This window comes from Nonomuraea fuscirosea (assembly GCF_035917475.1).
GTDB lineage: Bacteria > Actinomycetota > Actinomycetes > Streptosporangiales > Streptosporangiaceae > Nonomuraea > Nonomuraea fuscirosea.
In genome coordinates this window covers 2,052,964-2,280,734 of sequence record NZ_CP109074.1, presented here as the reverse complement: position 1 = coordinate 2,280,734, position 227,771 = coordinate 2,052,964, and the positions used below count along the sequence as shown (strand labels likewise).

Annotated in this window: 200 protein-coding genes, 6 tRNA genes, 4 pseudogenes and 1 riboswitch (2 of these 211 only partly in view); of the genes and pseudogenes, 79 read left to right on the top strand and 131 right to left on the bottom strand. The window is 71.0% G+C overall.

The window, feature by feature from the left end; all coding sequences use genetic code 11:
• Positions 1–630, bottom strand: the 5' portion of a protein-coding gene (locus OIE67_RS10195) for a TetR/AcrR family transcriptional regulator (RefSeq protein WP_106249814.1). The gene continues 18 nt to the left of window position 1, outside the view; the window shows 630 of its 648 coding nt (coding positions 1–630); it begins with the start codon at positions 628–630; its stop codon lies off the left edge, out of view.
• Between the two features lie 122 nt (positions 631–752).
• On the opposite strand from OIE67_RS10195, the gene OIE67_RS10190 reads away from it, so the two are divergent.
• On the top strand, positions 753–1,127 hold the full coding sequence (locus OIE67_RS10190) for a nitroreductase family deazaflavin-dependent oxidoreductase (RefSeq protein ID WP_326638898.1): 375 nt from the start codon (positions 753–755) through the stop codon (positions 1,125–1,127).
• Here OIE67_RS10190 and OIE67_RS10185 read toward each other — a convergent pair.
• The 6 genes from OIE67_RS10185 to OIE67_RS10160 all read right to left on the bottom strand — a co-directional run bounded on the left by OIE67_RS10185 (position 1,090) and on the right by OIE67_RS10160 (position 9,202).
• On the bottom strand, positions 1,090–2,439 hold the full coding sequence (locus OIE67_RS10185; protein WP_326638896.1) for an MFS transporter: 1,350 nt from the start codon (positions 2,437–2,439) through the stop codon (positions 1,090–1,092). The two genes, OIE67_RS10190 and OIE67_RS10185, sit on opposite strands and share 38 nt — an antisense overlap.
• A gap of 70 nt (positions 2,440–2,509) precedes the next feature.
• Positions 2,510–4,297, bottom strand: coding sequence for a sugar phosphate isomerase/epimerase and 4-hydroxyphenylpyruvate domain-containing protein (locus tag OIE67_RS10180; RefSeq protein WP_326638894.1), 1,788 nt, complete (start codon positions 4,295–4,297; stop codon positions 2,510–2,512).
• Between the two features lie 50 nt (positions 4,298–4,347).
• Complete coding sequence (locus tag OIE67_RS10175; RefSeq protein ID WP_326638892.1) at positions 4,348–5,193, bottom strand: shikimate dehydrogenase; 846 nt, start codon at positions 5,191–5,193, stop codon at positions 4,348–4,350.
• Between the two features lie 140 nt (positions 5,194–5,333).
• Positions 5,334–6,521, bottom strand: a complete 1,188-nt coding sequence (locus tag OIE67_RS10170; RefSeq protein ID WP_326638890.1) for an OmpA family protein — start codon at positions 6,519–6,521, stop codon at positions 5,334–5,336.
• 268 nt (positions 6,522–6,789) lie between these two features.
• Positions 6,790–8,451: a sensor histidine kinase gene (locus OIE67_RS10165; RefSeq protein WP_326645296.1), complete on the bottom strand. Its 1,662-nt coding sequence runs from the start codon at positions 8,449–8,451 to the stop codon at positions 6,790–6,792.
• Positions 8,452–8,608: 157 nt separating this feature from the next.
• Positions 8,609–9,202: a dihydrofolate reductase family protein gene (locus OIE67_RS10160; RefSeq protein ID WP_326638888.1), complete on the bottom strand. Its 594-nt coding sequence runs from the start codon at positions 9,200–9,202 to the stop codon at positions 8,609–8,611.
• A gap of 91 nt (positions 9,203–9,293) precedes the next feature.
• Here OIE67_RS10160 and OIE67_RS10155 point away from each other — a divergent pair, with 91 nt between their 5' ends.
• Positions 9,294–9,746, top strand: a complete 453-nt coding sequence (locus OIE67_RS10155) for a winged helix-turn-helix transcriptional regulator (protein WP_106234781.1) — start codon at positions 9,294–9,296, stop codon at positions 9,744–9,746.
• Between the two features lie 43 nt (positions 9,747–9,789).
• On the opposite strand, the gene OIE67_RS10150 is transcribed toward OIE67_RS10155, so the two are convergent.
• A complete protein-coding gene (locus OIE67_RS10150) occupies positions 9,790–10,710 on the bottom strand; it encodes a zinc-binding dehydrogenase (protein ID WP_326638884.1) in 921 nt (306 codons plus the stop codon).
• Positions 10,711–10,806: 96 nt separating this feature from the next.
• Between OIE67_RS10150 and OIE67_RS10145 the strand changes: the two genes are divergently transcribed.
• The gene (locus OIE67_RS10145; RefSeq protein WP_326638882.1) at positions 10,807–11,391 is read left to right on the top strand and encodes a TetR/AcrR family transcriptional regulator; all 585 of its coding nucleotides are present in this window, start codon (positions 10,807–10,809) and stop codon (positions 11,389–11,391) included.
• A 313-nt stretch (positions 11,392–11,704) separates the two neighbouring features.
• Entirely contained in the window at positions 11,705–12,757 is a 1,053-nt protein-coding gene (locus OIE67_RS10140) for an LLM class flavin-dependent oxidoreductase (protein WP_326638880.1), read from the top strand.
• 16 nt (positions 12,758–12,773) lie between these two features.
• On the opposite strand, the gene OIE67_RS10135 is transcribed toward OIE67_RS10140, so the two are convergent.
• The 7 genes from OIE67_RS10135 to OIE67_RS10105 all read right to left on the bottom strand — a co-directional run bounded on the left by OIE67_RS10135 (position 12,774) and on the right by OIE67_RS10105 (position 20,326).
• A complete protein-coding gene (locus tag OIE67_RS10135; RefSeq protein WP_326638878.1) occupies positions 12,774–13,205 on the bottom strand; it encodes a nitroreductase family deazaflavin-dependent oxidoreductase in 432 nt (143 codons plus the stop codon).
• An 81-nt stretch (positions 13,206–13,286) separates the two neighbouring features.
• Entirely contained in the window at positions 13,287–14,699 is a 1,413-nt protein-coding gene (locus tag OIE67_RS10130) for a High-affinity nickel-transporter (protein ID WP_326638876.1), read from the bottom strand.
• Positions 14,696–15,979 carry a tetratricopeptide repeat protein gene (locus tag OIE67_RS10125; RefSeq protein WP_326638874.1) on the bottom strand — a complete coding sequence of 428 codons (1,284 nt, stop codon included), beginning with the start codon at positions 15,977–15,979 and terminating at the stop codon, positions 14,696–14,698. The genes OIE67_RS10130 and OIE67_RS10125 overlap by 4 nt, the downstream gene beginning before the upstream one ends.
• A gap of 44 nt (positions 15,980–16,023) precedes the next feature.
• Positions 16,024–17,409: a DUF4331 domain-containing protein gene (locus tag OIE67_RS10120; RefSeq protein ID WP_326638873.1), complete on the bottom strand. Its 1,386-nt coding sequence runs from the start codon at positions 17,407–17,409 to the stop codon at positions 16,024–16,026.
• Between the two features lie 78 nt (positions 17,410–17,487).
• The gene (locus tag OIE67_RS10115; protein WP_326638871.1) at positions 17,488–18,144 is read right to left on the bottom strand and encodes a hypothetical protein; all 657 of its coding nucleotides are present in this window, start codon (positions 18,142–18,144) and stop codon (positions 17,488–17,490) included.
• Between the two features lie 205 nt (positions 18,145–18,349).
• Positions 18,350–19,756 carry a cellulase family glycosylhydrolase gene (locus tag OIE67_RS10110; protein WP_326645294.1) on the bottom strand — a complete coding sequence of 469 codons (1,407 nt, stop codon included), beginning with the start codon at positions 19,754–19,756 and terminating at the stop codon, positions 18,350–18,352.
• Between the two features lie 234 nt (positions 19,757–19,990).
• Positions 19,991–20,326: a peptidase inhibitor family I36 protein gene (locus tag OIE67_RS10105; RefSeq protein ID WP_326638869.1), complete on the bottom strand. Its 336-nt coding sequence runs from the start codon at positions 20,324–20,326 to the stop codon at positions 19,991–19,993.
• A gap of 153 nt (positions 20,327–20,479) precedes the next feature.
• Between OIE67_RS10105 and OIE67_RS10100 the strand changes: the two genes are divergently transcribed.
• Positions 20,480–21,238, top strand: a complete 759-nt coding sequence (locus tag OIE67_RS10100; protein WP_326638867.1) for a hypothetical protein — start codon at positions 20,480–20,482, stop codon at positions 21,236–21,238.
• Positions 21,239–21,325: 87 nt separating this feature from the next.
• Here OIE67_RS10100 and OIE67_RS10095 read toward each other — a convergent pair whose 3' ends face one another.
• Positions 21,326–21,751: a hypothetical protein gene (locus tag OIE67_RS10095; RefSeq protein WP_326638865.1), complete on the bottom strand. Its 426-nt coding sequence runs from the start codon at positions 21,749–21,751 to the stop codon at positions 21,326–21,328.
• A gap of 113 nt (positions 21,752–21,864) precedes the next feature.
• Here OIE67_RS10095 and OIE67_RS10090 point away from each other — a divergent pair, with 113 nt between their 5' ends.
• The 4 genes from OIE67_RS10090 to OIE67_RS10075 all read left to right on the top strand — a co-directional run bounded on the left by OIE67_RS10090 (position 21,865) and on the right by OIE67_RS10075 (position 25,855).
• The gene (locus OIE67_RS10090) at positions 21,865–22,977 is read left to right on the top strand and encodes an aminotransferase class V-fold PLP-dependent enzyme (protein WP_326638864.1); all 1,113 of its coding nucleotides are present in this window, start codon (positions 21,865–21,867) and stop codon (positions 22,975–22,977) included.
• Positions 22,978–23,079: 102 nt separating this feature from the next.
• Entirely contained in the window at positions 23,080–23,469 is a 390-nt protein-coding gene (locus tag OIE67_RS10085) for a hypothetical protein (RefSeq protein WP_326638862.1), read from the top strand.
• A gap of 109 nt (positions 23,470–23,578) precedes the next feature.
• Positions 23,579–24,346, top strand: coding sequence for a phytanoyl-CoA dioxygenase family protein (locus OIE67_RS10080; protein WP_326638860.1), 768 nt, complete (start codon positions 23,579–23,581; stop codon positions 24,344–24,346).
• A 183-nt stretch (positions 24,347–24,529) separates the two neighbouring features.
• A complete protein-coding gene (locus OIE67_RS10075) occupies positions 24,530–25,855 on the top strand; it encodes a M23 family metallopeptidase (RefSeq protein ID WP_326638858.1) in 1,326 nt (441 codons plus the stop codon).
• Positions 25,856–25,881: 26 nt separating this feature from the next.
• Here the strand turns inward: OIE67_RS10075 and OIE67_RS10070 are convergent, their stop codons facing one another.
• On the bottom strand, positions 25,882–26,646 hold the full coding sequence (locus tag OIE67_RS10070) for an SDR family NAD(P)-dependent oxidoreductase (RefSeq protein ID WP_326638856.1): 765 nt from the start codon (positions 26,644–26,646) through the stop codon (positions 25,882–25,884).
• Between the two features lie 68 nt (positions 26,647–26,714).
• On the opposite strand from OIE67_RS10070, the gene OIE67_RS10065 reads away from it, so the two are divergent.
• Positions 26,715–27,323 (top strand): TetR/AcrR family transcriptional regulator, encoded by a 609-nt coding sequence (locus OIE67_RS10065; RefSeq protein WP_326638854.1) that lies wholly within the window; start codon positions 26,715–26,717, stop codon positions 27,321–27,323.
• A gap of 376 nt (positions 27,324–27,699) precedes the next feature.
• Here the strand turns inward: OIE67_RS10065 and OIE67_RS55410 are convergent.
• Both OIE67_RS55410 and OIE67_RS10060 read right to left on the bottom strand, forming a co-directional pair.
• A pseudogene (locus OIE67_RS55410) lies at positions 27,700–27,942 on the bottom strand (cytochrome P450); the annotation flags it as partial.
• 194 nt (positions 27,943–28,136) lie between these two features.
• Positions 28,137–28,643 carry a hypothetical protein gene (locus OIE67_RS10060; protein ID WP_326638852.1) on the bottom strand — a complete coding sequence of 169 codons (507 nt, stop codon included), beginning with the start codon at positions 28,641–28,643 and terminating at the stop codon, positions 28,137–28,139.
• A 336-nt stretch (positions 28,644–28,979) separates the two neighbouring features.
• On the opposite strand from OIE67_RS10060, the gene OIE67_RS10055 reads away from it, so the two are divergent.
• Positions 28,980–29,939, top strand: a complete 960-nt coding sequence (locus OIE67_RS10055) for an endonuclease/exonuclease/phosphatase family protein (protein ID WP_326638851.1) — start codon at positions 28,980–28,982, stop codon at positions 29,937–29,939.
• A 60-nt stretch (positions 29,940–29,999) separates the two neighbouring features.
• Here the strand turns inward: OIE67_RS10055 and OIE67_RS10050 are convergent, their stop codons facing one another.
• The 8 genes from OIE67_RS10050 to OIE67_RS10015 are packed head-to-tail and all read right to left on the bottom strand — an operon-like array spanning position 30,000 to position 38,030.
• Positions 30,000–30,419 carry a VOC family protein gene (locus OIE67_RS10050; RefSeq protein WP_326638850.1) on the bottom strand — a complete coding sequence of 140 codons (420 nt, stop codon included), beginning with the start codon at positions 30,417–30,419 and terminating at the stop codon, positions 30,000–30,002.
• 42 nt (positions 30,420–30,461) lie between these two features.
• Positions 30,462–31,931, bottom strand: coding sequence for a hydrogenase large subunit (locus tag OIE67_RS10045; RefSeq protein ID WP_326638849.1), 1,470 nt, complete (start codon positions 31,929–31,931; stop codon positions 30,462–30,464).
• Positions 31,928–33,526 (bottom strand): proton-conducting transporter transmembrane domain-containing protein, encoded by a 1,599-nt coding sequence (locus OIE67_RS10040; protein WP_326638848.1) that lies wholly within the window; start codon positions 33,524–33,526, stop codon positions 31,928–31,930. The genes OIE67_RS10045 and OIE67_RS10040 overlap by 4 nt, the downstream gene beginning before the upstream one ends.
• Complete coding sequence (locus OIE67_RS10035; protein ID WP_106234751.1) at positions 33,526–34,185, bottom strand: hypothetical protein; 660 nt, start codon at positions 34,183–34,185, stop codon at positions 33,526–33,528. The genes OIE67_RS10040 and OIE67_RS10035 overlap by 1 nt, the downstream gene beginning before the upstream one ends.
• 15 nt (positions 34,186–34,200) lie before the next feature.
• Positions 34,201–35,145: a respiratory chain complex I subunit 1 family protein gene (locus OIE67_RS10030; RefSeq protein WP_326638847.1), complete on the bottom strand. Its 945-nt coding sequence runs from the start codon at positions 35,143–35,145 to the stop codon at positions 34,201–34,203.
• Complete coding sequence (locus tag OIE67_RS10025) at positions 35,142–37,223, bottom strand: proton-conducting transporter transmembrane domain-containing protein (RefSeq protein WP_326638846.1); 2,082 nt, start codon at positions 37,221–37,223, stop codon at positions 35,142–35,144. The genes OIE67_RS10030 and OIE67_RS10025 overlap by 4 nt, the downstream gene beginning before the upstream one ends.
• Positions 37,220–37,666 (bottom strand): NADH-quinone oxidoreductase subunit B family protein, encoded by a 447-nt coding sequence (locus OIE67_RS10020; RefSeq protein ID WP_326638844.1) that lies wholly within the window; start codon positions 37,664–37,666, stop codon positions 37,220–37,222. Before OIE67_RS10020 ends, OIE67_RS10025 begins: the two co-directional genes overlap by 4 nt.
• A gap of 10 nt (positions 37,667–37,676) precedes the next feature.
• Complete coding sequence (locus OIE67_RS10015; protein ID WP_106234744.1) at positions 37,677–38,030, bottom strand: ArsR/SmtB family transcription factor; 354 nt, start codon at positions 38,028–38,030, stop codon at positions 37,677–37,679.
• Between the two features lie 195 nt (positions 38,031–38,225).
• Here OIE67_RS10015 and OIE67_RS10010 point away from each other — a divergent pair, with 195 nt between their 5' ends.
• Positions 38,226–39,095: a universal stress protein gene (locus OIE67_RS10010; protein ID WP_326638842.1), complete on the top strand. Its 870-nt coding sequence runs from the start codon at positions 38,226–38,228 to the stop codon at positions 39,093–39,095.
• A 67-nt stretch (positions 39,096–39,162) separates the two neighbouring features.
• On the opposite strand, the gene OIE67_RS10005 is transcribed toward OIE67_RS10010, so the two are convergent.
• The 10 genes from OIE67_RS10005 to OIE67_RS09960 all read right to left on the bottom strand — a co-directional run bounded on the left by OIE67_RS10005 (position 39,163) and on the right by OIE67_RS09960 (position 48,847).
• Complete coding sequence (locus tag OIE67_RS10005) at positions 39,163–39,828, bottom strand: response regulator transcription factor (RefSeq protein WP_326638840.1); 666 nt, start codon at positions 39,826–39,828, stop codon at positions 39,163–39,165.
• Complete coding sequence (locus OIE67_RS10000; RefSeq protein ID WP_326638838.1) at positions 39,825–40,976, bottom strand: sensor histidine kinase; 1,152 nt, start codon at positions 40,974–40,976, stop codon at positions 39,825–39,827. Before OIE67_RS10000 ends, OIE67_RS10005 begins: the two co-directional genes overlap by 4 nt.
• A 179-nt stretch (positions 40,977–41,155) precedes the next feature.
• Entirely contained in the window at positions 41,156–41,584 is a 429-nt protein-coding gene (locus tag OIE67_RS09995; protein ID WP_326638836.1) for a hypothetical protein, read from the bottom strand.
• A 138-nt stretch (positions 41,585–41,722) separates the two neighbouring features.
• Positions 41,723–42,532 (bottom strand): hypothetical protein, encoded by an 810-nt coding sequence (locus OIE67_RS09990; RefSeq protein ID WP_326638834.1) that lies wholly within the window; start codon positions 42,530–42,532, stop codon positions 41,723–41,725.
• A 15-nt stretch (positions 42,533–42,547) separates the two neighbouring features.
• Positions 42,548–43,393, bottom strand: coding sequence for an ABC transporter ATP-binding protein (locus OIE67_RS09985; protein ID WP_326638831.1), 846 nt, complete (start codon positions 43,391–43,393; stop codon positions 42,548–42,550).
• Positions 43,390–44,256, bottom strand: coding sequence for an ABC transporter ATP-binding protein (locus OIE67_RS09980; protein WP_326638829.1), 867 nt, complete (start codon positions 44,254–44,256; stop codon positions 43,390–43,392). The genes OIE67_RS09985 and OIE67_RS09980 overlap by 4 nt, the downstream gene beginning before the upstream one ends.
• Entirely contained in the window at positions 44,240–45,106 is an 867-nt protein-coding gene (locus OIE67_RS09975; RefSeq protein ID WP_106234732.1) for an ABC transporter permease, read from the bottom strand. Before OIE67_RS09975 ends, OIE67_RS09980 begins: the two co-directional genes overlap by 17 nt.
• Positions 45,103–46,200, bottom strand: coding sequence for an ABC transporter permease (locus tag OIE67_RS09970; protein WP_326638826.1), 1,098 nt, complete (start codon positions 46,198–46,200; stop codon positions 45,103–45,105). Before OIE67_RS09970 ends, OIE67_RS09975 begins: the two co-directional genes overlap by 4 nt.
• Entirely contained in the window at positions 46,197–47,744 is a 1,548-nt protein-coding gene (locus OIE67_RS09965) for an ABC transporter substrate-binding protein (RefSeq protein WP_326638823.1), read from the bottom strand. Before OIE67_RS09965 ends, OIE67_RS09970 begins: the two co-directional genes overlap by 4 nt.
• Complete coding sequence (locus OIE67_RS09960; protein WP_326638821.1) at positions 47,741–48,847, bottom strand: LLM class flavin-dependent oxidoreductase; 1,107 nt, start codon at positions 48,845–48,847, stop codon at positions 47,741–47,743. Before OIE67_RS09960 ends, OIE67_RS09965 begins: the two co-directional genes overlap by 4 nt.
• Before the next feature lie 276 nt (positions 48,848–49,123).
• On the opposite strand from OIE67_RS09960, the gene OIE67_RS09955 reads away from it, so the two are divergent.
• The 10 genes from OIE67_RS09955 (at position 49,124) to OIE67_RS09910 (ending at position 59,939) form a co-directional block, all read left to right on the top strand.
• Complete coding sequence (locus tag OIE67_RS09955; RefSeq protein WP_326638819.1) at positions 49,124–50,023, top strand: LysR family transcriptional regulator; 900 nt, start codon at positions 49,124–49,126, stop codon at positions 50,021–50,023.
• Positions 50,020–50,571, top strand: coding sequence for a cupin domain-containing protein (locus OIE67_RS09950; RefSeq protein ID WP_326638817.1), 552 nt, complete (start codon positions 50,020–50,022; stop codon positions 50,569–50,571). Before OIE67_RS09955 ends, OIE67_RS09950 begins: the two co-directional genes overlap by 4 nt.
• Positions 50,572–50,579: 8 nt before the next feature.
• On the top strand, positions 50,580–52,277 hold the full coding sequence (locus OIE67_RS09945; protein WP_326638815.1) for a rhodanese-like domain-containing protein: 1,698 nt from the start codon (positions 50,580–50,582) through the stop codon (positions 52,275–52,277).
• Positions 52,278–52,498: 221 nt separating this feature from the next.
• Complete coding sequence (locus OIE67_RS09940; RefSeq protein WP_326638813.1) at positions 52,499–54,097, top strand: OmpA family protein; 1,599 nt, start codon at positions 52,499–52,501, stop codon at positions 54,095–54,097.
• 100 nt (positions 54,098–54,197) lie between these two features.
• Positions 54,198–54,965: an ABC transporter ATP-binding protein gene (locus tag OIE67_RS09935; RefSeq protein WP_326638811.1), complete on the top strand. Its 768-nt coding sequence runs from the start codon at positions 54,198–54,200 to the stop codon at positions 54,963–54,965.
• Positions 54,950–56,794 (top strand): hypothetical protein, encoded by a 1,845-nt coding sequence (locus tag OIE67_RS09930; protein WP_326638809.1) that lies wholly within the window; start codon positions 54,950–54,952, stop codon positions 56,792–56,794. Before OIE67_RS09935 ends, OIE67_RS09930 begins: the two co-directional genes overlap by 16 nt.
• Before the next feature lie 34 nt (positions 56,795–56,828).
• Complete coding sequence (locus OIE67_RS09925) at positions 56,829–58,037, top strand: sensor histidine kinase (RefSeq protein WP_326638807.1); 1,209 nt, start codon at positions 56,829–56,831, stop codon at positions 58,035–58,037.
• Positions 58,034–58,654: a response regulator transcription factor gene (locus OIE67_RS09920; RefSeq protein ID WP_326638805.1), complete on the top strand. Its 621-nt coding sequence runs from the start codon at positions 58,034–58,036 to the stop codon at positions 58,652–58,654. Before OIE67_RS09925 ends, OIE67_RS09920 begins: the two co-directional genes overlap by 4 nt.
• Positions 58,655–58,854: 200 nt before the next feature.
• On the top strand, positions 58,855–59,250 hold the full coding sequence (locus OIE67_RS09915; RefSeq protein ID WP_326638802.1) for a CBS domain-containing protein: 396 nt from the start codon (positions 58,855–58,857) through the stop codon (positions 59,248–59,250).
• Positions 59,251–59,252: 2 nt separating this feature from the next.
• A complete protein-coding gene (locus OIE67_RS09910) occupies positions 59,253–59,939 on the top strand; it encodes a CBS domain-containing protein (protein ID WP_326638800.1) in 687 nt (228 codons plus the stop codon).
• A gap of 169 nt (positions 59,940–60,108) precedes the next feature.
• Here OIE67_RS09910 and OIE67_RS09905 read toward each other — a convergent pair whose 3' ends face one another.
• Both OIE67_RS09905 and OIE67_RS09900 read right to left on the bottom strand, forming a co-directional pair.
• Entirely contained in the window at positions 60,109–61,581 is a 1,473-nt protein-coding gene (locus OIE67_RS09905; protein ID WP_326638798.1) for an FAD-dependent monooxygenase, read from the bottom strand.
• An 85-nt stretch (positions 61,582–61,666) separates the two neighbouring features.
• Complete coding sequence (locus OIE67_RS09900; protein ID WP_326638796.1) at positions 61,667–61,903, bottom strand: universal stress protein; 237 nt, start codon at positions 61,901–61,903, stop codon at positions 61,667–61,669.
• Between the two features lie 248 nt (positions 61,904–62,151).
• Between OIE67_RS09900 and OIE67_RS09895 the strand changes: the two genes are divergently transcribed.
• Both OIE67_RS09895 and OIE67_RS09890 read left to right on the top strand, forming a co-directional pair.
• Positions 62,152–62,619, top strand: a complete 468-nt coding sequence (locus OIE67_RS09895) for a hypothetical protein (RefSeq protein WP_326638794.1) — start codon at positions 62,152–62,154, stop codon at positions 62,617–62,619.
• 278 nt (positions 62,620–62,897) lie between these two features.
• A complete protein-coding gene (locus OIE67_RS09890; protein ID WP_326638793.1) occupies positions 62,898–63,803 on the top strand; it encodes a universal stress protein in 906 nt (301 codons plus the stop codon).
• Between the two features lie 157 nt (positions 63,804–63,960).
• Here the strand turns inward: OIE67_RS09890 and OIE67_RS09885 are convergent, their stop codons facing one another.
• Together OIE67_RS09885 and OIE67_RS09880 are read right to left on the bottom strand one after the other, a co-directional pair.
• Complete coding sequence (locus OIE67_RS09885) at positions 63,961–64,713, bottom strand: response regulator transcription factor (RefSeq protein WP_326638790.1); 753 nt, start codon at positions 64,711–64,713, stop codon at positions 63,961–63,963.
• Complete coding sequence (locus OIE67_RS09880) at positions 64,710–66,152, bottom strand: sensor histidine kinase (RefSeq protein ID WP_326638789.1); 1,443 nt, start codon at positions 66,150–66,152, stop codon at positions 64,710–64,712. The genes OIE67_RS09885 and OIE67_RS09880 overlap by 4 nt, the downstream gene beginning before the upstream one ends.
• Before the next feature lie 80 nt (positions 66,153–66,232).
• Between OIE67_RS09880 and OIE67_RS09875 the strand changes: the two genes are divergently transcribed.
• Positions 66,233–67,480 (top strand): alpha/beta hydrolase, encoded by a 1,248-nt coding sequence (locus tag OIE67_RS09875; RefSeq protein ID WP_326638788.1) that lies wholly within the window; start codon positions 66,233–66,235, stop codon positions 67,478–67,480.
• Complete coding sequence (locus tag OIE67_RS09870; RefSeq protein WP_326638786.1) at positions 67,470–68,612, top strand: acyltransferase family protein; 1,143 nt, start codon at positions 67,470–67,472, stop codon at positions 68,610–68,612. The genes OIE67_RS09875 and OIE67_RS09870 overlap by 11 nt, the downstream gene beginning before the upstream one ends.
• 429 nt (positions 68,613–69,041) lie before the next feature.
• On the opposite strand, the gene OIE67_RS09865 is transcribed toward OIE67_RS09870, so the two are convergent.
• Positions 69,042–70,175 carry a hypothetical protein gene (locus tag OIE67_RS09865; RefSeq protein WP_326638784.1) on the bottom strand — a complete coding sequence of 378 codons (1,134 nt, stop codon included), beginning with the start codon at positions 70,173–70,175 and terminating at the stop codon, positions 69,042–69,044.
• A 189-nt stretch (positions 70,176–70,364) separates the two neighbouring features.
• Positions 70,365–70,523, bottom strand: a complete 159-nt coding sequence (locus OIE67_RS09860; RefSeq protein ID WP_326638782.1) for a hypothetical protein — start codon at positions 70,521–70,523, stop codon at positions 70,365–70,367.
• A gap of 333 nt (positions 70,524–70,856) precedes the next feature.
• Between OIE67_RS09860 and OIE67_RS09855 the strand changes: the two genes are divergently transcribed.
• Complete coding sequence (locus OIE67_RS09855) at positions 70,857–71,090, top strand: hypothetical protein (RefSeq protein WP_326638780.1); 234 nt, start codon at positions 70,857–70,859, stop codon at positions 71,088–71,090.
• Positions 71,091–71,724: 634 nt separating this feature from the next.
• Here the strand turns inward: OIE67_RS09855 and OIE67_RS09850 are convergent.
• Genes OIE67_RS09850 through OIE67_RS09820 form a run of 7 tightly spaced genes read right to left on the bottom strand, consistent with a single transcriptional unit; the run spans position 71,725 to position 80,381 of the window.
• Entirely contained in the window at positions 71,725–72,762 is a 1,038-nt protein-coding gene (locus tag OIE67_RS09850) for a glycosyltransferase family 2 protein (RefSeq protein ID WP_326638778.1), read from the bottom strand.
• Positions 72,750–75,077: a LamG domain-containing protein gene (locus tag OIE67_RS09845; protein WP_326638776.1), complete on the bottom strand. Its 2,328-nt coding sequence runs from the start codon at positions 75,075–75,077 to the stop codon at positions 72,750–72,752. The genes OIE67_RS09850 and OIE67_RS09845 overlap by 13 nt, the downstream gene beginning before the upstream one ends.
• 39 nt (positions 75,078–75,116) lie before the next feature.
• A complete protein-coding gene (locus tag OIE67_RS09840) occupies positions 75,117–76,043 on the bottom strand; it encodes a Gfo/Idh/MocA family protein (RefSeq protein ID WP_326638774.1) in 927 nt (308 codons plus the stop codon).
• A complete protein-coding gene (locus OIE67_RS09835; RefSeq protein WP_326638772.1) occupies positions 76,040–77,092 on the bottom strand; it encodes an NAD-dependent epimerase/dehydratase family protein in 1,053 nt (350 codons plus the stop codon). The genes OIE67_RS09840 and OIE67_RS09835 overlap by 4 nt, the downstream gene beginning before the upstream one ends.
• A gap of 21 nt (positions 77,093–77,113) precedes the next feature.
• Positions 77,114–78,349 carry a methyltransferase domain-containing protein gene (locus tag OIE67_RS09830; protein WP_326638770.1) on the bottom strand — a complete coding sequence of 412 codons (1,236 nt, stop codon included), beginning with the start codon at positions 78,347–78,349 and terminating at the stop codon, positions 77,114–77,116.
• The gene (locus tag OIE67_RS09825; protein ID WP_326638768.1) at positions 78,346–78,990 is read right to left on the bottom strand and encodes a hypothetical protein; all 645 of its coding nucleotides are present in this window, start codon (positions 78,988–78,990) and stop codon (positions 78,346–78,348) included. The genes OIE67_RS09830 and OIE67_RS09825 overlap by 4 nt, the downstream gene beginning before the upstream one ends.
• Positions 78,991–79,043: 53 nt before the next feature.
• Positions 79,044–80,381, bottom strand: coding sequence for a preATP grasp domain-containing protein (locus tag OIE67_RS09820; protein WP_326638766.1), 1,338 nt, complete (start codon positions 80,379–80,381; stop codon positions 79,044–79,046).
• A gap of 289 nt (positions 80,382–80,670) precedes the next feature.
• On the opposite strand from OIE67_RS09820, the gene OIE67_RS09815 reads away from it, so the two are divergent.
• From OIE67_RS09815 to OIE67_RS09805, 3 genes are all read left to right on the top strand, one after another.
• Positions 80,671–82,074, top strand: coding sequence for an aldehyde dehydrogenase family protein (locus OIE67_RS09815; protein WP_326638765.1), 1,404 nt, complete (start codon positions 80,671–80,673; stop codon positions 82,072–82,074).
• Between the two features lie 181 nt (positions 82,075–82,255).
• Positions 82,256–83,383 carry a 3-dehydroquinate synthase family protein gene (locus tag OIE67_RS09810; protein ID WP_326638764.1) on the top strand — a complete coding sequence of 376 codons (1,128 nt, stop codon included), beginning with the start codon at positions 82,256–82,258 and terminating at the stop codon, positions 83,381–83,383.
• A gap of 30 nt (positions 83,384–83,413) precedes the next feature.
• Positions 83,414–84,865, top strand: coding sequence for a condensation domain-containing protein (locus OIE67_RS09805; RefSeq protein ID WP_326638761.1), 1,452 nt, complete (start codon positions 83,414–83,416; stop codon positions 84,863–84,865).
• A gap of 49 nt (positions 84,866–84,914) precedes the next feature.
• On the opposite strand, the gene OIE67_RS09800 is transcribed toward OIE67_RS09805, so the two are convergent.
• Positions 84,915–86,066, bottom strand: a complete 1,152-nt coding sequence (locus tag OIE67_RS09800) for a DegT/DnrJ/EryC1/StrS family aminotransferase (protein WP_326638759.1) — start codon at positions 86,064–86,066, stop codon at positions 84,915–84,917.
• 564 nt (positions 86,067–86,630) lie between these two features.
• Entirely contained in the window at positions 86,631–87,500 is an 870-nt protein-coding gene (locus OIE67_RS09795) for a 3-oxoacyl-[acyl-carrier-protein] synthase III C-terminal domain-containing protein (RefSeq protein WP_326638757.1), read from the bottom strand.
• Between the two features lie 285 nt (positions 87,501–87,785).
• Between OIE67_RS09795 and OIE67_RS09790 the strand changes: the two genes are divergently transcribed.
• From OIE67_RS09790 to OIE67_RS09745, 10 genes are all read left to right on the top strand, one after another.
• Entirely contained in the window at positions 87,786–89,075 is a 1,290-nt protein-coding gene (locus OIE67_RS09790; RefSeq protein ID WP_326638755.1) for a type III PLP-dependent enzyme, read from the top strand.
• Positions 89,075–89,335, top strand: a complete 261-nt coding sequence (locus tag OIE67_RS09785; RefSeq protein WP_106234693.1) for an acyl carrier protein — start codon at positions 89,075–89,077, stop codon at positions 89,333–89,335. The genes OIE67_RS09790 and OIE67_RS09785 overlap by 1 nt, the downstream gene beginning before the upstream one ends.
• A gap of 23 nt (positions 89,336–89,358) precedes the next feature.
• The gene (acpS, locus tag OIE67_RS09780; protein ID WP_326638753.1) at positions 89,359–89,736 is read left to right on the top strand and encodes a holo-ACP synthase; all 378 of its coding nucleotides are present in this window, start codon (positions 89,359–89,361) and stop codon (positions 89,734–89,736) included.
• A gap of 15 nt (positions 89,737–89,751) precedes the next feature.
• Positions 89,752–90,612 carry a cupin-like domain-containing protein gene (locus OIE67_RS09775; protein ID WP_326638751.1) on the top strand — a complete coding sequence of 287 codons (861 nt, stop codon included), beginning with the start codon at positions 89,752–89,754 and terminating at the stop codon, positions 90,610–90,612.
• A 35-nt stretch (positions 90,613–90,647) separates the two neighbouring features.
• The gene (locus tag OIE67_RS09770) at positions 90,648–92,816 is read left to right on the top strand and encodes a beta-ketoacyl synthase N-terminal-like domain-containing protein (protein ID WP_326638749.1); all 2,169 of its coding nucleotides are present in this window, start codon (positions 90,648–90,650) and stop codon (positions 92,814–92,816) included.
• A gap of 11 nt (positions 92,817–92,827) precedes the next feature.
• Positions 92,828–94,306: a class I adenylate-forming enzyme family protein gene (locus OIE67_RS09765; protein WP_326638747.1), complete on the top strand. Its 1,479-nt coding sequence runs from the start codon at positions 92,828–92,830 to the stop codon at positions 94,304–94,306.
• The gene (locus tag OIE67_RS09760; protein WP_326638745.1) at positions 94,303–95,379 is read left to right on the top strand and encodes a glycosyltransferase family 4 protein; all 1,077 of its coding nucleotides are present in this window, start codon (positions 94,303–94,305) and stop codon (positions 95,377–95,379) included. The genes OIE67_RS09765 and OIE67_RS09760 overlap by 4 nt, the downstream gene beginning before the upstream one ends.
• 149 nt (positions 95,380–95,528) lie before the next feature.
• Positions 95,529–96,314 (top strand): 3-oxoacyl-[acyl-carrier-protein] synthase III C-terminal domain-containing protein, encoded by a 786-nt coding sequence (locus OIE67_RS09755; RefSeq protein ID WP_326638743.1) that lies wholly within the window; start codon positions 95,529–95,531, stop codon positions 96,312–96,314.
• A gap of 20 nt (positions 96,315–96,334) precedes the next feature.
• Complete coding sequence (locus OIE67_RS09750; protein ID WP_326638741.1) at positions 96,335–97,183, top strand: hypothetical protein; 849 nt, start codon at positions 96,335–96,337, stop codon at positions 97,181–97,183.
• A gap of 164 nt (positions 97,184–97,347) precedes the next feature.
• Positions 97,348–98,622, top strand: coding sequence for an MATE family efflux transporter (locus tag OIE67_RS09745; RefSeq protein WP_326638739.1), 1,275 nt, complete (start codon positions 97,348–97,350; stop codon positions 98,620–98,622).
• A gap of 15 nt (positions 98,623–98,637) precedes the next feature.
• On the opposite strand, the gene OIE67_RS09740 is transcribed toward OIE67_RS09745, so the two are convergent.
• Genes OIE67_RS09740 through OIE67_RS09700 form a run of 9 tightly spaced genes read right to left on the bottom strand, consistent with a single transcriptional unit; the run spans position 98,638 to position 108,332 of the window.
• Complete coding sequence (locus OIE67_RS09740; protein ID WP_326645292.1) at positions 98,638–99,345, bottom strand: IS3 family transposase; 708 nt, start codon at positions 99,343–99,345, stop codon at positions 98,638–98,640.
• Between the two features lie 28 nt (positions 99,346–99,373).
• On the bottom strand, positions 99,374–100,411 hold the full coding sequence (locus OIE67_RS09735; RefSeq protein WP_326638737.1) for an alcohol dehydrogenase catalytic domain-containing protein: 1,038 nt from the start codon (positions 100,409–100,411) through the stop codon (positions 99,374–99,376).
• The gene (locus OIE67_RS09730) at positions 100,408–102,252 is read right to left on the bottom strand and encodes a hypothetical protein (RefSeq protein ID WP_326638735.1); all 1,845 of its coding nucleotides are present in this window, start codon (positions 102,250–102,252) and stop codon (positions 100,408–100,410) included. Before OIE67_RS09730 ends, OIE67_RS09735 begins: the two co-directional genes overlap by 4 nt.
• Before the next feature lie 6 nt (positions 102,253–102,258).
• Positions 102,259–103,434 carry a DegT/DnrJ/EryC1/StrS family aminotransferase gene (locus OIE67_RS09725; RefSeq protein ID WP_326638733.1) on the bottom strand — a complete coding sequence of 392 codons (1,176 nt, stop codon included), beginning with the start codon at positions 103,432–103,434 and terminating at the stop codon, positions 102,259–102,261.
• On the bottom strand, positions 103,421–104,419 hold the full coding sequence (locus OIE67_RS09720; RefSeq protein WP_326638732.1) for an NAD-dependent epimerase/dehydratase family protein: 999 nt from the start codon (positions 104,417–104,419) through the stop codon (positions 103,421–103,423). Before OIE67_RS09720 ends, OIE67_RS09725 begins: the two co-directional genes overlap by 14 nt.
• Positions 104,412–105,719 carry a nucleotide sugar dehydrogenase gene (locus OIE67_RS09715; RefSeq protein WP_326638730.1) on the bottom strand — a complete coding sequence of 436 codons (1,308 nt, stop codon included), beginning with the start codon at positions 105,717–105,719 and terminating at the stop codon, positions 104,412–104,414. Before OIE67_RS09715 ends, OIE67_RS09720 begins: the two co-directional genes overlap by 8 nt.
• Positions 105,720–105,778: 59 nt before the next feature.
• Positions 105,779–106,510 (bottom strand): sugar phosphate nucleotidyltransferase, encoded by a 732-nt coding sequence (locus OIE67_RS09710; RefSeq protein WP_326638728.1) that lies wholly within the window; start codon positions 106,508–106,510, stop codon positions 105,779–105,781.
• 23 nt (positions 106,511–106,533) lie between these two features.
• Positions 106,534–108,045, bottom strand: a complete 1,512-nt coding sequence (locus OIE67_RS09705) for an amidase family protein (RefSeq protein WP_326638726.1) — start codon at positions 108,043–108,045, stop codon at positions 106,534–106,536.
• Between the two features lie 17 nt (positions 108,046–108,062).
• Positions 108,063–108,332, bottom strand: a complete 270-nt coding sequence (locus tag OIE67_RS09700; protein ID WP_168016530.1) for an acyl carrier protein — start codon at positions 108,330–108,332, stop codon at positions 108,063–108,065.
• Between the two features lie 160 nt (positions 108,333–108,492).
• Here OIE67_RS09700 and OIE67_RS09695 point away from each other — a divergent pair, with 160 nt between their 5' ends.
• A complete protein-coding gene (locus tag OIE67_RS09695; protein WP_326638724.1) occupies positions 108,493–109,332 on the top strand; it encodes a class I SAM-dependent methyltransferase in 840 nt (279 codons plus the stop codon).
• A 14-nt stretch (positions 109,333–109,346) separates the two neighbouring features.
• On the opposite strand, the gene OIE67_RS09690 is transcribed toward OIE67_RS09695, so the two are convergent.
• The 3 genes and pseudogenes from OIE67_RS09690 to OIE67_RS55405 all read right to left on the bottom strand — a co-directional run.
• Positions 109,347–110,228: a beta-ketoacyl-[acyl-carrier-protein] synthase family protein gene (locus tag OIE67_RS09690; RefSeq protein WP_326638722.1), complete on the bottom strand. Its 882-nt coding sequence runs from the start codon at positions 110,226–110,228 to the stop codon at positions 109,347–109,349.
• A gap of 71 nt (positions 110,229–110,299) precedes the next feature.
• Positions 110,300–110,992, bottom strand: coding sequence for a helix-turn-helix transcriptional regulator (locus OIE67_RS09685; RefSeq protein WP_326638720.1), 693 nt, complete (start codon positions 110,990–110,992; stop codon positions 110,300–110,302).
• Positions 110,977–111,270: pseudogene (locus OIE67_RS55405) on the bottom strand (transposase family protein); the annotation flags it as partial. The pseudogene OIE67_RS55405 and the gene OIE67_RS09685, both read right to left, overlap by 16 nt.
• A 94-nt stretch (positions 111,271–111,364) precedes the next feature.
• Here OIE67_RS55405 and OIE67_RS09680 point away from each other — a divergent pair.
• Both OIE67_RS09680 and OIE67_RS09675 read left to right on the top strand, forming a co-directional pair.
• A pseudogene (locus OIE67_RS09680) lies at positions 111,365–111,919 on the top strand (hypothetical protein); the annotation flags it as partial.
• A 540-nt stretch (positions 111,920–112,459) separates the two neighbouring features.
• Entirely contained in the window at positions 112,460–115,624 is a 3,165-nt protein-coding gene (locus OIE67_RS09675) for an AfsR/SARP family transcriptional regulator (RefSeq protein WP_326638717.1), read from the top strand.
• 357 nt (positions 115,625–115,981) lie between these two features.
• On the opposite strand, the gene OIE67_RS09670 is transcribed toward OIE67_RS09675, so the two are convergent.
• The 11 genes from OIE67_RS09670 to OIE67_RS09620 form a co-directional block, all read right to left on the bottom strand.
• A tRNA-Leu gene (locus OIE67_RS09670) sits at positions 115,982–116,055 on the bottom strand.
• A 114-nt stretch (positions 116,056–116,169) separates the two neighbouring features.
• Positions 116,170–116,248, bottom strand: a tRNA-Pro gene (locus OIE67_RS09665).
• A 217-nt stretch (positions 116,249–116,465) separates the two neighbouring features.
• Positions 116,466–117,557 (bottom strand): mechanosensitive ion channel family protein, encoded by a 1,092-nt coding sequence (locus tag OIE67_RS09660; RefSeq protein WP_326638715.1) that lies wholly within the window; start codon positions 117,555–117,557, stop codon positions 116,466–116,468.
• A 12-nt stretch (positions 117,558–117,569) separates the two neighbouring features.
• A complete protein-coding gene (locus OIE67_RS09655; protein WP_106234662.1) occupies positions 117,570–118,565 on the bottom strand; it encodes a ribonucleotide-diphosphate reductase subunit beta in 996 nt (331 codons plus the stop codon).
• 12 nt (positions 118,566–118,577) lie between these two features.
• Positions 118,578–120,749, bottom strand: a complete 2,172-nt coding sequence (locus OIE67_RS09650) for a ribonucleoside-diphosphate reductase subunit alpha (RefSeq protein WP_326638712.1) — start codon at positions 120,747–120,749, stop codon at positions 118,578–118,580.
• Positions 120,750–120,852: 103 nt separating this feature from the next.
• A riboswitch (cobalamin riboswitch) is annotated at positions 120,853–121,048 on the bottom strand.
• A gap of 4 nt (positions 121,049–121,052) precedes the next feature.
• Positions 121,053–122,036, bottom strand: a complete 984-nt coding sequence (locus OIE67_RS09645) for a Bug family tripartite tricarboxylate transporter substrate binding protein (RefSeq protein ID WP_326638710.1) — start codon at positions 122,034–122,036, stop codon at positions 121,053–121,055.
• A gap of 96 nt (positions 122,037–122,132) precedes the next feature.
• Complete coding sequence (locus OIE67_RS09640) at positions 122,133–122,909, bottom strand: SAM-dependent methyltransferase (protein ID WP_245955522.1); 777 nt, start codon at positions 122,907–122,909, stop codon at positions 122,133–122,135.
• Positions 122,910–122,966: 57 nt separating this feature from the next.
• A complete protein-coding gene (gene glmS / locus OIE67_RS09635) occupies positions 122,967–124,787 on the bottom strand; it encodes a glutamine--fructose-6-phosphate transaminase (isomerizing) (RefSeq protein ID WP_106234656.1) in 1,821 nt (606 codons plus the stop codon).
• Positions 124,788–124,798: 11 nt separating this feature from the next.
• Positions 124,799–125,074, bottom strand: coding sequence for a hypothetical protein (locus OIE67_RS09630; RefSeq protein ID WP_326638706.1), 276 nt, complete (start codon positions 125,072–125,074; stop codon positions 124,799–124,801).
• Positions 125,075–125,187: 113 nt separating this feature from the next.
• Positions 125,188–125,997 (bottom strand): ABC transporter permease, encoded by an 810-nt coding sequence (locus OIE67_RS09625; RefSeq protein WP_326638704.1) that lies wholly within the window; start codon positions 125,995–125,997, stop codon positions 125,188–125,190.
• Positions 125,987–126,793 (bottom strand): ABC transporter ATP-binding protein, encoded by an 807-nt coding sequence (locus OIE67_RS09620; protein ID WP_326638702.1) that lies wholly within the window; start codon positions 126,791–126,793, stop codon positions 125,987–125,989. Before OIE67_RS09620 ends, OIE67_RS09625 begins: the two co-directional genes overlap by 11 nt.
• A gap of 61 nt (positions 126,794–126,854) precedes the next feature.
• Between OIE67_RS09620 and OIE67_RS09615 the strand changes: the two genes are divergently transcribed.
• The 7 genes from OIE67_RS09615 (at position 126,855) to OIE67_RS55400 (ending at position 130,541) form a co-directional block, all read left to right on the top strand.
• Entirely contained in the window at positions 126,855–127,463 is a 609-nt protein-coding gene (locus tag OIE67_RS09615) for a TetR/AcrR family transcriptional regulator (RefSeq protein WP_326638699.1), read from the top strand.
• A 65-nt stretch (positions 127,464–127,528) separates the two neighbouring features.
• On the top strand, positions 127,529–129,721 hold the full coding sequence (locus tag OIE67_RS09610; RefSeq protein WP_326638697.1) for an N-acetylmuramoyl-L-alanine amidase: 2,193 nt from the start codon (positions 127,529–127,531) through the stop codon (positions 129,719–129,721).
• Between the two features lie 91 nt (positions 129,722–129,812).
• Positions 129,813–129,884, top strand: a tRNA-Gly gene (locus OIE67_RS09605).
• A gap of 15 nt (positions 129,885–129,899) precedes the next feature.
• A tRNA-Cys gene (locus tag OIE67_RS09600) sits at positions 129,900–129,970 on the top strand.
• A 52-nt stretch (positions 129,971–130,022) separates the two neighbouring features.
• Positions 130,023–130,094 (top strand) — tRNA-Gly (locus OIE67_RS09595).
• A gap of 19 nt (positions 130,095–130,113) precedes the next feature.
• Positions 130,114–130,185 (top strand) — tRNA-Val (locus OIE67_RS09590).
• A gap of 212 nt (positions 130,186–130,397) precedes the next feature.
• Positions 130,398–130,541, top strand: a complete 144-nt coding sequence (locus OIE67_RS55400) for a hypothetical protein (protein WP_407674891.1) — start codon at positions 130,398–130,400, stop codon at positions 130,539–130,541.
• Here OIE67_RS55400 and OIE67_RS09585 read toward each other — a convergent pair.
• From OIE67_RS09585 to OIE67_RS09575, 3 genes are all read right to left on the bottom strand, one after another.
• Complete coding sequence (locus tag OIE67_RS09585) at positions 130,485–131,267, bottom strand: DeoR/GlpR family DNA-binding transcription regulator (RefSeq protein WP_326638695.1); 783 nt, start codon at positions 131,265–131,267, stop codon at positions 130,485–130,487. The two genes, OIE67_RS55400 and OIE67_RS09585, sit on opposite strands and share 57 nt — an antisense overlap.
• Positions 131,268–131,381: 114 nt before the next feature.
• Positions 131,382–132,380 carry a 4-hydroxythreonine-4-phosphate dehydrogenase PdxA gene (pdxA, locus tag OIE67_RS09580; protein ID WP_326638693.1) on the bottom strand — a complete coding sequence of 333 codons (999 nt, stop codon included), beginning with the start codon at positions 132,378–132,380 and terminating at the stop codon, positions 131,382–131,384.
• On the bottom strand, positions 132,377–133,633 hold the full coding sequence (locus tag OIE67_RS09575; protein ID WP_326638691.1) for a four-carbon acid sugar kinase family protein: 1,257 nt from the start codon (positions 133,631–133,633) through the stop codon (positions 132,377–132,379). The genes pdxA and OIE67_RS09575 overlap by 4 nt, the downstream gene beginning before the upstream one ends.
• 253 nt (positions 133,634–133,886) lie before the next feature.
• Between OIE67_RS09575 and OIE67_RS09570 the strand changes: the two genes are divergently transcribed.
• The 3 genes from OIE67_RS09570 (at position 133,887) to OIE67_RS09560 (ending at position 136,600) form a co-directional block, all read left to right on the top strand.
• Positions 133,887–134,807, top strand: a complete 921-nt coding sequence (locus tag OIE67_RS09570) for an aldo/keto reductase (RefSeq protein WP_326638690.1) — start codon at positions 133,887–133,889, stop codon at positions 134,805–134,807.
• Positions 134,808–134,864: 57 nt separating this feature from the next.
• Positions 134,865–135,629 (top strand): HpcH/HpaI aldolase family protein, encoded by a 765-nt coding sequence (locus tag OIE67_RS09565; RefSeq protein WP_326638688.1) that lies wholly within the window; start codon positions 134,865–134,867, stop codon positions 135,627–135,629.
• Positions 135,630–135,811: 182 nt separating this feature from the next.
• Complete coding sequence (locus tag OIE67_RS09560) at positions 135,812–136,600, top strand: mechanosensitive ion channel family protein (RefSeq protein WP_407674834.1); 789 nt, start codon at positions 135,812–135,814, stop codon at positions 136,598–136,600.
• 105 nt (positions 136,601–136,705) lie between these two features.
• On the opposite strand, the gene OIE67_RS09555 is transcribed toward OIE67_RS09560, so the two are convergent.
• On the bottom strand, positions 136,706–137,017 hold the full coding sequence (locus OIE67_RS09555) for a DUF6401 family natural product biosynthesis protein (protein WP_146178017.1): 312 nt from the start codon (positions 137,015–137,017) through the stop codon (positions 136,706–136,708).
• A gap of 37 nt (positions 137,018–137,054) precedes the next feature.
• A complete protein-coding gene (locus OIE67_RS09550; RefSeq protein ID WP_326638684.1) occupies positions 137,055–138,209 on the bottom strand; it encodes a 4-hydroxybenzoate 3-monooxygenase in 1,155 nt (384 codons plus the stop codon).
• A gap of 70 nt (positions 138,210–138,279) precedes the next feature.
• Between OIE67_RS09550 and OIE67_RS09545 the strand changes: the two genes are divergently transcribed.
• A complete protein-coding gene (locus OIE67_RS09545) occupies positions 138,280–139,026 on the top strand; it encodes an IclR family transcriptional regulator (RefSeq protein WP_326638682.1) in 747 nt (248 codons plus the stop codon).
• Positions 139,027–139,075: 49 nt separating this feature from the next.
• Here the strand turns inward: OIE67_RS09545 and OIE67_RS09540 are convergent, their stop codons facing one another.
• Positions 139,076–140,842 (bottom strand): thiamine pyrophosphate-dependent enzyme, encoded by a 1,767-nt coding sequence (locus tag OIE67_RS09540; RefSeq protein ID WP_326638680.1) that lies wholly within the window; start codon positions 140,840–140,842, stop codon positions 139,076–139,078.
• A gap of 88 nt (positions 140,843–140,930) precedes the next feature.
• Between OIE67_RS09540 and OIE67_RS09535 the strand changes: the two genes are divergently transcribed.
• Together OIE67_RS09535 and OIE67_RS09530 are read left to right on the top strand one after the other, a co-directional pair.
• Positions 140,931–141,824 (top strand): SDR family oxidoreductase, encoded by an 894-nt coding sequence (locus OIE67_RS09535; RefSeq protein WP_326638678.1) that lies wholly within the window; start codon positions 140,931–140,933, stop codon positions 141,822–141,824.
• A gap of 72 nt (positions 141,825–141,896) precedes the next feature.
• Complete coding sequence (locus tag OIE67_RS09530; protein ID WP_326645285.1) at positions 141,897–143,351, top strand: NAD(P)/FAD-dependent oxidoreductase; 1,455 nt, start codon at positions 141,897–141,899, stop codon at positions 143,349–143,351.
• 94 nt (positions 143,352–143,445) lie between these two features.
• Here the strand turns inward: OIE67_RS09530 and ligD are convergent, their stop codons facing one another.
• The 3 genes from ligD to OIE67_RS09515 form a co-directional block, all read right to left on the bottom strand.
• Positions 143,446–144,651 (bottom strand): non-homologous end-joining DNA ligase, encoded by a 1,206-nt coding sequence (ligD, locus tag OIE67_RS09525; RefSeq protein ID WP_326638676.1) that lies wholly within the window; start codon positions 144,649–144,651, stop codon positions 143,446–143,448.
• Positions 144,652–144,724: 73 nt separating this feature from the next.
• Complete coding sequence (locus tag OIE67_RS09520) at positions 144,725–145,474, bottom strand: crotonase/enoyl-CoA hydratase family protein (protein WP_326638674.1); 750 nt, start codon at positions 145,472–145,474, stop codon at positions 144,725–144,727.
• Positions 145,475–145,562: 88 nt separating this feature from the next.
• A complete protein-coding gene (locus OIE67_RS09515; RefSeq protein ID WP_326638672.1) occupies positions 145,563–147,233 on the bottom strand; it encodes an acyl-CoA dehydrogenase family protein in 1,671 nt (556 codons plus the stop codon).
• Between the two features lie 30 nt (positions 147,234–147,263).
• On the opposite strand from OIE67_RS09515, the gene OIE67_RS09510 reads away from it, so the two are divergent.
• The gene (locus tag OIE67_RS09510; RefSeq protein ID WP_326638670.1) at positions 147,264–147,983 is read left to right on the top strand and encodes a PaaX family transcriptional regulator C-terminal domain-containing protein; all 720 of its coding nucleotides are present in this window, start codon (positions 147,264–147,266) and stop codon (positions 147,981–147,983) included.
• 5 nt (positions 147,984–147,988) lie between these two features.
• Here the strand turns inward: OIE67_RS09510 and OIE67_RS09505 are convergent, their stop codons facing one another.
• From OIE67_RS09505 to OIE67_RS09495, 3 genes are all read right to left on the bottom strand, one after another.
• Positions 147,989–148,975, bottom strand: a complete 987-nt coding sequence (locus tag OIE67_RS09505; protein WP_326638668.1) for a hypothetical protein — start codon at positions 148,973–148,975, stop codon at positions 147,989–147,991.
• Between the two features lie 106 nt (positions 148,976–149,081).
• Positions 149,082–150,479 carry a glutamate--cysteine ligase gene (locus OIE67_RS09500; RefSeq protein WP_326638666.1) on the bottom strand — a complete coding sequence of 466 codons (1,398 nt, stop codon included), beginning with the start codon at positions 150,477–150,479 and terminating at the stop codon, positions 149,082–149,084.
• 35 nt (positions 150,480–150,514) lie between these two features.
• A complete protein-coding gene (locus OIE67_RS09495) occupies positions 150,515–151,225 on the bottom strand; it encodes an SDR family oxidoreductase (protein ID WP_326638664.1) in 711 nt (236 codons plus the stop codon).
• A 102-nt stretch (positions 151,226–151,327) separates the two neighbouring features.
• On the opposite strand from OIE67_RS09495, the gene OIE67_RS09490 reads away from it, so the two are divergent.
• Positions 151,328–152,158: a helix-turn-helix transcriptional regulator gene (locus OIE67_RS09490; RefSeq protein WP_326638662.1), complete on the top strand. Its 831-nt coding sequence runs from the start codon at positions 151,328–151,330 to the stop codon at positions 152,156–152,158.
• A gap of 1 nt (position 152,159) precedes the next feature.
• Positions 152,160–153,206, top strand: a complete 1,047-nt coding sequence (locus OIE67_RS09485) for a zinc-dependent alcohol dehydrogenase family protein (protein ID WP_106234623.1) — start codon at positions 152,160–152,162, stop codon at positions 153,204–153,206.
• Here the strand turns inward: OIE67_RS09485 and OIE67_RS09480 are convergent.
• Positions 153,175–153,663, bottom strand: coding sequence for a carboxymuconolactone decarboxylase family protein (locus OIE67_RS09480; RefSeq protein ID WP_326638659.1), 489 nt, complete (start codon positions 153,661–153,663; stop codon positions 153,175–153,177). The two genes, OIE67_RS09485 and OIE67_RS09480, sit on opposite strands and share 32 nt — an antisense overlap.
• 68 nt (positions 153,664–153,731) lie before the next feature.
• Here OIE67_RS09480 and OIE67_RS09475 point away from each other — a divergent pair, with 68 nt between their 5' ends.
• Together OIE67_RS09475 and polX are read left to right on the top strand one after the other, a co-directional pair.
• Positions 153,732–154,703: an aldo/keto reductase gene (locus OIE67_RS09475; protein ID WP_326638657.1), complete on the top strand. Its 972-nt coding sequence runs from the start codon at positions 153,732–153,734 to the stop codon at positions 154,701–154,703.
• A gap of 51 nt (positions 154,704–154,754) precedes the next feature.
• Positions 154,755–156,434, top strand: a complete 1,680-nt coding sequence (gene polX, locus OIE67_RS09470) for a DNA polymerase/3'-5' exonuclease PolX (RefSeq protein ID WP_106234620.1) — start codon at positions 154,755–154,757, stop codon at positions 156,432–156,434.
• Positions 156,435–157,470: 1,036 nt separating this feature from the next.
• Here polX and OIE67_RS09465 read toward each other — a convergent pair.
• Positions 157,471–157,890: a YkvA family protein gene (locus OIE67_RS09465; RefSeq protein ID WP_326638654.1), complete on the bottom strand. Its 420-nt coding sequence runs from the start codon at positions 157,888–157,890 to the stop codon at positions 157,471–157,473.
• A 150-nt stretch (positions 157,891–158,040) separates the two neighbouring features.
• Here OIE67_RS09465 and OIE67_RS09460 point away from each other — a divergent pair, with 150 nt between their 5' ends.
• The 3 genes from OIE67_RS09460 (at position 158,041) to OIE67_RS09450 (ending at position 162,024) form a co-directional block, all read left to right on the top strand.
• Positions 158,041–158,778: a hypothetical protein gene (locus tag OIE67_RS09460; RefSeq protein WP_326638652.1), complete on the top strand. Its 738-nt coding sequence runs from the start codon at positions 158,041–158,043 to the stop codon at positions 158,776–158,778.
• 179 nt (positions 158,779–158,957) lie between these two features.
• Positions 158,958–160,004, top strand: coding sequence for a sulfite oxidase (locus tag OIE67_RS09455; protein WP_326638650.1), 1,047 nt, complete (start codon positions 158,958–158,960; stop codon positions 160,002–160,004).
• Between the two features lie 142 nt (positions 160,005–160,146).
• On the top strand, positions 160,147–162,024 hold the full coding sequence (locus OIE67_RS09450) for a wax ester/triacylglycerol synthase domain-containing protein (protein ID WP_326638648.1): 1,878 nt from the start codon (positions 160,147–160,149) through the stop codon (positions 162,022–162,024).
• An 813-nt stretch (positions 162,025–162,837) separates the two neighbouring features.
• On the opposite strand, the gene OIE67_RS09445 is transcribed toward OIE67_RS09450, so the two are convergent.
• Positions 162,838–163,272, bottom strand: coding sequence for a helix-turn-helix domain-containing protein (locus OIE67_RS09445; RefSeq protein ID WP_106234611.1), 435 nt, complete (start codon positions 163,270–163,272; stop codon positions 162,838–162,840).
• A 145-nt stretch (positions 163,273–163,417) separates the two neighbouring features.
• Between OIE67_RS09445 and OIE67_RS09440 the strand changes: the two are divergent.
• A pseudogene (locus tag OIE67_RS09440) lies at positions 163,418–163,750 on the top strand (STAS domain-containing protein); the annotation flags it as partial.
• Positions 163,751–163,948: 198 nt separating this feature from the next.
• Here OIE67_RS09440 and OIE67_RS09435 read toward each other — a convergent pair.
• Together OIE67_RS09435 and OIE67_RS09430 are read right to left on the bottom strand one after the other, a co-directional pair.
• Positions 163,949–164,878 carry an aldo/keto reductase gene (locus tag OIE67_RS09435; RefSeq protein ID WP_326638645.1) on the bottom strand — a complete coding sequence of 310 codons (930 nt, stop codon included), beginning with the start codon at positions 164,876–164,878 and terminating at the stop codon, positions 163,949–163,951.
• Between the two features lie 147 nt (positions 164,879–165,025).
• Entirely contained in the window at positions 165,026–166,039 is a 1,014-nt protein-coding gene (locus OIE67_RS09430; RefSeq protein ID WP_326645283.1) for a polyprenyl synthetase family protein, read from the bottom strand.
• A 511-nt stretch (positions 166,040–166,550) separates the two neighbouring features.
• Here OIE67_RS09430 and OIE67_RS09425 point away from each other — a divergent pair.
• Positions 166,551–167,855 carry a cytochrome P450 gene (locus tag OIE67_RS09425; RefSeq protein ID WP_326638643.1) on the top strand — a complete coding sequence of 435 codons (1,305 nt, stop codon included), beginning with the start codon at positions 166,551–166,553 and terminating at the stop codon, positions 167,853–167,855.
• Positions 167,852–169,420 (top strand): prenyltransferase/squalene oxidase repeat-containing protein, encoded by a 1,569-nt coding sequence (locus OIE67_RS09420; protein WP_326638641.1) that lies wholly within the window; start codon positions 167,852–167,854, stop codon positions 169,418–169,420. The genes OIE67_RS09425 and OIE67_RS09420 overlap by 4 nt, the downstream gene beginning before the upstream one ends.
• On the opposite strand, the gene OIE67_RS09415 is transcribed toward OIE67_RS09420, so the two are convergent.
• On the bottom strand, positions 169,408–170,358 hold the full coding sequence (locus OIE67_RS09415) for a terpene synthase family protein (RefSeq protein ID WP_326638639.1): 951 nt from the start codon (positions 170,356–170,358) through the stop codon (positions 169,408–169,410). The genes OIE67_RS09420 and OIE67_RS09415 overlap by 13 nt on opposite strands.
• Positions 170,359–170,636: 278 nt before the next feature.
• On the opposite strand from OIE67_RS09415, the gene OIE67_RS09410 reads away from it, so the two are divergent.
• From OIE67_RS09410 to OIE67_RS09395, 4 genes are read left to right on the top strand one after another with little or no spacing between them, the layout of a single operon-like run.
• A complete protein-coding gene (locus tag OIE67_RS09410; protein ID WP_326638636.1) occupies positions 170,637–173,060 on the top strand; it encodes a sensor histidine kinase in 2,424 nt (807 codons plus the stop codon).
• On the top strand, positions 173,057–173,476 hold the full coding sequence (locus OIE67_RS09405; RefSeq protein WP_326638634.1) for a roadblock/LC7 domain-containing protein: 420 nt from the start codon (positions 173,057–173,059) through the stop codon (positions 173,474–173,476). The genes OIE67_RS09410 and OIE67_RS09405 overlap by 4 nt, the downstream gene beginning before the upstream one ends.
• Positions 173,473–173,850: a DUF742 domain-containing protein gene (locus OIE67_RS09400; protein ID WP_326638632.1), complete on the top strand. Its 378-nt coding sequence runs from the start codon at positions 173,473–173,475 to the stop codon at positions 173,848–173,850. Before OIE67_RS09405 ends, OIE67_RS09400 begins: the two co-directional genes overlap by 4 nt.
• On the top strand, positions 173,831–174,418 hold the full coding sequence (locus OIE67_RS09395; protein WP_106234599.1) for a GTP-binding protein: 588 nt from the start codon (positions 173,831–173,833) through the stop codon (positions 174,416–174,418). Before OIE67_RS09400 ends, OIE67_RS09395 begins: the two co-directional genes overlap by 20 nt.
• Positions 174,419–174,492: 74 nt before the next feature.
• Here the strand turns inward: OIE67_RS09395 and OIE67_RS09390 are convergent, their stop codons facing one another.
• From OIE67_RS09390 to OIE67_RS09380, 3 genes are all read right to left on the bottom strand, one after another.
• Positions 174,493–175,323: a maleylpyruvate isomerase family mycothiol-dependent enzyme gene (locus tag OIE67_RS09390; protein ID WP_326638629.1), complete on the bottom strand. Its 831-nt coding sequence runs from the start codon at positions 175,321–175,323 to the stop codon at positions 174,493–174,495.
• Between the two features lie 26 nt (positions 175,324–175,349).
• The gene (locus OIE67_RS09385) at positions 175,350–176,387 is read right to left on the bottom strand and encodes a S66 family peptidase (RefSeq protein WP_326638627.1); all 1,038 of its coding nucleotides are present in this window, start codon (positions 176,385–176,387) and stop codon (positions 175,350–175,352) included.
• A gap of 126 nt (positions 176,388–176,513) precedes the next feature.
• The gene (locus tag OIE67_RS09380) at positions 176,514–177,233 is read right to left on the bottom strand and encodes a DUF6882 domain-containing protein (RefSeq protein ID WP_326638625.1); all 720 of its coding nucleotides are present in this window, start codon (positions 177,231–177,233) and stop codon (positions 176,514–176,516) included.
• A 355-nt stretch (positions 177,234–177,588) separates the two neighbouring features.
• Here OIE67_RS09380 and OIE67_RS09375 point away from each other — a divergent pair, with 355 nt between their 5' ends.
• A complete protein-coding gene (locus OIE67_RS09375) occupies positions 177,589–178,047 on the top strand; it encodes a 2'-5' RNA ligase family protein (protein WP_326638623.1) in 459 nt (152 codons plus the stop codon).
• A gap of 174 nt (positions 178,048–178,221) precedes the next feature.
• Here OIE67_RS09375 and OIE67_RS09370 read toward each other — a convergent pair whose 3' ends face one another.
• From OIE67_RS09370 to OIE67_RS09335, 8 genes are all read right to left on the bottom strand, one after another.
• The gene (locus tag OIE67_RS09370; protein WP_326638621.1) at positions 178,222–178,836 is read right to left on the bottom strand and encodes a hypothetical protein; all 615 of its coding nucleotides are present in this window, start codon (positions 178,834–178,836) and stop codon (positions 178,222–178,224) included.
• A 94-nt stretch (positions 178,837–178,930) separates the two neighbouring features.
• Positions 178,931–179,665, bottom strand: coding sequence for a TioE family transcriptional regulator (locus tag OIE67_RS09365; RefSeq protein WP_326638619.1), 735 nt, complete (start codon positions 179,663–179,665; stop codon positions 178,931–178,933).
• Positions 179,666–179,811: 146 nt separating this feature from the next.
• Positions 179,812–181,701, bottom strand: coding sequence for a PIN domain-containing protein (locus OIE67_RS09360; protein ID WP_326638617.1), 1,890 nt, complete (start codon positions 181,699–181,701; stop codon positions 179,812–179,814).
• Positions 181,695–184,262 carry an alpha-mannosidase gene (locus OIE67_RS09355; RefSeq protein ID WP_326638615.1) on the bottom strand — a complete coding sequence of 856 codons (2,568 nt, stop codon included), beginning with the start codon at positions 184,260–184,262 and terminating at the stop codon, positions 181,695–181,697. Before OIE67_RS09355 ends, OIE67_RS09360 begins: the two co-directional genes overlap by 7 nt.
• Positions 184,259–184,843, bottom strand: a complete 585-nt coding sequence (locus OIE67_RS09350; protein ID WP_219911614.1) for a D-sedoheptulose-7-phosphate isomerase — start codon at positions 184,841–184,843, stop codon at positions 184,259–184,261. The genes OIE67_RS09355 and OIE67_RS09350 overlap by 4 nt, the downstream gene beginning before the upstream one ends.
• Positions 184,844–184,870: 27 nt before the next feature.
• Positions 184,871–185,956, bottom strand: coding sequence for an ROK family protein (locus tag OIE67_RS09345; RefSeq protein ID WP_326638611.1), 1,086 nt, complete (start codon positions 185,954–185,956; stop codon positions 184,871–184,873).
• 126 nt (positions 185,957–186,082) lie between these two features.
• A complete protein-coding gene (locus OIE67_RS09340; protein ID WP_326638609.1) occupies positions 186,083–187,126 on the bottom strand; it encodes a LacI family DNA-binding transcriptional regulator in 1,044 nt (347 codons plus the stop codon).
• Positions 187,123–188,964, bottom strand: a complete 1,842-nt coding sequence (locus OIE67_RS09335) for an MBL fold metallo-hydrolase (protein ID WP_326645281.1) — start codon at positions 188,962–188,964, stop codon at positions 187,123–187,125. The genes OIE67_RS09340 and OIE67_RS09335 overlap by 4 nt, the downstream gene beginning before the upstream one ends.
• 38 nt (positions 188,965–189,002) lie before the next feature.
• On the opposite strand from OIE67_RS09335, the gene OIE67_RS09330 reads away from it, so the two are divergent.
• Positions 189,003–190,706: a beta-N-acetylglucosaminidase domain-containing protein gene (locus OIE67_RS09330; protein WP_326638607.1), complete on the top strand. Its 1,704-nt coding sequence runs from the start codon at positions 189,003–189,005 to the stop codon at positions 190,704–190,706.
• Positions 190,707–190,767: 61 nt separating this feature from the next.
• Here the strand turns inward: OIE67_RS09330 and OIE67_RS09325 are convergent, their stop codons facing one another.
• The 11 genes from OIE67_RS09325 to OIE67_RS09275 all read right to left on the bottom strand — a co-directional run bounded on the left by OIE67_RS09325 (position 190,768) and on the right by OIE67_RS09275 (position 203,925).
• Positions 190,768–192,282, bottom strand: a complete 1,515-nt coding sequence (locus OIE67_RS09325; RefSeq protein ID WP_326638605.1) for an FAD-dependent oxidoreductase — start codon at positions 192,280–192,282, stop codon at positions 190,768–190,770.
• Positions 192,279–194,000, bottom strand: coding sequence for an alpha-amylase family protein (locus OIE67_RS09320; RefSeq protein WP_326638603.1), 1,722 nt, complete (start codon positions 193,998–194,000; stop codon positions 192,279–192,281). Before OIE67_RS09320 ends, OIE67_RS09325 begins: the two co-directional genes overlap by 4 nt.
• A 95-nt stretch (positions 194,001–194,095) precedes the next feature.
• A complete protein-coding gene (locus tag OIE67_RS09315; protein ID WP_326638602.1) occupies positions 194,096–194,923 on the bottom strand; it encodes a carbohydrate ABC transporter permease in 828 nt (275 codons plus the stop codon).
• A complete protein-coding gene (locus OIE67_RS09310) occupies positions 194,920–195,852 on the bottom strand; it encodes a carbohydrate ABC transporter permease (RefSeq protein ID WP_106234580.1) in 933 nt (310 codons plus the stop codon). The genes OIE67_RS09315 and OIE67_RS09310 overlap by 4 nt, the downstream gene beginning before the upstream one ends.
• 1 nt (position 195,853) lies before the next feature.
• Positions 195,854–197,245 (bottom strand): ABC transporter substrate-binding protein, encoded by a 1,392-nt coding sequence (locus tag OIE67_RS09305; RefSeq protein ID WP_326638599.1) that lies wholly within the window; start codon positions 197,243–197,245, stop codon positions 195,854–195,856.
• Positions 197,246–197,633: 388 nt separating this feature from the next.
• Positions 197,634–199,232: a solute symporter family protein gene (locus tag OIE67_RS09300; RefSeq protein WP_326645280.1), complete on the bottom strand. Its 1,599-nt coding sequence runs from the start codon at positions 199,230–199,232 to the stop codon at positions 197,634–197,636.
• Positions 199,233–199,249: 17 nt separating this feature from the next.
• Positions 199,250–199,480 carry a DUF485 domain-containing protein gene (locus tag OIE67_RS09295; RefSeq protein ID WP_407674833.1) on the bottom strand — a complete coding sequence of 77 codons (231 nt, stop codon included), beginning with the start codon at positions 199,478–199,480 and terminating at the stop codon, positions 199,250–199,252.
• 264 nt (positions 199,481–199,744) lie between these two features.
• Positions 199,745–200,569: a carbohydrate ABC transporter permease gene (locus OIE67_RS09290; RefSeq protein WP_326638596.1), complete on the bottom strand. Its 825-nt coding sequence runs from the start codon at positions 200,567–200,569 to the stop codon at positions 199,745–199,747.
• Positions 200,566–201,453, bottom strand: a complete 888-nt coding sequence (locus OIE67_RS09285) for a carbohydrate ABC transporter permease (protein ID WP_326638594.1) — start codon at positions 201,451–201,453, stop codon at positions 200,566–200,568. The genes OIE67_RS09290 and OIE67_RS09285 overlap by 4 nt, the downstream gene beginning before the upstream one ends.
• Positions 201,450–202,712 carry an ABC transporter substrate-binding protein gene (locus OIE67_RS09280; protein WP_326638592.1) on the bottom strand — a complete coding sequence of 421 codons (1,263 nt, stop codon included), beginning with the start codon at positions 202,710–202,712 and terminating at the stop codon, positions 201,450–201,452. The genes OIE67_RS09285 and OIE67_RS09280 overlap by 4 nt, the downstream gene beginning before the upstream one ends.
• Positions 202,713–202,767: 55 nt before the next feature.
• Positions 202,768–203,925 (bottom strand): trans-sulfuration enzyme family protein, encoded by a 1,158-nt coding sequence (locus tag OIE67_RS09275; RefSeq protein ID WP_326638589.1) that lies wholly within the window; start codon positions 203,923–203,925, stop codon positions 202,768–202,770.
• 11 nt (positions 203,926–203,936) lie between these two features.
• Between OIE67_RS09275 and OIE67_RS09270 the strand changes: the two genes are divergently transcribed.
• Positions 203,937–204,932 (top strand): LacI family DNA-binding transcriptional regulator, encoded by a 996-nt coding sequence (locus tag OIE67_RS09270; protein ID WP_326638587.1) that lies wholly within the window; start codon positions 203,937–203,939, stop codon positions 204,930–204,932.
• A 346-nt stretch (positions 204,933–205,278) separates the two neighbouring features.
• Here the strand turns inward: OIE67_RS09270 and OIE67_RS09265 are convergent, their stop codons facing one another.
• Positions 205,279–206,115, bottom strand: a complete 837-nt coding sequence (locus OIE67_RS09265; protein WP_326638586.1) for an inositol monophosphatase family protein — start codon at positions 206,113–206,115, stop codon at positions 205,279–205,281.
• Positions 206,116–206,507: 392 nt separating this feature from the next.
• Here OIE67_RS09265 and OIE67_RS09260 point away from each other — a divergent pair, with 392 nt between their 5' ends.
• Positions 206,508–208,769, top strand: a complete 2,262-nt coding sequence (locus tag OIE67_RS09260; RefSeq protein WP_326638584.1) for a helicase-associated domain-containing protein — start codon at positions 206,508–206,510, stop codon at positions 208,767–208,769.
• A gap of 6 nt (positions 208,770–208,775) precedes the next feature.
• Here OIE67_RS09260 and OIE67_RS09255 read toward each other — a convergent pair whose 3' ends face one another.
• The 6 genes from OIE67_RS09255 to OIE67_RS09230 are packed head-to-tail and all read right to left on the bottom strand — an operon-like array spanning position 208,776 to position 213,852.
• On the bottom strand, positions 208,776–210,263 hold the full coding sequence (locus OIE67_RS09255) for a sodium/solute symporter (RefSeq protein ID WP_326638582.1): 1,488 nt from the start codon (positions 210,261–210,263) through the stop codon (positions 208,776–208,778).
• On the bottom strand, positions 210,260–210,658 hold the full coding sequence (locus OIE67_RS09250; RefSeq protein WP_326638580.1) for a hypothetical protein: 399 nt from the start codon (positions 210,656–210,658) through the stop codon (positions 210,260–210,262). The genes OIE67_RS09255 and OIE67_RS09250 overlap by 4 nt, the downstream gene beginning before the upstream one ends.
• Positions 210,655–211,404: a LytR/AlgR family response regulator transcription factor gene (locus OIE67_RS09245; RefSeq protein WP_106234564.1), complete on the bottom strand. Its 750-nt coding sequence runs from the start codon at positions 211,402–211,404 to the stop codon at positions 210,655–210,657. The genes OIE67_RS09250 and OIE67_RS09245 overlap by 4 nt, the downstream gene beginning before the upstream one ends.
• Before the next feature lie 33 nt (positions 211,405–211,437).
• Positions 211,438–212,619 (bottom strand): histidine kinase, encoded by a 1,182-nt coding sequence (locus OIE67_RS09240; protein ID WP_106234562.1) that lies wholly within the window; start codon positions 212,617–212,619, stop codon positions 211,438–211,440.
• A 49-nt stretch (positions 212,620–212,668) separates the two neighbouring features.
• Positions 212,669–213,073: an HIT family protein gene (locus OIE67_RS09235; protein WP_326638576.1), complete on the bottom strand. Its 405-nt coding sequence runs from the start codon at positions 213,071–213,073 to the stop codon at positions 212,669–212,671.
• Positions 213,070–213,852: a DUF1838 family protein gene (locus OIE67_RS09230; RefSeq protein WP_326638575.1), complete on the bottom strand. Its 783-nt coding sequence runs from the start codon at positions 213,850–213,852 to the stop codon at positions 213,070–213,072. Before OIE67_RS09230 ends, OIE67_RS09235 begins: the two co-directional genes overlap by 4 nt.
• Positions 213,853–213,904: 52 nt before the next feature.
• Here OIE67_RS09230 and OIE67_RS09225 point away from each other — a divergent pair, with 52 nt between their 5' ends.
• Positions 213,905–215,416 carry an MFS transporter gene (locus OIE67_RS09225; RefSeq protein ID WP_326638572.1) on the top strand — a complete coding sequence of 504 codons (1,512 nt, stop codon included), beginning with the start codon at positions 213,905–213,907 and terminating at the stop codon, positions 215,414–215,416.
• 4 nt (positions 215,417–215,420) lie between these two features.
• Positions 215,421–215,996 (top strand): TetR/AcrR family transcriptional regulator, encoded by a 576-nt coding sequence (locus OIE67_RS09220; protein WP_326638570.1) that lies wholly within the window; start codon positions 215,421–215,423, stop codon positions 215,994–215,996.
• Between the two features lie 110 nt (positions 215,997–216,106).
• Here OIE67_RS09220 and OIE67_RS09215 read toward each other — a convergent pair whose 3' ends face one another.
• The 6 genes from OIE67_RS09215 to OIE67_RS09190 form a co-directional block, all read right to left on the bottom strand.
• The gene (locus tag OIE67_RS09215) at positions 216,107–216,547 is read right to left on the bottom strand and encodes a protease inhibitor I42 family protein (protein ID WP_326645277.1); all 441 of its coding nucleotides are present in this window, start codon (positions 216,545–216,547) and stop codon (positions 216,107–216,109) included.
• Positions 216,547–217,590 (bottom strand): YihY/virulence factor BrkB family protein, encoded by a 1,044-nt coding sequence (locus OIE67_RS09210; protein WP_326638568.1) that lies wholly within the window; start codon positions 217,588–217,590, stop codon positions 216,547–216,549. The genes OIE67_RS09215 and OIE67_RS09210 overlap by 1 nt, the downstream gene beginning before the upstream one ends.
• A gap of 6 nt (positions 217,591–217,596) precedes the next feature.
• On the bottom strand, positions 217,597–218,328 hold the full coding sequence (locus tag OIE67_RS09205) for a DUF3618 domain-containing protein (protein ID WP_326638566.1): 732 nt from the start codon (positions 218,326–218,328) through the stop codon (positions 217,597–217,599).
• Positions 218,325–218,705 (bottom strand): phage holin family protein, encoded by a 381-nt coding sequence (locus OIE67_RS09200; RefSeq protein WP_326638564.1) that lies wholly within the window; start codon positions 218,703–218,705, stop codon positions 218,325–218,327. Before OIE67_RS09200 ends, OIE67_RS09205 begins: the two co-directional genes overlap by 4 nt.
• A gap of 64 nt (positions 218,706–218,769) precedes the next feature.
• Positions 218,770–218,934 carry a hypothetical protein gene (locus tag OIE67_RS09195; protein ID WP_181306909.1) on the bottom strand — a complete coding sequence of 55 codons (165 nt, stop codon included), beginning with the start codon at positions 218,932–218,934 and terminating at the stop codon, positions 218,770–218,772.
• Between the two features lie 67 nt (positions 218,935–219,001).
• Positions 219,002–219,754 (bottom strand): class I SAM-dependent methyltransferase, encoded by a 753-nt coding sequence (locus tag OIE67_RS09190; protein WP_326638561.1) that lies wholly within the window; start codon positions 219,752–219,754, stop codon positions 219,002–219,004.
• 180 nt (positions 219,755–219,934) lie between these two features.
• Here OIE67_RS09190 and OIE67_RS09185 point away from each other — a divergent pair, with 180 nt between their 5' ends.
• On the top strand, positions 219,935–222,868 hold the full coding sequence (locus OIE67_RS09185; protein WP_326638560.1) for an SNF2-related protein: 2,934 nt from the start codon (positions 219,935–219,937) through the stop codon (positions 222,866–222,868).
• Positions 222,868–223,638, top strand: a complete 771-nt coding sequence (locus OIE67_RS09180) for an SWIM zinc finger family protein (RefSeq protein ID WP_106234546.1) — start codon at positions 222,868–222,870, stop codon at positions 223,636–223,638. Before OIE67_RS09185 ends, OIE67_RS09180 begins: the two co-directional genes overlap by 1 nt.
• An 18-nt stretch (positions 223,639–223,656) precedes the next feature.
• Here OIE67_RS09180 and OIE67_RS09175 read toward each other — a convergent pair whose 3' ends face one another.
• The 3 genes from OIE67_RS09175 to frdD all read right to left on the bottom strand — a co-directional run.
• Positions 223,657–224,595, bottom strand: a complete 939-nt coding sequence (locus OIE67_RS09175) for a diacylglycerol/lipid kinase family protein (RefSeq protein WP_106234544.1) — start codon at positions 224,593–224,595, stop codon at positions 223,657–223,659.
• Between the two features lie 46 nt (positions 224,596–224,641).
• Positions 224,642–227,344 (bottom strand): immune inhibitor A domain-containing protein, encoded by a 2,703-nt coding sequence (locus OIE67_RS09170; RefSeq protein ID WP_326638553.1) that lies wholly within the window; start codon positions 227,342–227,344, stop codon positions 224,642–224,644.
• A 151-nt stretch (positions 227,345–227,495) separates the two neighbouring features.
• Positions 227,496–227,771, bottom strand: partial view of a fumarate reductase subunit FrdD gene (gene frdD / locus OIE67_RS09165; protein WP_326638551.1) — the 3' portion only. 75 nt of this gene lie beyond the right edge of the window; 276 of the gene's 351 nt are visible here — the last part of the coding sequence; its start codon lies off the right edge, out of view; the stop codon is at positions 227,496–227,498.

Below are 227,771 nucleotides of genomic sequence, written 5' to 3'. Positions count from 1 at the left end.
GAGCCCGTCGAGGATCAGGTCCAGGCCCCAGCCGAACTCGTCGCCGTAGTCGTAGCCGGGCCGCAGGGCGTGATCGACGATCATCTCCGCGAGGTACGGCAGCTCTTCCACCGGCAGCTCGGCGAGGATGTCGCCGGCCACGTCCTGGACCTCGTCGGGCGTGCTCAGCGGCAGGTTGGCCTCCTGCAGCACGTATCCGGCCACGTAGCTGTCGACGAGCGAGATGGCGTGCGCGGCCATCGGCAGGCTGAACCCCGCTTCGCGCAGGACCCCGAGCACGGCGTTGTGATGCCGCAGCGTCGCCAGGCCCGGGTTGCGCCGCGAGTCCATGAGCCCGAGCGCCCAGGTGTGCCGCGCCAGGACCGCGCGCGCCGAGCCGGCGCGGGCGCGGATCGCGTCGCGCCAGTCGGCGCACCCGGCGGCGGGCAGCTCGATCTCGGTGAAGACCACGTCGACGACGCCGTCGAGGATGGCGTCCTTGTTCGGCACGTGGTGGTAGAGCGACATCGCCTCCACGCCCAGCTCTTGCGCCACCCGCCGCATGGTCACGGCCTCGATGCCGCCGCGATCGGCGACCTGGACCGCGGCCTCCAGGACGAGGTCCCTGCTGAGCGGCCGGGCTGGTGACACGGAGAACTCCGGAGCTGATGACGGGTTGACAACCTTACAAGTGTAAGCGAGCCTTACGGTAGTAAGGCACCTTACAAGCGTAAGCCTCCGTGCCACGGCACGCCAGAGGAGAGGGGCCCGCGATGCCGATGCCGTTATGGTGGGGCCAGATCAACAAGCGGGTGTTCAACCCGCTCACGCTCGCCCAGGGGAAGTCGCCCGTGCTGACGCACGTCGGCCGCGCCTCCGGCCGCGCCTTCCACACGCCGCTCGACGCCTTTCCCGTCGCGGGCGGCTACCTGTTCATCCTCGTGTACGGCTCGCGCTCCGACTGGGTGCGCAACATCCTGGCGGCAGGCAGCGCCCGGCTCCTGGTCGACGGCAAGGAGGTGGAGCTCACCGCTCCCCGCGTCGTCGGCAGGGACGAGGCGTTCGAGGCGCTGCCCACCAAGTCGCGCCGCCCGGTGCGGGTGCTGCGCATCACGGAGTTCCTGCGGATGGACCTGGCCGCCGACTGAAGTCCCGACGCCCGGCCGCGACCTCCGGCGGCAGCCCGAGCCGGGCGGTCGGCACCCGGTACGTCTCCCGCCCGGTCGCGACCGCGGCCACGTTGACCAGGCACAGCACCGCCGTGATGATCGACACGCCGAGCCAGCTCTCGGGGCCGGTGCCCGCCACGGCGGTGGCCACGGTGGGCCCGAACCCGGCGATGGCGAAGCCGATCTGCGTGCCGATCGCCATGCCCGACAGGCGTACCCGGGTGGTGAACATCTCCCCGTAGAACGACGGCCAGACCGCGTTGACGGCGCTGTAGACGATGCCGAACAGCGCGATGCCCACGGCGAAGATGAGCAGGAAGTCGCCGGTGTAGATCGACCACAGGTAGCCGAGCATCAGCACCGCGCTGCCCAGCGAGCCGCCGATGAGGACCGGCTTGCGGCCCACCCGGTCCGACAGCCTGCCCCACAGCGGGATGGAGATCAGCGCGGCGATGTTGGCCAGCACTCCCACCCACAACATCGGCGTGCGTTCCAGGCCCATGGTGTTGACCGCGTACGACAGGGCGTGCACGGTGAAGATCGTGCTCACGGAGGCGATCACCGCGGCGACGACGACGCGCAGCACGTCCCGCCACTGCTCGCGGAAGAGCACCGCCAGCGGCATCTTCGCCACGGTGTCGGTGGCGACCTCGCGCTCGAACTCGGGCGTCTCCTCCAGCGTGCGCCTGATGATCACGCCGGCCGCCGCGACCACCACGCTCAGCCAGAACGGCACCCGCCAGCCCCAGCTCAGCAGCTGCTCCTCGGGCAGGGCGGCGACCGGCAGGAAGATCGCGGTGGCGATGATCTGGCCGGCCTGCGTGCCGTTCAGGGTGAAGCTGGTGTAGTAGCCCCGGCGGTCCTCCGGCGCGTGCTCCAGCGTCATCGCGTTCGCGCCCGCCTGCTCGCCGGAGACGGAGAAGCCCTGCAGCAGGCGGAGCAGCACGAGCAGAATCGGCGCCGCCACCCCGATCTCGTCGTACGTGGGCAGGCAGCCGACCAGGAACGTGGACGCGCCCATCATCACCAGCGTGGTGACCAGCACCCGTTTGCGGCCGAACCTGTCCCCGATGTGCCCGAGCACGAAGGCGCCGACGGGCCTGGCCAGGTAGCCGACGCCGAAGGTGGCCAGGGCGAGCAGGGTTCCCGTGGCGGGCGAGGAGGAGGGGAAGAAGATCCGGTTGAAGACGAGCGCGGCGGCGGTGCCGTAGATGAAGAAGTCGTAGTACTCCAGCGCGCTGCCGATCCAGGCGGCGACGGCCGCTTTCCGTGGTTTGCCGGGCACGGTCACGATGGGCTCCTCACAGGGGCGTTCGAGGGGGGTGATGCGCTTCCAGGAAACTAACTCACTGGTTCGTACGTTACAAGGGTGCAGGCGTCACGCCGGCCGGACGGGGTCCTGGCCGCACGCCCTGGCGATGTCCCGCGTGCTGAGCCGCCAGCCGGACGGCGGCGTTGCCGGCGCCGTACCCCTGGTAGCCGCCGATCCGCTGGACCAGCTCGAAGAAGACCCGGCCCACGGTGACGGTGTAGAGGTGCAGGAACTCGCCGCCGTGCTCGTCCCGGTCGTAGAGGACGCCGAGGCCGCGCAGCTCGGGATCGACCTCGTGGCGGGCGTCCAGGTCGTCGTAGTAGTTGCCGGGAATCGGCAGCAGCAGCCCGGGATGCTCCTTCCGCAGCCTGCGGGCGACGGCCACCACGTCGTCGCAGGCCAGCGCCACGTGCTGCCAGGGGAGGTGGTCGGCGCCGACCTGGGCGACGTTCACCACGACGCGGACCGCGCCGCCGGGGCCCGACATCGCCTTGCTGCGCAGCAGGCCGTACGGGTCGGGCACCTCCAGGCTCTCCTGCGGCCGGAGCCCGAGCACGCTGCGGTAGAACAGCGCCGCCTCGTCGAAGTGGTGCCGCGGCTGGGTGAGGGCGACGTGGTCGATGCCCGTGATGAGGCCCGGCTGCGTCCCGGGCGGCCGGGAGGGGGTGAAGTCGGCGAGCCAGCCGTCGTCGCAGAAGAAGATCTCGGTGCCGTCCGGCGCGGCCACCGCGTTCAGCTCCGCCTCCTCGGGGGTACGCGCGCGGGGCAGGATCGGCGACAGCAGTTCCTCGGCGTGCCCGGCCGCCCCGGCGGGGTCGGGGCTGTCCAGGCCGACGGCGATCAGGGCGGGGTCCGCCCCGGTGGCGTTGACCAGCAACCGCGCTCCGCCTTGCTCCCACAGCTCCACCGGTTTGCCGGGGTGCGTCCCCGTACGCGTGAAGCCGAGCGCCGCCGGGATCCCACCGAGCCCGCCGGGGCCGGCCAGTTCGGCGAAGGCGAACCCGGTGGGCACCGCCGGATGCGCCGTGCCCGCCACCTCCCGCTCCAGGGCGATGAGCGAGCGCATGCCGTCCAGCGCGGTGCGTTCCGCCGACGCCTGGCGGAAGACGTCGTTGAACACCTCCAGCGACAGCGGCCCGGCATACCCCGCGCGCCCCACGCCGGCCAGCAGCCCGGCCAGGTCGAACGTGCCCTGGCCGGGGAAGCAGCGGTAGTGGCGGCTCCACGGCAGCACGTCCATGGCCAGGCGTGGCGCGTCGGCGAGCTGCAGGAAGAAGATCTTCTCGCCCGGGATGGCCTCGATGCCGATCGGGTCGGAGCCCCGCGACAGGATGTGGAAACTGTCCAGGCACACGCCCAGAGCGGGGTGGTCGGCCAGCCGGACGAGCCGCCAGGCGTGCAGGTACTCGTTGACGTGCCGGCCCCAGGCCAATGCCTCGTAGGCGACGCGGACGCCGTGCTCGGCGGCCCGCTCGGCCAGCAGCCGCAGGTGCCCGGCCGCCACGTCGTCGCCGGGGACGGCCGCGGGCGAGACGTTCGAGCAGAGCAGCAGCAGGTCGGCGCCGAGGCGCTCCATGAGCCGGAACTTGTGCTCGGCCCGGCGCAGGTTGCCCGCCAGCAGCTCGGCGGGCGCGCCTTCGAAGTCGCGGAAGGGCTGGTAGAGGTCGATGCCGAGACCGAGATCGGCCGCGCGGGCGCGGATCTCCTCCGGCGGCAGCGGGCAGGCCAGCAGGTCGTTCTCGAAGATCTCCACGCCGTCGAACCCCGCGGCCGCGATGGCCTCCAGCTTCTCCGCCAGGGTGCCGCTGACCGACACGGTGGCGATGGACTTGCGCACGCTTTCCTCCTTTTCCTCCCCGAACGGGCGTCGCCCCCCGAACGGGGGGCTCAGACGGTGATCAGATCCGTGAGGTGCGCGAGCATCCGCTCGGCGTCCGGTTCCCGGCCGGTGAACAGCCGGAACGCGTGCACGGCCTGGAAGACGACCATGCCGCCGCCGTCCAGCGTCCGGCAGCCGGCGGCCCGCGCGTGCCGCAGCAGCTCGGTCTCCAGCGGCCGGTAGACGATGTCGGCCACCCACAGGCCGGGGTGCAGGAGCGCGGCGGGCAGCGGCATCCCCGGATGCTGAGCCATGCCGGTCGGCGTCGCGTGCACCAGCCCGTCGGCCCGCTCCATGAGCCGCGGCAGCTCGGCCACGGGCTCCGGGCGGGCCCGTCCGGAGCCGAAGCGGGCGGTCAGCTCCCCGGTGAGCGTGCGGGCCCGCGCCGGGTCGGAGTCGACCACGGTGATCCGGTCGGCGCCCATCGTGAGCAGCGCGTGCGCGACCGCGGCCCCCGCTCCCCCGGCGCCGAGCTGGACGATCCGGCGGGCGGGCGCGTCGGGCAGTCCGCGCGCGAACGACTCGGCGAAGCCCGTCCAGTCGGTGTTGTGCCCGATCGCCCGATCGCCGTCGAACACCACGGTGTTGACCGCGCCGAGCATGCGGGCGTCCGGTGACAGCTCGGCCAGGTGCGGGATGACGTCCTGTTTGCAGGGATGGGTGACGTTGAGCCCGTCGTAGCCGAACCGGCGGGCCGTGCGGATCAGCTCGCCCACGTCGCCGCCCACCCGATCGGTGTCGAGCAGCCGGTAGACGTAGTGCAGCCTGTGGTGCGCGGCTTCCCGCTCGTGCAGGGGCGGGCTCAAGGAGGGGCCGATCCCCGAGCCGATCAGTCCGATCAGGAACGAATCCATCACTTCTCCCTTTCCAGCGGGGTACGACCGCGCAATGTCCTCCTAATGTACGTACTAGTGAGTTACATGACCAGACGGAAACGTTCGGCACCGGCGAGCGGAGCGGCCCCCAGCGCGAGGGGGCCGCAGCTCAGCGGCGGTCAGGTCGCGGTGGAGACCACCACGCGCCGGTTCTTCGCGCGGCCCGCCGGGTTGTCCGAGCCGTCCGCCTTGGCGTTCGGCGCGATCGGCTTGCTCTCCCCGTATCCGCGCGCCTTCAGCCGCGACCGGTCCAGGCCGCCCTCGTCCGCCAGCCACTCGACGACCGCCCGCGCCCGCCGCTCCGACAACGGCTGGTTGTGCGCGTCCTCGCCCTTGCCGTCGGTGTGCCCGTCCACGTCGATCCGCGCGTCCGGCCCCGCCTTCTTCCCGATCTCGCGGGCGACGCGCCTGAGCTCGGCGGCGGCCTCGGGCTTGACGGTGGCGCTGTCGAAGTCGAACAGCACGTCGGCCCTGATGCTGAACGCGATCGAGTCCTCTCCTTCCAGCACCTCGCTCTCGCCCACCTCGTACCCCTTCAGCTCCGCGCCCGGGATCTCCACGCCCGGCACCTCGACGCCGGGCACCTCCACCGCGGGCACCTCGACGGCGGGCAGGCACTCGTTCTGCTCGTTGCAGGCGCTGGGACGGATGATGGACGACCTGATCACGAAGGATCTGATGATGAACGGCCGGATGATGAAGGGCCGGATCACGAACGGGACGATGCCCCCGTTCTTCGGCTTGACCTGACACACCTCGGGCGTCGAGACGCCTTCGGCGTGCTTGCCCTCCGCCCGCCTGCCCTCGGCCCTGACCGGGTCGAGCTTGATGCCGCCCGCGTTCACGCCGGGGATCTCCACCGGCGGGATCTCCACGGCCGGGATCGACACCGGCGGGATCGACGCGGCGCCGAGGCAGCCGCCGGGAGCAGGGGCGATCTCGGTGCACTGGGCGGGGATGTGCAGGGCGGGGATGTCCACCCCGGGGATGGTGACGGCCGGGATGGTCGTGCCGCCCAGCTTGGCCTCCGGGATGACCACCGGGTCGGCGTGCACGGCCGGGCTGTCCACCGCGGCGATGAGCTCGCCGTTCGGGCAGTGCGACGGCTCAGGGCCGGTCGGCGACGCCGAAGCGGCCGGACTGCCCGTCGTCCCGGCTGTTCGCGCCGGGCTCGCCGTCGTCCGGCCCACCGCCGTACCCGTCGCGGCCGGCGTCTGGCGCTCCTCCCCGCCCCCACCGGTCGCGCCCACGCCACACGCGGCCAGCACCATCGCGAGCAGCGGTGTCACGAGCAGGGTTCTCGACATGATGCATCTCCCACAGGATCGCGTAGACCTACGACGGTAGGACATCCACCTTCAGGATCCGCATAGAGCCGGCAGAGGACCGCTCCCCCCGCGAGGCTTGAGTTCCCGGAGCGCGAGAGGTCCACTGGGGAGTGAGGACGCGACCTCCTGCGGGCGCTGAGCCGCAGCCGCGAGCTGGCCGCCGACCACGACGCGGCGCCTGACCTGAGACGGAGGCCTGAGCCCGCCCGACCCCGACCACCCCGACCGAGGATGTCGCCGGCAGGTCTCACAGGGGGATCCGCCAGCACAGCCGGGTCCCGCCCTCCTCCGCGGACTCCAGCTCCACCGACCCGCCCAGCCGCCCGGCCCGTTCCTCGATGTTGCGCAGCCCGCTGCGCCGGCCGCCCTCGCCCAGGCCCACGCCGTCGTCGGAGACCAGCAGGGTGAGCCCGCCCGCCACGACCTCGACGGACACCTCGGCCCGGGTCGCGTGCGAGTGCCGTACGACATTGGACAGCGCCTCGCGCAGCACCGCCACCACGTGCTCGGCGGCGGTCTCCGGCACCTCGGTGTCGAGCCGTCCCTCCATCCGCAGGCCGGGCATGAACCCCAGGTGGCTGCCCGCGCCCTCCACCAGCTCCACGATCTGCCGGCGCAGGCTCGGCGGAGCGTCGGTGTGCGAGCCCTGCAGAGCGAAGATGGACGAGCGGATCTGCCGGATCGTCTCATCCAGCTCGTCGATCGCGTACTGCACCTTCTTGGCCGCCTCGGGCCGCTCCACCAGCCGCAGCGTGCTCATCAGCGTCATCGCGGTCGCGAACAGCCGCTGGATGACCACGTCGTGCAGGTCCCGCGCGATCCGGTCCCGGTCCTCCAGCAACCCCAGCCGCTCGGCGTCGCGCCGCGCCTCGGCCAGCTCCAGCGCGACCGCCGCCTGACCGGCGAACGCCCGCAACATCTGCTCGGCCGCGCCGCTGAACGGCAGCCGCCCGCTCCGCTTGGCCAGCATCAGCAGCCCGCGCACGGAGGGCGCGTCGCCCAGCGGGACGACGAGCGCGGGGCCGTAGCCGAGCCGCCGCAGCGGCGAGTTCGGGAAGGGGGCGCTCTGCAGGTCTGCGCTGGACACCACCTCCCCCCGGGTGAAGGCGTCGCCCGCGAGCGTGCTCGACAGCTCGATCGAGGTGCCCTCCAGCTCCTCCGCGCCCTCCCCCTCGACGACCTCCACCACGAGCGTCTCCCGCGACGCGTCGGGCAGCAGCATCAGGACGACGTCGGCGTCGCTCATCCGGTGGGCGCGGGCGGCCACCACCGACAGCACCTGGCGCGGGTCGGCGCCCGACAGCAGGCTCGTGGTCACCTCCGAGGACGCCTGCAGCCAGGTCTCGCGGCTGCGCGACTCCTCGTACAGGCGGGCGTTCTCGACCGCGACGCCGGCCGCCGTGGCCAGCGCGATCACCACCGCCTCGTCCTCCTCGTCGAACTCGCCGCCACCGCGCTTCTCGGTCAGGTACAGGTTGCCGAACACCTCGTCCCGCACCCGGATCGGCACGCCGAGGAAGGTGCCCATGGGCGGATGACCGGGCGGGAACCCGTAGGACTCGGGATGGTCGGAGATGCGCCGTAGCCGCAGCGGCCTGGCGTCCTTGATCAGCAGGCCGAGCAGGCCGAGCCCGTGCGGCCAGTGCTCGATCCTGGCGATCTCCTCCTCACTGAGCCCGACCGGGATGAACTGCAGCAGCGTGTGCTCCTGCCCGACCACGCCGAGCGCCCCGTAGCTCGCGTCCACCAGCGTGGTCGCGGTCTCCACGATACGGCGCAGCACCGTCTCCAGGTCGAGATCGCTGCCCACGGAGACGACGGCCTCCAGCAACGCGTGCACGCGGTCGCGGGTGGCCAGCACGGCGGTCAGCCGGACCTGCAGCTCCGCGAGCAGCTCGTCGAGCCGCATTTGCGGGATCAGCGGATTGTGCTCAGCCTCCACGCCGAACAGTGTCGCATCGGATCAGGCCGGTGCCCAGCGCGACCTCGGGCTCCGCGCCGCCCGGTCCGAACGCGGTCATCGGCTCCGGCCGGCTCGGGGAGCGCACGGGCGTGGCCGCTCGCGGTCAGCGGGTCACCTCGTAGCGGAGGTGAGTCACGCCGGGGGCCTGGACGACCTCCAGCGGCCGCAGCCGTACGTGCTCGGGCAGCGACCGGAAGAAGGGCCGGCCGCCGCCGAGCAGGATCGGCACCTGGTGCAGGATCACCTCGTCGACGAGCCCCGCCTTGAGCGCCTCGGTGAGGAGCCCGCCGCCCATGAGACCGACGTCCTTGCCGCCGGCCGCCTGCCGGGCCGCGGCGATCGCGTCCTCGACGCCGGTGGTGACGAGGGTCTGCCGCGCACCGAGCTCGGGTGCGGGCCGGTGGCTGAGGACGAACAGCGGCACCCTCGGGTGGGGGCTGCCGCCGCCGAAACGGTCGGAGTGCTCGTAGGTGTCGCGTCCGGCCACGATCGCGCCGAGGCGGGCGGAGGCGGCGTCGAAGAAGCGGGCGCTGGGCTGGCTCAGCTTGAATCCGTCGAACTCCCGGCTGGGGGTGTCGCCGTCGAAGTACCAGTCGAAGAGCGTCCCGCCGTCGCCGAGGCCGTGCCCGGGGCGGGGGTCGAGGCCGGTGATGTAGCCGTCGACCGACACGGCGTGGGCGCTGATGACCTTGCTCATCTGCTCGAACCTTTCCGGAGTTCCTTGAAGAGACTCCGTAACCGTAGCAGGCAAAGTTCCTTCAGGGAACTCCGATGGGTAGACTGGTGTCATGCAACGCACGAACTTCAGTGAGATGGCGTGCTCGATCGCGCGCACGCTCGACGTCATCGGAGAGCCCTGGTCGCCGCTGATCCTCCGGGACGTGTACGTGGGGATCAGCCGGTTCGAGCAGATCCAGGCGGACCTCGGCATCTCCCGCAAGGTGCTGACCGAGCGGCTCAACCACCTCGTCGACCAGGGCGTGGTCGAACGCCGCCCCTACGACAACCGGCCGCGCTACGACTACCACCTGACGGCCAAGGGGGCCGAGCTGGTCGACCTGCTCATGGTCATGACCGCCTGGGGCGACAAGTGGCTCGCCGGCGAGGCCGGTCCGCCGGTGCTCTACCGGCATCACGCGTGCGGCGAGATCAGCCACGTCGACCTGCGCTGCGCCCACTGCGGTGAGCCGATGCACGCCTACGACGTCGATCCCCTGCCCGGCCCCGGCTCGGCCGCGTAGGTCCGCCCGCCCCTGGCACGAGGCCCGAATGCCGGCGGCGGGATCAGCCGGTCGGGTCGAGGTCGAGGACGGCCTTGCCGGCGATGCGGCGGTCCAGCAGCGCCTGGGCTGCCTCGGCGACGCGGCGCCACGAGCCACGCCAGTCCACCTCGGGCGAGAGCCGCCCCCCGGCCACGAGGTCCAGCAGGGTCGCCAGGTCGGGGCCGACGTCGCGCACGTCCCCGTACGTGCTCATCGTCTTGGGCGGGCCGATGGACAGCAGCGAGTACGGCGCGAAGACGGCCGGCTCGCCCGAGGCCCAGCCGATGTTCCGCACCTCTCCGCCCGGCGCGAGCAGTTCCCAGGCCGCGACCAGTTGCGGCCCGCCCACGTTGTCGAGGATGAGGTCGACCGGCCGGTCGATGCCCTCCACTCCGACCACCACCTCGTGCGCGCCCAGCGCGGCCAGGCCGACGCCGCGCCCGGCCGATCCCACCGAGGCGATGACGTGCGCGCCGCCCAGCGCCGCCAGCTGGACGGCGTACCGCCCGACGCCGCCGGCGGCGCCCGTGACCAGGACCCGCCGTCCCAGGATGGGCCGGGAACGCAGCGTGCGCAGCGCGGTGACGCCGGCCATCGGCAGCGCGGCGGCGTCGGCGAGCTCGACCCGCGCCGGAACCTCGGCCACGGCGGTGGTGTCCACGGCCATCCGCTCGGCCCACGCGCCGGCGCCGAAGGCCGCGACTCTGGCGCCGACGGCTGGTCCCGTGCCGTCCTGCGCCGCCCGCACGACGACACCGGCGGCGTCGTAACCGTGGACGGTGCCGGCCGGGCGGCTGCCGGCGAACACCACCTCGCCGCGGTTGAGCGAGATGTGCCGTACGTCGATCACGGCCTGGCCGGGGGCGGGGCGAGGTTCGGCGGCCGTCCCGAGTCTCAGGGATCCGGGCGCGCCGGGATCGACGACGAGTGCGCGCATGTCCATCGGAAGCTCCTCATGAGGTTTTAATCGGACTCCTGGTCCGCTTGAGCGACACGGTAACATAAGCGGACTGACAGTCCATCTCGTCGAGGAGCGCGCATGGCCGAGCCCCGCACCGAACGCGCCGACGCGGCCCGCAACCGCCGCGCGGTGCTGCGGGCGACCGAGCAGTTGCTGCACGAGGGCGGCGGGGAGCACGTCTCGATCGACCGCGTCGCCGCGCTCGCCGGGGTCGGGAAGGGCACGGTGTTCCGCCGCTTCGGCAGCCGCGCGGGCCTGCTCCAGGCGTTGCTGGAGGAGCGGTCGCGCGACCTGCGTGACGGGATCGCGGACGGTCCTCCCCCGCTGGGGCCCGGCGCTCCCGTACGGGATCGGCTGCTCGCCTTCCTCGACGGGCTCGGCGCGATCGCCGAGGGCAACGCGGTGCTGCTGTCGGCGCACGAGCAGGCGTGCGCCGAGGACAAGTACGGCGACCCCAGCTACCGTTCGTGGCACGGCCATCTGCGCGGCCTGATCGGCGAGGCGCGCCCCGACCTCGACGCCGGCTTCCTGGCCCACGCCCTGCTCGCCGTCTTCGACGGTGATCTAATCCGGCACATGACGCCGCCCGGCGACCCGCGCCGCTTCACCCGCTCGGTCCAGCAGATGGCCACGGCCCTGCTCGACGGCGCCGCCCGTCCCTGACGGCGGGCGGCGTCGCATGCCGGCCCTCTGCCGGGGCAGGAGCGACGTCTCGGCAGTACGGCGCGACGGGAGGGCCGGTGGAGCCGGTCCCTCCCGCCTGACCGCTCGGGGAAGCTTCCGCGTGAACGGTCAGGGGAGCTTCCGCAACGCCCGGCGGGCCGTCTCGATCGCGGGTGAGTGCACGGGAGCCTGGAAGGACGCGCTATCGATCCCTTGCAGAGCTGATTCACCCGGAGAAGCCCGGAGCGCAGGACGGCAATTATTTCCCCCTATTTCTGGTTGCCTTGGACAGGATCAAGGAGGAGGAACCACCGTGCCGCTGCCCACCCGCCCCCTGCGCAAGCTGGGTTTCCTGACCATCGGACTGTTCGACGGGGACGACCCGCGCCCGGGACACGAATCGACGCTGCGGATCATCGAGCTGGGCGAGCGGCTCGGCTTCGACAGCGCCTGGGTACGCCACCGCCACCTGCAGTACGGCATCTCCTCCCCCGTCGCCGTCCTGGCCGCCGCCTCCCAGCGCACCACCCGCATCGAGCTGGGCACCGCCGTCACCCCTCTGGCCTGGGAGAACCCGCTGCGCCTCGCCGAGGATCTGGCCACCGTGGACATCCTGTCCGGCGGCCGGCTCAACGCGGGCATCAGCGTCGGCCCGCCGTTCCACTTCGACCAGATCAAGGACGCGCTCTACCCCGGCACCGCCGACCTCCAGGACTTCGGTTACGAGCGGGTGAGCCGGCTGCTGTCCTTCGTCCGCGGCGAACCCGCCACCGACTTCAGCGGCACCGAGGGCTTCGAGGTCTTCTCCGACCGCGTCCAGCCGCACTCGCCCGGCCTGGGCTCCCGCCTCTGGTACGGCGGCGGCAGTCTCCGCTCGGCCCGATGGGCGGGCGAGCACGGCATGAACCTGCTGACCAGCAGCGTCGTCAAGGCGGAAGATTCGGTGGACTTCGCCGACATCCAGCTCTCCCACGTACGGGCGTTCAGGGCCGAGCACCCCGACGGTGAGCGGGCCCGCGTCTCCCAGGGCCTGGTCGTCATACCCACGGACTCGGCCACGCCGGAGCAGCGGGTCAGGTACGAGGAGTACGCCGCCAAGCGCCTGCCGCGCACCGCGGAACCGCAGGGCCCGGGCCGGTTGTTGTTCGCGCCCGACCTCGTGGGCAGCTCCGCCGAGATCGCCGGGCGGCTGTACGCGCACGCCGCCTTCCGCGAGATCGACGAGGTCGCGTTCGCGCTGCCGTTCACCTTCGAGCACGAGGACTACGTGCAGATCCTCACCGACATCGCCACGAAGCTGGGTCCCGAGCTCGGCTGGAGCCCCACGGAGCAGCCGGGCGACGCGGCTCTCCACGCCGCCGGCTGAGCACGAGCTGCGGCGGTTACTTCGGGTCGAGCACGAAGACCGGGATCTGCCGGTCGGTCTTCTGCTGGTATTCGCCGTAGGACGGGAAGGCCGCGACCGCCCGCTCCCACCACTCCGCCCGCTCGGCGCCCTCGGCCTCGTGCGCGACGTAGTCACGGGTGACGGTCCCGTCCTGCAAGGTGATCTCGGGATACGCCTTGATGTTGTAATACCAGGTGGGGTGCTCGGGAGCGCCGCCCTTGGACGCCACGACCGCGTAGCTGCCCTCGTGCTCCACCCGCATCACCGGGGTGTGCCGCAGTTTGCCGGTCTTCGCGCCCCGCACGGTCAGCAGCACGATCGGCGTGCCGAGGATCAGGATGCCCTCGGTGGTCCCGGTCTCGCGGATCCTCGTCGTCTGCTCGCGTACCCACTCGGTGGGGCTGAGCTCTACGGTGTCGTCTGACATGGCTCTCATCAACCTTCCTACCCGTAAGTCCGATTCCCGTCGTACCCGGTTCCGTGACCGCTGTCACGGCTATAGCGATCTTCACACGAGCGCCGCCGCCGCGCGTACGGTGACGCCCAGCCCCACGAGCAGGACGAGCGCGGCGGTCATGACGGCGCTGTACGGGCGCAGCCGCCGCATCCGCCCCGCGACGGTGAGGCCGCCCAGCCTGCGCAGGGCGAGCGCCGTGACCAGCAGCGTCGCCGCCATGCCGAGCCCGTAGCAGACGACGGTCAGGACGCCGAACGCGGTGCGGCCCAGCGCCATCGCGCCGAGCAGGACCACCAGTGCGGACGGGCTGGGCACCAGCCCACCGGCCACCGCCAGCCCCACCACCCCACTGCCCGGCCGCCTCCCAGGACCATGCCCGTTCTCCTGCTGCCGATGGCCGCTCTCCTCCCCGTGCCCGTGCCCATGTCCGTGCCCGTGGCCTGGCCGGTGGTGGCGGGCGGAGCGGAGGAGGGCGGCGCCGATCGCGGTGATGAGGAGGCCGCTCGCCACCCCGAGCCAGCTCAGCACCACGTCCCCGGCGATCGCGCCGGCGGCCGTGACCAGAACGCCCAGGACCAGCACGCCCGCCGTGTGCGTGACGGTGACCGTGGCCGCGACGGTGACGGCGTCCCGGAGCCGTCGTTCCCGTCCGGCGAGGTAGGCGGCCATGACGGTCTTGCCGTGGCCGGGCATCGCCGCGTGCACGGCGCCCAGCGCCACCGACACCAGCAGGGCCAGCATCCCGAGCGGCACCGTCAGCCGGTCGGCGCCGATCAGCGCGTTGAGCCGGTCGGCCAGCAGACCGGTGTAGCGGGTGACGACGTCCACGCCCGGCATGGCTGCCGGCGCCACGGACCCGCCGTCGCCCGGCTCCGCCGTCATCCTGGCCGCGCGTACGTCGAGCGGCGAGCTGAGCAGGTCGGCGGGATAGTCGCGCAGCTCGCCCGACACGCTCCCGGCGGGGACGGTCGAGTCGCGCAGGCGCACGCCCTGCCCCTTGGCCGTGATCTCCCGCCAGCCCACCCCGTCGGGACGGTAGGCGTTCGCGAAGGTCAGGGCCACCGGCCGGTCGACCCGCACGGGCGCGGTCAGCCGGCAGGTGAGCCGGCTCGTGCGCAGCCCGGCCGCGCCCGGCCGGTAGACGAACGAGGCGCCGGTGACCCGCCAGCTCAGCGGCCGCCCGCCGGCGTCGGCCCGCACGGCCTCCCGCAGGTCGGCGCAGGCGCGGCGGGCGTGGGCGTCCGGAGGTCCGGTCGGCGGCTGTTGCAGGGTGGGGATCTCGGCGAGATCCACGACGGCCAGGTGCTCGATCCGGTCGGGGTGGATGGTCAGCCCGTCGTAGTGGTTGACGCTGAAGTTCCCCAGAGGATGCACGGCCGATCTCACCGCGGCGGCCGGAGTCACGGCGGCGGCGAGCGCCGTGGTGGCGGCGAGCGTCGCGGCGGCGGGCAGCGCGGCGATCACGTCGTCTCCGCCAGGAGTTCGCGGGCTCGCGCCGCCCCGGCCGGCGAGAAGTGCGGGTTGATGGACAACGCCCTGGTCAGGTGGGTACGGGCGGCGCCGGTGTGCCCGAGCGCGTGCTCGATCTCGCCCCGGTGATAGGCGAACGACGCGTTACGCCCCCCGAGCGCGTCGGCGCGGACGGCGTACGCGGCGGCCTCGGTGTGGCGGCCGGCCCGGTGCAGCGCCCAGCCGAGCGCGTCGGCGACCTCGACGCTGTGCCGTCGCGCCCACTCGGCCCGCAGGTGCCGGACCGCGGTGCCCGGATCGCCATGGTTCGCCGCGAACGTGCCCGCGGCCAGGCCGTCGACACCGCCGCTCGCGGCCAGGAGCCGCTGCTGGGCGGCGAAGACGGCGTACTGCCGCCTGGCTCCCTCCGCGTCACCGAGGTGTTCGAGCAGTTCCCCGTACTCGACGACGTACGCGGGGGAGCGGATGACGGCGGTGGCGTAGTCGCGCAGGGCCTGCTCGGTGCGGCCGAGCGCGGCCTCGGCGCGGGCCTTGCCGGCCCGGGCGGGCGCGTGTCCCGGATCGGCGGCCAGCGCCTGGGTGTAGGCGGCACGGGCGGTACGGGGGTCGCCGGTGCTCCAGGCCAGCTCGCCGAGCTGCCACTGGCAGAAGGCGTACTCGGCCGGGTCGCCGGGGATCGCGCAGGCACGGCGCAGCAGGTCGCGGGCGGGGCCCGGCCTGCCGCGCAGCTGTTCCAGGCGGGCGGCCCTGGTGAAGGAGGCGAGGTCGGGGTGACCGTCGAGCATGCGGCGCAGCGCGGTCTCGGCCCGTTCGTAGTGGCCGAGTTCGAGGTGGGCGTCGGTGAGCACGCCGTACAGGGCCCACCGGAACGGCGCGGCCTTGCGGGCGCGCTCGGCCCAGCGCACCGCGCCGGCGAAGTCGTGCCGCGCGTTGGCCAGCGCGCCCATGCCGATCACGGCGTCGATGTACGGCTCCCCGTCGCCGGTCGGCCGGCGCAGCGAGCGTTCGAACGCGCCCTGGGCCTTGGCGTAGTAGGCGGTGTCCGCGGTGCGGCGGGCCTGCTTCAGGTACATGTCGCCGAGGCTCGCCCAGGCGGCCGCGTCGTCGGGGTGACGACGCAGGCGCACCTGGACGGCCTGGATCGATCCGGCCAGGTCGTACGGTGACCAGCCCGCCGGCGCGGGAGGCGGCTCGTCCCTGCGCAGCAGCCCGCCGGGGGCGAACAGGGTCACCAGGACGCAGCCCAGCAGCACGCATCCCAGCAGGGGCGGCAATCGCCGTAGGCGACTCATCTGATCGGAGGTCCTCGGAGGTGGGGTCAGCCGGCGGCGGTGACGGGCAGGGCCAGGTAGGGGAAGCTGTCGGTGATCGGTTTGAGGAGGAACGCCGGGTTGTCCTCGGCGATGAGGCCGGGCGCGCCGCGGCCGGCGGGTTCGCCCAGGAGCATGCGCAGATTTATGGTCACGACGTCGTCGATGAGGCGGCGGCCGTTCGGGTAGCCCTGGGCGTCGCCCTTGAGGATGCCGTACTTGTCGGGTGCGGCGGCGACGGGGGTGCTCAGGTTGAGCCGCAGTTCCTCCGCCTTCGCGGTGCGCGGGGCGTCCTGGTTGAGCCGGTGGGAGTTGAGGTCCTGCTTGATCGGCCCGCCCGTCCTGGCGAGGCCGGTGAGGTAGATCTGCTCCAGGTCCTCACGTGGCGCGGGCGGCGCCGTGACGTTCGCCTGCTTGGCGACGACCTCGGCCTGGTCGGGGTCGAGGGTGGAGGGCACCACGAGGCCGCCGCTCTCGTCACCGTCCGGCCGCAGCGTGTTGAAGTGGTCGCGCCGCTTGAGCGGGATGATCACTTCGTTGAAGTTGGGGTTGCCCAGCCGCGAGACCTGCGTGTAGCCGGCCGCGCCGGAGCCGAGCAGGGCGCTCGACCTGCGGGACGCCGTGGTCCAGACGCCGATGACCGGGTTGCGGGCCGGGTCGCCGCCGAGCGCCAGCTCCGACTTGGGCAGTTGCAGGGCCAGCGCGCTGACGTTCATCGGCACGCCGGTCTTGACGGGGAAGAACGGCAGCCCGAAGCGCAGCAGGTTGACCGCGCGGTTGTCGGAGTAGAACGGGTCGGCGGCGGTGCCGGTGAAGACCTTGCCGCCGCCCGGCAGGTCGCGCACGGCCTTGCGGCGGGTCGCGGCGTAGCCGGGGCCGCCGAGGTCGGTGGGGGCCGCATACCCGTCGCGGACGAGGATCTCGGACTTGCCGTCGCGCAGCCTGGTCAGCGTGTAGCTCTGCTCGACCAGGGAGTCGAGCGGGCCGGCCTGGTGCTCGGGGCCGGCCTGCCGCTCGCGGGCGCGGACGAAGGAGGGCGCGGGCAGGGCCTTGTCGGCGAACGTCCAGCGGTAGGTGACGGCGGCCCGGCCGGTGCCGGTGTTGTCGATGTGCACCTCGTAGCGGGCGTCGGTGTCGAACTGGTACGGCTTGTGCGGCGCCTGGAACGGGATGTAGTCGGCCACGATCGTGACCGTGTCCTGCCGTTCCGGGCTGGTGAAGGCGTACAGGTCGGTGGCGTCGATCTGCTTGTTCACGGTGGTGGCGGGGGCGTCCCAGTGGCTGGTGGCGGTGCTCGGGCGCATCGCGGGGCCGAGGAGCACCGTGGCCGCCAGGACGGCGATGGCGGCGGCGGCGGTCCACGTCCACCGGTTGCCGGCGTGGGTCAGTCGCATCGTGTCGTCTCTCGATTCGCGAGTGCCGGGCCGCGCCCCGTGGCACGGCCCGGCGGGGCTCAGGTCAGGGGGTCGCGCCTACGGCACGTACTGGACGACCGCGTCGAGGTTGGCCAGGTAGTCGCCCTCGTCCAGCGGCAGGCCGGTCAGGTCCCTGACGGTCCGGCTGAGGTACGCGCTGACGTAGAACGGCCAGTAGCGGGGGCCGACGCCGCCTTCGAGCGGGCGCGGCGTGGGCACGCCGGCGGCGAACTCGTGCAGCTTGTACGTGGCCACCAGCCGCTCGCCCTGCGGCTCCCCGTCGATGGACACCTGCGCGTGGGCCCCGTCGGGGCGCAGGTAGATGTCGTGGATGGCGGCCTCGTGACCGCTCCTGACGTCGTGGAGGACGAAGCCGCCGGGGTAGTAGACGCCGTTGCACGGGTCGATGTGATCCCGCTTCCAGCCGATGGGCATGTAGACGCCCCGGTTGGCGGGCTTGGCCTCGATGGGCGCGATGCCCCGTACGCGGACGCCGCGCTCGTCCAGGAGCCGGACGATCTCGCGGCCGAAGTCGAAGTTCGCGTGCCCCTTCGGGCCGAAGTACGGGAACTGGAAGCACGAGGCGGTGGGCGGCTGGACGGACGGGGCGCCGGGGACCGCGCGGAGGGGGCCGGCATGGGCGGGGACCGCCGAGCCCGCGAGGACCGCGGCGCCGATCACGATCGTCCGGGCGACGCGAACAAGAGCACGCACAACATGACCTTTCCTTGGCTGAAGGCAGAACAGTGCCTCTGACATGCGATGACATGCTCAACGTAGTTATAAGGTAACGCTCTGTAAAGGCCAGTGCCCAAGGATGGCATGGCAAAGAAAAAACGTCCCGCACCCCTCGTCACCGGTGCGGAACCGGTGACGAGGGGTGCGGGACGCTCTCAGCGCAGGCGGGCCCGCCCGGCCGTCAGAAGTCGTCGGCGGTGCGGATCCGGTCGCGGATCCAGACCCCGGCCTCCTTCAGGTTGCCCGTTCCGGCGAACGAGCCGTTCGGGCAGGTCCCGGTCCTGAAGACGGCGCCCGTACGGAAGTCGTCGGAGTAGTTCCAGTTGACCCAGCTGATCTTCTTCTGGGCCAGCAGGTCGAGGTACTGCTGCGACCTGCTGAAGTTGTTGGCTCCATCACCGGACGCGCTCTGGGTGCCGAACTCGGTGACGAAGATCGGCAGCCGGTCGGCGGCCCGGGAGAGCGTGTTCAGGTATTCGCTGCCGTGCGAGGCCGCGTAGAAGTGGAACGTGTACATGATGTTGGCCGCGTTGACCGGATTGCTGACGATCTCGGCCTCGCTGCCGCCGCCGGAGACGCCGAGGGAGGACCAGGCGCGGGTGCCGACCAGGATCGGGGCGTCGGGGTCGTGCTGCCGGATCACCGGGATGAGCTGGTGCGCGTAGTCGCGGATGACCGGCCAGGTGACGGCGTCGCCGTTCGGCTCGTTGGCGATCTCGTACAGGACGTTCTTCTTGGCGTTGTGCCGCTGGGCGATCTCGGTGAAGAACGTCTTGGCCCGGGCGAGGTTGTACATCGGGTCGCCGGGGTCCAGCATGTGCCAGTCGACGATGGCGTACATGCCGCGGGCGGTGGCCAGCTCGATCAGGGAGTGCACGCGGTCGGTGAACAGCCGCGGGTTCGTCTCGTAGCCGTCCTCCTGGATGTACATCGAGATGCGCAGGACGTCGGCCTTCCAGTCGTCGGCCAGCGCGTCGAGGGAGGCGGTGTTGAGGCACTGGCTGTACCACTGGATGCCGTGGCTGCTCATGCCGCGCAGCTGGATCTGCTTGCCGTTCTCGTTGCAGAGCTTGATACCGCACACCCGGAGCTGCCCGTTGGCCTGCACCGGGGTGCCGCCGCCTCCGCCGCCGACGGGCGTTCCGTAGACCTCCAGCTCCCACAGGGAGTAGCCGTACGGGGTGCCGCGCTGGGTTCCGTGCACCCGTACGTACCGGCCCTGGCCGCTGACGGTGAGGTCGTCGATCGCGCCGTCGCCGGCGGTGGTGGAGTAGACGTCGTTCCAGGTGGAGCCGTCGGCCGAGGTCTGCACCCGGTAGGCGGTGGCGTACGCGGCCTCCCAGGCGAGCCGGACCCGGGAGACGTTGTGCGCCGAGCCGAGGTCCACCCGGATCCACTGCGGATCCACCCCTTCGGCGCTGGCCCAGCGCGTGGACGTGCTGCCGTCGACCGCCTGGCCCGGCTCCAGGCCGGCGGCCTCGACCGAGGAGGCCGTCACGGTCCTGCCCTGGGACACCAGCGGGTCGGCCGCCGCCGACCGGGCCGTGACCGCGCCGGCGCCGGACGGCACCACCAGCGGCAGGGCCATCGCGGCCACGACGGCTAAGATCCTCGCTACTGCGCTACGCCTCACGAAAGACTCCGATTCTCCGGGAACAGTCAACGGGCGGATCGGCACGACCGCCGCACCTCCGTCACCGGGAAGCCGTCGCCACCGCCTCCCCGGTTAGGAAAGTTTCTTAACTTGCGGCGCAGCATAAGTTGACATCGAACCTTGACGCAAGGCCCAATGTCACAGACAGACCCGGGGCGCGGTGCGACCTCAGCAGGCCCGCACGGAGTTGTAGGCGATCTCCGGGTTGAGGTTCTCCTTGTGGCCCGGCGGGACGGTGGCGTTGTGCACCACGTAACCGGGAGAGGCGTACAGGCAGTAGGAGCGGCCGGTCCGGTTCCACGCGGAGCGGGCGTCCTTGACCCCGAAGGGCTCCAGGTTCGGCGCGCCGGCCCGGAACCAGGCGATGGTGCCGCTCCCCTCGAAGTCGCGGAACAGGCACAGGTGACCGTCCGGACATCTCCCGAAACCGTCGGCGGCGCCCGCCGGTCCGGCGAGCGTGAGCGCGAGAGTGAGAGCCAGCAGGGACGCGCGAATGCCGAACATGTTGTCACTCCATGGGTTGAAGCCATCGCTTTCCGTAACCATCATGCGGTCGCGGGTAGCGGGGCGCCATCCAATTACCGCCGCCCGTCCAGGCCCTGGGCGTGCCCGAGTCGTGATCCGCCTACGGCAAGATCACGACGTATGAAAAGAACGATGATCACGGCTCTGGTGGCCTGCGGCTGCCTGCTGACCACGACCCTGCCTGCCCAGGCCACCACCGCCACCGCCGCCACCGCCGCCCCGAAGGATCCCGTACGCGCGCTCAAGGGCAAGCTCGCTCCCGGGCGCGGCGTACGGTTCACCGAGACGACCACGCTGTCGGGCGAAGAAAAGGTCAAACTGCAGAGCCGCAAGGGGACGTTCCAGTTCAACGCCAAGGGCGTGGCGGCCTCGGACATCACCGCCATCGCCAAGAGCCGGCCCAAGGAACGCACGATCAGCATCGGCAACGTGAGCTACATCTCGGGCGGCATGCGGGAGGAGCAGTTACCGGCGGGCAAGTCCTGGCTCAAGGGCAAGGGCCTGCCGGGCGGCGGCAGCGGCTTCTACGGGCAGGTGATCAACCCCGTCGAGCCGAAGACGCTGGCGGCGCTGGTCAAGAAGGGCAGGCTGCGCGGGAGCACGCTCACGGGCACCATCACGTTCAAGGAATTGGAGAAGGTCTCGCGCTGGTTCGACGCGTCGATCCCGCTGCGCATGCACAACGACACGAAGGTGTCCTACACGCTCACGCTGACCTCCGCCGGGCTGGTGAGCAGGGTGCGGTCGTCGTACGCGGCCACCGGCGTGTTCGACACCAGCGCGTTCGACGGCAAGACGATCACCATCGACAGCCGTTTCACCGGGTGGGGCGCCAAGGTGTCCGTCAAGGCGCCGAACCCCGCGTCGGTGACCGTCGACGCGGAGGACTGACCGCCCGCCGCGGGTCTGGGACGACGGAAGGCCCCCGCTCCGCTCCCCGGATCGAAGCGGGGGCCTTCGTGTTGTCCGCGGTGCCCGTCAGTAGTCCCCGTGCACCACGTTGGACGTGAGTCTCACCGAGGACGGCGGCCCGATGTCCACCTTGGCGAAGACCTCGTCACCGCCCCAGTCCTCGTCGAGCGTGTTGCCGTCCAGGTAGAACGAGATGCTGATGCGGCCGGGCGACGGGTTGCTCAGCGTCTGGCCGCACGCGACGCCGAAGCCGCCGAACAGGTGGTGGTCGAGGTAGTCGTCGCCGTACAGGTTGACGCAGACGCCCTGCCCGGCGGTGGCGACGGGCGCGAAGCCGGTGACGCTGACGAAGTAGGCCCGGTATCCGCCCTGCCCGGTGGCCTCGATCGCGAGGTGCACCGAGCCGGCGGCGGCGGTCGCGGGGGCCGCCCCCACTGTCGTCGCCAGCGCACCGGCCAGCATCAGCCCCGCCAGGGCACGTCGTATGTTCATGGTTCCCCCCGTGGGTGGTTGTTCGATGCGAACACCAGGGAAGGCGTTCCACGACGTTCCATGCCGTTCCGGGCGCGGCGAGGGCCCTGCCTCCGTGCCGGTTGAATGGGACGATGGGACTTCACGATCAGTACGGCCTGACGCCGGTCGTCAACGCGCGCGGGACGTTCACCCCGCTCGGCGTCTCCCGGAGCACGGACCAGGTCGCGGCGGCCACGGCCGAGGCCCTGTCCGGCTTCTTCGTCATGGAAGAGCTGAAGGACCTCGCCGGCCGCACCATCGTCGAGGTCCTGGGCGGGGAGGCCGGCACGGTCGTGCACTGCGCGTCGGCGGCCCTCACCCTGGCCGTCGCGGCGACGATGACGGGCACGTCGCAGGCGCGGATCGCGGCCCTGCCCGACGCCGCGGGGATGCCCAGGACGGTCCTGCTCCCGGCCGGGCACGCCGTCGACTACGGGCATCCGATCGTGCAGGACATCCGGCTGGCCGGAGCCACTCCGGTGCTGGCCGGCTCGGACGCCGGCTGCTCCCTCGGCGAGCTGGAGGAGCACCTCGCCCGCCCGGACGTGGCGTGCCTGCTGCTCGTGTCCTCCCGGCTGACCCGGGGCCAGGACGTTCCGTTGACGGAGGCGGTGGCGGCGGCGCACCGGCGGCAGGTTCCGGTGATCATCGACGGCGCGGGCCAGGACCTCAGGATCGACGAGCTGCTGGGCACCGGCGCCGACCTGGTGATCGTCAGCGCCCAGAAGTATCTGGCCTCGCCCACCGCCGGTCTGGTCATCGGCCGGGCCGGCCTGGTCCGGGCCGTCCGGGCCCAGGAGAAGGGGATCGGCCGGGCGATGAAGCCGAGCAAGGAGGCGATCTTCGGGGTGGTCGCCGCGCTCCGGGCCCGGCGGGAGATGGACCGGCCGGCCTGGCGGCGGGAGCAGGACGCCAAGGTCGCCCGCTTCACCGCGCGGGCCGGCCGCCTGCCCGGCATCAGCGCCGCGAGCGTCCAGGACCCGACCGGCCTGCCGTTCTCCCGCGTCCGCCTCGGCGTCGATCCCGCCCGCGCGGGACTGACCGCCGCCGGCCTGGCGCTCGCGCTGCGGAACGGCTCTCCGCAGATCTGGGTCATGGACCATGACCAGGACCAGGGCGACCTGACCCTCGAACTCGTGCCGCTCACCGACGCCGAACTCGACCTGATCCTCGGCAGGCTGGCGGAGTCGCTTCCGGGTCGCTGACGGCCTTCGCGCCGCGCGGCGCGGCCTCGGCAGATCGTCAACAGAATCTCAACACGCCCCGGCTAACGTCCTGCCGTACCGGCGGAAAGGGAAAGGGCGCTCATGGGTGGGGTTTCACGGCTGGCGAGGACGCTCGGGCTGGTCACGGCGGGCGCGGCGGTGGGCGGCGTGCTCGCCGGGGGCGGGTTCGCGGCGGCGCGCCAGTTCGGCTGGACGGGCGCCGCGGTCACCGTCGTCACGGAGAGCAGAAGCCTGTCCCCCGGCGTGCTCAGCACGAACGTGGTCTGCCCGCGCGGGCACCGGGCCGTCGGCGGCGGCTACGCCTACCACGGCGACCACAACCGGGAGGAGCCCGTGATCGTCGAGGTGAACGCGCCCCAGGACATCAGCGACCCGCCGGACGGGGTGTCCGAGGCGTGGAGCCTCGTCTTCCTCAGCTCCAAGAAGAAGCGGGCCACGGTCGAGGTGCACGCAGTCTGCACCTCCCGCTGAACCGGCGCCCGCCACCTGCGCGGGAGGAGTATCAGCAGGTCCGCCCGCGACAGGCGGGCATGCGGGTAATTCGGGTGCTTGTGCCTGCGAAAGGCCGCACAATCGACGCGTGGACGTGGACGGTTTCATGCGCGACGGCTACGTGGTCGTCCGGGGCGCCTTCGGCGCGGACACGGCCGCGGCGTGCCGGGAGATCATCTGGGAGTCGCTGGCCGGGCACGGCGTCCGCCGGGACGACCCCGCCACCTGGCGGCCGAGCGTGGACGTCCCCTGTCCTTCCGGCGCCCCGTTCACCGAGGCGGCCACGTCGCCGGCGCTGGCCGCCGCGTACGACGAGCTGATCGGGCCGGGCCGGTGGACCCGTCGCACCGAGGTGGGCGGCCTGATCCCCGTCCGATTCCCGTCGGAGGACTATCCGGGGATGGGGTCCGGCTACCACATCGAAGGCAGCTACGACGGCCCTGACGGGGGTTACCGGGTCAACGTGCGCTCGCGCGGGAGAGGGCTGCTCGCGCTGTTCCTGTTCTCCGACACCGGCCCCGATGACGCGCCGACCCGGCTCGTCAAAGGCTCACACCTGCACATCCCGCCGATCCTGCGGCCGTACGGGGAGAGCGGGATCAACGGCGCGGAGGTGGGCGCGAAGTGGCGGCCGTCGGTGCTGTGCCGGGCCACCGCGCACGCGACCGGCCGGGCGGGCGACGTCTACCTGTGCCATCCGTTCGTCATTCACACCGCCACCTGGCCGCACCGCGGCCCGGCCCCGCGCATGATGGCCCAGCCCGCGGTGCACGTACCGGACGGCTTCGCCCTGGACGGCTCGGACCCCTCCCCCGTGGCCCGGGCCATCATGACCGGACTGGCGACACCCGCCTGACCCGCGCCGCCGCCCCGTGCCGGCGGCGGGCGTCCCGCATACCGGCGGCATACCGCCGTTCCCTACGGTCGGCTCCGTGACAAGGCCACGGCTCGATCCGCGCCGGACCCTTGGACCGCCCTGACGTCCCCGTCCGGCCCGGCCGCGAGCAGCGGGCTCCTCGCCGGAAACCCAGGAGGAACAGTGTCCCGATCGGCCCTCTTACGATCCGTCGTCGCCACGACGCTCGCCGCCACCTTCACCGCCGCCTTCACCGTCGCCGGCGCATCGAGCGGCCAGGCGATGGCGGCCCCCGATCTCCAGCTCCCGTTCCCCTGCGGCCAGAAGTGGCAGCTGAACACGTGGGGCCACGCCCCGGCCCTGGACATGGTGAAGGAGCCCGACCAGCACGGCACCGAGGGGGCCACCCTGATCGCCCCGGCCGCGGGCAGGGTGAACCAGTCCTTCAAGCACGGCAACGCCGGCAACATGATCCAGATCGATCACGGCGGCGGCTACTTCACCACGTACCTCCATCTGAAGTCCCGCGGCGTGTCAGTCGGCGACAAGGTGCGGCGGGGGACGGTGATCGGCCAGGTCGGCAAGGACGGCGAGACCGCGAACGGCCACCCGCACCTGCACTTCGAGCTCGGGCGCGACTCCGACGGCAACGGGTCGGCCTCCTGGGGGTTCGAGGGCTCCGAACGGATCAGGCCCGCCTTCGACGGCGTCACCTACGGCCAGTCGGACAACCGCGCCTGGAACGACGTCACCAGCCGCAACTGCGCCACGGCCGCCCCCAAGGGCCGCGTCTCGGTGTACGGGGTGCTGCCCGACGGGCAGCTGACCTACACGGCCATCGACGCCGCCACCGGCAAGCGCACCCACGGCGCGGTCGTCTCCACCGCCAAGCTCGGCTTCACCCCCAAGGCGATGGCCACGCTCGACTACAACACGATCCTGCTCACCAAGGCCGGCTCCGACGGCATGCTCTACCGCGTCGACGTCCGCACCAACGGCGACACCCTGGAGTTCGAGCCGCCCGTCCACCTCGGCAACGGCTACACCCACGACCACCTCGCCTACGACGGCGACGGCCACCTCTACGGCATCGCCGCCGGCACACTGCGCCGCTACACGATCACCACGGCGAAACCCGTACTGGCCGACATCACGAACAACACCCTCATCGGCGACGGATTCACCCTCAAGACCCTCACCACCGCCGGACCCGACTGGCTGCTCGGCACCACCGCCAACGGGCAGCTGCTCTCCTACCGCGTCAACGGCGCCGGCGACTGGAAACGCCACCAGCTCCGTGACGCCACCTGGCAGAACTTCACTCACCTCCTCTCACCGGGCGCGGGCGTCTACTACGGCCACCACCCCGCCGGCGCCCTCTACCGCTATCACGACGCCGATCCCTACGACGGCAAGGGCGACGACCTCACCGGCCACGGCACCGTCGACGCCACCGGCTGGACCCAGAGCCTCCTGTCCGCCCAGCCGGGCAGCGCCACCCTCTCCTGAACGAGCGCCTGTGACCGGGGGTCACGTCAGGTGCGCGGGCCCAGGAACAGGCCGCCGCTGGCGTCGATGACCTGGCCGGTGACCCAGCGGGCGGCGTCGGAGGCGAGGAACACGACCACGTCGGCGACGTCGTCGGCGCCGCCGAGGCGATCGAGCGCCGTCGATCCCGCGATGAACCCGGCCAGGCCCGGCGCCTCGAAGACGGAGGCGTTGGCGGGCGTGCGGGTGGCGCCGGGGGCGACCGCGTTGACCGTGATGCCCCTGGCGCCGAGTTCGTTGGCCAGGGTGAGGCTCATCGTCTCGATCGCGCCCTTGGTCATGGCGAAGGAGGTCTGTGCGGGGTTGGCCATCCGGGTCGCGACGGACGAGATCGTGACGATCCGGCCGCCGTCGCGCATCAGGTCCAGCGCGCGCTGGATGATGAAGTACGGCGCCCGTACGTTCACCGCGAACAGGTGGTCGAACTCGGCGCTGGTCGTGCTGCCGAGCGGGCCGGCGGGCGGGGCCGCCGCGTTGTTGACCAGGATGTCGAGCGGCCGCCCTGCCAGGCCCTGCTCCATCCCGGCGAAGAGCGTCTCGACGTCGCCGTCCACGCCGAGCCGCGCCCGGACGGCGAAGGCGTTCCCGCCGCCGCGTTCGATCTCGCCCACGGTCGCCGCCGCGCCCTCCTCGTCCGCGCCGTAGTGCACGATCACCGTCGCTCCCCCGGCCGCCAGCCGGATGGCGATCGCCTGGCCGATGCCACGGGACGCTCCGGTGACCAGGGCGGTCCTGCCGCTCAGATCGTTCATGTCCGCCACTCCTTAGTGTTAGCTTCTACCAAGTTGGTAGTGACTATCATGACGGTAGTGTCTAACACGTGATCGACCAGAACTCAACTCTGCGAGCGCGACGAAGGGCCCAGACGCGGCGCACGATCCAGACGCACGCGGTACGGCTGTTCAGCGAGCGCGGCTACGACGCCACGACCATGAACGACGTCGCCGAGGCGGCCGGCGTGTCACCCATGACCGTCTACCGGCACTTCGCCACCAAGGAGGACCTCGTCCTGGTCGACCAGCACGGCGAACTCGTCGCCGAGCGGATCGTCGCCTCGCCCGCCGGAGGGCCTCTGGTCCGTCGCATCGGCGGCGCGCTGATCGACGCGGCCACGGTCCTGACCGGCGACGCGGACCGTCGGCTCCTGCTCGCCCGCCTCCAGCTGATGATCTCCACGCCTGCGCTGCGGGCCAGGCACCTGGACAACCAGTACGCCCTCCAGCAGGCCATCATCGGCGCCCTGGGCGACGACGGCGCCGATCCCGACACGGCGTTCCAGGCGCAGGCGGCGGCCAGCGCCTGCCTGGCCGCCCTGCACACGGCGCTGGTGCGCTGGGCCGAGGACGACGGGCGCACCGACCTGCCCCACCTGATCGGCAAGGCACTCGCCGCCGTCTTCGGCGACGACGCCATCGGCCCCGCACGGTGACGCCGCCGGCCGACCGCATCGTACCCGCGCCTGGTCGGGCGGCACGTCCACGGTGGTGATCTCACGTCCGAGCACGCGCGCCAGGCAGGCGACCTGGTCGGGGCCGCTCAACGGCTCCGGGCCCGTCAGGGAACGCGGGTCGTCGTGGTCGCCCTCGACGATGTCGACGAGCGGATGCGCGCGGCGTCGCGGCGTTTCCGGCGAGGGCGCGGGCGGGCACGCCACGCTTTCTCATGACCGCGAGGATCGCGCCGCCGACGGTGCCCGTCGCGCCGGTGATGAGGATCTCGGATCGGGCACGGAACGGGCACCTCACTGTGCCGGCGGACGCGGCGCGCTCCCGCTTCGGGCCGCGTTCGCGTGACGGTTGCGAGGTTCACGCGCGGGGTGGAAGACCGCGCGCAGGCCGCGGGAGACGAGGAGCGCCTGGCACGGCGCTGTCCAGGTTGCTGACCTCGACGTCGAACCTGGCCGCGGACCAGGCGGTGGCCAGCACGAGCTGCGTCATCCCAAGCTGGCTGCCCAGGCAGATCCGCGGTCCCGCGCCGAAGGGGAAGTAGGCGTACCGGCTGTGCGGCGCGTCGCCGCCGAGCCAGCGTGCGGGCAGGAACTCCTCCGGGTCCGTCCACCATCGGGAGCCCGGTGGACCAGATAGGCTTCACCGCCGCCTCTCGATTGATGGCGGGGGGTTTCCTTTTCTCGGGAGACGAATTAGGCGGGGACGAGGCCGAAACGAGGCGATGGAATGATTCGCCGATTCCGCCGCCACCGGCAACAGTCATTCTGGGGCGCCGCGCCGACCCCCTCCCCTCCTCACCGTCCGGCGGACGGGAAGTACCCCAGGACGAACTCGGCGTTCACCTTCGACGTCGGCGGCTTCGACTCGCAGTCGGAGCGGACGGACACGAAGTGGCTCTTCGTGTGCGGGACGTAGCAGCGGTACAGGGGCCGCCTGCCCGCGCCCGGGCTCGTGTAGAGGAACCCCTCCCGGCGCAGCAACGTGTTCTTCCCGGCATTGCCCGGCCTGTTCTCACAGTCGGCCGTGGCGGACAGGAACTGGTCACGCGGGGCGTGGCCGGCGAGGCAGCCGTAGATCGCCCTCGTGCCCGGGGCGTTCCTGGTCAGAATGGGAAACCGGCCTTCTTCGCGGTAGTTCGGGCCGGGCCGCGGGCCGCTGGTCACATAATGCTTCAAACCGTCGAAGTAGCGTACCAGCGGAATGCTTCGCGGCCCGGCCTCGGCGTGGGCCGTGGTGACTACGGAACCGGCGGTGACAATGGCTGCGGCCAGCGTACCGATGATGGCGAATCTCGGATTCATGTCGTTTTCCTTTCCTGCGGATCGCCCCATCGCCGACACAAGCGGAGCCCTCTGTCGTGTCGCACGCGATCCGCTATTCCGGCAGCCACTTTATCCATGCCGGACTGCCGTCGATCTGCGCAATTCCCCTTACGACCGGTATTCGGCGGCAAATGTCCGGCGAATGTCCGCCATAAGTCCGGCCACGCCGGCGCCGTTTATCCGGCCGACGCCGGAAATATCCAGACCTACGCCGCATTCCTCGCCTCAGGACGTCCCTCTCCTCGATCCGCATCTGGCGCCGGGCACGTCCTTCGGTCAGGATGGCGGTGCGTTGATCATCGGAGAAGGGGACTCATGCGGATCTCACCCGTGCCCGATCTCGCCCGCCGGCTGCTGACGGTCGCCGCGATCCTCGTCGCCACCGTCGCCCTGCCGGCCGGTCCCGCGCCCGCCGCCACTGCGAACGCGACCGTGACGTACAAGATCTGGCACTGGAACATGGCCGGCCACCACCAGCACCTGGGTTCGACGACGAACGGCGTCATCCAGGCGATCGCCGGCTCGATCAGCTACCGCCGGCCGGACCTCGTCTCCGTCAACGAGATCTGCCGCAACCAGTACGGCGCCGTGATCGACGCCCTGCAACGCATGGGCTGGCCGCGCGACCTCGGGAACTTCGCCCGCTACGAGCCGATGACGGAGGCGGGCGACCCCGGCTACTGCGCCGGGCACGGCATCGGCGTCGCCCTCTTCAGCCGCTTCCCGCTGGGCGGCACGCTCCGGCAGACCCTGCCCGACGACGGATCGGGCAGGCAGCGCAAACTCCTCTGCGCGCCCGTCACGGCGCAGCCCATGACCGTCAGGTTCTGCACCACCCACCTGACCACCGTCGCCGCCCACCGGGCCGCCCAGCTCGGCCGGGTGCACGAGGTCCTGGAGTCCTACCGCTCCCGGGGCGAGGTCCCGATCATCGCCGGCGACTTCAACGTCCAGCCGCACTCAGCCCTGCTCGACCCCTGGTACGACACCTCGATCGACACCGACGCCAACCGCGCCAACACCGGCCGCTACCACGAGCTCGACGACCGCGAGACCGTCTGCCCCGGCTGGGGCGAGCAGACCACCGAGAGCAACCGGCTGGGCGCCTGCGACCAGTCGGGCAAGGTCGATCTGATCTTCGCCCCCGCCGCCCGGCTGACCACCTACACCGCCGACGCCCACCCCATCGGCCACGTCTGCGGCGCCAACCGCGACAAGCCCTGCTCCGACCACCGCATCGTCGACGCCACCCTCACGGTCACGACCGGCGAATGACGTCCCCTGACGCCGCCGCCCTCGTATCGCCGGCATCTGGTGACGAACGTGCCGGGCTCGTCACCCGGCCGGGTTCCGCACGCCCGTGACCGCGCCGGATGCGTCGGTGACGTACGTCCCCTTCGACAGATCGATCAGGACCAGTTCGTTGCCGAAGGGGTCGGCCACGACCGCGAGGCGGCCGACGGGCACATCCACGGGCTCGGCGACCATGCGACCGCCGGCCCGTACCACCTGGGCGGTGGCGTCGTCCGCCGAGTCCACCAGCCACGCCGGCACCAGGCCGGGCCTGGTGGTCAGCACCATCTCGGTGTCGGTGTCGGGCAGCGCGAGGCCCGCCTGTCCCAGTTCGTCGTCGCGCCACAGCAACTGGTGGCCGAGACGGTCGCGGTAGAAACGCAGGCCGCTGCCGAGGTCCGGGACCGGGACCATGACCGCGTCGACCTTCCTGATGGCGGGCGACGCCCGGTGAGGCACCATGTCCCCAAGCTATCCCGGCATGGATGATCAGGAGAGCGGGGCTCAGAGGTCGTTGCCGGCGTAGGACAGATTGAAGCTCTTGTTGACCAGCGGGAAGTCCGGGACGATCGCGCTCCCCAGCGCCACGGGGAGGGCGGGCCAGTTGAAGAAGGACGGGTCGACGATCTTGACGCGGGTGAGGGTGCCGTCGGGAGCGAGTTCGACGCGGTGCGCGATGGTGCCGCGCCAGCCCTCGACGAGGCCCACGCCCGAGGACGACCTCTCCTCCGGGCGCGCCGGCTCCGCCGCCCGGGGGCCGTCGACCAGGTGGGTGATCAGCGCGATGGAGGCGGCGATCTCCTCGGCCCGGATCTGGAAGCGGGCGAGCACGTCCCCGCCGGTGCGGCGGGCTGGGGTGAAGTCGCCGAGGCCGGTGAACGGGTGGTCGCGGCGGGCGTCGGTGCCGAGGCCGCTGGCCCTGGCCACGTAGCCGAGGGTGCCGAGGTCGCGGGCGGCGTCGGCGGACAGGACGGCGGTGCCGGTGAAGCGGTCGGCGACCACGGTGTGCCGCAGGGCGAGCGCGGCCAGTTCGGCCACGTCCGCGCCGATGGCGCGCAGCCGGTCTGGATCGGGCAGCGCCTTCAGGCCGGCTCCGCCGAGGCGGACGCCGCCGCGCAGCAGCCGGTGCCCGGTGACCTCGTCGTTGACGCGCAGCAGTTGCTCGCGGATCCGCCCGGTCTGGGCGTGCATGATGCCGAAGGCGACGTCGTTGCAGAGCGCGCCCAGGTCGGTGACGTGGTTGTAGAGGCGTTCCAGCTCCAGCAGCACGGCCCGCTCCCGCTGCGCACGCTCGCTCACCTGAGCCCGGGTGGCCTCCTCCACGGCGAGGCAGTACGCGAGCGCGTGACCGACGCTGGTGTCGCCGCTGACGCGTTCGGCCAGCTCCAGCCCGTCCTCGGGGCGACGGCCCTCGAACAGCTTCTCGATGCCCTTGTGCACGAACCAGAGCCGGGCCTTGAGCTTGATGATGGTCTCGCCGACCACGGAGAAGCGGAAGTGGCCGGGCTCGATGAGGCCCGCGTGGACGGGTCCGACGGGGATCTCGTAGACGCCCTGACCCTCCACGGTGAGGAACGGGTAGGGGCCTTCCGGGTCGCCGAAGGCGGGGGGCGGGCCGGCGTCGGCGCGCATCGGGTACCAGCCGCGCGGCCAGTGGTGGTGGCGCACCAGGCGGCGTGGCAGCGGGTGGTCCAGCGGGGTGATGCCGTACAGGTCGCGGATCTCGCGTTCGAACCGGCCGGCGGGGAAGGACAGGCGGGCCAGGCTCGGCACGGCCGGTCGCGCGGCGGGCAGGCGCAGGCGCAGCTCGGTGCGGCGGTCTGGGCCGCCGGCGACGAACAGGTACACCAGGGCGAACTCCTCCGCCTCCTGACGGGCGGAGATCATGGCCAGCCGGTGGCCGCCGGCCAGCAGCCGGGCCGCGTGCTCGGTCAGCTCGCCGGGGCTGATGTCGGCGATGGTACGGATGCTCATGGGGTCGCTCCGGCGATCATGGCGGCGGCGCGCAGCAGGGAGTGCAGCGGCCCGAGGGTGAGGCCCAGGACGGCACAGGCGGCCAGACCCGCGACCAGCGGCACCGCCAGGCTGCGCGGCAGCGTGACGGCTCCACCCGCCGCCGCGCCCGGTCCGTCCGCTGGGGCGCCGCCTGCCCCGTCTGACGGCACGGGCCTGGCGTCCGGCCCGTCCTCCGGTCTGATGCCCGGCCCGTCGCCGAGGAGCATGTGGCGGGTGTGCCGGGTGACGGCCGCGACGATGACCAGCATGAGCACCAGTGCCGCCGCCACCGGCCAGCCCAGCCCGGCGGCGAAGCCCGCTCGCGCGAGGCCCAGTTCGCTGGCGAACAGGCTGAACGGCGGCATCCCGAGCAGGGCCAGCAGCCCCAGCGCGAAGGTCCCGGCCAGCAGCGGCGCCCGGCCCGCCAGGCCCCGCACCGCGCCGATCCGGCTGCTGCCGTACGTCTGGTGCAGCCGGCCCGCCGAAAGGAACAGCACCGACTTGCCGAGCCCGTGCCCGAGGATGTGCAGCAGGACCGCGACCAGGGCGAGGCTGGTGCCGATCGCCGCGCCGAGGGCGAGCAGCCCCATGTGCTCGATGCTGGAGTAGGCCAGCAGCCGCTTGTAGTCGCGCTGCCCGAGCAGCAGCAGCGCGGCCACCGTCAGGGAGGCGAGCGCCACGATGATCAGCAGCGTCCGGACGAATCCGGCGCCGAGCGCCACGTCGGCGATGACCTTGACCCGCAGGATGGCGTAGAAGGCCACCGACAGCAGCACCCCGGACATCAGCGCGGAGACGGGGGCCGGGGCCTGGCTGTGCGCGTCGGGCAGCCAGGCGTGCATCGGCGCCAGCCCGGCCTTGGTGCCGAACCCGAGCACCAGCAGCATGACCGCGACGCGCATCACGCCGGGGTCGAGCCGGCTCGCGCCCTCGGCCAGCGGCGCCCAGTCCAGGGAGGTCACGCCGGCGTGTGTGCCGGCGTAGTGCACCATGACGATGCCGAGCAGGGCGAGCGCGATGCCGACCGAGCAGATGACCACGTACTTCCACGCGGCCTCCGTGGCCGTCCGGGTGCGCCGGTGCCCGACCAGGAACGCGGTCACGATGGTGGTCGCCTCGATGGCGACCCACAGCAGGCCCAGCCCCGAGGCCAGGACGGCGAGCGCCATCGCGGCGATGAACGCCTGCGTCAGCACGCCGTAGCGGCGCATCGCGTGCGGGTCCGTGTGCCCGGCGGCGAGTTCGGCGGCCAGGTACGCGGGGCTCGCGGCCATCGCCAGCAGCGCGACCACGCCGATCACGATCAGCATGAACGCGCTCAGCGCGTCGGCGAAGAGCAGCCCGCCGAGCACCTCACGCGGACCCGCCGTGGACGAGCCCGTTGCAGAACCCGTGGACGACACCGTGGACGACACCGCGGACGAAGCCATGGACAGGGCGACCGCGCAGGCCAGCAGTCCGGCCGCGGAGAGCGTGCCGAGCCAGGCGGTGACCCGGTTCCAGCCGAGCACGGCGTACAGGCACGCGGCGGCGGCGGGCACCGCGACCGGTGCGAGCACCAGCAGGCTTTCCATCAGTCGTGCAACTCCCGCAGCTCGTCGAGGTCGGTGCCGCCGAACGCGGCCCGCATCCGGGTGGTCAGCACCTGCAGCACCAGCACGGCCAGCAGGACGTCCAGGGAGATGCCGAGCTCGACCACCAGCGGGACGCCGCTGGTGGTGAGGAACGCGGCGGCGGTGATGGCGTTGTCCATCAGCAGGAAGCCGACCACGTGCGACAGCGCCCTCTTGCGGGTCACCAGGACGAAGAAGCCGATCAGCAGCACGGTCAGCGCGACGGGCACCGCCTGCGTGGCCGGCGTGGGCGACAGCCGGATCAGCGGCTGGGAGACCGCGTACGCCAGCATCGCCAGCACCGCCGCCACCAGCAGCGAGGTCGCCACGTTGACCAGCGGCTGCGTCTCACGACCCGCGCCGCCCGCCACCAGCGCGCGGCGCATCAGGTACGGCAGCAGCCCGGCACGCAGAGCGCCCACCCCGGCGCCGACCAGGACCAGCTCCAGCTCGCCCTGCCAGAGGCCGAGGACGACGACGAGCGCGGTCAGTGCCACCCCTTGCAGGGTGAACAGCCGTACGATCGCCGACAGCTCGCGCCGCCACAGCACCAGCACGCCGGTCAGCAGGAACGCGCCGCACGCCAGGTAGAGAGCCTGGACGTACAGGGCATCGGTCATGTGTCTCGCCCCCGTTCAGGCCAGGAAGAAGGACGCGGCCACGGCCAGCAGCGCCAGCAGGAACGAACCGGCCAGCAGCTCGGGCACACGGAAGAGCCGCAGCTTGGCCATGAAGACCTCGCCGGCCGCCAGCAGCACGCCCAGCAGCGCCACCTTGACCACGATCGCGATCACGGCCGCCGCCAGCCCGAGCACGCCCGCGTCCGCGCCCGCGATGCCGAGCGGGAAGAACAGGCTCGCCAGCAGGCCCAGCAGCACCGACAGCCGCATCGCCGACGCCCACTCGATCAGCGCCAGGTCCGGGCCGGCGTACTCCAGCACCATCGCCTCGTGGATCATCGTGAGCTCCAGGTGCGTGGACGGATTGTCCACCGGGATGCGGCCGGTCTCCGCGATCGTGACGATCGCCAGCGCGACCGCGGCCAGCGCGCTCACCGGCGAGATCACCGACAGCGGATCCCGCGCCGTCGCGGTGACGATCGAGCCCAGGCTGGTGGAGCCGACCCTGATCGACAGCGCGAACACCGACACCAGGATCGTCGGCTCGACCAGCGCCAGCACGGTCATCTCGCGGCTGGCGCCCATCCCGCCGAACGCCGTCCCGGTGTCCAGTGCGCCGAGCGCCAGCGCCACCGAGCCCACGGCGAGCAGCGCCGTCACCGCGAACAGGTCGGCGACGCCGTCCAGCGGCGAGGCCGTGGTCACCAGCGGCACGACCGCGGCGGCCACCAGCGCCGTGCCGGCCAGCAGGAGCGGCGCGAGGCGGAACACCCAGCCGGTGCCGTGCGGCGAGATCGCCTGCTTGCGCAGCAGTTTGCGCAGGTCCCGCCACGGTTGCGCGATCCCGGCTCCGGCGCGGCCCTCCAGCCGGGCGCGGACCTGCCGCATCACCCCCACTAACAGTGGGGAGCCGACCGCGATGAGGAGGACCTGGAGCACCGCTCCGACCGTGCCGGTCACCACAGCGCCACCAGGACGATCAGCGCGCCGGTCAGCGCCCAGAAGCCGTAGCCGAGGTAGCGGTGCACGCTGCCGGTGGCCAGGGCGCGCGCCCTGTTCCCGACGGCCGCCGCCGCGGCGATGAGCGGATCGTAGAGCCGGTGCTCGATGCGATCGGGCACCCGTGCCTGGAAACGTACGCGTTCCACCAGATAGGCCGATTCCTTCATCGGGGTGACGTCCACGTCGCTCTCCGGGGCCAGGACGTCGTCGAAGACCCGTTGCAGCGGCTCGGCGAACGAGGTGGCGGTGTACTCCATCCGGGCCGACATGGGCCCGGCGCCGCAGTCCCACAGCCGGGCGGCGCGCCGGGCCCGCCGGGCGGCGGTCAGCCGTACCAGGCCGAGCACGGCCACGACGGCGATCACGAGGGCGGCGGCGATGAGCAGCGGCGAGATCATCCCCGAGACGCCCGCCAGCCGCAGCGTCAGCTCCCCGCTGACGACGTCGCGCCCGGGGAGGACCACGCCGACGGCGCGGCCGAGCGCGGGCACGACCAGCGTGGGGGCCAGCGCCAGGACCACGCAGCCCACCGCCGCGAACGTCATCGCGGCCAGCATCGACGGCGGGCTCTCGCGCGCCCGCTCGGCCTCGGCGCTGCGCGGCCGGGCCAGGAAGCCCACCCCGAACGCCTTGACGAACGTCGCCACGGCCAGCCCGGCCGACAACGCGATCACCCCGACGGCCAGCGGCATCGTCACCGCGCCCGCCACCCCGGCGCCGGGCAGGGCGTGGATCAGGCTCTGCAGCAGCAGCCACTCGCTGACGAAGCCGTTGCCCGGCGGCAGCGCCGAGGCGCACAGCGCGCCGACGGCGAACACGGCCGTGGTGTAGGGCAGCCGCGTGCGCAGCCCGCCCAGCGCGTCGAGGTCTCGGGTGCCGGTGGCGTGCAGCACCGAGCCGGCCGACAGGAACAGCACCGTCTTGAACGCGGCGTGGTTGACCACGTGGAGCAGGGCCGCGGCCAGCGCCAGCGCGGCCGGCACGGGCAGGCCGGAGACGGCGAAGAAGCCCGCCGCGCCCACGCCGACCAGCACCAGGCCCAGGTTCTCCGTCGTGGAGTAGCCGAGCAGCCGCTTCAGGTCGGAGGTGACCGCCGCCTGGAGGATGCCGTACAGCGCCGACAGCGCGCCCGCCGCCAGCACCAGCAGCCACCACCAGGCCGGCCCGCCGCCCAGCAGGTCCAGCCCGACCCTGATGATCCCGTACGCGCCCAGGTTCACCATCGCCGCGCTCATCAGCGCCGAGACGTGACTCGGCGCCTCCGGATGCGCCCGGGGCAGCCAGACGTGCAGCGGCACGATGCCGGCCTTGGAGGCGAATCCGGCCGCCGTCGCCAGGAACACGACGGTCGCGGCGCCCGGCGGCAGCTCGGCGGCGCGCAGCTCGGCGAAGCTCTCCCCTGCGGCTCCGGCGGCGAACGCCACCAGCCCGGTCAGGATCGCCACCAGGCCGAGGTGCGTCATGACCGCGTACCACAGCCCGGCCCGGCCCACCTCCGCCCGCCGCCGGTGCTCGGCCAGCACCAGGAGCAGCGACGTCACCGCCATCAGCTCCCAGGCGAGCAGGAACGTGCTCACGCTCGCCGCGGCGGGCACCAGCAGCAGGGCCGCCACGAACAGCGGCAGCACGGCTTGGAACAGGCGCCCGTTCAGTCCGTGCGCGCAGTAGCCGATGCCGTAGATCGCCGCGCACACCGTCACCAGCCCGGTGACCGCGACGAACACCCCGCCCAAGGGGTCGATCGCGAGCCGCACCCCGGCCAACGGCAGCAGGTCCGGCAGCCAGGCCGACCAGCTCGGGCCGGAACCGCCGGCCGGACCACTCAGAGACGCACCAGCGGAAACACCGCCTGAGACGCCGCCTGAGACGCCGCCTGAAAGGGCGGCCACTCCCGCCGCCGCTCCCGCGGCCCCCGCGACGGCGGTGCACCAGCCGGTCAGCGGCTGCCGCGCCCGCGCCGGAGCCGTCAGGGCGGCCAGCGCGGCGACCGCGCAGCCGGCCAGGGCCGTCACGTACAGGGTGCCGACGAGGTTCATCGGCCGGTCAGCCCGCGCAACGCCGCCACGATCGCCTCGGGACGCGGCGGGCAGCCCGGCACCTCCACGTCCACGTCCACCACGTCACGCACCGCCCCGGCCACGCCGTACGCGCCGGCGAACACGCCACAGTCGCGGGCGCAGTCGCCCAGCGCGATCACCAGCCGCGGCTCGGAGACGGCGTCGTGGGTACGGCGCAGCGCCATCTCCATGTTGCGCGTCACCGGCCCCGTCACCATCAGCGCGTCGGCGTGCCGTGGGGAGGCCACCAGCCGCGCGCCGTACCGCTCGGCGTCGTAGACCGGGCCGAACGCGGAGGCGATCTCCACCTCGCAGCCGTTGCACGACCCCGCGTCCACGTGCCTGATCTGCACCGATCCGGCGAGCTCCGCGGCCTTCTCCGGCACCTCGCCGTCCGGGCGCTCCGGGGCGGGCTCGGCCACCCGCCCCGTTCTAACGATCTTGCGCCACATCGTCGTCGTCGCCCTCCAGCAGCTCGTTGAGCAGCTCGTTCTGGCCGGACAACTTCTCGGCCAGGAGCTCGCGGGCCGCGCGCAGCAGACCGGCCACCCGGCCGCCGGCCAGCGCGTAGACCACGGTGGTCCCCTCCCGCTGCGCGGTGACCAGGCCGGAGCGGCGCAGCACCGCCAGATGTTGCGACAGCCCGGTGGGCTCCACCTCGATCGCGGCCAGCAGCTCGCGGACCGGCTTCGGGCCGTCCTGCAGCAGCTCCAGCACCCGGATCCGGACCGGATGGCCCAGGAGGCGGAACAGCTCGGCCTTGGCCTCGTACAGCGGCACCGACATCACGGGCCCTCCGCCTCATCCCGCCGTCTCTCCGACACAACCATCCTCACGCCACAATTCATTAATTACGAATCTTCGCAATTACGATAGCGCACCCACGTAGTGGTCCCGCCCCCTCGCACGCCGTTCGGCGGCGTGACCAAGGGATATGCCCCCTCTCATGGGGTAGCCGTCGGTCAGAGCGAGGTGACAACCATGGCCGAAACCCGCAGCGTGGTCGTCGGCTACGACGGCTCCGACTTCTCGGTCCAGGCTCTGGACTGGGCGCTCGACGAGTGCGAGCTGAGGGGCCTGCCGCTGACGCTGACGCACGCCTGGCGCTGGCCGTACGGCGAGGCGGCCGAGGAGGCCAAGCTGCATCTGCGCAAGGCGGCCGAGCACGTGCTCGCCCATGGCGCCGAATGCGCGCGCTCCACCAGCGCCGTATACCACGTCATGACCGATCTGTACGAGGGATCCCCCGCCGAGCGCATCGTCGAGCTGTCGGCCGGCGCGGACCTCGTCGTCGTCGGCTCCCGGGGCCTGGGCGCCCTGGCGAGGTCGCTGGTCGGCTCGGTCGCCGGCTACGTCGCCGCCCACGCGCACTCTCCGGTGATCGTCGTACGCGGCCCCGGCCCGATCCCGGCGTCGTCCAGCCCCGGCCCCGTGCTCCTGGCCCTCAGCCCCGCCACGCCGGACGCGGCCCTGCAGTTCGCCTTCGACGAAGCGACCCTGCGCCGGCTTCCGCTCGTGGCCGTGCACGCCGTGCACCTGCAGACCATGGCCTGGGGTGTGGCGATGGCGCCCGTGCCGGACGTCGAGGCCGCCGCCGGGACCGGGCGCGAGCGGATGGAGGAACGCCTGGCCCCCTGGCGCGTCCGGCACACGGAGGTGCGGGTGGAGGGGCACGCCGTCACCGCGCCGGCGAAGGAGGCCCTGCGCACCGCGTCCTGCCGGGCCGGCCTGCTCGTCGTGGGCGCGGAACGGACCCGCCACCACGGCCGGCTGAGCACGGTCGTCAGGGCGATGATCGAGCACGCCGCCTGCCCCGTCGCCGTCGTCCCCGGCGACCCCCAGGACGGGTGAGAGCGACCCGGCGACTGCACCGGCGACGCCTGGACGGGTGACGGCGCTCCCGCTCAGGACATGGGGCTCACGCGCCGGGCCGGATCAGGCCGCTCTCGTACGCCAGGATGACGAGCTGCACCCGGTCGCGCACGTTCAGCTTGGCGATGGCCCTGGAGATGTGGGTCTTGGCGGTGAGCGGGCTGATGACGAGGCGCTCGGCGATCTCGTGGTTGGACAGGCCGAGCGCCACGAGCCTGACCGTCTCCCGTTCCCGGGAGGTGAGCGCGGCCAGCCGCTCCCCCGCAGCGGGCGTGAGGTCCTGCCGGTAAGCGAACTGCTCGATGACGCGCCGGGTCACCCCCGGCGACAGGAGCGCGTCCCCGCCGGCCACGGCGGCGACCGCGCGGCGGAGCTCGGCCGGCTCGACCTCCTTGGTGAGGAAGCCGCTGGCTCCGGCGCGCAGGGCGGCGAAGACGTGCTCGTCGGTGTCGAACGTGGTGAGGATGATGACGCGGCTGCTGCGCGTGGCCGGGTCGGTGACGATACGGCGCGTCGCGGCGATCCCGTCGGTGCCGGGCATGCGGATGTCCATGAGGATCACGTCGGGGCGGGTGCTCGATGCCAGCCGTACGGCCTCGTCGCCGTCCTGGGCCTCGCCGACGACCGTGATGTCCCGTGAACGGGCCAGCAGGCTGCGGAAGCCGGCCCGGACGAGTGCCTGGTCGTCGGCGAGGAGCACCGTGATCGTCATGCCGACGAGCCTCCTGCCACAGGGATCTCGGCCCGAACGGCGAAGCCGCCGCCGGGTGCGGGCCCGGCGGTGAACGCGCCCCCGAGTGCGCTCACCCGTTCCCGCATGCCGGCCAGGCCGTGGCCCGCGGTGCCCTCGCCTGCACCTGAGGCGCCTCGGCCGTCGTCGGTGATCTCGACGACGATCGAGCGGGGCCCGTAGCCGATCGTCACCGTGACCTCGCTCGCCTCGGCGTGCTTGAGCGTGTTGGCGAGGGACTCCTGGACGACCCGGTGCACGGCGATGGCGGGAATGGCGGTGACGGCGGCCCGGTCGCCGTGCTCCTCGAAGGTCACCTCGAGGCCGGCGGCGCGGGCGTCGGCGACGAGCGTGTCCAGGGAGGCCAGGTCGGCCTGGGGCGCGGTGCCCTCCGGGCCGTCGCGCAGGATCGCGATGAGGGAGCGGAGGTCGGCCATCGCCCGGTTCCTGACGTCCTTGGCCAGGCTCAGCGCGGCGGCGGCCGCGGCCGGATCCTCCTCCAGGGTGTCGGCGGCGACGTTGAGCTGCACGCCGACGACGGCCAGCGTGTGCGCGATGACGTCGTGCACCTCGTGCGAGACGCGCAGCCGTTCCTCGGCGACGCGGGCCCGGTCGTCCGCTTCGCGCAGTTGTTCGCGGCGGCGCAGCGCGACGGCATAGCTGCGGCCCGCGACGATCAGGATCGCGAGGAGCAGCCATTCCCCGGCGACGTGGACCAGGTAGCGGCTGGGATTGAGGTCCAGGATCAGGCGGAAGTCGATCGCGGAGTAGACCAGCTGGGCCAGGCCGGCGGCGGCCGCCCAGCGCACGTGTGGCGTGGTGGCGGCGGTGAAGTAGGCGACCGCGGCCGGCCAGATCCACCCGGCGGGAGACCAGTGCCCGGTCAGGTGGTAGACGATGACGCCGCCGATCGACAGCAGCAGCACGGTCATCGGCCATCGGCGTCTGACCAGGAGCAGCGCTCCGAGGAACAGCCCGAGGGGGATCGGGCCCGACCAGGGGTTGCGCACCCCGGTCGCGAGGGCCACGGCGACGAAGAAGACCAGGGTGAGGACGGCGAGCGCGAGGTCGGTGATCCGGGCGAGGTGCCGGGCCGGAACGGCTTCGCGGCGTGGAGGTGATTCGGCCATGCGTACGGAGGCCTTTTCTCAAGAATGGAGGCGGGGCGAATTCGGGGAGGTGACGGGGCCGGGCCGCGTCGCCCAGATGGCCTGTTGGACGACGCGGCCCGCGACCACGGTTCCCGGAGCCGCGTCAGCCCCGTGAGCCGGCGGGCTCGATGGACCGCGGCGGCTTCGGCAGGCCCGGATCAGACGTGGGTGACGAGCAGGGTCACTCCCGCCTCGCCGCCGCAGTCGACGAAGACGGGACCGACGCCGTTCCCGATCTCGGGTGCGAGGGTCGCCTTCGCCACGAACCCCTTCGCGTCGTCCTTGACGATGCGGATGTCCCGCAGCACGGGGTGCTTCCTGTCCACCCCGGCCAGCACGGCCTTGAGCCCCTTACCGCCGCCGCAGTGGCCGGTGATCGTCACCTTCTGGCCGCGCCTGGTGGTGGGATTGGGGCTCACCTGGACCACCGCCCTGGCGCCCTTCGGCGGCTTCGGCGCGGCCACCTCGGCGGTGCCGGCCTGGACGGATGACGCGCCGGCCTGGGCCCCCGCCGGCGCGCCGGCCGCGACCAGCAGCCCGGCCGTCACGCTCAGCCCGGCGATCGCGGTCATCACTTTCCTGCTCATGGCGACTCCTTCGGTTCTCGTCCGGCTTGTCTCGGGGAGAAACGTTAGGCCGGGCCGAGGCGGGAGCGCGTCGTCCGTTGATCGTCACCTGCCCTTGCTTCGATCGCCGTACGAACTACACCGAACGGAGTAGAACGGTCACCAGGCGCTGGCCTCCACGGTGACGGCCGGCCGCAGCTCCTCGCGCACGGCCTCCAGGAACGTGACCACCTCGGCGGCCACCGAGCGGTGCTGCAGGTCGTTGAGCACGTCGTGGTGGGCGCCGCGCACGACGCCGAGCCGTGCCTGGGGCAGCGTCTTGGCCGCCCGCGCGCTCGCGTCCCGGTCCGCCAGCGGGTCGGCGTCCCCGACGAGCAGCAGGTGCGGCACGTCGGCGGTGCTCGCGTACGCCGCGTCCAGCAGGTCCTGCGGCACGGGGCCGGCCAGCGCGCCGCGTTCCACGGCGGTGTCGCCGGTCAGCACGCCGCGGTGGGTCGGGCAGGCGGTCCTGACGTCGAGCTCGTCCTCCCACCCGCCGCCGGCCTGCGTCCCGCCGCCGGGCAGCCCGGCCAGTACGACCGCCTGCGGCCACCACACCGCCGAAGGGGAGGCCGTGGCGAGCAGGGCGGCGATTCCAGCCGCGCCCAGGTCTGACCCCACCAGCACCAGCGGGCGCGGCAGCCCGTCCGCCGTCTCGGCCCTGAGGTCCCCGACGGCCTCGGACAGCCCCCGGGCAAGAGCGTCCAGGAAGGGAGCGACGCGAGCCGGAGCTGCAGGCGCGCCGGCGGCCGTGCCGGTGACCGGGTCGGTAGTCGGCAGGTTCACGATGCGGACCCGGTAGGCGTCGTAGGCGAGCCGCGCCCCGAGCCGCCCGTACGTCGCGGGTGTCTCGCCGCGGCCCGGCACGACGAGGATCGTGCCTCTGGTCCGCAGCCCGGCGGGAGCGTGGAAGTCGGTGGTCTGCGTCATGTCGTGCTCCAGGGTTCAGGGGTGGGCGGTGAGGCCGCGTACTTCGGCGCGCAGGGCCCGGCGCAGCTCGGGGTCGGGCGGCTCGGCGTCCCCGATCGACGGCACGGACGTCACGAGCAGCCGGGTGTACGGGTGCCGCGGTGCCAGGAAGATCTCCTCCGTGGTCCCCGTCTCCACCACCTGCCCGTGGTACAGCACGACGACCCGATCGGCCACGCCGCCGAGCGAGCCGAGGTCGTGCGTGATCAGCAGCACGCCGAGGTCGCGGGTCTCGCGCAGGCGGAGCAGGAGTTCGAGGATCGTGATGCGGGTCGAGGCGTCGAGCGCGCTGACGGGCTCGTCGCAGATGAGCAGCCGCGGATCGACGGCGACGGCGCGGGCGATGGCCACGCGCTGCCGCTGGCCGCCCGACAGCTCGCCGGGATGCCGGGGCAGCAGGTCGGGCGGCAGGGAGACGAGCCGGGCGACCTCTCGCGCGGCCTCGCGCAGCTCGGCGCGGGAGTGCCCGCCGCGCACGGCGAGGCCCTCGATCAGCGTGTCGAACACGGTGCGTTCGGGGTCGAGGCTGCGCAGCGGGTCCTGGAAGACGTACTGGGCGGCGCCGCCGCGGCGGAAGGCCCGCAGCGCGCTCCCGCGCAGCCCGCTCACCTCGCGCCCGTCGATCGTGATCGAGCCGCTGTGGGCCCGCACCAGCCCGAGCACGGCGCGGGCGAGCGTGGTCTTCCCCGAGCCGGTCTCGCCGATCAGGCCGACGATCTCGCCCGGCGCCACCGTGAGGTCGACGCCGTGCAGGATCTCGGTCCGCCCGCGGCCGCGCCCGAGCGCGACGTGCAGTCCGGTGACGTCGAGCAGCGCGGTCATCGGCGGCTCCCCTGTTCACGCACCCGGTCGATGCCGAAGCGCTCGTGGTCGCGGATCAGCTCGCGCGTGTACGGATGGCGCGGCCCGCGCAGCACCCGCCGGGTGGGTCCCGCCTCGACCACGGCGCCGTCGCGGAAGACGTACACGGTCTCGCACAGCTGCGCGATCACGGCCAGGTCGTGCGAGACGACCATGAGCGTGAGGCCACGGTCGCGGCGCAGTTCGACCAGGAGCTCCAGCACCTCGGCCTGCACGGTCACGTCGAGGGCTGTGGTCGCCTCGTCGGCGATCAGCAGTTCCGGCTCGGTGCTGATCGCCATCGCGATCAGCACCCGCTGCAACATCCCGCCCGACAGCTCGAACGGGTACTGCGCGTAGACGTGCTCGGGGCGGCGCAGCCCCATGGCGTGCAGCAGTTCGACGGCCCGTTCCCGCGCCGCCCGGCGGGCCAGCCCGGCCTTGACCCGGAGCACCTCGGTGAGCTGCGCCCCGACGGTGATCGACGGGTTGAGGTAGGAGGCGGGGTCCTGGAAGACGGCCGCGAGGTGGGTGCCGCGCAGGCGCGCTCGCCTGGCCGCCGGCAACGCGGTCAGCTCGGTGTCCCCGAGGCTGATCCGGCCGCCGGTGACCTCGACGCCGGCGGGCAGCAGGCCCAGGACGGCGCGGCAGGTCAGCGTCTTGCCGCTGCCGGACTCGCCGACCAGCCCGACAGCCGAGCCGCGGGGCACGTCCAGGTCCACGCCGCGGACGACCTCGGTGCCGTCGGCGACGCCGACGCGCAGCCCGCGTACCGACAGCAGGGGCTCGCTCACGGAGTCCGCGACCGTGCGGACCGCCGTCGCGGAGTCAGGTGAGACGGACACGGGCGGCTCCTCCTCTCCCGCGCGTCCGCGCGCGGCCGTGGTCGCCGCCGGCGTCCCTGATCGCGTCGGCGAGCAGGTTGAGCGCGCCGACGGTGGCCATGATGAACAGGGACGGGAACACCGGCCCGTACGGCCGCTGCGTGAGGTAGCCGAGGTCGCTGGCGACGATGCCGCCCCAGGTGGGCTCGGGCGGCACGACGCCGATGCCGAGGAAGGTCAGCGACGAGACGATCAGCAGGCCGCCCGCGGTGGCGTTCGCGGTGCTCACGACGAGCGTGGGCAGGATCTTCGACCACACGTGCGTGCGCAGCACCCGCCAGGTGGAGGCGCCGAACAGCTGCGCGGCGGTCACGTACTGCGCGTTCGCGTGGCTGAGGGCGGCGGCTCTGGTGATGCGGTAGAACGACGGCGCGAGCAGGATCCCGACGGCGATCATCGCCTGGTGGACGGCGTTGCCGAGCAGCGCGGCCACCGCGATGGCGAAGATCAGGAAGGGCAGCGCGATGAGCCCGTCCATGACCCGCAGCGTGATCCACTCGTAGGCACGCCCCAGGTGGACGGAGGTGATGCCGGGGACGACGCCGATGACGAGCCCGATGCCGACGGCCTCGAAGGCGGTGAGCACCGATGCGGGCGCGCCGGCCAGGACCCGGCTGAGCACGTCACGGCCGAGGTAGTCGGTGCCGAACCAGTGCGCCGCGCTCGGCGGCATGAGGATGTCGGCGCCGTTGCGCAGCGGGTCGTACGGCGCGAGGAAGGGCCCGATCGCGGCGAGCAGGAGCACGGCCGCCAGCACGGCCGCGGCGATGGCGCCCGCGCGGGTACGCAGGGCGTCGGTGACGGTCCTCATATCTCCCTCCGTGCGGCGGGGCGCAGCTTGACCAGCAGGACGTTGACGAGCGCGGACGAGATCAGCACGACGCCGATCGTGACGAGCAGGGCTCCCTGCACGACGGGCACGTCACCTCCGAGCGCCGCGGTCTTGGTGAGCTCGCCGATGCCGGGCAGCGCGAACACGGTCTCGACGATGACGGCTCCGCCGATGAGCCGGGGCACGTGCATGCCGAGCACGGCGACCGCGGGTCCCGCGCCGTTGCGCAGGGCGTGGACCAGCACGATGCGCCATCCCGGCAGGCCGCGCACCCGCGCCCCGACGACGTAGTTCTCGTGCAGGGTGTCGGCCAGCCCGGTCCGCAGCTGGCGGGCGACGTCGGCGGCGGCGTCCAGGCTCAGCGCCACGCACGGCAGCACGAGGAAGCTCGCCCAGGTCGGCAACCCGTCGGAGGCGGGCGCCCAGCCGCCCGACGGCAGCACGGGCACCAGCAGCGAGAACACCGTGATGAGGGCGATGGCGGCGACGAACCCGGGCACGGTCGCCAGCACGGAGGTGACGACCGTGACGGCGCGGTCAAGCCGGCCGCCCTGCCTGACGGCGGCGAGGACGCCGAAGACGCCGCCGAGCACGACGGCGATGAGCAGCGCCCCGGCGGCCACGGACAGGCTCACCGGCAGCCGCTCGGCGATGCTCCGCGCCACGGGGATCTTGGTGAACCAGGAGGCGCCGAGGTCGCCGTGCAGGGCGTCCCACAACCACAGCGCGTAGCGCGCGAGCAGTGGCCGGTCCAGCCCGAAGACCTCGCGCATCCGCGCCACGTCGGCCGGAGTGGCCGAGTCGCCGAGCACGACCGAGGCGGGGTCCTGATCCGTCAGCCCGCCGAGCATGAAGGTGATGAAGGTGGACACGAGCAGCACGGGGACCGCGATCAGCAGCGCCCGGCCGAGGGCGGCGGCGCTCCGCGCGACGGCGGTCAGCACGGCGCCGGGGACGGACGCTCCCAGCCTGGCCTTCCGCGTGGCTTTCTGGGTGGCTTTCTGAGCGGCTTTCTGGGTGGCGTCGGCGCTCGTCGTCCGGCCGGGCGCGTCGCGCACGTTCAGCGTGGTCACTTCTCCACCCAGACGCCCTCGAAGCGCTGGATGTCCACCCAGTTCCGCAGGCCGTGCACCTTGGGGCTGTGCGCGGCGAAGCGCGTCACCGTGAACAGGAACACGTTCGGCATGTTCGTCACCGCGATCTTGGTGGCCTGCTGGATCGCCGCCGGGTAGGCGGGGTCGGTCAGCGGGTGACCGCTCGCCTTGGCGACCGCGCCGGACAGCGCCTCGGGGGTGCTCTTGCCCAGGTTCATCAGCCCCTGCGCGCCGAACAGCACCTGCAGCGCCTGCACCGGCGACTGGCGGGCGTTGAACTGGTCGAGCACGAACGGGTACCTGCGGGTGATGTAATTGTTGACCCCCGGCGTCTGGACGGTGAGCGTCGTGCGGATGCCGGCGGCGTTCAGCTGCTGCTGGATCAGCTCGCCGACCGGGTCGTCCGCCCTGCCCAGCGCGAGCTGGACGTCCACGCCGTCCGGGTATCCCGCCTCGGCCAGCAGCCGCTTCGCGGCGGCCACGTCGTGCGGGTGCAGGTTGTCGAGCTCCGGGTTGTGGGCCACGTAACCCTTGGGGAACGGCTGCCAGACCGGCTGGCCGTAGCCGAAGTTGGCCGCCTTGACCAGCGCCTGCCGGTCGATCGCCGTACTGATCGCCTGGACGACCTTGGGGTGGTCGAACGGCTTGACGGTGTTGTTCACGTCGAGGACCCGCACCGGCAGCACGTCGGTCGCCTCGACCGGGAAGCCGGCCGCCTCGACCCCGCCGACCTGCGACGCGGTGAGGTCGGCGACGTCGAACTGCCCCGAGTTGAGCCCCGCCACCGCGACGGACGGGTCGGGCGTCGGCTTGAGGACGAAGTTCGTGACGAGGATCTCGTCCGCGTTCCAGAACGCCGGGTTCCGCACCAGCGTCGCCTGAGACCCGGGCACATAGCTCTTCAGGATGAACGGGCCGGCGCCGACGGGCTGGACGGCCAGCTTGGCCGGGTCCTTCGCCGCCGCCGGGCTGACGATCTGCCCGGTCTTGCCGGACAGCAGCAGCGGGATCTGGTAGTCCACCTGGGTGAGGTGCAGCGTCACGTCGGTGGCGCCGTCGGCGGTGATGCGCTCGACCGTGACCAGTTGCGGCGCGATCGTCGAGTCCTTCGCGGTCTTTCCGCGCTCCAGGCTGGCCTTGACGGCGGCGGCGTCGAGCTTCGTGCCGTCGGAGAAGGTCAGGCCGGGGCGGAGGTGGAAGGTGACCGAGCGGCCGTCCTCCGCGTACGTCCACGACTCGGCCAGGCCGGGCTTGGCCTCGCCCTTCTCGTCCACCTCGGTGACCCCCTCGTAGACGAGGGTGAGGGCGTGGACGTCGTTGCCGACCGCGGAGGTCACCGGGTCCCAGGTCGAAGGCAGCGACCAGCCCCAGGTCAGGGTGTCGCCGCGCTGGCCGGCGGCGGCCACCGCGGTGCCGTCGGAGGAGGCCGCGCCGCCGACGGACGCCCGGGAGGCGCAGCCGGCCAGCAGCAGCACCGCCAGGCCGGCGACGCCGGCGGCCCTGACCGCCTCGCCCACCCTCATCGGCCTCGCCCCGCGGCGACGGGGCTCTCCTCGCGGGCCGCGGCGCCGGCGCGCAGCAGCGGGACGAGCTCCCTGCCCCACTCGCGCACGTCCGCCAGCGGGTCGAAGCCGCGGATGAGGAAGGTGCGGACGCCCAGGTCGTAGTACTTCAGCAGCGCGTCGGCGACCTGCTGGGGTGTGCCGACGAGGGCGGTGGAGTTGCCGCCGCCGTCGGTCAGCCGGGTGACGCCGAACCAGAGCCGCTCGTCGTGCACAAGCTTCTCGGCCGCCTCGTCCTTCAGCCGCTTCGCGCCGACCGCGGTGTTCTCGCCGCGCCCGATCCGCCACGCCGCGTTGCCCTTGCCGGTGAGGTTGTCCTCGAAGGCGCGGCGGATGCCGTCGGCCTTCTCCCAGGCCGCGTCCTCCGTCTCGGCCACGATCGGGCGCACGGACAGGGAGAAGCCGATCTCGCGGCCGTGCCGCGCGGCCTCGGCGCGGATCACCTCGATGCGTTCGCGCGTCTGCGCCAGGGGCTCGCCCCACAGGGCGTAGACGTCGGCCCATCGGCCGCCCACCCTGATCGCGTCGTCGGACTGCCCGCCGAAGAAGATCGGCACCTCCCCCCGGGGCTTGACCGAGCTGAACGCGCCCTCGAAGCGGTAGAACTCGCCCTCGTGGTCGAACGGCTCGCCGGAGGTGAGGGTGCGCCTGAGCACGTCGATGAACTCCGCGGTGCGCCGGTAGCGGGCCCGCTTGTCCGCGAAGTCCCCGTCGCGCCGCTGGTCGGTGTCGCTGCCGCCGGTGATGTGGTGGATGGCCACGCGGCCCGCGCCGGTGAGGTTGTCCAGCGTGGCCAGCTTGCGCGCGGTCAGGGTGGGCTGGATGAATCCGGGCCGCTGGGCGATGAGCACGCCCAGGCGCTCGGTGCTGTAGAGCACGTGGGCGGCCGCGGCGAAGCCCTCGGGCGAGCTGGCGCTGTGGGCGATGAGCGCGCGGTCGAAACCGGCCTCTTCGTGGGCGCGGGCGAAGTCGGCGAGGTAGCCGGGGTCGACGACGGGTCCCCGCCAACCGGCGCTTTCCGAGCCGTAGGCGGTCGAGACCATCCCCAGGATCTGGATCGACAAGGTGCGAACCTTTCAACGTGTGGACTGAGGCCGCGTCGGCCGCTTTCGGTGAGTGCTTTCGGTGGGCGCTCTCGGCAGACGCCTTCGGCAGGCGCCTTCGGCAGGCGCTCTCGGTGAGCGTTGAGGTCACGCCGCTGCCGACGGCCGGCCGGTGCACACTCGTCAGCCTGCGGTGCCACCCGCCGGACTGTCCAACGACGCTTTCTAATCACGGCTCATCACGTCACGTGATAAATACCCTTACATCAGGTAGGAATAATAGGTATACTCCAGGACATGAACCGTACGCTGGACATCGCTCCGTTGCGCAGCTTCGTCGCTGTCGCCGACGCCGGCGGCTTCCAGCGCGCCGCCGACGCCCTGCACCTCAGCCAGGGTGCGGTGAGCCAGCACGTCCGCCGGCTGGAGTCCGCGATCGGCCGCCCGCTGGTGGAGCGGCGCGGCCGCGGCTCCCGGTTCACCGCCGACGGCGAGAAGCTGCTCGGCCTGGCGCGCAACCTCCTGGCGCTGCACGACGAAGGGCTGCGCAGCTTCGACCACGAGGCCCGCGGGACGATCGTCATCGGCTCTACCGAGCACGCCGCCGCCCAGCTGCTGCCGCACCTGGCCACCGCGCTCGACGCGCCGGCGCCCCGCTACGGGGTCAAGTTCCGGATCGACCGCGGCACCAAGCTCCGTGAGAGCTTCGCGACAGGACGCATCGACCTGGCCCTGCTCATCGGCCCCGCCGACGACCCGCGCGCCACCGCGGTCGGCGACCTGATGCTCACCTGGTACTCCGCTCCCGGATGGACGGCGCCGAGGCGGGGCGAGCCGCTGCCCGTCGTCGCCTTCGACGATCCCTGCGCCCTGCGCGACCGGGCCCTCGTGACCCTGGCGCACCACTCGATCCCGGCCGCCATCGCCGCCGAGGCCAACCAGCTGGCCGGCGTGCAGGCCGCCGTCAGCGCGGGCGCGGGCGTGGCGCTGCTGGCGACGCTCGGGCAGACCCCTGTGGGCCTCGTTCCTCGCGACGACCTGCCGCGGCCGAGCCCGCTGCCGCTGGCGTTGTGGACCCGGCAGGGTGTCGCGCCGACGGTCGCCGGCCGCGTGTCGGACACGCTGCGCGCCCTGCTGTCGGCACCGGTCCTGACCAAGGTGCCGGCCCACGACTTCGCCCTCGCCAAAGGAGCATGATGCCCGTTCACCCGTCCGACCCGACCGGCCCCGGCCTGGTCCGAGACCCGTCCGACGCGACCGGCGCCCGCCTGGTCCGCACGCCCAGCGGTGTGCTCGTGCCCGCCGGCATCGACCCGTTCCACCGCACCCTGCACCACGTCGCGCCGAGCGGCCTGATCGGGCGGACCTCGCAGACCTCGGGGATGACGCGGGTCGAGGCGATCAGCGGCAAGACGGTCGGCGCCAGGAACCTCTGGATGGGACAGACGCACGTCGCCGCGGCCACGGCGTCGGGAGACCACCACCACGGGGCGTCCGAGACCGCGATCTACGTCGTGTCCGGGCATCCCGTCTTCGTCTTCCTCGACGTGGAGGCCGACGAGCCGGTGGAGCACCGGATCGAGACCGGTCCCGGCGACTACGTCTTCGTGCCGCCGTTCGTCCCGCACCGCGAGGAGAACCCCGACCCGGACACCGAGGCCGTCGTCGTCATCGCCCGCACGACCCAGGAGGCGATCGTGGTCAACCTCGACGGGCTCGACTGGTCCGGCGTCGAGCTCCGCTGAGCCGGGCAATGTCCGCTCAGCCGGCCGCCGTCACCGCCGCGCAGGTCTGCGCGCTGCTGCTGCGCCGCGACGAGGTCGTCATCGCCGACGTACGCGAAGAGGCCCTGTACGCGCGGGGGCATCCGCTGTGGGCGGCGAACTTCCCCCTCTCGCTGCTGGAGCTGGACGCCTGGCGGCGCATCCCCCGCCTGGACACCCCCGTCGTCGTCTACGGCGACACGGACGCGCCCGCGCGGCAGGCCATCGACGTCCTGCGCCGGCTCGGCTACTCCGACGTGCGCCCGCTGCTGGACGGGCTCGACGGCTGGACCGCGTCGGGCGGCGAGCTCTTCCAGGACGTCAACGCGCCCAGCAAGGCGTTCGGCGAGCTGGTCGAGTCGGTCAACCGCACCCCGTCGCTGACCGCCGAGCACGTGGGAGCCCTGATCGAGGCCGGCACGCCGCCCGTGATCGTGGACGCGCGCCGGTTCGACGAGTTCCGCACCATGAGCATCCCGACCGCCACCAGTGTGCCCGGCGCCGAGCTGGTGCTGCGCATCCGCGAACTCGCCCCCGATCCCGCCACTCCCGTCGTGGTGAACTGCGCGGGGCGCACGCGGAGCATCATCGGCGCGCAGTCCCTGATCAACGCCGGTCTGCCCAACCCCGTGGCGGCGCTACGCAACGGCACCATCGGCTGGACGCTGGCCGGGCAGTGGCTCGACCACGGGGCGACCGGCACGGCTCCGCCCGGCGTGTCTGAGTCCCACCACGCACTCGCCCGCTCCGGCGCGCGCGCCGTCGCCCGGCGGGCCGGCGTCCGATTCATCCGTACGAGCGAGCTGCCCGGCCTGTACGATCCCCGCCGCTCCACGTACCTCTTCGACGTGCGGTCCGCGGCCGAGTTCGCCGCCGGTCACCTCGACGGCTCCCTCCACGCTCCCGGCGGGCAGCTCGTCCAGGAGACCGACCACTACGCGCCGGTGCGCGGCGCCCGGATCGTCCTCGTGGACGACGACGGGGTCCGCGCCGCGATGACCGGGTCGTGGCTGGCCCAGATGGGGTGGGAGACGTGGGCGATCAGCCCCGCCGATCCAGGGGACCTGGTCCTGCGGGGCGCGGAACCCGGTCCCGTCCCTGATCCGCCGCAGGTCGAGACGGTGGACGCGGCCACTCTTCGCACCTGGCTCGGCGCCTGCGAGGAGGCCACGGCCGTGATCGACCGGCTCGGCACCGACCACCTCGACCGGCTCGATGCCGTTCGGGCGGCCACGGTCGTCATCGACGTCGGGCCCAGCCGGGACTACGCCGCCGGGCACGTCCCCGGCGCCTGGCACGCCGCAAGGGCCCGGCTGCCCGCCGCGCTCGGCAGGATCGACGCCGCCGCCCGGCACACCACCGGGCACACCGCCGGCGGGCACATCGTCACCAGGTACGTGGTCACGTCACCGACCGGCCGGCTGGCCCGCTTCGCCGCCGCCGACCTCAGCCGGCTCACGTCCGCACCGGTGTTCAGCCTGGACGGCGGCACGGCGGCCTGGGGCACGGGCGCGCCGCTGGAGTCGGAGCCGGCGCGGTACGCGGTCCCTCCCGCTGATCGGTACCGCCGCCCGTACGAGGGCACGGACAACGGCCGGGCGGCCATGGAGGCGTACCTGGAGTGGGAGTTCGGCCTGGTCGAGCAGCTGAAGCGGGACGGCACCCACCACTTCCGCGTGCTCCGCTGACATCCGCGCGCAACCCCTTGGGGACCAACAGCTTGCCCCAGCTCAACGTCAAGGGCGCGGAGGCGGCCAACGCATCATGGACTTCGGCACCATCGCGGCCACCCGCGCGGCCAGGACGGCCTGAGCCCCGGCCACCGGACAGGAACGCACGTTTCGCCGGGAAGCGGCCCACGGCGGGCGGGAAGGCACTAAGCTCCCCGGCGTTGAACGGGAGGTTATCCGTGCGCGCGATCCGAGGTGCCGCTGCCGTCATGGCCGCCGCCGTGCTCGTCGGCTGCGGCGCGGTCAACCCGCCCACTCCGGACGACAGCCCGCCCCCGTCGAAGACCGCGGCCACACGGCGGGCGTCTCCGAGCCCGGCGAGCGCTTTCACCGGCGAGGGGCTGGCCGGGTACGACGTGCCCGCCCCCTTCCGGGTGGAGGTCGAGGCGGTGGAACGCCACGCCGGCCTCACCGCGATGAAGATGGTGATCACGACCACTGCCGGCAGGCCGATCACCGGTGACTTCGGATACGACGGCCTGCGCGGGCAGAGCGTGAGCTTCGGCAGGTTCCGGCTGCTGGACCCGGTCGCGGGGAAGGTGTACTTCACGCTGCGGGAGAACGACGTCAACGGGATCGCGTTCGGCACCCGGCACTCCATGACCTCGGGGATCCTGCCCGACGAGTTCCGGCCGGGGGTGCGCTACCCGGTCGAGGTGTATTTCCCGCCGCTGCCCGCCGGCGTCGCGCGCGTGTCGATGGTGCCCGACCTGCCGATGGCGCCCATGACGGGCCTTCCGGTCACCGAAGGCGCCGGTACGCCCGCCGCCAAGGCGCGCGGCCAGGGCGCGGAGCCGTCGCCCGGCACGGAGTTCCAGTGGCCGGTGGTGCCGCCCTCCGGTGCGATCTGGTCCGGGGTCTCCGACGTGAACGAGCTGGTGGAGGCGCCGCAGCGGACGAAACGCAGGCAGGGCGGCAAGGAGACGGTAGGACTGCGTACCGACGTGCTGTTCGCCTTCGACAAGGCCGCGCTCTCCGCCAAGGCCACCGCCGTGCTCGACGACGCCGTACGCGAGACCCGCGAGCGAGCCGACCCCGCCAAACCGCCGATCACCGTCGAGGGACACACCGACAGCAAGGGCGACGACGCCTACAACCAGAACCTGTCGGTCTGGCGCGCCGAGGCGGTGCGTGACTATCTCGCGGGCAAGCTCGGCTCCGGCTACACCTTCCAGGCCACGGGCAAGGGCGAGAGCGAGCCCATCGCCAAGAACGAGAAGCCGGGCGGCGGTGACAACCCCGAGGGGCGGGCCCGTAACCGGCGGGTGGAGATCTCCTACCAGATCAAGCAGGACAAGCCGGATGTCACGGTCACCACCGGGCCGCCGTCGGACATCAGGGGATCCACCCGCCCGCCGGCGCCGTTCCACCAGGCCGGGCCGGTGGCGGGTTCGCTCGGCTGGCAGCGCGGCCAGGACCGCCTGCGCGTGGACTTCCACCCCTTCCACCGCGACGGCGCCTACCTGCTCGCCACGTTCGACGTCGTCTCGGAAGGCGCCTCCCGGTTCATCCCCGTTCCCGCCCCGTTCACGGGCTGGGACAGCACCTTCTCCGCGGCGGCGGACTTCGGCGCGTTCATCCTGGTCGACCCGGCGACGAAGACGCGCTACCACCCGCTGAAGATGTACACGGAGTTCGTCGAGAACTGGGTGCCGGCCCTCGATGCCGGGATGACCGGCCGGGGGTACGTCTACTATCCGGCGCCCGCCGACACCGTCTCCTCCGTCACGCTGGAAGCGGAGAACCTCGGCCGGGTTCCGGACATCCCGATCTCCTGACGACGCGCCCGGCATCAACCGATCGGTTGATGCCGGAATCAACCGTCCCGTTGCCCGCCCGGACGATCCGCCGCCCTCGCTCCCGCGCGATTCTCAAGACATGCCCACACACCGGGAGCCCGCCCTCCGCGTCGCCGGACTGCGTAAAGCCTTCGGCGACCACGTCGCCGCCGACGACATCCAGCTCACCGTGCCCGCCGGGTCCTGCTACGGCCTGGTCGGCCCCAACGGCGCCGGCAAGACCACCACCCTGGCCATGGCCGTCGGCCTGCTGCGCCCCGACGCCGGCCGCGCCGAGATCTTCGGCGTGGACGTCTGGAGCGACCCCGTCCGGGCCAAGGGCCTGATCGGGGTGCTGCCCGACGGCAACGCCATGCCGGAACGCCTCACCGGCCGCGAGGTCCTCACCTACCTCGGCCTGCTGCGCGGCCTGCCCCACGAGGTCGTCGCCGAGCGCACCGGCGAACTCCTCCAGGTCCTCGAACTCGACTCCGCCGAGCGGACGCTGGTCATCGAGTACTCCACCGGCATGCGCAAGAAGATCGGCCTGGCCGTCGCCCTCCTGCACGCGCCGCGCCTGCTCGTCCTGGACGAGCCGTTCGAGGCCGTCGATCCCGTCTCGGCGGCCACGATCAGGGCGATCCTGCGCGGATTCGTCGGCGGCGGCGGCTCGGTGATCATCTCCAGCCACGTCATGCCCCTGGTCGAGCAGATCTGCGACCACGTGGGCGTCATCTCCGACGGCCGTGTCGTGGCCGCCGGGCCGCTGGCCGACGTACGCGGCGCCGCGACCCTGGAGGACACGTTCGTCGACCTGGTCGGCGCCCGCCCCCGAGCGACGGAGGGACTGGCATGGCTCAGCTCCTGACCCCAGGTCGAGCCGTCACGGCTCCGCGCCCGCCCGCACTGGCCCGGCACATGGTCGGCATGCGGCTGGCGCTCATGCGCAACTCCCTGCGCGGCGACAACGTCACCAACCTCTACACCGGCGCCGCGCTCGGGCTGATCCTGGCCCTGGGGACGATCGCCGTCGCCGTCCTGTGGCCCGTCTATCTGCCCCTCTGCCTGGCCGTCTGGCTCTCCGGCTGGATCTTCGGCCCGCTCCTGATCGGCGGCGGCAGCGAGGCGCTGCGCCCCGAGTACTTCTCCCTGCTCCCGGTCACGCCGGGCCGGATCGCAGCGGCGCTGCTCGCCGGAGCCTTCGCCGGCCCCGCGCCCCTGATCACCCTCATCGCCCTGCTGTCCCTGCCCGTGTACGGCTGGCGGTTCGGCCCCGGCGGAGTGCTCATCGGCCTGGTGGCAGCCGTCACCACGCTCGTCACCCTGGTGATGATCTCCCGGGTCATCGTGGCGACCATCGGCCTGTTCGTCAGGTCCCGCGCCACCGCGGCGGCCGTCGGCGTCGTGACCGGCACCGCCATCGCCCTGTGCAGCAACGGCTGGGCACCCCTCGTCGCCCTGGGCGGCACCGACAGCGCGGCCTGGTCCCATGTCCTCGTCCGCGTCCTGCCCTCGGGATGGGGCGTGGCCGCCGTCGAGGCCCCCTGGCCCCTCGCCGTCGCCATCCTCGTGGCCGCCGCCGGCGTGATCGCCCTCCTGCTGACCGCGTGGGCGAGCCTGCTGTCGCGGCGCGTCGTCTCGGCCGCGCGCGGTGGTGTGCCGCCCCGCCGCGGCGCGCCCCGCCCCTTCCCCGCCGCCGGCGGCGCCCGCGCCGCCGCCGCCAAGGAGCTGCGTACCTGGTGGCGCGACCTCGTCAGGATCCAGCTCCTCGTCACCGCCTTCTCCTACGCCGTCGTCTCTCCCCTGCTGCTCGTCACCATCGGCGCCTGGACGGTGGTCCCGTTCACCGGACTCATCGCGATCGTGATGGCCGCCGCGTCCTCGGCCAACCTCTACGGCGCCGACGGGACCGCCCTCTGGCTCACCCTCATGACCCCCGGCGCGGAACGTGCCGACGTACGCGGCCGCCAGCTGGCCTGGCTGCTCGTCGTCGGCCCGGCCGCCGTCGTGCTCTCCCTGACCGGCCTGCTGGTCAGCGGCCAGAGCTGGGCCTGGCCGTGGGTGCTCGGCCTGCTCCCCGCCCTCCTCGGCGGCGGCGCCGGGGTCGTCGTCCTGCTCGCCGTCACCTCGCTCGTGCCCGGCACCGACCCCCACAAGCGCGGCGGCAACCCGCTCAGCACCGGCGCCGACGAGAGCGCCGAGACCGGCCTCGCCTGGCTCGTGCTCATCACCGTGCCCGCCACCGCCCTGCCCGCGGCCGGCGCCGTCCTCCTCCATCCGTGGGCCGGCCTCGCCGTCGGCGTGCTGACCGGCGCCCTCAGCGCCTGGGGACTCGGGTGGATCGCCCGCCGCAGGCTGGAGAAGCGCGGGATCGAGCTGCTCAACCTCATGAAGCACGGTCCCGCGCCCCAGCCCGGCAAGCCCGTCACCGCCGATCTTCCGCTCCGCCACCGCATCGGGGTCACGATCTGCCACACCATCGCCTGGCTCCCCCTGTTCCCGCAGGGGCTCGTGCCCCTGGTGATGAAGATCTTCGGGATCGAGGACCCGGTCTGGTTCCTCGCTCTGCATCTCCCGCCGCTCTGGCAATGGCCGACGATCATCTTCATGATCGCCACAGGACTGCTCATGTACGGATACGCCTTCCTGATCCCCATGCGCCTAAGCTCGTCCTCACCGGCCACCACCACCGAGTGAGACCCGTCCGCGCCCGAGAGAAGGGGAACCCGGGATGAACGACCCCTTCCCGCCCTCCACCTGGGAACGACGCTTCCTGGGCATCGCCGAGACCGTCCCCTACATCACCCTCGCCGCCTCGCTCGTCATCAGCCTGGCCACCCCCGTCCAGCCGCCGGGCGCGATCCCCCGCACCCTGCTTCTCACCGGTCTGGCCCTCGCCTGGCTGCTCGGCGCGCGGACCCTGCTGCCCGCCGAGGTGCGCGGGCGGCGGGTCGCCATCACCGTCCACTTCGCCGGCCTGCTGGTCACCGTCGCGCTGCTGACCGCCCACGACCCGATCTTCATCATCTACTCCATCTCCGGCTTCTTCCTGGCGGCCAACTTCGCTCCCTCGAAGTGGACGTTCGCCGCCGTGGCCGCCACCTCCGTCGTCCTGTACCAGTCGGCGATCGACTGGGCCCACGCCGACCTCCAGCTCATCGCCTTCCACCTGGCGATCGTCGCCGTGCAGACCGTCGCCATCGGCGGCGGCCACATCGCCGGCGTCAAGATCGAGGAGCGGCAGCGTAAATACCGCAAGGCGGTCAGCGACCTTCAGGCCGCCCTGGAGGAGAACGCCGACCTGCACGCCCAGCTCCTCACCCAGGCCCACCAGGCCGGCATCCTCGACGAACGCCAGCGCATGGCCCGCGAGATCCACGACACCCTCGCCCAGGGCCTCACCGGCATCATCACCCAGTTACGCGCCGCCCAGCGCGTCGAGGACGCCGGCACCCACGTCGGGCTCGCGCTCGACCTCGCCCAGGACAGCCTCACCGAAGCCCGCCGCTCCGTCGCCGCCCTCCAGCCGCACCAGCTGGAGGACGCCCACCTGCCAGAGGCCATGACCGTTCTGGCCCGCAACTGGGCCCAGACCACCAGCGTCGACCTCCACGTCGAGGTGACCGGCGACCGCGTCCCGCTCAGCCCCGCCATCGAGGTCACCCTCTTCCGCGTCGCGCAGGAAGCTCTCGCCAACGTCGCCAAGCACGCGGGCGCCACCCGGGCCGGCCTCACCCTGTCCTACACCGGCGCCGTCGTCCTGCTCGACATCCGCGACAACGGCACCGGCTTCCGCGAGCCCGGCGGGCAGGGATTCGGCCTCAGCAGCATGAGACAACGCCTACGCGGCGTCGGCGGGTCCCTCGAGATCGAGAGCACGCCCGGTGAGGGCACCGCCGTCAGCGCCACCGTCCCCGCCCTCCAAGGAAGCCCCCGGTGATCCGTCTCCTCATCGTCGACGACCATCCCATCGTCCGCAACGGCCTGCGCGCCGCGTTCGAGGCCGAGCCCGACATCCACGTCGCCGGCGAGGCCGCCAACGGCCGCGAGGGCGTCGAGCGCGCCGCCGCGCTGGAGGTCGACGTCGTGCTCATGGACCTGCGCATGCCCGAGATGGACGGTGTCACCGCCATCACGGCCCTGCGCCGCTCCCACCCCCGGATCAAGACCCTCGTCCTGACCACCTTCGACGGCGACTCCGACGTCCTGCCCGCGATCGAGGCCGGCGCCACCGGCTACCTGCTCAAGGACGCCCCCACCGACGAGCTCCTGCGCGCCGTCCGCGCCGCGGCCGCCGACGAGCCGGTGCTGTCGCCGTCCGTCGCGGGCCGGCTGATGGGCCAGGTACGCAAACCGGTCAGGGCCCCCCTCACCGACCGCGAGCTCCAGGTCCTCGCCCTCGTCGCCGACGGCGCCTCCAACCGCCGGGCGGCCGCCAAGCTCTTCATCAGCGAGGCCAGCATCAAGACCCACCTGCTGCACATCTACGACAAACTTGGCGTCCGCGACCGTGCCGCAGCCGTCGGCGAGGCCTATCGGCGAGGTCTGCTGAGCTGACCGGCCGGCGCCCTTGCCGCCGCGCTGACCAACGACCGTCCCGTTCGGGACCTTCGCCTCTGAACGCCGCCGCCTTCCCGAGGTGTGATGAAGGCAACCGGCAAGGAGGATGTCATGCGCAGGACCGTCGCGGACGTGATGACGGACAAGGTCGTCGCCGTATCCGCCACAACCCCGAGGGCGACACCGCCGCCGAGCTGATGACCACCCCGGCCGTCACCGTCTCGCCGAAGGCGTCCGCCGTCGCGGCCGCCCGCCTCATGGACGGCCACGGCGTCAAGCGGCTCGCGGTCGTCGACCACGACGGCCGCCTGGTCGGCATCGTCAGCCGCCGTGACCTGGTCAAACTCTTCCTGCGCGGCGACGAGGCGATCGCCGCCGAGGTGCGCGACGATGTTCTCGACCGCAGCCTGTGGGTCGACACCGGCGACGTCCGCGTGGACGTCCGCCAGGGCGTCGTGACGCTGTCCGGCCGGATGGAGCGCCGCACCGAGGCCGCGATCGCCGTACGCATGGTCGGCCGGGTCAACGGCGTGGTCGGCGTCGGCGACCGGCTCACCTGGAAGACCGACGATTCGAAGTGGGAAGGCAGGTAACCATGTCCGTGCAGAAGGTCGAGAACGTCATGACCACCGACGTAGCCGCCGTCAACGAGAACGCCTCCTTCCACACCGTGGCCGAACTGCTCATCAGCCGGGGCATCAGTGGCGTACCGGTGCTGGACGACGACAACCGCGTGCTCGGCGTGGTCTCCGAGGCCGATCTGCTGGCCAAGGAGGAGTTCAAGGAGCGCTACTACGGCGACGACTACCGGCCGCCGCTGCGCGCCCGCATCCGGCACAGCGCGGGCAGCGAGGGCAGCGGCTACCGCAAGTCGCTCGGCGAGACCGCCGGCGCTCTCATGACCAGCCCCGCCCGCGTCACCACGCCCGACGCGGCCGTCGTGACGGCCGCGCGGCTGATGGACCGCTACGGCGTCAAGCGCCTGCCGGTCGTGGACGCCGGCGGCCGCCTCGTCGGCATCGTCAGCCGCCGCGACCTCATCAAGGTCTTCCTGCGCCTGGACGAGGAGATCGAACGCGACGTCCGCGAGGCCCTGCGCGGCAGGGCCGACGTCACCGTGAACGACGCCGTCGTCACCCTGACCGGGACCTACACCGAGCGGAGCCAGGCCGTCACCGCCGTGCACCTGGCCGAGAACATCGACGGCGTGGTGGCCGTGCACGACGAGCTGAGCTGGAAGCACGACGACATCGCCGACCTGCCGGTCTGGGGCGGCGCCTGACCCCGGGACCTCATGGTTCTGACGGGTACAGGTCCGCGTCCAGGGCCACCGTGCCGTCCCGCTGGGCGCGGCGGAGGAGAGCGGCGGCCGGCTCCCTGCGGGGCAAAATGTAGTCCTTCGGGTAGATCGGTGCCGGGGTCGCGCGGGCGCCCTCGTCCTCGGGGGGCCGTCATCCGAGTGCCCCGTCCAGCCAGCGGCCGAACTCGGCCGGGCCACCTCTGCAGGCCAGATGCCCGTCCGGGCGGACGAGCAGCGCCGGCCCCGCGGTGTCGGGGGCGTGCAGCCGGACGACGCGGTCGCCGAGCCGCCGCCGGGCGGCCTCGAAGGCGGCGTCCGCGCCGAGCACCGCCCAGGCGCCGCGCAGCTCGGCGTGCAACCGGGTGCGGGTGCCGTCGTCGCGTGCACAGGCCAGGTCGGGCACACGGTCGCCGGGACGGGGCCGGCCGCCCCGGCCCCCGAGCGGGCCGCGGCGGTAGCTCACCCACAGTTGCGAGGTCGTGTAGGTGATCCACCGCTGGATCCACGCCTGGCTGAAGACGCGCAGCAGGATCTGGTCCCGCAGGAACCGGCCGATCGGGCCGCCGGCGATGTTGACCCTGGTGGCCGCGGTGCTGCCGCGCAGCACCGCGGTGGCCAGCGGGCGGCGTTCGGCCTGGTAGGTGTCGAGCAGCCGCTCCCCTGCCGAGCCGCGTACGACGAGGGCCAGCTTCCAGGCGAGGTTCTCGGCGTCGCCGAGGCCGGTCAGCATGCCCTGACCGCCGAACGGGGCGTGCACGTGCGCGGCGTCGCCGGCCAGCAGGACGCGCCCGGCGCGGTAGCCGTCGGCCAGGCGCCGGTGCACGCTGAACAACGACGCCCAGGTGACCTCGCCCAGCCGCAGGCCGGGCAGGCCGCTACGGGCGGGCAGGATGTGCCGCATCCGGTCGGCGATCTGCTCCTCACCGGGCTTCTCCTCGACGAAGGCGGGGTCGTAGGCGAGCAGCCGCCACTGCCCGCCGGGCATCGGCATCGCGCCCAGCATGCCCTCACGGTGCACCCAGCCGCTGGTGCCCGATCGGTCCAGCGCGGGCTCGCCCTCCACGCTGCCGTCCACGAGCAGGAAGCGTTCGCTGACCTTGACGCCGGGGAAGCCGATGCCGGCCAGCTTGCGCACCGTGCTGCCGGCGCCGTCGCAGCCGGCCAGCCAGCCGGCCCGTACGGTGCCGCCGTCGGCGAGCACCGCGGTGACGCCGGTCGCGTCCTGGGCGATCTCGACCACGCCGTTGCCCCATTCCGGGCGCACCCCGAGCTCGGCCAGCCGCTCGCGCAGCCGCGCCTCGACCCGCGCCTGCGAGATCACCATGGGCGCGGCGGCGGTGCCGAGCCCTGGGTCGCCGAACCGGATGCGCATCATCGGGCGGTCACCGGCGTACGTGGTGATCGTCATGGCCCGCACCGACTCCTGAGGCAGTTCGCCCAGGGCGTCGAGGCGGTCGAGCACCTCCGAGCCGCGGGCGTGCACGAAGTTCGCCCGCGAGGTGGTCGCCGGGCCGGCCGCCTTGTCGATCACCCGTACCGCGACACCGTGTTGGCGCAGCCCGCAGGCCAGCGCGAGACCGACCGGTCCCGCGCCGACCACCAGCACCTCCGTGTCCATCGCCATCACCTCACCATTTTATTTACGAAACGGTCCCGTAAAATAAATGGTGCCCGCGATGAGCCGATCTGTCCAGCCGACGGGGGCCGGATCAACGGGTGATCCTGGCCACGGCGAGCGGGCACGGGGCCTGGTGCAGCAGCGCGTGGCTGACCGAGCCCAGCAGCATCCCGGCGAACGTGCCGTACCCGTGCGAGCCCACCACCAGCAGCTCGGCGTCCCGGGTGGCCTCGATCAGCGCGGTCCGCGGGTCGTCAGGCAGGAACGTCGTCCGTACGCTGATCTTCGGCTGGTCGCCGCGGACGCGTTCCTCCGCCGCCGCCAGCACGCCCGCAACGCCCTCGTCCGCAAGCTCCCCGCAGTGGAGACCCTCGGCTCGGTCACGGCCCTCGCCACCGACAAAACCGGCACCCTGACCGAAGGCACCATGGTGGCCCGCCACCTGTGGACCCCGACGGCCCAAGCCACGATCAATCGACGGCACCGGGCACCGACGGACCGGCGGCACCAGACTCCACCGAATCGACGCGAGCACCGGGCACCGGCGGGTCGGCGGCACCGGGCATCGGCGAATGGGTGGCGCTGGGTGACCCCACTGAGGCGGCGCTGCTCGCCGCCGCCGCCAAGCTCGGCCTCGACCGTCAGGCCGTGCAGGCCCGTTTTCCCCGCCTGGCCGAGCTGCCCTTCGACAGTGACCGCAAGCGTATGAGCACCCTGCACCACCTGCCCGGCGGCGGCGTCCGGCTCGTCTGCAAGGGCGCGCCGGAGGCCCTGCTGCACCACCCCGCCCTGATCGACGAACCGGACCTGCTCGCCCGCGCCGCCGCACAGGCCGACCGGTTCGCCCAGGACGGTTACCGGGTCCTGGCGGTGGCGAGCACCGACCTCGGCGACGTACCGGACACGATCCAGGAGTGCGGCCTGTCGCTGCTCGGCCTGATCGCGATCCTGGACCCCCGCGCCCGCCCCGGCCAGCCCGCGAACGATCGGCCGCTGAGAGAAAACCGCGTCCGACGCTGGAAGGTGACCGCGACCGGCCACTGACAGCGGACCGCGTCCGGCCGCTGAGAGGAGACCGTGACCGTCCGCTGAGAAGTGACCGCGCCTCCCACGCCCTCCGCCAGTGGCTCTCTTCGCCAAACTCCGGGCGCGGCAAGCAAGACATGGTCAGGCCTTTGCGCGCGTACGGGCCTTGTCCCCATGGTCCGGGGAAAGTCCATCCGATCAGGAGCAGACAGATCAGCCCAGCAGCAGACGGATCCGCTCATGAGCAACGGATCCGCTCAGGAAGAGCAGACGGTTCCGCTCAGGGAGGCGGCGAGATGAGCGATGGCCTGGCCGACCGGCCCGTCCTGGTCGGCTACGACGACTCGCCCGAGAGCCGGCACGCGCTGATCTGGGCGGTCGAGGAAGCGCGGCTGCGCGGTCTCCCCGTGCTGGTCTGCCACGCCCTGCACTGGCCGTACGCCCTCAAGCCCCTCTCCGACGAGCTCATGGCGCAAATCGACCAGGTGGCCCAGGAGGTCGTGGACGATGGCGTCCGCCGGGCCCGTGAGCTCGCCCCCGACGTGGACGTCCGGCGCATCCTCGGCCGGGGCTCACCCTCCGCGATGCTCCTGGAGGTCGGGCGGGCGGCGGAGCTGACGGTGCTGGGGCTGCGCGGGCAGGGCGGGTTCGACGGCCTGGAGGTGGGATCGGCCGCGGTCCAGGTGGCCGCGCACTGCTCAGGCCCGGTCGTCGTCGTACGCCCGGAGCTCCAGCCACGGACCGGCCCGGACGCCAGGATCGTGGTCGGCCTGGACGGCTCACCCGCCGGCCTCGCCGCCCTCGATCTCGCCCTGGACGAGGCCGCGCTGCGCCTCGGCACCGTGACGGCGCTGTGCTGCTGGGCCGACTGCGGATCGTCGTCCTGGCCGGAACCGCTCCCGTTCGTGGACTCCCGCGCACTGCGCCGGGGAGCCGAGGCCCGCTTCCGCGAGGTCACCGCACACCTGGCCCAGAGGCGCCCCGACGTACCGGTGATCACCGAGTTCGTCACCGAACGCCCCCAACGCGCCCTGCTCGACGCAGCCAGAGACGCCACCCTCCTCGTACTCGGCAACCGCGGCAACGAATCTTCCCCCACCCTGCTCCTGGGCCCGGTCACCCAGACCGCACTACTCGAAGCCTGGTGCCCGGTCGCGGTAACCCCCGCAGCCATCAAGAAACCCAGAATCCCACCAGGCTGAACCCCGCACGACGCCCAGATCAGACCAGCGTCGGCCTATGCGGAGCCAGCTGGCGCGGTGCCAGGTGGCGGCGGCAAGTGCGTGGTGGCAGGTGCGCGGTGCCAGGTGACGCGAAGGCAGGTGTGTGGTGCCAGGTGCGCAATGCAGACGTTGACCATCACTTCGACGGCGCCACCAGACCCGCCTCGTAGGCGAGGATGACGAGCTGAACCCGATCACGCGCATCGAGCTTGGTCAGCAGCCGTCCCACGTACGCCTTGACGGTGGCGACACTGATGACCAGGTCGGCGGCTATCTCGCTATTGGTCAGTCCGCGCGCGATCAACGTGAGCACCTCACGTTCACGCTCCGTGACCCCCTCCAACTCCCCCGATGCGCGATCGGACGCTCGATGCGGCGCAGAACCCGACACAGGACCCGATCTGGAACTCGACACGGGACCCGATCTGGGATCGGGTCCGGGATGTTGGGCGCGATCGGGTGCGGGATGGTTGGCGAACGTCTCGATCAGTCTCCGGGTGACGCCCGGCGCGATCAGGGCGTCGCCGGCGGCCACGACCCGGATCGCGGTGAGGATGTCGTCCAGGGCCATGTCCTTGACCAGGAACCCTGACGCGCCCGCCCGGAGCGCGCCGTAGACGTAGTCGTCCTCGTCGAACGTGGTCAGGACGATGACGCTGGCCCCACTGGAGCCCTGGGCGATCAGCCGGGTGGCCTCGATGCCGTCCATGACGGGCATGCGGATGTCCATCACCACGACATCAGGGTCCAGCTCCCCGACCAGTTGGACGGCGTCGAGCCCGGTCGCGGCCTCGCCGACGAGTTCGAGGTCGGCGGCGTCGGAGATGACCATCTGCAGGGCCGCCCGGATCAGCGGCTGGTCGTCGGCCAGGACGACGCGGACGGTCATCGCACCTCCGCGCTCAGGGGCAGGCTGGCCGCGACCAGGAAGCCGCCCTCGGCACGCGGTCCCGCGGAGAAGCTCCCCCGCAGCAGGTTGGCCCGCTCCCGCATCCCGACCAGGCCGTAACCGCCCTCCGGCCTGCGACGGGGGCCGCGTCCCTCGTCGAGGATCTCGACGGCCAGCTCGTCGTCCCGGTAGTCGATCGACACCCGGCACCGGCTCGTGTCGGCGTGCCGCACGACGTTGGTGATCGCCTCCTGAATGATGCGGTAGGCCGAGACGTCGATCTCCGGCGGCAGCGGACGCCGTTCGCCCAGCCGACGCACCTCGACGTGCACACCAGCGTCCGTCGTCATCGCCACGAGCCGATCAAGTTCCGACAGACCAGGCGCCCCACCAGCCAACTGCCCCTGCACCCCGTAACGCTGCCCGCCTTGTTCCTGCTCGCCGTAACGCGGCACGCCGTGGTCCTGCACGCCTTGGCCCTGCACGCCTTGGTCCTGCTCTCCTTGGTCCTGGTCACCCTCACTCGGCACCCCGTGACCCTTTACACCGTAGCCCTGCACGCCGTCGCGCTGTACGCCGTGGCTCGGCACCCCGCGATCCTGCACGCCTTGGCCACGCACTCCCTGGCCCTGGCCCTGTGCTCCCTGGCCTTGGCCCTGCTCGCTTTGGCGCAGGACGCCGAGCATGTGCCGCAGGCCGGACAGTGTCTCCCGGCCGACTGTCTCGATGTCTCCGAGCGCCTGGCCGGCCCGGGCCGGTTGGGTGTCGATGACGCGCCGGGCGGCGCCGGCCTGCAGGGCGATGACGCCGATGCTGTGAGCGACCGTGTCGTGCAGTTCGCGCGAGATGCGCAGGCGTTCGTCGGTGACGGCCTGGGCGGTGGCGGTGGCGATGAGCGTGGCGGCGTGCTCGCGGGCCTGGCGGACCGAGTGGCCGACCAGCCAGGCGATGACCGCCGTCATGGCCACGGCCAGCTCCGCCGAGGTGCCGGCGGGCCAGCCGAACAGCAGCCGGGTGGTCAGATAGCCGGCCAGCACGGTGAGCGCGCCGAGCAGGGCGAGGATCCCGGTACGGCGCGCGCGTTCGGCCGCGATGAAGGACAGCGCGACGTCGGCCGCCAGGAACTGCGCCAAGGGGATCTCGCTCACGCCCAGAGGCACACACGCGAAGACCGCGGCGACGAGCAGCAGCCCCATCGCCCTCAGCGGCCGCCGGCGCAGGTGGGCACCGGCGAGGTGGGTCAGCACGGTCGACACCACCAGCCAGGCCAGTCCGTCCCAGCTGAAGAAGAACGGCCCGGCCAGTTCGGCCGGCCCGGACTCGCCGGGGAGCCCGATCCGGATGAGGAACGTGAACACCAGGCCCGCCCACCAGGCGAGAACCGTCCAGACGCCGGGCGGAACCCGCTTCAGCGGCGGCAGAGGCGGGATCACGTGCATGCTCGCGATCGTAACGGCGCGGCCGGAACCGCCGCATCGGACCACGGGTGTAAGACCACGGGCTATCGGCATCCCCGAAAATGTGGACGACGATCCGATGCGGCACCGGCACCGCCTGCGGCACCGTCGATCGGGTGATCCACGCCAACGTGTCCCGGCTGCGCCGCACCCTGCTGGCCGCGACGATCGCCGCCTCGGTGGCGGTGCCGCTGAGCGAGGCAGCGCGCCCATCGGCCGTCCCCGCCCCCGTCCCCACCGCCTCGGCCTCACCGCTCAGCGAAACGGCACGTCCCTCGACCGTCCCCACTCCCGTACCCACCACCCCGGGCGCAGCGCTCGGCGAAACGGCACGTTCGTCGTCCGTCCCTGCGGTCTCGGCCTCGCCGCTCAGCCGAGCGGCACGTCCGTCGGCCGTCTCCGGCTCCGTACCCGCCGCCTCGGCCTCGCCACTGAGCGAAACTGCACGCCCGCCGGCCGTCCCCGCCGTCTCGGCCTCGCCGCGTACGGCGGCCGCAGCGGGTCTGGCCGTGCGCTACGCGGCCGTTCGCGGTGACATCGTGGCCGCCGAGCGGATGGCCGCCGGCTACGGCCACCGACGGCGGGCCGCGTTGCTGCGGGCGATGGCCGACCCGGCGCGCCGGTTCCTGTCCTTCGACGGCCGTGACGGCGGCCGGGCCGCCGAGGTCTTCGGCGACCTCGCGGCGGCCGAGCATCTGGCCGTGCTGGTGCCCGGTGGCGACACCCACCTCGACAAGTACGGGCTTCTGCGCGGCAGCGCGCTGAGGCTGAGCCAGACGCTCGGCGGCCGGTCCGCGGTCGTCGCCTGGCTCGGTTACCGCACTCCCGACACGGTGAGCCTGGCGTCCCTCACCACCGGCCGCGCCGACGAGGCCGCGCCGGCGTTGCGCGCCTTCGTCCGGGAGGTGAGCGAGCTCAACCCGGCCGCCCGGATCACCCTGGTATGCCACTCGTACGGCAGCGTGGTCTGCGCCCGGGCGGCCCCCGGGCTGGACGTCGCCGGCATCGTGCTGATCGGCAGCCCCGGCGTCACCGCCGGCGACGTGGCCGCGTTACGCACCCCGGCGACCGTCTGGGCCGGCCGGGGAAGCCGTGACTGGATCGCCCGGGTGCCGCACACCCGGCTCCGCCTGCCGTACGTCACGGTCGGGTTCGGCACCGACCCGGTCGCCGCCGGGTTCGGCGCCCGGGTCTTCGTGGCCGGCGGCGGCGGGCACAGCGACTACTTCAAGGCCGGATCCCCGTCACTGACGAACATCGCCCGCATCGTCTCAGGACAACCCCCCGCCGAGGCGCGCGGTGGTCACTGAGCTCGTCCGGCGCGTCGAGGCGGCGACCCCCGCCGGCCGCGACCGCGCCCTCGACGCGCTGCGTGCCCTGGCCATCGGCGGCGTGGTGCTCGGCCACTGGCTGGTGACCGCGCTGGTCGCCGACAGCGGCACCGTACGCGTGGCCAGCCCGTTGCGGCAGATGCCCTACCTCGCCCCCGCCTCCTGGATCTTCCAGACCATGGCGCTCTTCTTCCTGGTGGGCGGGCAGTCGGCCGCCACGAGTTACGCCCGCGTCCGAGCCGCGAACGTCACCTACGGGCGATGGCTGGGCACGCGGCTGGCCCGGCTGTTCCGTCCGGTCGCCGCCGTGCTCGCGGTCTGGACGACGGCAGCGGTCGTGCCGCTCGCCCTCGGGGCGGACCTCGCGACCGTGTACGCGCTGGCCAAGCTGGTGTGGTCGCCGCTGTGGTTCCTGCTGGTCTTCGCCGCCTTGACAGCGCTCACCCCATTGGCGGCCCGGCTGCACCCGGCGTGGCCGCTCGCCACGGTCGCCCTCGTCGATCTGACCCGGTTCGGCATGGGCGGGCCCGCCTGGATCGGCTGGGTCAACCTGGCGGCTGGGTGGCTGGTGCCGTACTGCCTGGGCGCGGCCTGGGCCCGCGACCGCCTGCGCACCCGGACGACCGGCTGGGCGTTGCTGCTCGGCGGCGCCGCCGCCACGACCGCACTCGTGCTGTGGGCCGGCTACCCGGCCTCCATGGTGGGAGTCCCCGGCGCCCCGATCTCGAACCAGTCCCCGCCCACGCTCGCGGCCGTCGCCTTCGGCCTCGCCCAGTGCGGAGCGGCGCTGCTGCTGCTCGCCCCCTTACGGCGGATGCTGTCGCGGCCCGCCGTCTGGGCGTTCGTGGCGCTGGCGAACCTCTCCGCGATGACGATCTTCCTCTGGCACCAGACCGCCATGATCGCGGTCACCACGCTCGGCCTGCTCACCGGCCACATCCTGCCGGGTCTGCACACCGCCCCCGACGACCCGGCCTGGGTCCCGGCCCGGCTGGCCTGGCTGCCGGCCTTCGCGCTGGCCCTGCTCGCGTGCCGAGCCGCCTTCCCCGCCCACCAACCTCGACGGCACGTACGCCCCGGGCACGACCACGCCCGGACCGTCGAGTCCTAGGTGATCGTCTTAGCCGTGCCCAACGGGTCGGTGCCACGGTCGCCTAGGGCGAGGAGACGCAGGTACGCACGTTCCCGCCGCTCCTGGCGCTCCCGGAGACGGAGGCCGACCGGGAGGAGATGCCCTGGCTCATGGGGCAGGACGTCGGCCTGATCCACGACATCAAGCCAGTCGCGCGGACATCGTCACCGACATGATGGAGCAGGCCGAACAGGTGCCGACCGGATTCGGGAGCCGCGACTCGCGACCGGAGCCCGTCCTGAGGGCGCGAGCGGCGCCGCACCTTCCTTGTCGCCGAAGTGGGGATCCCAGGAGGCGACGGTCACCGATGCGCCGGCTTTGGACAGAGCCCGGATACTTTCCAGCCCGAGCCCGGCCGAAGCCGGGCATGCAAGCCTTCCCCGCCGGCAACGCACTCATCGTGCGTGCTCAGCGCCATTCGATGAAGGCGGCGGTGTCGCCGAGCGTGGAGAACTTCCCGGTTCGCTCGACCTTCTGAGGTGTTGATCCCGGCTTGGTGTCGCAGAGGTAGTAATCCAGCGCGGCCCCCTTCTGGGAGAGGAACGCGAACCTCCCGCCGTCCGGGGAGATCACCATGGCGCTGTTGCGGTGGTCGTTGCTGGGGAGTATGGGCGGCCCGGGCTTCGCCCCAGGGGCGATGTCGAGCGCGGCGTACCTGCCGTTCTCACCGCACAGCACCGTGTCGTCGTCGAGCCAGCCGTAATCACAGGCGAGGTATCTGCCCTTCTCCACGAGGTCCGGGCCCACCCCTTGGGCCTGCGCCGGAACGTCCAGCACGTAACCTTCGGCCAGCAGGTGTCGGCCGTCCGGCGAGAGGAAGGCGCTGTTGGCCATCACCGCCTGGCTCGGCGTACTCCCCACCATGACGAGGTTCTGGGCCGTGCTGACCTCGAACCGGTCGACCAGCCTGTGGTCCCCGGCGAGCGCGCGGCTCGCGATCCGGTCCTTGGTCGAGGTCCCGGGCTCGTCGGTCACCTCGTACGTGAACCAGACCGCGCTCCCGTCCCGGGCGAAGGCCGCGTTGTGCTCGTGCGGGGTGTTGCCGAAGTCCTGATTCCCCGTCAGATCAGTAAATTTGCCCGTACGGTCGACATAACCGACATGAGTGGCTCCGGTCCGCTGATCCTCGGTGACCACGGCCATCTTCGTGAAGTCCTGGTCGAAGAGCGATCGGACGACTGTCACATCCCCGGCGTCAGTGGGCAGCTCATCGGGCTCGCACAGCCGCCTCACGGCGGTGTTGGGCTCCGATGAGTCGTGCTCGGCAACCGCCGTGTCCGGCAGCCGGAACTCCGCGTGCGCCAGGTGTTTCCAGCTTCGCGGGTGCCAGCCGTCGAGGGTGACGACGCTGCCGTTCCCTCGCGAACAGACAGCCGTGATGATCATGTCCCGCTGGGTGAAGTCCGCACTGATCGCGGTCTCCGAAGCTCGCCGACCGGCGGCTTCGCCCACCCCGCGCTCCTCGGCGGCCGAGGCGCAGCCGGCGAGGCTCGCCGCCAGGACCAGCGAGAGAAGGGACGCTGTCGCTCTCGGCCTGTCCACCACTCGTCTCTCCCCCATCTGACGTCGACTGGCGATCCCTAGAGTGCGCCGGGGGTGTTGAGAACGTGTTGAGCCCGCGTTGAGCGGGCGAGCAGCGTCAGTGCCCAGACGCCGAGTGCCGCTCCGAGGGCGCGCAGAAGACCCTGAACAATCCCGAACGACCCGACCGCAGGCGATGGGACGGGGAGGTCACGGGGTGGCCCTGAGGCCGGGGACAACGCGGATCTGCGGGACACCGGTGCTGGGATGGCGGGCCACCTCGGCGTCCACGTGGTAGACCTCGGCGAGCAGGGCGGGGGTGAGCACCTGGGCGGGTGGCCCGTCGGTGACGCCCCGGCCGTTCGCCATGACGTGGATCCGGTCGCAGAACGAGGCGGCAGGCGGCCAAAGCCATCGCCCGTACGGACGTGTTCTTCCCCGTTGACAAGGGCGAGGTGAAAGACGAGCTGGTACGGCTCCGGCAGGACCTGATCGCCGAGTACGGCCGCCCGCGGTACCGGATCGCCGAGGCTTGTCGCGGCCATCGTCGGCGCCGGCCAGGGTGCCTGCCGACCGGCCTTCCAGGCGCTCACCGCCGAGGTCGTCGAGAGCGAGCGCCGTCAGCAGGCCGACGCCGCCATCACCCTGGCCGTTCGCGTCACCACCCTGCGCGCCCCGTCGGCGACCACGCTGCTCGCGACCGTGCTGGACGCCTGGATGCTGCTGATCGGCGCCGGCCTGCTCTGGCTCCTCGCCGCGATCCTGCCCCCGCGCGGGCGGCGCGCGCCGGAGACCGGCGGTACTGTCGCGTTCTTCAAGGAGTTCGGCGAGGGCGTACGCGAGGCGCGCCGGCATCCGTGGTTCCTCGCCGGCCTGGGAGCACTGACGGCCGTCATCTGCACCGGCTACTCGGCCACGGGGTGGCGCTCCCGCTGATCAGAAGGGATCGGTGCGGCACCGAGGTCGTGCTCGCCGGGGCGCTCACCGTGCACAACGTCGGCGCCTTGGCCGGAACCGTCCTCATGGCCCCGACGCCCCCGCGCACAGGGCGCGGCCGCGCGGACGGGGCTGGCTGGCCTGCTACGGCTTCGCACCGCTCGCACTGCTGGTGCCCGTGCACCCTGCGGTGGTGTTCGCCGCTCATGCGATCGCCGGTCTGGGCATCGATCTGTTCAACGTGCCCGGTTCACCGCCACGCAGCGCGAGGTCGAGCCGCGCCTGCCGGCCCGGGTGTCCTCGCTGGACTTCCTGGTCTCCTACGGTCTGGCCCCGGCCGGCCTGGCCTTTCTGGCCCCGCCGTCGAGACCTTCGGCTGGCGACCGGTGCTGGCCGTTTGCGCGCTCGTGTGTTTCGTGGCTCCCGCCGCAGCCGCCCTGATCCCCACCACTCGCCACTTATCCCGCCACCCGGACACGGCCGCGCAGAAACTGAACCATCGAAGCGGTGGACCGGTCGGGCCGGGCCGCGTAACAAGATCATGATGTCGGCGATCTGGATGGTGGCGCGGTAGCGGCAGGCGATGCCCGGGCTGCGCCGTCAGTGGCTGCCGGTCGCCGCACTCGCCAAGACCTCAGTCGGCGTCGGCCGGCCGCAGACCGGTGAACAACATGCCGGGGCGGCGAAGTTCAAACGCGGCGACGAAGCCACCAAGGTCGAACAGCAGATCTACCGAAGCGCACGCGAACGTCTCCACGGCGGCTCGAGCCGACCGATCCGTACCGCGCAGCCGCCGGGCACGCGCGCCGGCCACGAGACCCAGGGCCATCGGCACCGCAAGTAGGCTGCGACCCCCGGTGCGCGGAACGAGCACAATTCCAACCGCTGCGGCCGCCGTCGCCAGAGTGAAGGCGTTCAACACGGGGCGCCTGTGGCTCGGGTGGATCGTGCACAGCCATTGTTCGGAGCGCCCGTAGGTGAAGAGTCGTCGGCACGCCGTGGCGAGGGAGTCTGTGCTGGCGTGGTCGTGGATGACCACCGTCTCCGGGTCACACACGGTTGTGTAGCCGGCATCGGACATCTTGATGCCGAGGTCGACGTCCTCACCACCGACAATCGTGAGACTTTCCGACGGAAAGCCACCAACCTCTTCGAATGCCTTCCGGCGCACCGCCAGGTTGGTCGTCGTCGCCCAGGTGACCGTCGCCCGCCGCCGAGGACGTTCCAGGTCGTCGTTGAGCAACTTGGACCAGCGCATGAACCGGTACGTCGGCGCCTCACTGTGCTCCACGAAGGTCGGACCCGCGACACCACCTACGGAGGGGTCCGCGCCGCGCAGCGTCTTCACGTGGCGTTCAAGAATCTCCGGGGGAACCCTGCAGTCGGAATCTGTGAACAGAATAAGGTCGTATCGGGCCTGCGCGACGCCTAGGTTGCGTTTCGCGCCGACGTGGCGGGGACCGGTCACGTACCTCGCGCCGAACTCCCGGCAGTTGAGCTGGTGACCCGCAGCATCGGCCGGTTCGGAGTCGTCGACGACGAGCACCTCCGCGGGCTCGGGACTGCGATCCATGGCCGCGCGCAGCGAGGCCAGCTGCGCACGCATCTGCGGTACCCGGCCCTTGACGGGGACGACGACCGAGATCCCGCGTTCATGCTCTACTGTGGACACACATCCTCCTGAAGTCGACGTTTCTCGGACAGCTGGCGTGGGCTGCGATGCCCGACCCCCATGTAGTGCAGGACGTTGCGGGTCAATGTCTGGATGCCGGGATCGGCAGCGAGCGCTCCGGGGTAGTTGGTGGCTCCGGCGTTGAAGACGATTCCTCCGGCTGGGCGTTCCCACAGGATCAGGTCGGCTCCGTAACCGGCCTGCACGCCCCAATGGGCAACGAAGCGTGGGCCATGGTCGGCGTGCCCAAGAATGGTGAGCCCTTCGGGATCGAGGGCCGGTTTGCCCAGTGCCTGCGGCAGCCCGTCCATTTCGTAGCCACTGACCGCCGGCCCGTCGTGCGACCGGGTGCCGATGAACGCACCATCCTCCAGCGGAACCTTTTCCGGTTCCTGCATGAGGAAGTGGTCGGGCGCACAGATGGTGAAGGGTGCGTAGGCCGTCTCGTCGCCGCTGTCGATCCACCCGAGCGACTCCAGCCCGAGCAGTTCGCTCGCCGGTCGGCCCAGGTGGGACCACTGGCCGCCGGGGTGACCGTCGGTATGCCAGCGTTCTGCCCACCGTTCGGGTGGCAGCCAGGCATCGTCCAGGCCATCGCCCAGGGAGGTCTTGCGGGTCTCGAGGACCCTCGTCCGCGGGTCGTAACTGACCCGCCAGAAGGCCGTGTTGCCGCTGAGACTGAGCACCTTTCCGCCGCCACGCAAGTAGGTTTCGACACCGTCGCGCATGCGATCGGTCCAGTATTCGTTATGGCCGACGATCATCAGAGCCGCGAACCGGTCGAGCAGGGCCGGCTCGGCGTCGAGCTCGGCGTCGGTGATGCATTCATAGGCGTACCCCTGCTCGGCGAGCCAGGCCTCGGTCTGGCGCTCCGGCCGCACCAGGTGCTGGTGCAGCGTTGCGTCGCGCAAATGCGTCCGGTGCCGGAACGGCTGGACGCGCGGAAGCGGCATTCGCATACCAAGGTTGAAGAACAACCGTCCGCCTACGTTCCGGGTGTATGCCGAGGACATGAGCCCCGGGACATGTACGCCGTCGGTGGCTCGGCGGGCGTAGGCGGTCCACGTGAACGTCGCGAAGAGCAGGGCTACCGACCGGGGGCGTCGCGGCGTCGGCCGCACCACGACGAACGGCAGCTCCACCGGATCGTCGGCGCCGGCCAAGGTCACCCTGACGTAGTAGGTACCACTGTCCGCATCGTCCGGGACGACGAGTTCGGCTGCCGCGGGCCACTCGCAGTCGACCAAGTCGTCGGAGGAGAACCGGATACAGCCGCCACGCCGGGGATCGGCGTCTGGGTCGTAGCCGGCCCGGCCTGCGGCGGGAGAGGAAGGCGGACCGGGGAGATTGAGGACGGGTGCGTTGACCAGGACGCCGGTGAGGCCGTTCCCGCCGACGTCCTGGATGTGCGTGCCCCTCCTTTCGCGGAGCGGCCAATGGGCGACCAGCGACTCCCGCCCCACTTCGACGAGGGGAGCCGCCGCGCGATTCTTCGTCAGCGCCAAGACTTCGTCAGCGTTCAGAGGCCGGGAGAACAGCGCCACATCGCTCACGTCACCATCGAGGAGGTGATCCGCTACGCCGCTCTCGCCCGCGGCGCCGATCCGCAGGGGCTGACCGGTGGCTCCGCCCTGCCGCGCCGGACGGGCGGCGCGGCCTTCGCCAGCGACAGTACCGTCCACCCACAGGCGGACCCGGTCGTCGTCGATCGTCGCGGTGAGGTGGACCCACTCGTCCAACCGTCGCCGCAAACTCACCTCGGCGAAACACCAGAAGACGCGGTCATGACGAGCCCCGTCACCCGCGTAACAGCGGGGCCTGCCGTCGGCGTCGACCCCCAAGGCCCAGCTGCACCGGTCTGGGTAGTCCATCTGGCTGATGATCGCGGCCCAGCTGGATGTCTCCGTTGTGGCGGGCAGACCGCCGAGCCGGACCCACGCGGAGATCGTGGCCGGTCGGTCGATGCCGGGATCGTCCATCCGCGCGTACGACCCTGGATAGACGTCGTGCCGGGCGGCGCCGGCCGAGGCGAGCGACGCCAGCCACCGCACGTCCGCGCGGTCGCCGTCGTCGTCCGGCTCCGGCTGTACCAGTGCCTTGTGGCCTAGCTTACCCACAGCGATCTTGTATGCCGCCGGTGCGTTCAGATGGATACGCAAGACCTGTCCCGGTCGCACGCCAAGCGGATCGACGTATCCGGCCAGACCCGCAACCCGAACGGGGCGATGAGCCGGACGCTCCACCACGGACGCCGCAGCGGCACGGAGGTTCCACGCGTTACCCGTCGCGGCGGACGGGTGTGTGCCTGCTGCCATGGCTCTTCCCTCTTGATTCGGATAACGGCACGGTCGGCGTCACCGTCGGGACCGCGAACTGAGCACTGCCGCGTCACTGATGTCCCGCAGTACCTGGGCAATCGCCACGGCGAGATCAAATTCGTCCGGGTCCTTGCCGCCCGGACCTCCCCGGACCAGGGCGACGAACTGCCGGACCTGCCGGTCCAGCGGCAACTCATCGGACACCTCGACCGGTACGCCGTCAACTCGCAGCCGATGGCCGGAGAAGTCGTCATACACGAGAGAATCTCCGTCGGCGGTGGTGACCGACAGCCGATGTGTCTTCTCCTCTACCGTGTTGGAAAGTTCGAGGCGCACCGCGGTGGCGCCCGCACGAAGGTCAGCGGTCCATTCCTCACCGCCCGGCCCGTGAACCCGGCATTGTGCGTGCTGGACCGTCATCGGGGCGGCACGCACGAGATCGAGCACCATGGCGAGGTCGTGGGGGCCGTAGTCCCACAGCGCGTTGCAGTCGGCGCGGATCGGGCCGTTCCCGCCGGCAACACAACGGATCTCTTTGATGGCACGACCGCGGATGAGTCGGCGGAGCTCCTGATATGCCGGGGCACGCAGGTGCTGATGACCGACGAGCATGGGTGTGCCGCTGCGCCGGGCGTGGGAGCACAGACGTACCGTGCCGAGCAGGTCGGCCGTCAATGGCTTCTCCACCAGGACCGGGATTCCCCGGTTCAGGATGCCGGTCACAACGGGCTCATGGGTCGAGGCCGGCGAGGCCACGATGATGCCGTCCACTCGAGCCGATGTCACCAGTGCCGCCGGAGTCGGCCACCGCACCGGGCCGGGTGGTCCTGGTCCGCCGCGGCCCGCCGTGTCAGAGACCATCACTTCCGATTCCGGCCACAGTCGGCCAATAGTGGCGAGGTACCGCGATCCCCACCGTCCGGTGCCGATCAAGCCGATCCGGAGCTGCTCGGCAGCGTTCACCGGTAGGTGTCCTGCGCCCAGCCGAAGAATCTGCGCAGTCCGTCGGTGAATTCGACGTATGGCTCATATCCCAGATGCTGATAGGCCTTGGTCAGGTCGGGGCAGCGCCGCATCGGCTCGCTGGCCGGGTAAGAGTGCGGGTAGTCGACGATCTGGTACCGCAGGCCGGACATCGGGATCTGCTCGCGCACCGCGGCGACCAGATCGACCATCGAAATTTCCGGCGTCGCCGAGCCGACGTTGTACGCCTCGCCCGAGCGGCCGTGCAGCAGCGCCAAAAGCACACCTCTGATGGCGTCGGTGACATAACAAAAGGTGCGTGTCTGGCGGCCGGTGCCGTAGATGTTGACCACCCGACCGGCCACCAAGCATTCGGCGATGTTCGGCATGACCCGATAGTCGGTGCGCTGCAAACCCGGTCCGTAGATGTTGAACGGCCGCACGATGACGGCCTCCACGCCATAGTTCTCGTGGAAGACTCGCAGCAGCGTTTCCCCAAAACGCTTGGATTCGTCGTAGCAGCTTCGCGGGCCGAGGCAGGAGACGTTGCCGTTGTAGTCCTCGCCGGTCGGGACGTGCTGCGCGTCCGGGTCGCCGTAAATTTCGGAGGACGACATGAAAAGCAGTTTCGCCCCGTGAACCTGCGCCAGCTCCAACATCGTACGGAGCCCTCGGCTGGAGACGTCCATGGTCTCCAACGGGAACTTGCGGTAGTAGTGGGGACTCGCGATGCCGGCTGCGTGGACGATGTAGTCAACGCCGCCGGACAACTCGAAGGGTTCAGACACATCATGCTCGACGAAGGTGATGTACGGGTCATCCTGCATCTCGTCCGGCCTCTTGCCGGAGGTCAGGCAGTTGTCCAGAGCTGTCACCTGGCAGGGTCCCGCAAGGGTCGTGGTGTTCAGGTGGCGGAAGAACGCGACGAGGTAGCGGCCCAGGAAACCGTTCGCCCCGGTGATCAGCACCCGACGTCCGGTGAACAGATGCACGTTGTCACCCAGTGCCGAAACAAGTTCCCGGATGTCGTCCTCAAGTAAGTATGCCATCGGTTGCCACTCCTGTGCTCGTCAGCCGGTGAGTGCACGGACCTGGGGGTTGATCCAATTGCCCGCCCAGTCGCTGTGGCGGGCCACAATCGAGTCGTAGAAGTTCCACGCGAACACGACGCACCAGAATCCCTTGCCGGACACCGCCGCCAAGTGGTCGGAACCGACGACGGGAATGTGGGTGCCGGGGGTGTACAACCCGCGCTTGAGAGGACTGTCATCGACGACGAACTCGACGTCGTCGCGGTCCAGTTCGAGGGCGTACATCATCGTGGTGAGTTTCGCTGGAGCTCCGTACCCGCAGAAGCGAGCTCCTTCGCTACGCAGGGCGGCCAGGTGCGCACGGAGTTCGGAGGCGCGCGCGGCGATTTGTTTCCGGAGGACGGAGTAGGTCTCGGGAAGGAAAAGTCCTGCCGAGATTTCCAACTCCACCAGTTCCGCGACCCGGGCACTTACGGGTCGTGACTCGGCTGAAACGTACACCCTGATCGATCCGCCGTGAGCGCGAACCCGCTGTACATCGAACAGGGTCATACCCAGGCGGGCGAAGAATCCGATGAGAGGACGAACAGCATGGTAGGAGAGGTGCTCGTGGTAGATGGTGTCGAACAATCCCTGCTCCACGACGTCGAGAAGGTAGGACACCTCGAAAATGAAGACGCCGTGCGGTGCGAGCAGATCACCGACGCTCAGAGCCGTGTGCTCCAGATCCGCGATATGGGCGAAGACGTTGTTCGCCGTCACGAGTTGAGCCGGACCGAGCTCGGCACGCAGCGCCTGAGCAACCCGCCGGTCGAAGTAAGCGTTGGTCGTGGGAATGCCGCGGGCGACCGCGGCGGCGGCGATCCTGCCGGCCGGTTCCACGCCATGGACCCGGGTCATGCCATTCTCGAGAAATCGGGCCAGAAGCGTGCCGTCGTTGGAGCCGATGTCGACGACGAGTGAGCCCGGGCCCAATCCTGCCGTCTCTGCCGCCTGGCGGGCGTATTCCGCGAAGTGGGCCACGAAGACAGGCGAGGTCCCGGAGACGTAGACGTAGTCGTCGAACAGGCGCGTCGGGTCGACGACCGCCTCGAGTTGCAGGTGCCCGCAGTCGGCGGCGGCACAGAGTTGCAGGTCGAGCGGGAAGACGTCCTGCCGGGCGGGCCGCTCGAGGAATTCGTTGGCACAGGGTGTCGGCGGCAGGGACAAGGCGATCTTGTCGGCGGTGTCGCTCCCGCACAGGGCGCAGACCCGGCGATGGGCAATCACACTCATGAAAGCGGGCCCCCGGCGGGCGAGGACCGCCGATCGGGACCGTTGATCTTGTAGGTGAACGTACCTGCTGTTTCCGACCACACCACCGAGAAGAGCGGGTCGACCCGCACCACATCACTCTCGTGGGACACGTGGTCCCGCAGATTGCGCGCGAAAGTCATGAAGGTCGTCGGTACCGGGAAGTACATGACATGCTCGACCAGCGGCGGCGTGAAGAACAACTGCCCGGCGTGGAACTCGGACACCTCTGGCAGCGCGGTGCTGCCGGACGGCCGCCACCCGTACACCACGGTGCCGGAGGCGACGAACGAATAATGCCAGTCGGTCTTGTGGTAATGGTTTGCCCGTAGAGAACCGGCGTTGCTCTCGATCCAGGCCGCCGAGGTGAATCTTTTAAGAAGGACGTTCAAGATCCTCCCCGAAGAATTGACGAAGGGTTCGTCGAGCGGGACCAAAGGGGTATCCGGGTATTTCTCCTCGTCGACAAGCCTGGTGTACTCGGCATGCGTGAAGCCTGATGTCGGTCGACCCATTGCATCTCCTTCTTGCGTGTCGCATTTGTCGCAGCCCTGACGCTCGATCCGGCGTTTCGCGCCATCGGAAACTCCGCCACCGTGATCCGCATCGCGTTGATCGACCACCTCACCCGACGAACCACCTCAACCTGGCGAGACACCTGAACCGCCATGCCCTCTCAGGACTCCGCCAGCTTCCTCAGTCTCAGCTCGGTCTCGGCCCGCAGGGACAGCGCCTCGTCCGGGCTTTCGGCCACACAGACCACGTATATCCGGCCGCGGAAAGGCCCTTCGGCGACGGCCGCCGCGTTGAGCGTGGCGAAGTTGTTGACCAGCACGCCCGAGGTCCCGCTACCGTCGAAGAGCACATCCCCCAGGGCGTCGGCGATCTCGCCGAAGCCATGGACCCGGGACGGTCTCAGCTCGATCGTCGCCGCGATCCCATGCCGCCCCTCGGGGATGAACCGCTCGGCGATACGGTTCTGGTAGGTCGACATGTTGAAACGGGCGTTGATCTCCAGGCAGGGGTACAGGGTGCCGTCTGGGCCGAGCAGGGCGTCCACACCGACCAGTCCGGCATACCCGTCGGCGTGCAGCTGCCGGCCGATCAGCCCCGCGGCTCGGTGGAGTTCGGCCGTCGTCGCCGCGGGCAGGTCCACCGGGAAGCGGTGGCCCTGGTGCACCCCGTTCCGCAGCACCGCGGCCTTCACCGTCTCGAACCGGACGTCACCCGATCTACTCACGATGAACTGGTAGTTGAGGTCCTCCGCGCGCTCGATCCAGGACTCGACCACGAAGTCGGCCCGGCTCTGCTCGCCGCGTCGGCCGAGCCGGCGCACCAGTCGTGCCGCCGCCCGCTCGTCCGGTACCAGGATCATGCCGCGACCGGATACCCCGTACGATTCCTTCACCACCGCCCGGCCGGCACTGGCGAGTTGCCGCGCGAGGGCGCCGGACAGCTCGCCGACGGTCTCGCAGACCTCGCCCGGCACGACGGTCAGTCCGGCGGCATCGGCCAGCCGGCGGCTGTAGACCTTGCCGTTGAGCGCCTTGCAGACCTCCGCGCCCGGGCCGGCCAAGGGCAGTCCGGTGCGCACCGCCAGGCGCTCCTCGGCGGGCGAGACCCCAAGCGGCATCAGATAGGTGTTCCCGTCCGCGAGACCCCGGAGCGTCTTGATCAGCTGCGGGGACGCCAGCGCGTCCTCGGTGACGGTACGCGTAGGCTCGCTGCTCTCCGCCCACACCACCTGCCCGACGGCCGCGCCGACCCTGGACAGATAGGCGGCGTACTCCTGGTCCATGGGTGCCTTGAGGACGACCGTGTCCTCCGCCTCGGCGAGCAGGACCCCCATCTCCTCCATCCGGTTGACCGTGACACCGGCGAAGGCGATGCCGGCCCCTGGCAGCTTGGGTTCACCGACGGACCAGCTGCGCTCCACCTCGAAGTTGTTCAGATAGACGAAACGCGCTTCGGCGCGGCCGACCAGGTCTCGCTTGAGCCGTCCCGCGAAATCCATCCTGTCCCTCTTTCGGTCCTGGCCAGCGGCGCGCGCGGAGCATGGGCAACGATGCCGCTGGACGCCCTGGCCCGCCAAGGCGCGGATGGGCGCCCAGGAGGCTGTACCAACGGCCATACCGCAAAGTGGGGCTGCCCGCCGGACCGGACTTGACCAAGACTCGAAACCGGCCGCCCGGCTGTGTACCGGTCTCCCCGGCTGCGCACCGGTCTCCCCGGCTGCGCACCGGTCTCCCGGCTGTGCACCGGTCTAGGCACCACCGGTACCGAGGCGAAGCAGGGAGGTAGTCGTGGACGTCGGCATGACCATCGGTGGTCGGGTCACCCGCGGGGCGGCGACGCTGCCTGTCGAGAACCCGGCCCGGGCGAAGGTGTTCGCGCGCGCGCCGGCCGCCTCGACGCAGGACGTCGATCGTGCGGTGGACGCAGCCGTCGCCGCCTTCCCCGGCTGGTCGGCCCTGTCGTTCGCCGAGCGGGCCCAGCTGCTGCGGGACTGCCGCACGCTGCTGCACCGGCACGTCGACGAGCTCGCCCGGCTGCTGACGCTCGAACAGGGCAAGCCGCTCGCCGACGCGCGCGGCGAGGCCACTCTGGCCGCCGACTGGTTCGGACACACCGCCGCCCTCGCGCTGCCCAGCGAGGACCTGGTCAACGAGCCCGGAGCCCTGGTATCCATGGAGCACGTCCCTTACGGGGCGGTCGCGGCGGTGGCGCCGTCGAATTTTCCGCTGATCCTGGCGGTCACCAAGGTCGCTCCGGCTCTGCTGGCCGGCAACGCCGTCGTCCTGAAGCCCTCCGAGGTCACGCCGCTGGCCAGCCTGCGGATGACGGAGCTGCTCGGCGAGGTGCTCCCCGCCGGGGTCTGCAACTCGGTCTGCGGCGGTCCTGCCACCGGGGCGGCACTGACCGAACATCCGGAGATCGGCCTGGTCTCGTTCACCGGGTCGGTGCCGGCCGGCCGGGCGATCGCACGCTCCGCCGCGGACAGCTTCAAGCGCGTCGTCCTTGAGCTCGGTGGCAATGACGCCTGCCTCGTCCTTCCGGACGCCGACGTCACCGCGCTCGCGCCCCGCATCTTCGCCGCCGCCATGGTGAACAACGGCCAATTCTGCGCCGCGATCAAACGGATCTACGTCCCCGCGCCCGATGCCGATCAGCTCACCTCGGCCCTGGCCGATCTGGCGGCCGCCGCCCGGCTGGGCGACGGGCTGCTAGCGGGCACCGAGTACGGCCCGCTGGTCAGCCGGGCCCAGCTCGATCGGGCGACGGCCCTGGTCGCGGAGGCCCGTGCCGCCGGCGCGCGGGTCTTCCCAGGCTCCCGGACACCGGACCTGCCCGGCCACTTCCTTACGCCGACGGTGGTGACCGGTCTGCCCCGCGGCACCCGGCTGGAAGCGGAGGAGCAGTTCGCCCCCGTGCTGCCGGTGTTCGCCTACGACACGGTGGAGGAGGCCGTGGGCCGGGCCAACGGCACCGAGTTCGGCCTCGGCGGCTCGGTCTGGGGCGACGAGGAGCACGCCGTGTCGGTGGCCACAGGGCTCGACTGCGGGACGGTCTGGATCAACACCCATGGAGCGCTGCGGGCCGAGGCGCCGTTCGGCGGTTACCGGTCCTCCGGCATGGGCACGGAGTACGGCTACTGGGGGCTCCTCGAATACTCCCGCATCAAGGTCCGCAATATCGCCAGGCCGTAGTGTGCCGCCCACCCTCCGGCGATCCCGGACTCCCGGAAGAACAGTCTGTTGTGCGGTCGAGATGTCATTCGGCCTCGGAGCCGCCGTCGCGGCACTGGAACCGCGCCGCCCGACCTCTTGGTCAGCGGCTCCTGCGCGGACAAGTCGGAATACATGATCACGGAAGGAATCGGGACGGCCCGTGTTCGAGCGTAGTGTCGTTGTGGGTGACGAACCCATTCCCTATTATTACGGTTTCGGCTGTGCGGATGATCTCGTCAACGCACTCGCCGCCGAGTTCAAGAACGCTGACGCGGGCCTGCTGATAGCCGACCGGGCGGTGGCGAAGTTCGCCGAGGACATCGTCGACCGGCTTGCCGAGTACATGACCATGCACGTGTACTTCCTCGACGCCGAGGAGCGTAACAAGACACTCGGTGCCGTGCAGTCCGTGATCGATTTCGCGGTCGACCGGCGACTCACACGGGAATCCTTCTTCCTCGCGATGGGTGGTGGACTGACCGGGAACATCGCCGGCCTCGCCGCCTCCCTTATCTACCGGGGAGTCCGCTTCGCCCACCTGCCCACGACATCCGTGGCCGCCTTCGACTCGGTGCTGTCGCTCAAGCAAGCGGTCAACCTGCGCCGGGGAAAGAACCTCTGTGGCTGCTATGCACGCCCGACCGCCATCGCATGCGATCTCGAATGGCTGACGACGGGACCACGTAGCGGCTTGGTCAACGGGCTGGCCGAAATGGTGAAGAACGTCCTGATCGCCACCCCTGAGCACGAGACCTTGCTGCTGCGCTCCCTCGGCCGGCTCGGCGAAGAAGCCGCGCCGGACGCGCTGTTGAGCCTCATGCGAATCGGGATCGACACCAAGGAGCCGCTGCTGCGCGCCGATCCGAAGGAACGTAAGGAAGCGCTCATTTTCGAGTACGGGCATACAGCGGGCCACACCGTCGAGTTCGTCTCCAAGGGAGTCATCCGCCACGGCGAAGCGGTGGCCTGGGGGATGCTCGTCGCGGCGGAGGTCAGCAGATCGCTCGGGTACATGGACGAGGCCGAGGTGGCCCATCACCGCGAGATCGTGTCCCACCTGGGGCTGCCGGACCCCCGCTCGCGGCTGGGCGGCTTGGACTTCGCGCGAATGCGCCAGGTGCTCGCAGCGGACAACAAGCGGGGATATGTTCAGTGCGCCCCCGACGAGGTGCCGATGGTGCTGCTGAAGGGCGTCGCCGAACCGGTCCTGGCCGCCAGCGGTCATCCCCTGGTGGCTGTTCCCCTGGACACCGTGATGACAGCCCTGAGCACGGTGGCCGCACCCTGATCCTTTCGGGATCCGACCGGAGGAAACACGATGCAGGAAGAATCTGTGCGCTCCGACACGGAGTTGCTTCCACTCGCTCCGAGCCAGGAAGCGATCTGGGAATTCATCCACTACTTCTCGCCCGACGATCCAGGTGCCGAGCGGTTCAACGTCTGCGACTTCAGGTTGCTGAAGGGGCAGGTCCACCTGGAGTCGTTGTACGACGCCATCGACGATGTCACGGGGCGACACGATGCTCTCCGGATCGAGTGCGCCGAACTGGGCCGGGACCCGCTCCTGCGGATCCGGCACGATGTGCGGCCGGTGGTGTCGTTCGTCGACCTCTCGGATCTCTCGGAGGAGAAGCAGCTGGGACCGGTCGCGCGGTTGATACGGGAATCATCCGCGCAGGTCTTCGATTTCGGCAAGGCGCCACTGTGGTCCGTCCGCCTCGTGCGCCTCGCGCCGGAACGGCACCTTGTCGTGGCCGGCTTCTCTCACCTCGTCTGCGACGGGCGGTCCCTCAGCGTCTTCTTCAGCGACCTGATGAGGAGTTACAGCATCCGGCGAGGCGACCTTTCCCAGACGGCCCGGACAGGCCCGGCCACTCCAGAAGTCTCCACGGCAGTCACGTTCCGCGAGCTGGCGGAGCTTCAACGCATCGCGCAGGATTCCACCACAGGAGACCGCCGGACGGCGGACCTGGGTCTGGCTCGCCCCGGAATTCTGTTTCCCACCAGGGCACAGCGCGGCGAACGTTCCGGTGCCGACATGGTCGCGGAGACCTCGTATGCCTTTTCCTTCGAGGACGGCATCTCCACCGGAGTACGGCGCCTGGCCTGGCAGTTGAGAACCACCCCGTTCGTCGTGCTTCTCGCCGCCTATCAAGTTTGTCTGCGGCTGCGCACGGGCCTCGACGGCCTGCGCATCGGCACCGTCACCCTGGCCAGGGGAAAGATGGACGGGGCCGCCCAGTCCATGGGGCAGTTCACCACCAATGTGTACCTCCTGTCCGCAGCGCGGGCGGACGTTCCCTTGCGTGACGTCGTGACGGAAACCCATGCGCGCCTCAAGCGCGAGACGGCCAGAGGGTGGTCCTTCAAACGCATCGCGCGCGCCGTCCACCCGGATTTCGAGAAGGAGCGGCCCTGGCCGTTCCTCCACCTCTTCGACTCCTGGTTCCAGGCGGACCCGCCGAGGTTCCAGGAGGACGACCGGGTCGGCGATCTCTCCATCAGCCGTCCGGACATGTTCTGCCCCACTGGCGTCACTGCGAACGGTCCTCTCATGCCCCCGGCCGGCGACCTGGAGCTGTGGATGAAGCGTGGGGCGCCCTCCATCTCGGTGAACCGCGCACGGACCGGCGGTACGGTCACCTACAACCCCTGCTTCTTCGAAGCGGACGTGGCTGCCGGTCTCGCCCGGGACTATCTCCAGACCGTGGGACACATCGTGGAGCGCCCGGACCTGCCCGTCGGCCGAATACAGCTCCACCAGAACTGATCCAGCACGACACCGACCTCGCACCGGACGATGCGCACGGCCCGCCGGATCACTGGTACGCGATCAAGACCTTCGCCACCGCGTCGGCGATGTCGGCCATGTCGCGCTCGTCCCCCAGGAAGCTGCTGTGATGGGCGAGCACGGTGTGTGCGACCAGGTGTTCGGCGTGCGGATACGTTCGGGCACGGTGCTCGGCGACGAAGCGCCCGGCGAGGTGCGCGAGGCTCGGCTTCGTCCACGGCCGCAGCAGCGTGCTGCGGTTGAGGGGCGCCCGCGGAGGATAGAAACGCGTGTGCAGCTCGGCGGTGAGCGCGTCGGCGATCTGCTGCGCCGTCACCCCATCCGGCAGCGGATCGAAGATCAGCGGTACCTCGTAGAGGGAGAGCCGGGTCTGTTCCTCGCGGTGGTTCAGCAGCCGCACACCGGGCACGTCCGCGAGCAGCTTCCCGAGCAGGAGGTAATTGGCGTTGCGTATCGCGTGCTGCTCGTCGAGAATGCCGAGCTGGGCGCACAGGACCGCCGCGCCGAACTCACTGAGACAGAAGTTGGCTCCCATCAGGGTCGCGCTCTCCACGAGGTCGAGGCCCATGGCCGTCGACTGACCGTCGGCGTACCGCCGGGAGTCCGCGCGCAATTCCTCAAGGAGCGCGGCCAGCGCGTCGTCATCGGTGACCACGGCGCCACCCTCGCCCGCGGTGAGCACTTTCGAGTGCTGCATGCTGAAGCAGCCGATCCGGCCCAGCGATCCGGCCTGCTTCCCGAGCCACTGGGCGCCGTGCGCCTGGGCCGCATCCTCGATGACGGTGATGCCCAGGGGATCGGTGATCTCGCGAATCCCTGGGATGTCCGCCATGGCGCAGGCCCAGTGAACGGCGATCAGGGCGCCCGTATCCGCTTCCGGTGCGATGTTGTCCGGGCCGACACAGCCCGTCTCGGGGTCGACGTCGACCAGTATCGGCACGAGGCCGGCACGGAAGACCGCGCTGGCGCTCGCGACCCAGGTGAGCGCCGGTACGAGGACCGTGGACCCGTAGGGCAGCCGGAGAGTTTCCAGCGCGGTGACCAGAGCGCTGGAGCCATGGTCCACCGGTACGCAGTGGCGCGTGCCCACGTACTCGGCGAACCTGCGGCCGAAAGCACGTTCGTAGGGTTCGCTGCCCGTGGCCGGTCCGCTGATCGCCCAGCGGCCGCCGGCGAGCACGGAGGCCAACAGATCTGGGGCGTTCTCGGCGGGCTGCGGCCATCTGGGCCACGGTCGGTCCGGTGGACGGACGGGGGAACTCCCCGCAATCGCCAGCGTGTCCGGCGCCGGACGGGCGGGCGCAAGGTGTACTTCGTCTGGCATTATGTTTTCCATTCCCAAGCGTGAGCCCTGCGTTTCACCCCGACGTGTCCTCACCGCACTCCTAGGCGTAAATACGAACCAAGGGTGCGATACGCGGAAGTCAGTGGTTCGGAATGTCACTCACGGAATTCTGATCCAGCACATGACCCGGCCTCTGGAGAAGTGCCTGCAACAGCTGTCGCCCGCCGATGCGGTATTTCAGGCTGGGGTCCTGCCGCAGGCTTGCAAGGATGGCGTCCGCCTCCGCTTCTGCTTTTCCATGCTGTCGAGACGCTGCTGCCTGCGCATCCCGTCGATGACGCGCAACGTGGTCTTCTGCAGCGGGAACGACTCGTGCCGGCAGAGTCTCGACGTCCACGAGAAGGGCTTGCCCGTAGCCGACACTTGTCCTTGCCCCTGCTGCATGGCGACTCACCTCCGTCAGTGTGTGAACACCATGGCTGAATAGGTGCCGCCGAGGCCGGCGGCGGCCATGACGTACCGATCGCCGTAATTCAGGCGTCCACCGTCACGAGCGTCCAGATAATTCAAGAAGGCGTCCGCGCAGAAGCTGTGTCCCATGGTCGGCACGTTGTCGAGGAAGACTCGGTCGAGCGGTATGCCGAGGAGCGCGCAGACCTTTTTCCAGGTGAACCGGTTGACATTGTGCGGCAATATTAAGGCGATGTCTTCCAATGTCAGTTTCGCCGAATCGACCGCATCCAGAATGATCTGCGCCAGTGCGGGAACGTAGTCACTGCGTCGTCCGTAGATCTTGGTGGCGGACCCGATCAGACTGTCGTGGTCGGCGGAGGACGCGATCAGTGCCGCCGCCGTGCCCTCGCTGTTGATGGTGATGTCCGACAGGAGCTGAACCGTCGGCGAGAACGCCTTCTCGCCCGTGAGGACCAGCGCGAGCGCCCGGGGATCCGGGTCGGCGGCCAGCAGCCGTCCGGCGAGTGACACGGCGAGCAGGCCGGTCGCGCAGGAATGCTGCGTCACCGTGAATGCCGTCGCGTGTTCCAGGGACAGCGACCGCACGACCTCCTGCACATGCATCAACGGGTACGGGGAGGCGAACTCGATCGCACGCCCCAGGACGACATAGTGAATGTCCTTCTCCCGCTCGCGGAGCTGGGTCAGGCCCGACGCCGACGCCAGCATGAGGTCCGTTGCGGTGGAGCCAGTTTCGTAGGGAAACCACTTGAGTCCGAACAGGCGTTCGTAGAGGCGTACGCGCGACGGCGTCAGGCCCAGTCGGGCCCCCAGCTCCTCGATTCCGATCCGCTGCCGGGGAACATGTCTCGACACCTCGACGATGGCGGTCAGGACGACCCCCTCGCGGTGGCCGAGGCATGCTCGGGATCCGCATCGGTCGTCACCTGTTGTCCCTCCGCTCCTGCCGCCGGCGTGCCGGGCTACCGGGCCCGATTTTTCAGCCGCCTGGGCGCTGTTGGGAATCTGGCATTAACCCCTGGCCCTTCGGGCAGGTCCGTGGAGCGCCCGCCCAAGCCTTGTCCCCGAGGGGGAGCGGACCGAGCATGACCGTAGTCGCGGCCCCTGCCGGGCGGCACGAGTCCACCGACCTGAGAGCCTATGAACATCCAGGGAATCGAATACACGGAGCTGGTCGAACGCTTCGGCACGCCGCTCTACGTCTACGACGGCGATGTCCTGCTGCGCACCCTTTCCGCCCTGTCCGGGGCGCTGCACCCCGCCCTTGAAGCCTTCTTCTCGCTCAAATCGAACCCGAACATCAGCGTGTTCGCCACACTCCTCGAGGGCGGCGCGCGGGCCGAGGTGTCGTCGCTGGTCGAACTGCGCACCGCGCTCCTAGCCGGCGCCGAAGCGCGAGATATCGTCTTCCTCGGCCCCGGCAAGAGCGACGACGAGCTGGCCGCCTGCCTGGAGGCCGGCGTCTACGCCATCGTCGCCGAGTCCTTCGACGAAGTGGACCGGATCGACCGGCTCGCCGACGAGCGCGGAGTCCGTCAGCGCGTCCTGCTGCGGATCAATCCGGCCTTCACGGTCCGCGGATCGCGCCTGACCATGGGCGGGCGGCCGCTGCAGTTCGGGATCGACGAAGCGCTGGTGCTCGCGGCCGGAGACCTGTCGTCGCGCTGGCGGAACGCCGAACCGGCGGGCATCCACGTGTACATGGGCACCCGGATCCTCGATGCCGACATCATCGGGAGGAACACCCGCTACATCCTGGAGCTGGCGGACCGGGTGGCAGCCGCCACAGGGATCCCGCTGGAGGCCGTGGACATCGGCGGCGGACTGGGCGTCGCCTACTTCGACGGTGAGGAGGACCTCGACGAAAAGCGGGTGGCCGAGTGCATCAACCCCCTGATCGAGGAGTTCGCGCGCACCCACCCCGGTACGCGCCTGCTGATGGAATCGGGGCGCTTCCTGACCGCGCGCGCCGGTGTCTACGTGGTGTCGGTGCGTTATGTGAAGGAGTCCATGGGCAAATGGTTCGCCGTCGCGGACGGCGGCACCAACCATCACATGGCCGCGGTGGGCATCGGCTCGTACACCAAGCGGAACTTCCCGGTGGCCCTGCTCAACCGTCCGCACGACGACAGCGCGCCTCGGCCCTGGACTATCACCGGTCCGCTCTGCACGCCTAACGACACCCTGCTCAAGGGTGCCGTCCTGCCGCCGCTCCGGGAAGGTGACCTGCTGGGCGTCACCAGATCCGGCGCCTACGGCCCTTCGGCCTCGCCTGGCCGGTTCCTGAGCCACGGCTTCCCCGCGGAGGTACTCGTCCGGGACGGCGCGGCTCATCTCGTGCGCAGCCGCGATCTGCCGGATGACCTGTTGCGCCAGCAGCACCTGTACGCCCGGACCCCGGCACCGACGAGCACGAGAGATGAGGGCTGATGAACCGCGAGCAGACCGTCGAGCACATCCGCGTCGCACTCTCCGTCGTACTCGACCGGGAGATCCCCGAACTCGACGCGGACGCCCGCCTCGTGGAGGACCTCGGTCTGGATTCCACCAACGTCGTCGAGCTGATGATGGCCCTGGAGGACAGCATCGGCCTGGAAGTCGACCTGGACGAACTGGAACCCGAGGTCTTCAGCACCGTCGCCACCCTGGCCGACTTCGTGGGAGCCGAGGCTCTGGGTGCGGTGTCCTGAAGGCGCCCTAGGAGGGATCTGGTGTGCGGACAGGTGTCGATCTGCTGGCCATCCATCGATTCGCGCCCATAGCGCGGCGCGGCCGCTACTGCTCCCTGCTCTTCACCGAGGGCGAGCTCGCCCAGACCGTGGGGCTTCGGCCGGAGCGCCGGGTGGAGCGCCTCGCAGGGCGTTTCTGCGCCAAGGAGGCGACGTGCAAGGTCCTCGGCCGGGGGTTCGGGCAGGGCATTCACTGGCGGGACATCGAAGTGCTCGGTGACCCCTGGGGAAGACCCGTCGTCACGTTGCACCGAGGCGCCCGGACGATCGCCGATGCGCTGGAGCTGGACGAGGTGGTGGTGAGCCTCACCCATCAGGCGGATCTCGTGGTGGCCTTCGCGGTCGCCGAAACGCGGAAATGAACGGAGGGCCATCGGATGGCCGGTAACACGTCGCCCGCCGGCATGAGCAGCGCGGAATTCATCGCGGGCCATCTCGCCGCGAATCAGCCTCTCGTCAGCAGGGGCTGGTGCCGGCAGTGGTGGCCGCAGCCCCCGCCGTGGGACCTGGGCGAGCTGGCCCGGCGCTTCGGGGCCTGCCGCGTTCCGGTCTTCGACTCCCTGTTCGAGATGCAGCGGGTCGTGCGCTTCGAGGAGTACATCTCCGCGATGGCGGACGGCGTGGCCGACGGCGAGCCGGTCCCGTACATGCGTTGGTACGCGAGGCAGCGCAACTTCCAGATGATCTGCGCGGACGACGCGTTCGCGGAACTGAAGGGCGACTGGGCGGCACCTTCCTGGCTGCCGTCGGACGACTACGTATTCCCGGCCATCAAGGAGAACGCCGATCCGACGAAGGACAGCTTCCCGGCCAAGGGACTCTTCCTCTGCGCGGCCGGCGGGCGGACTCGCCTGCACGTGGACCCATGGGCCAGCGACGCCTGCCTCTGCCAGATCACCGGCGAGAAGCGTTTCGTGCTCTACCCCCCGGCAGCGGGGAAGGCGCTGAGCGACGGCGCGGGCGTCGTCGACCTCGACCGGCCGGACACCGCCCGGTTCCCGCTGTGGAACTCCGTCGAACCCGCGCTGGACGTGACACTTCAGCCGGGCGACGCCATCTTCATCCCCGCCGGCTGGTACCACACGGCCGTCGCCCTATCCGCCAGCGTCTCCGTGACCTGGAATTTCGTACACGCGGTGAACGCCGACCGGTTCGCGAAGTATCTGGACTCCGGCGGTTCGGCGGATCCAACCGTCAAGTACTTCCGCAGACAGCATCGTTCAGAGGGGTACGCATGATGCCGGGTCCAGAGTCGGAACGTGTCGAAAGCCCCTTGGACATCGCTGTGGTCGGTGTCGGCGGCTACTACCCCGGCTCGACCGACATGGCCGGCCTGTGGGAGACGCTGCGCACGGGCGCCGATCGCGTGGTCGAGATACCTGAGGAACGATGGAACTGGCGCACCCACCATGACGAGCGCCGCGGGCGCGACCAGAAAAGCTATGGCAAGTGGGGTGCTTTCCTGGACGATGTCGCGGGGTTCGACGCCGCGTTCTTCGACGTCCTGCCGAGCGATGCCGAGATCATGGACCCGCAGGAACGCCTCTTCCTCGAGGTGGTCTGGAGCCTGCTTGAGGAGACCGGCTACCTGGGGACGGCCACCCACGAGAGATCGACCGGGGTGTTCGTCGGCCTCATGTACGAGACGTACGGCCGGATCGCTGCCACGGGCTGGAACACAGGGCAGTTGACCAGCGCCGATTCAACAGCGTGGCGACTGGCCAACATGGTCTCGTACCACTGCGACTTCCAGGGGCCGAGTTACGCGGTCGGCTCCGCCTGCTCCTCCTCGCTCACCGCCGTGCACCTGGCCTGTCAGAGCATCCGTAACGGTGAATGCCGGATGGCCATCGCGGGCGGGGCCAACCTCATCCTGCATCCCGCTCACCTGGCCGGACTGGCCTCCAGGAGCATGCTCTCACCCGAGGGGCGGTGCCGGGCGTTCGACGCCGGGGCCAACGGCTTCGTGCCCGGCGAAGGAGTGGGCGCCGTTCTCCTGAAGTCACTCGCGGACGCCGAGGCCGACAACGACGAGATATGGGGCGTGATCAAGGCGAGTTTCGTCAACTCCGCGGGCCGCCGCTCCGGTTTCACTGTCCCGAACCCCACGGCACAGGCCGATCTCATCACCGAGGCGATACGCCGGGCGGGGATGGCGCCGCAGTCCATCGGCTACATCGAAGCGCACGGCACGGGCACCAAGCTGGGTGACCCCCTCGAAACGGCAGGGCTCAACGCCGCGCTCACTCCTCGCGCCGACGGCACGGAGAACGGCATCGCAGGACGCCCACGATGCGCCGTCGGCTCGGTGAAGGCGAACATCGGGCACCTCGAAGGCGCCGCGGGAATCGCCGGCCTGACCAAACTCCTACTTCAGCTCCGGCACCGTCAGATCGCCCCCTGCGTCCATCTCGACAAGGTCAACCCGATGATCGACACCGAATCAGGTCGTTTCTACTTCCCCACCGAGCTGACCGACTGGCGCAGCGAGCCGGGCACACCCCGGCGCGGGGGTGTCAGCTCGTTCGGGTCCGGCGGAGCCGGCGCCCACGTCATCGTCGAGGAGTACCCGGACGAACGCCGCCGCTCCGGAGCGACCGCGGACGCCGACGGCAAGGAGGACGTGTTTCTGCTCTCGGCCCGGACCCTCCCGCAACTGCGCATCATCGCCGAGCGCACCGCGGAGCTGCTGGCCCGCGCCGACGCGCCCGGACTACGCGCGCTCACGTACATGGCCGCGCTGCGCCGCAAGGAGATGCCGGTGCGCCTGGCGGTCCTGGCGAGGAGCACTGAGGAGGTGCTGGCCGGGCTGCGTTCCTTCGTGCGCGGCGACGACGTGCCCCGGGTCTGCCACGGCACAGCCGTGCCGCACCGTGCCGACGGCGGGAATGCCGAGCCGGTCGTCGCCCGGACCCGCGAGTACCGGGAGCTGGCGCACCTGGCGCGGCTGTGGACGCATGGCTCGGTCGTCGACTGGAGCCCCCTGTGGCCAGGCCCGCGACCCTTCCCGGTGACGCTGCCGCGCTATCCCTTCGAGAAGAAGCGGTACTGGCTCCCGTTCGCGCAGGACCCGGATCCGGTACCGTCACCGTCCGTGACGATGGCATCGGGCGTCGCTCCGTCTGACCGCGCGCCGACGGAGGAACCGGCCCCGTCACGGCTCGCGATCGAGCGTGAACTGCGCGGCCTCGCCACCCGCTTCCTCCGGGTCCCGGAGCGGGAGATCGATGTCGACGTGGACCTGGTCACGCTCGGCTTCGACTCGATCTCCCTGGTCCAGCTCGTCGGCGACCTGCTGCACACGTACGAGATCGACCTCGACGAGGCCGTGGACGCCGTCCTGTCCGACCATCTGTCGCTGGCGGGCCTGGCCGACCACGTCGAGCGGGCGACGGCCGCCGGACGCGTTCCGGCGACGACACCGGAGCTGGGTGAACGGTGACGGACCAGGCCATGCGGGAGGTCGCCGCGCTACTGAGCTGGGAGGACGCACGGGCCACTGAACGCCCTGTGCTCGGTGAGCTGACCGCGGAGGGGACAGCGACGACGTCGGGCGCCGAGCTGCGGGCCGAGGTCATGCGGGTGGCGCGTCACGCGGAGCGCCTGCGGCCGGCCGTGATCGCCGTACTGGACGGCAGCCGCAGCAGCATCGCCGTACTGCTCGGCCTCCTCGCGGCGGCGGTCGACGTCGTCGTGGTCGAGGCGGGCAATTCGCATTTGCGCGACGAGCGGTCGGTGATCTGGTCCGCCGGTGCGCGGACCCTGATCAGACCGGAGTCGTCGGCGGTGCCCGCGCCGATGGGTCCGACGGGTCCGACAGAGCTGACCTATGACGACCTGCTCGCACCCGGCCCCGCGACGTCGCGGACCCCGCCCGCTGGATCCGGCCCGGCGAGCCCCGACCTCCTGCTGCTGACCTCCGGTTCGACGTCCGAGCCGCGGCTCGCACGGCAGCCGATGCGGGCCGCGGTCAGGGGAGGCGAGCTTTACCGGAGCATCCATGGGTACTGCCCGGCGGACCGAATCCTGCTGCCCGTCCCTGTAGCGCACTCGTTCGGGCTCATCGGGGGTCTCTTCGCCGGGCTGAGAGCCGGCGCTCAAGTCCTGACCATGCCGAAGTTCTCGGTCGGCCGGCTCGTGCGAGCTCTGGCCGACGGTGCGTCCGTGGTGCTCGGCACGCCTCTGCTGTACTCGATGCTGGTCCGCGCCTGGGGAACCGAGGCGCACGCGCCGGGGCTGCGGCTCCTGCTGTCGTCGGGCGGCCCACTGCCGCAAGAGACGGCAGATGCCGTGCGGCGGCTGTGCGGAGTGCCGGTGTACCAGGTCTACGGAAGCACCGAGACCGGGCTCGTCGCCTGCCAGGACGGCAGCAGAGAGACCTGGCAGCCGAGATCGGTGGGGGTGTTCGCGCCGGGCGTGCAATGGGAGTTGCTGCCGGACACGCTCGGGGAGGAATCCGGCGGATCCGGTCATCGGCTCGCGGTCCGAACCTCGACGATGTTCACCGGATACTCCGACGGGGACCCGGGACCCGGCCCCGGTCTCTACGAAACCGGCGACCTGGTGCGTATCTCGGACACGTCCGAGGTATTCCTGCTGGGCCGCAAGCAGACCTTCATCAACGTGGGCGGCAAGAAGGTCAACCCGCAGTGGGTCGCGCGCCTTGTCGGCGACCACCCCGACGTGGCCGACGTGCACGTCTTCGGTGTCGAGGAGCGTGGCGAGCAGACGGTCCACGCCGCCGTCGTGGCCGGGCCCCGGGGCGGTGCCGGACTGGCCGGCGAGGTGATCGCACTGTGCCGCGAGCGGCTTGCCGCCCACGAGGTGCCCCACCACGTTCATCTCCTGCGGGCTCTCCCCCGCTCCGCGCTGGGAAAGGTCGACATCTCCGCTCTTCAGGCTGCCGTCGGTGCCAAGGAGGACGAAGCATGAGCCGGGTCCTCACCGTCTTCGGCGGCTACGCGAACAGTGAGACCACCGGTGGCCTGCGGATGGCCTGGCGCACCGCCGCCGCGCTCGTCCGACGCGGGCACGAGGTGGCGGTTCTCACCGATTCCGCGCGCCCGCCCGGACCGTCCGACGATCTGCCGGTCCGGTTCCTGACCCGAGAGCAGCTCGGCGTGAGCCCGGACTGGCGGCGTCCCGATGTGGTGCACGTGTACGACCTCGCGTCGGCGGAATACGCCGCCCTCGGGTACGAGCTGGCCCGCGAGAGCGGGGCGGAGTTCTTGCTGACACCCGCCTCCGCCCCCTGTACCTGGCCGGATCACCGGCTGGGGCGCCGATTGTGCGGTGCGGCCCGTGCCGTGTTCACTCTGACCCCGTCGGAGGCGGCGCTCCTGGCCGACTTCAGCGTGCCCGCCTCGCGTATCCGCCACATCCCGCAGGCACCGGATCTGATCGGGGCCGGTGACGGCGCGGCGTTCCGGGACCGGCACTCGGTGACCGGGCCGCTGGTGCTGTTCCTGGGGCGCAGGGTTCCGTCAAAGGGGTATCACCTCCTGCTCGAAGCAGCCCCATTGATCTGGCGAGTACTTCCGGAGACGGTTCTCGCCTTCGGTGGGCCGTCGGGCGGGAGGGCGGACCAAAGCGTCTTCGCCCGCCACCGGGACGAGCGGATCCTCGACCTCGGCCTGCTCGACGAGAGCGGCAAACACGACGCGCTGGCCGCCTGCGACCTGCTCTGCCTGCCCTCCTGCGCAGATGTCTTCCCGCTGGTGTTCGCGGAGGCATGGTCCTGTGGCAAGCCGGTGGTGTCCGGGCGATTCGCCGGGGTGGAGGACGTGGTGCGAGCCGACGTCGACGGGCTGGTGTGCGACCTGACAGCCGGCGATGTCGCGGCCGCGGTCCTGCGGTTACTGCACAGCGAGGACCTGCGTACGAACCTCGGTGCGGCCGGACTGACCCGGATACGGGACGGAATGAACTGGCCGCACGTGGCAGCCGTGGTCGAAAACGCGTTTCCCGGGTCCCGCGACGGCCGGGCACAGCGAGGCGAACGGTGACATCCCTCGAAGCCGTCGCGGTCCATCTGCCCCGGCACAGCGAACCGGTCGCCGGACGCTTGCGTGCGTTTGGACACAGCGACCAGGAAATCAAGCAATACCGTCTGTACTACGGGTTCTCCGAGATCCGGGTGGATCATGACCGGAGCATGGCGGAGCACCTCATCGCCGCTGGGCGGGGGTTGACGGAGCTGCGCGGCCAGGAGCACCTGGTGCGCTACGTGCTCCAGGCGAAGACCATGCCGGTGTCCGCACCGTACCCGGTCAACCCGCTGCACGAGGCCCGCGCGGCTCTCGGCCTGACGCACGCGCCGGCGTTCTCCGTCAGCCAGCAGGCCTGCGCCTCCGTACTGGTCTGCGTCGAACTGGCGGGGCGGATGCTCGCGCAGGACGGTGATCCGGACGCTCTTGCCCTGGTCTTCGCCGGGGAGAAGACCTTCACCGACGACGCGCGCGTCCTCGGGGCGACGGCCGTGATGGGCGAGGGCGTAGTGGCGCTCCTGGTCCGGGCGGGCGACACCGGCAGGGACCGGATGCTCGGTTACGCCTCCCGCATCTGCGGCGAGTTCTACCGCGGCTCCCGGATGACGGACGAGGATCACGAGAGATGGGCGGTGCGTTACCCCGACGTGCTCGTCGAGGTCATCACCGCCGCCCTCGGCCACGCGGGCCTGACGATCGACGACATCCGCCTCATTCTGCCGCACCACGTCAATCAGCTGTCCTGGCGCAAGGTGATCAAGGGCCTGGGACTCAAGAACCTTGACCGCCTCTACCTGGACAACCTCTCCAAAGTCGGGCACTGCTTCGGCGCCGACGCCTTCATCAACTACTGCTCGGCCCGCGCGGACGGCAGGCTCACGCCCGGCGACCGCTACCTGATGACCGCGGTCGGCCTGGGCGCCACATTCTCGGCCATGGTCTTCGAGCACTGAACCGGAAGGAAGGCCACGCGGTGTACATCGGACCGAAGCCGGACGGCATCGGGGCGGACCTGCGCCTTGCCCACATCGACCACTGCGCCTTCGACGGGCTGAGCGCCTTCAACGATCTGGACCGCACCTATTTCGGCCATCTGTGGGAGCTGTTCGGGCTCCCGTGGGAGGACGCGTACCTCGCGGGTCGCCGGACCACCTTCCACGACATGACCGGGCCGATGCTCGGCCGGCTCGGGCCGCTTGCCGAAGGGTTCGACGCGGCGGTGCTCGCCAGCTCCACTCCTGACGCGGAGCCCGGCTTTCCCATGCCGTTCCTGGAGCATGTGCTCGACGGCATCGACACGGTGTTCGCGATCTCCGACCAAGGCGCCGCAGGCGCGTTCACCGCGCTCCGGCTCACCGCGACCACCCTGCCCCCGGGTTCCCACGGACGTGCGCTCGTCCTCGTCATGGACCAGGCGACCGTATGGCAGGGGCCGCCGATCCCCGAGGACATCCGTCCCACCCGCGACATGGCCGTGGCGCTCGTCCTCGACCGCGACGGCGCACTCGGCGCCCCCAGGGTCCGTCAGCACGCCGGGGTGTCGGCATCCGATGTCGTCACCCTGCTGCGGACTGAGGTGGAGGAAGCCGGAGCGGTCACCGCGATCTGCCGACCGGCCTTCGCCCCGTACTGGGCGAAGGCCGGTGTCAGCGCGGACGTTCTGCGCGTCCCTGCCGGACTGCCGTGCACCGGGCTGTGGGTCACGCTCTCGGAGCACTGCGCCGACCTCCCGGAGACGTCGGACCGGAAGATCGTCCTGGCGGACTACGACCCGCACCTCGGATACCTGAGCCTGTGCCGGCTCGACACGGCAGCGGCCTGAATCAGGCGCTTCCCATGGTCATTCCTCGGTGAATGTTGCTAGCGTCCCGTGAGTCCTTTTCACACCCCGCCGTCGCACTCCTGGAGGCTCGTATGTTCTCCTTAACCACGCAGGAGAGAAGGGACGTGTGGCGCACCATTTCGGGCCTCGCAGTCCCGCTCTTCGTGGCTGAGTCCCTTAATTTCGCCGTCCAGCTCGGCATCGTGGCCATCCTGGGGCGTATGGGGGGCGACGTCATCTATATCCGCTCCCTGTATCAGCCGGTCAGCCTCGTCATCCTCGCCGTGACCGTGGGCTTCGCGGTCGCCAACCAGGTGGCCGCCGCGATCGGCAAGGGGGCCGGGCGTCCGCGGGACGTCATGGCGAACGCCGCCAGCCTGGCCAGGGTCTGGCTCGGGCTCGGCGCCGCCCTGTTTCTGGTTCTCATGATCGCTGCTCCCCTACTGGCCGGGTTCTTCCAGGTGGACGCCGAGCAGCGGGACGCGTTCGTCTCCTTCCTGCGCTGGACCAGCGCCGCCGGGCTGCTGACCATCGGGCCGGAACTCTGCGCGTCGAGCCTGCGCGGCTACGGGTATGTGCGGCACGCTACCCTGCTGGTCGTCTTCACGGCGGGCGTACGGATCGGCCTCGTGGCCGGTCTCGGGCTCGGCACCGACATCGGGATCGCGGCGGTCCCGATAGCCGAGGCGACGGCGGGTGTGGCCGGCCTGGCCATGGGGTTGGTCCTGCTGCGCCGCACCGAACTGTGGCATCCGCCGGCCGCCCTGGTCTGGCGGCGCGAAGTCCTCACCGACCTGCGCCGCATCGGCGTGCCCATCGCGATGTCGTTCTTCGTGATCTCCGCGTACAACCTCGCGGTCATCGGCGTCCTCGGGAACTACGGGCCGGACGCCGTGGCCGGTTTCACGGTCGTGTCCACCATGCAGAACCTCGTGCTGCTGCCGGGAATGGTCCTCGGCACGGCCACCGCGATCACCATCAACCAGCAGCGCGGGTCGGGCGACTGGCCGCGCATACGTGCGTCGATGCGCGGCGGCATCGAGGTCACCGTCATGGCCTACGTGGTGATCGCGTTGCTGGTGTGGTCGGTGCACGAGCAACTGGCAGGGCTGATCAGCGGTGACGCCGGGGTGGCCGTGGCCGCCGGCAGCTACCTGGGCGCCGTGGCGCTCACCTACGCCGTCCAGGGCCCGGTACTCATGTCGCTGACCGTCATGGAGGAAACCGGCGGCGGCCTCCGGGCGATCGTGCTCAACGCCATCTACTTCGGCCTGATCGTCGCGGTCAGCACCGCCGCGACCCACGCCACCGGCACGGTGGACAGCTTCTACGCCTCGGTGGCCTACTGCAACCTGATCGGTGTGAGCGTGCCGGTCGTCGCCCTACGGCACATTCGGAAACTGTCAGCCGAGGGAAGCGCACGGACGGCTGCCACTTGATCCGAGGTTGCAGGTTCACGTCCTGCGCGACGCACCGTTGTGATGTGGACTTCCCCGTTTCGACGGAGCGGCCAGTTCTGGTGTCTGCCCGCGCGGCCGGCTGGTTGTGACCGGTCGGCCGGAGCGGTCGCGGCTGGTCACGGTGAACTCGACCAGCCGGGCGGGCAGGCTCTTGGCGCCGTTCTTGACCCGCCACACCAGGTGCGCCCCGGTCGCGGACGCGCGGATCCGCCGGTCCATCGAGAAGAATCCCCGATCGGCCAGGTTGACGGCCCGAACGCGCACGATTCGGCCCCCACCGGCGGCACGTCGGCCGCAGTGGCGACGAACAGCCGTTCCCACACCGCGGAACCCATGGACGGCCGGATTCCCGTTGTCCTGCAGGCGTTGCGAGAAACGGAAACTCGTGTGTAGATGCCGTATGCAAGGGCGTTGCTGCGGGTCCTGCCTGGCCGCCCCACCGCGCCGGCCACGACGCAGGAACGCCCCGCGCCGGTCCTGGCCCGCGATCAGCCGCTCGACGCGTTGACGACCGACGCGGATCCCATCACGGCGCAGCTGCCGATGCACGCGATCGGCGCCGTAGGCGAACCCGAACATCTCCCGGATCTCATCGATCCAGTTGCGCAGCGCGTCGTGATTCACGTTCAACTGCTCGGCCAGCCGCCGGATCGTCGGCTTCGGGTCCGACTCGCGATACAGGCGTACGGCACGCGCCCTGATTCTGCACCTCGGCGAGGCCTCGCCAGGGTCACACTTCGGACGGAGCGAGGACGACCTTGAAGGCTTCGCGGCGGTCGAACAGGTCGTAGGCGTCGGCGGCCGCGGACAGCGGCAGCCGGTGACTGATCAGCTCGGACGGGTCCAGGCGCTTGTGGCGCAGCAGCGCGAGCACCGGCTCGCGGATGTCGATCGGGTCGCCTACGACGAAGCGTACCGTCAGCTCCCGGGCGAAGGCGGTGCCCGCGGGGAAAGAGGCGTCGGCATGGTGCACGCCGACCGCGGCGATGGTGGCCCGTGGGGCCGCGGCCCCGACGGCGGTGGACAGGGCAGCCGGTGCCCCCACGGCCTCGATCACGGCATGCGCTCCCCAGCCTCCGGTCAACTCAGCCGTCAAAAGGGCGAGTTGCGTGGGGGCGACGATCCGTCCGGGACCGGTGAAGCCTGCGCGCCGCCCGGCGTCGCTGTCGGCCAGGACGACTTCGGCGGCCCCGGCGAGCCGGGCGCAGGCCGCCGCGAGGACGCCGACCGGTCCCGCCCCGACCACCGCCACGACGTCGCCCGGTCGCACCCGCGCGCCCATCACCGCCGCGTACGCCGTGCTCAGGACGTCTCCGACGAACAGTGCCTGCTCGTCGGAGACACCGTCAGGCGTGGCGCACAGAACGACGTCCGCGAACGGGACGCGGACGTATTCGGCCTGGCCACCCGCGATCGCGGGACCCACCAGGGTGGAGGAACCGAACAGGCCGACCGACACGCATTGGTAGTGCATGCCGTGCGCGCAGGGCGCACACGAACCGCAGGCGACTATGTCGGAGGCGAACACCCGCTGTCCGGGCGCGAACGGTACCAGTGGGCCCGCCTCGGCGACCGTGCCGGCGAACTCGTGCCCGAGCACCGTGCCGGACGCGAACGAGGGTGTCTCGCCCCGGTAGGGGTGCAGGTCGGTGCCGCACAGAGCCGTGCGGTGCACTTTGACGATCGCGTCCCGGGGCCCGGCGAGCCGGGGTTGTGGCAGCTCTTCGACTGCGACCTTCCCGGGCCCGTGGTAGACGACTGCCTTCACAACGCGGACTCCCTTCCGTGACTCGGGAGCCGTCGGCCCAGGACGGTCCATTCCTTGGCTCCGAGCGAGACGGCGTGGCGTGTGCCGGCGGTCGACAGCTGCGCCGAGATGGGGTGTTCACCATGGTTGACGACGACGAGCCCGCCGTCGCGGCCGCTCACGATCTCCAGGTCGGGCTCCTCGCAGCGCACCGCGGGCCGCACGTGGGCGATCGCGGCGATGCGTGCGTAGAAGAGGTGCCATCCGCTCGACGTGAGCAGTCCGGGTGCGCCGAACTGGCACTCCAGCGGTGCGTTGGTGAACAGCACGCGGCCCCGGCCGACGGCCTGCTCGACGAGGGCGGGCGACCCGTCGGGGTAACTCGCGAAGACCCGGCCGGTGGTGGCGACCATGGTGGTGGGTTTCATCGCCGCGGGATCCCATCGAAGTGGCCATCGCGCGTCGTCCCAGCAAAGCGCGCTCTTACCGTCGTCCCCGAGCCGGAAGTCGACGATCTCGGCCCCGACGAGGTCGGCTCCGGGCAGCCCGTGCAGATGGTCGCCGAGGGAGAGGTAGACGGTGGCGCCGCGCTCGGCGTGGGCCCGCAGCGCGTCGAGGTCGTCGAGGGTGAGCCGGTCCGCGGCCGGGCACATGACGAGGTCGTGCCGGTCGTGGTCGAGTCCCGCGGAGGTGACCACGTCGGCGTCCACGTGGGCCCGCTTGAGCAGGAGATAGGAGTGGAAGGCGGCGACCGCGCTGCCCGCACCGTCCAGGTACGAGGTGCCCTGGCCGCGCAGACGGTGCGGCAGCACGAGGGCGGCGGAGGCGGGCGCACGCGCGGCCGTGAGAACGCTGGCGTGGTCGAGGACCTGTCGGTAGGTGCCCATGGTGGGTTTCGGGGTGCCCTCCAGGGTGTGCAGCCCGACATATCGCTCGGCCGGGCGTTCCCGGTACGGCTCCGCCGCCGACGCGATGTCCTGCCAGCACCAGACGAAGACTCCGGCGGCGCCGTTGGCGAGGACCGACGCGGTGGCCGCCGAGAGGAAGGACGCGGCGGTGCCGGTGTGCACGCCGTAGCTGCCCAGTTCGTCGATGAGCACCGGGCCGTAGGCCGAGCCGACGGCGGCCAGGAACGACGGCAGGTTCGTCGCCTTGTACGACAGAGTCGACTCGATCCCGCCGGGGGCCCACGGTGGGAACCCGTGCAGGGCGATCAGATCGAGCTCCCGCTGGTTGTCGCAGCCGTACGGGCCGCCGCCGAACACCGCCGACGGGTCGTTGGCCTGCATGACGAGTGCGCCGGGCGCCTCCTCGCGAAGGGCGTCGGCGAGCCGCCGGTACCAGCCGGCGACCTCTTCCTTGGTCAGGGAGAGCGCGTCGGCCTCGTCGATGTTCCACAACTCGTCGCCGAGGTCGTAGGCGAGGACATTGCCGTGGGCGTGCGCGGTCTTGGCCACGGCTCGCGCGTACGCCTCCTCGGCGGCGAGCAGGTCCGGATCGCGCCACACACTGCGCCCCCGCCGCCAGGGCAGGTCGAGGCGCTGGCCGTTCATCCATATGGTCAGAAGCGACAGAACGCAGGACAGACCCGCCTCTCCGGCCGCGCGGACGGCGGTGTCCAGACGGTTGAGCATCTCGGAGTCCACCGCGTGCTCCGTGGGCATGAAGTCGCGCCAGAACAGGAAGAGCCGCACCGAGTTCAGACCCGCTTCGGCCATGCGCCCGAAGTCGGCCCGAAGGGCGTCCTCGTCCCAGTCCACCCACCAGCGGCAGCCGGCGGCCGAGGGGTGATGGTCCACACCGAGCGCCACGAAGGGAAGCCCGGCGCGGTGAAGGCGGCGGTCGGTCGTGGTGATCTCCACTGTGGCTCACTCCCCCGCGAGAACGTCGGCCAACCGGTCCACGACGTACGCCACGTCGTCGTCGCCGAGACGGGCGTGCAGCGGCAGCGACAGCAGCCTGCGTGCGACCGACTCGGTACGTACGAGCCGTTCGCGCGGGATGGCGTCGGCACGCAGGCCGTCCGGGTCGTCCTGGTAGTACGCCATCAGATGCGTCGGCGGATAGTGCACGGAAGTGGGTACTCCCGCCGCGCGCAGCCGCCGCCTGATCCGTTCCCGGTCGCTGCCCTCGGGCAGGAGTACGGGCAGCAGATGGTGAGCCGAGGCGCCCTGGTGCCCGGCGAACGGCACGTCCAGCCCGCTGATCCCGGCCAGACCGCCGTGGTACAGGGAGACCAGGTCGCTGCGGCGGGACCGGTCGCCGTCGAGCCTGCCGAGCTGTACCGAGCCGAGGGCGGCGGCCATCTCGGTGGGCCGGTAGTTGAGGCCGACGCCGGTGACGTCGTATCCGGCGGAACCGCTCGCCGTACGGCTTCGGGAGGAGCCGTCGATGCAGTGCGAGCGCAACGACCGTACGCGGGCCAGCAGTTCGGCGTCCCGGGCGAGGATCATGCCGCCCTCGCCGGTGGTCAGATTCTTGGTGGCGAAAAAGCTGAAGCAGCCGATGTCGCCGACCGTGCCGAGTACGCCGTCGGGCGTGGAGACGACCGGACTGTGCGCGGCATCCTCGACGAGGGGGAGCCCGTGCCGGTCGGCGAGGGCCCTGACCTGTGCGACGGAGGCCGGATATCCCCCGTAGTGCATGACCACGATGGCCCTGGTGCGCTCGGTGATCAGCCGCTCGATGTCGGCGGGGTCCACCGTGAGGTCCCGTGCGCCGTGGATGTCGGCCAGGACCGGTACGACTCCGTGCAGGGCGCAGCACGCCGCTCCCGCCACGAAGGTCAGCGACGGCATGATGACCTCGTCCCCCGGCCGCAGGCCGAGCGCGAGCACCGCCAGGTGCAGCGCCGCGGTGCCGCTGCTGACGAAGACCGCGTCCCGCGCCCCGGCAGCGGCCGCGAACTCCTCCTCGAAGACGCGGGTCCGCCGGTCGGCGGAGAGCCAACCGGAGGTGAGGACGTCCGTCACGGCGTCGATCTCGGGCCGGCCGATCGTGTTGTCGGAGAAGGCGATCTCGCGCCGCGTCTCACTGACTGCCATGCGGGACTCCTTCGGCGGACGGGCCGCGACGCTCCCCCTTGTACCAGTCGAGCATTTGCCGCAGGCCGCTCTCCAGGGGCACGGAAGTGCGCCCGGGCAGGAGCCGGCGCAGCCTGGACAGGTCCGGCAGGCGGCGGGCCGGCGAGTTTGCGGGGGCGCCGAGGAACTCGAGACGCGGAGAGACCCCGGCAACCTGCAACAGCAGCCGGGCCAGTTCCGCGATCCGGATCTCCTGTGTGTCGTCGCCGATGTTGGCGATCACCGGTCCGGGGTCCGGCAGCCGGGTCAGGGCGACGGTGGCCGCCACCGCGTCGTCGACATGGCAGAAGGCGCGGGTCTGCTCGCCCCCGTAGACCCGGAACGGGTCCTCGCCGTCCAGGACGCGGCCAACGAACTGCGGGATGACGTGGGAGTGGCCCATGCGCGGTCCGTAGACATTGAAGTAGCGCCCGATACGTACGCGCAGCCGGTCGGCGCGGTACAGCAGCATGCTCTCGGCGACGGCCTTGCTCAGCGCGTAGCTGGACCGCGGCGCATGCGGCTCGGTCAGCACGAACGGCACTTTCTCGGATGTCGGGAAGGTGGCCGCCCCCAGGTGTGCGGCGCCGTCCGCGAATTCGCTGGTGGAGCTGAGGAACACGGTGTCGGGACGGGTCAGGTCGCACCAATCGAACAGGTGGGTCGCGGCCAGCACATTGGTGCGCAGGACCCGCCCGGGGTCGTCTTGGGTACGCTGGACGCCGACGACGGCGGCCAGGTGGTAGACGGTGTCCACACGTGTCGGGAACGCCTCGGCCGGGATCGGCCGGGTCAGGTCGTGGCGGACGAGCCGGGCACGGCGTTCAAGATCGGCGAAGGTGGCGTCGCTCTGCCCTCGGGAGAAGTCGTCGACCAGGGTGACCTCGGCACCCTCGTCGAGCAGCCTGCGCGCCAGATGAGCGCCGATGAACCCGGCGCCGCCGGTGATGAGTGCGTGTTCAGCCACGGCCCAGCCTCATGTACGCGATGTCGGCCGCATCGGTGAGCGGCTCCTGCCAGAGCCCCCACATGTCGAAGACCACCGGGGCCGAGGTCAGCGCTGCCGCGATGTCGTCGCGAACGTATCGCGGGTGGTCGCTCAGGAGCAGCACCACGTCCGCCTTGCGCAGCCCATCCATCAGGGGGGTGGGGTGCAGCCCCATGGCGGCGATCCGCTCGGGCGCGACGACGAAGTCGTGGCCGAGCAGCCGCGCCACCCGGCCGGTCAGCTGGGCCTGGACGACGGCGGCGGCGGAGCCGCGTACGTCGTCGGTCTCGGGCCGTCCTTTGTAGGCGATGCCACACACCAGGACGGTGGCATCGGCGAGGGGGCGCCCGCGGCGCTCGAGCTCGGTGACGGCCCTGGCGACCACGTGCCGCGGCACCAGTTCGTTGATCTCCCGGGCCGCGGCCACCATCGGGGCGTGGTGGCCGGCCTGCCGGGCCGCCCGCATCAGCATGTACGGATCCTTGACGAGGCAGCTTCCGCCGACGTAGCCGGGCCGGGAGATGTCCGGGCGTGGATAGCGCAGGTTGGCGGCGTCGATCACCTCGTTGGCGTCGAGCGCGTGGCCCTCCGCGATCAGGGCGATCTCGTTGCCGAAGCCGTAGATGAGGTCGGTGTGCGCGTTGCACACCAGCTTCACCAGCTCGGCGGCCTCCAGGCTGGAGACGGTGACCCGGTCCGGCATGACGGGAGCGAGCAACTCGCTCGCCGCTTTGACGGACCGCTCGTCGAGGCCGCCGACGATCTGCGGCAGCGTGTGCAGTTCCGCGAGCGAGGTTCCCTGAATGGTGCGCTCGGGGCAGAACGCGAGCAGTGGCCTCGGTGTGTGCGCCCGCAGCCGGGGCAGCACGACCTCGCGGCAGGTGCCGACCGGCACGGTGCTGCGGACGATCACGACGCAGTCGTCGGTGACGGACGGCGCGATCATGTCGATGGCTGCTTCCACATGCCGCAGGTTGGGCTGGTCGCTCTCGGTGTCCGGCGAGGTACCGACGCACACGATGACGGCTTGGGGCGGCTCGTCAGGCAACTTCTCGCGGAAGGTGAGCTGTCTTTCGTCCAAACCGGCGAGCAGCCGGGGTATGCCCGGCTCCCGCAGGAGGGGCCGGCCGGCTCGGGCGGCGTCACGTACGCGGGGGTCAGTGTCGATCCCGACCACCCGGATGCCGGCCGCGGCGAGCGACGCGGCGAGCGGCAGGCCCACGTATCCCAGGCCGATCACCGCCACGTACGCGGAGTCCTCATCAGGTTCGACGACCACTATGTCCTCGCCTTCATGTTCTCGCAGCTGAGTGGAGAAGAAATGAGCAGGTGATCCGCTTACGGCTGCGGGGTTGCGATCTTCGGCACGAGGTAGGCGGTGGGGTCGGCGGCGAAGTCCCGTTGCGCGGCCTGGTAGCCCGCAGGGGTGCCGATGTCGTGCCAGACATCGGTGAACGAACTCGCCTGGACGGAGTGTCCCTCCTCGAGCAGGGCACGCATCAAGGCGGGCATGTCCGTCGGCTCCCGCATCGGTATCAGGTCTTTGGCCTTCGGGTCGACGACGTAGATGCCCGCAGAGACATCGAAGGGCAGCGACGGCTTCTCCCTGATGGCTCGCACCTCGTGGCCGGTCTCGGCGAACTCGATCACACCGAACGGGACGACCACGTGGCGGCGTTGGGTCGCGACCGTCATCCTCGCCCCGGAGTCGACGTGCAGCCTGTACAGGCGGCCGAAGTCGAGAGCCGTGAGGATGTCGCAGTTCATCACCAGTGCCGGCTCGTCCCAGTGCGGTACCTGCCGCAACGGACCCGCGGTGCCCAGCGGAATCGGGTCGTGGCAGTACTCGATGGCGATCTCCAGTGCGTCGCCCGAACCGATCACCTGCCTTATCATCTCGCCGAGGTGGGAGACACAGAGGGTGACCCGGTCGGCACCGGCCTCCCGCAGACGGAGCAGCGTTATCTCCAGCAGGGTGAATTCGCCGAACCTCATCAACGCCTTAGGGGTCTCGGCTGTCAAAGGCCCTAGCCGGGTGCCTTTCCCACCGGCGATGACGATTGCGTGCATGGATGGTCCTCCGATCCAGCCATTCACATTCGGGGGAGTGGATTGACTTGGGAACAATCTGGCGTGGCGCCGCGGTCATGGCTAACTCCAGGTGCCCGCCCGACAGAGCTGGCTGAATTGCCATGCCGGACCCGTGGGGGCCCGAGAGGTTCGAGCAGTTCGTACAGCCGCTGAGCGAGCGACAGCGGCGTACGGTCCTCCAGGTAGGGGCCGACGACCGCGATGCCGATGGGCAGGCCGCGACTGTCGCGGCGCACAGGGACGACCGTGGTCGGAAGGCCGGCCAGGCCCGTCAGATTGGCCCACACCATCTGGTCCCAGTACGGGCGTGGAGCACCGTCGACCGTCAGGGTCCGCTCGGCGAACGGGCGGGCGTCGTGGGGGCCGACCAAGGAGGGGACGACGGGTAGGAGCAGAGCGTCGAAGTGCGTGAAGAACAACTGCCACCGCGCCCGCAGCCGCTCGCGCCTGGCGTGCGCCTGCATCCAGTCCCGGTAGCTCTGTGCGACGTACTGCGCGCCGAGGCCGTCACCCGGCGCGCGGTCAGCAGAGTTGATGGCGGCGATGTCCGCGGCACTGTAGTCCTTCAGCGCCACGGAGGCGAGTAGCCTGCGGCCCACCTCGTCGCTCTCGTCCAGCCGGATGCCGGACGGCCGGGTCTGCTCGACAGGCACGCCGTCGGCTTCCAGCACCCAGGCCACGTGTCCCAGTGCGCCGCGAATCTCGGCGTCGACCGGGCAGTACGGATCGTCCGGCCAGATCGCCACCCGCCGTACGGTCCTGGCGGGCGGCAGCTCCACCCGCCAGGCCGGTCTGTCCGCCTGGCTCGGGCCGACCAAAAGGTCGAGGAGCACGGAGAGGTCGCCGGGCGTGGACGCCAGCGGACCCGCCACCGCGAGATCCGGTTCGATCGGCTGGTATGGGGGGTGGTGACCGCGGATCGGCACGATGCCGTAGCTCGGCCGGTGCCCGTAGACCCCGCAGGCGGCGGCCGGGATCCTGATCGATCCCGCGATGTCGGAACCCAGGTCGGCGGCACAGAACCGGGCGGCGACCGCTCCGGCGGAGCCGCCGGAGGAACCGCCGGTGGTGTACCGCGGATCCCAGGGGTTGGCAGCCGCCCCGAATAGGGGGTTCGCAGATTGAAGGTCACCGCAGTTCTCCGCCAGGTTGGTCTTGGCGAACACGATGCAGCCGGCCGCTCTGAGCGCGGCCACGGCGTCCGCGTCACGGCTGGGGATGTTGCCGGCGAGGGCGCGGGACCCCGCGGTGGTGCGCAGACCCTGCGTGGAGAAGCTGTCCTTCACTGTCATCGGAACGCCGTGCAGCGGACCGAGCGACTCACCGCGCAGTACGGCCTCGTCGGCTTCGCGCGCCCACCGCTCGGCCCGTTCGTCGATGGTGACGACCAGGCGTAACTCCTTGTTGCGGCAGTCAATACGGGTGAGGGCCTCCGCGAGAATCTCCGTCGCGGAGACCCGGCGGGCGGCCACGGCGTCGGCGATCTCCCGGACCGACCAACCGGAACCGGTCATAGAGGTCGCCCTCCCGTTCAGAGGTGCTCACGCACGACCGCGGCCAGCGCCTCCGGTGTCGCGTCCTCGAACACGGCGAGCAGGAGTGCCGAACACAGGCGGGCGCTGGCCTCTTCCGTACCGTCGCTGAAGCGCTCGCCAAGGCGCGTGATCAACTCCACGGCGCGCACCGAGTCGCCCCCGGCGAGGAAGAAGTCCCGGTGGAGGTCCAGCGGTTCGCCGGACAGGACGCGCCCCATCTCCTGGGCGATCACCGTTGGTACGTCGTCCACCGTTCGCGGCTGCATCACGCGTCCTCTTCTCTCGAATCCTGCTGGCGTTGCCAGCTTCTGTCGGGCGCATAGCGGCAGGCCAGTCCCCATTGGGCGTCCCAAAGGCCCTGCCGGATCAGGTATGCCGGAGTATGGAGATTCTGCCGCTGCCAGCCGGTCGTTACATTGCTTGCCCATGGGCGAAGACAAGATGAACGGAGTCGGCGAGACCGCACGGTGGACGGCTGCTGCCAGAGCCCGTGAGAGTGCACGCCCCGACCGGCTGTTCGACGATCCCTACGCCTCGTTGCTCGCCGGACCGGAAGGCGCCGAACTCCTTCGGCATTTCCACACCTCACGAGCCTCCGACGAGGGCAATCCCTTCCTGCCGATCCGCACGCGCTGGTTCGACGACACCATCGCGAAAGGTCTGGCCGCGGGCCTGGTGCAGGTGGTTGGGCTCGGCGCGGGTCTCGACACCCGCGCCTACCGCCTCGCGTGGCCGGTCGGGACCACCGTGTACGAGGTGGACCAGCCGACTGTCCTGTCCTACAAGCTAGCCGTCCTCGACACGGCTGACGCCGTACCGCAGTGCGACCTGCGGACGGTTCCGGTGGACCTCGGCGACGACTGGGACGCGGCTCTGGCGGCGGCGGGCCACGACCCCCAGGTGCCGACGCTGTGGTTCACCGAGGGGGTGCTGTTCTACCTGCCGGAAAAAGTGGCCGGCGACGTGGTGCGCCGCGCCGCGAAGCTCTCCGCGCCCGGCAGCCGCCTGTGCGTCGATCTGATCGGGACCGGTATCTACCGCTTCCCGTACATGAAATCCTTCCTGCGCAAGCTCGAAGACGCGAGCAGTCCTTGGCGGTTCGGCACGGACGACCCGGGGAGCTTCCTGTCGGACAACGGCTGGACCGTGGACGTCGTGACCGAGCCCGGCCGGCCGGGCGCCGAGTACGGCCGCTGGTCCTCAGCCGCCAACCCGGCCAACCTGCCGGATCTGCCCCGTAGTTACCTGGTCGCGGGACACGTGTGAACGGCGTGAAGGCGCTACGGCACGATCATCGACGCCACACCGAGTTGATCCAGCATCGGGTCGTATTCCATGACGAGGACGGGCCCGGAATACCCGCCGTCGCCGCCGTCGCCGTCGTCGCCTCGCAGACTCCGGTCGAGCGTTTCCCACACTCCGGTGCAAACACGGCCGGCTTCCGCCCGATGGACACGGGACGAAAAGGAAGCGGCCTCGCCTCTCGGTATGCGCTCGCCGATGACGATGAGGGGGTCGCCGTCCAGTTTTGCTGTCACGATCCGCAACATCTCTCTCACTAGCGGACCGAGTTCCGCCTGCCCGCCGACCTTTCGCAGAGCAACGCTCGGCATTTCAGTACTAGTGGCAGATATATCTCGTGACAGAAGGATCGCCGCGGCAGCATCCACTTCAGGCTTGCCCGCGTCGTGGTCGTCGACGAGAGGCACGGCGCGCTGCTCGATCGCGACGACGGCCGCTCTTTCGCACTCTTCCTCTTGGAGGTGACACTGCGCGAGTTTCAGCGCGGTGAACGGGGCCAGCTTTCCCTGTTCCGTGACGGCGTAGACCATCTTCGCCGACGGAAATTCCTCGGCCAGGAACGAGCCGGCGCCTTTCGGGATGAAGAACTCGGTGTTCGCGTAGGCGAGGATGATCACATCGACGTGGTCGGATCCCGCACCACACCCTTCGAGGGCCCTGGCCGCCATTTCTCCGTACGAGCGCGATGTCACAGTGGAGAGAACAGCGGATTCATCGAGACCGTGCACGTCCGCCAGGTCGTTGAGGTATTCGTCTTCGCGCGATTGCGCGACCGTTTCAGCCGGAGCCACCGTATCCTCGCGCGGCTCGCCGGTGAACACGGTGCTGAACGTTTCAAGGACGGATGTCTGGATGGCCATCACACCTTAAGAGATGAAAGGAGCGGCGCGGTGACGGACCGGGATCCGGACCGTCACTTCATTGGTTCCGGCTATCCCAAATCCCCGGCCGACCGCTCCGGGACGAGGCCAGAGTCGATCGCCTGCACCGCCGCCGCGGTCCTGTTCGGTACACCCATTTTTAGCAGTATCGCAGTGACCAGCCGCTTTGCCCCGTGTGTGGAAATGCCGAGACCTCGGGCGATCTGTTTGTTGCTCATCCCTTTCACGAGCAGCGCCAGCGTCTGTTTCTCCCGGGCGGTGAGTTCCACATGAGCGCGCCTCCGGCGGGTCACCACCGGATACGCCTCGTTCAACAGCCTGTAGGCCAATTCGGAGGGTAGGGGGACTTCCCCGTTCACCAGTCGGCTGAGCGTGTCGTTGAGACGTTCCGCTGAGATGTACTCGAGAGCGAGGAACCCGTCCACGGGGAGAGAACTGAAGGACTCTATCTCCCGGGTGTGCAGATCGCTGCCGGTGACAAGAATTTTGGTGCGGTGGGCGGTGGGGTCCCAGATCCCCTCGAGGTCGGACCACAGATCGAAGGAGACGACCAGGACATCTATCTCGTCGTCCTCGATGAGGCCGGGCAGCGAGCGAAGATCCACACGCTGCACGGAGCGGACACCCGCGATCTGCTGCAGGACGGCCTCAAGACCATGCGCGATGACGTCGCTTCCGATGTGAAGCGCGACACTAAGGGAGGCATTTCCGTTGATGGGGGACGATGTCACCGTTTCCGGCACAAGTCTCTCCGCTCTCGATGGTTCACGGACAGCTGGAGAACTTCCCAAAATCTGTTTGAATTGTGTTTCGGTACGGGCCGTCGCTCGGAAGACTTCCAGTAGTTTGGCGACGGTGCGTAGCACTGCGGGATTTCCTCCGGTGAACGCAGGAAGCCGTTTTTGAGAACCTTCCAGCATTTCAGGTGGGCAATGGCCCGCTCGACGGCGGCCCGGATGCGGTTCAGTGCGGTATTGCAGGACTTGCGGGCTGGGGTGAGATCCCGGCCGGGTGGCTTCTTGTGCCGGGGCGTGGATCCCGGTGCCCTGTACTACATTCGTAGATCTTGATTCACGTTGCCGATCGGGTACGGAGAGTGATGTGAAGGTCTTCGGGTGGCCTTTGCCCTCACCTACGATCTGGTCGTGTCCTGGGATGCCGAGTTGTCTGCGTTGCCCGAGCGGATCGCCGGTCCGTTGTTCACCCGGTCCGAGCCGCGGGCGACGTTCGCTGACCTGGTTCGCGGTCTTTTGGCCGATGTACCGCGCAAGAACTCCTGGCAGCTGGCCGACCATGTCGGGCATGGCACGGCCTATCGGCTGGAATGGCTGTTGGTGATGGCGATGCTGGAGGAGGAACTGGCGGCCGGGACCCCGTTTCGGTACTTCACCGCCCATCCCGGATACGGGCGCGACCCCGGCTTGCGGGCCTTCTTCCATATCCGTCAGATGCCCTACGTGATGGCCGTCCCGGTGAATCTGCCCCTGCTCGATGTCCGGAGCGGGGCGCGTCGTCCGGACCAGGTGTTCACAGAGTTGGGGGTGGCCGCCTGGGAGCGCCGCTCGTGCGGTGCGGTCAGCCAGTACCAAGTCCGCGAATGGACCCCCTGGCACCGTCACGTCACCACCTGCATGCTCGCGCTGGCCTTCCTGTCCGTCGCCCGGGAGCGGGCCTGCTGACCCCGCCCCGGCTGATCCGGCCCTCTGCCTCCGAGATCCGCCGCGTCTTCGCCCGCCTCTTCATCCCCGCCGTCCGCCTCGCCCACCACGTTCTGGCCTGGTCATATTTCCGGCTAGTCCACCAAACCCGGGCGATGATCAGCCACTACAGACGGCGAGGAGACCCTCTCCCCCAAGATCTGCGATGTAGCACCCGCACGTCCGTCTTGCCCGGCGACGGCTCGTTCAGGAGGTCGACGACGGTCCTGCGCTCTGGCCGAGTAGACCTCTGAGCGCGTCCGCCGTCTCATTGCGGTAGGTCAGAGCGGGCTGGTTGCGTGAGACCAAGATCAGCCATTGCTCCCCTCGCCCCACGCCCAGTCGCTACCGTTGAGTAGTGGCGTCATCCGTGCACCACCGATTTCTGAGTGGGATTTGGGAGCACTGTGGCAATTGCGCGCATGGATCGCGCATGGATCTTGCATGGGGAGCCGGATGAGGAATTCGTCGCCTGACATACGGTTTCTTCTTCTCGGACCTCTGGAGATCGCCGTGGACGGCCGGGCCGCGCAACCGACCGGCAGGCAGCGGTCGCTGCTCGCGGCCCTGCTTCTCGACGCCGGTCGAGTGGTGTCGGTGGGGCGCCTGGCTGACCACATCTGGGGCGATGACCTGCCGCCCTCCGCCCCGGCACGGCTGCGCGCCCTGATCGCGGAGCTCCGGCGGGCGCTCGGGCCCCATGGGCGGGACGTCATCCTCACCCGAAGCCCGGGATACCTCCTTGACACTAGGGCGGCCGCGGTGGACGCCGACCAGTTCGTCTCTCTGGTGGAAGAAGCGCGCCGGGCGATGGAGGACGGCCTGCACCCGGAGGCGACGGACCTGTACGACCAGGCTCTCGCGTTATGGCGAGGCAGCCCCTTCGACGATCTGAGCTCCCCGGCCGCCCACGCGGAGCGATACCGGCTCGAGGAGCTCAAGTACGAGGCGGTCGAGGGGCGGGCAGCGGCGCTGCTAGCGATGGGGCAGGGCCGGTCGGTCATCCCGGCGCTCACCCAGTTCGTCGCCGAGCAACCGTTGCGGGAGAGGCCACACGCCCTGCTCATGCAGGCGCTCTTCGGCGACGGACGTGTCAGCGACGCCCTGTCGGTGTACCAGGGACTCCGAACCGCGCTCGTACGCGATCTCGGTGTGGATCCGAGCGATGAGCTGCAGCGGCTTCAGCAGCTGATACTCGAGGGGAGACCTCCGGCCAAGACTGCCAAGCCGGCGCTGGTCCCACGCCAGTTGCCACCCGCGAGCGGCCGCTTCGTCGGCCGCGCGGCGGCGCTGCGGCGTTTGGACGCTGGCCGGGTGAACCTCGTGGTCGGTCCCGCTGGCGTGGGCAAGACCGCGCTGGTGATCCACTGGGCTCATTCCGCGAGCCAACGCTTTCCCGACGGGCAGTTGTTCCTCAACATGCGGGGCTTCGACCAGCGGGAGCCGATGTCGTTGTCCGAGTCCCTGCTACTGCTGTTGCAGGGACTCGGTGTGGCGGCGAAGGACATTCCATTAGAGCTGGACGCGCAAGTCGCACTTTATCGCTCGCTCCTGGCAGGACGGCGGGTGCTGGTGATCCTTGACGACGTCGCCGACCCGGAACAGATGCGCGCGTTGTTGCCCGGCGACCCGGGATGCCATGCCGTCATCACAAGCCGTCACCGGCTAGCGAGCCTGGCGGCCCTGGACGGAGTCGAGCGCCTCACGCTGGATGTGCTGGACCGCGAGGAGACGCAGCGGCTACTCGCCAGAAGCATCGGTAAGGATCGCCTGCTACGGGAGCCGGAGGCCGCCGAAGAACTCATGGCGCTCTGTGGCCGGCTGCCGTTGGCGCTGTCCATCGCCGTGTCCTGGATCGGCGATCACGAACACCGGTTGATCGCCCACTACGTCGACCAACTTGCTGAACAGGGACGGCTGGTGCGTCTCCGCGTGGAGGGCCACGAAAGAGTCGCCGTGCAGGCAGCCCTCGATCTGTCGTACAAGGCACTGATGCCGGCGGCACAGCGGATGTTCCGCCTGCTCAGCCTGGCGGGTGGCGGCGAGATCTCCGTCGCGGCGGCGGCCGCTCTGACGAGAACGAGCCACGAGCGGGCGGTGGGCCTGCTCGGTGCCGTGGCGCGGATCCACCTCATCAAGGAGATCGGCCCACTGCGTTTCGCCGCCCACGATCTGGTGCTCGAGTACGCCGCGCAACGATGCACCGAAGAGGACCCCGCCGTCGAGCGGGAGTCCGCTGTCCGCCGGCTTCTCGACTATTACCTGTGTACGGTCATCGGCGCGATTGAAGCGGCCGGTATCGAGGTCCCCGATCTCGCCTATGATCACGCTCGGCCGGAGGTGACTCCCACACCCTTCGCTACCAAGCGGGAAGCACTCGACTGGCTCGACATCGAGTGGGACAACCTCGTGGTGGCCGTGTCGCGCGCGGCCACGCACGGGCCTCGGCCGTACGCATGGCTCCTGATCGAGGCCATGCATGACGTCCTGCAGCACCGGCGTGCACACGGAGACTGGCTCCGTATCGCGGAGATCGCGCTGATCGCCGCCGAGAGAGAGCAAGACCCCAGGGGGCAGGCCGCGATGTGCCGCCTGATCGGTCTGGTCCAATGGCGCATTGCCGATCTCAAGAGCGCCATGGACTATTTCGAGCGCGCGCTGGAACTGTCCCGCCAGGCGTCATGGCCGCAGGGTGAGGCCGTGGCGCTGCAGGGCTGTGGTGTGGTGTTCAAACAGCTGGGAGAGCCGCACAGAGCGATTCCCCTGTACCAGCGGGCCGTGGAGATCCATCACGCGCTGGGATCCAGGCGTGGTGAAGCACGTGGACTGAATAACCTGGCTTCGGCCCACCTCATGCTCGCCCAGCTCGCCCGCGCCGAGGAATGCCTGCAGGCGTGTCTCCCGCTGACCGACGAGTCTGGTGACACGCACATCCAGACACTGGCCCTGGTCAACCTCGCCCTAGTACGCCGGAATCAGGCCCGCCTCCCCGAGGCGCTGGAGGCTCTTGACGAGGCGCTGGCCGTGGCCCAGGCCGTTGGTCTGCGCTACGCCGAGGCGGTGACGTACGAGACGTTCGGCTGGACACATCGTGACGTGGGCCGTTACGAGCAGGCGATTGACTTCTTCGGCCGCGGCTTGGCCATCGCCGAGGAAGTCGAGAACAAACGGTGTCAGATCGCTTCGCTGGTCGGCATCGCGGAAGCGGAATCAGAACTCGGTAGAGCAGACGTCGCGCTCACGCGCCTTGACGCCGCGCTGGAACTCAGCGAACACACGGGGACATACCTTGATCAGGTGCTGATGGTCCGCGCGGAGTTCTACCACCGCCAAGGCCGGCCCAGAGACGCGCGTGTCACGATAGACCGATTGCTGCAGCCGGCGTTCACCGTCAATCCGCTGAATCTGCCACGCTTGCATGGCCTGCTCGCCACCATCCACCTGGAGGAGGGCGACAATGAGCGGTGCATCCAAGTGTGCGAGGACGCGCTGGAGATCACGCGGCGATCCGGGCAGCGGCTGGAATCCGCACGCCTCCTGATGACGCTCGGTCATGCCAGGAAAAACGCGACAAAGGAGGAGGCGCAGAGCCACTGGGAACAAGCCCACGCGTTGTTCACGGCCATCGGCGCCCCCGAACGGTCGAAAACCGCGGCACTGCTGGGACAAGCCTTGTGAATGCAGGTACAGAGCGCGGCTCCAGGGCCTTGGGGAGGCCCGTGAACGCCAGGGAAGGCGATGGTCGCAGCCACCTTTACGGTGCCCGTTCGCATGGTGCCCCCTGCGGGGGAGCGGACAAATGGGCAACGGAACGAACTGCGGGAACGGAAGACGGCCGTGGTGGTCACGGATCGCATACAGCGGGATGCTGCGCAAGCTCAGCACGGCTCTGAGTCGCCGCACGGCCTCGATCTTCGCCTGTCGCCTCCGGGTGCGCTCTGCAACGGCAGGCAAGCCTTGTTCAGTGGGCATCTCGACGTGTCCCCTTCTTCTGGGTCCCTCGCAGGGGGACGCAGAAGTTCAGGGTCTTCTCGGTGCCGCTCCAGGGATTCGAACCCTGAACCTCCGCCTCCTGAAGACGGCGCCTCTGCCAGTTGGGCCAGAGCGGCTGGGCCCCGGGCCTGGCTGGCGTGGGCCGTGCCCGGGGCGAGGGCCCGGTCCGGCCGAGGGGCGCCATTCCCATCGGCCAGGCCGTGGCCCGCGGCCCTTTCCTTTCAGGGCCGTGGTCCGAGCGGCAGGATTCGAACCTGCGATTCTCCTGCTCCCAGGGCAGGCGGGCTGACCAAACTGCCCCACGCTCGGAATGAAAAACAATCAGCCGCCCCGGACTTTCGTCCGGGACGGCTTTCCGGCGAACCCGTCGGGGGGTTATCCGGAAAGCCTCCGCCGCGGCGCGCACAGGGCGGGCGCGAGCGGCCGGTAGCTGGTCAGGACGGTCAGGTCGGTCACTTCTCGCTCTCCCTTCGTTCTCGCCGGCGGACGTTGTCCACGGTAAAGGGACGGTCGGGCGGCGTGCCACTTATTTATCGTCGACCTGTTCGCGGTGCCAGCCCGCGCTCACCTGGGTCTCGGGGAAGTCGACGCGGAATCGGGGCAGGGCGTCCGGGTAATTCTCCCGGACGAAGTTCACCAGGAATTCGCGGACGTCGCATTTGAGGTCCCATGAGGACGGCGAGTCGGCGGCGCTCATCAGGGCCCGCAGCTCCACCAGCCCGTTCGGCAGCACGTCGGTGACCTGGAGCGTCCAGTCCTTCTGGTCCCACAGCGGGTTCCCCTGGAGGAACTCGTACAGGGCGTCGCGGAGTTTCGGGACGGGGACGGCCCAGTCCACTCGCAGGTAGACCACGGCCAGGACGCGGCTGCCGTGGCGGGTCCAGTTCTCGAACGGGTTCTGGGTGAAGTACGACACCGGCAGCACGAGCCGCCGCTCGTCCCAGAGGCGCAGCACCACGTACGTGAGGGTGAGCTCCTCGATCCGTCCCCACTCCTTCTCGACCACGACCACGTCGTCGAGGCGGAGCGCGTCGCTGAAGGCGAGTTGCAGGCCGGCCAGCACGTTGCCGATGGTCGGCTGGGCGGCGATGCCGACGACGGCGCCCGCGATGCCGGCGGAGGCGAGCAGGCCGGCGCCGAGCGCGCGGACCTGCGGGAAGGAGAAGAGCATCGCGCCGACCGCGACCACGATGATGACCGCGGCGGCGATCCGGCGGACCAGCGCGATCTGCGTCATGATCCGCCGGGCCCGCCGGTTGCGCTCGCCTTCGACCAGCACCAGCCGATCGAGGACGACGTCCGTCAGCGCGTACGTGGCCTGCACGATCAGCCAGGTGACCGCCGCGATCGTGACCAGGCCGAGCACCCGCTCCACCGTGCCGGCCAGGCCCCGCTCGGCCGGGGAGTCGCCGAACATCCCCGGCCCGAACGCCGCGTTGGCGGCCACCGCGGCGGCCATCAGGAAGGCGGGCCACGTGCAGTGCTCCACAAGATGGCGGGCGAGCGCCCATTTAAGCCCGGCGCGGTTCAGCACCCGCCGGAGCACTTCCACCAGGAGGATCGATCCGACCACCGCGATGAGCAGGATCGGCCAGTCCGCCGGAGACTGCACGTTCATACCCCCAATGTCTTAAAACGTCTCGTCAAAGCTCACATTGCCCTCAACCGCCACTTGGTAAGCAGAGACACGCCGTTCGAAGAAGTTGGCCAGCTCCTGCACGTCCTGCAGCTCCATGAACGCGAAGGGGTTGGCCGAGCCGTAGCGCGGGGGCAGGCCCAGCCGGGTCAGCCGCTGGTCGGCGACGTATTCGAGGTACTGGCGCATCTGCTCGACACCCATGCCGGGCATGCCGTCGCCGCAGAGGTCCGCGGCGAAGGCGAGTTCGGCGGCGACCGCCTCCTCCAGCATGAGCGTGACCTGCTTGCCCAGCTCGTCGTCGAACAGCGACGGCTCCTCGGCGCGCACGGTGTCCACGACGCTGAACGCGAACTCCATGTGCATGGACTCGTCGCGGAAGACCCAGTTCGTTCCGGTGGCCAGGCCGCTGAGCAGGCCGCGGGAGCGGAACCAGTAGACGTAGGCGAACGCGCCGTAGAAGAACAGTCCCTCGATGCAGGCGGCGAAGCAGATGAGGTTCAGCAGGAACTGGCGGCGTTCCGCGGCGCTCTCCAGGCGGCGCAGGCCGTCGATGGAGTCGATCCACCGGAAGCAGAACTCGGCCTTGTCGCGGATCGAGGGGATGTGCTCGATCGCGGCGAACGCCTTGACCCGCTCGTCCGGGTCGGGCAGGTAGGTGTCGAGGAGGGTCAGGTAGAACTGCACGTGCACCGCCTCCTCGTAGAGCTGCCTGCTCAGGTAGAGGCGCGCCTCCGGGGCGTTGACGTGCTGGTAGAGGTTGAGCACGAGGTTGTTGGCCACGATCGAGTCGCCGGTGGCGAAGAAGGCGACCAGGCGGTTGATCAGGTGGCGTTCCTGCGGGGTCATCCTGGCCAGGTCGGCGAGGTCGTTGTGCAGGTCGACCTCCTCGACGGTCCAGGTGTTGCGGATGGCCGCGCGGAAGCGCTCGTAGAAGTCGGGGTAGCGCATGGGACGCAGGGTGAGGTCCATGCCGGGGTCGAGCAGCACGAAAGGGGCTCCTTACTGGCAGGCTTCGCAGGTTTCCGGGTTCTCCAGCGAGCACGCGACCGCCTCGGCCGGCAGAGCGGCCGAGGTGGCCGTCACCGTGGTCTGGGCGATGCGGGTCGCGGGGCGGGAACGCAGGTAGTACGTGGTCTTCAGGCCGCGCTTCCAGGCGTAGGCGTACATCGAGGAGAGCTTGCCGATGGTCGGGCTGGCCATGAACAAGTTGAGCGACTGCGACTGGTCGATGTACGGCTGGCGCGCGGCGGCCAGGTCGATCAGCGCCTTCTGCGGCAGCTCCCAGGCGGTGCGGTAGAGCACCTTGAGGTCCTCGGGGATGCCGGGCACCGCCTGCACCGAGCCGTCGGCCCGCTTGAGGTCGTCGCGCAGTTGCTGCGTCCACAGCCCGCGCGCCTGGAGGTCGGCCACCAGATACCGGTTGACCTGGAGGAACTCACCCGACAGGGTCTCGCGCTTGAACACGTTGGAGACCTGGGGCTCGATGCACTCGTAGCAGCCGGCGATGGAGGCGATGGTCGCGGTGGGCGCGATGGCGATCATCAGCGAGTTGCGCAGGCCGGTACGCGCGATCTTGTCCCGCAACGCGTCCCAGCGCGCCGAGCCGGCCGCCGCGTAGTGGTCGGGGTGCAGGACTCCGGCGGCGGCGCGCGTGTCGGCGTACGACGGGTGCCGGCCGCGTTCCGCCGCGAGGTCGGCCGAGGTGTCGTACGCGGCCAGCGCGATCTCCTCGGCGATCCTGGTGGACAGCTCCAGCGCGCGCGGCGAGTCGAACGGCAGCCGCAGCGTGAAGAACACGTCGGCCAGCCCCATGACGCCGAGCCCGATCGGCCGCCACCGCCGGTTGGCCGCTCCGGCCTCGGGCGTCGGGTAGAAGCCGAGGTCGATGGTGCGGTCGAGGAAGCGCACGGCCGTGCGCACGGTGCCGCGCAGCCGCTCCCAGTCCACGTCCCCGCCGGTCAGGTGGGCCGCCAGGTTGACCGAGCCGAGGTTGCACACCGCCGTCTCCGCGTCGCTGGTGACCTCCAGGATCTCGGTGCACAGGTTCGACAGGTGGATGACATTCCCGGGGCGGGCGGTCTGGTTGGAGGTGCGGTTGGCGGCGTCCTTGAAGGTCATCCAGCCGTTGCCGGTCTGGGCGAGGGTGCGCATCATCCGGCCGTAGAGGGTACGCGCCGGGATTTGCCTGACATATCGCCCGGCGGCCTCATAGGCGCGATATTTCGCGTCGAACTCCGCCCCGTACAGGTCCGTGAGGTCGGGCACCTCCTTCGGGTCGAACAGCGACCACACCTCGTCGGCCTCGACCCGCCGCATGAACTCGTCCGGCACCCAGTTGGCCAGGTTGAGGTTGTGGGTACGGCGGGCGTCCTCGCCGGTGTTGTCGCGCAGTTCGAGGAACTCCTCGATGTCGGCGTGCCAGGTCTCCAGGTAGACGCAGGCCGCGCCCTTGCGCCGCCCGCCCTGGTTGACCGCCGCCACGGAGGAGTCGAGCGTACGCAGCCAGGGGACGATGCCGTTGGAGTGACCGTTCGTGCCCCTGATGAGGGAGCCGCGCGAGCGCACCCGGGTCCACGAGACGCCGATGCCGCCCGCGTACTTGGACAGCCTGGCCACCTGCCCGTACCGGTCGTAGATGGCTTCGAGCTCGTCGCGCGGCGAGTCGAGCAGGAAGCAGGACGACAGCTGCGGGCGGCGCGCGCCGGAGTTGAACAGGGTCGGCGAGCTGGGCAGGTACGACAGCGTCGACATCAACCCGTACAGCTCGGCCGCCTCGGCGACGCTCTCCGACAGCCCGCAGGCCACTCGGAGCAGGAAGTGCTGGGGTCGCTCCAGCACCGCCCGGCTCTCGGGATGGCGCAGCAGGTAGCGGTCGTAGACCGTGCGCAGCCCGAAGTACTCGAAGCGGTCGTCCGCGTCGTCCGGCACCAGCGCGTCCAGCTCGGCGGCGTGCGCGGCGACGAAGTCGGCCAGCCCGTCCTGGACGAGCCCGGCCGCGTGGGTGGCGGCGATCGACTCGGAGAACGACCGCACCCCCTGCCCGGCGGCCTCGTCGGCGATCTCCTCGGCCAGCAGCCGGGCGGCGACCCGGGAGTTGGCCGGGTCGGCGATCACCCGGGCGGCGGCCTCCTCGATGGCCAGGCGGCGGTCAACCTCAACGATCTGAGTCACGTGCTCTCTCTCCTCGCGAGCTCATCCCCGTGAGGGCACGCGAGAGCACGACGGCCAGGAGTCTCCCCCGCCGCGGCGCGCTCCGGCCCGCCCTCGAGGCCCTGAACACTTCACACCGCTGGCAGGTCTTCGGGCTCGCGGGCGTGCTCGATGGCTCCTACTGGCCGTCGCTTCCCGGATCTCTCCAGTGCGTATGACGGCGGTCGTTCCCGCTCACCGCTGCGGGGCAGCCCCGGAATTGCACCGGGTTCCCTTTTGCTCCGCCTCAGGAGAGGCGAACCAGCGACGACCAGGATCCTACATCTAGTGGCCGTTCCCGCAACTACCCCAGCATGTTGTGGCTTTGGTGGCGTCGATCAGGCCGAGGTCGCGTAGTGTCGCGCGGGTGCGGGCGATCTCCGTGCCGAGCCAGAGCGCGAAGTCGTCGCCCGCCAGCGGGATCGCCAGCCACCCCGCGGTCCGGCAGGCGGCCTCCCACGCCCTCGATCCCAGCACTTCGTCGCACATGCGCACGGCCGCCTCGCGCCGCTCGGCGGGCATGTCGTCGGGCCCGAACGCGGCCACCCAGTCGGCGAAGTCCACCCGTACGCCGCATTCGAGCAGCGTCGGCGCGTCGAGGTCGGGCACGCGCCGGGCCGAGGACACCGCGAGCGCCCTGACCCGGCCGCGGCCGATGCCGGTGCGCCAGTTGGACAGGGGGCCGGCGGCGGCGGTGGCCCGGCCGGCCAGCAGTGCGGCGACGGCCTCCCCGCTGCTCGGATAGCCGGTGTAGTCGACCTTCCTGGTGTCGGCGCCGAGAGCCTTGGCGATCAGGCCGAACAGCAGGTGGTCGGGCTCGCCCTGCGGGCCGCCGGTCAGCAGGGTCCGGCCGGGGCCGGCCAGCAGCCGGGCGCTGAAGTCGTCGAAGTCGCGCAGCGGCGAGCCGTCGGGCACGACCACCACCTCGGCCTCGCCGCTGAGCCTGGCCAGCGGGGTGCCGGTGTCGAGCAGGCTCTGGCCGTTGTTCAGCTCGGCCGCGGTGAGCGCGGGCAGGCCGGTCACGGTGATCATCGAGCCGGCGCCCAGGCCGGTGCCCGCCTCGAACCCGGCCGCGCGGGCCGCGCCGGCGAACGCCTGCCCGACGCGGGCCCAGCGCCGCCGGTCGGAGTTGATCGAGAATCCGGTACGCGGTGCGGCCAGGCGCTCACCGGCGCGCTCGACGCCGCACCCGGCGGCGCAGGCCGCCAGGCCGAGGCCCCAGGCGATGAACCCCCGGCGGCGCATGAACGTGCTGCCCGAATCCCCCATTACTCTATGTTATTAACCCATTACGAGCGGCCATACACCGGGGTCTTGACCACACGCAAAATCACTATTTTTGCCGCTTTTTCATGATTTTTGGGCTTATCTGACTTTCTTTCCGACTCCCGCCATGAGGGACGACGGCAGCGACCAGTCACCCACCAGTTTGGGCCGGTCGGGACGCCAGTCGGTGGCCTGCACGAGCCCCGGCGGCTCCAGCGGGAAATCGCCGAAGAACGCCCGGATCTGCGCCGGGGTGCGGTCGGCCCCGTTGCGGCCCGACGACCCCCGCTGAACGCTCCTGGCCCGCTCCTCGTCCCCGATGCGCCCGAGCGTCGTGGCGTGCGAGATCACCAGATGACTGCCCGGCGCCATCCGTTCGCGCAGGGCGGCCACCGCCCGCTGCGGGTCCCGTTCGTCCGGCAGGAAGTGCAGGATCGACACCATCAGCACGGCCACCGGCCGGTCGAGGTCGAGGAACTCACCCGCCCCCGCCAGCACCGCGTCGGGATCGAGCAGGTCGGCCTGGACGAAACAGGCCCTGCCCGGCGAGCGCCGGAGCAGGACCGTGGCGTGGGCGGCGACGACGGGATCGCGGTCGACGTAGACGACCCTGGCCTCCGGCGCCACCTCGTGCGCGCTGCCCTGGGTCGGCAGCCCGCTGCCGAGGTCGATGAACTGGGTGACCCCGGCACGGGCCACATAACGTACGGCACGCTGGAGGAAGGCCCGGTTCGCCCGGGCCAGCGGGACCGCCTCCGGGATCAGCTCCGCCAGGTGATCGATGGCCTGGCGGTCGACCGCGTAGTTGTCCTTCCCACCGAGCATGTAGTCGTACATGCGTGCGGGATGGGGCCGGTGTTGGTCGAACTGCCGCACAGTTTGAATTTATGCCGTCCGCAGCGAGATAACGATAGTTTGGCCCGAATTAGACTCTTACTCGACCGTAACGCTCTTGGCGAGATTGCGTGGCTTGTCCACGTCGCGGCCGAGCGCGACGGCGGCGTAATAGGCGAGGAGCTGCAGCGGGATCGTCAGCAGGATGGGGTCGAGCTCGATCTCGTTCTTCGGGATGACGATGACGTCGTCGGCCAGCTTGGCGTCGGGCGCGCGGTGGCCGACCATGAGCACCCGGCCGCCGCGGGCGCGGATCTCGCCGAGCGTGGTGAGGTTCTTGTCGAGCAGCTCGTCGTCGGGCACGATCGCCACCGTCGGCATCTCGGGGCCGATCAGGGCGAGCGGGCCGTGCTTGAGCTCGCTGGCCGGGTAGGCCTCGGCGTGCACGTACGAGATCTCCTTGAGCTTCTGCGCGCCCTCACGGGCCACCGGGTAGCCCCGCACGCGGCCGACGAACATCATGCTCGGGTGCGGCGCGTACTTCTTGGCCAGCTCCGCGATCTCCTCGCCCTGGGCGAGGATCTGCTCGATCTGGCCGGGCAGCCGGCGCAACCCGTCCACGATGCGCCGCCCGTCGGCGGGCGACAGGTCGCGCACCCGGCCCAGGTGCAGCGCCAGCAGCGCGAACGCCACCGAGGTCGAGGTGAACGCCTTGGTCGAGGCCACCGACACCTCGGGGCCCGCGTGCAGGTAGATGCCGCCGTCGACCTCGCGGGCGATGGCGCTGCCCACGGCGTTGACGATGCCGATGACCCGGCCGCCCTTGCGCTTGAGCTCCTGTACGGCGGCGAGCGTGTCGTAGGTCTCCCCCGACTGGCTGATCGCGACGTAGAGCGTGTCGGGGTCGACGACCGGGTTGCGGTAGCGGAACTCGCTGGCCGGCTCGGCGTCGGCCGGGATGCGGGCCAGCTCCTCGATGAGCTGCGCCCCGATCTGCCCCGAGTAGTACGCCGACCCGCAGCCGATGATCTTCACCTGGCGGAAGCCGCGCGTCTCGCGGGCGTCCATGTTGAGCCCGCCCAGGTGGGCGACGTGGAAGCGCTCGTCGAGCCGCCCGCTCATGGTGCGGGTGATCGTCTCGGGCTGCTCGGAGATCTCCTTGAGCAGGTAGTGCTCGTAGCCGCCGGTGTCGTAGTGGCCGGCGTCCCAGTCGACGGTCAGCGGTTCCTTGGCCGTCTCGCGGGCGTCGCTGGCGAAGGTGTGGAAGCCGTCGGCCTTGAGCACGGCCAGCTCGCCGTCCTCCAGGTGGACGACCTGACGGGTGTAGCGGACCAGCGCGGCCACGTCGGAGGCGGCGAACATCTCCTTCTCGCCGATGCCCAGCACGATCGGGCTGCCGTTGCGGGCCACGACCACCTCGCCGGGCCGCTGGGAGTCGATCACGGCGATGCCGTACGTGCCCACGACGCTCTTGAGCGTCTTCCTGACCGCCTCCTCCAGCGACTCGTTCTCGTCGGCGGCGTGCGCGATCAGGTGCGCGAGCACCTCGGTGTCCGTCTCGGAGGCGAACACCACGCCGTCGGCCTCCAGCTTGGCGCGCAACTCTCCGGCGTTCTCGATGATGCCGTTGTGCACGACCGCGATGCGCTCGTCCGCGGACAGGTGCGGATGCGCGTTGACGTCACTCGGCACGCCGTGCGTGGCCCAGCGGGTGTGCCCGATGCCGAGGCCGCCCTTGAACCTGGCCGGCACGACCTTGGCCAGGTCGGCCACCCGGCCCTTGACCTTGCGCACCTTGAGGCCCTTGTTGGACACGACGACCCCCGCCGAGTCGTAGCCCCGGTATTCGAGCCGCTGCAAGCCCTCCAGCAGGATGGGCGCGGCGTCCTTGGGGCCGACGTAGGCCACGATTCCGCACATCGAGGTCTCCTCTATCCGTAAACGATCCTGCGAAGCTGCCGCAGCGACAGCTCCGGCGCCGCCACCCGGCGGCCGTGTAACTCGCCGGCGATCCTGGGGAAGATCTCGTCGTTGGTGAATCCCCTGGCCTTCAGCTCCCCGTGACGGCGGCGGACGAACTCCTCGGCCGATTCGGAGAAGTAGGACAGCACGTCGGCGACCACGCGGGCCGCCTCGCCAGGACCGAGCGGGCTCGTCCTCGTGAGGTGGGCGATGAGATCTTCGTACGGATGCCGTGTCGTGGACACAGACGAGGACACTACGGCTCTGGAGTGAGACACGCCAACATCCTGCCCGATATCGGGCAGGAATTAACGCCAGACGACCCCGGAACGTCCTCAGCCCTCGGCCGAAGCGGACGTCAGAGGGTCGCGGAACGGCCCCAGCCCCGGCTGAAGCGGCGGCAGGCGAAGGCTCCGGCGGCCACGCCGAGCCCGGCGAGCACCGCGGCCGGACCTGCCGTGCCCGCCACGTCACCCCTGACGGCGGCCTGCAGCATGGTCGTGGCCCAGTAGCCGGGCGAGACGGGCGCGACGGCCTGCGCCCAGGCGGGCATCAGCGCGTACGGGACCAGCGCCCCGCCCAGCGCGCTGACCGACAGGGCGGCGATGTTGCACAACGTGCTCAGCTCGCCCTGGCTGCGCACGACGCCGGCCACGGCCGTGCCCAGGCACAGCAGCGCGAAGCACCACGCGGCCACGGCGAGCGCCAGCGGCCAGAGCGGCCCTGCCGGGCGCATGCCGACCACGAGCACCCCGTACGCCAGCAGCACGGCCTGCTGGACGACGAGCACGCCGAAGACCGGCAGCGCCTTGCCGATCATGATCTCGGGGATCCTGGCGCGGGTGGCGCGCAGGCGGTCCCAGGTGTGCCAGGTGCGCTCCGTGAGGGTGGCGGTGGCGACGTCGGCCATCGACAGCACCGAGAACATCACCAGCAGCCCGGTCACCGCCTGGGTGGCCTCGCCGAGCATGCCCTTGAAGACGAGCATGAGCACCATCGGCATGACGAGGTAGCTGACGAAGTGGGCGGGATCGCGCCGGCGCAGCAGCACGTTGTGCCCGGCCAGCACGGCGATCCGGCGCAGCGACGCTCGCAGGGCCACCGGCCGGCCGCCTCCGGCGATGCGGCTCGGCGCGGCCGGGTGGCGGCTCGGGGCTTCAGGTGGCATGTGACAGCTCCCGGTAGAGGTCGTCGAGGGATGGCCGGCGGATGTCGATGCCGAGCACCGGCCGGTCGAGGTCGCGCAGCAGCTCGACGAGGGTGGCGGTGGGATCGGTGGTCGCCACGGCGATCTCCGCCGCGCCCTCCACGGTCACCCTGACCTCGCCCGGCAGGTCCCGCAGCAGGTCGGCGGCGGCGCCTCTGGCGATCACCCGCCCGTTCCCGGCCACCGCGACCGTGGCCGCCAGCTCGGTCAGCTCCGGCAGGTAGTGGGTGCAGTAGACGACGGCGGCCCCGCCCTGCGCCCGGCGGCGTACGGCGGCGAGCAGCGCGGCGCGCGTCTCCGGGTCGGCGCCCGCGGTGGGCTCGTCGAGGAGCAGCACCTCCGGCTCCGGCAGGAGGGCGGTGGCGGCCTGGGTGCGGCGCTGCTGGCCGCCGGAGAGCACGCCGACCCGCCGGTCGAGCACCTCGGTGAGGGCCAGCTCCTCCGCCGTGCTCTCCACGGCCGCGGTCAGGGCCCGGCCGCGCAGCCCGGCCAGGCCGCCGAAGAGCCGCAGCGTCTCGCGTACGGTGACGCTCGGGTAGAGCGCGAGGTGCTGCGGGGCCATCCCCACGTCGCCCTCGACCCGCACCCGCCCCGCGTCCGGCGTGGTGAGGCCGGCGGCGATCTCGAAGAACGTCGTCTTGCCCGCCCCGTTGTGCCCGACCAGGCCCGCGATCTCACCGGGCCGCACCCGCAGGTCGAAGCCGTCGAGTGCGACGACCCCGCCGTAGCGCTTGACCAGTCCTTCGGCTGCCAGCATGACGACCCGCCCTTCTCGGTCTACGTCGTAGACTGATTGCTCTACACTGTAGACTGCGGTCGTGCGGAAGCTCAAGACCTCGCGGCAGCCGGAGATCCTCGACGCGGCGCTCGCCATCGCCGACGAGCGCGGGCTCGAGGCCCTGTCCATGCGGGCCGTGGCGGAGCGGGTCGGGGTGACGCCCATGGCCCTCTACGGCTATTTCCGCAACAAGGACGAGCTGCTCGACGCCCTGGTGGGGCGGCTGCTCACCGGGCTGACCCCGTCCGAGGCGGCGGGCACGGGGCAGGAGCGGCTGTCCGAGATCGCGTGGGCGACCCGGCGGCTGGCCAGGGAGCATCCCGCGGTCTTCCCGCTGCTGCTCTTCCGGGCCTCGGTGACGTCCGACGGGGTGCGCGTGGTGGATCTGATCTACCAGGCGCTGCTCGACGCGGGGGTGCCGGAGGCGGACGTGCCCAGGATCGAGCGACTGGTGAGCACGTTCGTGCTGGGGTTCGCGATCTCCGAGGTGAACGGGCGCTTCTCCAGCGCCTCGGACGAGTCGCGGACGCGGCGGGGGGCCGATCTGCCCGCGCATCGGCGCTTGGCGGGGCATCTGGCGGCCGATGACTGGGATGCCGAGTTCGCAGCGGATCTGGCAGATCTCATGCGTATCATCCGACCCGTCTGACACATCCCTTTCCGGGGCATGGTTACGGTGAGTAGTCGTTCCGTGACATTCCTGGGGAGATGTTCATGCACCTCTGGCTGGCCGCCGCCCTGGCCGCAGGCACCCTCACCACACCCACCGCCCTCCCGCCCTTGGAGCGGCCGCTCACCGGGACGGCCTTCGGGACGACGGCTTCGGGAACGACCGCCTACGGGACGGTGGCCTCAGGGCGGCAGGCCGATTTCGCCGCCGCCGCGCGGGAGTTCGGGGTGCCGGAGAGCGTGCTGCTCGGGGTGGCCTACCTGGAGTCGCGGTGGGACGCGAACGGCGGGCGGCCCAGCACGTCGGGCGGCTACGGGCCGATGCACCTGATCGACGCCTTCCCCGCCGACGCGCTCGGGCACGGCCACCTGATCGGGGACGCCCTCGGTGACCCCCGGGGAGACGACGCCAGGCCCATGTCCCGTACGCTCGCCGATCACGGCGCGCTGCGCACAGCCCCTGGCCCCGCCCCCTTGACGACCCTGCCCGAGGCCGGTCGCCTCGCGGGCGTGCAGCCCGCCCGGCTGCGGACCGACCCGGCCGCCAACATCCGCGCCGGCGCCGCGCTGCTCGCCTCCTACCAGGACCGGCCCAGCTCCGATCCGGCCGACTGGTACGAGGCCGTGGCCAAGTACGCGGGCACGGATGACGCCGTGGCGGCGGGGGCGTTCGCGGACGAGGTGTTCGCGGTGATGCGGGAAGGGGTGCGGCGGCGTACCGATGACGGATATTTCGTCCGGCTCGACCCCGTGGACGTGGCACCGGGCGGGAAGTCGGCGGCGGGCGAACGCGCCGGGACCGCCGTACAGGCGGCCCCGGACGCCCCTGATGCCCTGAACGCCCCGAACGTCCTGCATGCCCCTCCTGCCACTGACGCCCACAGCAACGCCGACACTTCCGGCACTTCGGCGGATTCGGATATGCCGGAAACGGAGAGCGACGACTTCGGTGACGACGAGCCCTTGGACTTCGACCTGGACCCGGAGCTGAGCTGGGACGGAGAGGCCGAGCCCGAGTTGTCCGCCCTGCCGAAGCAGCAGAAGCCGGGCCAGGCCGAGTGCCCGTCCACGCTCACCTGCGAATGGATGCCGGCCGCGTACAAGCGCTTCGGCAAGAAGAAGGACCGCGACTACGGCAACCACGACCGCCTGGCCCGCACCCGCGCGGTCGACTACATCGTCATCCACGACACCGAGGGCTCCTACGCGGGCATCCCCTCCATGATCCGTAACCCCAAGTACGTGAGCTGGCACTACACGATCCGCTCCCGTGACGGACACGTCGCCCAGCACGTGAAGACGAACGACATCGCCTGGCACGCGGGCAACTGGGACGTCAACACCCGCTCGATCGGCATCGAGCACGAGGGTTACCTGGCCAAGGGCGGCGCCTGGTACACCGAGGCGATGTACCGCTCGTCGGCCAGGCTGGTCAAACACCTGGCGGCCAAGTACCACATCCCGCTCAACCGGGCTCACATCCTCGGCCACGACAACGTTCCGGGCACGACCCCGCAGACGGTGGCCGGCATGCACGAGGACCCCGGCCCCTACTGGGACTGGGCCCACTACTTCGCCCTCATGGGCAAGCCCTTCAAGGCCGCGAAGGACGGCGACTCGGTGATCATCCGGCCGTCGTACACCACCAACCGGCCCCGCTTCACCGGCTGCGTGACCACGAAGCCCGAGCAGGCCTGCCCCGCCCACGGCGCCGCCACCGTCTGGCTGCACAAGTCGCCCAGCCACACCGCTCCCCTCGTCACCGACCTGGGCAAACACCCGGGCAAGCCGAGCACGTACAGCGTGTACGACCACAGCGCCCGCGCCTCCACCGGGCAGCGCTTCGCCGTCGCGGCCCGGCAGGGCGACTGGACGGCCATCTGGTACCTGGGGCAGAAGGCGTGGTTCCACAATCCGGCCTCCGCACCGACCGCCGTCCCCGCCAAGGGGCCCATGGTGACGCCGACGTCGGGGCGGGTGAAGGTGTACGGGCGGGCATATCCGGAGAAGTCGGCCTACAAGAGCGCGGCCTACCAGGCTCTGACACCGCTCAAGTACACGATCGAGCCGGGCCAGACGTACACGGTGGGCGACACGGTCACCGGCTCGTACTATGCCGCGAACGCCTTCCGCGCGTCCAAACACGTCACCACCACCGGCAAGACGCGGTACTACCAGATCCAGCTGGGTCATCGGGTGATGTTCGTGATGACCGGCGACGTCCGTCTGATCAGCTGAATTCCCGGCCACGGCCCTGACGGTGCGCACGGGCACTCCGCGGAGACGATATGGTTTTCCCGTGGCCCGGCGCACGTCGCCGGAGATTCACGCGGAAGTGGCTCAGTGGTAGAGCATCACCTTGCCAAGGTGAGGGTCGCGGGTTCGAATCCCGTCTTCCGCTCGGAGCAAGACTCCTGGTGGAGTGGCCGAGAGGCGAGGCAGCGGCCTGCAAAGCCGTCTACACGGGTTCAAATCCCGTCTCCACCTCGATGACCGGCGGACCCTCCGGGATCCGGTAAAGTAAAAGACGCGTCATCACGCGGAAGTGGCTCAGTGGTAGAGCATCACCTTGCCAAGGTGAGGGTCGCGGGTTCGAATCCCGTCTTCCGCTCTGAGTTCCAACTCAATACGGACGATTAGCTCAGCGGGAGAGCGCTTCCCTGACACGGAAGAGGTCACTGGTTCAATCCCAGTATCGTCCACCTGACTCCACCGGCCGGATGTGATTTCGGCCGACCGGAGCTACCAGCCCCAGCTCATGGCCTGTGCCGAGAGTCTGGGGCTTCTTGTTGTTCCGGTCGATCACGAATACGGCACTTCCCCCGAGGAGCGGCTCGAACGTGGAGAGAGCTCTTGATGAGTGACGAGTTCCGGTCGCTGTGGCTCAAGACGCCGGCGGGCCTTCCGCCTGGAGATGAGCGATTCCTCTGGTGTCGAGGACGAAGCGGGGCCGTTTCGCCGGTGGCTCCTGGGCGAGCCGGACGACCAAGCGTGGCCGGCTTCACGAGCCCGCGACGACGACCGTTCTGACCCCTCTCACGGTGAACGGCTGAAGTGACTCCTCCGTGGCAGCCGCGTCCGTGACCAGGGTCCAGGCGCCGGGGGCGGCCGGCATGCGGGCCCAGGCGTGGAACGGGCGGCGGCCCAGCTTGGCGGCGTGGACGAGCAGGTAGACGTGGCGTGAGCGCTCCATCATCAGCTCCTTGAACCGGGTCTGCTGGAGGCTCGCCTCGCAGATCCCCTCCTCCGCCGTCACCCCGTCGGCGCCCAGGAACACGCGGTCGAACGTCATCCGGCTCAGCGCCGCCTCCGCCAGGGGGCCCACGAAGCCCTGGCTGACGTGGCGGAGCGTGCCGCCGAGGCATTCGACGTGCACGCCCGTCGCCCCGGCCAGCTCCTGCAGGGCGTTCAGGCCGGTGGTGGCGACCGTCAGGTCCACCGCGTGGCGCAGCTCGTGCGCCAGGGCGCCCGTGGTCGAGCCGGAGTCGAGCAGGACGGTCTCACCGGGACGGATCTGGGCGGCGGCCCAGGCGGCGATGGCGCGCTTGGCCTCGAACGCCTCCCCGATGCGCTGCCGCAGCGACGCCTCCGGGTGGGTGACCACCGCCATCGCGCCGCCGTAGGTGCGCGCCAGCAGGCCCGCCGCCTTCAGGTGGGCCAGGTCACGGCGGATGGTGGAGGCCGTCACGCCCAGCTGGGCCGACAGCTCCTCGACGCTGGCCAGCCCGGTGGTGGTGGCCAGGCGGACGATCTCGTCGCGTCTGGCCTGCGCCGCACGGCCCATCGGTGACGGTCCTCTCCCTCACAACCCTGCGCGTCCTTCGCAACTGTTGCGCGCCCTTCACGACCCCTGCGCGCGCCTCACGACCCCCTGCGCGTGCCTCACATCGCGTGTGCGTCACAGCCCCTGCGCGGACGACAGCTCGGCGGCCTGCCGGAGGGCCTCGATCATGCTACCGGCGTCCGCGACGCCCTTCCCGGCGATGTCGAACGCGGTCCCGTGGTCGACCGAGGTCCTGATCACGGGCAGGCCGACGGTGATGTTGACGCCCGCCTCCAGGCCGAGGATCTTGACGGGGCCGTGGCCCTGGTCGTGGTACATGGCCACGATGAGGTCGTAGTCGCCCCGGCCGGCCAGGAAGAACGCGGTGTCGGCGGGCAGCGGGCCGTGCACGTCCATGCCCTCGGCGCGCAGCCGTTCGACGGCGGGGACGATCTTCTCCTCCTCCTCGCCGTACCCGAACAGGCCGTTCTCACCCGCATGGGGGTTTATCCCGCAGACGCCGATCTTGGGACGTTCGAGACCGGAACCGCGCATGGCGGCCTCGCCGCGCCGGATCGTCCGCTCGACCAGGCCGGGCTCGATGCGGGCGACGGCGTCGATCAGGCCGATGTGGGTGGTCACGTGGATGACCTTGACCTTGGCCGTCGAGAGCATCATCGACACCTCCTCGGTGCCGGTGAGGTGGGCGAGCAGCTCGGTGTGGCCCGGGTAGAGATGGCCGGCGGCGTGCAGGGCCTCCTTGTTGAGCGGGGCCGTGCAGATCGCGCGTACCTGGCCGGACATCGCCAGTTCGCTGGCCAGCCGTACGTACTCGTACGCCGCGCCGCCCGCGACCGCCGACACCTTCCCCCACGGCAGGTCGTCGGGGAGCAGGCCCGGGTCGATGACGTTGACGCGGCCCGGCTCGAACACCGCGTCGGCGACACCGTCGACCGTGACCACCTCGGGGCTCGCGCCGAGGAACCCGGCGGCCTTGCGCAGGCGCCGGGCGTCGCCGATGACGACCGGGCGGCAGAACGCGTACGTCTCGGGGGCGAGCAGCGCGCCGACGATGACCTCGGGGCCGACGCCGGAGCCGTCCCCCATGGTGAGGGCGATCAGAGGTGTGCTCATGTCAGCCTTTCTGCGGAGGTGAAGTGGTGGGGGGCGAGCTGTGCGGCTATGCGGAGGAGGCTGTCACGCTCGCCGAAGCTGCCCGGCCTGGTGACCACGTGATGCCCTTGGGGGCTGCGGCTGAGCACCGCGCCGTGGTGGATCTGGCCCAGCGGGGTCAGCTCGGTGACGCCGAGCGCGTCGAGGACCCGCCTCGCGGTCTCCCCACCGGTGAGAACGAGCCCGGCGGGCCGGTCGTCGAGGGCGCGGGCGACGATCCCACCCAGGATGCCGGTCAAGGCGGGCGGTGCGGAACCCACCACGGTCAGCACGACCGGCCCGTCCAGTGCGTTCCGCACCCGGCGCGCGGCCGCCTCGGGCTCGCCCAGTTCGGCGGCGGTGAGCGGGATGGGGGTGGCGCCGTGCCCGACGAGCAACGCCGCCTGCTCGACCGCCCCGGGCTCGGCGGTCCCGACGACGACCAGCAGCGGTGCCGCGCTGGGACGCGAAGGCGGGGGGTCGGGTGGCGGGTCGAGGGAGAGGGTGCGGCCGAGGGCTGCGGCCAGGCCGCCGGCGCCGATCAGGTGGGTGGACGGGTCGGCGTCGAGTGCGGCGGCGACGATCGCGTCGAGGTCGCCGTCGGTCTCCGCGTCACACACCGCCACCCGGCCGCCCGCCCGCCCGATGGCCGCCGTCAGGGCCCGATGACCGGCGCGGACGGTGCTCAACGGCACGAGAACGGACGGCACCGCGCCGAGCGCATCCGCCACGGTGGCGGGCCCGGCAAGTCCGTCACCACGGGCCGCAGGCGTGCCCGCAGTCGTGGCAGAGGCAGACTTCGGCGGGAATGTGCGCGCAGTGAGCGTGGGGACCGCGCGCCAGGCGCGTGTTTCGCGCAGCAGCGTTCCTCGTACGTACGGGACTCCGTCCGTCACCGTGCGTCCGGCGGACGGGAGGGAAGGGGCGAGCACCACAGGGGCGGTGGCGAGGCAGGCGGCGACCGTGGCGGCGACGTTGCCGCGCAGGAGAGAGTCGATCTTGACGAAGACGCGGCGGTCCCCGGCGTTCCTGAGCGCCCCCCGTACCAGGTCGAAGGTCTGTGGGTGGTGCCGGCTGTCGAGGTCGGCCACCAGCACGGGTGCCTGTGCCGGATACGGCGGGCCGGACAGGGCGATGAGCGCGGAGCCGGCGCGGGACATGAGCACGGCCGCCGTCTCGGCCGCCCCCGACAGGTCGTCGGCCAGGACGAGCACGGACGCCGGGCCGGCGCTCACGTCTCCCCCGGCCACCGCATTGCGCGAATCACGCATTGAGCATTGCACAGAGTGCGCAAACATGCCACAGTTGCCACAACGTGACGCGGACGCACTTTCCGCACTCCGCCGCGTCGTCCCTACCCGTGCGGCGTTTCGTGGTCGCGGCTCTCGCGTGGCGGGCTCCCGGTACGGGTTCTGCGGATGCGGGGGTCGATAGCATGCGGGGATACAAGCTAGGCGACGTCCACCCGGCGGCGAAAGGACCTGCTCGATGAACCCCGAGCCCGTGCTCGGAACCATGACCTTCGGCGACACCGTGGACGCGGACACGGCCGGGAAGATGCTCGATCTGGCCCTCGACGCCGGCGTCACCGGTGTCGACACGGCCAACGGCTACGCGGGCGGCGCCGCCGAGGAGATTCTCGGCAGGCTTCTGCGCGGTCGGCGCGATCAGGTCGTGCTGGCGACCAAGGCGGGCATGCCTCATCCGGACGCCGGCGGATACACGCCGCTGTCGCCGCGCGGGCTGCGCAACGCGTTGACGGCCAGCCTGCGGCGGCTCCGCGTGACCCATGTCGACCTGTTCTACCTGCACCAGCCCGACCGGGCCACGCCGCTGGAGGAGACCCTGGCCACGGTCGCCGACCTGAAGCGGGAAGGCAAGATCGGCGAGCTGGGCGTGTCCAACTACGCCGCCTGGCAGATCGCCCGGATCGATCCTCCGCCCGTGGTGGCTCAGCAGCTGTACAACCTGGTGGCCAGGCGGATCGAGGACGAATACGCCGAGTTCGCCCAGACCAGCGGCCTGCGCACGATGGTCTACAACCCGCTCGGCGGCGGCCTGCTGACCGGCCGGCACCGCTTCGACCGCACGCCGGAGAGCGGCCGGTTCGGTGACTCCCGGCTGGCCGGGATGTACCGGGAGCGGTACTGGGACCCGCGCCTCTTCGAGGCCGTCGCAACGCTCGACGACATCGCCAGGCGGGCCGGGATGCCGCTCGCCGAGCTGACGCTGCGGTGGCTGGCGGGCCGGCCCGTGGTGAACGCCGTCCTGCTCGGCGCCTCCGGCCCCGACCAGTTGCGGGCCAACCTGGAGGCGCTGGCCGCCGGGCCGCTGCCGTCCGACGTGGCCGCCGCCTGCGACGCCGTGGGCGCGTCACTGCACGGCCCGATGCCCGCCTACAACCGTTGAGCTGTACACCCGATGCCGGCGGGCGACCGTACTTGCCGTAGAGGAGATTGATTTCGTATGACCGCAGCCGAGTTCGCCAGGAAGATCCGCAATCGGGAACAGTGCGTCGGCTACTGGGTGGTTCTCGACGCGCCCGTCGCCACCGAGCGCCTGGCCCGGCTGGGGTACGACTACGTGACGCTGGACGGCCAGCACGGGCTCATCGGCCACGCGGGGCTGCTGAGCAACCTCATGGCCATCGACGCGGGCGGGCGTTCGGCCGGCATCGTCCGGGTGGAGTCCGGCGACCCCGCGGTGATCGGCCGGGCGCTCGACTACGGAGCGGGCGGCGTGATCGTGCCGCTGGTCGACACGGCCGCGGACGCCGCCGATGCCGTCTCCGCGGCCCGCTATCCCGCCGGCGGGCGTCGCTCGTACGGGCCCATGCGCTCTTCGCTGCGGATCGGGCCCACGCCGGCGGAGGCGGATGAGACCGTGGTGGTCCTGGCGATGATCGAGACGGCCGGCGGCCTCGCTAACATCGACGAGATCTGCGCCACGCCGGGCCTGGACGGCATCTACGTCGGCCCCTCCGACCTGTGCCTGGCCGTGGGCGGGCGCTACCCCAACGACCCTGCGGTGGCCGACGTCTTCGAGGCGGCGCTGGAGCGGATCCGTACGGCCGCCGCGGCGGCGGGGATCGCGGTCGGCATCCACAATCCGGGCGGGGAGCAGGCCGCCCGGCGGCTGGCGGAGGGGTTCACGTTCGCGACCGTGGCCTCCGACCTCGTCCACCTGGAGCAGGCCGCGGCGGCACACCTGAAGGCCGCGAAGGGCGACTGACCCTTCGACCGGGCTCCAACAGCCCGCCATCCCGCCCGCCGACCGGCATTGCGCTGGCATTGCTCCCGTATGCCCCCGAGTAGGGAGGCATATCGCCTTGTGCGAACTTTTGGTAGCTCTGCGTGTATATACCGTTTCAGCGCGGGTAGCGCCGATGCATTGGCTCCTCAGAGGAGGAAACTATGGACATCGACATAGGCCAAGGCATATCGGATGCCTGGCGGCAGATAGCCACGTTCGTTCCGCGGCTGATCGCGTTCCTGGTGATTCTCATCATCGGGTGGATCGTGGCCAAAGCCCTGGAGAAGATCGTCGACAAGGTGCTTGAGCGGGTCGGCTTCGACCGGGCGGTGGAGCGCAGCGGCGTGCGGCGCTGGCTGGAACGCAGCAAGTACGACGCCAGCAGCCTGCTCGCGAAGATCGTCTTCTACGCGATCCTGCTGATCACGCTGCAGATCGCCTTCAACGTGTTCGGGCCCAACCCGGTCTCGGCGCTGCTGGCCGGCGTGGTCGCCTGGCTGCCGCAGGCGATCGTGGCCATCGTGATCATCGTGGTGGCCGGGGCGGTGGCCAAGGCCGTCAGGGACATCCTGTCCGGGGCGCTCGGCGGCCTGTCCTACGGCCGCTTCCTGGCGACCGTGGCCGCGGTGTTCATCTGGGCGCTGGGCATCATCGCGGCGCTCAACCAGATCGGCGTGGCCACGGCGGTCACGACCCCGGTCCTGATCACGGTGCTGGCCACCATCGGGGCGATCGCGGCGATCGGCGTCGGCGGCGGGCTCGTCCGGCCCATGCAGCAGCGCTGGGAGCGCTGGCTGGGCCGCATCGAGCAGGAGGCCCCGCAGGCCAGGGCGCACGCGGAGGCGTACCAGCGCGGACGTGAGGACGCCCGGTCGATGACGGAGGAGACGGCTCCGATCAGGTCGACGCCGCAGGGCGGAGCCCACCGCTCCGACATGCCCCCCGGCTGACCGCCGCCCGCCCGGCCGGCCGCGTCACCGGGCCACCGTCACCACGGATGAGGCGCCGTCAGGCCGGGGGCGGCGCCGTCTCGCTGGACCCTGCGCGTCGCGCCGTCAGGCCGGGGCGGCGCCGTCCAGGAGGTCGAGTTCGCGGGTGAGCCAGCACACCGCCGTCAGCCGCAGCGACGGCGCGTCCGGCTCGCCGGTGAAGGCCCAGCCCCGGTGCCGCAGCTCGTCGAGGAAGCCGAGCAGATAGTCGCCCAGCGTCTCCCGGTCGAGCGGGATCGCGTCGCGCAGCACCGCCGCGTGCTGGTCGACCGCCGCGACCATGCCGGGGTTCTCGACCATCATGGCGAGCTGGGCGTCGCCCAGGGCGTTCATGAGCCAGCGCAGGGGCGAAGCCGCCCATCCGTCCTCAAAGACCACCGAAACACTGTAAAGCATTTCCCAAGGTCAGGGGCCATCACGGCAGCCCGACGTAGTTCTCCGCCAGCGTCGTGGCCGCCGCCTCCGAGGTGGTCACGTAGTCCAGGTACGACAGCTGCAGCCGCCGCGCGTACGGGTCGTCGTCCTCGAACGTGTGCAGCAGCGTCGTCATCCACCACGAGAAGTGCTGGGCCCGCCACACCCGCTTGAGACACGCCTGCGAGTAGCCGTCGAGCAGTTCGTCCGAGCCGCCGGTGAAGTACGCCTCCAGCGCCTCGGTGAGCACCCTGACGTCGGCCACGGCCAGGTTGAGCCCCTTCGCGCCGGTCGGCGGCACGATGTGGGCGGCGTCCCCGGCCAGGTAGAGCCGCCCGTACTGCATCGGCTCGGCCACGAACGCCCGCATGGGCGTGATGCCCCGCTCCATGATCTCGCCGGTGGTCAGCTCGAAGCCGGGCACGGTCTCCAGCCGGGCCTTGAGCTCGGCCCAGATGCGCTCGTCCGGCCACTCCCCCAGCTCGGCGTCGGCGGGAACCTGCAGGTAGAAGCGGCTGACCGTGGGCGAGCGCATGCTGTGCAGGGCGAAGCCGCGCTCGTTCCTGGCGTAGATCAGCTCGTCCGAGGAGGGCGCGACGCGGGCCAGGATGCCGAGCCAGGCGAACGGATATTCCCGCTCGAAGACGCTCAGGACGCCCTCGGGGATGGACGGCCTGGACACGCCGTGGAAGCCGTCGCAGCCGGCGATCACGTCGCAGTCGAGCCGCTCGCCGCCGAAGGTCACGTACGGCTCCGACTCCAGCCCGTGCACGGCCACGTCCTCGACCTCGAACCGCACGTCGCCGCCCGCCGCGAGCCTGGCCGCGATCAGGTCCTTGACCACCTCCTGCTGCCCGTACACGGTGATGGCCCGGCCCGGCACGAGCTTGTCGAACGCGATGCGGTGACCCTGGCCTCCGTACCTGAGCTCGATGCCGTGGTGCGGCAGCCCCTCGCGCAGCATGCGCTCGCCTACGCCCGCCGCCACCAGCGTGTCGACCGTGCCCTGCTCCAGCACGCCGGCGCGGACGCGGCGCTCGACGTAGTCGCGGCTGCGTTTCTCCAGCACCACGGAGGAGATGCCGCGCAGGTGGAGCAAGTGGGACAGAAGCAGACCAGCGGGGCCAGCCCCGATGATCCCGACCTGAGTTCGCATGAGGGAAGCATCCTGCCTAAAGCGGCGTATCGCCGAGAGGACGCTTCCACTGAGTGGAAGAATGGCGCCCATGTCAGGCGGATCCCGCGAGCCGGGACGGTCGGTGACGTCCAAGGTGCTGGCCATCCTGGGCGCGTTCGACGCCGCGCATCCGCAGCTCACGCTCACCGAGCTGGCCGCGCGCAGCGGGGTGCCGCTGAGCACGGCGCACCGGCTGGTGGCCGAGCTGGAGGAGTGGCGGGCGCTCGGCCGCACCCCCGACGGGCGGCTGCGGGTGGGGCAGCGGCTGTGGGAGCTGGGCCAGCTCGCGCCCAACCGGCTGCGCGAGCTGGCGCATCCGTGGCTGCAGGAGCTGTTCGGCTCGACCGGCGAGAACGTGCACCTCGCGATCAGGGACGGCGTCGAGGTCCTGTTCGTGGACAAGGTGCACGGCAGGCGGGCGGTGCCGATCGTGTCGCGGATCGGGGCCAGGCTGCCGATGCATCCCACCGGGGTGGGCAAGGCGCTGCTGGCGTACGAGCCCGACTGGTTCGTCACGTCCTACCTGGCCCGCGCGCTCGAACGCCCGACGCCCCGCACGATCACCGAGCCGGGGCGGCTGGCCAGGGAGCTGTCGGCGGTGCGGGCGCAGGGGTACGCGCTGACGTACGAGGAGATGACGCCCGGCTCGTGCTCGGCGGCGGCGCCGGTCCTGGTGGACGGGCGGCCGGTGGCGGCGCTGGGCCTCGTGGTGTCCTCGCGGCGCGCCCGCGAGCTGCCCCGGCTGGTCGAGCCCCTGCGCGCCGCCGCCGCCGGGATAGCGCGCGCGTACGGATGATCGCGCGGGCCTTGGGGGTGATCGTGCGGGCCCAGGCGCCTGCAGGTGATCAGTCACCCAGCTTCTGGATGCGGTCCTTGAACAGCGTGGTGGCGATGGCGGCCTTGTGCGGCTGCCCCTTGAGGAACGCCTGCGCGAAGCTCTTCGCCTGGTCATAGGTGACCTTGCCCGGCATGGGCGGCTCGTTCGGGTTGACGTCGATGTCCACCAGCGCCGGCCCGTCGTGGGCCAGCGCCTGCCCGATGGCCGTCGCCACGTCGCCCGACTTGGTGACCTTGGCCCCGAACCCGCCGCACGACCTGGCCCAGGCCGAGAAGTCGGCCTCGGGCATGGCATAGCGCACGCCGTGCTCGGGGTAGCCGAGCACCATCTGCTCCCACAGGATCTGGCCGAGCGAGTTGTTGTTGTTGATGATCACCTTGACCGGCAGCCGGTGCTGCACGGCGGTGAGGAACTCGGCCATGAGCATGGAGAAGCCGCCGTCGCCGACGTACGCGATGACCTGCCGCCCGGGATGGGCGTGCTGCATGGCGATGGCGTACGGGAGCCCCGGCGCCATCGAGGCCAGCGTGCCGGACAGGTAGAACTCGCGCTCGCCCCTGATCGTCCAGTGCCGCGCCGCCCAGGTGGCGATGGTGCCGCTGTCGCAGGTCAGGATGGCGTCGTCGGAGGCGAGGTCGTCGAGGACGGAGACGGCGTACTGCGGGGCGATGGGGTCTCTGTCCGGGTTCTCCAGCGCGTCCATGTCCGAGCGCCACTTCGCCATCATCTTCTGATATTTCGCTAGATGAGCGTTGCCGTTCCGTGCGGTCAGCAGCGGCAGCAGCGCCCGCAGCCCCTCCTTCGCGTCGCACACCACCGGTACGTCGGTCGCGATACGCGCCCCCGCCCTGGTCGGATCGGCCTCGAACTGCACCACCCGCGTGTCCCGCACCTCCGGCAGGAACTGGGAGTAGGGGAAGTTCGTGCCGACCATGAACAGCACGTCGGCCTCTTCCATCAGTTCCTCGCTCGGCCGGGTGCCGAGCAGCCCGAGCCCGCCCGTCGTGTACGGGGAGTCGTCCGGCACCACCGCCTTGCCCGGCAGCGTCTTGACCACCGGCGCCCCCAGTGCCTCGGCCACCGCCAGCACCTCCTGCCTGGCGTGCAGCGCCCCCTGCCCGACCAGCATGGCGGGCCGCTCGGCCCGGTTGAGCACCTCGGCCGCCCACTCGACGTCCTCCTGCCGGGGCAGCCCGGCCGGCGGCAGGTAGACGGGCGCGGTCTCGGGCGAGCGCGCCGGGGCCACGTGCCGGTACGGATCCGCGCCGGCGTCCGCCACCTGGATGTCGTTGGGCAGCGTGAGGTGGGAGACCCCGCGCCGCGCGTAGGAGGTCCTGACGGCCTGGTCCACCAGCGAGGGCAGCTGCGCCGGGTTGGTGATCATCATGTTGTACTCGGCCACGTCGGCGAACAGCTTGTCCAGGTGCACCTCCTGCTGGTAGCCGGTGCCCAGCACGGACGTCTCCTGCATGCCCGTGATGGCCAGCACGGGCACGTGGTCGAGCTTGGCGTCGTAGAGGCCGTTGAGCAGGTGGATGCCGCCGGGGCCCGAGGTCGCCAGGCACACGCCGATCCGCCCGGTGGCCTTGGCGTAGCCGGTGGCCATGAAGGCGGCGGCCTCCTCGTGGTGCACCAGGACGAAGCGCACCCGGTCACGATGGCGCCGCAGCCCCTCCATGATGCCGTTGATGCCGTCACCCGGCAGGCCGAAGACGGTGTCCACGCCCCAAGCCGCGAGCCGTTCGATCAGGACTTCCGATGCGATGCGAGCCATAGGAGCGGCACTACCCCGCTCCGCCCGGGCCAGACGCCGGGCTGTGCTTCATGGACATTTCTGGATTGTGGCGGGTAGGGGTCCCGGCATGCGCATTCTGGTCACGGGAGCCACCGGCACGCTGGGCGGCGCACTGGTACCCGCCCTGCTCAAGGCGGGTCACGAGGTGCGGGCGCTGAGCCGGGCCAAGCGGGAGGACCGCGGGAACGTCGAGTGGATTTGGGGCGACCTCATCTCCGGCAAGGGCGTCGAGGAGGCCGTACGGGACGTGGACGCGATCGCGCACCTGGCCACCAGCGGCCGCAAGGGGCGCGGCGCGGTGGACGTGCCGGGCACCAGGACCCTGCTCCTGCTGGCCAGGCAGGCCGGGCGGCCGCACGTGCTGTTCACCTCCATGGTCGGGGCCGACCGGGCCGCCCACGGCTACCTGCGCCACAAGCTGGAGGCCGAACGCCTGGTCACGGAGTGCGGCCTGGACTGGACGATCCTCCGGCTCACCCCGTTCCACCAGTGGCTGCACCGCCGGCTCGGCGGTTTCGCGTCGCTGCCGGCGCTGCCCGTGGATCGTTCGTTGCCCTGGCAGCCGGTGCACACGGGTGAGGTCGCCGCGCGCGCCGCCGCGCTGCTCAGCGCCGGGCCCGAGGGCAGGGAGATCGAGTTCGGCGGCCCCGAGGTGATCGACACCGAGGCGCTGGTCCAGACCTGGTTGCGGGCCGCGGGCCTGCGCCGGCCCTGCATGCCCGTCCGCTATCCCGGCCGCCTGTACGCCGCCCAGCGCGCGGGCCTGCTGCTCACCGACGCCCTGCCCCAGGGCGAGATCACCTGGCACGACTATCTGCTGCCGCCCGAGGCGATCCTCTCCGACGACTTCGCCTCCGAGCACACCGCCTCCCCCACCAGCCCGGCCACCCAGCCGGAGCAGGATCCTGACCTGCGCGTATACGGAGGGGACGAGGGGTATGAACGCCCGACACGAAGCTAGCCAGGCACCCGGTTTCATTACACTTCGCCGACTTGTCGGCCGCTGAGCTGTTACTAGACAATGTGTTCGGTGATGAAAGGCATCCCGCTGACCAAGGACTTCGCCAACGGCGGCGTCTCCTTCTGGTATCGGCAGATCGGCCTGCCCGCGCGGCGGCCGGCGCTGCCGGGGCCGCGTGACTACGACGTCGCCATCGTCGGCGGCGGCTACACCGGCCTGTGGACCGCGTACTACCTGAAGCGGGCCGAGCCCGGCCTGCGGATCGCGATCCTGGAGAAGGAGTTCGCCGGGTTCGGGGCGTCGGGCCGCAACGGCGGGTGGCTGTCGGCCGAGTTCGCCGGGTCACGCAAGCGGCATGCCAGGGCGCGCGGGCGGCAGGCCATGATCGACCTGCAGCGGGCCATGTTCCGGTCGGTGAACGAGGTCATCGAGGTGGCCCGCGCGGAGGGCATCGACGCCGACGTGCACAAGGGCGGGCTGATCCACGTCGCGACCAACCCGGCCCAGCGGCGGCGGCTGCGGGCCGGCGTCGCCGACCTGCGCGCGTGGGGGTACGGCGCGGACGACGTGCGGCTGATGGAACGTGACGAGGCGCGCGAGCGGCTGCAGGTGGCGGGGGCACTGGAGGCGTCGTACTCGCCGCACTGTGCCCGCATCCAGCCGGCCAAGCTCGCCGTCGGACTGGCCGGCGTGGTGGAACAGCTGGGGGTGGACATCTTCGAGGACACCACCGTCACCGAGATCCTGCCCCGGGGAGCCGGCGGACCCGGCGGACAGAACGACCATGGCGGGCGCGGGGGTAAGGCCGCCGCGGTCACCACGCGCGGCGTCGTCACGGCCGACTACGTCATCCGCGCGACCGAGGGCTTCACCGCGAGCCTGACCGGCCAGCACCGCCAGTGGCTGCCGATGAACAGCTCCATGATCGTCACCGAGCCGCTTCCGCCGGACGTCTGGAAGCACATCGGCTGGCACGGCAGCGAACTGCTGGAGGACGAGGCGCACGCCTACGTCTACGCGCAGCGCACGGCCGACGACCGGATCGCGATCGGCGGGCGCGGGGTGCCGTACCGGTACGGCTCGCGTACCGACCACCGGGGAGCCACCCAGGCGCAGACGGTCGCGCTGCTCTGGCGGATGCTGGTCAAGCTCTTCCCCGCCGCGGCCGACGCGCGGATCGCGCACGCCTGGTGCGGCGTGCTCGGGGTGCCGCGCGACTGGTGCTCGACGGTGCATCTGGACCACGCGAGCGGCCTTGGCTGGGCCGGCGGGTACGTGGGCAGCGGCGTCACCACGGCGAACCTGGCCGGCCGCACGCTGCGCGACCTGGTGCTCGCCCGCGACACCGCGCTGACGAGCCTGCCCTGGGTGGGGCGTCAGGTGCGGCAGTGGGAGCCCGAGCCGCTGCGGTGGACCGGGGTGCAGCTCATCTACACCCTGTTCAGGGCCGCCGACCGGCACGAGAACGAACGCGGCACGACCACCTCGGCCTACGCCCACCTGGCCAACCTGATCTCCGGCCGCTGAACGCCACGCTTCCGGGCGGTCTGACGGCTGCCCCGCCCCTCGCCCGCGATCCGACCCAGTCCGGGCCTCGCCCGCGACCGGCGGGGGGCGGCGCTCAGTCCGCCGGGCCGGCGCCGCCCTTCCACGGGTCGTAGTCGACCTCCAGCGCCTCCTGCTCCGGCCGCTCGTCCTCGGGCACGTGCTGCAGGTTGACCCGGATCCGGTACCACACGCTGCTGCGCCCGCGCATCCCGTCGACCAGCACGTCGGCGGGCTCCAGCCGGGCCGCGACCTCGAAGTGGCGGGCCTTCCACCGCTCGAACCCGGCCATCGCCTCGTCCTTGTGCTCGGCCCTGGCGATCTCGATCACCGGCATCGTCTGCCGCCTGCGCCCGCTGCCCTTGGGCGGCTTGGGCGCGGGCCCGAGCTCCTCGGCCAGCTCCAGCAGCCCGTCGAGCGAGCCGGGATGCAGGTCGAGGTCCTCCCAGGGGTCGCCGAGCTCGGCCAGCCGCTCGGGCACGGTGTCGATGGTGAACTCCTCAGGCCGGCACCCCGGCACCTCGTCCCAGGTCAGCGGGGTGGACACGCGGGCGTCAGGCACCGCGCGCACCGAGTAGGCGGAGGCCACCGTGCGGTCGTAGGCGTTCTGGTTGAAGTCGACGAACACGCCGTGCCGCTCCTCCTTCCACCAGCGGCTGGTGGCCAGGCCGGGGGCGCGCCGCTCGACCTCGCGGGCCACCGTCTCGGCGGCCTTGCGCACCTTCGCGAACGGCCAGCGCCGCTCGATCCTGGCGTAGACGTGGAACCCGCGCGAGCCGGACGTCTTGGGCCAGGCGACCAGCCCGTGATCGGCCAGCACCTCACGCGCCACCTGCGCCGTGGCCAGCACGTCGGACCAGGCGACGCCGGGCACGGGATCGAGGTCGATGCGCAGCTCGTCGGGCCTGGACAGGTCGTCGGCGCGTACCGGATGGGGGTTGAGATCGACGCAGCCCAGGTTGACCACCCACAGGAGCTGCGCCAGGTCGGTGCAGACGACCTCTTCCGCGCTGAGCCCCGACCGGTATTTGAGCTCGGCCACCTCGATCCAGTCGGGCCGCTTGGCCGGCGCCCGCTTCTGGAAGAACGCCTCCTGCTCGATGCCGTGCACGAACCGCTTGAGCACCATCGGCCGCCCGTGGACGCCGCGCAGCGCCGCCTCGCCCACGCTCCGGTAGAACCGGAGCAGGTCGAGCTTGGTGTGGCCGGACTGCGGGAAGACCACCTTGCCGGGGCTGGTGATGCGGACCTCGCGCCCGGCGACCTCGATGATGTCAGGCATACGGTCACGATACGCGCGGCCACCGACAATCTCGGGGAGCCGTACGCCGAGGTCAGGGCTCACCCTCCCGAGGTCAGGGGCTCTGGAAGGAGCCGTGCCGGCCGGCGCCCCCGGCGAAGCGGGCGGCCCCCTCGGAGGCGTCGGGCAGCGACACCAGCCCGTGCCGCAGCTCGTTCCGCATCGCCTCCGCCTCGTCCATCCCGTCCTGCTCCAGCGCCGACATCCGGTCGCCGCGCAGGCACGCCTGCGGGAACGCGGCGATCCGCGCGGCCAGCTCCTCGGCCTGGGCGCGGGCGGTGCCGGTGGGGACGAGCCGGTTGGCCAGCCCCCACGCGTACGCCTCGGGTCCTTCGACGGGCCGCCCCGTGAGGATCATGTCCATGGCGCGGGACGAGCCGATGAGGCGCGGCAGCCGTACGGTGCCGCCGTCGATCAGCGGCACTCCCCAGCGCCGGCAGAACACCCCGAACACGGCGTCCTCCTCGGCCACTCGCAGATCGCACCAGAGCGCCAGCTCCAGCCCGCCGGCCACGGCGTGCCCGGCGACCGCGGCGACGACCGGCTTGCTCAGCCGCATGCGGGTCGGGCCCATCGGCCCGTCGCCCTCCTCGCCGACGTGGTTGTCCAGCGCCTTGAGGTCGGCGCCGGCGCAGAACGTGCCGCCCTCGCCCCACAGCACCGCCACGTCGGCGCCTGAGTCCTCGAAGTCGACGAACGCGCCGGTCAGCGCGTCGGCGGTCTTGCGATCGACGGCGTTGCGCGCCTCCGGCCTGCTGAGCACCACCGTGGTGACGGGGCCGCGGCGTTCCACGCGTACGGTCATGCGATCCTCCTCGGGGGAAAGTGCGGGTTTCTCCTCGGGGAACCTGCCGAGCGTACGCTCTCGCCCTGTCTCCGGCCAGCGGCGCCGTTCAGAGGCTCACCGCGCCCCGTACCAGCTCGTCGAACGGGTCCTCCGCCGGGCGGTCGATCCCGCGCAGCGGGCCCTGGTCGGCGAGATGGGCCTCGGCGTACAGGCGAGCCACCAGGGACTTGCGCCCGTCGTCCAGCCCCCACGTCGCCTGGTCCTCCAGCAGCGCGGCGGCGTACACGTCGGCCATGAACTGCGCCAGCGGATAGAGCCGCTCCTCCGCCACCGAGTGCTCCAGCGCGGACCACGCCTCGATCGCCTTGGTCAGGTCGTCGACGCGCCCGCGGACCAGGTCGGAGGTGGCCAGCGTGCGCAGGTGGTCGAGGAAGGGCAGGTGGGCGCGTTCCTTGAGCATGGCCCGGCGCACGTCCAGGCAGAGGATGTTGTCGCCGCCCTCCCAGATCGGGTTGACCTGGGCGTCGCGCAGCAGCCGGGCCACCGGCCACTGCTCGATGTAGCCGTTGCCCCCGTGCACCTCGATCGCGTCGCTGGCCGCGGTCACGCCGAGCCGGGCGGTGCGCAGCTTGATCAGTGCGGGGGCCAGGCGCAGCCGGGGCCCGACGTGGCCGTCGAACACCAGCGCCTGCGCCGCCTCGACCTCGACGATCAGCTCGCCCAGGCGGCGGCGCATGAGCGGCTGCTCGATGAGCGGCCGGCCGAACGCCTCGCGCGAGCGGGCGTAGCAGAGCGCCTCGACCAGGGCGCGCCTGGCCACGCCGAGGCCCATCATGGCCACGCCGAGCCGGGAGGCGTTGGTGAGCTTCATCATGGTGCCGAGGCCGGAGCTCTCGCCCGAGCCGGTTCCGGCCAGCAGGAACGCCTCCGCCCGTTCGAACTCGACCTCGGCGGAGGCGACCGACCTGGTGCCGAGCTTGTCCTTGAGCCGGCGGATGCGCACGCCGTTGCGGCTGCCGTCGCGCCGCTCCCACAGGACGAGGAACGGCGCCACGGCCCCTTCCGGCATCCTGGCCAGCACCACGAACGCCGAGCCGCCCGCGTTGGAGGCGAACCACTTGAACCCGGACAGCAGCCACGCGTCGCCCTCGGGCACCGCCTCGGTCTCCAGCGCGGCCAGGTCGGACCCGCCGCTGCGCTCGGTGAACATCTGAGCGGCCTCGCCGGAGTAGTAGCCGTCGGCGAAGATCTCCCGTACCCGATCGCGTACGTCCTCGGGCGCGTGTTTCTCGGCGAGGGAGACCACCATGTCCCCGCCCGTGCCGAGCGCGCAGCCCATCCCGATGTCGGCCTGATCGAGCAGGTACGTCCACGCGGCGCCGAGCGCGGCCGGATCGGCCCCGTTCGCCCTGGCCTGCGCGGCGAACGAGGGCGAGGTGAAGTTCTCGCCCATGAGGGCCTGCCGGGCGGTGTGGAACGACGGCGGCATGACGACCTGACTGATGTCTCTGCCCCACTTGTCGTACTTCTCCAGCCGCGGCGGGTTCCTGTCGGTCTCCTCGGCGCACTCGGCGACGAGCCCGCCCATCAGCTCGCCCAGCGCGTCGAGGTGCGGCTCGGCCCAGGCGAGCCCGTCGCCCAGGTGACGCCGCATGAGCAGGCGCAGGGTGGGGTCGCCGCGCCACCAGTTGCGACCGGCCGCGCCCTGGTAGCGCTCGGTGGCGTAGCGGTCGCTGCGCTCGCCGCGGTCGAAAGCTTCGATGAGGTACCGGCCCATACCGTGAGTGTTACATATACTCGACACGCGATGGAAGAGCGTAATACCACGTTGAGCGCGCGTTCCGCGGTCCTGAGCGCGCTGCTCGGCAGTCACCCGCCCCGACTGCCGGCCCGCCACCTGGTGCGCATCGGCGCGCTGTTCGGGATCGCCGAGGGCACGGTCAGGGTCGCGCTGTCGCGGATGCTGGCGGCCGGCGACCTGCTCCAGTCCGACGGCCAGTACACGTTGTCGCGGCGGCTGGTCGAGCGTCAGGCCAGGCAGGACGAGAGCCGCGACCCGCATCCGAAGCCGTGGGACGGCACGTGGGAGGTGGCCGTGGTCACCGCGGAGCGGCGGGCTCCGGCCGAGCGGGCCGCGTTCCGGCACGCGATGCTCGCGCTGCGCCTGGCCGAGCTGCGCGAGGGCACGTGGATGCGGCCGGCGAACCTGGCGCGGGCCTGGCCGGAGATCGTCACGGCGCAGTGCACGCTGATCGACGGCCGCCCGCACGGCGACCCCACACCGCTGCTGTGGGATTTGGACGGCTGGGCGTCGGAGGCGCGCCGGCTGGAGCGCTCACTGGGCCGGGCCGAGGGGCTGGCCGAGGGCTTCCTCGTCTCGGCCGCGGTGCTGCGCCACCTGCTGGCCGACCCGCTGCTGCCGCCAGAACTGCTGCCGGCCGGCTGGCCGGGGGCCGAGTTGCGGGCGGTCTACGACGACTTCGACCGCCGCTACCGCGAGGTCCTGCGTCATCACCTCGACGGCTGAAGGACTCAGAGGCCGACGCCGAAGATCGTGCGCTTGTTCCTGAACTCGGTGACGCTCCACAGCTTGCCGTCCTGCACGGTCAGGTCTTCGGGCCCGATCGGGAACGGCCTGGTGCTCAGGGTCTGGCCCTCGTAGACCAGCAGTTTGCCGTTGGTGGTGGCGTTGGCCGCCTGGCTCAGGTACCACTTCCCGCCCTGCGACGTGGCTCCCTGGATCTTGGGGTGACCCATGACGAACGCGTCGACCGGCTGGCCGCCGGCCAGGTCGAGGTCCCAGCGCCCGACCCAGCCGCCGGGGTCGTTCTCCCGGTATTCGCCGGTGATGAGGCGCGGCGTGGCGCCGCTGCGGTCGATCGAGACGAACGAGAAGCGCGGCCCGGCCTGCGCCACCTTCCAGAAGTCGGTCTGGGGGATGACGTAGCGGTAGCCGAAGGCGTGCAGCTTGCCCGCGTGCCTGCCGACCCGCTGCGGGTCGCCCAGGTCGTTCTGGACGGTACGCAGGTCGAGCACGTTGTTCAGGTCGAAGACGCGCAGGCCGCGTACGGTGTCGGCGACGTAGAGCAGGTCGCCGTGGCAGGCGATGCCGCCCGCGTGGATGTCGATCGGCCCGTACGCCCCGTCCGGCTTGGCCTGCACCAGCAGCGCGTGCCGGTACTTGAGCGTGCGGGGGCTGACGAACGACAGCCTGATGCCCCGTTCGCCGGCCTCCGGCCTGAAGTACCAGCTCACCAGGAACGACGGCACCCCGATCCCGCCGGAGTCGTCGCTGCCGCTCAGGCCCTGCGGGTACCAGTCGGCGCTCTGCTGGTCGCCGTCGTCGAAGGAGTACCACTCGGCCGGCCTGGGGTTCATCGAGCCCATCGTGGCGCTCGCGCCCTTGCGTCTCATCGCCCGGTTGGCCGCCGCGAGCACCGCTTCGACGGAGGTGCTCCCGATGTCGCTCGCCAGCTTGGCCGCCCCATCCGCCAGGTCGCCCGTCGCCCGATTCAGCACAAAAGCCGACTTATCGGTAGGAACCATGCCCGATGCCGCCATATCTTCCTCACCTTTTTCCGTCTCTTGACCAGTCTGACGGATAAAGGGCGACCAAGGTTTGCGATCACTTCCACAAATGCACAGGCGTTCCTGTCAGAGCCAGCTCCCGATAGCGCCGTACGAGCCGGCGCCGGTCGCCGCCGAAGCGCTCCAGCGTCTCCCGCTGCCAGACCGACCCGGTCCGCCGCGACCTGGTCCGCTGCGCGATCACGCCCAGCGCCCGGTCCGCGTCGCCCGGCGTCACCCCGGCTCCGAGCAGCCCTTCCCGCGCCTCGGGCAGCAGCGACAGCACCAGCTCCGCCGCGTCGAACTCGCCCTCCCTGCCCGGCCAGGCCAGCTTGGCGTCCAGTCCGTGCATGGCCGCGCGATAGAAGTTCTGGTACGCCTGTGCGAACTGGTAGCCGGTCAGGTCCCGCTCCGCCTGCGACAACGTCAGCCCCAGCAGGAAGGCCGTGTTCGCCGCCATGTCCGCGCACGAGGGCCCCGCGGGCAGCGCCCGCATCTCGACCCGCAGGTGACCGCCGTCCGCCGGGTCGTAGACGGGGCGGTTCCACTGCCAGATCGTGCCCTGGTGCAGCCGCAGCTCCGGCACCTCGTGCCGCTGCGCGCCCTCGCTGAGGTCGGGCAGGATCGGGTCGTAGTCCTTCACGTAGCGCTCGAACAACTCGTGGGCGCCCTCGTACACCCAGTCGGAGCCGAACGTCACCCGCCCGTCCCTGCGTTCCAGCCGCTGCACGTCGCGGTCGTCGGCGGCCTCCTCCATCAGCGCGATCCGCGTCTCCTCCCACAACTGCCTGCCCAGGAAGAACGGCGAGTTGCCGCACGCCGCCAGCACCGGCCCGATGGCCAGTTGCGCGGCGTTGAACACCCGGGCGAAACGCTCAGGAGGCGTGCGGATGTGCACCTGCCACGAGGTGTTGGCGCTCTCGAGGATCACGTCCTCCACCGACAGCTCCAGATCCTCGATCTTGACCAGGAACGGCTCCAGCCGCAGCCGCCTGAGGCCCCTGCTCATGGCCCGGTAGCGGTTCTGGTCGCTCATCGCGCCCAGCGTGAAGTCCTCGGTGTCGAGCGTGGGCAGGATGCCGATGGGCACCGCTCCCCCGCCCTCCACCGCCGCGTCCACCTTGGCGATCGTCTCCTGCACCTCGCCGCTCAGCGTCTCGAAGGGCCTGCCCGCAAGGGGTGTGGGGGTCAGGTTCACCTCGATGTTGAAGCGGCCCAGCTCCAGCACGACGCGGGGGTCGCCGAGCGACTCCTGCACCTGGCTGTTGCGCGGCAGGGGCCGGCCCTCCTCGTCGACCAGGAACAGTTCGAGCTCGGCCCCGATCGTGGTCGGCCCCTGGCCGAAGCCCGGGGTGTCGAGCAGCTCGCGCAGCACGCCGAGCTGCTCGCGGATGCGTTCACCGAACTGAGCGTATTCCGCCTCGGTGAAGCGCTCCTTGTCCAAATCTCTTCCCATCACCCCCCTCTGTCCTTTTTCCCGTTCTTGACACATCACCAGGCGATCACACCCTCCTCGTCCAGGTAGGCCCCGGTGGGTCCGTCCGCATCGATCGTCGCGAGCCGTACGGCGACCGCCGCACCCTGCTCCGGCGTGCGCAGGCCCATGTTCTCGTTCAGGTCGGTGGCGCAGTAACCGGGGCTGACGGCGTTCACCTTGATCGGGGTGTCCTCCAGCTCCTTGGCGTAGCAGACGGTGATCATGTTGAGCGCGGTCTTGGAGGAGTTGTAGGGCAGGTGGTTGAACGGCCGGAAGGGAGAGGCCGGGTCCAGCGCCATACCCAGTGAGCCGAGCTCGCTCGACAGGTTCACGATCCGGCCGGCCTCCGACCGGCGCAGCAGCGGCAGCATGGCGTTGGTCACGGTGACGACGCCGAACACGTTCGTCTCATAGACCTCCCTGACCTGCACGGCCGTGAGCGCGCTGGGCTGGAGTGCGGTCATCCCGCCGCTGATCCCGGCGTTGTTGACCAGGATGTCGAGCCGGCCGTACTCGGCCTCGACCCACTTCGCGGCGGCGCCCACGCTCGCCTCGTCGGTCACGTCCAGCCGGACGAACGGCAGCCCGAGCCGCCCGGCCGCGGCCCGCCCGCGTTCCTCGTCGCGCGCCGCCACGATCGCGGTGACGCCCTGCCCGGCCAGCAGCCGCGCGATCTCGTAGCCGATTCCCTTGTTGGCACCCGTGATGAGGGCGATCTTCGTCATGTGTCCACGTTCGCCCAGGTCAAGCCGGCGCCGGGAGAGACCTGAGAAGGCTGGTACCAACGATGCCACCCACGCGGACGTCCCACCACGGAGGATGGGGGGATGAACCGCGACGAACTGGCCGATTTCCTGCGCGCCCGGCGCGCCCGCGTCACCCCCGCCGAGGTGGGCCTGCCGGGCGGCGGCCGCCGCCGCACGCCCGGTCTGCGCCGGCAGGAGGTCGCGCAGCTCGCGGGCATGTCGATCGACTACTACATCCGCCTGGAACAGGGCAGAGGGCCGCACCCGTCACGGCAGGTGCTCGGCGCGCTGGCCAGGGCGCTGCTGCTGACCCAGGACGAACGCACGCACCTGTTCCACCTGGCGGGCCAGCCGCTCGACCCTCCGCGCATCAGGGAGGACGTGCCGGCGAGCCTGCTGCACCTGATCACGTTCCTGGAGGAGGTGCCCGCGTATGTCGTGAACGCCCGCGGCGACCTGCGCGCCTGGAACCCCATGGCCGACGCCCTCATGGGCGGGCTGAGCACCCTGCCGCCCGAGCGGCTCAACGTGATCCGCTGGGTCTTCCTGTCGCCCCAGATCGCCGAGCACCTGAGCGACGAGGAGAAGGGCCGCTTCGCCCGCGCCTCGGTCGCCGACCTGCGCGTCTCCGCCGGCCGCTACCCGGAAGACCGTGCCCTCCAGGCGCTGGTGGCCGAGATGCTCGCGCTCAGCCCGGAGTTCGCGGAGCTGTGGGCCCAGCACGACGTGGAGATCCGCCGCGAACAGCGCAAGCAGGTCGTCCATCCGGCGGTCGGCGTCATCGACACGATCTGCCAGGTCATGCCGGTGCCCGACCGCGACGACCTGCGCCTGGTGCTCTACACCACCGAACCCGGCTCGCCGTCGCACCGGGCCTTGCGCGAGCTGCGGCAATTGACTCTAAGCTCATGAGATGCGAGCGGTTGCCTTTGACATCTTCGGTGGAGAGCTCGACGTGCGCGAGCTGCCCGACCCTTCCCCGTCCGCGCACGGGGCGGTGATCAGAGTCGAGGCGACCGGTTTGTGCCGCTCCGACTGGCACGGCTGGCAGGGCCACGACTCCGACATCAAGGTCCTGCCGCACGTTCCCGGGCACGAGCTGGCCGGCGTGGTCGAGGCGGTCGGCTCCGACGTACGCGGGTGGCTGCCGGGGGCGCGCGTGACGGTGCCGTTCATCTGCGCCTGCGGCACCTGCGCCTCCTGCGCGACCGGCGAGCAGCAGGTGTGCGAGCGGCAGACGCAGCCCGGCTTCACCCACTGGGGCTCCTTCGCCGAGTACGTCGCCATCGACCACGCCGACGTCAACCTGATCGCCGTCCCCGAGGACATGGCGTACGCCACCGCCGCCGGGCTCGGCTGCCGCTTCGCCACCGCCTTCCGCGCCGTGGCGCAGGTGGGCGAGGTGCGTCCCGGCGAATGGGTGGCCGTGCACGGGTGCGGCGGCGTGGGCCTGTCGGCGGTCATGATCGCCACGGCGGCCGGCGCGCGGGTGGTCGCGGTCGACATCAGCACCGACGCGCTCCACCTGGCCGAGCTGGCCGGCGCCACCCACTTCGTCAACGGCTCGGCCGGCGACGCCGCCGCCCAGGTCAGAGAGCTGACCAGGGGCGGGGCCCACGTGTCGATCGACGCGCTGGGCAGCCCGCAGACCTGCGCGGCCTCCGTCGAGAGCCTGCGCCGCCGGGGCCGGCACGTACAGGTCGGGCTGCTGCCCGGCGGCGCGACACCGGTGCCGATGGAACGGGTGATCGGCCACGAGCTGCGGCTGCTGGGCAGCCACGGCATGGCCGCGCACGCCTACCCGCCGATGCTGGAGCTGATCAGAGCCGGCATCCTCCACCCCGACCAGCTCGTCACCCGCACGATCGGGCTCGCCGACGCCGGCAAGGCACTGGCCTCGATCGGCTCGGTGCCGGGCGTCACGATGATCACTCCTCGGTCCGCACCCGGAGCGTCCTGACCACCAGCGCCAGTGCGGCGTGGTGGGCCACCAGCAGCACCAGCTCGATCCGGCCCGCCTCGTCGTAGCGGTCGCACAGCGCCGCCCACGTCGCGTCGGTCAGGTCGCCTGCGTAGTGCAGGTCGTCGGCCACCTGGAGCACGAGCTGGTCCTCGACCGACCACAGCGCGTCGGGCCTGCGTACCAGCTCGATCTCCTGGGCCGGCAGGCCTTTCTCGCGGGCCCGCCTGGCCTGGCGGGCCCACTCGTACGCGCTGCCGGAGTGGTGCGCCGTGCGCAGGGTGGCCAGCGCGCGGTCGCGGGCGGGCAGCGTGCCGTCCTGGAGGGCGGCGTCGAAGCGCCGCCAGGCTTCGTACAGGAGCGGGTGCCTGGCCAGGGTGGCGAACACGTTGTACGGGCTGGACTTGGTGAAGTCGTCCCATTCCCCTCGGGGAAGGGGCCGCACGCGGGGCTTCATGGTCGCCAGCATCTCCCGTGCGGACGCCCCAGGCCAGCCGCCGGATTCATCCTCATAAAGTGTGCACCATGGATTACACGCGACTCGGTGACACAGGTTTGAAGGTCTCGCGGATCTGCCTCGGCATGATGAGCTACGGCGACCCCGCGAAACAGGACTGGGCGCTGCCCCGGCAGGACGCCGAGCCCCTCGTCCGCAGGGCGGCCGAGGCCGGCGTGACGTTCTTCGACACCGCCGACGTCTACAGCGCGGGCGCGAGCGAGGTCGTGACCGGCGAGGTGTTGCGCGCGATCTTCCCGCGCCGCGAGGACTACGTGCTGGCCACCAAGGTGTACTTCCCGATGGGCCGGGGCGCCAACGACCGGGGGCTGTCGCGCAAGCACATCCACGCGGCCATCGACGCCTCGCTCGAGCGGCTGGGCACCGACTACGTGGACCTCTACCAGATCCACCGCTGGGACGACGACACGCCCATCGAGGAGACCATGGAGGCGCTGCACGACGTGGTCAGGGCCGGCAAGGCCCGTTACCTGGGCGCCTCGAGCATGTGGGGCTGGCAGTTCGCCAAGGCGCAGCACGTGGCGCAGGTCAACGGCTGGACCGGATTCGTCTCGATGCAGCCCCACTACAACCTGCTCTACCGCGAGGAGGAGCGCGAGATGCTGCCGCTCTGCGCCGACCAGGGCGTGGGCGTGATCCCGTGGAGCCCGCTGGCGCGCGGCGTGCTCGCCAGGGCGGGCAGCTCCTCCGCCACGACGGCCAGGACGGGGTCGGACGGGCGCATCGACTACCTGTACGACCCGGAGAACGACAAGCAGATCGTCGACCGCGTCGCCGAGGTGGCCGCCGGCCGGGACCTGCCCGCCGCCCAGATCGCGCTGGCCTGGGTGCTGGGGCGGCCCGGCATCACGGCGCCGATCGTGGGGGCCACGAAGGAACGGCACGTGGACGACGCGGTGGCGGCCGTCTCCGTGTCGCTGTCGCAGGAGGAGATCTCCTTCCTGGAGGCGCCGTACCGGGCTCGCGAGGTGCGCTTCTGACCCGGGCCCGTCAGGGATTGTTTGTCGGACCGGCACCCTAAGGTATGGGTCATGCGGGCAAATGAGGAGGCGGCGGCGGCGCTGCAGGAATACGCGGAGCTGTTCGCGCTCTGCGGCGGCGACGCCTTCCGGGTGCGGAGCTACCAGAAGGCGGCCAAGGCGATCGCCGGGTTCCCCGACGACATCTCGGTCGTCGACGTGCGCGGCGTCCCAGGGGTGGGCGAGGCGATCGCCAAGAAGATGGAGGAGTTCCTGCAGCGCGGGAGCTTCCGCCAGCTCGACGACCTGCGCGGCCGCGTGCCCGACGGGGTGCGGCGGCTGACCAGGGTGCCCTCACTCGGCCCCAAGACGGCCATCATGCTGTTCGAGGACTACGGCATCGACTCGTCCGCGGCGCTGAGCGAGGCGATCACCTCCGGTCGCCTCGACGGGGTCAAGGGTCTCGGCCCGAAGACCCTGGCCAACCTGCTCAAGGGCATCGAGCAGCTGGAGCAGTCGGGGCGCCGGGTGCACATCGGCGTCGCCATGTCGCTGGCCGAGCAGGTGATGGGGTCGCTGAAGGCCGAGCGCATCGCGTACGCGGGCTCGCTGCGGCGGATGAAGGACACGATCGGCGACATCGACATCCTCGCCGTGGCGCCCGAGTCCATCATGGACGACTTCCGCGCCCAGCCCTACGTCGCCGAGGTCATCGCCTCCGGCGACAAGAAGACCTCGATCCGCACCACGTCCGGCATCCAGGTCGACCTGCGCGTGGTGCCCGCCGGTTCGTGGGGCGCGGCCATGCAGTACTTCACCGGCTCCAAGGAGCACAACGTCGCCATCAGGGAGATGGCGGTCAAGAAGGGCTGGAAGCTGTCCGAGTACGGGCTCTTCGAGGGCGACCGGGTGATCGCCGCCGAGTCCGAGGAGGACATCTACGAGGCGCTCGGCATGCGGTTCGTGCCGCCGCCGATGCGCGAGGACGGCGGCGAGGTCAAGGCAGCGCTGGCCGGCGAGCTGCCCGTGCTGGTGGAGCTGGCCGACCTCAAGGGCGACCTGCACACCCACACCGACCTGACCGACGGCATCGCCACACTGGAGGACATGGTCGCCGCCGGTCACGCCCGCGGCTACTCCTACTACGCGGTCACCGACCACGCGCCCGACCTGGCCATGCAGCGGATGACCCTGGACAAGGCGCTGGAGCAGCGGGCCAGGGTGGCCGAGCTGCAGGCGCGCTATCCCGGCATGCGCCTGCTGCACGGCAGCGAGCTCAACATCGCCCCCGACGGCTCGGTCGACTGGCCGGGCGAGATCCTGCGGGAGTTCGACGTGTGCGTGGCCTCGGTCCACTCCCACTTCGGCATGCCGCGCGACGAGATGACCCGCCGCTTCATCGCCGCCTGCGAAAACCCGTACGTCGACATCATCGGCCACCCCACCACCCGCAAGATCGGCAAGCGCGAGCCGGTGGACGCCGACTGGGAGGCCGTCTTCCGCGCCGCCGCCAGGACCGGCACCGCCATGGAGATCGACTCCTACCCCGACCGCTCCGACCTGCCCGCCGACCTGGTGCGGCTGGCCAGGCACCACGGGGTGAAGTTCTCGATCGACAGCGACTCCCACGCGATCCCGCACCTGGCGAACCAGCGGTACGGGGTGGGGATCGCGCAACGGGCCTGGCTGACCACGGACGACGTGATCAACACCTGGCCGCTGGAGCGCCTACTCGCCTTCTTCGGCCGCTGACGCCCTGCGGCCGGGGGCCGCTCCGTCGCTGATGTCCGATCATGAGGGACTTCTCCGTCGCCGACGTCCGTCGCGGGGGCCTCTGGACCGTCCTTCATCATGGGGGCTTCTAGACCGTCCTTCGTCATGGGGCCTCTGGACCGTTGACGGCCGTCGCAGCTCACCGGGCGGTGGCGTCCGTCACGGGGCCCTCTCCCGCATTGACGTCGTCCGCCGCAGGAGCCGCCGGGTGGTGGCGAGGCGTGCTGGTTCAGCCGCTCCAGGGGTGGAGGCGGTCGCGCCAGACCCAGAGGCCTTTGTGCTCGCCTTCCTTGAGCCGTACCCAGTGGTCGCGTCCACGCCCCCTGGCGGCGCAGGTGGCACGGACGGGCTCCTTCGACGGGGCCAGCTCGGCGCGCTTCCGGTACTTCTTGCCCGGCCCCTTCCTGACAGGTGCCGATTTGTCCGTCGCCGACACGTAACGACAGGTGGGAGATCCATGGCCGTATCCCGCTGAGGCGGACCAGGCGAGCCCCGCGAGCGTCGCCGTCCCGACAGGGCGAGCGAGCCCATCAAGCCCCGGCATCCAGACCGGCCGAGCAAGCCCACCGCGCCCCACCGTCTCCTCCGGCCCGACCTCCGCCATCTCCCCAGCGGTCACGCCCTCCGACCAGGCGGGCCGGGCAAGCCCATGGGACCCGACCGTCCCCTCCGCCAGCACCCCCGCGGTCACGCTCCCCGTCCAGGCATACGCGGCGAGATCCGCCATCCCCGTCCGGGCGGCGGGGTGCGCCGACGGTCTGACCGCGCTCGCCGAGCTCATGGTGGCACTCGCGGTCGCCGTACACGCTGAGGTGACGGGAGTGAGGGCGAGCGCGGCTCCGACGACGACATGGGTGGCGGCGGCTCTCATGCGGCGATCCCCCTTCCGACGGACGCGGGTCCGAACGGATCTCCGTCCGAACGGATCTCCTTCACCTCACCAGCGACTTAATGCCACAGAAGTCAACATTTTGCCCGGGCATGGAGGAGTGAGCCGCCGGGACGCCCGGTGCCGCTACGGGAGGCGTTTGTGCAGGCCCGTGAGCCGTACCAGGGCCGCGAGCCCGTCCGCGCTCCCCGGCCAATGACGTTCCACCACCGCCGGCCCCGCCCTCCGCACCACCGACCGCAGCACGGCGGCGACCACGATGGCGTCGTCGGCGTACCCGAGGACGGGGATGAAGTCCGGGATCAGGTCGATCGGAAACGCGAGGTAGGCCAGCAGCAGCCACAGCCGGACCCGTACGCCGCGAGGCAGGTCCCGATCGGCGGCCAGCCGCCGGACGAGCCGCAACATGTCGGGCAGAAGCCGCAGCGACTCCCGCAACAGACCGCCACGGGGCCGTACGACGACGAGCGCGACCACCAGTGCCGCCCACGTCACGATCACCGCGACCGCCGCGCCGATCACCAGCTCCCACCACGTCCCGATCACGTTCCTCCTCGCGCGAACAGCAGCTTCGACGCCCAGAGACAGGGGTCGCTCGTCAACCGCCAGCATGACAACCCGTGGGCTGATGCGCCCAGCCCCGCCATACGAAAGAGTGTTCCCACCACTCCCCCACCCAAGGAGACCCCGAGGAAGATGCAGCCCATGCGGAAGAAGTCGCACAAGCTGTGGGCGCGGCTGCTCGCGATTCTGACAGCGCTGCTGGTGGCCGCCGGCGCCGGGGTGGCCCTGGCCTACCCGTCCCTGGGTTCGACGTTCTGCCCCGGCTGCTACGGCCTGACGGAGCTGGAGGAGTCCGTCCACACCGAGGACGGCCTGTCCGGCGCCCAACAGGAGCGGGTGAGACAGACGGTCCGGCAGGCCCGCCGCCTCGTCCACGACTTCTACGGCACCTGGCGAAGCTCCCCCACCGTTCTGGCCTGCCTGACCGAGCGCTGCTACGAGCGCATCGGCGGCGGCAAGGAACGCGGCATAGCGGTGCTCAACCGGTCGGTGATGCTCTCCCCCAGGGGCATCGATCCGGTGATCGCCGCGCACGAGATGTCCCACGTCGAGCTGCACACCCGGCTCACGTCCGGAGCCGAGGTGCCGCAGTGGTTCGACGAGGGCCTCGCGGTGGTGGTCGCCGACGATCCCCGCTACCTCGCGCCGAAGACGGCCGCGGACCGCTGCCTGGTGACACCGTCGGGGCCGCTGCCCGCGACCCTCGACGAGTGGCTGAACGCCGCGTCCAAGGACGTGACGACGTACGCGAAATCCGCCTGCCAGGTGAGCCGGTGGCTGGCGGCCAACGACGGCCGCACCGGCCTCCTCGCGCTGATCGACGATCTCAACGCCGGCCACCCGTTCCCCTTATCCGCGCACCCGGCCTGACCCCGCCGTCAACCGTGGGCGGGTTGGCTCGGGCCCGGAGCCGGGTAGATGGTGCGAGGCAGAGACTGGAACGTTCCCGTACAGCTGAGACAGGTTTCGGCAATGGGGTCGCCACCAGACAGGGCGAGGAGATTAAATGGTTTCCAGGTAGGAAATAGGTATAACGAGGTGATGCTCTCATGAAGCAAGCCACGGCGGCGATCGCCAAGCCGCTGCCCGACCACCTGTTCCGGGTGCACGGCAACAGCGCGGAGATGCGCTGGGAGTCCATGGCGGGGCTCGGGTACCACACCCCGAACGACCGCTTCTTCGTGCGCAATCACACCTTCACCCCGCTCATCGACGCCACCACCTGGCGGCTGAACGTCCATGGGGCGGGCGTGCGCCGGCCCCGTGAGTTCAGCTACGACGAGTTGCGGGCGATGCCGTCGCGCACGTACGACGTGGCGATCGAGTGCGCGGGCAACGGGCGGCGCTTCTACCGGACGCAGCAGCACGACGGAGCGCCCGGCACGCAGTGGGGGCTCGGGGCGATCGGGGTCGCGCGGTGGCGGGGCGTACCGCTGCGCCATCTCCTCAACGAGGTGGGCGTGCTGCCCGGCGCGGTCGACGTGCTGCCCACCGGACTCGACGCGCCGTTCGAGGACCACGGGCACGTACGCAGGCCGCTGCCCGTCGACAAGGCCATGGACGACGTGCTCGTCGCCTATGAGATGAACGGCGGACCGCTGCCGCCCGACCATGGATTTCCGGTGCGGCTGGTGGTGCCGGGATGGGTGGGAATAGCGTCGATAAAATGGCTCGGCGACATAGAAGTTTCAACAACAGAGCTCTTCACGCCATGGAACACGGTCTTTTACCGGGACGTCACCACACAGCCGGTGAAGAGCGCATTCGAGCTCGAATGGAATGCGCGCGTGCCCCTCGGGAGCCCGCGCGTCCTGCGCGGCCGCTCCTGGTCGGGACACGGCCGGATCGTCCGGGTGGAGGTCAGTCTCGACGGCGGACTGACCTGGCGCCAGGCGGAGCACCACGGACAACACCTGGTCAGCGCCTGGCTGCCCTGGCACATCGAATGGGCTCCGCAGCGCACGGGCACGCGGCTGCTCATGGCGCGCGCCACCGACGAGACGGGCGCCACCCAGCCCCTCACCATCCCGCGCCATCCGTTCGGCTATCACTTCGACGCCGTCGTCCAACATCCCATTCACGTCGTCAATGGATAGGAGATTGTCACCCATGCGGACTGAGCTGGCGATTCTCGAAAGGCAGGTTCGGCTCACCTGAATTCATCTGAAAGACTCGCGCAGAAACCTTTCGGAAATCCCCTCGTGTGAGGCTGCCCACACCAAGGGAAAAGGAGAGCCGATGCGCCAGCTGACCGCACTCGACGCCCAGTTCCTCAATGTCGAGACGACCACGACCGCCGCACACGTGGCCGGTCTCGCGCTGCTCGACTCGGCTGACGGCTCGGTCAACAGAGCCGCCCTGGCGGAGCTGCTGCTGGATCGCCTCCACCTCTCCCCTGCACTCAGCCTGCGCCTGGTGGAGGTGCCGCTGGGGCTCGACCATCCCTACTGGGCGGCCGATCCCGACTTCGACATCGCCAACCACCTCTTCGAAAGGGAGCTGCCCGAGCCTGGTGACGACTGGCAACTCGCCGAGACCGTGGCCCAGCTCCACGCCTGCCGTCTCGACCGTGCGCATCCGCTGTGGGAGATGCACCTGATCACCGGCCTGACCGGTGGAAAGGTAGCCGTCTACACCAAGGTGCACCACGCCGCCATCGACGGCGTCTCAGGCGCCGAAACCCTCGCCACCCTCCTCGACCTGACCCCCGACGGCCGCCTCACCCGCAGAGGCATCCCCCCGACAACAACCCCCACCACCACCAAACCCCCCACCGGCCCCCGTCCCACACCCCTCGCCACCGCACCCACCGAGACGGAAGACGCGTCCGACGGCTCGATGCCCAGCCCCACGCCCACCGAGACGGGGCACGCGGTCAGCAAGTCGAACCCCAGCTCCGCGCCCGCCACGGCCAACGGATCGAAGCCCAGCCCTACGCCCGCCAAGACAGAGCACGCGGCCGACAGATCGAAGCCCAGCCCTACGCCCGCCAAGACAGAGCACGCGGCCGACGGATCGATGCCTAGCCCTGCGCCCGCCGAGACGAAGGACGCGGGCGGCGGGCCGATGCTTAGCCCCACTCCCGCCGAAACCGAGCACGCGAGTGGCGGGGCGATGCCCGGCTCTCCGGCGCCGGATGACGATACGCCGGGGATGATCCGTATGCTGGCCGGAGCCGCCGTCCGTGGCGTGACCCATCCCGTACGCGCCCTCCAGTCGGCTGTCAGGGCGGCGGAGGACCTGGACGCCATCCCCGTGGTCGCGGGCCTGCCCGGCGCGAAGCTGATCGCCAAGGCCGCGCGAGTGGTGTCCGGCGACGGGCACCACCGTCCCGGCCTGCCCAGCCTCGCCGTCCCGCGGACCCCGTTCAACGGCCCCATCAGCGCCCGCCGCCACCTCTCCTTCGGCTCGCTGTCGCTCAAGGACGTCAAGAACGTCGCCAAGGCCAACGGCATCAGCGTCAACGACGTCGTCATGACGTTGTGCACGTCGGCCCTGCGCTCATGGCTGCGCGAACGGAACGCGCTGCCCGAGGCGCCGCTGATCGTGGCCGTCCCGGTGGCGGTACGGCGGGCCGAGGCGAAAGACCTGGTCGGCAACCAGATCTCCGCGATGGTGGCACCCCTGCCCACGAACGTCGCCGACGCCAGAGAGCGGTTGCAGGCCGTCGGAAACGCCATGAGTCAGGCCAAACGGCGATTCGCCCGGGCTCCGGCGACCTGGCTGAGCGAACTGTGCTCGATGCTGCCCGCCCCGGTCACCAGCCTGGCCACACCGGCGATCTTCCGGCTGGCCGGGATGGCGTTCCCGCCGATCAACCTCATCATCAGCAACGTCCCCGGCCCGCAGTTCCCGCTCTATCTGTGCGGCGGCCGGGTCCTGTCCTACTACCCGCTGTCGGTGCTGACCGACATGAGCGGCGGCCTCAACATCACCTGCTTCTCGTACGACGGCATGCTCGACTTCGGCATCGTGGCCTGCCCCGAACGCGTGGACGACGTGTGGAGCCTGCTGGCCCACCTGCGTACGGCGCTCGACGAACTCCTGGACGACCAAGTGGACGACGAGTTCCGCAACGGCGCCGAGGCCGACCTGGTAACCGGTCAACCGGCATAGGCCCAGGCGGTGATGCAGAACGACGGCACAGGATCGCGGTAGAACGCGGCGTCTGAGGCCACGGGCGGCCATCCGGCCGGCATCTGAGGTCACGGGCGACCATCCCCGCCGGCGTCCGAGGTCACGGGCGACCATCCCGGCCAACCTCCCGACCACCGCCACCTTCCAACCTGATGCCCATACCACCGAGCGTTCCCGCTGACGCCCCCGCCCACAGCGAACGCCACAACCGGGTTCGCGCTCTTCAGCTGAACGAGGCCAACCCTGCCCTGAAGGAGGCTCGCACTGTTCTGAGCGGCCTGCCCTGGGAGGGCCCGCACTGGAACCCCAGGGAAGGGCAAAAACTCGGGCGAGGGCGAGAGCGAGGGCGAGGGCGAGAGCGGGAGCGCGGGCGGGAGCGCGGGCGGGAGCGCGGGCGGGAGCGCGGGCGGGAGCGCGGGCGGGAGCGCGGGCGGGAGCTCGAGAAGAAGGCCGGACACCGGAGAAGAGCCGGATATCGGGACAGGACGTCGACGGAAGCGGAACCTCAGGCGACAGGGCGGGAGGTCGAACCAGGGCGGGATATCGGGGTCAATGGGAGAAGCCAGGCCCGACCGAGACGCCAGACCGGGCCAGACGCCAAGCCGAGCCAGACCCCAAGCCGAGCCAGACGGCAGGCCGCGCCCAGACGCCAAATCGGGCGCAGATACTAAGCCCGGCCGAGACGCCAGGCCAAGCCCGGACATCAAGTCCAGCCGAGACACCACGCCAGACCAGACACCAAAGCAGGACCGGGTTATCCGCCCGGACCGGGTTATCCGGCCAGGCGGCGGGTTAGTGTTCTGGGCCGGCTACCTGGTCGGCTACGCGGCCGATTCGGGCGAGGCGGGCCAGGGCTGGGCGGGAGAGGACTTCGCCGATGTCATGCAGGGCGATGATCAGCTCCTCCACCCCGTCGAGCGGCATGTCCGGCTCTCTGCTCAGCAGGATCCCCCGATAGTCCTCACGGGAGACGGCGCCGCCGGGCAGTTCGATGCCGTCGTCCTCGGCGCGGAACAGCACCTGGACCGAGGTGTCGAGGACCAGGGCGAGGGCGGTCAGCTCGGCCGCCGTGAAGGCCCGTTGCCCACGCTCGGCCTGGTGAACGGCCTGGCGGCTCCACGGTCTGTCCAGGTAACGGCCCAGCGCCTCCCCCAGCTCGGTCAGCGACATCCGGCGCTCCGCCCGCAGCCGTGCGAGCTGCCGCCCGATCGCCTCTTCTACCCGCATCCCCTCGTCCCTTCACGCCTGTCTGTCATTCTGCACGATGACACCGACAGCCGGTCATTGACGGAAGGGTGCTCGCGACAGTACTGTAAATCTACAGAGTTCCCCGTCAATGTAGTCAATGACACGACTGATGGTGAGGCGAGACATGCAGGACATCGTCATCGAGGTGGTCGGACCGGTCGGCGACTGCGCCGTGCTCAAGATCGCCGGCGAGGTCGACGTGTTCACTGCTCCCAAGCTGCGCGAGCAGGTGGTGGACCTGGCGGGTAAGGGCATCGTGCACCTCGTCGCCGATCTCAGCGCGGTGGAGTTCCTCGACTCGACCGGCCTCGGGGTTCTCGTCGGCGGCCTCAAGCGGCTGCGTACGCACGACGGGTCGCTGTCGCTCGTCATGACCACGGACCGCATCTCCCGCATCTTCAAGATCACCGGCCTCACGGCGGTGTTCGCCTCCCACAGCTCGGTGCAGGAGGCGATCGCGGCCGACGCGCACTGGACGCGGATCACCGAGCGCGAGGCAGGCAGCGTCGACGAGTGGTGCCGCCGACACAGCCTCGCCACCGCCTGACCTTCACGGCCGCCGGCCTGGCTCATCAACGCTGGTGACACCGGTTCGTCCACGTTCTCAACGCTCCAGATGGTGGCGGCAGGCGTTCGCCCGCGGCCGAGGCGAGTGTCAGGGGCGGGAGGCCTCGTCGAGGAGGGTGAGTTCCTCTTCGCTCAGCGTCTGTGCCGCCGCCTCCATCAGTGGTCGCAACTGCTCCACGTTGCGTGCGCTCGCGAGCGGTGTCGTGATCGTCGGCTGGGCGGCGAGCCAGGCCAGTGCCACCGAGGCCGGCGCGGCCCCGCGTTCCTGCGCGACCCGGGTGAGGGCCTGCAGCGTCCTGGGGCCGTGCTCGGTCTCCAGGTAGCGGGCCGCCGCTCCCGCTCGCGGGCTGTCCACGTCCGCGCCCGGCGTGTACTTGCCGGTCAGGAAGCCGCGGGCCAGCCCGGAGTACGGCGTGCTGGCCAGGCCCTCGGCGGTCACGACCTCACGCAGGTCGCCCTCGTAGGCGCGTTCGACCAGGTTGTACGGCTGCTGCAACGCCACATAGCGGGCCAGCCCCTCCTCGTCGGAGGTCTTGAGGGCCTCGGCCAGCCGTGGCGCGTCGTAGTTGGAGGCGCCCACGTAGCGCACCTTGCCCTCACGGATCAGCGTGTCGAACGTGGACAGCGTCTCCACCAGCGGCGTGTCACGGTCGTCCACGTGCGCCCAGTAGAGGTCGATGTAGTCGGTACGCAGCCGCCGCAGCGAGTCCTCGACCGCCGTTCTGATCGTGGCCGGCGCCAGCCCCTTGTGCCCCTCCAACATGCCGACCTTGGTGGCCAGCACGATGGAGTCGCGGTTGCGGCGCGCGGCCAGCCACTCACCGATGATCGTCTCGGAGGTGGACTCCCCCGTCGCCCAGTACGGGTAGACGTCCGCCGTGTCGAGGAAGTTGCCGCCACCTTCGACGTAGGCGTCGAGGACGGCGAACGAGGTCTCCTTGTCGGCGGTCCAGCCGAAGACATTGGTGCCGAGCGATATCGGGAAAACGGACAGACCGGTAGTGCCCAGTGATCTCATCCCGCCATTATCCGCACACCCTGCTGGAGAGACTCGAAGCGCCCCCGCTGATGTGGATACCTGGTCAGCGCGGTCGTCGCCGACGGCCTGTCCCTGGTGAACGTGGCACCCTTCCGGCCGGACCCGGACGGGGACTGGGACCGGGTGTCAGTTGACGCGGTGGACCAGGGAGTTGCACAGTGCGCGGAGTTCGGTGGCGGCCGGGAGGTGTTCGTCGATGACGCTCAGCGCGGTTTCCACGTACCGGTCGGCCAGGGCCTGGGACTTCTCCCGGCCTCCTGCCTCCTCCACGAGGTGGGCGGCGTGTCGTACGGACTCCTCGTCCGTCGTTCCGGCCGCCAGGAGGGCGGACAGTTCGCGGGCGGCGGAACCGCCGTCGGCGAGGGCGGCCAGGACGGGGAGCGTCTTCTTCTCGTGCCGCAGGTCGCTGTAAATGGGTTTGCCCGTCACGCGTGGGTCGCCCCAGATGCCGAGCATGTCGTCCACGATCTGGAAGGCCACCCCGAGGTCGCGGCCCATGGCCCACATGGGGTCGGCCAGTTCCGGCGCCCCACCGAGGGCGACGCCGGCGGCGGCCGCCGCGCCCAGCAGGCTGCCGGTCTTGCCCGCGGCCATCTCGGCGTACTCGTCGATGCCGACCTCGCCCGGCCCCTTCCACGGGCGGTTCTCGAACGCCATGTCGGCGCTCTGCCCCTGGACCAGCTCGATCAGGGCGGCGGACAGGTACGGCATCGCCTCCGGCCGGCCGGCCAGCTGGCTGACGGCCAGGGCCAGCAGCGCGTCACCGGTGAGCAGCGCCGGGCCCACGCCGTACGCCTTCCACAGGGCGGCGCGGTGCCTGCGCAGCTCGTCGCGGTCGATGATGTCGTCGTGCGCCAGGGAGAAGGCGTGCACCAGCTCCACCGCCACCGCGCCGGGCAGCGCTGACTCGGCGGGAGCGCCGACGGCCTCGGCGCTCAGCAGGGCGAGGGCGGGCCGCACCCCCTTGCCGCCGTCACCCCTGGATATCCCGTCGGTTCCGCTACCGGCTCCTCTGTCCGTTGTTCCCCCACCGGTTGCTCTATCGGCGCCACCGCCGACGCCCCCAAAGCCCCCGCCGACGCCGGCGCCGCTGTGCGGGCCGCCGTCCGTGTCGGACCAGCCCAAAGCGAACACGGCCATGCGCTCCCCCCAGGGGTCGAGCACCGAGACGGCGTCCCTGAGGGCCGGGTCGAGGAGGCCTCGAAAGCGGGCCAAAGTGGCCCCGCTCAACGGATGGCTGAGATTCAACTGGCGCTCCTACCCCGGGTACGATCTTGAATCTACATGCACAAGCATGTGATACTCCACCAGACGGTTGACTTTTGTCAGGAGATGTCCGTGATGTGAGACGGGCACCGTAAGCGATGGAGGGATCACAAGTGGCGTTCGGGGCTCCTGCGATCAGGGCGTCCGCAAAGGCGCCCGCTGAGCCGGCCACAGCCACTCGAGCCGCCCCGCGACTCGCACTTCCTCCCATCTGATCACACGCCGCCTCTCACCCATCAGACACGCAGGCAGCACGGACGCCGACGCCGCTCGGCTCTCGTGTGCCATCGCATCCGGATCGGGGATCACTGTCATGCCGCACGCCAAGGGAACCCGCACCACCAGACCTCATGTCGTTCCCACCCACCACGCCATACCCAGACTCGTGAGCGACCCGGTCACCGAGCTGGCCAGGATGGGCACCGACGCCGCCGGGCGGGTCGTCCGGCTCCACCTCGGGCCGTTCCGCCCGTACCTCATCTCGCATCCCGACCACGTGCAGCAGGTGCTCAAGACGGACTGGACCAACTTCGTCCGCGCGGGTGTGTTCTGGCGGCCGCTGCAGCGCCTGATCGGGCACAGCATCCTCGGCGAGGGCGAGAGCTGGGCGTCCGCGAGGAAGATCCTCCAGCCGCTCTTCACCGCCCGCTACACCGCCTCGCTGGCCGAGGACATGGCCGACACCATCGCCGCGCGCATCTCCGAGCTGGACGACTTCTCGCGTACGGGGCGACCGATCGACCTTGAGCACCAGATGACCTCGATCGTCAACGAGACCGTGATCAAGGTGCTGTTCGGCGGCCGGATCTCCCGTGACACCGCGGAACGGCTGGCGCCCGAGTTCGCCACGTGCGCGACCTCGATCGGCTTCCGCATGCTGCTCCCCTTCGCCCCGTACTCGATCAGAGTTCCCGGCGACCGCGCCTTCCTGCGGTCGGCGAAGAAGATCGACGAGATCGTCTACCCCCTCATCGAGCAGGCGCGGCACGAGAAGGCCCGGAGCAAGGAGGTCGTCTCGGCGCTGCTCGCGGCCAGGCTGGAGAAGGAGGGCGAGGCGGACCTGCGGCAGGTGCGCGACGACCTGGTGAACATCTACGGCGCCGCCTCCGAGACCACGGCCATGTCGCTCATCTGGCTGTGGCAGGTGCTGCACGACCACCCCGGCGTGCGCGACCGGCTGCAGGAGGAGGTCGACCGGGTGGTGGGCGGCGATCCGGTACGTCCTTCGCACGTCGCCCGGATGCCCTACCTCCGCATGGTGCTCCAGGAACTGCTGCGGGTCTATCCGAACGCCTGGGTCGTCCCGCGCCAGACGGTGGCGGACACGGAGATCGGCGGCGTGCCGATCAAGGCGGGCTCGCAGGTGCTGATCAGCCCGTACACGACCCACCGGCTGGAGGAGTTCTGGCCCCGGCCGCTGGAGTTCGACCCGGAGCGGTGGGCCGACGAGAAGGCCGCGCTGGCGCACCGCTACGCGTTCGTGCCGTTCGGCGTGGGCCCGCACGTCTGCCTCGGCCAGCACCTGTTCTACATCGAGGCGTCCCTGGTGATCGCGAACGTGATGAGCAGGTTCCGGCCGGTCGTGGCCAACCCGCAGCAACTGAAGCCCGTACCCGGGGGAGCCACCCTGAGACCCAAACAGAAGCTGTTCCTCCAGCTGCACCCGGCCGGACGGACGCGTGCCGCGTGAGCATCGGCGAAGCCGCGGACACCACCGCGGGAACGGACATCACCGCGGAAGCGGGCGAACTGGTCACGAGCCTCATGCTGCGGCCGTGGGGCCAGGTCTCGACCTCGGTCTACGAGACCGGCCGGCTCGTGTCCCTGGCCCCCTGGCTGACCGGGCACCGGGAACGCATCGACTACCTGATCCGCACGCAACGGCAGGACGGCGCCTGGGGCGCGCCCGACGGCTACGGCGTCGTGCCGACCCTGAGCGCCACCGAGGGCATCCTGGCGGCGCTGACGCGCGGAGACCCGGACACCGATCGCGCGAGACTGGCCGGCGCGGCGGAACGCGGCCTTCGGGTGCTCACCACCTGGCTGAGCGGCCCGCTCGACCTGCCCGACATGCCGGCGATCGAGCACATCGTCCCCTCGTTGGTGGCCCGGATCAACCAGCGCGTCGAGGACTTACCCGGTCAGGCGCCGATCCCGCTGCCCGCGGCCATGAGCTATGACGCCCTCCACATCGTCAGGTCGCGGGTCAGGTCCGGCATGGAGGTGCCGGAGAAGCTGCTGCACGCCCTGGAGATCGCCTCCGACGCCGCCGCCGGAGCGCCCGGCATCCGGCCCACGCCGATCGGCAGCGTCGGCGCCTCGCCCGCGGCGACCGCCGCCTGGCTGGGTGAACACGGGGAACGCGGGGAACGCGACGCGCATGATCCGGCCCGCGGGCACCTGGAGGCGGTGGTCCGGCTGTACGGAGGGCCCGTTCCCGTGGGGCTGCCCATCACCGTGTTCGAGCGCGGCTGGGTGCTGAGCTGGCTGCTGCGCGCGGGCGTGGACATCGAGGTGCCGCCGGAGATGGTGGCCGACATCAGGACGGCGATCGGCCCGGCCGGCACGCCCGCCGGTCCCGGGCTGCCCGCAGACGCCGACACGACGTCCGTGGCGCTGTACGCGCTGGCGCTGCTGGACGCGCCGTACGAGCCGGACAGCCTGTGGGGGTTCCGCGCCGGCACGCACTTCTCCACCTGGCCCGGCGAGCAGGGCGTCTCGGTCAGTGTGAACGCGCACATCCTGGACGCCTTCGGCGAGTACGTCCGCCGCGTGCCCGCCGCCGCGCCGCGTTACGACGAGGCCGTCGCCGAGCTGGCCGGATGGATCCGCGACCGTCAGCAGCCGGACGGGAGCTGGACGGACCGGTGGCACGCCTCCCCGTACTACGCCACCGTGAGCTGCGCGCTGGCGCTGGACGCCTTCGGCGGGGAATCCGCGCGGGACGCGGTGCGCGCGGCGGCCGAGTGGACGCTGCGGACCCAGCGGCAGGACGGCTCGTGGGGCCGCTGGGAGGGCACGGCGGAGGAGACCGCGTACGCGATCCAGATCCTGCTGCTGACCACGGGACACGACGACCCGCGGCGGCTGGAGGCGGCGGAGCGGGGTCACGCGCACGTGGCCGGCCGGGCCGGCGGCGACCATCCGCCGCTCTGGCACGACAAGGACCTGTACGTGCCCACCGCCGTGGCCCGCGCCGCGGTGATCGCGTCGTCGTACCTCGTCCGGCGGGCACGGGCGGTTCAGCCGCGATGAGCGTCCGCATCCGCGGCGAGGTCACGGACGGTGTACGCGTGCGTGTCCCTGGCCATGTACCAGCCGCCGCTGAAGAACACGCACCTGCGCTGCCCGTCGGCGACCCACTCCAGGCCGGCGGGCAGGCCGGTGAGCGCCCGGGTGAAGTCCGCGTTGAGCTCGCGGATGTGCGCCGACACCTGCTCGACGGCCGCCTCGGTACGCAGGCCCGCGCGTTCGAGGATGAGGACCGCGTTCGGCTTGCCCTCGCTCCGCTCCCGCTGGAACGTCCTGACGTCGTTGGCCAGCCGCAGGCAGGCGGCCCCGAGCTCGGTGACCTGCCCGACGGACTCCCAGACGGCGGCGTCCGCGGGGCTCGGGCCGCAGATCCCGAGCGCCGCCAGCCACCACGTGTGGTAGAGGAACGTGACGGTGGCGTTGGGCAGGTACTCCTCATAGGTGGGCCACGGCTCGCCGCCGGTCGCCCAGACGCGTTCCTGCGCCATGGCGGCGCCGGTGAGCTCCAGCTGCTCCGCCAGGAGCGGCGCGTACGCGGCGGCGGCGCCGTACCCGCGGAAGCGGTCGCACCACGTCTGCCAGGCGTGCAGGGCCTGATCCATGGGCCGGGTCCCCGGCCCCGCCTCGATCCGCTCACCGGCCAGGACGGAGGACAGCCGCCGGAAAAGGGCCGTGACGTCCCGGTCGGTCCACTCCCCCGCGACGTTGTCGGTGATGTCGTCGACGCCGAACAGGATCGTGCTCAGGGCGCCGAGGTCGGCCGTCTGCTCGCGCCGCGCCCCCGGGAACGTGGCCGCGGCCGACAGGCAGCTGAAGGCCAGCCGGCTGCCGGCGCTGTCTCCGTCTGCGAAAAGGACGGTGTACGGGCTCAGCAGGCGGGCCACGTCAGGGGCCGAGTCGAGCGCTGTTCGCAGGATGCCGCCACGGTCCTCCGGTGGCACGCCGGCCAGTTGATGTGACTGCCGAAGGAGCTGGTCAGCGAGGTCATTGTGGATGCGGAAATAAACGGAGGCAGCGTCGGTCACTTGCCGACAATATCGTTTCTGACCCATTTTGGGGGGAATTTGACTATATTGTGTCAATAGCCGGACAAGTGTGATTACTGTTGCTTGAGAGGCGCTTTGCCGGTGCGCTAGAGTCCCTTGATCGATATGATGGCCACCGTCACCGCACGTCAGGTGACTGGCGTACAACATGTGACTTTCACCGGGTGGATATAATGCGCTTCCGCAAGACGCGGCTGCGGACCAAGATCACGGCCATGCTGCTCTCCCTGGCGGCCTTGTGGGTCTTCGCCGCGTGGGTCACCCTCCGTGAGGGAGTCAACCTCCTCTGGGTCTCCCAACTCGACAGCGCTGTGTCGGCCCCGAGCGACCCATTGCTCTTCGCGCTGCAAAAAGAGCGCCGGATTTCGATGGTGAGACTGAGCGAGAAGACCGCCCAATCTCGCAAAGAACTGGAAACTCAGCGTAAGCAGACCGACCGTTTCCACGCGGCCTTCCGCGAGTCGGCAGCTTCCAGCGTGGTGGACCTGGCTCTGGACGACCAGGGCGACGAGCGGCTCGCCGAGATGCTCAAGCGGCTGGAATCACTGAAGGACGTCCGCAAGGGCATCGACGCCGGCCGGTTCGACCAGACGCGCACGTCCGACGCCTACGCCGACGTCATCGACCCCATCTACGGCCTCTACGGCTCGCTGGCGACGCTCGACGACAAGGAACTGGCCAAGGACGTCCGCTCGCTGCTCGCCCTTAGCCGCGCCAGAGAGCTGCTGACCAGGGAGGACGCGCTGCTGGCCGGCGCGCTCGCCGACGGGCGGCTGACCCCCGACACCCTGGCCGGCTTCTCCCAGGCGGTGGGCTCCTGGCGGATCACCGCCGAACAGGCCGCGACCGACCTGCCCGACTTCGACCGGGCCGCCTACGACAAGCTGATCAAGGGGCAGTCCGCCGTCCGGCTGCAGGGCCTGGAGAAGCGGGTCATGGCCTACGACCAGAGCGCCCTGAGCCTGCCGTTCACCGCCGCGGAGTGGAGGTCGGCCACCGAGCGCTTCCTGACCGACTTCAACACGATGGTGCTCGACGCCGGTGACCGCGTGGTCGACCGGACGGTGCCGGTCGCCGTCAACGTGATCGTCCGGCTGGTCCTGGCCGGCGGCCTCGGCCTGCTCGCGGTCATCGCCTCGATCATGCTCTCCATCACCACGGCCCGCTCCCTGTTCGCCCAGCTGCAGAAGCTGCGCGACGCCGCCCACGAGCTGTCCGACGACCGCCTGCCCGGCATCGTCGAGCGCATCGGCCAGGGCGAGGAGGTCGACGTCGCCAAGGAGGCGCCCGCGCTCGACTTCGGTGACGACGAGATCGGCCAGGTGGGCCAGGCGTTCAACACGGTCCAGCGCACCGCCATCGGCGTCGCCGCCGAGCAGGCCGAGCTGCGCCGCAGCATCCGCGACATCCTGCTCAGCCTGGCCCGCAGGACGCAGGGCCTGGTGCACCGCCAGCTGACCGTCCTCGACGTGATGGAGCGCCGCGAGACCGACCCCGAGGAGCTGAAGGAGCTCTTCCGGCTCGACCACCTCGCCATCCGGATGCGGCGCAACGCGGAGAACCTCATCGTCCTGTCCGGCTCCGCGCCCGCCCGTACGTGGCGGCGCTCGGTCCCGATGGTGGACGTGGTCCGCGGCGCGCTGGCCGAGGTCGAGGACTACACCCGGGTCTCGCTCATGCCGATGGGCGACGTGGTGCTCGTCGGCCGGGCCGTCGGTGACGTCATCCACCTGCTCGCCGAGCTGATCGAGAACGCCGTGTCGTTCTCGCCTCCTTACACGAACGTGCAGGTCAGCGGGCAGCTCGTGGCCAACGGGTACGTGATCGAGATCGAGGACCGCGGCCTCGGCATGAAGCCCGAGGACCTCGAGGCCGCCAACGAGCGCATCGCGGACCCGCCCGAGTTCCGCATCACCGGCACCGCCCGGCTCGGGCTCTACGTGGTCAGCCAGCTCGCCAGGCGGCACGAGATCCAGGTCGTGCTGAAGTCGTCCCCGTACGGTGGCACGACAGTCGTCGTCCTGCTGCCGCAGGAGCTCGTCCAGCTCGACCCCACGCCCGAGCCGCACGACGGCGAAGGGCGCGACCGGCTGCCGCGCAGGCAGCCGGCGGTGGCGGCGGCGAGCCGGCCGGCCTCGGCCGAGAACGTGCGCACGCTCAAGCCCGGCCGGCCCACGGCCGTCCCGCGTCCCGCGGCCACGCCGGAGAACGGGCCCGGGACCAGGCCCTCGACCAGGCCGGAGCCCCGGCCGGTGTCGCGTCCCACCCCCGTGCCCGACCCGGAGCCGGCCCCGGCCCCCGCGCCCGCCGGCACCCCCGCACCCGCCCCAGAAACGGCGACCGAGAAGCCGGCCGACCCGGAGCAGCAACCTGTGGCCGAGTTCACCCCATCGGGGCTACCGTTGCGCGTGCCCCAGGCCAACCTGGCGCCAGCGCTGCGTGACGACACACCCACGCAGCCCGACCTCGAGGAGGACGATGACGAGCGCTCGCCGGAGGAGATCCGCGCGATGATGGGATCTCTGCAGTCAGGCACCCGTCTCGGCCGCACCCGCGCGGCCGAGATGATGGACGAGCAGCCCGGAGGTGAAGCATGACCCCGTCGACGGGAACCGACCTCAACTGGCTGCTCGACGACCTGGTCGGCCGGATCAAGGAGACCGAGCACGCCATCGTGCTGTCGTCGGACGGGCTGCTCATGGCCTCCTCGGCCGACCTGCAACGGACCGACGGCGAGCACCTGTCCGCCGTGGCCTCCGGGCTGCAGAGCCTGGCCAAGGGAGTCTCCGACCACATCTCCGGCGGCGAGGTGCGGCAGACGGTCGTCGAGTGGAAGAACCAGTTCCTCATCGTGACCACCGCGGGCGAGCGGGCCTGCCTGGCCGTGCTGTGCGCGCAGAACGCCGACATCGGGCTGGTCGCGTACGAGATGGCGATGCTGGTGGCCCGGGTGGGCCAATACCTGACCTCGGGGGCCCGCAACGCCGAGGCCATCGCCAGGAGCGACCGGTGAGAGGCGCCGACGATCCCACGGACGAGCACTGGGTGGATCCGGAGATCATCCGGCCCTATGTCGTCACGCGCGGCCGTACCCAGCCTGCCCACGGCAGGTTCGACCTGATCTCCATGGCGCTGGCGGTGGGCCCTCCCCCCGGGCCCGACGCGGGGCTCGATCCGGAGCACCTGCGGATCATCCAGCTCTGCCGCGAGCCCAAGTCCGTCGCCGAGATAGCCGCCTACCTGGACCTGCCGGCCGGCACGATCCGGGTGCTGCTCGGCGACCTGTTCGACCGTGAACTCGTCTCCGCGCAGGAACCACGATCCGAGGTGGACATGCACGACATGAAGATGTACAGGGCGGTGCTCGATGGTCTTCGCTCGCTCTGAGCGTCCGCGCCTGCCGACGGCGATCAAGATCCTGGTCGCGGGCGGGTTCGGCGCGGGCAAGACGACCATGGTGGGCGCCGTCTCCGAGACCCGGCCGCTGCGCACCGAGGAGGTGCTGACCGACCGCGGCATCGGCGTGGACGACCTCACGTCCGTCGAGGCCAAGCGGACCACCACCGTGGCGATGGACTTCGGCCGCATCACGCTGGGCAGCGACTACGTCCTGTACCTGTTCGGCACGCCCGGGCAGGAACGCTTCTGGTTCGTGTGGGACGAGCTGGCCGAGGGCTCCCTGGGCGCGGTCATCCTGGCCGACACCCGGCGGCTGGCCGACTGCTTCCCGTCGGTCGACTACTTCGAGCGGCGCGGGACGCCGTTCGTGGTGGCGGTCAACTGCTTCGAGGGGGCGCCGACGTTCGAGCTGGACGAGGTGCGCCTGGCGCTGCAGCTCAACCCGTCCGTTCCGATCATCATGTGTGACGCGAGGAAGCGCGAGTCGAGCCGTGAGGTGCTGATCGCGCTGGTCAAGCACTCGGCGCGGCTGCGCGCCGAACCGGTCGGCAGCTGACCGCCCAGAGGTCTGGGAGCGCTCGGCGAAGGCTCCCAGATCTCTTTCGTACGGGCCGCGACGCGGACCGAAGGTCAGGCGATGACGGCGAGCAGTGCCGTCATCGCGGCGGTGAGCTCGGGGTCGCCGCTCGACGTGGAGCGCTCGCGCGCCTCCGCCACGGTGATGCCCCTGCTCGCCAGCCGCCAGAACACGTCCTGGTCCATCGAGACCCGCGCGGCCGGCTCGCCCGCGGCCTCCGCCAGGCGCCAGCGGCCGTCGCGCCGTACCGCGCTCCACCGTCCACCGGCCGGCCCGAGCACCTCCAGCTCGGCCGACGTCCCCTCGGTCCGCTCGATCGTGCGCAGGGTGTGCGGCAGAGCTCGGGCGAAGAGGTACGGCACCGGCGCCATGAGCTCCGGCTGGGTGGCTCCCGGCATGGCCACGGCGTCGCGGATCTGCTGCTGGTGGACCCAGAACTCGGTGTACTCGCGGCCGATGTCGAGCCACGCGGGACTGTCGACGTCGGTGGCCGCCCAGGACACGTTCAGACCGGCCGGCGCCTCCAGGTCGTGCGCCGCCCAGACGGCGTCGAGCCGCGGCCCGAGGTGCTCCAGCAGCTCGATCAGCACCCGCGGGCTGAGCTGGCGGGTGGCCGCGACGAACTCCCCGTTGGTGCGCGCGAGGTAGGCGGGCAGTGTCTCGTCGTCGGCGAAGATGGCGCCCGGGTAGCCGTCGCGGCTGCCCGACAGGCGCCGCAGGTAGTCGTTGAGCACGTGTCCGGCGATGTCGTGCACGTCCCAGCCCGGGCAGATCGTCTCCTTCGACCAGTCCCCCGGGCCGAGGGCGCGCAGCAGGTCGAGCAGGGCCTGTCGTTCGCGCGGGAACAGGGGGCGGACGTCGATGGCGGGACCGAAGATCGTCATTTCGCAGGTTCTCCCGGGTGACGGTGCTAGTAACGCACGGTGATGCGGCCGGCTGGGGCGTCGACGGCGACGACGCCGCCGTACGGGATGACCAGCTGCGGATCCGTGTGCCCGATGTCCACCTGGAAAACGAGCGGAATGTCCGGGTTGTACTCGGTGAACGCCTTGAGCACGGCCTCCTGCTGGGCGGCGGTGTACGCGGCCTTGCGCTCGGGCGTGAGCCGGTTGTCCAGCGACCACGCCTTGGGGCGGCCGACGATGGCGGCGCCGAAGCGCTGGAGCAGGCCGCGCTCGCCCATGGCCATGAGCACGCGGTAGACGTACGCGGCGTCGGGAAGCTCCTCGGAGGTCTCCAGGAACAGCACGCAGCCGTCGTACGTGGCGGGCTGCCTGATGTGGGTGCCGACGCGCAGGTTCAGGTCGACGATCTCCAGGCAGCCGCCCCACGAAGGGCCGGTCACCGCGCGGCTCGGGCCGTGCCACCGCCAGCCGCCCCCGGGGAACGGCTCGGGCTCGCTCGCCAGCGTCGCCGGGTCGCCCCAGTCGCGGTCGACGTCGCTGTAGGCCGGCGCGGGACGCAGTTCGTACTCGTCGTGCGTGAACAGCGCGGCCCGCAGGGCCTCGGCGGTCTGCGCCTCCATCGCGCCGCCGCGGCCGAAGGCGGTCATGATCGCGCCGCCGTAGTAGGAGACGACGCCGAGGTTCCACAGGTAGTTGCACAGGTTGGTGTTGTCGCTGAGGCCGAAGAACGGCTTCGGGTTCGCGCGCAGGACGTCGGGGTCGAGGTGACGCAGCACCTTGACCTGGTCCTCGCCGCCGATGGAGGTCAGCACGGCCTTGATCGACGGATCGGCGAAGGCCGCGTTGACGTCGGCGGCACGGGCGGCCGGGGACGCGCCGAGCACGCGGGTGGTCGGGTATTCGACCGGGACCAGCCCGAACTCCTTCTCCAGGCGGGACAGGCCCAGCTCGTACGGGGCGGGGAAGATGGCGGGAAGCCCGGCGGCCGGTGACAGGATGGCGACTCTGTCACCGGGCTGCGGCTTGTCAGGGTAGGCCGGCATGCGGAGCAAGTTACCCGAGCCCTCTGACACCGGCCACGGCTTTTCTGCCCGGGGGTGTCAGAGCGGCGCTGCCGCCGGGACCGGACTTGCCGGCGTCAGACGGCGTCGATGCCGGAGGGCCCGGGCTCAGCCGCCGTTCGCGGACGACAGATTGGCGTTGATGTGGGCGATCCGCCCCAGCCCGTCGAAGTCCACCACCGCCGAAAGGCCGGGCCCGGAGAGCGTGGCCTGGTCACCGTCGAACTTCACACCGAGGCCCCGGTGTTTGGCGTAGCTGTACACCACCCGCCGGTGGTCCGACAGGCGCAGGCCGGCGAGCGCCTGCTGCATGACCCGCATGACGCGGACCGAATCGATCGGCGGCAGGTGGAAGTCGGGGTGCTCCACCAGGAAGGCCGCGCGCGTGCCGCCGCCCGCGTCGCCGTTGTACGAGGTCCAGAGGCCGGTCACCGCCTTGGCCGCCTCGGTCATCAGCCCGGCGACGAGATGCGGCTCCGTGGGCGAACCCGGCAGCGCGCTGAACGGGACCTCCGCCGAGGCCAGCTCCTGGATGCCGTGCTGGAGACCGAAGTCGCGCAACCTCGCGGCCGTCGCCGCCACCTCGGCCGGGAAGCCGGACGGGTTCGCCCAGGCCCACAACCACGAGGCCGGGCCGGGGGCGGCGCTGCCGAGCAGGTGGAAGGCGGTGCACGTGCGCGGCTGCGCGCCGGTGAACTCGAAACGCCGCGCCTGGAGGTCCACATGCCAGCTGTGCTCGGCGAGGACTTCTTCCAGGTGTAGCTGGTGTTCCAGGGAGATCAGGGCGGCGTCGTCGAGAAGGTTGGTGAAAGTCAGCGAATTCTGCACCCCCGGCACACTATTAGGTCACGTCCGAATCCAATGCCGTCTTTCGTGAAATATCCGGATTGGATGGAGTTCGGGCGGTCCCTGACCCGCGCGGTTCGAGCTTGCGCGGGAACCTGATGACGAGCGCCGAGGAAATGCGATAGACGCTGGTGGCGACAGCGACAGCGACAGCGACAGCGACAGCGACAGCGACAGCGACAGCGACAGCGACGGGCGCGCGGATGCGGGTGCGAGTTGAGGAGGAGCGATGGTGGAACGGCGTGGCGCGGGCGAGAGGGCGAGGGCTGGGGGACGGACTGCGGCGGGTGACAGTGAGCGGGTGATGGCGTACCGGGCTGGGGATACGGCGCTCGTGGTGACGGTGCCAGAGGCGGAGTCGCTGGTGGGGCGGTGGCGGGAGCGTGAGGACGGCATCCCGGCGCATGTGACGGTGCTGGTGCCGTTCCTGCCCATCAGCCGGATCGACGACACCGTACGGGCTGAGTTGCGAGCGCTGTTCCAGCAGCATCCCGCTGTGGATGTCGGCTTTCGCCGGGTCGGACGCTTTCCCGAGGTGGTCTACCTGGCGCCGGAACCCGCCGAGGCGTTCGTACGGCTGACGGAGTCGGTCGTGGCGCGCTGGCCGGAGACGCCTCCGTACGGCGGGGCACACGACACGATCATCCCGCACCTCACACTTGGGCGCGCCGACGTGGTGGAGGAGTCGGCCCTGGACGGCGAGCTGCCGCTGACATCCCGAGCCCGGGCCGTGACGCTGCTGGTCTGTGTGGACGGCGAGCGCTGGACCGAGAGCGAGACGTTCCCACTCACCTGACTCCAGCTCCCAGGGCGACCGCGGATCAGGCTGTGCGCGTCACGCTCGCCGCCGCGCACGCCGGCGTCCTGCGGCCGGCGCGCGATGGCGAGCCGGCTACCGGATGAGGCCCCTGGGGCAGCAGCGCGCCGCAAGGGCATCGCGTACTCGTCGGCTGGTGCGGTGCGGAGATGCTCAGACGAAGTCGCGCCAGAACGGCACCGTAGCTTGAGGGGCCCAGCTCTCGGGGTGCTCGGGTCTGGGTTCTTCGAACTCTTGGGTGATGTAGTCGAGCAGGTCGGCGCCGTAGTAGATGATGTCGCTGCCCCACATCGACAGCACCGGGTGGCCGAAGGTGCCGTGTCCTGCGGGCAGGAACCTGTGCCCATAGACGGGAACCATTCTCGGCACGCCGTCCAGCTGCGACCGTGCCAGGTCCACGGCCGCTTCGCTGGAATCCGGCCGCTCGCCCCAGGCGGGTTGCCAGTACCCATGCTGGACGTCCTGGAGCAGGCAGCCGATCAGCCGATCGAGGTGCCGGCGGAGTTCGCCGGGATCGCCGTTGCGCCAATCCGGCCACGGCCTTTCCCACGCATGGTAGGTGCCTGGTTCCTCTTCCCGTGGTTCGTGAACCGGCAGTCCGGCGGCGAGGAAGGCCCGATGGTCGTCGGCGAACTCGAAGCCGTACTCGCGCTCGATGCGGGTGAATTCGGCGTCTGTCAGCCCTTCCTCCATCTGACAACAGGCGAGCTGCGCCAGCCGCCGCGCAGCCTGTGTACCCAGCCGGAAACCCACCTCATTGATCACCATGAAACCGTAGCGCCTCAGCTTTTGGCGCCGGGGCGATCGATTGTTTCGGCTGCTGGCTGGCCTTGACGCCCCGGCCTACTCTGGTCCGTCCTCGCTACTCCGGTTCGCTTCGGTCGGCTGCCGGGGTGCGGGCGATCAGGTAGGTGTGTAGTTCGGCGGCGGCGTGCAGCATCGCGCGGCCGCGGGACGACAGGCGGGCGTGCCAGTCGTTCAACGCGCTTTCCAGGGGCGCGAGGCCGCCCGCCGCGCGGACCTGGGTGAGCAGCAGGGCGATCTGTTCCAGCGGGTATCCGCCCCTCCTGAGCTGGTGCGCGAGCTGCGCGTCCCGGACGTCGGCGGCGGAGTAGACGCGGTATCCGGTCTGCGGGTCGCGGCGGGGGGTGACCAGCCCGGCACGTTCCCACTTGCGCAGGGTCGCGGGCCGGATGCCGAGGCGGACGGCCAGCGGGCCGATGAACGTACCGGTGGGGTGGGCGGTCGGTGTGGGGTCCGGTGGTTCGAGGGCACGCAGGGCCTGTTCGACGGCTCGGAGGGTGCGGCGGTCGTCGAGCAGCTGGGTGTGGCTCTCGTCGATCAGTCGCAGCGCCTCGTCCTCCGCGTCCCGGTGCACGGCGCACATGATCGACGTGGCGGTCCTGTGTCCGTGGGCGGGCACCAGGGCGAGGAACGCGCCCAGGGCCCGGGCGTGCAGGCGGGTGTAGGTGCGGTAGCCGTACTCGGTGCGGGCGGCGGGCGGGAGGATGCCCGCTTCCTCGTAGTTGCGGACCGCCTGTGTCGACAGGCCGTGCTCACGCGCCAGATCCACCGGCCGGAGTCGCGCACCGGGCATCGAGCGCCTTTCCGTGTTGACGGGTTGCTCAGATTATCCAATTCGCGGTTGCTCGGTTGCCTGGTCCCCCGGGTCCCCGATCGCCCGATCGCCCGATCCCCGATCCCCCGGTTCCGCGATCGCCTGGTCGGTCGCGGGCGAAGGGCTCACCCGTGGTCGCGGGCCGCCACGGACGACTGGGCGAGGATCTGCTCGCAGGCCAGCAGGAGCACTCCCGCGCTCCAGGCGTGCGACAGCGTCAGGTACATGCCCTTCGGCTGGAAGCAGTCCGTCTGGTAGTAGCGTTCGGTGATCATGCCGCGGTAGGCGTTGAGGTCGCCGTCGGCGGCCGGCAGGAGCTGGCGGAAGCAGTCGAGCGTCTCGTGCGCCCGCTCCGCGTAGTACGGGTCGCCCAGCGCCCGCGAGAGCTCGATCAGCTCGGCGGTGCACACCAGCCCGTACGCGTGCAGGTGCTGGTTGGACGGTGACGCCTGGTCCGCGCCCCTGGTGGCGAAGCCGTACACGCCGAGGGGGGTGCGCGGACCGAAGCGCACGTTGTAGGTGTAGCGGAAGGTGAGCGTCCAGTCGGCGGCCCGGCGGGCCAGGTCCAGCCAGCGGTCCGCGCCCGTGCTGCGGTACAGCGCCATGTAGGCCAGCACGGCGGCGTACCCGTCCTCCGAGGTGGGCGCCAGGTCCACGTCCTCGGGTGCGCCGTAGATGAACTCGTCGTCCACGAACGACGCGTAGTACTCCCCGGCCAGCTCGGCGGCCCGCAGGTCGGCGGGCTCCCCCGACTCGGCCAGCGCAGCCACCCAGGTCAGGCCGGAGGCGCCCGACCAGGACAGCACCTCGCCGGTGGCGGCGTGGTGGAGGGCGCCGAGGTTGCCGTCGGGGCGCTGGCGGGCGAGCATCGCGTCCAGGTTGGAGCGGGCCGCGGCCGCCCAGGCGGGGTCGGGCCGCAGCCGCAGCGCGCGCAGCAGGAACAGCGTGGCCTCACCCAGCGTGCGCGCGTGCAGGGCGTCCTTGACGTGGCTCCAGCTCTGCGACCAGCCGGACTTTCGGTACCAGGTGCCCCAGAACGTGCCGGACGGTGACAGGTTTTCGCAGATGAAGCCGATCACCCGTTCGGCGGCGGCGACGTGCTCGGGCCGTCCTGTCCGCAGTCCGTGTTCCAGGAGCGCGGCCGCCCACGGGATGCCGCTGACCCAGCCGACGTGCATGGCCTGCCGGTCCACCCGCTCGCCGTCGCCGCCGCTGATCTCCCGGTCGAATCCGACCGTCTCCAGCAGCACGCCGGGGTCGGGGTCGTAGTGCCAGCGGTACAGGCCCTCGGCCGCGATGCCGGCCGACTCGGCCACGTCTTCCCAGGGTTCGACGGGCGCGGCCGGCAGGCGCAGATCGCGGTCCTCGCGCAGCAGCGGCGCGTACGCGTGCCGGTCGGCGGGCAGCGCGCACGTGGCGACGGTCAGGACGTGCGACTCCCCCGGCCGCCACACGTGCGCGGCGGCCCCGGCGGGCCGGGCCAGGGCGGATCCGTAGTAGGTGACCGGATACTCCTGGTACGGGAACAGCAGCGAGACCGTCGCCGTCCCCTCCGCATGAGCGATGGCCAGGCCGGTCGGGCCCAGTGGGGACTCCTCGTCCGCGATCAGCGCGGCGCCGCCCCCATCGCCCCAGACCAGGACGGCGGGCGTGGCGGCGCGGTCGGCGCGGAAGCCCCAGCGGGCCGAGACCATCTCCTCGGGCCGGTCGGCCCCGGTCTCGAAGCGGGGGAAGATCCGCCGGCAGGCGGCGGGCCGGTTCTCGCCGTAGAACAGGCCGGGGATCAGCCACCAGGGGTCTCGGGCGGCCACGGACCTGCTCACGCGCACGGTCCCCGCGGCCGGCTCGGCGCCGTCGTACCGGAGGTCGAGGCTCAGGTCGCGGCGGCCGGTCGGGAGCCGTTCGCCCCAGCGCCAGGCGACCCTCCACGTGCCCTCGCCCAGCACCTCCACGGTCACCGAGCCCCCGTCGGGGTCGGTGATCGCCAGCGGCTCGCCGCCGCCCGCGATCACCACGGTTCCACCGTGAACGCGCCCTTGCGCTCGTTCAGCTCGATCAGGTCGGTCTCGACGGCCGAGAGCGGGTCGGCGAGCGGGATCCGGAACGTGCGGATCTGGCTCGGCCCGAAGTCGGCCGTCAGCCGGATGCCGGCCATCGGGATGTTCAGCGTCGCGACCGCGGCCGCGCCGGTGCTCTCGACGGCCCGCACCACGAGGTCGCCGGGCGCGTCCTCGTGCAGCTTGACCGCCGTGACCATGACCTGGCCGCCGCCGTCGTCGAGGTAGCCGCGCGAGCCGGGCAGCGGGCCGTCGTGGAAGCTCTCCAGCATCGCCCGCACCGGCGCGCCGAGCAGGGCGGCGCGCCGGGTGAGCCCGGCCGCGCGCCAGTCGCCCGCGTGCGGCACCAGCAGGTACGAGAACCGCTGCGTCCCCTGGTCCTGGTAGGAGTAGTAGCCGTCGGGGTCGAGCAGCCTGGGGTCGTGCCAGGCGTAGACGGGGCTGCGCACGGCGGTGATCCCGATGCTGTGACTACGGCCGTGGCCGGGCGGGGAGACGTCGTAGCCGTGCTTGGCGTTGTTCACCACGGCCAGCCCAGCGCGCCCGCCGGCCACGCCGCCCGACAGGTCCACCCACGACTGCGCGGGCTCCTCCGCCCCGTCGATCGGCCGGTTGAGGTGCGCGAACGGGATCTCGTACGTGGCCACGGGGCTCTCCAGCCCGACGGGGAAGCGCAGTTTCATCAGGTGCGCCTGCTCCCGCCAGTCGAGCGTGACCCGCACCTCGACGGCGTCGTCGTCACCCGCGCCCAGGATGAACTCCTCGGCCATGGTGGAGCGGCCCCACTCGCGCTCGACGCGGATGCGGGCGCGCAGCGGGCCCTCCTCGCGCAGCACGATGTCGGTCGTGGTCATCGCCTCGCCGGGCCAGTCGTAGGAGATGACGCGGTGGCCCCACGTGTCGGTCGGGTCGGCGCAGATCTGCGTGTGCTCGCCCGCCGCCCCGGCCACCAGGTCCACGCCGGTGCGCTTGTCGACCAGGCTGGACAGCCAGCCCGTGAGCGGGTCGAGCTCCAGGCGCAGGACGTCGTTCTCCAGGTGGTGCCGCGAGGCGGACAGCGTGCCGGTGGCGTGGGCGGCCGGGCCCTGGCGCAGCCGGTAGAGGCGGTAGCCCAGGGCGGGCAGCTCGGCCTGGAAGACGGTGGCGCCGCGGCCCTTGTCGTCGGTGGTGGCGACCGACTGGGTGCGCTGGCAGGGCACGTCGGCGCCGTCGGCGTCCACGACGTGCACGCCGTTGGGGGCCAGGCCGTACTGCAGCTCGACCCTGGTGCTGACCGGCCACGGGTGCGGGTTGAAGACGATGACCGGCTGGGTGCCGCTCTCCTCGGGCACGCGCACGTCGCGGGCGATCACGTTGTGCGCCCTGGTGATGATCCGCTTGGAGATCGCCACCGCCTCGCCGAGCTGGTCGCGGGCGTCGTCGTAGGCGGGCTCGATGGCCGAGCCCGGCAGCACGTCGTGGAACTGGTTGAACAGCACCTGCTTCCACGCCTGTTCCAGGTCGGCGCGGGCGTCGTGGCCGGCGATCGCGGCCCAGCGCTCGGCCGACAGCACCGCCGCCTGCGCCCTGCGCTGCCAGGCCTTGATGCCCGAGTGCGATGAGTAGCAGCCGGCCGCGTGGTGCTGCAGGTCGTCGCGCCACACCGGCAGCTCGGCCAGGCCCTGCTCGCCGAGGCGCTTGACCATCTCGTCGAAGTAGCGGCGCGGGGAGGACATCGTCAGCTCCCCGAACGTGCCCATGCGGTCGTAGCGGTGGATGGACTCGATGTTGGCCTTGGTGGGGCCGCCGCCGTGGTTGCCGACGCCGTAGAAGACCATCAGGTCGCCGAGCGAGCGGTCGAGCTGGCCGAGCGCCTTCTCGGTCTGTCCGGCGACCTCGCCGGGCGGGCTGCAGTACTCGAACGGGATCCGGTAGGCCAGCACCCGGCTGCCGTCCGGCGACTCCCACCAGAACATCGTGCCGGGCAGGTCGCTCTCGTGCGGTCCAGGGCGCAGGAAGCAGTAGGAGTCCATGCCCTGGCCGCGCAGAATGGCGGGGAGCATGGCGTTGTGGCCGAACGGGTCCACGTTCATGCCGACCGAGGCCGTGACGCCGAACTTCTCCTTGAGGTAGCGCTGGCCGTACAGGCCCTGCCGGACGAACGACTCCCCCGACGGCATGTTGCAGTCGGGCTCCACCCACCAGCCGCCGGTCATGACCCAGCGGCCCTCGGCCACCCGCTCCCTGATCCGGGCGAACAGCTCGGGGTCGGCCTCCTCCACCCACGAAAGCAGCACGACCTGGTCGCAGGTGAAGACGAAGTCGGGGTATTCGTCCATGCGGTGGATCGCCGACCAGAACGTGGCCCGCGCCTCCTGGTAGCCCTCCTGCCACGGCCACAGCCACACCGGGTCGAGGTGGGCGTTGCCGATCATGTGCAGGGTGCGGCCGGGGCTGGCCGCGGGGCGGGGGGCCGGCGGGAGACCGGGGGGCTGGCTGCCGGAGGGGGCGTTCGACATGGGAGCGGGGCGCCTGGTCATGCTGCCGCCCAGACGTCGAGCTTCTCGCTGATCATGTGCAGCATCAGTGTGTGGATCTCCTGGATGCGCGGGGTCTCTGAGCTGGGGGCGAGGAGGAGGTGGTCGGCGTACTTGGCGGCGGCGCCACCGTCGCCGCCGCCGAACAGTACCGTCACCGCGCCATTGCTCTGTGCGGCGTCGAGGGCGGTGACCACGTTGGGCGAGTTTCCGCTGGTGGTGAAGGCGGCCACGACGTCGCCCCGGCGGGCCAGCGCCTGGACCTGCCGGGCGAAGACGTCCTCGTAGGCGTAGTCGTTGGCGATGCACGTCATGACCGTGGCGTCGGTCGTGAGCGTCACCGCGGGCAGCGGGCGGCGGTCGCGCTTGTAGTGGCCGACCAGCTCGCCGGTGAGGTGCTGGGCGTCGGCCGCGCTGCCGCCGTTGCCCAGCGTGTACAGGGTGCCGCCGCGGGTGAAGGCGTCGATGAGCAGGTCCGCCGCCGCCTCGACGGCGGGCGTGAGCGCCGCCATGCCGCGGGCGGCGGCGAGGTGGCCTTCGACGTGGCCGGCGAGCAGCTCGGACATCGGGGGAAGTTCAGGCATGGATCTTTCCTGAGAGAAGTGCGGGTCTCAGCCCGAGGTTCCTGGGACGGCGTCTGTGACCGTTTCTGGGACGGCATCTGGGACGTCTGCCGGGACCGCTTCTGGGACGGTTTGTGAGACGGCTTCTGAGCCGGTTGCCGGGACGGCTTTCCTGATGGTTCCGGCGACGAGGTCGTGCGCGACGGCGCCGGCGCCCACGACGCACACGCCCGCGCCGAGCGCGGCCGGCACGATGCGCGCGGCACGGGCCGCGGGCGGCATGGCGTCACGGGCGACGGCGGCGGCGACGGGGGCGAAGAGCCGCTCGCCGGAACGGGTGACGCCGCCGCCGAGGACGACGAGCTCCGGCTCGAACGCGTTCACCAGGTCGGTGATCGCGCTGCCGAGCGCCCATGTGGTCTCGTCCCAGATCGCGACGGCGAGCGGGTCGCCGGCCGCCGCGGCGCGGGAGACGTCCTCGGCGGTCGGGCGGTCGAGGGCGGACAGCGACGAGGGGCGGCCCGCGGCGATGGCCTCCTGGGCGCGCTCGGCGATGGCGGTTCCGGACGCGTACGCCTCCAGGCAGCCCAGACGGCCGCACGAGCACCTGCGCCCGCCCGGCCGCACCATGACGTGGCCCAGTTCGCCGCCGTTGCCCGCGGCGCCCCGGTGCAGGCGTCCGCCGATGACCGAGCCGCCGCCGACGCCGGTGGAGACGGTGAGGTAGAGCATGGTGCTGGTGCCGCGCCCCGAGCCGTACCGGAACTCGCCCAGCGCGGCGGCCGTGGCATCGTTCTCAAGGGCGGACGGCACGCCGAACGCCTCGGCGGCCATCGCCCCGATGGGGACGTCGATCCAGCCGGGCAGGTGCGGCGGGCACTCCAGCACGCCGGTCCTGGTGTCCAGCGGGCCGCCGCAGGAGATGCCGACCGCGGCCACCTCGGGCAGGCCGGCCTCCGCGATCGCCTTCCTGCCCAGGTCGAACAGCCGGTCCAGGACGCGCCGCGGGCCCTCGTCCCTGCGGGTGGGTGCGACCTGCCAGCCGTGGATGAGGCCGTCGCCGGTGACCACGCCGACGGCGAGTTTGGTGCCGCCGATGTCGAGCGACAGGACGGGGGGACGATCGTGCTCCATGGAACCTCCGGCGGGACCTCCGACGGGAACGGCCGCCACACCGCTGTGACATCGTTCCCACACGGATCCTAGGTGGAGTTTTCCCCATGGGTCAACGCGCGATCCGCCGGAGCGGTCAGAGCGCGGTCAGAGCGCGGGCGGCGGCGCGGTGGATTCGCGCTGGAGGAGCCGCACGTTGAGCACGGTCGTGACGGAGTCGGACTCGGGGCGCTCGATGCGCTCGTCGAGCCGGCGTACTGAGGTCGCGCCCAGGTTGAAGGTGTCCTGTGAGACCGCGCTGACCGTGGGCGAGACCATGCTCATCCACGGCGAGTCGTCGAACGCGACGAGGCTGATGTCGCCGGGCACGCTCAGCCCGAGCTCGCCGATCGCCCGCCAGACGCCCTCGGCGAGCACGTTGTTGGCGGCGAAGACGGCGGTCGGGCGGTCGGGGCCGCGCAGCATGTCGAGGGCCCGGCGGCGGGAGTCGGCGACGTCCCAGCCGGAGGAGACGACGAGTTCGGGATCGACCTTGATGTCGCCGGCCGACAGCGCCTCCAGGTAGCCCTGGTAGCGCTCGTAGCCCGTGGTCCAGTCGGTCTCGTCGATGAACAGCGCGATCCTGCGGTGGCCCAGCCCGACCAGGTGGGCGGTGGCGGTGCGGGCGCCGACGCGGTTGCCGACCACCACGCCGTCGGTGGAGCCGGCCGCGAACTGCCGGTCCACCTCGACGACCGGGATGCCGTGTGAGGACAGGTAGGTGGACACGGCGGAGGAGTTGGGCGTCACGATCACACCGGCCACCCGGAGCGCGACGAGCGCCTCGGCGGCCTCGCTCTCGGCCTGCGCCGACAGGCTGGTGTCGAACAGCACCATGGTGTAGCCGCGTTCGCGGGCCTCGCTGCTGGCCCCGGCGGCCAGTTCCGCGTAGAACGGGTTGCGCAGGTCGCTCACCAGGATCCCGACCGACCGGCTGACCTGCTGCTTGAGCGTACGGGCCATGACGTCGGGCACGTAGCCCAGCTCGGCGGCGGCGCGCAGGACGCGCTCGCGCACGTCGCTGGCGGCGTAGCCGCGCCCGGTCAGCGCCCGCGAGACGGTGGAGCGTGAGACGCCGGCCGCCTCGGCCACGTCCTTGATCGTGGGACGGCGGGAACGGCTGAGGGGGGTGCTGCGCCGTTCTACGGTCATCTGTTCCCTTCCGGTACCACGTCGACCAGCGCCTCGGCGTGCTGTCCGAGCCGCAGGTCGCCGATGGTCAGGTCGACTGTGAGGCGAACGCGGCGTCGCGGCACGGTGTCGGCGCCAAGTCGGAGATGCACCTGCTCCATACCCCCTGCGGGCAGCCTTAGCGTCAGTGATCCCCGTTCGCGCCTCCAGCCGGCCGGAACCACCGGTTCGATGGTCGCGACGGCCTTGTCCGGCCACGGGTTGCGCACGGTGGCCGTCAGCACGATCTCGCCGCCCGCGGGGACGCTCGTATAGTACGGCGTCAGGCGGCACAGCACCCCGTCGGCGCCGAGGTCGAGCCGGTCCAGCGGGAGCAGGTCGTGGTGCAGCGCCACCAGCTCCTCCCCTCGTCCGGTCAGCAGGTGCAGGTAGTCGTCGTCCACCCAGCGGGGCCGCCAGTGGCCGCTGACCATGAGGTCGGGGCGCAGGCGCCGGTAGAGCGCGGCGCTCTTCCGGTAGTCCTCGATCTGGAACCTATTCTTGTACTGAAAATTCAGGATCTCCTGGCGTTCTTCCGGAATGCCCATTCCGTCCTGCTGGTCGCCGGTCACCAGCACCCGGTGCCCGTCCACCTCGAACTCGTACGCCGCCGCGAACAACGTGTGCCCCGGCAGGTCGTGCACCGTGATCTCGTACTCGCGCCAGCGCACCGTCTCCCCCAGCCCGAGCACCCGGTCGGCGGGGATGGGATCGAACCACTGGCACGGCAGGTCGTGGTGCAGCGGCGTGGCCAGGATGGGCGCGATGTGGGACGGCGCCCAGATCTCGGTGCCCTCGACGTCGCGCAGCAGCGGCATGCCCGCCACGTGGTCGTCGTGGTAGTGGGTGGGCACGGCCACCTCGACGTCGGTGACGCCGTAGTGCTCGCGCAGCGCGGGCAGGGAGGCCAGCCACGGCCGCCTGGCCTCGCGGGCGGTGCTCTTGACCAGGCCCGTGGACATGTCGTAGCCGAAGTCGAACACCATCGCCGCGCCGGACTCCGACAGCAGCACGTAGCTGTAGGACTGGCTGCTCCTGTTCATCAGCAGGTGCGGCGTGACCTGGATGAACGGGTTCTCCAGCAGGCCGCGCACGTCCCAGGGGTGGGGGCGGCGGAAGTCCACGTAGCGCTGCATCGCCGACGAGAGCCGGGCGAGCGCGTCCTTCGGCTCCGTCATCGGGTCGCCGTGGGAGGGCAGCAGCACGTCGAGCTCCTCCCGCTGGAGCAGCTCGGCGCTGATGACGACCATGGCCGGGCCCTCGTTCTCGGTGTAGGACCACTGGGTGGCGGCCAGGGACCACACCTTGCCGGGGGCGTAGATCAGGTCGCCGGTGAAGGCGGTCCGGCCGACCACGTACGTGACCGAGCCCGGCGTGTGCCCCGGCGTGGGCAGGACGCGGACGTCGACCCCGCCGTAACGGGCCGTCCGATACTCGGGGACGACACCGGTCACCGGCACGGGGTCGAGCAGCGAGAACCGGTCGTCGCGCAGATCGTAGTCGTTGAGGATCTGGCGGCCCTGCCACATCTCGCCGACCTGGTCGAACAGGTCGCGCTCGACCGGCGGCACGTGGATGGCGACGCCCGCCGCGGCCGCCCGGTGCAGGCCCTGTGCCTGGTCGCGGTGGTGGTGGGTCATCAGCACGTCGGTGATGCGGTCGAGGCCGAGCTCGTCGAGCAGGTCGAGCACGCGCCCGGAACCGAAGTCGATCGCGATGCCGGTACGCTCCTCCCCCGGCCGGTCGGGAGCCTTGATGACATAGACGTGGCAGGTGTCCTCGACGCGGAGCACCCCGGGCGAAACTTCGGCGACTTCCATACCCACGACGCCGCATCCTATCCGGTATCGTTCCCACAATGGATGCCTGGGAGTGGATTGTCCCCTGTCCGAAAAAGGCCTCTTCGGGTGCGTCGCATGTCGATCTCAGCGCCTGCGCCGTCCAGGGCGACGCCACGGCTCATCGTGCGGTCGCCGCCCTGCGCGACCGTTTCGGCCCTCAGGACGCCACCTCCGCCGCTGTTGTCGAGGTACGGATCCGGGTGGACGCCGGGGCCGGGCTGCCGGCCGAGGGCTACACGCTGAGCGCGGGCCCCACCGGCGTGCTGATCATCGGGGCCGACGCGGCCGGGGCCTTCTACGGCGCGCAGACCCTGCTCGCCCTGGCCGGGGCGCCCTGCTCCGAGCACTCCGCCTGCGTGCCCGAGTCCGAGGTGAGCGACTGGCCCGACCTGCCGTTGCGGGGCACCATCGAGGGCTTCTACGGCCCGCCGTGGACCCACGCCGACCGCATGGACCACCTGCGTTTCTCCGCCCGGCACAAGCTCAACGCCTACGTGTACGCGCCCAAGGACGACCCGTTCCACCGGGAGCGGTGGCGGGAGCCGTACCCGGAGGAGGAGCTGGCCCGGCTGGGCGAGCTGGTCGCGGAGGCGGAGAGACAGCACGTCAGGTTCGTGTTCGCGCTCAGCCCCGGCCTGTCGATGGTGTACGCCGACCCGGCCGAACGGGCGGCGCTACGGGCCAAGGCGGAGCAGGTGTGGGACGCGGGCGTCAGGGAGTACGCGCTGCTCTTCGACGACATCCCGCCCGAGCTGAGCCACGCCCGCGACCGGGAGACGTTCGGCACGGCGGACGGGGCGAGCGCGAGCGCGCACGCGGCGGTCTGCCGCGACTTCGCCGAGGAGTTCCTGCTTCCCCGGGGCGCGTCGCGGCCGCTGACCATGGTGCCGACGGACTACGCGGGTACTGGGCGCACGGCGTACCGGGACCGGCTGGCGGCCGAGCTGCCGGCGGACGTGCTGGTCTGGTGGACCGGGTCCGACGTGGTCGTGGGCGAGATCACGACCGAGGACGTGACGGCCGCGGCCGGCTCCTACGGGCACCGGCTGGCGTTGTGGGACAACTTCCCGGTCAACGACTTCGACTTCGACCGCGTCTTCCTCGGCCCGCTGGCCGGACGCACCACCGCCCCGAACGGCGCGCTCCCGGAGGGCGCGGCGCTGGAGGGGATCACGGCCAACCCGATGGTGCAGGCGGCGGCGTCGCGGATCGCCTTGACGACGGTGGCCGACTACGCCTGGAACCTGGCCGCCTACGACCCGGCCCGCTCACACGCCAGGGCCGTGCGCCTGGTGCCGGGCGCGACCGAGCTGCTGCCGCTGGTGCAGGCGTGCTCGGCCTGGCCTCCCGGCGCCGACCAGAGCCCCGCCCTCACCGCCCTGTGCACCGCCGCCCTCGACGACGGCTCCCGGTCCGGACAGCGGGCCGAATCCCAGGCTGAGCTGCGGGCGGAGCTGACGCGATTGGCCGAGCTGCCGGCGGACGTGCCGGGCAGGCTCGCCACGGAGCTGGCCCGCTGGGTGGCCGCCGCCAGGGACATGGGCGCGGCCGGTCTGGCGGCACTCGACCTGCTGGCGACCGCACCCGAAACCCCTGATGCCCCGCCGAGCCCGGACGCGGTGGAGAAGGCGCTGGCCAGGGCCGAGGAGCACCAGGCGAACGTCCTGCGCCGGGTGATCCCGCCGTTCGTGCGGCAGGTCCTCGACCGCGCGGCCACCTGATCGCGCGCACGCCAGGGAGGGCCGGCCGTGCGAGCGCGGCTCGCCCGGGGGCCGGCCGGTGTCAGAGGGACAGCACCTGGCCGGCCGCCGCCAGTTCCTCCTGCAGCCCCCGCACGTCCACGTCCTGCACCGCCTTCCCGCTCGCCGCGGACAGCGCCGCGGCGAGGCCGGCGGCGTGGCCGAGCATCTGGTACTGGACCTCCATCCGGATGGAGGAGAAGGCCACGTGGGAGGCCGACACGCACACCGGCACGACCAGGTTCGCGCACTCCTCCCGCCTGGGCACGAGCGCCCCGTACGGGATCTGGTACGGCGCCACCCCCACCGACAGGTACCCCTCGGTCACCACCATCGGCACCGGATCGGGATGCTCGTGGACGTGCCGCCAGGTCCGCTGCACCTCCCGGACGTCCAGGTGGTAGGAGCCCATCGCGACCACGTCCTCGTGCCGCCGGCCCTGGACCAGGTCGTGCTCGGTGAGGTGTTTCTCCCCCAGCATCCGCCGCGCCTCACGCACGTACAGCTGGTGCGGCAGGTGGCCGGTGCCGGTGAACTCGTCGGCCGGCAGCCCCCACCGTCCCAGCTCGGCCCGCACGCTCGCGGGCACCTCGGGGTCGTGGGAGAGGAAGTACAGCAGGTCCTGGGCGTGGTGCAGGTGGTGCAGGCGGATGCGTTCGCGTTCGGAGGGGCCGGCGTCGGGATAGGCCCAGGCCGAGCGGTCGAGCACGCTCAGCGAGAACGGCCCGAGCGAGTTGCCGTCGCACTTGCCGTGGGGCAGGTTCGGCTCAAGACCGACGAGCTTGCCGGCCCGGGGTTCGATCCCCTCGTCACGCCAGTGGCGGAACAGCCGCCGGCCCAGCTCCCAGTGCTCCTCGTCGTAGCCGGGCCGCCGTTCGAACGGGACGCGGTCGGGCGCGGTGGTCATGCAGACGCGGTAGCCGTACGACATGACGCCGCCGTCCCCCGCGCCCACCTCGGCCATGGGGCCGTCGGCGACCTGCGGCAGCAGTGTGCCGTCGGCGCGGAACGGCGAGATCCACGGCGGGAAGTTGTGCATGCCGGGCACCACCTCGCGCCGCCCGGCGAAGCGCTCCCCGTGCAGGGAGCGGTCCTCCCTGCCGACGCGGTAGCCCACCCCGGCGGCGGCCAGCAGGTCGCCCTCGTAGCCGGCGTCCACGAAGGCGCCGGCCGCGTAGTCGCCCGCGTGCGTGGCGACGGAGAAGATCAGGTCGCCCGAGGTGATCACCGTGCGCAGCCCGGCCCCGAAGACGACCTCGACCCCGGCCGACTCCAGCCAGGACAGGAAGATCTGCTCGGCCACACGCGGCTCGGGCCCGGCGTAGTGGCCGGGCGCGACCCCGTAGGCGGCGGCCACGGCGCGGCGGAACTCGGCGGCCATCCCGCCCAGCACGCGCCTGTCGCCGAGGTCGGTGTAGCCGAGCCCGCCCGAGGTCATGCCGCCGACGTGCCGGCCGGGTTCGAGCAGCACCGTGTCCAGGCCGCGCCGGGCGGCGGCGACGGCGGCGCACACGCCGGCCGACGTGGCGCCGTACACGACGACCTCGGCCCGCCTCATCGCCGCCACCACTCCGCGATCTGGCGCAGGTCGGCGCCGGTGATCGGCTCGCGGGTGTTGTCGATGGAGTCCACGTAGTAGAGGGCGGGAACGCCCAGCTCGGGCTGGGCCTCGGCGTACGCGAGCCAGTCGGCGCGGCTCGGCATGGGCCACTGGTCGGTGTCGATGAGGTGGCCCGGCATGGCGCGCGTGGCCACGGCGTGGCGGTAGCGGAGCTGGTCGACGGCGGGGACGAGGTCGCCGGCGGCGTCGTACTCCAGCACGTCGTTGAGCCTGATCATGTCGCTGACGTCGGCGAAGGCCGGGTGCGGGGTGTGCGTGATCATGAGGGCGTCTGGTTTGACGGCCTTGGCGGCGTCGTACAGGGTGGCGAGCAGTTCGTGCAGGAGTGCCGGGCCCCAGGCGGTGCCGTACGCCTTCAGGTGCGAGCCGCTGGGCGACCACTGCGTGAAGTCGACCTTGAAGCCGTCGGCGCCGAGGTCGCCCAGGAGACGTTCCATGACGGCCCTGATCCGCCGCCGGTAGGCCGGGTTCGACGGGTCGGCGGCCACGGCGCGCCCGCCGGCGTCGGTCACGCACTCCTGCGCCGGCAGCCCCTCGGGCGACCAGGCCCGCCACCACAGCAGCACCCGCTGGCCGCGCGCGTGCCTGGCGGCGATCCACTCGCGCAGCGCGGGCCACTTGGCCTCGTCCGGCTCGGGGTCGCCGTAGGTGAGCTGCCAGCGGTCGTCGATGACGATCGTGCCGGGCACGATGCCGTGCTCCTCGATCCTGGCCAGCCACTCGTCGTACAGATCCTGCCGGGACAGCTCGACCGGCGAGCGGCCGTCGGCCCTGGCGCACTGGGCGCCCCAGCCGCAGAAGAGGGGCTCGCTCCACCACGCGTGCCGCTCCCGCACGGGCCCTTCCGGGGCCAGGCCGTGGGTGACGAGGTCGTCGCGATGGTGGGAGATCGCCTCCCAGGGCGAGGAGGCGGCCCGGAACACGACGGCCGGCGAGGTCCACTCCCCGCGCACCTCGGTGTGGCCCTCGTAGTCGAAACGCAGCAGCGCGCCGCCGTCCAACGGCTCGTACGCGAGCTCGGTGAAGGTCAGGTCGGCGATCCCGGCGCGTACGGAGGCGCCCAGCCAGTCGCCATCCGGAACGTCGGTGGCGCCGCCCGGAGATTGACCGGGTGCCTCTTTACCGAAGGCCAGCACGAGCGGCGGCGGGGAGAAGACGGCGTGCAGCCGGCCCGGCGAGGCGTCGCCGACGACGGTGAGCGCGACCGGGACGGAGACCGGCCGCACCACCTGGATCGGGTGCGCGGGCGTGGGGCTGAAGACGCCGCGCGCGTGCAGGCCCGTTCTGAACGTGCCCGACGCCCGGGTGTTGAGCACGGCCCGGCCGCCCATCAGGGTCACGTCGCTGAGCACGCCGTTCCCCTCGACCCGCACCTGCAGCGCGATGGTCTCGGGGGTGCAGGTCAGCCGGACCGTCTTGGCCTCCCACCCGGTCGTACGCTGCGGGAAGTCGAAGACGACCGTGCCGTCGCGCCGGTCGAGCACGGGCGGCAGCGTCTCGTACGTCTCGTCGCGCCCGGCCGCGGTGTTGACCGAGGCGAGCAGGTTGAGCGTCATCCAGCCTTCGAGCTCGGCGCTGGGATCGGTGCGGGAGACGGTCAGCCGGTAGTGGCCGGTCTCCAGGTAGTGGGCCGTGTCAGTGGTCGTGATGCGCATGAGTTGGCGGGATGCCTCGATCCTCGGCGGGGAGGGGGCCGTGCCGCCCCCGATGGTGAGCCGGGCGCGGTGGCGCCCGGAGTGGTCGCGGCCGCTCATCCCTTGCTGCCGGTGGTGGCGATGCCGCGGACGAAGTGCTTCTGGCCCAGGAAGAACAGGATGATCATGGGGATGGTGGTGATCACGCTGGCCGTCATGACGATCTCCCAGTGCCACTCGCCGCCGAACCCGAACTGGTCGAGCAGCGCCTTCAGCCCGCGCGGGACGGTGAACGTGCTGGAGTCGCGCAGGTAGATGAGCGGGCGCATGAGGTCGGTCCAGGCGGCCTGGAACTCGAACAGCAGCGTCACGACGACCGCCGGCTTGCACAGGGGCAGGGCGATGCGCAGGAAGATCTTCCAGTTGTTCGCCCCGTCGATCTTGGCCGCCTCGAACGGCTCGCGCGGCAGGCCCATGAAGAACTGCCGCAGCAGGAAGATGTAGAAGGCGCTGCCGAACAGGTTCTGGGCCCACAGCGGGGTCAGCGTGCCGACCATGCCGAGCGAGTTCCAGATGAGGAACACCGGGATCATGGTGACCGCGCCCGGCAGCATCATCGTCGCCAGGACCACGCCGAACAGCGCGTTCCTGCCGGGGAAGCGGAAGTAGGCGAACCCCCAGGCGACCATCGCGCTGGTGATCGTCACAGCCACCGCCGCCAGCACCGTCACCAGCAGCGTGTTGGCCATCCACAGGCCGAGCGGGGCCTCGTGCCACACCCGGATGTAGTTCTCCAGGGTGAAGGTCTCGGGGATGATCCGGTTGTCGAAGACCTCGCCGCGCGGCTTGAAGGAGGCGCTGAGCAGCCAGATGAACGGGTAGACGAACGCGATGGTGAACGCGCTCAGCGCGACCCAGGTCAGGATCTTCGCGGCGCGCCTCATGGGTTACCCCCCTCGTAGTGGACGAAGCGCCTGGTCACCACGAACTGCACGCCGGTGATCGCCATGATCACGATGAACAGCAGCCAGGCGAGCGCGGAGGCGTACCCCATGTGCAGGAACTCGAAGGCCTGCTGGAACAGGTAGATCGCGTAGAACAGCGCGGCGTCGTTGCTGTAGGTGGTGTTGCCCGCGCCGAAGAAGGCGGTGTACGCCTCGGTGAACGACTGCAGGGCGTTGATGCTGTCCACGATGAACAGGAAGAACAGCGTGGGGCTGATCATCGGCACGGTGATCCGCAGGGTGCGCTTCCACCAGCCTGCGCCGTCCACGAGTGCGGAGTCGTACAGCTCCTGCGGGACGCCGCGCAGGGCGGCCAGGATGATGACCACGGAGGAGCCGACCGTCCACAGGTTCATCAGCACCAGGGCCGGCTTGACCCAGTTCGGGTCGGTGGTCCACGCCGGGCCGTCGATGCCGAAGACGCCGAGGAAGGCGTTGATCAGGCCGTCCTGGCCGTTGAACAGCAGCAGCAGGAGGATGCCGATCGCGACCGGCGGCGTCATCTTCGGCAGGAAGAAGGCGGTGCGGAAGAAGCCGGTGGCCTTGCTGGCGCCGTTGAGCAGCAACGCCAGCCCGAGCGCCACCACCAGGTGGGCCGGCACCGACAGCACGGCGAACACGAAGGTGTTCCACAGCGCCAGGCCCACCTTGGGGTCCTCGAAGAGCTGCACGTAGTTGTCGAAGCCGACGTACGAGGGGTCGTTGATGACGTCGTAGTCGGTCAGCGACAGGTAGGCGCTGTTGATGACGGGCCACGCGGTGAAGACGAGGAAACCGATGATCCAGGGGCTGATGAACAGCAGCGCCGCCCGGGTCTCGATGAACCGCGTGGTCCGTCGTCGTGGTGCTCGGGTACGGGAAGGGGACATCTCAGTTCGTACGCTTCGTCCAGCCGGCCCATGCCTCGTCCAGCGCCTTCTGGGCGTCCTGCTGGGCCTTGTCGAGCGCGGCCTGCGGCTTGTCCTGGCCGTTGAGCACCCGGTTCACCGCGCCCTGCCAGGCGTCCTTGAACTCCTTGTCGGCCGGGTTGGCGGGGAGGCTGAAGGTGTTCTTGTTGGCCTCGTAGAACGCCTTGACGCCGGAGTCCCAGGGCTCGCCGCCGGAGGTGAGCATCTGCTCGATCTCGGCGTCGGCCTTGACGTTGCCGGTGAGGATGCCGGTGAACGGCTTGTTGTCCGCCTTGCGCTTGTCCAGCCGGGCCTGGGCGGCGGCCTTCCACGTGTCGACCAGGGTCATGGTCTTGGCGAAGCGGCAGGCGGCGCCGGGGTTCTTCGCGCCCTTGGGGATGGCCCAGGACGAGCCGGAGGAGTAGGCCAGCGGCTTGCCCTCGGGCGTGCGGAAGGTGTCGAAGGCCAGGGGCGCCTTGGGCGAGACGTCGTTGAGCACGTTGACGTACCACTGCTCCATGGGCATCGCGCCGAGGGCGTTCTTGGCGTACTGGTTGCCCTTGCCGAAGAAGTCGGCCGAGTCGCGCACGGCCTTGACCTTGGCGAAGCCGCCCTGCGCGTCGTAGATGGAGACGGCGAACTCCAGCGCCTTGACCACCTGCGGGGAGTTGAGCTGCGCGGTCTTCCCGTCGGCGGAGAGCAGGTCGGCGCCGAGGGACTTGGCCCACAGCGGCAGGAACTCCGGCAGCTTGCTGTCATAGCCGATCACCTGGAGCTTGCCGCCCGGCGCCTTGAGCATCTTCTTCGCCGCGGCGGTGATCTTGTCCCAGCTGGATCCGTTGACGTCCTCGATGCTCAGGCCGGCGTCCTTGAGCAGATCGGCGTTGGCCATGGTGATCTGAACCTGGTTGAACTCGGGGATGGCCCACACCTCGCCGCCGAACGTCACCTGGCTCAGCGCGTCCTTGTTGTACATCGAGGTGTCGATCTGCTCACCCTGGACGCACGCTGTCAGCGGGGTGATCGCGCCGCGCGAGGCGAAGGTGCCGATCTGGTCGCGGTTGGCGTAGATGAGGTCCGGCGGGTCGCCGGCCGCCACCGACGACAGGAACTGCTGGATGTCGAGGTCGCCCTCGACGAGCTTCACGTCCGCGCCGCCGAGCGACTTCTTGGCCAGGTCGACGCGGGTGCTCCCGATCTCGTCGGTCGCGCCGAAGCCCATCGCGGAGATGGTGCCCGAGTAGGTCGCGCCGGGGTTGAACTGGCCGGCCGTGGGGGTCGGGGCCGACGCTCCACCGGTGCCCTTGGCACAGGAGGTGAGCGCCAGCGCCAGCGACACCGACAGCACGGACCAGCGGACGAGCGGGGTTCTCATTGGGGGTTTCGCCTCCACACTGATCAAGCGGGGCATCAGGCATGCTGATGACGGCCACGTGGCGCCAAGCCAGTGTGGCAACGTTCACACATCTGAGAACGTACCCATACCGCTGAAAGCCCGTCAACCACTCCTTTCACTGCGTTTCCGTGTCGTTAAGGAGGTGCGGCGATGTGGGACGGCCACGGGATCGCGCGCATCTCCTGCCCTGCGGGCGATCCCGTACACGCGAGCCGGGCGAGCGGGCCCGGACACGCGAGAGGGCCCGGCCGGTGATTCCGGCCGGGCCCTCATCGGGCGGGCGCCCCAGGGGCAGGGGTTCGGGCGCCCTGTTGGTCAGCCCTTGTTGATCATGACATGTTGATCATGACCTGCTGATCGAGCGGGGTCAGTGCTTCGTGGCCTTCTCCGCGCCGACGCCGGTGAGCGAGCGGACCTCGATCTCGGCGTACTTGGCCGCGTTGTACTCCTTGCTGAGCACGGTGCCGATCCAGCCGCACAGGAAGCCCAGCGGGATGGAGACGATGCCGGGGTTGCTCAGCGGGAAGATGACGAAGTCGGCCGTCTTGAACAGCGCCGTCGGCCCGCCCGACACCACCGGCGAGAAGATCACCAGCAGCAGGGCGGAGACCAGGCCGCCGTAGATGGCCGAGACCGCGCCGACCGTGTTGAACCTCTTCCAGAACAGGCTGTAGAGGATCGCCGGCAGGTTGCCCGAGGCCGCCACCGCGAACGCCAGCGCCACCAGGAACGCCACGTTCTGGCCCTGGGCGAGGATGCCCAGGCCGATCGAGGCGGCGCCGATGACGAGGGCGGAGATGCGGGCCACCACGACCTCCTGGCGCTCGGTGACCTGGCCGCGCTTGAAGACGTGCGCGTACAGGTCGTGCGAGAAGCTGGAGGAGGAGGCCAGTGTGAGCCCGGCGACCACGGCCAGGATCGTGGCGAAGGCCACGGATCCGATCAGCGCCAGCAGGACCGTGCCGCCGAACGAGCCGAAGATCTCCTCACCGATCCGTTGCGCCAGCATCGGCGCCGCGGTGTTGCCCGCCGCGTCTCCCTCGGCGATCGCCGTCTTGCCGACCAGGGCCGCCGCGCCGAAGCCGAGGACCAGGGTCAGGAGGTAGAAGACGCCGATGATGCCGATGCCCCACAGAACCGACTTGCGGGCGTCCTTCGCGGTGGGAACGGTGTAGAAGCGGATGAGGATGTGCGGCAGGCCCGCCGTGCCCAGCACCAGGGCCAGGCCCAGGCTGATCAGGTCGATCTTGCCCGCCAGGCCCTGCGCCTCGGTGCCGTACTTCAGGCCCGGGCTGAGGAAGGCCCCGGGGTTGGCCTTGGGGCCGCTGACCGTGGCGGCCTGGCCGAGCAGGGCCGACAGGTTGAAGCCGAACTTGCCCAGCACCAGCAGCGTCACCAGGGCGGCGCCGCTCATGAGCAGCACGGCCTTGACGATCTGCACCCAGGTGGTGCCCTTCATGCCGCCGAAGACCACATACACGATCATGAGGGCGCCGACGCCGACGATCGTCCAGGCCTTGCCGGCCGGGCTGTGGATGCCGAGCAGCAGGCCGACCAGCGCGCCCGCGCCCACCATCTGCGCCAGCAGGTAGAAGATGCTGACCACGATCGTGGACACGCCGGCCGCCGTGCGGACCGGGCGCGGGCTCATCCGGAACGCCAGCACGTCGGCCATGGTGAACTTGCCGGAGTTCCGCATCAGCTCGGCCACCAGCAGCAGCGCCACCAGCCAGGCGACCAAGAACCCGATGGAGTACAGGAACCCGTCGTAGCCGGACAGCGCGATGATGCCCGCGATGCCGAGGAAGGACGCGGCCGACATGTAGTCGCCGCCGATCGCCAGGCCGTTCTGCACGCCGCTGAACGACCGGCCGCCCGCGTAGTAGTCGGCGGCCGTCTTGGTCTGACGGCTCGCCCAGAAGGTGATCGCCAGGGTGGCGGCCACGAAGGTGAGGAAGAGGATCATCCCCAGGGTCGTCGAGGTCACTGGGTCTTCTCCTCCACCTCGTGGCGCAGCTTGTCGGCGATCGGGTCGAGCACCTTCTCCGCGTGCCTGGCGTACGCCCACGCGATGAGGAACGTCGAGACGAACTGCAGCAGCCCGAAGATGAGCCCGACGTTGATCTCACCGAACAGCTCGATGGCCATGAACCCGCGCGCCCAGCCCGACAGCACCACGTAGAGCAGGTACCACACGAGGAACGCCACGGTCATGGGAAAAGTCCAGCGGCGGAAACGCCGTTTCAGTTCCTGGAACTCACTGCTCTCCTGCATTTGCTCATAGACCGATGCGTCATGTTCTTGTGTCGTCACGAGACCTCCACTGTGATGCGGATCACGCCCAACGTAAGAGCGCAACCTACCTGTCGTGGAGATCCGAAGGAGGGTTGTTCGCCGAGCCGCTGCGGGCGGGCGATTAGTTGGGGATGGCCTGCGGTGAAAGGTCTGTATGGCGCGATGAGCGGTCGGTCATCCCAATCACCCCTTTACAGCTCCCGCCGTCAGTCCCTCGACGATGTAGCGCCGGATCGCGGCGAAGAGCACCAGCGTGGGCACCACCGACACGACCGTGGCGGCGGCCATCGAGCCCCAGTCGATGTCGTACTGGGTGATGAAGGAGTTCATGGCCACGGGGATCGTCTTGGCGTCCTCGCTGTCGATGAACGTGATCGCCAGGAACAGCTCGTTCCAGCACTGCACGAACGCGAAGATGAACGTGGCCGCGATCCCCGGCAGCATCACCGGGATGACCACCCGCACCATCGCCACCAGCCGGGAGGCGCCGTCCACCTGGGCGGCCTCCTCCAGCGCCACCGGCACCCGCTCGTAGAAGCCGCGCATGATGATCGTGGCGAACGGCACCAGCATGGCCACGTACACCAGCATCAGCCCCGACAGGCGGTTGAGCAGGTCGAGGTCGGACATCAGCAGGTAGAGCGGCCCGAGCGCGATGAACAGCGGGATCATCTGGGTGACCAGGAACGCCAGCATCAGCAAGCCGCGCCCGGGGAAGGCGAAGCGGGCCAGCGTGTAGCCGCCCAGCACGCCGATCGCGGTCACCGCCGCGGCCGCGGCGAGCGAGACGAGCAGGGAGTTGAGCAGGTACGCGCCGAAGTCGGCGAACGAGAACAGCTCCGCGTAGTGCTCGAAGGTCGGGTTCGCCGGCCAGTACCGCAGCGGCACCGAGAAGATCTCCGGCTTGGGCTTCAGCGAGGTGACGACGATCCAGTACAGCGGGAACAGGGTGATGAGCAGCCAGGCGCCGAGCACGACGACCTTGGCCGCGAGCGCGAGCCGCCTCATCGGGCCTTCTCGAATCTCGTGGCGTTCAGGTAGAAGACGCTGAAGGCCAGCAGCAGGCCCAGGATGAGCAGGCCGACCGCGCCCGCCCGGCCGTAGTCGCCGCCGATGACCTGCTGGATGAGGAACGTGGTGATGATGTCGGTGCTGCCGGCCGGGCCGCCGCCGGTCATGGAGTAGATCAGGTCGGGGAAGTTGAGGATCCAGATGATCCGCAGCAGCACGATCAGCGCCAGGGTGGGCCTGATGTGCGGCAGCGTGACGTGCCAGAACTGGCGCAGCCGGGAGGCCCCGTCGACGGACGCGGCCTCGTAGAGCTCCTTGGGGACCGACTGCAGCGCGGCCATGATCATGATGGCGAAGAACGTGACGCCGTACCAGATGTTGGCCACGATCACCGAGGTCATCGCCCAGCCCGGCGTGGCCAGGAAGCCGATGCGCCCGTCGATGATCCCCGCCTTGAGCAGCAGGTCGTTGATCACGCCGAACTGGCCGTTGAACATCCACCGCCACAGCAGCCCGATCAGGAACCCCGACATCGCCCAGGGGAAGAAGACCCACGCCTGGTACAGCCCCCGGCCCCGGAAGTGGCGCCGCAGCAGCAGCGCCAGCCCGAAGCCGAGGAAGAACTGAAAGAACAGCGACACCGCGACCCACGTGCCGGTGTTGCGCAGCGCCGTCCAGAACCGGTCCTCCCCCAGGACGGCCCGGAAGTTCTCCAGGCCGACGAAGGGCGTCGAGGTCAGGTCGAACAGGTTGTAGCGCTGGAACGCGATCACCGCGCCGCGGATCACCGGGTAGTACGTGAACAGGACCACGAACACCACGCCGGGCAGCAGGCACAGCGCGATGAACCGGGCCCTGCGGACGGTGAAGGTGCGGTTCACGACACCTTCTTGGCCTGGTCCGCCCAGAAGGCGTCCCACGCCTTCAGCACCTCGGCGGTGCTCTTCTTACCGGTGATCAGGGCCTGCACGTCACGGTCGGAGTCCACCAGGAACTGGCTCCAGCCGGGGTAGTCGACCGGCCTGATCGTGATCACCTGCTTGGGGTCCTGCTGCGCCTCCAGGTACGCCTTCCACGCGCCCTGCGAGAACTGCGGGTCGCTCTGCGCCTGCTTGGAGATCGGGATGAGCGAGTTGCCCTTGGCGAAGGCGATGCTCTGCTTGGCCTCCGACAGGAACTGCACCAGCTTGACCGCCTCCTTCGGGTGCTTGGTGAAGGAGGTCGCGCCCCAGCCGGCGTAGCCGACGGGCTGGAAGGCGTACCCGCTCGGGCCCTTGGGGATGGGGGCGGTGGACCAGGCCGTGACGCCGCTCTCCTCGACCGTCTTGATCACTTCGGGGTCCTGGATGAGCATGCCGGTGACGCCCGAGGTGAAGCCCTGGACCATCTCCGGGTAGCCCCAGGAGACGGAGTCGGGCGGTGATGCCTCCTTGAAGATCTTCACGTAGAGGTCGAGGGCCTGGGTGGCCTCCGGGGTCGAGAAGATCGTCCGCTTGTCCTTCAGATAGAAGGATTTTTCAGGATCCAGGGCCTCACCGTTGTACGCGCTGATCATCATCACCGCGTAGTCGGCCCCGCCCTTGCCGCCCCGGAACGAGTAGCCGAAGCGGTCGGCCGAGGTCATCCGCTTGCCCGCCTCGTACAGCTCCTGCCAGGTGGCCGGGGGCTTGGTCATGCCGTAGTCGGTCCGGTAGAACAGGGTCCGCTGGTAGAACCCGTACGGGATCAGGTAGGGCTTCCCGCCGACCTCCACCGCCTTCGTCCGGGCCAGCTCGGTCAGGTCCGACCAGCCGGGCCAGTCCGTGGTGGGCAGCTCGGCCAGCCAGCCGTTGTTGGAGAAGGACTTGGCCGTGTGGTCGCGCACCTCCAGCACGTCCAGGTCCTTCTTGGTCTGCAGGATCTGGGTGATCTTCTGGTCGGCGCTGTCGAGGGGCGGCGAGACGAGTTCGACGCTGACGCCGGGATTGGCCTTCTCGAAGTCGGCGATCAGGGACTTGATGAGTTTCGTACGTTCCGGGCTGGTCAGGCTCTCGATCATCCGCAGCCGTACCTCGCCCGAGGACGACGAACCGGAGCCGCCGCACGCGGCGGACACCAGCGTCACGGCGACCACGGCCGCCAGGAGGAGGGGGTTTCTCACGACGAGCCTCCCGCGATGGTTCAGACAGCGCTGTCAGTCACGCGCTGCCATCACGCTAGGCGACCAGCCCCTCGAGCGCCAGACCGAGATCCTTGATCAAAGTGTCCGCGGGCTCCAGGCCGACCGAGAGCCGCACCAGACCGACGGGGATGCCCATCGTGGCCCGCACACTCTCCTCGGTGGACAGCGCGGGTGCGTTCACCAGGCTCTCGAACCCACCCCACGACACCCCGATCCTGAAATATCGCAATTTATCGAGAAAAGCTGCGACCTTCTCCCGCGACTCCGTGTCGAGCTCCACGCTGAACAGGCTGGAGAACCCCGACATCTGCCGCAGCGCGACCGCGTGCCCCGGATGCGACGGCAGCCCCGGATGGTTCACCGCCCGCACCCCCGGATGATCGTTCAGGAAGGCCGCCACCGCCAGGCCGCGCTCCTGGTGCGCCGCCATCCGCACCGGCAGCGTGCGCAGGCCCTTGATCACCTTGGCCGCGTCGTGCGGCGACATCGCGGCGCCGTAGAGCTGGTACTCGGTCAGCGCCAGCGGCCTGACCAGCCGGGCCGGGCCCACCACGACGCCGCCGACCAGGTCGCTGTGCCCGCCGATGTACTTCGACAGCGAGTGCACGACGAGGTCCACCCCCATCGTCAGCGGCTTCTGGAACAGCGGCGTGGACCAGGTGTTGTCCATCACCGTCACCAGCCCGTGCTCCCGCGCCCACGCGGTGATCCCGGCGATGTCCACGACCTGGTAGGCCATGTAGGAAGGGGACTCGAAGTAGAGTAGGCGGGTGCTCCCCCTGATTGCGCTGTCACATTGCGCGAGGTCCTCGACATGTGTGTGCGTGACCCCGAACTTCTCCAGATAGCGCAGGAACTGGGTGGTGGGTCCGTAGACGGCGCCCAGCACCAGCACGTGGTCCCCGGCCGACACGAGGGAGGAGATGGTCGCCGAGATGGCGCCCATGCCCGAGCCGAAACACTTCGCCCGCTCTCCCCGCTCGAGCGCCGCGAGCTTACGCTGGGCGAGGTCGACCGTCGGGTTGGTCCCCCGCCAGTAGACGTAGCGCTCGTCCTCGTTCTTGATCGCCTCGCCGAGTTCCTCCGCGGTCTCGAACGTGAACACCGAGTTCTCGTACACCGGCGGGTTGACCGCGCCCAGCACCCACGGCTCGTCCTCGCCCAACCGGCCACAGATCCAATCGTCATCCATGGGGGCAGACTATGACAGCTCGCACGCCTAAGCCGACGATGGCCGACGTGGCCAGGCACGCGGGCGTGAGTCTCAAGACCGTCTCCCGGGTGGTCAACCAGGAGCCGCACGTCCGGACGTCCCTGCAGCAGCGCGTGCAGGCGGCGATCAGCGCGCTCGGCTACCGCCGCAACGAGGCCGCCGCCCGGCTGGCCAGGGGCGCGACCATGCTGACGCTGGGGCTGGTCATGGAGAACATCTCCAACGAGTTCTACTCCCGCCTCGCCGCCGCCGTCGAGGCCGCCTCCGCCGAGCACGAGGCCCTCGTCGTGTTCGGCTCGTACGAGGAGAGCGCCGCCAAGGAGCGCATGCTCATCGAGACCATGTACGCGCGGGGCGTCGACTCCCTCATCATCGTCCCCTCGGCGGCCGACCACAGCTGGCTGGCCGAGCACGCCGGTCTCACCACCGTGTTCGTGGACCGGGTGCCGTCCGGGCTGAGCGCGGCCGACGTCGTCCTGCTCGACGACGTGTGGGGCGGCCGGGCCGCCACCGAGCACCTGCTGGCCCACGGGCACCGCCGCATCGCGCTGATCTCCGACGACGACGGGCTGAGCTCGGTGCACGATCGGGCCATCGGCTACCGTACGGCGCTGGCCGCGGCCGGTGTCCCCGCCGACGACGAACTCGTGGTGCGCGGGGTGTTCGAGCCGGCCCGGGTCGCCTGCGAGGTCGGCCGGCTGCTCGGCCTGCCCGCCCCGCCGACCGCGTTCTTCGCCACCAACAACCGGGCCGCGATCGGGATCCTGCAGGCTCTGCGGGAGCGGCCCGAGCGGCCGGCGTACGTGGGGTTCGACGACTTCGCCCTCGCCGACGTGTTCAACCCCGGCGTCACCGTGGTCCGCTACGACGTCGCCCGCCTGGCCCGCAGCGCGGTCGACCTCCTGCTCAACCCCTCACGGACGGCGCGGCGGGTGAAGGTCCCGGTCGAGCTCGTGACGCGCGGCTCGGGAGAGATCCCGGCCTGACTCCAAGAGGGGGTCAGGTCTCGGCATGCCCCCGTCTGAGCCCGCCTTCGGGCGGGTGATCACCCGGCTGTACGACTTCGGGGCCGGCTCTAGGAGAAGAGCGATGTCCGAGAGCGACGATGCCGAGGCCTCCTGGGAGGTCGCCGATCCGGACGTCTACCTGGACGTGCCCATGGTCAAGGTCGAGGAGATCACCCTCGACGTGCAGGACCTGCGGGCCAAGGTGTCGCTGCAGGCCGAGGTGCTGGACCTGCTCCGGCTGAGCCTACCCGGCCCGCACCTGAACCCCGGCCCGAATAGCGAGCCGGCCCGCACCCGCACCCGACCACCAGCCTCCGGCCGAACTCTAGGTCGGGGTGCCTGGACCGGCGGGAGTCGTGCGGCCGGTTTCGTAGGCGTCGTGGAGGACCGAGGCCAGTTCGTCGGCCAGTTCCGGGCTGGCCGCGACCACGCCGCTCCAGCGCCTGGTCAGGTCGGTGTCCAGGCCGATCGGGCGGCCGAACACATCCCTGACCGCCCCGCCGCCCGCCTCGGCCAGCACCACGGAGGCGGCGAGGTCCACCAGCCGGTGCGTGTCGGTGGCGGCGTCGGCGAAGGCGTCCGTCGCCCCCTGGGCCACCAGGGCGCCCTCCAGGCAGCTCGTGGACAGGATCCGCACGCGGCCGGCCCGGCGCGCCACCTCCCACCACGCCGAGGCCGCCCCCGGGTTCGCGGGATGGGGGCGCAGCAGGGAGACGGCCGCCCCGGGCAGGGACGTGCGGCCGGTGGTGCGCAGCGGGGACGGCGTGCCCGCCTTCGCCCACCAGCTCCGCCCGGTCTCCAGCCAGACGGTCAGCGCCTCGATGAACACCCCGTCCACGGCCACGGCGGCCGAGAACGCGGACAGGGGCACGCCGGCGGCGGCGTTGGCGGACCCGTCCACGGGGTCCATGACCAGGGTCAGCGCCGAGCCGTTGTCGACCCAGCCGGTCTCCTCGGTCAGCACGTTGACCGAGTGGCGGGACAGCGCGTTCAGGATGGCGTTCTCCACCAGCACGTCGATACGCATGGTGGGAGTGCCGTCGGCACCGTCCCCCACGACCTCGGCCAGGGCGGCGCGGTCATGCTCCGCGGTGGCGACGCTGTACGCCTCCAACGCGGCGGACGCGGCCGCCGCCAGCGCGGGCTGAGCCTCCCCGGGCACCCCGACCACCCACCCATGACCTCGCGCCACAGATGAGCCGACTCGCCGAGATGCGGCGGGGCCGCCGGCGCGCGACACGGGCGAACCGCCGGCGCGCGGCGCGGAGGAATCGCGTTCCCGTGCCGCTGGGGCGGGGCTGGGATCGTCGGGTCGTTCGGGCCCGTCCGTTGCCGGCATCGCCGTCCTCCCTCTCCGGAAGTCCGCGTCCCGGGAAGTTCGCTGCCGAAGCTCGCTCCCAGAGATCCGCCAGGTGAAGTCCCGTTGGGCGGACGCGTCCCCGACCTCGTCATACCCCTGCGGCCGGGGAAGCCTCACTCACCGTGACGGTCGTGTGTACGGCCGGGCACACGAACCGGGCGGCGGAGCGTCAGCCGCCGCACTACAGTCGGATCGTGGCTCTTCTCCCCCCGGCGCTGACCCAGATCCTCCGCAACAGGCCCGAGCTCGCCGGGGCGCCCTCCGTGGACATGCTCGAACGGCTGCTGGACCGGCCCGAGCTGGCCATCCCCGTTCTGCTCGACCTCGACGCCGACTGCCACGTCGTCAGCCAGGCCATCCAGGCGGCGGGCGGCGCCACCACCCGTGAGGCGCTGGCCGGTCTGCTGCACGACCCGCTCGACCGGCTCGGCGAGGTGCTGGACACCATGGCCGGACACGGCCTGATCACGCTCGACAGCGGTCCCGGCGGAGGCGGCGGCTCAAGCGGCGGCTCAGGTCGCGGCCCCGACGGCGGCTCCGACGGCGGCGGCCCCGACGGCGGCATCGTGCGTTCGCGGCACCCCGCCGGGCTCTGGCAGCATCCGTTCGGGCTGGGCAGGCCGCTGCGGGAGTTCGGGAAGACGGTCACGGCCGAGACGCTGAAGACGATCGTCAGGACGTTCGGCGGGCAGCCGGCCGGGCGCAAGGCCGACCTGGTGCGGCAGGCCGAGGAGCTGCTGGCCGACGGCGCGGCGGTGCGGGCCCGCGCGGCCGGGCTGCCGGCGCAGGCGCGGGCCCTGCTGGAGTCGATGGCCGCCGGGTCTCCCGTGCTGGCCGGCACGCAGTTCGGCTACGGTCCCGTCCCCCGTACGCAACCCGTCCAGCGCCTGGCGGACGCCGGGTTCGTGATCCGCGACGGCTGGGAGTACGAGCTGCCCAAGGAGATCGCGCTGGCCCTGCGCGGCGACGCCTGGAAGCCGGCGCTGACCGGGCAGCCCGAAGTGCCGGTTGGCCCCGTCCCCGAGAGCGACGGCGTGGACGTGGCGCTGGCCGCGATCGAGCGGGCGCGGGCGCTGGCGGAGCTGGCCGCGACGGAGTCCGTGGCCGAGCTGAAGTCCGGCGGTGTGGGCGTGCGTGAGATCAGGCGGGTGGCCAAGGCGCTCGGCCTGCCGGAGCGGGAGGCCGTGCTCTGGCTGGACGTCGTCTTCGCGGCCGACCTGATCGGCTCCGAACAGGGCGAGCGGCTGATCGCCACCACGCTCGTGGACGACTGGCTGGAGCGTCCGGCGGGCCGGAGGTGGCGGGCGCTGGCCGAGAGCTGGCTGGGGCTGCCGCAGGCGCCCACGCACCGCGTCGTGGGGTGCTGCGAGGAGCACATGACGCCACTGCCGCCGCCGTACGAGTTCGCGTGCGAGGCGGGCCGGATCCGGCGCGCGGTGCTCCAGACGTTGCGTACGCTGCCCCCTGGCATGGGCGCGGAAGCGGACAAGATGGGCGAGGCGGTGGCCTGGCGCACGCGGGCGATGGCGGAGGCGCCGGAGGCGTCCGCCGAGTTCGTCGCCGCGGCCCTGCGCGAGGCCGAATGGCTCGGCGTCGTGGCCGGCGGGGCCCTCACAACGCTTGGACGGGCTCTGCTCGACTCCGGCGACGTGGACGGCCTCTTCCCCGCCCCGGTGACGACCGTGACCCTGCAGAACGACCTGACCGCCGTCGTCACCGGCGTCCCCTCCCCCGAGCTGGCCGCCTTCCTCGACCTGGCCGCCGACCTCGAATCGCGCGACCGGGCGAGCGTGTGGCGCTTCTCGGAGGCGAGCGTGCGCAGGGCGCTCGACCAGGGCACGGACGCCGAGACGCTGCTGTCAGGGCTGGACCGCTTCTCCGCCAAGGCGATCCCGCAGCCGCTGAGTTACCTGGTCACCGACACGGCCCGCAGGCACGGCACGGTCAAGGTCGCCGCGGCCCCATCTGTCGTGATCGCCGACGACCCCGCCGTCATCACCGAGTTGTGCGCCGCGAAGGCGCTGCGCAAGCTGGGCCTGCGGCGGATCGCGCCGACGGTCGCGCTCGGCCCGCTGCCTCCCGGCGAGACGCTGCGGCTGCTGCGGCAGGCCGGTCACACCCCGGTCGGTGTGACCGCCGACGGGACGATCCAGGCCGAACGTCCCCAGCGCCGGCGTCTCCCGGTCGAGCCGAGCCCCGACGAGGCGGGCTTCGACGCGGAGGCCGCGGCCCGGGTCATGTTCGGGGGTCCCGCCCGGCCCGCGCCCGGCTCGGCCGAGCAGGCGCTCCAGGACGCGGCCGTGACCGGCGAGCCGATCGTGATCGTCTGGCGGCGGGGCGAACACTACATGGACGGCCTGGAGTTCGGGCCGGGCACGGTCATCGGCTACTGCCACGACTGCGACGACATCCACCGGATCGAGCGGGCCAAGATCAAGAAGGCGCACCCCCTGTGACACGCCCTACGACGAGCGGGGCCGCCAGTCGCCGCGGTCGAGGTCGAGGTTCTCCGGGGTGTGCAGCCTGACCATGGTCCTGGCCGTGCCGGGCGGCACCCGGTGCGGCGTCAGGAACGACACGGCCACCATCACCGCGAACGCGATCGGCACCGTCCACGCCGCCGGCTGGGCGAGCAGGGCGCCCGCCAGGCCCGACGCCGGGCCGCCGACGATCGTCACCAGGACCGCCGCGCAGGCCAGCCCGCCCCCGACGAACAGCCCGGCCACGGCCCCCGTCGTGGACAGCCGCCGCCACCAGATGCCGAGGACGAGCAGCGGGCAGAACGACGAGGCCGCCACGGCGAAGGCCAGGCCCACCACGTCCGCCACCGGCAGCGCCCGCGCCCACAGCGCCAGGGCCAGCGGCACCGCCACCGCCATCAGGGTGGCGATCCTGAACGAGCGCACCCCGCCCTTGAGCAGGTCCTGGGCGATCACCCCCGCGACGGACACGGTCAGCCCCGAGGACGTGGACAGGAACGCGGCGAACGCGCCCGCGGTGACCAGGGCGGTGAGCAGGTCGCCGAGGGTGCCGCCGATCATGCGGGCGGGCAGCGTGAGCACGACCGTGTCCGTGCGGACCAGGTCGGGGGCGTACATGCGGCCCAGCCAGCCGTACACGGTGGGCAGCAGGTAGAACGCGCCGAGCAGCGAGAGCACGACCAGCGTCGTCCGGCGCGCGGCCCGCCCGTCGGGGTTGGTGTAGAAGCGGACGAGCACGTGCGGCAGCCCCATGGTGCCCAGGAACGTGGCCAGGATCAGCGAGTACGTCGAGTAGAGCCCGTACTCCCTGACCCCGCCGAGCGGCGTCTGCCAGGTGAGCGCGTCGGCGGCGCTCACGGCGGGCGCGCCGTCGGCCCGCCAGGCGAGCAGCAGGAACACCAGCGGCACGGCCAGCGCGGTCAGCTTCAGCCAGTACTGGAACGCCTGCACGAACGTGATCGAACGCATGCCGCCCGACAGCACGTTCACCGCCACGACGACGGCGACGAGCAGCCCGCCGACCCAGACGGGCGCGCCGGTGATCGTGCGCAGCACGAGCCCGGCGCTCTGGAACTGCGGCATCAGGTAGAGCCCGCCGATGAGCACGACGAGCACGCTCGCCGTGCGGCGCACGGTCATCGACTCCAGCCTGGCCTCGGCGAAGTCGGGCAGCGTGTACGCCCCCGACCGCCGCAGCGGCGCCGACACCAGCACCAGCAGCACGAGGTAACCGCCGGTCCAGCCGACGGGCAGCCACAGCATGTCCACGCCGAAGGACAGGATGAGCCCGGCGATGCCCAGGAAGGAGGCCGCCGACAGGTACTCGCCGCCGATGGCGGAGGCGTTCCAGAGCGGGCTGACCGTGCGCGAGGCGACGTAGAAGTCGGATGTGGTGCGGGAGAACCTGATGCCGAACGCGCCGATGAGCACGGCCGCCAGCATGACCACGAGCACCGCCGTCAGGCTCATCGGCGCTCGACCAGCTCGGCGAAGTGCCGCTCGTTGCGCTCGGCCTGGCGGACGTAGAGCCAGGCGCCGATGACGAAGGCGGGATAGATGAGCCCGCCCAGCACCGCCCACGGGAGCGGCACGCCGAGCAGGTGCACCTCGCGCAGGTCGGGCAGGAGCAGGAACAGCAGCGGCAGGCCGCCGATCACGCAGGCCAGCACCGTGCAGACGAACAGGGCCAGCCGGAACTGGGTGCGCAGGAGCGAGTGCATGTAGACCTCGCCCAGCCTGGTCTGCTCGTCGATCTCGCGCAGGGCCGGGTAGCGGGGCCGGCGGGCGGCGGCCGTCCTGGGGCTGGTGACGGTGACGCGGCGGGGCACGTCGGAGCGCCGGCCGGGACGCGGTACCTGGCTCATTCCTGCCTGCCCTTCCTGGCCCGCCGCACCAGCAGGTCGCGCAGCTCGCGGGTGTGCCGCCGGCTGACCGGCAGCTCGGTCTCGCCCACGCGCACGGTGCACCGGCCCGAGTCGATGTGCAGCTCCTCGATGTGTTTGACGGCCACCAGGTGGCTGCGGTGCACGCGGATGAAGCCCGCGGAGGCCCACCGTTCCTCCAGGGTGGCCAGCGGGATGCGGACGAGGTGGCTGCCGGCGGCGGTGTGCAGCCGCGCGTAGTCGCCGTGGGCCTCCACGTAGATGACGTCGGCGCTGGAGACGAAGCGGGTCACGCCGCCCAGTTCGACCGGGATCGTGTCGCTCTCGCCGCCTTCCACGGGCACGTCGGCCGAGACCGCCACCCGCCTGATCGCCTCGGCCAGCCGCTCCGGCCGGACCGGCTTGAGCAGGTAGTCCTCGGCCTTGATCTCGAAGGCGTCCACCGCGTGCTCCTCGTACGCGGTCACGAACACCACCCGGGGCGGGTTGGCGAACTGCGACAGCAGCCGGCCGAGCACCACGCCGTCCAGGCCGCGCATCCTGATGTCGAGGAACACGGCGTCGATCGGCCGCCCGTCCGCGATGGCGCGGTCCAGCAGCCGCAGCGCGGCCGCGCCGTCCCTGGCCGTGGCCACCTCGCCGATGCGGGGATCGGCGCGCAGCAGGTACGACAGGTCTTCGAGGGCCGGCAATTCATCGTCGACCGCCAGTACCCGGAGTTGTGCCATAGACAGTGACTAAACCGACAACAAAGATCGAGGTCAACGGGCGGAGACGCCTGGGTGATATTTCGGCAACCGGATGTTGACCTTGGTGCCCGCGCCGCCGGCCGTTTCGACGACCAGACCGTACTCGTCGCCGTACACCTGACGCAGCCGCTCGTCCACGTTCGCCAGGCCGACGCCGCCCGCTGGAGCGATGTCACCTGCGAGAATGCGGCGCAGTCGCTCGGGGTCCATGCCGAGCCCGTCGTCCTCGACGCTGATGCGGCACTCCGCGCCCGCGTCCTCGGCGATGATCGTGATCCGGCCGACACCGTTCTTGCTCTCCAGGCCGTGCCGGACGGCGTTCTCGACCAGCGGCTGCAGGCACAGGAACGGCACCGCCACCGGCAGCACCTCCGGCGCGATGCGCAGCGTCACCTGAAGCTGGTCGCCGAACCTGGCCCGCTCCAGGATCAGGTAGCGGTCGATCGAGCGCAGCTCCTCGGCCAGGGTGGTGAACTCGCCGTGCCTGCGGAAGGAGTAGCGGGTGAAGTCGGCGAACTCCAGCAGCAGCTCCCTGGCCCGCTCGGGGTCGGTGCGGACGAAGGAGGCGATCGTGGTGAGGGAGTTGTAGATGAAGTGCGGGGAGATCTGCGCGCGCAGCGCCCGCACCTCGGCCTCCATCAGTAAAGTGCGCGAGCGGTCGAGCTCGGCCAGCTCCAGCTGCGAGTCCACCCATCCGGCGACCTCCTGCGCGGCCCTGACGAGACCGGCCGAGGCGTTCTGCCCGTAGGCGGCCAGCGCACCGACCACGCGGTCGTCGGTGGTCAGGGGCACGACCACGGCGTGCCTGACGGGGCATTCGAGCAGGTCGCAGTCGATGGTCAGGACCTGGGTGCGGCCGTCCTTGAGCGTCGCCGCCGCGTGCTCGAACGCCTGGTCGGCGTGGTGGTCGTCGCCGGCGCCGTCGTAGACGAGCAGGCGTTCGCCGTCGGTGATGGCGACGGCGGCCGAGCCGAGCAGGGCGCGCAGGTGCCGCGAGGCGCGCTCGGCGCCGTCGGCGGTCAGGCCCGCCCGCAGCGGCGGTCCGGCCATCGAGGCGGTGTGCAGGGTCTCGAACGTGGCCCGCTCCGCCGGGCTGGTGCCCAGCTCCCTGCGGCCGCGCATGACCCGCCACAGCACGATCGACGGCACGCCGACGAGCACCGCCACGACGACCACGTCGACCAGGTATTCCACGCCGCCTGAGCCTAGTGCCTGACGGTGGGCGGGCGGCGGGCCCGGCGGCTCAGAGTGCCGCGCGGACGCGGGCGGCGAAGGACTCGGCCTCCTCGGCGGAGTCGTACTTGGTGCGCGGCCAGAAGAAGCCGCGCAGCCCGTCCTTCTTCTGCCGGGGCACCACGTGCACGTGCAGGTGGGCCACGCTCTGGCTGACCCGGTTGTTCATCGCGACGAACGTGCCGCCGGCCTCCAGGCCCTCCTCCACGGCCCGGGCCATGGTCTGGACCCGCTCGAAGAACGGGCCCACCTCGCCGAGGTCGGTGAGCGTCTCGACGTGCACGCGCGGCACGACCAGCACGTGACCCTTGAAGACCGGCCGGACGTCGAGGAAGGAGACGGCGACCTCGTCGGAGCTCACCACGTGGGCGGGCCGCCGGCCGGCGATGATCTCGCAGAACAGGTCGTCGCTCACCGGCCCACCTCACGGGTGGTGCCGTCGCCGAAGGCGGTGAGGTCGTCGCCGAAGGCGGTGGGGGCGTCGCCGGTGCCGGTGGGGGCGTCCCTGAAGGCGGTCCAGCTCGTCACGTTGGGCGCCGACCAGCGTGCCGGCGCGTGCAGGAAGTGCTCGCCGACCCGTTCGCGCAGCCGCTCGGGCACCTCGGCCACCTTGGCGCCCCTGCAGTGGTAGACGAGCCCGCCGCCGCGCTGCGCCATCGCCATCCACGGCAACCACGGCGAGACCCGGCACCAGGAGAACACGCACGGGACGTCCGGCACGCCGGACTCCAGGTCGGCGGCCGAGACGAAGAACTGGAACAGCTCCAGCGCCCGGTACGTGTCACTGGCCGAGTTGTCCGGATAGTCGGCGACCTTGAGCGGCGAGGGGTAGGCCAGCCGCACGTCCACGTTGTAGACGACCTGGCCGCCGAGCCGCGTCTCCGGCACCGGGTAGGCGCCGAGCCGCTGGTTGACCGGGTCGTTGAAGACGTGACGCACCTCGACCGCGCGGCCGGTGAACGGGTTGTCCCAGGTGTCGAGCACCTGCCTGGTCACCGGATCGAGGTAGAGCGCGGCCTCCCTGGTCAGGAGCTGCCAGCCGGTGCCGGTCTCGACCGCCCTGGCCACGTTGAGCCCCTCGAACCCGAACAGGTGGTGCGGCCCGTCGTCGTCCTGGACGCCGTAGACGTCACCGGTCCAGTACGAGATCACCTCCGCGCCGTCGGACGAGGCGCGGACCCGGATGAAGTCCATGATCTGCAGACTAGCCGACCACTTAGCGACACCCTGTTGCTATGTTGGGGACATGGTGTCGCAAACAGGGCGGAGCCGGCGGCAGAGCTGGCTCCCCCTCTTCGTCCTGGGCGCCGGCATGTCGATGATCGTCATCGACGCGACGATCGTGAACGTGGCCGTGCCGGCCATCATGGGTGACCTCAAGCTCTCGGCCACGGACGTCGAATGGGTCAACTCGATCTACTCGCTGACGTTCGCCGCCCTGCTCATCCCGCTCGGCCGGATGGGCGACGTGCGCGGCAGGCGCAGGACGTTCGCGCTCGGGCTGGCGGTGTTCCTGGTGGCGAGCCTGCTGGCCGCGGCGGCGGGCAACGCCGCGCTGCTGATCGGCGCGCGCGTGCTCCAGGGCGCCGGCGCGTCCATGGTGGTGCCGATGACGCTCGCCGTCGTCAACGCCACCTACACCGGCAGGCGCAGGACCATCGCGTTCGCCGTCTGGGGCTCCATCATCGGCGGCATGGCGGCGCTCGGGCCGCTGCTCGGCGGCTGGGTGGTGACGGACTTCGGCTGGCGGTGGGCGTTCTGGGTGAACCTGCCGATCGGCCTGCTGGTCCTGCTCGGCACGCTCAAGGTGCCCGAGTCGCGCGACCCGGCGGCCGGCGGGTCCGACGTGCCCGGCGTGCTGCTGTCGGTGACCGGCACGTCGGCGCTGGTGTTCGGGCTGATCGAGGGCCAGCGGTACGGCTTCTTCGGCTGGACGCCGATCCCGTTCGCGTTCGCGCTGGCCGTGCTCGCGCTGACGGGCCTCGTCCTGGTCGAGCGTTCCAGGGCACGGGCGGGCCTGCCGGTCGTCCTGGACCTGTCCCTGTTCAGCATTCCCTCCTTCCGGTACGGCGGCGCCGCCGCGATGATCGTCTCGCTCGGCGAGTTCGGCCTGATCCTCGTGCTGCCCCTGTTCCTGCAGTCGGCCATCGGGTTCACCGCGTTCACGACCGGCCTGATCATCGCCTCGCTCGCGGGCGGCACGTTCCTGGCCGGCGGCCTGGTGCCCAGGCTGCCGGCGACGCCGCGGGTCATCGTCAGGATCGGGCTCGCCATCGAGGCCACCGCGGCCGTCGCGATCGGCCTGTCCGTCTCGCCCTCGCTCGGCCCGTGGACGCTGGTGCCCTGGCTGGTCCTGTACGGGATCGGCATCGGCTTCGCCTCCGCCCAGTTGCCGAACGTGATGCTGGCCGGCGTACCCGCCAGGCAGTCCGGCGCCGCCTCCGGCCTGCAGAGCACGATCCGCCAGTTCGGCGCGGCCGTCGGCATCGCGCTGCTCGGCACCGTGCTGGTCACCGGCCTCGAATCGGCCATGGCCAGCCGGCTGCCGGACCAGCCGCAACTGGCCAGGGCCTTACGCGAGAGCGCCGGGGCGGCCGTCGCCTCCATCAGGGACCCCGCGCGGCACGCCGCGGCCGTCGCGGCCGCCGCCGAGGCCACCCGGCGGGTCACCGTCGCCACGGGGCTCGTGCTGCTCCTCGGGGTCGGGGCGACGCTGCTGCTGCCCGATACTGGAGGCAGGCGACCCGAGGAGGAGTGAGGCGGTGCCGAGGATCAGCGCGGCCACGGTGGCCGACCACCGTGCCGGCCGGCACGCGGCCCTGCTGGCGGCCGCGCTGGAGATCCTGGTCGCCGAGGGCACGGCCGGGCTCACCCCGGCCGCCGTCGGGGCGCGCGTGGGGCTGGCCCGCTCCAGCGTCTACCGCTACTTCTCCTCCACCGCCGACATCCTGGCCCAGCTCGTCGAGGACGCCGTCCCGCGCTGGCGGGCCCGCCTGGCGGGCGTCACGTCGGGGCCCGGCGACCTGCGCGAGCGGGTGCGCGAGTTCGGGGCGGTGACGCTGTCGTTCGTGTCCAGCCCCGACTACGCGGTGCTGCGCGCGGTGGTCTCGGCCGAGCTGCCGCCCGGCTGCCGGGTCCGGCTCGACGAGCTGCACGAGACGATGATCGCCCCGCTCCGCGACGTCCTGGCCGAGGCCGGCCACGAACATCCCGACCTGGTCGCCCACCTGGGGTGGAGCATCCTGGGCGAGGGGCGGCGGCGGCTCGCGGCGGGCGCCGATCCCGAGGTGGTCAGGGAGACGACGCTCGACGTGCTCTGCCGCGCGATGGCGGTCTGAGACCTGCCGTCACGGGGCCTGCCGTCACGGGGCCTGCCGTCACGGGGCCTGCCGTCACGGGGCCTGCCGTCACGATCCGGGGCGCGGGCGCTCGTCGCGCGTCCGGGGGCTCATTCCGCCACGGTGACGGCGAAGATCGCCTCGCCTGACTGCTGTCTGCTGTCCTCCGTGGACGGCGTCCTGGCCTGGCCGCACCGCCAGCAGTCGAACAAGCGCACCTCGGTCGTGCCCGGCCGCTTGCCGTTGAAGACGAAGTAGCTGGTGCCGCCCGAGCCCGGCGCGTCGCTCTCGCTCTCGCGCTCCTTGCTGATGAACGAGGCCACCTTCGCGTCCGGCACCTCCGCCAGCTCCCAGCTGTCGCCCACCGACGGGTTGTCGGGGACGGCCAGCGAGAACCGCTGCCCCGGGCGCACCCGTACCTGCACGGTCGCGCCCTTCGAGCCCTTGATCACCTTGCCGTAGTCGCTCACCGCGGACCCGGCGCCGCACGCCGTCAGCGGCGCCACCAGGGCCATCAGCAGGGCCGGCAGGACGGCGGCCGTTGCACGCATCACCCGGGCAGGTTATCGGCCTTCGGCGGATCGCGCGGCACCGCGTACGGCTCGCGCTCCACGGGCTCCCCCGCGGCGACCCGCCGCGCCCTGACCAGTTCGGCGTCCAGCTCGGCACCGAGCAGCAGCGCCATGTTCGACAGCCATAGCCAGATCAGGAACACCACGACCGCCGCCAGCGCCCCGTACGTGCGGTCGTAGGAGGAGAAGCGGGCGACGTACAGGGCGAAACCGCCGGAGACGACCAGCCAGAGCACCACCGCGAGCAGGCCACCCGGCGTGATCCAGCGCATGCCCGGCTGGCGCACGTTGGGCGCCGCCCAGTACAGCACCATGATCAGCCCGGCGGCGGCGAGCGCGAGCACCGGCCACTTGAGCACGTTCCAGACGGTCACGATGGCGTCGTCCAGGCCCAGCGCCTCGCCCGCGACGGCGGCCAGTTCGCCGGTCAGTGTCACCGCGACGGCGCCGACCGTGAGCAGCACGGTGGTCAGCACCGTCAGGCCCAGCCGCAACGGGGTGGTCTTCCAGAACGGCCGGCCCTCCCTGATGTCGTAGATCGCGTTGGCCGCCCTGATGAAGGCCGCCACGTAGCTGGAGGCCGACCAGAGGGCGACCAGCAGCCCGATCACCGCGACGGCGCTCGCCGCGCCCGCGCTGCCCTCGACCGCACGCACGCCGCCGACGATCAGCTCGCGCACCTCGGCCGGCGCCACCGCCACCAGGCTGCCCACCACGGCCTGCGCGTCCTGCCGGCCCAGCAGGCGGAACAGCGACACCAGCACGATCAGCGCGGGGAAGATGGACAGGACGGCGTAGTACGTGAGCCCGGCCGCGAGGTCCTGGACCCGGTCGTTGCCGAACTCGGCGACCGTGCGCCGCAGCACGGCCCACCACGCCCTGCGCGGTAACTCGCCCGGCCGCTCGGGAACGTTCCCGGAGCTGCTCCGGGAGTCGTTCCCCGAGCCGGCCGGGGGGTCGTTCAGGGGGTCGGACCCGGAGTTGTTCCGGAAGTCCTTCCCGGGGTTCGTGTCGGGGGACATCGGCGGTTACTTGGCGCGCCGGCGCCTCATCATGCGCCGCACCACGAACGCGACCACCACGCCCGCCAGCGCGACCAGCATCACGGGCCGCTTCCTCGCCTCGGCCGCCACGTCCTTGACCTGGTCGGGCGTGCCCGCCTTGACCTTCTCCGCCACGTCCGCGGCCCTGTCCCTGACCACGTCGGCCGCGCCGGCGGCCCGGTCCCTGGCCAGCTCCGCGGCGTGCCCTGCCTTGTCCTTGGCCAGCTCGGCCGCGTGCCCTGCCTTGTCCTTGGCCAGCTCGGCCGCGTGTCCCGCCTTGTCCTTGGCCAGCTCGGCCGCGTGCCCGGCCCGGTCCTTGGCGACCTCGGCCGCGTGCCCCGCCCGGCCCTTCACGTCCGTCTTGGCCGCCAGCGCGCTGACGGTCTCGCCCAGCTCCTGCCGGGTCTTCTCGATATCTCTGCGCACGTCGTCCTCATCCTCCTGGTCGTCGTCCTCCCCGCGGGCCCCGCCCATGGACTCCTCTTCGGTCCGATGGCTCCCGGCGGCCTCGGACCGTTCGTCCGGGATGGGGGTTTCGGGAATGAACGTCTCGTGTTCCTGCCGGGCCACCTCGGCCCGATGCGCGTTCTCCGCCGCGCCCGGTCTGGTCGGGGGTACGTTGATCGACTCGTGCTCGGTCGGCATGCCCACGGTCGCTCTGCGGGCGCCGACGTTGCCGGCGTGCTGCTCGCTGTATCCGGGGTCCGTCTCGCTCATCGCCGTGCCCTCTCCTTGACCATGTCGATGTCGGCCTTGACGCTCGCGATGGTCTCTCGGGGGACCGGCGGCTTGGCCTGCTTGACCTCGTTCTTGCCGAAGAGCCCGAGGAGGGCGGCGACGATGAACAGCACCACCGCCACGATGGCGGCGGCCGCCCAGCCGGGCAGCACGAGTGCGAAGAGCATGACGACGGCGGCCACGAGGGTCGCACCGCCGAAGAACGCGGCCGCACCGGCCGCGCCGAACAGGCCCGCGCCGAATCCGGCGCGCTTGCCCTTCTCCGCCATTTCCAGCTTGGCCAGGCGGAGCTCGTCCTTAACGAGCCGGGAGACCTGCTCGGAAAGGTCGTTGACCAGTTTGTGGGTGTCGTTCACGTCGATCGCCTCCTCCGCTGAGGAAGGCGACTACCCAGACGACCGGCCTTATATCACGGGCCGTTCAGCGCTTGGCGGCCCTGATCAGGAACTTGAGGACGGACGTGACGGGGTCCTTCTCGGTCCCGCACCAGTTGTCGGGCTGCTTCGGCCTGCTCCACGGGGACGGGAGCTCGCACGAGGGAGCCTGCGGCTTCGGCCGCTCACACCACGATCCCGGAGTGTTCATACCTCTATGGTACGACTTCGCGGGCCGCCGAGCCGGGCTTCGCCGCCGTCCGCTCCGCCTGTCCCGCTCACCCGCTCCTGACCTGGCAGATCAGATGGGTCAGGGCCGCCACCCGGCGGTAGGGGTCGGTCCTGCCCGCCTGTTCCTCGGCCGCCAGCAGGTCGTAGAGGTCGTCGGGCACGGGCTCGTCCTTCGGCACGGCGTCGCTGAACACGCGCACGCCGTACCACCGCCGGACCTCCAGCCCCTGGGCCGCCAGCCGCCCCGTCAGCTCGTCGAGCCGGTCGGCCCTGGCGTCCACGCCGAGCCTGTTGCGATAGCCCGTGCCCTCGAACGCCCGCACCGCACCCGTCCAGTCGCGCATCAGGCCCGGCCGCATGGCCAGGGCGTCGCCGTTGCGCACCAGCAGCGACAGCAGGCCGCCGGGGGCGAGCTGGCGGGCCATGGCCGCGATGAGGGGGTCAGGGTCGTCGAAGTACATCAGCACGCCGTGGCAGAGCACCGCGTCGAAGCCGCCCGGCTCGAACAGCTCGCCCAGCCGCTCGGCCTCGGCGTGCACGGTCCTGACCCGCATGCCCGGCTGGATGCCGGCCTCCAGCAGGCCGAGCAGCTCGCGCGAGGCGTCGAGCGCGGTGACGTGGTGGCCTCTGGCGGCCATCCTGAGCGCCTGCGTGCCCTGGCCGGAGCCGACGTCGAGGATCCGGCAGGGGGTCGCGGGAAGGTGCCCGGCGAGCTGCCGGGTGACGAGCTCCTGGCGGACGACGTCCCGCAGGGTGCCCAGTCCCTCGCGCCACCTGTCCTCGGCCCCCGAGAATCTCATAGCCGGATCCTACGGGAAACGATCTCCGCGTCTTCGTGGCGGTCCCCGATCTTCCGCCGCCGGCGGTAGCCTGCCCGGGTGCTGGTACATGGGGTTTGGACGAGGGACGGCCTCGCCTTCTGGGCGGAGACCACTGACCCCGGACCCGTTGCCGCGGTCTCGTCGCGGGGGGCCGGTGCGGTGCGGGCCCATCCCTTCGCGGCGCCTTCGGCGGATGTCGCCGCCGTGCTCGGTCTGGGCGACGCCGGAGCCCGGACGCTGGAGCTGCTGCTGCCAGGGTCGGCCAAGGGGCCGCTGCCGTCGCCGGAGACCGGGCGGCTGGCGGGGGTGTCCCGGCCGAGGCTGCGGCTGTGGCGGGTGCCCGCCGTGGCCCCCGCCGTCCCCGGCGCGCTCGACGCGCTGGCCGGCCACACCGGCACCGCGACGATGCGCCACTGGGCCACCGTCGCCGCCTTCGCCCGCGACCTGGTACGCCGGGGTCGCGTCCTCCCCCGCCTGATCCGCCCCGACCAGGCAGGGGAGGACGCGGCTGCCCACGACGGCGAGCGCCCGACGACCGGCAGCACGACGACCGGCAGCACGACGACCGGAAACACAGCGGCCGGGAGCGATGCCGACGGCATGAGCATGTGGGCCGTCGCGCCGGACGACGCCAGGGCCGGATGGCGGCCGGTGCTCACCGGGGCCGACGCCGCCTACTTCCGCGAGCTGGCCCTGGCCATGCCGCCGGCCTGCCGTACCGCCGCCACGGAACGCCCCTCCGCCGAAGTGCTCGAACAGGCCCTGGAGGCGTTCACCGACGCCGTGGCGCGCACGACGCCGACGGCCCCGCTGATCTCCAGAAAGCCGAGGACCACCCGGGAACGCTGGCTGGCCGCCCTCTCCGGCGACGCCCCCGCCTGCCCCGACGACCCCGAGCTGCACGGCGAGCTGGAACGCTGGCACGACTCGGTGGTGACCGCCGAGGGCGCGACGCGCGTGTGCTTCCGGCTGCTGGAGCCGGCCGACACCGACGACTGGCGGGTCGAGCTGGCGTTGCAGGCCACCGACGACCCCAGCCTGTACGTCCCGGCAGCCGCGCTCTGGGACGGCGTGACAGGACTGCCCGGAAGACCGGAACGCGACCTGCTGACCGGACTGGGCCGCGCGGTCAGGCTCTACCCCGAGCTCGACCGCGCCCTGCGCGTCCCCGAGCCGAGCACGCTCGATCTGGACACGGCGGGCGCGTTCGGCTTCCTGCGCACGGCCGCGCCGCTGCTCCAGGCGGCCGGGTTCGGGGTGCAGCTGCCGCGCTGGGCCGGCCGCACCCGGCTGGGGCTGAAGCTGACCACCAGGACCAAGACACAGTCGGCCGCCGCCGGCCAGGGCTTCGGCATGGCTGAGCTGCTGGACTTCCGCGTCGACCTGGCGGTGGGCGAGGAGACGATCAGCGAGGAGGAGCTGGCCGAGCTGGCCAGGCTCAAGGTGCCGCTGGTCAGGGTGCGCGGCCAGTGGGTGGAGCTGGACGACAGGCAGCTCAAGGCGGCGTTGCGGGCCGTCGAGGGCGGCCGTACGGGCGAGGCGAGCGCCGCCGACCTGCTGCGCGAGATCGTCCAGAACGACGACGAGCCGCCGCTGCTGGCGGTGGACGCCGACGGCGCGCTCGGCGACCTGCTGTCCGGGCAGGCCGAGCGGCGGCTGACCCCGCTGGCCACGCCGCCGGGCCTGGACGCCGCGCTGCGGCCGTACCAGGAACGGGGGCTGGCCTGGCTGAGCTTCCTGTCCGGGCTGGGCCTCGGCGGGGTGCTCGCCGACGACATGGGGCTGGGCAAGACGATCACCACGCTGGCGCTGCTCGTGCACGAGGGACCCGGCGCGCCGACGCTGCTGGTGTGCCCGATGTCGCTGGTGGGCAACTGGCAGCGGGAGGCGGCCAGGTTCGCGCCGGGCCTGCGGGTGTACGTGCACCACGGCAGCGGCAGGGACGCGGCCGAGATCGACGGCGCCGACCTGGTGATCACCACGTACGGCACCGCCCAGCGCGACCTGGAGACGCTCAAGGAGCACACCTGGCGCAGGGTCGTGTGCGACGAGGCCCAGGCGATCAAGAACAGCGGCACGCTCCAGGCCAGAGCGGTGCGCTCGATCCCCACGGGGACCAGGCTCGCGCTGACGGGCACCCCGGTGGAGAACCACCTGGCCGAGCTCTGGTCGATCATGGAGTTCGCCAACCCGGGGCTGCTCGGGCCGCGCTCGCGGTTCAGGACCCGGTTCCAGGAGCCGATCGAGGCCCGCCAGGACGAGCAGGCGGCCAGGGCGCTGCGGCAGGCGACGGGCCCGTTCATCCTGCGCCGCCTCAAGACCGACAAGTCCATCATCTCCGACCTGCCGGAGAAGCTGGAGGTCAAGGAGTGGTGCCCGCTCACCACCGAGCAGGCCACGCTCTACCAGGCCGTCGTGGACGACATGCTGGCCAAGATCGACGACAGCGAGGGCATCGAGCGGCGCGGCCTGGTGCTGTCGGCCATGGCCCGGCTCAAGCAGGTCTGCAACCATCCCGCCCACCTGCTCAAGGACGGCTCCGTGCTGGCGGGCAGGTCGGGCAAGCTGGCCCGGCTGGAGCAGCTGGCCGAGGAGATCCTGGCGGAGGGCGAGAAGGCGCTGCTGTTCACCCAGTACGCGGAGTTCGGCACGATGCTCCAGCCCTACCTCGCCCAGCGGCTGGAGCGGCCGGTCCTGTGGCTGCACGGCGGCCTGCCGAAGAAGACCCGCGACCGCCTGGTGGACCGGTTCCAGCACGACGACGAGCCGACGCTGTTCGTGCTCTCGCTCAAGGCGGCCGGCGTCGGGCTCAACCTGACGGCCGCCAGCCACGTCATCCACGTGGACCGCTGGTGGAACCCGGCCGTCGAGGACCAGGCGACCGACCGCGCGTTCCGGATCGGCCAGCGCAAGAACGTGCAGGTACGCAAGCTCATCTGCGCCGGCACCCTGGAAGAGCGGGTGGACGAGATGATCGAGCGGAAGAAGGCCCTGGCCGAGCGGGTCGTCGGCACCGGCGAGGAGTGGCTGACCGACCTGTCGACCGAGGAGCTGCGCGAGGTGTTCGCGCTGACCGCCGAAGGGGTGAGCTGATGTCCGGCTGGTACGACGGCGGCGGCCCGATCAAGGTCGAGAACGGGCTCAAGGCCCGCACCCGGCGTGGCAGCATCGGCTCCACCTGGTGGTCGCGCCGGTTCATCGACATCCTGGAGCGCATCTGCGACAAGGGCCGCCTGTCGCGCGGCCGCGCCTACGCCCGGCAGGGCCAGGTGCTGTCGATCGACCTGTCCGCCGGCGAGGTCAGGGCCGCCGTGCAGGGGTCGCGGCGCACGCCGTACGAGGTAGTGGTGCGGATCGAGGCGTACGACGAACGGCGCTGGACGGCGGTGGAGGAGTCGATCGCGGCGCAGGCCGTCTACCGGGCCAAGCTGCTGGCGGGCGAGATGCCGCCGGAGATCGAGGAACTGTTCGCCGCGATGGGGCTCGACCTGTTCCCGCGCGACCTCGACATGGACTGCTCGTGCCCCGACTGGGGGTTCCCCTGCAAGCACCTGTCGGCGGTGCTCTACCTGCTGGCCGAGTCGTTCGACGACGATCCGTTCCTGGTGCTGGCCTGGCGCGGCCGGACGCGCGAGCAACTGCTCGGCTCACTGGCCGACGAGCCGGCGGCCGACGTGCTCTCGGTTCCGGACGTGCCGTTCGCCGACCGCCTGGCCGACTTCTACGCTCCCGGGGCCACGGCGCACCGCCCGGAGCGGCGGACCGCGACGGCCGCCCCCGACCTGCTGCTGCGCGTCTTCCCGCCGCCCGGCGACCTGGCGCGCCCGCTCACGAAGGCCTACCAGGGCTTCGCCGACGCCTGAAGCAGGTTCCCTGGGGGCTCAGCGGTCGTCGAAGGCGGCGGGCACCATGACGCGCACCCCGTTCGGCACCACGCGCAGCCTGATCGGCGTGCGCAGCCGCACCTCGCCGTCCACGTCGGCGGCCATCGGCGGGTCGGTCTCCAGCAGCATCTCGCGCCCCGTCACGAACGGCCCGCCCGCGAGGCTGCGCCAGCGGCCGGTGGTCGCCCGCAGCAGCGTCTCGCCGAGCAGGCGCAGCTTCTTGCCCGAGCCGAGCTGGTAGGCGACCAGCATGCCGTTGTCGATGCTGATGTCTCTCGCCACCTGCCAGCCGCCGTGGAAGCGGCCGTTGGCGATGTTGAGCTGGTGGGTGAGCAGTTCGTGGCGCTGGCCCTCGACCGTGATGTAGGCGCGGAACGGCGTGTGGCCCGGCAGGATCGTCAGCGCCGTGAGCGGGTAGGCGGGGCGGCCCACGATGCGCTTGAGCCACGGCTTGACCTTGCCCGCCACCTCGACGGAGACGCCGAAGCTGGCCAGGTTGGCGAACGGCCGGTCGTCGGCCATGCCGAGGTCGATGTCGGCCACCTTGCCCTCGGCGAACACCTTGATCGCGCCGGCCAGGTCGAGCGGCAGGCCGAGGCTGCGGGCGAAGTTGTTGGTGGTGCCGAGCGGCAGCACGCCGAGGGCGACGTCGCGGTGGGCGACGTGGCGTACGGCGGAGGACAGGGTGCCGTCGCCACCGCCGACGATGAGCAGGTCGGGGTCGGTGGCGAGGGCGGTGTCGAGCAGGTCGCGCAGCCGCTTGGGGTTGTAGACCGACAGCTCGGCCAGCGGCTCGAACCCGAGGTTGTGGATCTGCTCGATCACCTCGAAGTAGTGGCGGCGCCCGCGCCGCGAGCGAGTGTTCACCACCACCGCCACCCGGCGATCGCGCTGGATCGCCTGGGTGTGCTCGTCTTTGGTGCGCAATTCGCTCATGGTCATCAATGTTAGGGCCGCCGGGATGGCCCGGCGGCCCCTTGATTCACTTCTTCGGCGGGACCACGTGGACGATCGCGCCGAGGTTGCCCGGCAGCGGGCTCACCAGCTTGAACTGCACGCCCAGCGCCTTGCCCTCGTCACCGGGATTGCCGGTGCCGAGCGTCGAGCCGGCGGCCACCTGGCCGTACAGCTCCGTGGCGGGGGTGCCGTCCTGGTGCACCACGCGGGTGGAGTAGCGCTGGTCGCCCTTGGAGGGCACGACCACCGAGGCGTCGACGTCCCGGTAGTACAGGCCGGTGCCGATCTGCTCGATGCCCGGGTACCAGGTCTTGGCGTCGGTGAAGGTGGACACGCCCTTCTGCGCGGGGAAGTCCGTGCAGTAGGCGCTGTACGGCTCGTCCGCCGCCTCCAGGCACTCCTTGAACGGGTACGTCTTGCCGAACCCGAACGCGGCGTTGGAGGTCTGGACGCGGCCCTGCAGGTTCTTGTTGAGCGACGGGTCCTTCGTGGCCGCGGCGCCGGTGCGGCGGAGCGGCTCGAAGTGGGAGTCGACGACCAGCAGGCTGCCCTTGGGGCCGACGCTCGGCGACTGGGTGACGGTCGATCCGATGTTGTTGTTGATGAACGTCGAGTCGCGGTACCACACCAGCAGGCCAGGGGCGTTGTACTTCACCTTCTGCACCTTCCACGCCCCGTCACGGAGGTAGTCGGTGTCGTAGGTGTACTGCAGGCCCTTGTCGAAGCCGTCGAAGTTGCGCCACTCGGCGAGGTAGAAGCGGGAGATCTCGCGCTCGCCGTTGTTGCGGGTCCAGCCGGAGCCGCTGGTGTTGGTGAACGTGCCGCCGACGGGCTTCCAGCCGGTGTCGCTCTCGACGTCGTCACTCCACACGGAGGTGGCGCCGTTGGTGAGCTCGAAGTCGTCGGCGTGCCAGCCGCGCTCCTGGAAGGCGGCGTCGGAGTTGAACGTCAGCCGCAGCTTGACGTCCTGCCCGGCGAACGGCGTCAGGTTGACGTAGTCGTGCCGCCAGCCGCCGCTGTCACCGGTGAGGCCGTACTTCTTGTCGCCGAACGTCTTGAGGTTCTTGTTCGGGTCCGGGTAGTCGTCGGCCGTGCTGACCTCGTTGCCGGCCTCGTCGAAGACCTTCTGCTGGGTCCACGTCTCGCCGCCGTCGGTGGAGACCTCGACGAAGCCGAAGTCCCAGTCCTGCTCGATGACGTAGTTGTTCCACATCCAGAACTTCACGTCGGTGCCGGCGGGCACGGGCACGTCGCGGGTCAGGGTGAGGTTCGCCCAGTCCTGGTCGAGGCCGCTCCACCAGGCGTTGGAGCCGCTGTGCACGTCGATCATCTTCAGCGGCGTGGAGGCCAGGTTGACCCGGACGCCGTCCTCGGTGAGCTTGGGCGTGCGCGAGGACTGGCCGACCGTGACGAGCTTGGCTTTGTCACCCGGGTTGAACGTCTTCGGGTTGGCCCAGCCGAGCACCCACTTGTCCCACAGGCCCATGTGCGTCGGCATCGACTGGAAGATCGGGCCAGAGTGGGAGCCGCTGGACATGAGGTCCCAGAAGTCCACCGCGGAGCTGGCCGCGCCGGAGGTGTCGTACAGGTCGGGCAGGCCGAGGTCGTGGCCGTACTCGTGGGCGAAGACGCCGACGCCGGAGTCCTCGGGCTGCACGATGTAGTTCGAGATCTTCTTGTCGGTGCCGGGGATCTTGTAGCCGCCCGCGACCGCGCTGGAGTGCGCCCAGATCGCGTACGTGCCCTCGGCGCCGCCGTCGGAGGACTTGTCCTTGCCGGCGTGCACCAGCACCAGGTGGTCGATGACGCCGTCGGGCTCGTTGAAGTTGCCGTCGCTGTCGGCGTCGGAGATGTCCTCGACGTCGTAGTCGGCCCACGGGAAGTCGGGCTGCGCGGCGGCCAGGGCCTCGACCGTGTCGATCGGCAGCTGCTGGGCGCCGAGCGGGTTGTCCGGGTGGCCGGACATGTCCTGCGGCGCGCCGCCGCAGGCCGCGGCGCCGTAGTACGCCTCGGAGTGGGGCACCTTGATCCAGCCGACCGCGGAACCGGTGACGGAGTAGGCCCCCTTCGACATCTCCTCGTACATGTTCTTCATGGTCTGGCCGGAGATGTCGATGCCGCGCCTGCCGTCGCGCGGGTCCTTCAGGTCCGGGCGCACGCGCTCGGTGATGCCCTTGTCCGTGTAGAGCATCTTGTTGAAGTGCGCGGTGCTGAAGTCCTTGACCCAGAAGGAGTTGTTGTCCTTGTGCGGCAGCGTCGCCGGGTCGGGGATGTTGTTGTGCAGCGGGCCGTTGAGCAGCGTGCCGGCCGGCTCGACGGCGCAGTCGTTCGGCGCGCTGTTGACCGTGCGCAGCCGGTTGAAGCCGGAGAAGTCGTCGTTGGCCTGATCGTTGAACTCGACGAGCACGGTGAGGAGCTTGGCCGTGCGGGTCTGCTTGGAGTTCTTGAAGATCCATTCAGCGGGGTTGCGGCCGGACTTGACGGCCTGTCGCTCGCGGGCGGCGAGAATGCGACCGGCGGCCGGGTTCCCGCTGCTGAACTTGCGGTCGAACTTCTGTGCGGGAGTGAGGGAACGGGCCCGCTGATCGACGACCGCGGGGTCCTTGACGTCCTTCTCCACCTGCGGAGGGGCGTAATTGATGTAGAAGTCCGAGGCCGTGGGGTCGTAGACCGCGACGGAGCTCGCCTGCGCGGCGGGCACGGACAGCGCGGCGGCGAGAAGGGCCACCGCGGGAAGTGTTGCTAACAGGCGCTTTGTGCTGGGCACCAGGAACCCTCTCTGCCCGGGATCGCCGGGCGCATGGCCATAGGGTGTGCAATGCCGGACGTTAGAGGGTAGGTCAACCAGTCGTAAAGTACGTTGTTGAAACGTGATAAAACTACGACATTTGCCCCATCAATACGGCGGCGACGACCCCGCCCGCGACGGCTCCGCCGTAACAGAGCAGCGCGATCACCACGTCGAATCTGGCGATGCCGAACAGCTCCTCGCTGGTGTGCCGGACGCGGTGCGCGGCGTGGAAGAGACACAGCACGACGACCACGACCAGCGCCACCCGGACCGGCGGACTGTCCAGCAGCGCCCGCAGGTGCTCGGCGGCGGGCCAGTCCACGACCCCGAGCGGCATGAGCACCCCGAACAGCAGCACCAGCAC

Bases quoted from the DNA above. Each gene is read 5' to 3' on its own strand.
- OIE67_RS09350 (WP_219911614.1), bottom strand. From the start codon at position 184,843: ATGCCTGAACTTCCCCCGATGTCCGAGCTGCTCGCCGGCCACGTCGAA.
- OIE67_RS10190 (WP_326638898.1), top strand. From the start codon at position 753: ATGCCGATGCCGTTATGGTGGGGCCAGATCAACAAGCGGGTGTTCAAC.
- OIE67_RS09480 (WP_326638659.1), bottom strand. From the start codon at position 153,663: ATGAAGCCCCGCGTGCGGCCCCTTCCCCGAGGGGAATGGGACGACTTC.
- OIE67_RS09290 (WP_326638596.1), bottom strand. From the start codon at position 200,569: ATGAGGCGGCTCGCGCTCGCGGCCAAGGTCGTCGTGCTCGGCGCCTGG.
- OIE67_RS09175 (WP_106234544.1), bottom strand. From the start codon at position 224,595: ATGAGCGAATTGCGCACCAAAGACGAGCACACCCAGGCGATCCAGCGC.
- OIE67_RS09990 (WP_326638834.1), bottom strand. From the start codon at position 42,532: ATGACGCAGACCACCGACTTCCACGCTCCCGCCGGGCTGCGGACCAGA.
- OIE67_RS10100 (WP_326638867.1), top strand. From the start codon at position 20,480: ATGATCACGGCTCTGGTGGCCTGCGGCTGCCTGCTGACCACGACCCTG.
- OIE67_RS09210 (WP_326638568.1), bottom strand. From the start codon at position 217,590: ATGTCCCCCGACACGAACCCCGGGAAGGACTTCCGGAACAACTCCGGG.
- OIE67_RS09305 (WP_326638599.1), bottom strand. From the start codon at position 197,245: ATGAGAACCCCGCTCGTCCGCTGGTCCGTGCTGTCGGTGTCGCTGGCG.
- OIE67_RS10010 (WP_326638842.1), top strand. From the start codon at position 38,226: ATGGCCGAAACCCGCAGCGTGGTCGTCGGCTACGACGGCTCCGACTTC.
- OIE67_RS09955 (WP_326638819.1), top strand. From the start codon at position 49,124: ATGAACCGTACGCTGGACATCGCTCCGTTGCGCAGCTTCGTCGCTGTC.
- OIE67_RS09215 (WP_326645277.1), bottom strand. From the start codon at position 216,547: ATGCGTGCAACGGCCGCCGTCCTGCCGGCCCTGCTGATGGCCCTGGTG.
- OIE67_RS09995 (WP_326638836.1), bottom strand. From the start codon at position 41,584: ATGAGCAGGAAAGTGATGACCGCGATCGCCGGGCTGAGCGTGACGGCC.
- OIE67_RS09725 (WP_326638733.1), bottom strand. From the start codon at position 103,434: ATGGCAGTCAGTGAGACGCGGCGCGAGATCGCCTTCTCCGACAACACG.
- OIE67_RS10050 (WP_326638850.1), bottom strand. From the start codon at position 30,419: ATGGTGCCTCACCGGGCGTCGCCCGCCATCAGGAAGGTCGACGCGGTC.
- OIE67_RS09760 (WP_326638745.1), top strand. From the start codon at position 94,303: ATGAGCCGGGTCCTCACCGTCTTCGGCGGCTACGCGAACAGTGAGACC.
- OIE67_RS09245 (WP_106234564.1), bottom strand. From the start codon at position 211,404: ATGGCACAACTCCGGGTACTGGCGGTCGACGATGAATTGCCGGCCCTC.
- OIE67_RS10170 (WP_326638890.1), bottom strand. From the start codon at position 6,521: ATGTCGAGAACCCTGCTCGTGACACCGCTGCTCGCGATGGTGCTGGCC.
- OIE67_RS09495 (WP_326638664.1), bottom strand. From the start codon at position 151,225: ATGACGAAGATCGCCCTCATCACGGGTGCCAACAAGGGAATCGGCTAC.
- OIE67_RS09820 (WP_326638766.1), bottom strand. From the start codon at position 80,381: ATGGATTTCGCGGGACGGCTCAAGCGAGACCTGGTCGGCCGCGCCGAA.
- OIE67_RS09310 (WP_106234580.1), bottom strand. From the start codon at position 195,852: ATGTCCCCTTCCCGTACCCGAGCACCACGACGACGGACCACGCGGTTC.
- OIE67_RS09445 (WP_106234611.1), bottom strand. From the start codon at position 163,272: ATGCGGGTAGAAGAGGCGATCGGGCGGCAGCTCGCACGGCTGCGGGCG.
- OIE67_RS09660 (WP_326638715.1), bottom strand. From the start codon at position 117,557: ATGAACGTGCAGTCTCCGGCGGACTGGCCGATCCTGCTCATCGCGGTG.
- OIE67_RS09700 (WP_168016530.1), bottom strand. From the start codon at position 108,332: ATGCAGCCGCGAACGGTGGACGACGTACCAACGGTGATCGCCCAGGAG.
- OIE67_RS09330 (WP_326638607.1), top strand. From the start codon at position 189,003: ATGGATGCCTGGGAGTGGATTGTCCCCTGTCCGAAAAAGGCCTCTTCG.
- OIE67_RS09430 (WP_326645283.1), bottom strand. From the start codon at position 166,039: ATGGCCGTGTTCGCTTTGGGCTGGTCCGACACGGACGGCGGCCCGCAC.
- pdxA (WP_326638693.1), bottom strand. From the start codon at position 132,380: ATGAGCACACCTCTGATCGCCCTCACCATGGGGGACGGCTCCGGCGTC.
- OIE67_RS09695 (WP_326638724.1), top strand. From the start codon at position 108,493: ATGGGCGAAGACAAGATGAACGGAGTCGGCGAGACCGCACGGTGGACG.
- OIE67_RS09500 (WP_326638666.1), bottom strand. From the start codon at position 150,479: ATGGGAAGAGATTTGGACAAGGAGCGCTTCACCGAGGCGGAATACGCT.
- OIE67_RS09365 (WP_326638619.1), bottom strand. From the start codon at position 179,665: ATGCCCGGTGCGCGACTCCGGCCGGTGGATCTGGCGCGTGAGCACGGC.
- OIE67_RS09925 (WP_326638807.1), top strand. From the start codon at position 56,829: ATGAACGACCCCTTCCCGCCCTCCACCTGGGAACGACGCTTCCTGGGC.
- OIE67_RS09775 (WP_326638751.1), top strand. From the start codon at position 89,752: ATGGCCGGTAACACGTCGCCCGCCGGCATGAGCAGCGCGGAATTCATC.
- OIE67_RS09845 (WP_326638776.1), bottom strand. From the start codon at position 75,077: ATGGCAGCAGGCACACACCCGTCCGCCGCGACGGGTAACGCGTGGAAC.
- OIE67_RS09710 (WP_326638728.1), bottom strand. From the start codon at position 106,510: ATGCACGCAATCGTCATCGCCGGTGGGAAAGGCACCCGGCTAGGGCCT.
- OIE67_RS09880 (WP_326638789.1), bottom strand. From the start codon at position 66,152: ATGCACGTGATCCCGCCTCTGCCGCCGCTGAAGCGGGTTCCGCCCGGC.
- OIE67_RS09765 (WP_326638747.1), top strand. From the start codon at position 92,828: ATGCGGGAGGTCGCCGCGCTACTGAGCTGGGAGGACGCACGGGCCACT.
- OIE67_RS10135 (WP_326638878.1), bottom strand. From the start codon at position 13,205: ATGTCAGACGACACCGTAGAGCTCAGCCCCACCGAGTGGGTACGCGAG.
- OIE67_RS09975 (WP_106234732.1), bottom strand. From the start codon at position 45,106: ATGAGGACCGTCACCGACGCCCTGCGTACCCGCGCGGGCGCCATCGCC.
- OIE67_RS09225 (WP_326638572.1), top strand. From the start codon at position 213,905: ATGGTGTCGCAAACAGGGCGGAGCCGGCGGCAGAGCTGGCTCCCCCTC.
- OIE67_RS09390 (WP_326638629.1), bottom strand. From the start codon at position 175,323: ATGACGATCTTCGGTCCCGCCATCGACGTCCGCCCCCTGTTCCCGCGC.
- OIE67_RS10060 (WP_326638852.1), bottom strand. From the start codon at position 28,643: ATGAATCCGAGATTCGCCATCATCGGTACGCTGGCCGCAGCCATTGTC.
- OIE67_RS09345 (WP_326638611.1), bottom strand. From the start codon at position 185,956: ATGGAGCACGATCGTCCCCCCGTCCTGTCGCTCGACATCGGCGGCACC.
- OIE67_RS10175 (WP_326638892.1), bottom strand. From the start codon at position 5,193: ATGGATTCGTTCCTGATCGGACTGATCGGCTCGGGGATCGGCCCCTCC.
- OIE67_RS10120 (WP_326638873.1), bottom strand. From the start codon at position 17,409: ATGCGACTGACCCACGCCGGCAACCGGTGGACGTGGACCGCCGCCGCC.
- OIE67_RS09570 (WP_326638690.1), top strand. From the start codon at position 133,887: ATGAACCCCGAGCCCGTGCTCGGAACCATGACCTTCGGCGACACCGTG.
- OIE67_RS10070 (WP_326638856.1), bottom strand. From the start codon at position 26,646: ATGAACGATCTGAGCGGCAGGACCGCCCTGGTCACCGGAGCGTCCCGT.
- glmS (WP_106234656.1), bottom strand. From the start codon at position 124,787: ATGTGCGGAATCGTGGCCTACGTCGGCCCCAAGGACGCCGCGCCCATC.
- OIE67_RS09885 (WP_326638790.1), bottom strand. From the start codon at position 64,713: ATGACCGTCCGCGTCGTCCTGGCCGACGACCAGCCGCTGATCCGGGCG.
- OIE67_RS09790 (WP_326638755.1), top strand. From the start codon at position 87,786: ATGAACATCCAGGGAATCGAATACACGGAGCTGGTCGAACGCTTCGGC.
- OIE67_RS09755 (WP_326638743.1), top strand. From the start codon at position 95,529: ATGGCGGAGCACCTCATCGCCGCTGGGCGGGGGTTGACGGAGCTGCGC.
- OIE67_RS09405 (WP_326638634.1), top strand. From the start codon at position 173,057: ATGACCCCGTCGACGGGAACCGACCTCAACTGGCTGCTCGACGACCTG.
- OIE67_RS09325 (WP_326638605.1), bottom strand. From the start codon at position 192,282: ATGAGGCGGGCCGAGGTCGTCGTGTACGGCGCCACGTCGGCCGGCGTG.
- OIE67_RS10160 (WP_326638888.1), bottom strand. From the start codon at position 9,202: ATGAGCAAGGTCATCAGCGCCCACGCCGTGTCGGTCGACGGCTACATC.
- OIE67_RS09520 (WP_326638674.1), bottom strand. From the start codon at position 145,474: ATGACCGTACGCGTGGAACGCCGCGGCCCCGTCACCACGGTGGTGCTC.
- OIE67_RS09905 (WP_326638798.1), bottom strand. From the start codon at position 61,581: ATGGCGATGGACACGGAGGTGCTGGTGGTCGGCGCGGGACCGGTCGGT.
- OIE67_RS09410 (WP_326638636.1), top strand. From the start codon at position 170,637: ATGCGCTTCCGCAAGACGCGGCTGCGGACCAAGATCACGGCCATGCTG.
- OIE67_RS09370 (WP_326638621.1), bottom strand. From the start codon at position 178,836: ATGGTGATCAATGAGGTGGGTTTCCGGCTGGGTACACAGGCTGCGCGG.
- OIE67_RS10040 (WP_326638848.1), bottom strand. From the start codon at position 33,526: ATGGAAAGCCTGCTGGTGCTCGCACCGGTCGCGGTGCCCGCCGCCGCC.
- OIE67_RS09645 (WP_326638710.1), bottom strand. From the start codon at position 122,036: ATGGGGGATTCGGGCAGCACGTTCATGCGCCGCCGGGGGTTCATCGCC.
- OIE67_RS09910 (WP_326638800.1), top strand. From the start codon at position 59,253: ATGTCCGTGCAGAAGGTCGAGAACGTCATGACCACCGACGTAGCCGCC.
- OIE67_RS09705 (WP_326638726.1), bottom strand. From the start codon at position 108,045: ATGACCGGTTCCGGTTGGTCGGTCCGGGAGATCGCCGACGCCGTGGCC.
- OIE67_RS09335 (WP_326645281.1), bottom strand. From the start codon at position 188,964: ATGGAAGTCGCCGAAGTTTCGCCCGGGGTGCTCCGCGTCGAGGACACC.
- OIE67_RS10025 (WP_326638846.1), bottom strand. From the start codon at position 37,223: ATGAACCTCGTCGGCACCCTGTACGTGACGGCCCTGGCCGGCTGCGCG.
- OIE67_RS09355 (WP_326638615.1), bottom strand. From the start codon at position 184,262: ATGACCAGGCGCCCCGCTCCCATGTCGAACGCCCCCTCCGGCAGCCAG.
- OIE67_RS09985 (WP_326638831.1), bottom strand. From the start codon at position 43,393: ATGACCGCGCTGCTCGACGTCACCGGACTGCACGTCGCGCTCGGGCGC.
- OIE67_RS09315 (WP_326638602.1), bottom strand. From the start codon at position 194,923: ATGAGGCGCGCCGCGAAGATCCTGACCTGGGTCGCGCTGAGCGCGTTC.
- OIE67_RS09785 (WP_106234693.1), top strand. From the start codon at position 89,075: ATGAACCGCGAGCAGACCGTCGAGCACATCCGCGTCGCACTCTCCGTC.
- OIE67_RS09490 (WP_326638662.1), top strand. From the start codon at position 151,328: ATGAACCGCGACGAACTGGCCGATTTCCTGCGCGCCCGGCGCGCCCGC.
- OIE67_RS09945 (WP_326638815.1), top strand. From the start codon at position 50,580: ATGTCCGCTCAGCCGGCCGCCGTCACCGCCGCGCAGGTCTGCGCGCTG.
- OIE67_RS09830 (WP_326638770.1), bottom strand. From the start codon at position 78,349: ATGAGTGTGATTGCCCATCGCCGGGTCTGCGCCCTGTGCGGGAGCGAC.
- OIE67_RS09255 (WP_326638582.1), bottom strand. From the start codon at position 210,263: ATGAGCCTGACGGCGGTGCTCGTGGTCATGCTGGCGGCCGTGCTCATC.
- OIE67_RS09890 (WP_326638793.1), top strand. From the start codon at position 62,898: ATGAGCGATGGCCTGGCCGACCGGCCCGTCCTGGTCGGCTACGACGAC.
- OIE67_RS10165 (WP_326645296.1), bottom strand. From the start codon at position 8,451: ATGCGGCTCGACGAGCTGCTCGCGGAGCTGCAGGTCCGGCTGACCGCC.
- OIE67_RS09195 (WP_181306909.1), bottom strand. From the start codon at position 218,934: ATGAACACTCCGGGATCGTGGTGTGAGCGGCCGAAGCCGCAGGCTCCC.
- OIE67_RS09340 (WP_326638609.1), bottom strand. From the start codon at position 187,126: ATGACCGTAGAACGGCGCAGCACCCCCCTCAGCCGTTCCCGCCGTCCC.
- OIE67_RS09835 (WP_326638772.1), bottom strand. From the start codon at position 77,092: ATGGCATACTTACTTGAGGACGACATCCGGGAACTTGTTTCGGCACTG.
- OIE67_RS09385 (WP_326638627.1), bottom strand. From the start codon at position 176,387: ATGCCGGCCTACCCTGACAAGCCGCAGCCCGGTGACAGAGTCGCCATC.
- OIE67_RS10150 (WP_326638884.1), bottom strand. From the start codon at position 10,710: ATGGACATGCGCGCACTCGTCGTCGATCCCGGCGCGCCCGGATCCCTG.
- OIE67_RS09485 (WP_106234623.1), top strand. From the start codon at position 152,160: ATGCGAGCGGTTGCCTTTGACATCTTCGGTGGAGAGCTCGACGTGCGC.
- OIE67_RS10000 (WP_326638838.1), bottom strand. From the start codon at position 40,976: ATGGCCGAATCACCTCCACGCCGCGAAGCCGTTCCGGCCCGGCACCTC.
- OIE67_RS10045 (WP_326638849.1), bottom strand. From the start codon at position 31,931: ATGAGCATCCGTACCATCGCCGACATCAGCCCCGGCGAGCTGACCGAG.
- OIE67_RS10055 (WP_326638851.1), top strand. From the start codon at position 28,980: ATGCGGATCTCACCCGTGCCCGATCTCGCCCGCCGGCTGCTGACGGTC.
- OIE67_RS09475 (WP_326638657.1), top strand. From the start codon at position 153,732: ATGGATTACACGCGACTCGGTGACACAGGTTTGAAGGTCTCGCGGATC.
- OIE67_RS10015 (WP_106234744.1), bottom strand. From the start codon at position 38,030: ATGTCGGTGCCGCTGTACGAGGCCAAGGCCGAGCTGTTCCGCCTCCTG.
- OIE67_RS09455 (WP_326638650.1), top strand. From the start codon at position 158,958: ATGAAGCAAGCCACGGCGGCGATCGCCAAGCCGCTGCCCGACCACCTG.
- OIE67_RS10035 (WP_106234751.1), bottom strand. From the start codon at position 34,185: ATGACCGATGCCCTGTACGTCCAGGCTCTCTACCTGGCGTGCGGCGCG.
- OIE67_RS10155 (WP_106234781.1), top strand. From the start codon at position 9,294: ATGCAACGCACGAACTTCAGTGAGATGGCGTGCTCGATCGCGCGCACG.
- OIE67_RS09690 (WP_326638722.1), bottom strand. From the start codon at position 110,228: ATGGCCATCCAGACATCCGTCCTTGAAACGTTCAGCACCGTGTTCACC.
- OIE67_RS55400 (WP_407674891.1), top strand. From the start codon at position 130,398: ATGAGCGATTCCTCTGGTGTCGAGGACGAAGCGGGGCCGTTTCGCCGG.
- OIE67_RS10145 (WP_326638882.1), top strand. From the start codon at position 10,807: ATGGCCGAGCCCCGCACCGAACGCGCCGACGCGGCCCGCAACCGCCGC.
- OIE67_RS09190 (WP_326638561.1), bottom strand. From the start codon at position 219,754: ATGAGATTCTCGGGGGCCGAGGACAGGTGGCGCGAGGGACTGGGCACC.
- OIE67_RS09530 (WP_326645285.1), top strand. From the start codon at position 141,897: ATGAAAGGCATCCCGCTGACCAAGGACTTCGCCAACGGCGGCGTCTCC.
- OIE67_RS09550 (WP_326638684.1), bottom strand. From the start codon at position 138,209: ATGCGAACTCAGGTCGGGATCATCGGGGCTGGCCCCGCTGGTCTGCTT.
- OIE67_RS09270 (WP_326638587.1), top strand. From the start codon at position 203,937: ATGACAGCTCGCACGCCTAAGCCGACGATGGCCGACGTGGCCAGGCAC.
- OIE67_RS09935 (WP_326638811.1), top strand. From the start codon at position 54,198: ATGCCCACACACCGGGAGCCCGCCCTCCGCGTCGCCGGACTGCGTAAA.
- OIE67_RS09930 (WP_326638809.1), top strand. From the start codon at position 54,950: ATGGCTCAGCTCCTGACCCCAGGTCGAGCCGTCACGGCTCCGCGCCCG.
- OIE67_RS09395 (WP_106234599.1), top strand. From the start codon at position 173,831: ATGGTCTTCGCTCGCTCTGAGCGTCCGCGCCTGCCGACGGCGATCAAG.
- OIE67_RS10085 (WP_326638862.1), top strand. From the start codon at position 23,080: ATGGGTGGGGTTTCACGGCTGGCGAGGACGCTCGGGCTGGTCACGGCG.
- OIE67_RS09875 (WP_326638788.1), top strand. From the start codon at position 66,233: ATGTGGACGACGATCCGATGCGGCACCGGCACCGCCTGCGGCACCGTC.
- OIE67_RS09320 (WP_326638603.1), bottom strand. From the start codon at position 194,000: ATGCGCATCACGACCACTGACACGGCCCACTACCTGGAGACCGGCCAC.
- OIE67_RS09860 (WP_326638782.1), bottom strand. From the start codon at position 70,523: ATGGCGAACGGCCGGGGCGTCACCGACGGGCCACCCGCCCAGGTGCTC.
- OIE67_RS10090 (WP_326638864.1), top strand. From the start codon at position 21,865: ATGGGACTTCACGATCAGTACGGCCTGACGCCGGTCGTCAACGCGCGC.
- OIE67_RS10005 (WP_326638840.1), bottom strand. From the start codon at position 39,828: ATGACGATCACGGTGCTCCTCGCCGACGACCAGGCACTCGTCCGGGCC.
- OIE67_RS09510 (WP_326638670.1), top strand. From the start codon at position 147,264: ATGGAAGAGCGTAATACCACGTTGAGCGCGCGTTCCGCGGTCCTGAGC.
- OIE67_RS10095 (WP_326638865.1), bottom strand. From the start codon at position 21,751: ATGAACATACGACGTGCCCTGGCGGGGCTGATGCTGGCCGGTGCGCTG.
- OIE67_RS09515 (WP_326638672.1), bottom strand. From the start codon at position 147,233: ATGGGCCGGTACCTCATCGAAGCTTTCGACCGCGGCGAGCGCAGCGAC.
- OIE67_RS09625 (WP_326638704.1), bottom strand. From the start codon at position 125,997: ATGCCACCTGAAGCCCCGAGCCGCCACCCGGCCGCGCCGAGCCGCATC.
- OIE67_RS09435 (WP_326638645.1), bottom strand. From the start codon at position 164,878: ATGAGATCACTGGGCACTACCGGTCTGTCCGTTTTCCCGATATCGCTC.
- OIE67_RS09275 (WP_326638589.1), bottom strand. From the start codon at position 203,925: ATGGATGACGATTGGATCTGTGGCCGGTTGGGCGAGGACGAGCCGTGG.
- OIE67_RS09545 (WP_326638682.1), top strand. From the start codon at position 138,280: ATGTCAGGCGGATCCCGCGAGCCGGGACGGTCGGTGACGTCCAAGGTG.
- ligD (WP_326638676.1), bottom strand. From the start codon at position 144,651: ATGCCTGACATCATCGAGGTCGCCGGGCGCGAGGTCCGCATCACCAGC.
- OIE67_RS10110 (WP_326645294.1), bottom strand. From the start codon at position 19,756: ATGGCCCTGCCGCTGGTGGTGCCGTCCGGCGCCGGCGCGGTCACGGCC.
- OIE67_RS09450 (WP_326638648.1), top strand. From the start codon at position 160,147: ATGCGCCAGCTGACCGCACTCGACGCCCAGTTCCTCAATGTCGAGACG.
- OIE67_RS09535 (WP_326638678.1), top strand. From the start codon at position 140,931: ATGCGCATTCTGGTCACGGGAGCCACCGGCACGCTGGGCGGCGCACTG.
- OIE67_RS09915 (WP_326638802.1), top strand. From the start codon at position 58,855: ATGACCACCCCGGCCGTCACCGTCTCGCCGAAGGCGTCCGCCGTCGCG.
- OIE67_RS09565 (WP_326638688.1), top strand. From the start codon at position 134,865: ATGACCGCAGCCGAGTTCGCCAGGAAGATCCGCAATCGGGAACAGTGC.
- OIE67_RS09950 (WP_326638817.1), top strand. From the start codon at position 50,020: ATGATGCCCGTTCACCCGTCCGACCCGACCGGCCCCGGCCTGGTCCGA.
- OIE67_RS09230 (WP_326638575.1), bottom strand. From the start codon at position 213,852: ATGGACTTCATCCGGGTCCGCGCCTCGTCCGACGGCGCGGAGGTGATC.
- OIE67_RS09610 (WP_326638697.1), top strand. From the start codon at position 127,529: ATGCACCTCTGGCTGGCCGCCGCCCTGGCCGCAGGCACCCTCACCACA.
- OIE67_RS09965 (WP_326638823.1), bottom strand. From the start codon at position 47,744: ATGAGGGTGGGCGAGGCGGTCAGGGCCGCCGGCGTCGCCGGCCTGGCG.
- OIE67_RS09560 (WP_407674834.1), top strand. From the start codon at position 135,812: ATGGACATCGACATAGGCCAAGGCATATCGGATGCCTGGCGGCAGATA.
- polX (WP_106234620.1), top strand. From the start codon at position 154,755: ATGCGGGCAAATGAGGAGGCGGCGGCGGCGCTGCAGGAATACGCGGAG.
- OIE67_RS09585 (WP_326638695.1), bottom strand. From the start codon at position 131,267: ATGGGCCGTGCGGCGCAGGCCAGACGCGACGAGATCGTCCGCCTGGCC.
- OIE67_RS10105 (WP_326638869.1), bottom strand. From the start codon at position 20,326: ATGTTCGGCATTCGCGCGTCCCTGCTGGCTCTCACTCTCGCGCTCACG.
- OIE67_RS09180 (WP_106234546.1), top strand. From the start codon at position 222,868: ATGTCCGGCTGGTACGACGGCGGCGGCCCGATCAAGGTCGAGAACGGG.
- OIE67_RS09300 (WP_326645280.1), bottom strand. From the start codon at position 199,232: ATGATCCTCTTCCTCACCTTCGTGGCCGCCACCCTGGCGATCACCTTC.
- OIE67_RS09805 (WP_326638761.1), top strand. From the start codon at position 83,414: ATGCAGGAAGAATCTGTGCGCTCCGACACGGAGTTGCTTCCACTCGCT.
- OIE67_RS09250 (WP_326638580.1), bottom strand. From the start codon at position 210,658: ATGAGCCAGGTACCGCGTCCCGGCCGGCGCTCCGACGTGCCCCGCCGC.
- OIE67_RS09295 (WP_407674833.1), bottom strand. From the start codon at position 199,480: ATGACCGTGGCGTTCCTCGTGTGGTACCTGCTCTACGTGGTGCTGTCG.
- OIE67_RS09540 (WP_326638680.1), bottom strand. From the start codon at position 140,842: ATGGCTCGCATCGCATCGGAAGTCCTGATCGAACGGCTCGCGGCTTGG.
- OIE67_RS09205 (WP_326638566.1), bottom strand. From the start codon at position 218,328: ATGAGCGAGACGGACCCCGGATACAGCGAGCAGCACGCCGGCAACGTC.
- OIE67_RS09620 (WP_326638702.1), bottom strand. From the start codon at position 126,793: ATGCTGGCAGCCGAAGGACTGGTCAAGCGCTACGGCGGGGTCGTCGCA.
- OIE67_RS09460 (WP_326638652.1), top strand. From the start codon at position 158,041: ATGCAGCCCATGCGGAAGAAGTCGCACAAGCTGTGGGCGCGGCTGCTC.